The sequence below is a fragment of the Nocardia sp. NPDC058633 genome, from assembly GCF_042717045.1.
GTDB lineage: Bacteria > Actinomycetota > Actinomycetes > Mycobacteriales > Mycobacteriaceae > Nocardia.
In genome coordinates this window covers 1-191,841 of record NZ_JBHXRA010000007.1, presented here as the reverse complement: position 1 = coordinate 191,841, position 191,841 = coordinate 1, and the positions used below count along the sequence as shown (strand labels likewise).

Annotated in this window: 170 protein-coding genes and 1 tRNA gene; 52 read left to right on the top strand and 119 right to left on the bottom strand. The window is 68.4% G+C overall.

Annotation, left to right across the window (positions count from 1 at the left end; genetic code table 11):
* Positions 1–138: 138 nt before the first annotated feature.
* The 4 genes from pspA to pgsA form a co-directional block, all read right to left on the bottom strand.
* Positions 139–963, bottom strand: coding sequence for a phage shock protein PspA (gene pspA / locus ACFWUR_RS11325; RefSeq protein ID WP_062988009.1), 825 nt, complete (start codon positions 961–963; stop codon positions 139–141).
* Positions 964–1,158: 195 nt separating this feature from the next.
* Positions 1,159–1,611 (bottom strand): helix-turn-helix domain-containing protein, encoded by a 453-nt coding sequence (locus ACFWUR_RS11320; protein ID WP_378905505.1) that lies wholly within the window; start codon positions 1,609–1,611, stop codon positions 1,159–1,161.
* Positions 1,612–1,702: 91 nt separating this feature from the next.
* Positions 1,703–2,194 carry a CinA family protein gene (locus tag ACFWUR_RS11315; RefSeq protein WP_378905502.1) on the bottom strand — a complete coding sequence of 164 codons (492 nt, stop codon included), beginning with the start codon at positions 2,192–2,194 and terminating at the stop codon, positions 1,703–1,705.
* A complete protein-coding gene (gene pgsA / locus ACFWUR_RS11310) occupies positions 2,191–2,826 on the bottom strand; it encodes a CDP-diacylglycerol--glycerol-3-phosphate 3-phosphatidyltransferase (protein ID WP_378905499.1) in 636 nt (211 codons plus the stop codon). The genes ACFWUR_RS11315 and pgsA overlap by 4 nt, the downstream gene beginning before the upstream one ends.
* A 256-nt stretch (positions 2,827–3,082) precedes the next feature.
* Here pgsA and ACFWUR_RS11305 point away from each other — a divergent pair, with 256 nt between their 5' ends.
* Entirely contained in the window at positions 3,083–3,649 is a 567-nt protein-coding gene (locus ACFWUR_RS11305) for an amino-acid N-acetyltransferase (RefSeq protein WP_378905496.1), read from the top strand.
* A gap of 28 nt (positions 3,650–3,677) precedes the next feature.
* Positions 3,678–3,962 (top strand): YciI family protein, encoded by a 285-nt coding sequence (locus ACFWUR_RS11300; RefSeq protein ID WP_378905493.1) that lies wholly within the window; start codon positions 3,678–3,680, stop codon positions 3,960–3,962.
* A 62-nt stretch (positions 3,963–4,024) separates the two neighbouring features.
* Here ACFWUR_RS11300 and ACFWUR_RS11295 read toward each other — a convergent pair whose 3' ends face one another.
* From ACFWUR_RS11295 to ACFWUR_RS11285, 3 genes are all read right to left on the bottom strand, one after another.
* Positions 4,025–5,011: a TerC family protein gene (locus tag ACFWUR_RS11295; RefSeq protein ID WP_378905490.1), complete on the bottom strand. Its 987-nt coding sequence runs from the start codon at positions 5,009–5,011 to the stop codon at positions 4,025–4,027.
* A complete protein-coding gene (locus tag ACFWUR_RS11290; protein ID WP_378905487.1) occupies positions 5,002–5,181 on the bottom strand; it encodes a hypothetical protein in 180 nt (59 codons plus the stop codon). Before ACFWUR_RS11290 ends, ACFWUR_RS11295 begins: the two co-directional genes overlap by 10 nt.
* Before the next feature lie 264 nt (positions 5,182–5,445).
* On the bottom strand, positions 5,446–7,998 hold the full coding sequence (locus ACFWUR_RS11285; protein ID WP_378905484.1) for a DNA translocase FtsK: 2,553 nt from the start codon (positions 7,996–7,998) through the stop codon (positions 5,446–5,448).
* A 296-nt stretch (positions 7,999–8,294) separates the two neighbouring features.
* On the opposite strand from ACFWUR_RS11285, the gene ACFWUR_RS11280 reads away from it, so the two are divergent.
* On the top strand, positions 8,295–8,678 hold the full coding sequence (locus ACFWUR_RS11280) for a DUF4189 domain-containing protein (RefSeq protein WP_378905799.1): 384 nt from the start codon (positions 8,295–8,297) through the stop codon (positions 8,676–8,678).
* Positions 8,679–8,701: 23 nt separating this feature from the next.
* Complete coding sequence (locus tag ACFWUR_RS11275; RefSeq protein ID WP_378905481.1) at positions 8,702–9,268, top strand: hypothetical protein; 567 nt, start codon at positions 8,702–8,704, stop codon at positions 9,266–9,268.
* Between the two features lie 113 nt (positions 9,269–9,381).
* Here ACFWUR_RS11275 and ACFWUR_RS11270 read toward each other — a convergent pair whose 3' ends face one another.
* The gene (locus ACFWUR_RS11270) at positions 9,382–11,484 is read right to left on the bottom strand and encodes an RNase J family beta-CASP ribonuclease (RefSeq protein ID WP_378905477.1); all 2,103 of its coding nucleotides are present in this window, start codon (positions 11,482–11,484) and stop codon (positions 9,382–9,384) included.
* Positions 11,481–12,389, bottom strand: coding sequence for a 4-hydroxy-tetrahydrodipicolinate synthase (dapA, locus tag ACFWUR_RS11265; RefSeq protein ID WP_378905474.1), 909 nt, complete (start codon positions 12,387–12,389; stop codon positions 11,481–11,483). Before dapA ends, ACFWUR_RS11270 begins: the two co-directional genes overlap by 4 nt.
* A gap of 114 nt (positions 12,390–12,503) precedes the next feature.
* On the opposite strand from dapA, the gene ACFWUR_RS11260 reads away from it, so the two are divergent.
* Entirely contained in the window at positions 12,504–12,950 is a 447-nt protein-coding gene (locus ACFWUR_RS11260; RefSeq protein ID WP_378905471.1) for a hypothetical protein, read from the top strand.
* A gap of 12 nt (positions 12,951–12,962) precedes the next feature.
* On the opposite strand, the gene ACFWUR_RS11255 is transcribed toward ACFWUR_RS11260, so the two are convergent.
* The 8 genes from ACFWUR_RS11255 to ACFWUR_RS11220 form a co-directional block, all read right to left on the bottom strand.
* Positions 12,963–14,162 carry a winged helix-turn-helix domain-containing protein gene (locus ACFWUR_RS11255; RefSeq protein ID WP_378905468.1) on the bottom strand — a complete coding sequence of 400 codons (1,200 nt, stop codon included), beginning with the start codon at positions 14,160–14,162 and terminating at the stop codon, positions 12,963–12,965.
* 40 nt (positions 14,163–14,202) lie between these two features.
* Entirely contained in the window at positions 14,203–15,228 is a 1,026-nt protein-coding gene (locus ACFWUR_RS11250) for a hypothetical protein (protein WP_378905465.1), read from the bottom strand.
* Complete coding sequence (locus ACFWUR_RS11245; RefSeq protein ID WP_378905463.1) at positions 15,228–16,442, bottom strand: sensor histidine kinase; 1,215 nt, start codon at positions 16,440–16,442, stop codon at positions 15,228–15,230. The genes ACFWUR_RS11250 and ACFWUR_RS11245 overlap by 1 nt, the downstream gene beginning before the upstream one ends.
* Positions 16,439–17,128 carry a response regulator gene (locus tag ACFWUR_RS11240; protein ID WP_378905461.1) on the bottom strand — a complete coding sequence of 230 codons (690 nt, stop codon included), beginning with the start codon at positions 17,126–17,128 and terminating at the stop codon, positions 16,439–16,441. The genes ACFWUR_RS11245 and ACFWUR_RS11240 overlap by 4 nt, the downstream gene beginning before the upstream one ends.
* Positions 17,129–17,229: 101 nt before the next feature.
* Positions 17,230–17,682 carry a flavodoxin family protein gene (locus ACFWUR_RS11235; protein WP_378905458.1) on the bottom strand — a complete coding sequence of 151 codons (453 nt, stop codon included), beginning with the start codon at positions 17,680–17,682 and terminating at the stop codon, positions 17,230–17,232.
* 7 nt (positions 17,683–17,689) lie between these two features.
* Complete coding sequence (locus ACFWUR_RS11230; RefSeq protein ID WP_378905455.1) at positions 17,690–18,130, bottom strand: hypothetical protein; 441 nt, start codon at positions 18,128–18,130, stop codon at positions 17,690–17,692.
* 53 nt (positions 18,131–18,183) lie between these two features.
* Positions 18,184–18,930: a 4-hydroxy-tetrahydrodipicolinate reductase gene (gene dapB, locus ACFWUR_RS11225; RefSeq protein WP_378905452.1), complete on the bottom strand. Its 747-nt coding sequence runs from the start codon at positions 18,928–18,930 to the stop codon at positions 18,184–18,186.
* Positions 18,931–19,037: 107 nt separating this feature from the next.
* Positions 19,038–20,144, bottom strand: a complete 1,107-nt coding sequence (locus ACFWUR_RS11220; protein ID WP_378905449.1) for a zinc-binding dehydrogenase — start codon at positions 20,142–20,144, stop codon at positions 19,038–19,040.
* Between the two features lie 134 nt (positions 20,145–20,278).
* On the opposite strand from ACFWUR_RS11220, the gene ACFWUR_RS11215 reads away from it, so the two are divergent.
* On the top strand, positions 20,279–20,674 hold the full coding sequence (locus tag ACFWUR_RS11215) for a VOC family protein (RefSeq protein WP_378905797.1): 396 nt from the start codon (positions 20,279–20,281) through the stop codon (positions 20,672–20,674).
* Positions 20,675–20,716: 42 nt separating this feature from the next.
* Here the strand turns inward: ACFWUR_RS11215 and ACFWUR_RS11210 are convergent, their stop codons facing one another.
* Positions 20,717–21,910, bottom strand: a complete 1,194-nt coding sequence (locus ACFWUR_RS11210; protein WP_378905795.1) for an MFS transporter — start codon at positions 21,908–21,910, stop codon at positions 20,717–20,719.
* A 107-nt stretch (positions 21,911–22,017) separates the two neighbouring features.
* Here ACFWUR_RS11210 and ACFWUR_RS11205 point away from each other — a divergent pair, with 107 nt between their 5' ends.
* Positions 22,018–22,395, top strand: a complete 378-nt coding sequence (locus tag ACFWUR_RS11205) for an ArsR/SmtB family transcription factor (protein ID WP_378905446.1) — start codon at positions 22,018–22,020, stop codon at positions 22,393–22,395.
* A 26-nt stretch (positions 22,396–22,421) separates the two neighbouring features.
* Here ACFWUR_RS11205 and ACFWUR_RS11200 read toward each other — a convergent pair whose 3' ends face one another.
* From ACFWUR_RS11200 to ACFWUR_RS11180, 5 genes are all read right to left on the bottom strand, one after another.
* A complete protein-coding gene (locus tag ACFWUR_RS11200; protein WP_378905793.1) occupies positions 22,422–23,753 on the bottom strand; it encodes a M16 family metallopeptidase in 1,332 nt (443 codons plus the stop codon).
* A 197-nt stretch (positions 23,754–23,950) separates the two neighbouring features.
* Positions 23,951–46,891, bottom strand: coding sequence for a non-ribosomal peptide synthase/polyketide synthase (locus ACFWUR_RS11195; protein ID WP_378905443.1), 22,941 nt, complete (start codon positions 46,889–46,891; stop codon positions 23,951–23,953).
* A gap of 597 nt (positions 46,892–47,488) precedes the next feature.
* The gene (locus tag ACFWUR_RS11190; protein WP_378905440.1) at positions 47,489–49,759 is read right to left on the bottom strand and encodes a polyribonucleotide nucleotidyltransferase; all 2,271 of its coding nucleotides are present in this window, start codon (positions 49,757–49,759) and stop codon (positions 47,489–47,491) included.
* A gap of 589 nt (positions 49,760–50,348) precedes the next feature.
* Positions 50,349–50,618, bottom strand: a complete 270-nt coding sequence (rpsO, locus tag ACFWUR_RS11185; RefSeq protein WP_056811493.1) for a 30S ribosomal protein S15 — start codon at positions 50,616–50,618, stop codon at positions 50,349–50,351.
* A gap of 126 nt (positions 50,619–50,744) precedes the next feature.
* Positions 50,745–51,713 carry a bifunctional riboflavin kinase/FAD synthetase gene (locus tag ACFWUR_RS11180; RefSeq protein ID WP_378905437.1) on the bottom strand — a complete coding sequence of 323 codons (969 nt, stop codon included), beginning with the start codon at positions 51,711–51,713 and terminating at the stop codon, positions 50,745–50,747.
* Between the two features lie 101 nt (positions 51,714–51,814).
* Between ACFWUR_RS11180 and ACFWUR_RS11175 the strand changes: the two genes are divergently transcribed.
* Positions 51,815–52,576, top strand: a complete 762-nt coding sequence (locus tag ACFWUR_RS11175; RefSeq protein WP_378905434.1) for a metal-dependent transcriptional regulator — start codon at positions 51,815–51,817, stop codon at positions 52,574–52,576.
* A gap of 2 nt (positions 52,577–52,578) precedes the next feature.
* Here the strand turns inward: ACFWUR_RS11175 and ACFWUR_RS11170 are convergent, their stop codons facing one another.
* Positions 52,579–53,001 (bottom strand): EF-hand domain-containing protein, encoded by a 423-nt coding sequence (locus ACFWUR_RS11170; protein WP_378905431.1) that lies wholly within the window; start codon positions 52,999–53,001, stop codon positions 52,579–52,581.
* A 69-nt stretch (positions 53,002–53,070) separates the two neighbouring features.
* The gene (locus ACFWUR_RS11165) at positions 53,071–54,186 is read right to left on the bottom strand and encodes a LuxR C-terminal-related transcriptional regulator (protein WP_378905428.1); all 1,116 of its coding nucleotides are present in this window, start codon (positions 54,184–54,186) and stop codon (positions 53,071–53,073) included.
* A 158-nt stretch (positions 54,187–54,344) separates the two neighbouring features.
* Between ACFWUR_RS11165 and ACFWUR_RS11160 the strand changes: the two genes are divergently transcribed.
* A complete protein-coding gene (locus tag ACFWUR_RS11160) occupies positions 54,345–55,814 on the top strand; it encodes an FAD/NAD(P)-binding protein (RefSeq protein ID WP_378905426.1) in 1,470 nt (489 codons plus the stop codon).
* A 28-nt stretch (positions 55,815–55,842) separates the two neighbouring features.
* Here the strand turns inward: ACFWUR_RS11160 and truB are convergent, their stop codons facing one another.
* From truB to ACFWUR_RS11140, 4 genes are all read right to left on the bottom strand, one after another.
* Complete coding sequence (gene truB, locus ACFWUR_RS11155; RefSeq protein ID WP_378905423.1) at positions 55,843–56,775, bottom strand: tRNA pseudouridine(55) synthase TruB; 933 nt, start codon at positions 56,773–56,775, stop codon at positions 55,843–55,845.
* Positions 56,775–57,446: a 4'-phosphopantetheinyl transferase Npt gene (gene npt, locus ACFWUR_RS11150; protein WP_378905420.1), complete on the bottom strand. Its 672-nt coding sequence runs from the start codon at positions 57,444–57,446 to the stop codon at positions 56,775–56,777. The genes truB and npt overlap by 1 nt, the downstream gene beginning before the upstream one ends.
* A 156-nt stretch (positions 57,447–57,602) precedes the next feature.
* Entirely contained in the window at positions 57,603–58,559 is a 957-nt protein-coding gene (locus ACFWUR_RS11145; RefSeq protein ID WP_378905417.1) for a metallophosphoesterase family protein, read from the bottom strand.
* A gap of 142 nt (positions 58,560–58,701) precedes the next feature.
* Positions 58,702–60,072: an MATE family efflux transporter gene (locus ACFWUR_RS11140; RefSeq protein WP_378905414.1), complete on the bottom strand. Its 1,371-nt coding sequence runs from the start codon at positions 60,070–60,072 to the stop codon at positions 58,702–58,704.
* A gap of 297 nt (positions 60,073–60,369) precedes the next feature.
* Here ACFWUR_RS11140 and ACFWUR_RS11135 point away from each other — a divergent pair, with 297 nt between their 5' ends.
* A complete protein-coding gene (locus tag ACFWUR_RS11135) occupies positions 60,370–61,563 on the top strand; it encodes an MFS transporter (RefSeq protein ID WP_378905411.1) in 1,194 nt (397 codons plus the stop codon).
* Here ACFWUR_RS11135 and ACFWUR_RS11130 read toward each other — a convergent pair.
* From ACFWUR_RS11130 to rimP, 7 genes are all read right to left on the bottom strand, one after another.
* A complete protein-coding gene (locus tag ACFWUR_RS11130; RefSeq protein ID WP_378905408.1) occupies positions 61,547–62,545 on the bottom strand; it encodes a bifunctional oligoribonuclease/PAP phosphatase NrnA in 999 nt (332 codons plus the stop codon). The two genes, ACFWUR_RS11135 and ACFWUR_RS11130, sit on opposite strands and share 17 nt — an antisense overlap.
* A 119-nt stretch (positions 62,546–62,664) precedes the next feature.
* Positions 62,665–63,111, bottom strand: a complete 447-nt coding sequence (gene rbfA / locus ACFWUR_RS11125; protein WP_378905405.1) for a 30S ribosome-binding factor RbfA — start codon at positions 63,109–63,111, stop codon at positions 62,665–62,667.
* 13 nt (positions 63,112–63,124) lie between these two features.
* Positions 63,125–63,418, bottom strand: coding sequence for a DUF503 domain-containing protein (locus tag ACFWUR_RS11120; RefSeq protein ID WP_056811534.1), 294 nt, complete (start codon positions 63,416–63,418; stop codon positions 63,125–63,127).
* 91 nt (positions 63,419–63,509) lie between these two features.
* Positions 63,510–66,542, bottom strand: coding sequence for a translation initiation factor IF-2 (gene infB, locus ACFWUR_RS11115; protein WP_378905402.1), 3,033 nt, complete (start codon positions 66,540–66,542; stop codon positions 63,510–63,512).
* Between the two features lie 108 nt (positions 66,543–66,650).
* Entirely contained in the window at positions 66,651–66,962 is a 312-nt protein-coding gene (locus ACFWUR_RS11110) for a YlxR family protein (RefSeq protein WP_378905399.1), read from the bottom strand.
* A 70-nt stretch (positions 66,963–67,032) separates the two neighbouring features.
* Positions 67,033–68,061, bottom strand: a complete 1,029-nt coding sequence (nusA, locus tag ACFWUR_RS11105; protein ID WP_378905396.1) for a transcription termination factor NusA — start codon at positions 68,059–68,061, stop codon at positions 67,033–67,035.
* On the bottom strand, positions 68,058–68,687 hold the full coding sequence (gene rimP, locus ACFWUR_RS11100) for a ribosome maturation factor RimP (RefSeq protein WP_378905393.1): 630 nt from the start codon (positions 68,685–68,687) through the stop codon (positions 68,058–68,060). Before rimP ends, nusA begins: the two co-directional genes overlap by 4 nt.
* A 363-nt stretch (positions 68,688–69,050) precedes the next feature.
* Here rimP and ACFWUR_RS11095 point away from each other — a divergent pair, with 363 nt between their 5' ends.
* Positions 69,051–69,605, top strand: coding sequence for a hypothetical protein (locus tag ACFWUR_RS11095; RefSeq protein WP_378905390.1), 555 nt, complete (start codon positions 69,051–69,053; stop codon positions 69,603–69,605).
* Entirely contained in the window at positions 69,602–70,033 is a 432-nt protein-coding gene (locus ACFWUR_RS11090) for a ferritin-like domain-containing protein (RefSeq protein ID WP_378905387.1), read from the top strand. The genes ACFWUR_RS11095 and ACFWUR_RS11090 overlap by 4 nt, the downstream gene beginning before the upstream one ends.
* A 138-nt stretch (positions 70,034–70,171) precedes the next feature.
* Here the strand turns inward: ACFWUR_RS11090 and ACFWUR_RS11085 are convergent, their stop codons facing one another.
* Both ACFWUR_RS11085 and ACFWUR_RS11080 read right to left on the bottom strand, forming a co-directional pair.
* Complete coding sequence (locus ACFWUR_RS11085) at positions 70,172–71,923, bottom strand: acyl-CoA dehydrogenase family protein (protein ID WP_378905384.1); 1,752 nt, start codon at positions 71,921–71,923, stop codon at positions 70,172–70,174.
* A 255-nt stretch (positions 71,924–72,178) separates the two neighbouring features.
* Positions 72,179–73,927: a proline--tRNA ligase gene (locus ACFWUR_RS11080; RefSeq protein ID WP_378905381.1), complete on the bottom strand. Its 1,749-nt coding sequence runs from the start codon at positions 73,925–73,927 to the stop codon at positions 72,179–72,181.
* A gap of 258 nt (positions 73,928–74,185) precedes the next feature.
* Between ACFWUR_RS11080 and ehuB the strand changes: the two genes are divergently transcribed.
* The 5 genes from ehuB (at position 74,186) to yaaA (ending at position 78,071) form a co-directional block, all read left to right on the top strand.
* On the top strand, positions 74,186–75,073 hold the full coding sequence (gene ehuB, locus ACFWUR_RS11075; RefSeq protein ID WP_378905378.1) for an ectoine/hydroxyectoine ABC transporter substrate-binding protein EhuB: 888 nt from the start codon (positions 74,186–74,188) through the stop codon (positions 75,071–75,073).
* 40 nt (positions 75,074–75,113) lie between these two features.
* Positions 75,114–75,836 carry an ectoine/hydroxyectoine ABC transporter permease subunit EhuC gene (gene ehuC / locus ACFWUR_RS11070; RefSeq protein ID WP_378905375.1) on the top strand — a complete coding sequence of 241 codons (723 nt, stop codon included), beginning with the start codon at positions 75,114–75,116 and terminating at the stop codon, positions 75,834–75,836.
* Positions 75,833–76,480: an ectoine/hydroxyectoine ABC transporter permease subunit EhuD gene (gene ehuD / locus ACFWUR_RS11065; RefSeq protein WP_378905372.1), complete on the top strand. Its 648-nt coding sequence runs from the start codon at positions 75,833–75,835 to the stop codon at positions 76,478–76,480. Before ehuC ends, ehuD begins: the two co-directional genes overlap by 4 nt.
* 4 nt (positions 76,481–76,484) lie before the next feature.
* Entirely contained in the window at positions 76,485–77,240 is a 756-nt protein-coding gene (gene ehuA, locus ACFWUR_RS11060) for an ectoine/hydroxyectoine ABC transporter ATP-binding protein EhuA (RefSeq protein ID WP_378905369.1), read from the top strand.
* Between the two features lie 87 nt (positions 77,241–77,327).
* Complete coding sequence (gene yaaA, locus ACFWUR_RS11055) at positions 77,328–78,071, top strand: peroxide stress protein YaaA (RefSeq protein WP_378905366.1); 744 nt, start codon at positions 77,328–77,330, stop codon at positions 78,069–78,071.
* 51 nt (positions 78,072–78,122) lie between these two features.
* On the opposite strand, the gene ACFWUR_RS11050 is transcribed toward yaaA, so the two are convergent.
* From ACFWUR_RS11050 to ACFWUR_RS11040, 3 genes are all read right to left on the bottom strand, one after another.
* Positions 78,123–78,515: a VOC family protein gene (locus ACFWUR_RS11050; protein ID WP_378905791.1), complete on the bottom strand. Its 393-nt coding sequence runs from the start codon at positions 78,513–78,515 to the stop codon at positions 78,123–78,125.
* A complete protein-coding gene (locus tag ACFWUR_RS11045) occupies positions 78,515–78,796 on the bottom strand; it encodes an ArsR/SmtB family transcription factor (protein WP_378905363.1) in 282 nt (93 codons plus the stop codon). The genes ACFWUR_RS11050 and ACFWUR_RS11045 overlap by 1 nt, the downstream gene beginning before the upstream one ends.
* Before the next feature lie 99 nt (positions 78,797–78,895).
* Positions 78,896–79,900 carry a LysR family transcriptional regulator gene (locus tag ACFWUR_RS11040; RefSeq protein WP_378905360.1) on the bottom strand — a complete coding sequence of 335 codons (1,005 nt, stop codon included), beginning with the start codon at positions 79,898–79,900 and terminating at the stop codon, positions 78,896–78,898.
* Between the two features lie 50 nt (positions 79,901–79,950).
* Between ACFWUR_RS11040 and ACFWUR_RS11035 the strand changes: the two genes are divergently transcribed.
* A complete protein-coding gene (locus ACFWUR_RS11035; protein ID WP_378905357.1) occupies positions 79,951–80,640 on the top strand; it encodes a type 1 glutamine amidotransferase domain-containing protein in 690 nt (229 codons plus the stop codon).
* Positions 80,641–80,690: 50 nt separating this feature from the next.
* Here the strand turns inward: ACFWUR_RS11035 and ACFWUR_RS11030 are convergent, their stop codons facing one another.
* Together ACFWUR_RS11030 and ACFWUR_RS11025 are read right to left on the bottom strand one after the other, a co-directional pair.
* Positions 80,691–81,320, bottom strand: a complete 630-nt coding sequence (locus ACFWUR_RS11030) for a metal-dependent phosphohydrolase (RefSeq protein ID WP_378905354.1) — start codon at positions 81,318–81,320, stop codon at positions 80,691–80,693.
* 45 nt (positions 81,321–81,365) lie between these two features.
* Positions 81,366–82,205 (bottom strand): CPBP family intramembrane glutamic endopeptidase, encoded by an 840-nt coding sequence (locus tag ACFWUR_RS11025; protein WP_378905351.1) that lies wholly within the window; start codon positions 82,203–82,205, stop codon positions 81,366–81,368.
* Between the two features lie 152 nt (positions 82,206–82,357).
* Between ACFWUR_RS11025 and ACFWUR_RS11020 the strand changes: the two genes are divergently transcribed.
* Together ACFWUR_RS11020 and ACFWUR_RS11015 are read left to right on the top strand one after the other, a co-directional pair.
* Positions 82,358–83,002 carry a LysE family translocator gene (locus tag ACFWUR_RS11020; protein ID WP_378905348.1) on the top strand — a complete coding sequence of 215 codons (645 nt, stop codon included), beginning with the start codon at positions 82,358–82,360 and terminating at the stop codon, positions 83,000–83,002.
* Positions 83,003–83,026: 24 nt separating this feature from the next.
* Positions 83,027–83,875 (top strand): SGNH/GDSL hydrolase family protein, encoded by an 849-nt coding sequence (locus tag ACFWUR_RS11015; RefSeq protein ID WP_378905345.1) that lies wholly within the window; start codon positions 83,027–83,029, stop codon positions 83,873–83,875.
* 100 nt (positions 83,876–83,975) lie between these two features.
* Here ACFWUR_RS11015 and ACFWUR_RS11010 read toward each other — a convergent pair whose 3' ends face one another.
* Positions 83,976–85,676 carry a PucR family transcriptional regulator gene (locus ACFWUR_RS11010; protein WP_378905342.1) on the bottom strand — a complete coding sequence of 567 codons (1,701 nt, stop codon included), beginning with the start codon at positions 85,674–85,676 and terminating at the stop codon, positions 83,976–83,978.
* A 108-nt stretch (positions 85,677–85,784) separates the two neighbouring features.
* Here ACFWUR_RS11010 and ACFWUR_RS11005 point away from each other — a divergent pair, with 108 nt between their 5' ends.
* The 3 genes from ACFWUR_RS11005 (at position 85,785) to ACFWUR_RS10995 (ending at position 89,145) form a co-directional block, all read left to right on the top strand.
* Positions 85,785–87,275, top strand: a complete 1,491-nt coding sequence (locus ACFWUR_RS11005; protein WP_378905339.1) for a CoA-acylating methylmalonate-semialdehyde dehydrogenase — start codon at positions 85,785–85,787, stop codon at positions 87,273–87,275.
* 16 nt (positions 87,276–87,291) lie between these two features.
* Complete coding sequence (locus ACFWUR_RS11000; protein ID WP_378905336.1) at positions 87,292–88,635, top strand: aspartate aminotransferase family protein; 1,344 nt, start codon at positions 87,292–87,294, stop codon at positions 88,633–88,635.
* Between the two features lie 126 nt (positions 88,636–88,761).
* A complete protein-coding gene (locus tag ACFWUR_RS10995; protein WP_378905333.1) occupies positions 88,762–89,145 on the top strand; it encodes a PPOX class F420-dependent oxidoreductase in 384 nt (127 codons plus the stop codon).
* Positions 89,146–89,163: 18 nt separating this feature from the next.
* Here ACFWUR_RS10995 and ACFWUR_RS10990 read toward each other — a convergent pair whose 3' ends face one another.
* Together ACFWUR_RS10990 and cobA are read right to left on the bottom strand one after the other, a co-directional pair.
* Positions 89,164–90,624, bottom strand: coding sequence for an MFS transporter (locus tag ACFWUR_RS10990; protein ID WP_378905789.1), 1,461 nt, complete (start codon positions 90,622–90,624; stop codon positions 89,164–89,166).
* A gap of 78 nt (positions 90,625–90,702) precedes the next feature.
* Positions 90,703–91,944, bottom strand: coding sequence for a uroporphyrinogen-III C-methyltransferase (gene cobA / locus ACFWUR_RS10985; RefSeq protein ID WP_378905330.1), 1,242 nt, complete (start codon positions 91,942–91,944; stop codon positions 90,703–90,705).
* Between the two features lie 146 nt (positions 91,945–92,090).
* Here cobA and ACFWUR_RS10980 point away from each other — a divergent pair, with 146 nt between their 5' ends.
* Positions 92,091–92,543, top strand: coding sequence for a nucleoside deaminase (locus tag ACFWUR_RS10980; protein ID WP_378905327.1), 453 nt, complete (start codon positions 92,091–92,093; stop codon positions 92,541–92,543).
* 12 nt (positions 92,544–92,555) lie between these two features.
* Here ACFWUR_RS10980 and ACFWUR_RS10975 read toward each other — a convergent pair whose 3' ends face one another.
* Positions 92,556–93,911 carry a DoxX family protein gene (locus tag ACFWUR_RS10975; RefSeq protein WP_378905324.1) on the bottom strand — a complete coding sequence of 452 codons (1,356 nt, stop codon included), beginning with the start codon at positions 93,909–93,911 and terminating at the stop codon, positions 92,556–92,558.
* Between the two features lie 195 nt (positions 93,912–94,106).
* On the opposite strand from ACFWUR_RS10975, the gene ACFWUR_RS10970 reads away from it, so the two are divergent.
* Both ACFWUR_RS10970 and ACFWUR_RS10965 read left to right on the top strand, forming a co-directional pair.
* On the top strand, positions 94,107–95,237 hold the full coding sequence (locus tag ACFWUR_RS10970) for a phosphotransferase family protein (protein ID WP_378905321.1): 1,131 nt from the start codon (positions 94,107–94,109) through the stop codon (positions 95,235–95,237).
* Positions 95,238–95,245: 8 nt separating this feature from the next.
* The gene (locus tag ACFWUR_RS10965; protein ID WP_378905319.1) at positions 95,246–96,337 is read left to right on the top strand and encodes a hypothetical protein; all 1,092 of its coding nucleotides are present in this window, start codon (positions 95,246–95,248) and stop codon (positions 96,335–96,337) included.
* Between the two features lie 66 nt (positions 96,338–96,403).
* Here the strand turns inward: ACFWUR_RS10965 and ACFWUR_RS10960 are convergent, their stop codons facing one another.
* The 8 genes from ACFWUR_RS10960 to mqo all read right to left on the bottom strand — a co-directional run bounded on the left by ACFWUR_RS10960 (position 96,404) and on the right by mqo (position 105,378).
* Complete coding sequence (locus ACFWUR_RS10960) at positions 96,404–98,002, bottom strand: TROVE domain-containing protein (protein ID WP_378905316.1); 1,599 nt, start codon at positions 98,000–98,002, stop codon at positions 96,404–96,406.
* A gap of 274 nt (positions 98,003–98,276) precedes the next feature.
* Positions 98,277–98,342, bottom strand: a tRNA-Pro gene (locus ACFWUR_RS10955).
* Between the two features lie 64 nt (positions 98,343–98,406).
* Positions 98,407–98,826, bottom strand: coding sequence for a cobalamin biosynthesis protein (locus ACFWUR_RS10950; protein WP_378905313.1), 420 nt, complete (start codon positions 98,824–98,826; stop codon positions 98,407–98,409).
* Between the two features lie 25 nt (positions 98,827–98,851).
* Positions 98,852–100,276 carry a cobyrinate a,c-diamide synthase gene (locus tag ACFWUR_RS10945; protein WP_378905310.1) on the bottom strand — a complete coding sequence of 475 codons (1,425 nt, stop codon included), beginning with the start codon at positions 100,274–100,276 and terminating at the stop codon, positions 98,852–98,854.
* Positions 100,270–100,884, bottom strand: coding sequence for a cob(I)yrinic acid a,c-diamide adenosyltransferase (gene cobO, locus ACFWUR_RS10940; RefSeq protein WP_378905307.1), 615 nt, complete (start codon positions 100,882–100,884; stop codon positions 100,270–100,272). The genes ACFWUR_RS10945 and cobO overlap by 7 nt, the downstream gene beginning before the upstream one ends.
* Positions 100,885–101,054: 170 nt before the next feature.
* Positions 101,055–103,205, bottom strand: coding sequence for a magnesium chelatase subunit D family protein (locus tag ACFWUR_RS10935; protein ID WP_378905787.1), 2,151 nt, complete (start codon positions 103,203–103,205; stop codon positions 101,055–101,057).
* Between the two features lie 206 nt (positions 103,206–103,411).
* Positions 103,412–103,852 carry a GNAT family N-acetyltransferase gene (locus ACFWUR_RS10930; RefSeq protein ID WP_378905304.1) on the bottom strand — a complete coding sequence of 147 codons (441 nt, stop codon included), beginning with the start codon at positions 103,850–103,852 and terminating at the stop codon, positions 103,412–103,414.
* Entirely contained in the window at positions 103,849–105,378 is a 1,530-nt protein-coding gene (mqo, locus tag ACFWUR_RS10925; RefSeq protein ID WP_378905301.1) for a malate dehydrogenase (quinone), read from the bottom strand. Before mqo ends, ACFWUR_RS10930 begins: the two co-directional genes overlap by 4 nt.
* Positions 105,379–105,612: 234 nt before the next feature.
* Here mqo and ACFWUR_RS10920 point away from each other — a divergent pair, with 234 nt between their 5' ends.
* On the top strand, positions 105,613–106,635 hold the full coding sequence (locus ACFWUR_RS10920; RefSeq protein WP_378905298.1) for an alpha/beta hydrolase: 1,023 nt from the start codon (positions 105,613–105,615) through the stop codon (positions 106,633–106,635).
* Positions 106,636–106,704: 69 nt separating this feature from the next.
* Here ACFWUR_RS10920 and ACFWUR_RS10915 read toward each other — a convergent pair whose 3' ends face one another.
* The 8 genes from ACFWUR_RS10915 to ACFWUR_RS10880 all read right to left on the bottom strand — a co-directional run bounded on the left by ACFWUR_RS10915 (position 106,705) and on the right by ACFWUR_RS10880 (position 117,222).
* Positions 106,705–107,268 carry an alpha/beta hydrolase gene (locus ACFWUR_RS10915; protein WP_378905295.1) on the bottom strand — a complete coding sequence of 188 codons (564 nt, stop codon included), beginning with the start codon at positions 107,266–107,268 and terminating at the stop codon, positions 106,705–106,707.
* Positions 107,269–107,481: 213 nt separating this feature from the next.
* A complete protein-coding gene (locus ACFWUR_RS10910; RefSeq protein WP_378905292.1) occupies positions 107,482–109,089 on the bottom strand; it encodes an AMP-binding protein in 1,608 nt (535 codons plus the stop codon).
* Between the two features lie 245 nt (positions 109,090–109,334).
* A complete protein-coding gene (locus ACFWUR_RS10905; RefSeq protein ID WP_378905785.1) occupies positions 109,335–110,918 on the bottom strand; it encodes a cobyric acid synthase in 1,584 nt (527 codons plus the stop codon).
* 41 nt (positions 110,919–110,959) lie between these two features.
* Positions 110,960–111,823 (bottom strand): type I methionyl aminopeptidase, encoded by an 864-nt coding sequence (map, locus tag ACFWUR_RS10900; RefSeq protein WP_378905289.1) that lies wholly within the window; start codon positions 111,821–111,823, stop codon positions 110,960–110,962.
* Positions 111,824–111,911: 88 nt separating this feature from the next.
* Positions 111,912–114,188 (bottom strand): FdhF/YdeP family oxidoreductase, encoded by a 2,277-nt coding sequence (locus tag ACFWUR_RS10895; protein WP_378905286.1) that lies wholly within the window; start codon positions 114,186–114,188, stop codon positions 111,912–111,914.
* A gap of 142 nt (positions 114,189–114,330) precedes the next feature.
* Entirely contained in the window at positions 114,331–115,308 is a 978-nt protein-coding gene (locus tag ACFWUR_RS10890) for an AAA family ATPase (RefSeq protein ID WP_378905283.1), read from the bottom strand.
* Positions 115,309–115,312: 4 nt separating this feature from the next.
* Positions 115,313–115,738 (bottom strand): ribulose bisphosphate carboxylase small subunit, encoded by a 426-nt coding sequence (locus tag ACFWUR_RS10885; RefSeq protein WP_378905280.1) that lies wholly within the window; start codon positions 115,736–115,738, stop codon positions 115,313–115,315.
* 20 nt (positions 115,739–115,758) lie between these two features.
* Entirely contained in the window at positions 115,759–117,222 is a 1,464-nt protein-coding gene (locus ACFWUR_RS10880; RefSeq protein ID WP_378905277.1) for a form I ribulose bisphosphate carboxylase large subunit, read from the bottom strand.
* 107 nt (positions 117,223–117,329) lie between these two features.
* Between ACFWUR_RS10880 and ACFWUR_RS10875 the strand changes: the two genes are divergently transcribed.
* Both ACFWUR_RS10875 and ACFWUR_RS10870 read left to right on the top strand, forming a co-directional pair.
* The gene (locus tag ACFWUR_RS10875) at positions 117,330–118,241 is read left to right on the top strand and encodes a LysR family transcriptional regulator (RefSeq protein WP_378905274.1); all 912 of its coding nucleotides are present in this window, start codon (positions 117,330–117,332) and stop codon (positions 118,239–118,241) included.
* A 36-nt stretch (positions 118,242–118,277) separates the two neighbouring features.
* The gene (locus ACFWUR_RS10870; RefSeq protein WP_378905271.1) at positions 118,278–119,273 is read left to right on the top strand and encodes a class I fructose-bisphosphate aldolase; all 996 of its coding nucleotides are present in this window, start codon (positions 118,278–118,280) and stop codon (positions 119,271–119,273) included.
* Between the two features lie 98 nt (positions 119,274–119,371).
* Here ACFWUR_RS10870 and ACFWUR_RS10865 read toward each other — a convergent pair whose 3' ends face one another.
* Positions 119,372–120,544 (bottom strand): GAF domain-containing sensor histidine kinase, encoded by a 1,173-nt coding sequence (locus ACFWUR_RS10865; protein WP_378905268.1) that lies wholly within the window; start codon positions 120,542–120,544, stop codon positions 119,372–119,374.
* A complete protein-coding gene (locus ACFWUR_RS10860) occupies positions 120,541–121,209 on the bottom strand; it encodes a response regulator (protein WP_378905265.1) in 669 nt (222 codons plus the stop codon). The genes ACFWUR_RS10865 and ACFWUR_RS10860 overlap by 4 nt, the downstream gene beginning before the upstream one ends.
* A gap of 134 nt (positions 121,210–121,343) precedes the next feature.
* Between ACFWUR_RS10860 and rpe the strand changes: the two genes are divergently transcribed.
* From rpe to ACFWUR_RS10845, 3 genes are read left to right on the top strand one after another with little or no spacing between them, the layout of a single operon-like run.
* Positions 121,344–122,042, top strand: a complete 699-nt coding sequence (gene rpe, locus ACFWUR_RS10855; protein WP_378905263.1) for a ribulose-phosphate 3-epimerase — start codon at positions 121,344–121,346, stop codon at positions 122,040–122,042.
* Positions 122,039–124,054 carry a transketolase gene (tkt, locus tag ACFWUR_RS10850; RefSeq protein WP_378905260.1) on the top strand — a complete coding sequence of 672 codons (2,016 nt, stop codon included), beginning with the start codon at positions 122,039–122,041 and terminating at the stop codon, positions 124,052–124,054. Before rpe ends, tkt begins: the two co-directional genes overlap by 4 nt.
* The gene (locus ACFWUR_RS10845; protein ID WP_378905257.1) at positions 124,051–124,740 is read left to right on the top strand and encodes an HAD-IA family hydrolase; all 690 of its coding nucleotides are present in this window, start codon (positions 124,051–124,053) and stop codon (positions 124,738–124,740) included. The genes tkt and ACFWUR_RS10845 overlap by 4 nt, the downstream gene beginning before the upstream one ends.
* A gap of 19 nt (positions 124,741–124,759) precedes the next feature.
* Here ACFWUR_RS10845 and ACFWUR_RS10840 read toward each other — a convergent pair whose 3' ends face one another.
* The 4 genes from ACFWUR_RS10840 to ACFWUR_RS10825 form a co-directional block, all read right to left on the bottom strand.
* Positions 124,760–125,635, bottom strand: coding sequence for a phosphoribulokinase (locus ACFWUR_RS10840; protein ID WP_378905254.1), 876 nt, complete (start codon positions 125,633–125,635; stop codon positions 124,760–124,762).
* An 11-nt stretch (positions 125,636–125,646) separates the two neighbouring features.
* On the bottom strand, positions 125,647–126,723 hold the full coding sequence (locus ACFWUR_RS10835; RefSeq protein ID WP_378905251.1) for a class 1 fructose-bisphosphatase: 1,077 nt from the start codon (positions 126,721–126,723) through the stop codon (positions 125,647–125,649).
* An 81-nt stretch (positions 126,724–126,804) separates the two neighbouring features.
* Positions 126,805–128,232, bottom strand: a complete 1,428-nt coding sequence (locus ACFWUR_RS10830) for a DHA2 family efflux MFS transporter permease subunit (RefSeq protein WP_378905248.1) — start codon at positions 128,230–128,232, stop codon at positions 126,805–126,807.
* A 72-nt stretch (positions 128,233–128,304) separates the two neighbouring features.
* The gene (locus ACFWUR_RS10825) at positions 128,305–128,781 is read right to left on the bottom strand and encodes a MarR family winged helix-turn-helix transcriptional regulator (RefSeq protein WP_378905245.1); all 477 of its coding nucleotides are present in this window, start codon (positions 128,779–128,781) and stop codon (positions 128,305–128,307) included.
* A gap of 111 nt (positions 128,782–128,892) precedes the next feature.
* Between ACFWUR_RS10825 and ACFWUR_RS10820 the strand changes: the two genes are divergently transcribed.
* Entirely contained in the window at positions 128,893–129,903 is a 1,011-nt protein-coding gene (locus tag ACFWUR_RS10820) for an LLM class flavin-dependent oxidoreductase (RefSeq protein ID WP_378905242.1), read from the top strand.
* 54 nt (positions 129,904–129,957) lie between these two features.
* Here ACFWUR_RS10820 and ACFWUR_RS10815 read toward each other — a convergent pair whose 3' ends face one another.
* Positions 129,958–130,566 (bottom strand): DUF4126 domain-containing protein, encoded by a 609-nt coding sequence (locus ACFWUR_RS10815; RefSeq protein WP_378905239.1) that lies wholly within the window; start codon positions 130,564–130,566, stop codon positions 129,958–129,960.
* A 113-nt stretch (positions 130,567–130,679) separates the two neighbouring features.
* On the opposite strand from ACFWUR_RS10815, the gene ACFWUR_RS10810 reads away from it, so the two are divergent.
* Complete coding sequence (locus ACFWUR_RS10810) at positions 130,680–131,525, top strand: NAD(P)H-binding protein (protein WP_378905236.1); 846 nt, start codon at positions 130,680–130,682, stop codon at positions 131,523–131,525.
* Here the strand turns inward: ACFWUR_RS10810 and ACFWUR_RS10805 are convergent.
* Positions 131,518–132,525 carry a hypothetical protein gene (locus ACFWUR_RS10805; protein WP_378905233.1) on the bottom strand — a complete coding sequence of 336 codons (1,008 nt, stop codon included), beginning with the start codon at positions 132,523–132,525 and terminating at the stop codon, positions 131,518–131,520. The two genes, ACFWUR_RS10810 and ACFWUR_RS10805, sit on opposite strands and share 8 nt — an antisense overlap.
* Before the next feature lie 215 nt (positions 132,526–132,740).
* Here ACFWUR_RS10805 and ACFWUR_RS10800 point away from each other — a divergent pair, with 215 nt between their 5' ends.
* Complete coding sequence (locus ACFWUR_RS10800; RefSeq protein ID WP_378905230.1) at positions 132,741–133,058, top strand: hypothetical protein; 318 nt, start codon at positions 132,741–132,743, stop codon at positions 133,056–133,058.
* A 187-nt stretch (positions 133,059–133,245) separates the two neighbouring features.
* Here the strand turns inward: ACFWUR_RS10800 and ACFWUR_RS10795 are convergent, their stop codons facing one another.
* Entirely contained in the window at positions 133,246–133,809 is a 564-nt protein-coding gene (locus ACFWUR_RS10795; protein ID WP_378905227.1) for a TetR/AcrR family transcriptional regulator, read from the bottom strand.
* 149 nt (positions 133,810–133,958) lie between these two features.
* On the opposite strand from ACFWUR_RS10795, the gene ACFWUR_RS10790 reads away from it, so the two are divergent.
* The 5 genes from ACFWUR_RS10790 (at position 133,959) to ACFWUR_RS10770 (ending at position 138,190) form a co-directional block, all read left to right on the top strand.
* Positions 133,959–135,326 (top strand): FAD-dependent oxidoreductase, encoded by a 1,368-nt coding sequence (locus ACFWUR_RS10790; RefSeq protein ID WP_378905224.1) that lies wholly within the window; start codon positions 133,959–133,961, stop codon positions 135,324–135,326.
* A 245-nt stretch (positions 135,327–135,571) separates the two neighbouring features.
* A complete protein-coding gene (locus ACFWUR_RS10785; protein ID WP_378905221.1) occupies positions 135,572–136,225 on the top strand; it encodes a hypothetical protein in 654 nt (217 codons plus the stop codon).
* A 112-nt stretch (positions 136,226–136,337) separates the two neighbouring features.
* Positions 136,338–137,183: a helix-turn-helix transcriptional regulator gene (locus ACFWUR_RS10780; protein WP_378905218.1), complete on the top strand. Its 846-nt coding sequence runs from the start codon at positions 136,338–136,340 to the stop codon at positions 137,181–137,183.
* Positions 137,184–137,250: 67 nt separating this feature from the next.
* Positions 137,251–137,379, top strand: coding sequence for a hypothetical protein (locus ACFWUR_RS10775; RefSeq protein WP_378905215.1), 129 nt, complete (start codon positions 137,251–137,253; stop codon positions 137,377–137,379).
* A 46-nt stretch (positions 137,380–137,425) separates the two neighbouring features.
* On the top strand, positions 137,426–138,190 hold the full coding sequence (locus tag ACFWUR_RS10770; protein ID WP_378905212.1) for a glucose 1-dehydrogenase: 765 nt from the start codon (positions 137,426–137,428) through the stop codon (positions 138,188–138,190).
* 99 nt (positions 138,191–138,289) lie between these two features.
* Here the strand turns inward: ACFWUR_RS10770 and ACFWUR_RS10765 are convergent, their stop codons facing one another.
* The 7 genes from ACFWUR_RS10765 to ACFWUR_RS10735 all read right to left on the bottom strand — a co-directional run bounded on the left by ACFWUR_RS10765 (position 138,290) and on the right by ACFWUR_RS10735 (position 144,376).
* Positions 138,290–139,087 (bottom strand): ABC transporter permease, encoded by a 798-nt coding sequence (locus ACFWUR_RS10765; RefSeq protein WP_378905209.1) that lies wholly within the window; start codon positions 139,085–139,087, stop codon positions 138,290–138,292.
* Between the two features lie 2 nt (positions 139,088–139,089).
* Positions 139,090–139,986 carry a 2-aminoethylphosphonate ABC transporter permease subunit gene (locus ACFWUR_RS10760; protein WP_378905206.1) on the bottom strand — a complete coding sequence of 299 codons (897 nt, stop codon included), beginning with the start codon at positions 139,984–139,986 and terminating at the stop codon, positions 139,090–139,092.
* On the bottom strand, positions 139,983–140,180 hold the full coding sequence (locus tag ACFWUR_RS10755) for a hypothetical protein (protein WP_378905203.1): 198 nt from the start codon (positions 140,178–140,180) through the stop codon (positions 139,983–139,985). Before ACFWUR_RS10755 ends, ACFWUR_RS10760 begins: the two co-directional genes overlap by 4 nt.
* On the bottom strand, positions 140,177–141,385 hold the full coding sequence (locus tag ACFWUR_RS10750; RefSeq protein WP_378905200.1) for an ABC transporter ATP-binding protein: 1,209 nt from the start codon (positions 141,383–141,385) through the stop codon (positions 140,177–140,179). The genes ACFWUR_RS10755 and ACFWUR_RS10750 overlap by 4 nt, the downstream gene beginning before the upstream one ends.
* Positions 141,386–141,413: 28 nt before the next feature.
* Positions 141,414–142,460 carry a 2-aminoethylphosphonate ABC transporter substrate-binding protein gene (locus tag ACFWUR_RS10745; RefSeq protein ID WP_378905198.1) on the bottom strand — a complete coding sequence of 349 codons (1,047 nt, stop codon included), beginning with the start codon at positions 142,458–142,460 and terminating at the stop codon, positions 141,414–141,416.
* A 92-nt stretch (positions 142,461–142,552) separates the two neighbouring features.
* Entirely contained in the window at positions 142,553–143,239 is a 687-nt protein-coding gene (locus tag ACFWUR_RS10740) for a phosphonatase-like hydrolase (RefSeq protein ID WP_378905195.1), read from the bottom strand.
* A gap of 9 nt (positions 143,240–143,248) precedes the next feature.
* Positions 143,249–144,376, bottom strand: a complete 1,128-nt coding sequence (locus ACFWUR_RS10735; RefSeq protein WP_378905192.1) for a TIGR03364 family FAD-dependent oxidoreductase — start codon at positions 144,374–144,376, stop codon at positions 143,249–143,251.
* A gap of 96 nt (positions 144,377–144,472) precedes the next feature.
* Here ACFWUR_RS10735 and ACFWUR_RS10730 point away from each other — a divergent pair, with 96 nt between their 5' ends.
* Positions 144,473–145,195, top strand: a complete 723-nt coding sequence (locus ACFWUR_RS10730) for a GntR family transcriptional regulator (protein ID WP_378905189.1) — start codon at positions 144,473–144,475, stop codon at positions 145,193–145,195.
* A 3-nt stretch (positions 145,196–145,198) separates the two neighbouring features.
* Here ACFWUR_RS10730 and ACFWUR_RS10725 read toward each other — a convergent pair whose 3' ends face one another.
* On the bottom strand, positions 145,199–145,558 hold the full coding sequence (locus ACFWUR_RS10725; protein ID WP_101468584.1) for a DUF4254 domain-containing protein: 360 nt from the start codon (positions 145,556–145,558) through the stop codon (positions 145,199–145,201).
* A 398-nt stretch (positions 145,559–145,956) separates the two neighbouring features.
* On the opposite strand from ACFWUR_RS10725, the gene ACFWUR_RS10720 reads away from it, so the two are divergent.
* A complete protein-coding gene (locus ACFWUR_RS10720; protein WP_378905186.1) occupies positions 145,957–146,835 on the top strand; it encodes a helix-turn-helix domain-containing protein in 879 nt (292 codons plus the stop codon).
* Here ACFWUR_RS10720 and ACFWUR_RS10715 read toward each other — a convergent pair.
* The 5 genes from ACFWUR_RS10715 to ACFWUR_RS10695 all read right to left on the bottom strand — a co-directional run bounded on the left by ACFWUR_RS10715 (position 146,829) and on the right by ACFWUR_RS10695 (position 151,632).
* On the bottom strand, positions 146,829–147,638 hold the full coding sequence (locus ACFWUR_RS10715; protein WP_378905183.1) for an ABC transporter permease: 810 nt from the start codon (positions 147,636–147,638) through the stop codon (positions 146,829–146,831). The two genes, ACFWUR_RS10720 and ACFWUR_RS10715, sit on opposite strands and share 7 nt — an antisense overlap.
* The gene (locus ACFWUR_RS10710; RefSeq protein ID WP_378905180.1) at positions 147,635–148,456 is read right to left on the bottom strand and encodes an ABC transporter permease; all 822 of its coding nucleotides are present in this window, start codon (positions 148,454–148,456) and stop codon (positions 147,635–147,637) included. The genes ACFWUR_RS10715 and ACFWUR_RS10710 overlap by 4 nt, the downstream gene beginning before the upstream one ends.
* A 44-nt stretch (positions 148,457–148,500) precedes the next feature.
* Positions 148,501–149,376: a thioesterase domain-containing protein gene (locus tag ACFWUR_RS10705; RefSeq protein ID WP_378905176.1), complete on the bottom strand. Its 876-nt coding sequence runs from the start codon at positions 149,374–149,376 to the stop codon at positions 148,501–148,503.
* A 215-nt stretch (positions 149,377–149,591) separates the two neighbouring features.
* Complete coding sequence (locus ACFWUR_RS10700) at positions 149,592–150,035, bottom strand: hypothetical protein (RefSeq protein WP_378905173.1); 444 nt, start codon at positions 150,033–150,035, stop codon at positions 149,592–149,594.
* 250 nt (positions 150,036–150,285) lie between these two features.
* A complete protein-coding gene (locus tag ACFWUR_RS10695; RefSeq protein ID WP_378905170.1) occupies positions 150,286–151,632 on the bottom strand; it encodes a TIGR03118 family protein in 1,347 nt (448 codons plus the stop codon).
* Positions 151,633–151,746: 114 nt separating this feature from the next.
* Between ACFWUR_RS10695 and ACFWUR_RS10690 the strand changes: the two genes are divergently transcribed.
* Together ACFWUR_RS10690 and ACFWUR_RS10685 are read left to right on the top strand one after the other, a co-directional pair.
* On the top strand, positions 151,747–152,244 hold the full coding sequence (locus ACFWUR_RS10690; protein ID WP_378905167.1) for a peroxynitrite isomerase: 498 nt from the start codon (positions 151,747–151,749) through the stop codon (positions 152,242–152,244).
* A 266-nt stretch (positions 152,245–152,510) separates the two neighbouring features.
* Positions 152,511–152,711, top strand: a complete 201-nt coding sequence (locus ACFWUR_RS10685; protein WP_378905164.1) for a hypothetical protein — start codon at positions 152,511–152,513, stop codon at positions 152,709–152,711.
* 24 nt (positions 152,712–152,735) lie between these two features.
* On the opposite strand, the gene ACFWUR_RS10680 is transcribed toward ACFWUR_RS10685, so the two are convergent.
* From ACFWUR_RS10680 to dxr, 5 genes are all read right to left on the bottom strand, one after another.
* The gene (locus ACFWUR_RS10680) at positions 152,736–154,526 is read right to left on the bottom strand and encodes a penicillin-binding transpeptidase domain-containing protein (protein ID WP_378905161.1); all 1,791 of its coding nucleotides are present in this window, start codon (positions 154,524–154,526) and stop codon (positions 152,736–152,738) included.
* A 56-nt stretch (positions 154,527–154,582) separates the two neighbouring features.
* Positions 154,583–155,437, bottom strand: coding sequence for a GNAT family N-acetyltransferase (locus ACFWUR_RS10675; protein ID WP_378905783.1), 855 nt, complete (start codon positions 155,435–155,437; stop codon positions 154,583–154,585).
* A 152-nt stretch (positions 155,438–155,589) separates the two neighbouring features.
* Complete coding sequence (ispG, locus tag ACFWUR_RS10670; RefSeq protein WP_378905158.1) at positions 155,590–156,744, bottom strand: flavodoxin-dependent (E)-4-hydroxy-3-methylbut-2-enyl-diphosphate synthase; 1,155 nt, start codon at positions 156,742–156,744, stop codon at positions 155,590–155,592.
* Between the two features lie 266 nt (positions 156,745–157,010).
* Positions 157,011–158,207: a M50 family metallopeptidase gene (locus ACFWUR_RS10665; protein ID WP_378905155.1), complete on the bottom strand. Its 1,197-nt coding sequence runs from the start codon at positions 158,205–158,207 to the stop codon at positions 157,011–157,013.
* A 39-nt stretch (positions 158,208–158,246) separates the two neighbouring features.
* Positions 158,247–159,428, bottom strand: a complete 1,182-nt coding sequence (gene dxr, locus ACFWUR_RS10660) for a 1-deoxy-D-xylulose-5-phosphate reductoisomerase (protein ID WP_378905152.1) — start codon at positions 159,426–159,428, stop codon at positions 158,247–158,249.
* Between the two features lie 95 nt (positions 159,429–159,523).
* Between dxr and ACFWUR_RS10655 the strand changes: the two genes are divergently transcribed.
* On the top strand, positions 159,524–159,793 hold the full coding sequence (locus ACFWUR_RS10655; protein ID WP_378905149.1) for a DUF2631 domain-containing protein: 270 nt from the start codon (positions 159,524–159,526) through the stop codon (positions 159,791–159,793).
* 68 nt (positions 159,794–159,861) lie between these two features.
* Here the strand turns inward: ACFWUR_RS10655 and ACFWUR_RS10650 are convergent, their stop codons facing one another.
* Positions 159,862–160,824: a LysR family transcriptional regulator gene (locus ACFWUR_RS10650; RefSeq protein WP_378905146.1), complete on the bottom strand. Its 963-nt coding sequence runs from the start codon at positions 160,822–160,824 to the stop codon at positions 159,862–159,864.
* 43 nt (positions 160,825–160,867) lie between these two features.
* Positions 160,868–162,007 (bottom strand): protein kinase, encoded by a 1,140-nt coding sequence (locus tag ACFWUR_RS10645; protein ID WP_378905143.1) that lies wholly within the window; start codon positions 162,005–162,007, stop codon positions 160,868–160,870.
* A gap of 263 nt (positions 162,008–162,270) precedes the next feature.
* Between ACFWUR_RS10645 and ACFWUR_RS10640 the strand changes: the two genes are divergently transcribed.
* A complete protein-coding gene (locus ACFWUR_RS10640) occupies positions 162,271–163,074 on the top strand; it encodes a transglutaminase family protein (RefSeq protein WP_378905139.1) in 804 nt (267 codons plus the stop codon).
* A 35-nt stretch (positions 163,075–163,109) separates the two neighbouring features.
* Here the strand turns inward: ACFWUR_RS10640 and rlmN are convergent, their stop codons facing one another.
* Complete coding sequence (rlmN, locus tag ACFWUR_RS10635) at positions 163,110–164,219, bottom strand: 23S rRNA (adenine(2503)-C(2))-methyltransferase RlmN (protein WP_378905136.1); 1,110 nt, start codon at positions 164,217–164,219, stop codon at positions 163,110–163,112.
* 101 nt (positions 164,220–164,320) lie between these two features.
* Between rlmN and ACFWUR_RS10630 the strand changes: the two genes are divergently transcribed.
* Positions 164,321–164,701, top strand: a complete 381-nt coding sequence (locus ACFWUR_RS10630; protein ID WP_378905133.1) for a lipopolysaccharide assembly LapA domain-containing protein — start codon at positions 164,321–164,323, stop codon at positions 164,699–164,701.
* Between the two features lie 3 nt (positions 164,702–164,704).
* On the opposite strand, the gene ACFWUR_RS10625 is transcribed toward ACFWUR_RS10630, so the two are convergent.
* The 5 genes from ACFWUR_RS10625 to rpsB all read right to left on the bottom strand — a co-directional run bounded on the left by ACFWUR_RS10625 (position 164,705) and on the right by rpsB (position 169,103).
* Positions 164,705–165,589 (bottom strand): phosphatidate cytidylyltransferase, encoded by an 885-nt coding sequence (locus tag ACFWUR_RS10625; RefSeq protein WP_378905781.1) that lies wholly within the window; start codon positions 165,587–165,589, stop codon positions 164,705–164,707.
* Between the two features lie 111 nt (positions 165,590–165,700).
* The gene (gene frr, locus ACFWUR_RS10620) at positions 165,701–166,258 is read right to left on the bottom strand and encodes a ribosome recycling factor (protein ID WP_378905130.1); all 558 of its coding nucleotides are present in this window, start codon (positions 166,256–166,258) and stop codon (positions 165,701–165,703) included.
* A gap of 49 nt (positions 166,259–166,307) precedes the next feature.
* A complete protein-coding gene (gene pyrH, locus ACFWUR_RS10615; protein ID WP_378905127.1) occupies positions 166,308–167,036 on the bottom strand; it encodes a UMP kinase in 729 nt (242 codons plus the stop codon).
* Positions 167,037–167,205: 169 nt separating this feature from the next.
* The gene (gene tsf, locus ACFWUR_RS10610) at positions 167,206–168,030 is read right to left on the bottom strand and encodes a translation elongation factor Ts (protein WP_378905124.1); all 825 of its coding nucleotides are present in this window, start codon (positions 168,028–168,030) and stop codon (positions 167,206–167,208) included.
* 182 nt (positions 168,031–168,212) lie between these two features.
* The gene (gene rpsB, locus ACFWUR_RS10605) at positions 168,213–169,103 is read right to left on the bottom strand and encodes a 30S ribosomal protein S2 (protein ID WP_378905121.1); all 891 of its coding nucleotides are present in this window, start codon (positions 169,101–169,103) and stop codon (positions 168,213–168,215) included.
* Positions 169,104–170,012: 909 nt separating this feature from the next.
* Between rpsB and ACFWUR_RS10600 the strand changes: the two genes are divergently transcribed.
* From ACFWUR_RS10600 to ACFWUR_RS10590, 3 genes are all read left to right on the top strand, one after another.
* Entirely contained in the window at positions 170,013–170,219 is a 207-nt protein-coding gene (locus ACFWUR_RS10600) for a hypothetical protein (RefSeq protein ID WP_378905118.1), read from the top strand.
* 304 nt (positions 170,220–170,523) lie between these two features.
* Positions 170,524–171,024, top strand: a complete 501-nt coding sequence (locus ACFWUR_RS10595) for a M23 family metallopeptidase (RefSeq protein WP_378905779.1) — start codon at positions 170,524–170,526, stop codon at positions 171,022–171,024.
* A gap of 61 nt (positions 171,025–171,085) precedes the next feature.
* Positions 171,086–171,598 carry a DUF1990 family protein gene (locus ACFWUR_RS10590; protein ID WP_378905777.1) on the top strand — a complete coding sequence of 171 codons (513 nt, stop codon included), beginning with the start codon at positions 171,086–171,088 and terminating at the stop codon, positions 171,596–171,598.
* Between the two features lie 92 nt (positions 171,599–171,690).
* Here the strand turns inward: ACFWUR_RS10590 and ACFWUR_RS10585 are convergent, their stop codons facing one another.
* The 14 genes from ACFWUR_RS10585 to ACFWUR_RS10520 form a co-directional block, all read right to left on the bottom strand.
* Positions 171,691–172,032: a hypothetical protein gene (locus tag ACFWUR_RS10585; protein ID WP_378905115.1), complete on the bottom strand. Its 342-nt coding sequence runs from the start codon at positions 172,030–172,032 to the stop codon at positions 171,691–171,693.
* Positions 172,033–172,295: 263 nt separating this feature from the next.
* Positions 172,296–172,595, bottom strand: a complete 300-nt coding sequence (locus tag ACFWUR_RS10580) for a DUF202 domain-containing protein (RefSeq protein WP_378905112.1) — start codon at positions 172,593–172,595, stop codon at positions 172,296–172,298.
* Positions 172,592–172,957 carry a YidH family protein gene (locus tag ACFWUR_RS10575; RefSeq protein ID WP_378905109.1) on the bottom strand — a complete coding sequence of 122 codons (366 nt, stop codon included), beginning with the start codon at positions 172,955–172,957 and terminating at the stop codon, positions 172,592–172,594. The genes ACFWUR_RS10580 and ACFWUR_RS10575 overlap by 4 nt, the downstream gene beginning before the upstream one ends.
* Positions 172,958–173,197: 240 nt before the next feature.
* The gene (locus ACFWUR_RS10570; protein ID WP_378905106.1) at positions 173,198–174,121 is read right to left on the bottom strand and encodes a tyrosine recombinase XerC; all 924 of its coding nucleotides are present in this window, start codon (positions 174,119–174,121) and stop codon (positions 173,198–173,200) included.
* A 204-nt stretch (positions 174,122–174,325) separates the two neighbouring features.
* Entirely contained in the window at positions 174,326–175,507 is a 1,182-nt protein-coding gene (gene dprA / locus ACFWUR_RS10565; RefSeq protein WP_378905103.1) for a DNA-processing protein DprA, read from the bottom strand.
* Entirely contained in the window at positions 175,504–177,012 is a 1,509-nt protein-coding gene (locus ACFWUR_RS10560; RefSeq protein ID WP_378905100.1) for a YifB family Mg chelatase-like AAA ATPase, read from the bottom strand. The genes dprA and ACFWUR_RS10560 overlap by 4 nt, the downstream gene beginning before the upstream one ends.
* The gene (locus ACFWUR_RS10555) at positions 177,012–177,368 is read right to left on the bottom strand and encodes a YraN family protein (RefSeq protein WP_378905097.1); all 357 of its coding nucleotides are present in this window, start codon (positions 177,366–177,368) and stop codon (positions 177,012–177,014) included. The genes ACFWUR_RS10560 and ACFWUR_RS10555 overlap by 1 nt, the downstream gene beginning before the upstream one ends.
* A gap of 90 nt (positions 177,369–177,458) precedes the next feature.
* The gene (locus ACFWUR_RS10550; RefSeq protein WP_011210678.1) at positions 177,459–177,764 is read right to left on the bottom strand and encodes a DUF2469 domain-containing protein; all 306 of its coding nucleotides are present in this window, start codon (positions 177,762–177,764) and stop codon (positions 177,459–177,461) included.
* Positions 177,765–177,810: 46 nt separating this feature from the next.
* The gene (locus tag ACFWUR_RS10545) at positions 177,811–178,515 is read right to left on the bottom strand and encodes a ribonuclease HII (RefSeq protein ID WP_378905094.1); all 705 of its coding nucleotides are present in this window, start codon (positions 178,513–178,515) and stop codon (positions 177,811–177,813) included.
* A 78-nt stretch (positions 178,516–178,593) separates the two neighbouring features.
* Complete coding sequence (lepB, locus tag ACFWUR_RS10540) at positions 178,594–179,337, bottom strand: signal peptidase I (RefSeq protein ID WP_378905775.1); 744 nt, start codon at positions 179,335–179,337, stop codon at positions 178,594–178,596.
* A 107-nt stretch (positions 179,338–179,444) separates the two neighbouring features.
* On the bottom strand, positions 179,445–179,786 hold the full coding sequence (rplS, locus tag ACFWUR_RS10535; RefSeq protein WP_071929278.1) for a 50S ribosomal protein L19: 342 nt from the start codon (positions 179,784–179,786) through the stop codon (positions 179,445–179,447).
* Between the two features lie 156 nt (positions 179,787–179,942).
* Positions 179,943–180,848: a hypothetical protein gene (locus ACFWUR_RS10530; RefSeq protein ID WP_378905091.1), complete on the bottom strand. Its 906-nt coding sequence runs from the start codon at positions 180,846–180,848 to the stop codon at positions 179,943–179,945.
* 24 nt (positions 180,849–180,872) lie between these two features.
* The gene (locus ACFWUR_RS10525) at positions 180,873–183,245 is read right to left on the bottom strand and encodes a Tex family protein (protein WP_378905089.1); all 2,373 of its coding nucleotides are present in this window, start codon (positions 183,243–183,245) and stop codon (positions 180,873–180,875) included.
* Between the two features lie 73 nt (positions 183,246–183,318).
* Positions 183,319–184,932, bottom strand: a complete 1,614-nt coding sequence (locus ACFWUR_RS10520) for an AMP-binding protein (protein WP_378905086.1) — start codon at positions 184,930–184,932, stop codon at positions 183,319–183,321.
* Positions 184,933–185,415: 483 nt separating this feature from the next.
* Here ACFWUR_RS10520 and ACFWUR_RS10515 point away from each other — a divergent pair, with 483 nt between their 5' ends.
* Positions 185,416–185,784, top strand: coding sequence for a VOC family protein (locus tag ACFWUR_RS10515; protein ID WP_378905083.1), 369 nt, complete (start codon positions 185,416–185,418; stop codon positions 185,782–185,784).
* A 1-nt stretch (position 185,785) separates the two neighbouring features.
* Here the strand turns inward: ACFWUR_RS10515 and trmD are convergent, their stop codons facing one another.
* From trmD to ACFWUR_RS10480, 7 genes are all read right to left on the bottom strand, one after another.
* A complete protein-coding gene (gene trmD, locus ACFWUR_RS10510; RefSeq protein ID WP_378905080.1) occupies positions 185,786–186,463 on the bottom strand; it encodes a tRNA (guanosine(37)-N1)-methyltransferase TrmD in 678 nt (225 codons plus the stop codon).
* 3 nt (positions 186,464–186,466) lie between these two features.
* The gene (gene rimM, locus ACFWUR_RS10505; RefSeq protein WP_378905077.1) at positions 186,467–186,991 is read right to left on the bottom strand and encodes a ribosome maturation factor RimM; all 525 of its coding nucleotides are present in this window, start codon (positions 186,989–186,991) and stop codon (positions 186,467–186,469) included.
* Complete coding sequence (locus ACFWUR_RS10500; protein ID WP_056811833.1) at positions 186,992–187,234, bottom strand: RNA-binding protein; 243 nt, start codon at positions 187,232–187,234, stop codon at positions 186,992–186,994.
* Positions 187,234–187,671 (bottom strand): 30S ribosomal protein S16, encoded by a 438-nt coding sequence (rpsP, locus tag ACFWUR_RS10495; protein ID WP_378905074.1) that lies wholly within the window; start codon positions 187,669–187,671, stop codon positions 187,234–187,236. The genes ACFWUR_RS10500 and rpsP overlap by 1 nt, the downstream gene beginning before the upstream one ends.
* Positions 187,672–187,874: 203 nt before the next feature.
* The gene (locus ACFWUR_RS10490) at positions 187,875–188,453 is read right to left on the bottom strand and encodes a Uma2 family endonuclease (protein ID WP_378905071.1); all 579 of its coding nucleotides are present in this window, start codon (positions 188,451–188,453) and stop codon (positions 187,875–187,877) included.
* 302 nt (positions 188,454–188,755) lie between these two features.
* Positions 188,756–189,850 carry an amidohydrolase family protein gene (locus ACFWUR_RS10485; RefSeq protein WP_378905773.1) on the bottom strand — a complete coding sequence of 365 codons (1,095 nt, stop codon included), beginning with the start codon at positions 189,848–189,850 and terminating at the stop codon, positions 188,756–188,758.
* Between the two features lie 165 nt (positions 189,851–190,015).
* Positions 190,016–190,834 (bottom strand): nuclear transport factor 2 family protein, encoded by an 819-nt coding sequence (locus tag ACFWUR_RS10480; protein WP_378905068.1) that lies wholly within the window; start codon positions 190,832–190,834, stop codon positions 190,016–190,018.
* A 104-nt stretch (positions 190,835–190,938) separates the two neighbouring features.
* Between ACFWUR_RS10480 and ACFWUR_RS10475 the strand changes: the two genes are divergently transcribed.
* On the top strand, positions 190,939–191,730 hold the full coding sequence (locus ACFWUR_RS10475) for a 3-oxo-5-alpha-steroid 4-dehydrogenase (RefSeq protein WP_378905065.1): 792 nt from the start codon (positions 190,939–190,941) through the stop codon (positions 191,728–191,730).
* The last annotated feature ends 111 nt before the right edge of the window (positions 191,731–191,841 follow it).

The following is a 191,841-nucleotide window of genomic DNA, read 5'->3' as shown; positions in this document are numbered from 1 at the left end:
CCCTCGGGCTCCCCCGCCGCTGCTCGCGGGGGGGGTGCTCCCTGCGGCCTCCGTGCGTACGATTCCTATTTCGCGTCGTCGGGCGTCCCCCCCCCCACCCCTCGGGGCCGCGAACTCGAGCGCGCCAGCGCTGCGATACTACTGCTGGGCCGCTTGGCCCTTGTTGATGTTCGGCGCCGGTGCGGCCTGGGGCTGCGCCGGGTCGATCGCCGCGTTGGTGTTGCCGGTGGGCAACGCGTCACCGCGCATGGAGGCGCGGATCTGCTCGAGCTTGCTGTGCCCGGCCATCTGGACACTGGCCTGCTGCACCTCCATCATGCGACCCTGCACCGTGTTCTGCGCCAGCTCGGCCGAACCGAGCGCGTTGGCGTAGCGGCGCTCGATCTTGTCGCGCACGGCGTCCAGGCTGGGCGTGGAGCCCGGCGCGGACAGGGTGGAGTCCATCTGCTGCAGCGAGGCCGAGACCTGCTCCTGCATCTTGGCCTGCTCGAGCTGGCTGAGCAGCTTGGTGCGCTCGGCGACCTTCTGCTGCAACATCATCGCGTTCTGCTCGACCGCCTTCTTGGCCTGTGCGGCGGCCTGCAGGGACTGATCGTGCAACACCTTGAGGTCTTCCACCGACTGCTCGGCGGTGACCAACTGGGCGGCGAACGCCTCGGCGGCGTTGGTGTACTGAATCGCCTTCTCGGTGTCGCCCGCCGCCTGCGCCTGATCGGCCAGGGTGACGGCCTGACGGGCGTTGGCGTTGAGCTTCTCGACCTCGTCGAGCTGGCGGTTCAGCTTCATCTCCAGCTGACGCTGGTTGCCGATCACCGACGCCGCCTGCTGCGACAGCGCCTGATGCTGACGCTGCGCCTCCTCGATAGCCTGCTGAATCTGGACCTTCGGATCCGCATGCTCTTCGATCTTGGAGTCGAAGAGGGCCATCATGTACTTCCAGGCCTTCACGAACGGATTAGCCATCGATTGATCCCGCCTCCATCTGTGCGTCGCTCGTGCGACTGGTGGTACGCGACCGTCACGCACCAGATACGTGCTTATCCTTCACCATGCGGCACCCGAACCGGAACAACCGGATCGATCGACGCCTGAGGAGAATCTATCCGTTCTCATCAGCGGTGTGCAGCGTCTCGCGCGTGAAGCGCTGGGTTCGCCGCGTCACATTCCCTTCACCAATACCAGCATCTCGGCCCTCGGGGCCGGGATGACGATGCGGGTGTCTTCGGCGATGCCGATGCGCGCGCCCTGCTCGGCCGCCGCGCTCGCGGAGGCGGATGCCTCGCCCGTAGCGGGTTCGGGCAGGGTGGCGGGCTCGGCTTCGGTCGGCTCCCGCTCGGCGGCGGGGCCGGTCAGCGCGGGTTCGCGCGGGGCGGAGCCATCGGCGCCCGCCATCAGGGTGCTCACGTCCCACAGCACGCGCGAGAGCGGCAGATCGAGCGCCTCGCAGATGCTGGCGAGCAGTTCACTGGAGGCTTCCTTGCGGCCGCGCTCCACTTCCGACAGATAGCCGAGGCTCACGCGCGCCGAGGTCGACACCTCGCGCAGCGTTCGATGCTGGGCGAGACGCGCACGCCGCAGACTGTCCCCGATTGCCTCCCGCAGCAGCGTCATCTCGTTCTCCTCCACCTCGTGTCACCGCCGTAGCGGTGCTCACCTCTTTCTGGCACAACGTCGAGCATGGACCAGTGGTTCCCGAACCCGGCTATTTCACACTGACACAGCGAAGCAACTCCCGCACCGCACTGTGCACCGCACCGAGTCTGATCGTCCACCGGTCGCCGTGCAGTTTCAACCGGACCACTTCGCTGTGACGTGGACCGGCCAACCCGAGGTATACCGTGCCGACGGGATGCCCGTCCTGGGAATCGGGTCCGGCGACCCCGGTCAATCCGATACCCCAGTCCGCGCCGCACTGCCCTCGCGCCCCCACCGCGAGCTGTTCGGCGGTCGAGGCGGCGACCGGTCCGTCGGTCCGGAGCAGGTCGTCGTCGACGCAGGCCAGGCGGCCTTTGAGGTCGGTGGCGTAGACGATCAGCCCGCCCCGCAGTACCGCGCTCGCCCCGGGAACGCCCGCCACCGTGGCGGCCAGCAGGCCCGCGGTGAGCGATTCGGCCGTGGCGACGGTCTGACCTGCCGCGGTCAGCGCCCTGACCAGTTCGGCGACCGGCGCACCGGCGACGAGCGGATCGCTCACAAGCGCGACCGTCCACCCGCCAGCCACACCCTGGCCGACTGTCCCACATAGTCCAACCCGGTGACCACCGTCAGCGCCACGGCCAGGTACATCAGCCACATGCCCGCGGTGGCGAAGATCCCCGACAGCGGCAGCACCAGCAGTGCGACCGCCACGGACTGCACCAGCGTCTTGAGCTTGCCGCCACGTCCCGCCGGGATCACCCCGCGCCGCACGACCACCAGTCGCAGCAGCGTGACGCCGATTTCGCGGCCACAGATGACCAGGGTGATCCACCACGGCAGATCGCCCAGCACCGAGAGCCCGATCAGCGCCGATCCGATCAGCGCCTTGTCCGCGATGGGGTCGGCCAGCTTCCCGAAATCGGTGACCAAACCGTATTTGCGGGCCAGTTGCCCGTCGAAGCGGTCGGTGATCGCGGCCAGGCCGAAGACTGCCGCCGCGATGATCCGCCAGCGGGTGTCGTGGCCGCCCTCGGCGAACAGCGCCAGCACGAACAGCGGCACCAACACGATGCGCGCGATGGTCAATACATTGGCGATATTGAGCAGCGGAACCTGGGTCTCCGCCACCACGTGCATCGGTGTCGCCGCACTCGACCCACGATCGATCTCTTCGGGTCGCACGCTCATCCTGTGTCTGTCGGGCATGCTCGGGCGGCCCACGTGGCTACGCTTCACTACCGCCTCCGGACGCTGACCGCTCATGCCCTGCCCTCTCGGCACTCACCGGCACTGCGCCGAAAACCAACGGTTTCGCGAGTTGTTTGCTCGCACGATCGGTGCCCCGCGATCCGGTCGTCGAGCCCGGCGCGATGCGAGGAGCGGAACGACAGGATGTGCGGCACATGTTCAGACTATCGGTAACCCGGCCGACTACTGTGCACCCATGACCTCACGGGGACCCTCGAGTAGTCCGACCAGCGACGCGCAGACCGCCGCGCCCACTGTGGCGCCCCTCTCCGGTGTGGTCGTTCGACGAGCGCGAACCTCCGATGTCCCCGAGATCAAGCGCCTGGTGGACGAGTACGCCGGCCGCATCCTGTTGGAGAAGAACCTGGTCACGCTGTACGAATCGGTGCAGGAATTCTGGGTCGCCGAGCTCGACGGACAGGTCGTCGGCTGTGGTGCGTTGCACGTGCTGTGGGCCGATCTGGGCGAAGTACGCACTGTCGCGGTGGATCCGGTCGTCAAGGGCCGCGGAGTCGGCGGTGCGGTGGTCGAACATCTCGTGACCGTGGCCCGCGAATTGCAGTTGCAGCGCGTGTTCGTGCTCACCTTCGAGGTGGACTTCTTCGGCAGGCACGGCTTCGTCGAGATCGACGGCACACCGGTCACCGCCGAGGTGTACGCGGAGATGTGTCGCTCCTACGACACCGGTGTGGCCGAATTCCTCGACCTCAGCTTCGTCAAGCCGAACACCCTGGGCAACACCCGCATGCTGTTGACCCTGTAGTACACCCCTCGCGAGAAAGTGATCGACTGTGCCGATCTTCGCTGTTCACTACACCTACTCCGAGTCCACCGCGGCCGACCGCGCGACCCACCGACCCGAGCATCGCGGCTGGTTGAACGCCCTCGTCGACGCGGGCACCGTCCTCACCAGCGGCCCCTACCCCGACGGTTCGGGCGCGCTGCTGCTGTTCCGGGCCGAGGACGCGCCGTCGCTGAGCGAGCTGCTGCGTGCGGACCCGTTCGCGAAGCTGGGCCTGATCGACGCCGTCCGCGCGGTCGAGTGGCTGCCGGTGATGGGCGCCTTCTCCGACTAGTCGACCAGCACGGACGACGCTGCCCGGAACCGCGACGGTTCCGGGCAGCGTCGTACCGGGTGTCAGGCGTCAGTCGCGTTGGTGTGGCGGGTACGCAGCAGGCTCGCCACCGTCGCGATGACCAGGATGCCGATGATCACGCTCAGCGAGACCGCCGTGGAGATCTCCGGCACGCTCACGTGCTCGCCGCCGTTGATGAACGACACCGTGTTCTCGTGCAGCGCGTGCAGCACCAGCTTGACGCCGATGAACGCCAGGATCGCGGCCAGGCCGTAGGACAGGTACACCAGGCGGTCGAGCAGCCCACCGATGAGGAAGTACAGCTGGCGCAGACCCATCAGCGCGAAGGCGTTGGCGGTGAACACCAGGTACGGCTCTTCGGTGAGACCGTAGATCGCCGGAATCGAGTCCAGCGCGAACAGCAGGTCGGCGAAACCGATGGCCAGCAGCGCGAGCAACAGCGGGGTCACCACGCGTTTGCCGTCGATTCGGGTGATCAGCTTGTCACCGTCGTATTCGTCGGTGGTGGGCAGGAACCGCTTGGCCAGCGAGACGATGTAGCTGTCGCGCTTCTGCTCGTGTTCGGCCTCGTGCCCGCTCTCGCGCAGCAGCTTGATCGCGGTGTAGATGAGAAACGCGCCGAACAGGTAGAACACCCAGCTGTAGGCGCTGATCGCGGCCGCGCCGACCGCGATGAACACACCGCGCATCACCAGCGCCAGCACGATGCCGATGAGCAGCACCTTCTGCTGGTAGATCCGCGGCACGGCGAAGGTGCTCATGATGATGAGGAAGATGAACAGGTTGTCGACCGAGAGCGCTTTCTCGGTGACGAAGCCCGCGTAGTACTCCCCCGCGAAGGTGCCGCCCCACTTCCACGCGACGAACAGGCCGAACAGCAGCGCCAAGCTGATGTAGACCGCCGACCAGATGCCCGATTCCTTGAAGGTGGGCTCGTGCGGGGTGCGCACGTGGGCGTAGAAGTCGAAGACGAACAGGCCGAGGATCACCAGTCCGGTGATCACCCACTCGAGCGTGGTCACCTGCATGTGGTGGTCCGATCGATGAAGTTCATGCCGTCCATAATGCCCGAATTGTCCGTTTCAGTTGTCTTTGCGGAATGCTTGCCCGCCATGATTTCACACACATTCACGGGCTGCCCCGCCGCCGCGCACGAGAAAAGCGCTTTCGCCCCCGTCACGGCCGCTGCTACCGTCACGGCATCACCGGCGACGATACAGACCCGAGAGGAGCGAGCCGTGTACGAACCCACCGCGCAGAAACCGCGCCCCATCGCGACGCACCGGCTCCACTCCGGTGTCCTGATGTCGGATCCGTGCCTCGCACGCGCCCGCTTCACCGCCTGAACAGGCGATTGTCGCCCGACCCCGTGTCCGGGCACTCCCGTCCATGAGCCGTGCCAGGTCCCTCCTCGTTCGTCGCCGCCTGCTTCCGGCACGGTCAGAGCAAACCGGCAACGGTGTTACTCGTCCTCGGACGCGCCCGGATCGCCGCCACGGATCGACCACAACAACCCGTCCAGCTCGTCGGGCTTGATCAGCACGTCCCGCGCCTTGGAACCCTCGCTGGGTCCCACCACGCCGCGGGTCTCCATCAGGTCCATCAAGCGGCCCGCCTTGGCGAAGCCGACCCGCAGCTTGCGCTGCAGCATCGAGGTGGACCCGAACTGCGAGGTGACCACCAGCTCCACGGCCTGCAGCAACACGTCCATGTCGTCGCCGATATCGGGGTCGACGTCCTTGACTTCGCCGGCCTTGGCCGCGGTGACGCCCTCCTGGTATTCGGGTTCGGCCTGGGTCTTGCTGAACTCGACGACACCCTGGATCTCCTCGTCGGAGATGAACGCGCCCTGCAGGCGGGTCGGCTTGCCCTGGCCCATCGGCAGGAACAGTCCGTCGCCCATGCCGATCAGCTTCTCCGCGCCCGGCTGGTCCAGGATGACGCGCGAGTCGGTGAGCGAGGAGGTGGCGAACGCCAGCCGTGAGGGCACATTGGTCTTGATCAGACCGGTGACCACGTCCACCGAGGGGCGCTGGGTGGCCAGCACGAGGTGGATACCGGCCGCGCGCGCCTTCTGGGTGATCCGCACGATCGCGTCCTCGACGTCGCGCGGGGCGGTCATCATCAGGTCGGCGAGCTCGTCGACGATGGCCAGGATGTACGGGTAGGGCCGGTAGACGCGCTCGCTGCCCAGCGGCGCGCTGATCTGGCCCGACTTCACCTTCTTGTTGAAGTCGTCGATGTGGCGCACCTTGTTGGCCTGCATGTCCTGGTAGCGCTGTTCCATCTCCTCCACCAGCCAGGCCAGCGCGGCGGCGGCCTTCTTAGGCTGGGTGATGATGGGCGTGATCAGGTGCGGAATGCCTTCGTACGGCGTGAGCTCCACCATCTTCGGGTCGATCAGGATCATCCTGACCTCCTCCGGGGTGGCCCGGTGCAGCAGCGAGATCAGCATCGAGTTCACGAAACTCGACTTACCCGAACCGGTGGAACCGGCCACCAGCAGGTGCGGCATCTTGGCCAGGTTCGCCGAGACGAACTCACCCTCGATGTTCTTGCCGAGACCGATCACCAGCGGATGGTGGTCGTTGCGGGTGTGCGGCGACTTCAAAACGTCGGCCAGGCGCACCAATTCGCGGTCGGCGTTGGGCACCTCGATGCCCACGGCCGACTTGCCGGGGATGGGCGCGAGCAGACGCACGTTCTCGGTGGCCACGGCGTAGGCGAGGTTGCGGGCCAGCGCCGTGATCTTCTCCACCTTGACGCCGGGGCCGAGTTCCACCTCGTAGCGGGTGACGGTCGGCCCGCGCACGAAGCCGGTGACCGCGGCGTCGATCTTGAACTGCACCAGGACCTCGGTGATCGCCTCGATCATCGACTCGTTGGCCGCGGAACGCTTCTTCGGCGGGTCGCCGTCGAGCAACAGGGTCAGCGGAGGCAGCGTGTAGTCGCCGTCGACGACACGATCGGTGACGAATTCCGGTTCCGGTGGCGGCGGCGGGGTCTGGTCGACCGGCTTGACCTCCGGGCGCTTGCGCGCCGGTTTCGGCGCGGGCGCGGGCACGGGTGGCTCGTCGATCGGTTTGGCATCGCGCAGCGGCGGTTCGCCCAGCGATTCGGTGACCGGGTCGGAGCCACCGAACTCCTCGGAGGAGAAGTTGTCGTCGGGGTTGCGGCCACGGCGACGAGTTCGGTTGCGGTGCACCGGGAATCCGTCGGCGTCGTAGTTGGCCGGGTCGTACGGGTCGGTGTCGTCGGCGTATTCGCCGAGACCGAAGTATTCGCGCAGCCTGGCCGGCACCTCACGCACCGTGGTGCCGGTGAGCAACAACACGCCGAACATCATGGCCAGCAGCAGGATCGGCAGTGCGAGCCAAGGCGTGAGGCCCCGGCCGAGCGGTCCGCCGATCGCGTACCCCAGCGCGCCCGCCGCCGTGGCACGGCCCTCGGCGGCGGTCGGGGAACCGGCCGCCAGGTGCCACACCCCCAGCGCGGGGAGTACGACGAGCAGCCCACCGAGGACCAGCCGCGGCCGGATCTCCGGATGCGGTTCGGTGCGCATCAGTATCACCGCGAGCGCGACCAACAGGATCGGCGCCAGCGCGGCGGCCGAACCGGCGATCGCTCGGACGACGTCTTCGAGGAAACGGCCGACCGGTCCGCCCGCGGAGAGCCACATCGCGGCGGCGATGATCACGCTCAACGCGATGAGCGCCAAGCCGATGCCGTCGCGGCGGTGCCCGTGGTCGAGTTCGCCCGCCCGGCTCAACGTGCGCGTGGTGGCGCCGACACCCCGTGCCAGCATGGTCCAGCCGCTGCCGATACCGCGCCCGATCACCGCCAGCGGTGCGGTGTCGGAGGCGCGCTTGACCGGCCTGCGCGCGGGCGTGGTTCGCCCACGCGGAGCCGCCGTCGCACGCGGGGTCGCCGAACGAGACCGCGCCGCCGGCGTCTGCCCCCTGGTCGATCCCGCCCGCGCACGAGAGGTCGTGGTGCTGCGGGACTTACCTGCCATGACCATCAGGCTAGCCGCTCGGGCACCTCCGAGACCATCCGCAACACTGGCCCCACCCCGCTCGCCGGGGTGATCCAGCCTGGATCCGCTGGTCGCAGCGCCCCGGTCAGCGTGGGAAAACTCGCCGCGAACCGCGTTTCGCGACCCCGAACTTATGGAAACCTTGTCGATCGCCACTGTTTCGGGTTGTCGCGGGCTCGAATGGCTGGCGCGGGCGCCATAACCCTCGGTACGTTGACAGCGCTCTATCGGGTCGTCGACCCGTGCATATGAAGGGGACGCTACAAGTGAAGAGAATGCTCACCAGCGCGGCCGTGCTGGGTGCCACCGCGGCGGCGTTGTTCGCGGGGCACATCGCACCGGCCCAGGCGCAGTCGGGCAATTACGGCGCCATCGCGGTGTCGGTCAAACCGGGGGTCTACGGATACGCCACCGATTACGGCAGTTACGGCGCTGCCGAAGCCGGTGCCATGGCGGCCTGCCGACGTGGCGGTGGCGGTGGCGGCTGCGATGTGAAGGTGTCCTACCGCAACGGTTGTGGCGCCATCGCGATCTCGCGCGGATGGTGGAGCTACGGCTCCGCGTCGACGATCGGCGGCGCCAAACGCGAAGCGCTGAACAACAATCCGGGCAACGCCTACATCAAGCACTGGAACTGCACCAGCGGCTACCAGCTCTAGCCCGACCCGTTTCGATCATCATCATGGGAGTTGTAGTGAACAACCGTCCAGTGCAAACCGCTGCCGCCCTCGTCGCGATCGTCGCGGCGCTCGGTCTCGGCGCGTGCAGTTCCGACGCCACCATCATCGACAAGACCGCGGCACCGACGACCAGCGAGGGCGGAGCCTTCGAATCGGGCGAGGCGAAGGCGGGCAAGGAAGAGGGCGGCGAGCCGGCGGCCACCACGGTGCCCAACCTGCCCAAGCCCACCGCCGACGAGCTGAACGCCCGGTTGAACAAGGCCATGGCCGGTCAGCTCACCGGTGACGAGAAGAAGACCTACATCGAGGACGCCGATCAGGATCCGATGCTGGTCGACAAGTTCGTCGAGGCGGCGAAGCAGAACAACGTGAAGGTCACCATCACCACCGTCGGTGAGCCCGTCGACGGCAAGCTCCAGGCGAACGCTGACGTCACCATCGACGGCACGCCGGTGAAGGACGCCTTCGTCGATTTCGTCGCCGAGGACGATTCGTGGAAGGTCTCGCACGTGTTCGCGTGCAACATCGTGAAGTCGGCCCAGCTCGACTCCGCGGCCTGCCAGGCCTGAGAAGCGGCCGAATACCGGTGAACCCTCGGCCCGAAAGTCGGGGCGAATATCGAGAAAACCGCTGGGCGACATGGTCGCCCAGCGGTTTTCAGTTCGAGCTGTCGATCAGTGGATCAGACGGCGACGACCGTCGGCACGATCATCGGGCGACGACGGTAGACGTCGGCGACCCAGCGACCCACCACCCGGCGCACGCCCTGGGCGATGCGATGGGTGTCGGTGATGCCCTCACCGGCCAGGCGCAGCAGCTCCGCCTCGACCAGTTCGTTGGCGCCGTCGAGCGCGGTTCGATCATCGGAGAAGCCGCGCCCGTTGAGCTCGGGCGTGCTCACGGCCTTGCCGGTGGTCGAGTCGATGACGATGGTGATCGAGATGAAACCACCCTCGCCCAGGACCAGGCGGTCCGACAGGGTCGACTCGCCGACGTCGCCGACCGAGAGGCCGTCGACGTAGACGTAGCCGACCGGCACGCGACCGACGATGGAGGCGATGCCGTCGACCAGGTCGACCACCACGCCGTCCTCGGCCAGCATCACGCGCTCCTCGGGCACACCGGTCGCCACGGCCAGCGCGGCGTTGGCGCGCAGGTGACGCCATTCGCCGTGCACGGGCATGGCATTGGTCGGGCGCACGGCGTTGTACAGGTACAGCAGCTCACCGGCGGAGGCGTGCCCGGAGACGTGCACCTTCGCGTTCTGCTGGGTGATCACGGTCGCGCCGAGCCGGGCCAGGCCGTTGACCACGGCGAACACCGAGTTCTCATTACCGGGGATCAGCGAGGACGCCAGCACCACCAGGTCGTCGGCGCGGATATTGATCTGGCGGTGTTCGCCACGTGCCATCCGCGACAGCGCCGAGAGCGGCTCGCCCTGGGAACCGGTGGAGACCAGCACGATGCGGTTGCCGGGCAAGTTCGCGGCCTGGTCGAGGGTGACAACCGTGTTGTCGGGCACCGTCAAATAGCCCAGATCCTGCGCGATCTCCATGTTGCGGACCATCGAACGGCCGACGAAGCAAACTTTGCGGTTGTACTTCTGGGCCACGTCGACGACCTGTTGGATGCGGTGAACATGGCTGGCGAACGAGGCCACGATGACGCGGTTGGTGGCCTTACCGATGACATTGTCGAGCACGCCACCGATCTCACGCTCGGGGGTGACAAAGCCCGGCACCTCAGCATTGGTCGAGTCGATCAGCAGCAGATCGACGCCTTCGTCACCGAGACGGGAGAAGCCCGCGAGGTCGGTGAGACGGCCGTCGAGTGGCAGCTGGTCGAGCTTGATGTCTCCGGTGTGCAGTACCACGCCCGCGCCCGTGCGGATGGCGATGGCCAGTGCGTCCGGAATCGAGTGGTTGACGGCGAAGTACTCGAGCTCGAACGGCCCGTGCACGGTGGTCTCACCCTCGGTCACCTCACGCAGCTTGGGCTGCAATCGGTGCTCGCGGCACTTGGCGGCGACCAGCGCGAGGGTGAACTTCGAGCCGATCACCGGAATGTCGGAACGCAACCGGAGCAGGAACGGTAGCGCGCCGATGTGGTCCTCGTGGCCGTGTGTCAACACCACTGCCACGATGTCGTCCATCCGGTCCTCGATGGGTCCGAAGTCCGGCAGGATCAGGTCGACGCCGGGCTGCTGGTCCTCGGGGAACAGCACACCGCAGTCGACGATCAGCAGCTTGCCGCCGTATTCGAACACGGTCATGTTGCGGCCGATTTCGCCGATACCGCCCAGTGCGAACAAGCGCAGACCGTTCTTCGCCAGCTTCGGCGGCGGGCCCAACTTGTCATGGGCGGCCTTTTCGCGCGGCTCGGCGACCGGTGCCGAACCTCGACCGCGACCGCCACCCTGCCTGCCACGACCGCCGCCGCGGGACTGCTCGGCGACCGGCTTGCTCTTGGCCTCGGCCTGCTTGCCCTTGGTTTCGGTGGTCGACTTGCTCCTGGTGCGTCGCGGCGCGGTCTTCTTCGCGGCCACCTGCTCATCGGCGACGCCCAGCAGGTCGGTACCCACTTCGGCGCTACCGGCCAGGTTCGCCTCGGCGGTGACCTCGGCGATCGGTTCGGCGATCGCCGGTTCCTTCACCGCGGGGGCGGTCTCGGTCGGCACCACCTCGTTCACCGGTGCCTGCACACTCTCCACAGGTAGCGGCTCGGGCGCACCGGCGGCGCGCGATGCCGCACGGCGACGGGGCTTACGGGCTACGGGTTCGGTCATGCCGACACCCCCGCGGCCTGCAGGTCCAGCGCCAACTCCTCGAGCTGTGCCGGTGTCGGCATCAGCTGGGGCAATCGGGGCTCACCTACGTCGATGCCGAGCAATCGGAGTCCTCCCTTACACATCGCCACACCTCCCAGGCGGGTCATGGCCGCGTACAGCGGCAGTAGTGTCGCGTTGATCTCTCGCGCCCTCGCCACGTCACCGGTGGTGTAGGCGTGGTGGATCTCGCGCAGTCTTTCCGGCACGAGGTGTCCGATGACGCTGATGAACCCGATCGCACCGACCGAGAGCCAGGGCAGATTCAGTCCATCGTCACCGGAGTAGAAATCCAGATCGGTGGTCGCGATGAGATCGGCTCCGGAGACGAGATCGCCTTTGGCATCCTTCACCGCGACGATGTTGGGATGCTCGGCAAGGCGCCGGATCGTGTCGATGGCGATAGGCACCACCGACCTCGGTGGAATGTCGTAGAGGGTGATCGGCAGCGCGGTGGCGTCGGCGACCGCGGTGAAGTGGGCGATCAGACCTTCCTGCGTGGGCCGCGAGTAATACGGCGTCACGACGAGCAGACCGTGCGCGCCCGCGTTTTCCGCAGCACGCGCCAGTTCGATCGAGTGCGCGGTGTCGTAGGTGCCCGCGCCCGCGACCACGGTGGCCCGGTTGCCGACACCGTCGACGACCGCCCGCAGCAGGTCGGCCTTCTCGGTTTCGGTGGTGGTCGGCGATTCGCCGGTGGTTCCCGAGATGATCAGCAGGTCGACACCGCGGTCGACCAGATGTGCCGCCAGTGCGACACCGGCATCGACGTCGAGCTTGCCCGCAGCGCTGAAGGGGGTCACCATCGCGACACCGACCGTGCCGGACGCGCGCAGCTCCGTTGGCGTCGATTCACCGTTCGTCATGGTCAGAAAGGCTACCCGGTCCCAGGTTGCGCCTCGACACCCTAGCGCCCGAAGCGGCTGCCGGTGGAGGTCTTTCACCTTGCGTGATGTCATATTTGACGTCACACTGATGTCATGGATCTGAATGCTCATACCGCGCGGTTGCGCGAGGAACTGATCTCGGCCGCCGCACTCGGCGACGAGAAAACGCAGGCCACCGCCGCCGCGCTGGCCGCCGCGGTGGAGAGTTCGAGCCGTCTGGTGCTGCTCTCGGCGCTGTCGGAACTGGCCGCCGAGATCAGCACCGAACTCGGTGACCGCACGGTGCACGTCCGGCTGCAGGGCACTGACGCCGTGGCAGACGTGCGCAAGAACACCCCGCACGGCGAGGAGGAGCCGCAGACTTTCGAGGAGATGACCGGCGACATCAGCCGGGTGACCCTGCGTCTGGTCGAGCAGCTCAAGTCACGCGCGGAGGAGGCGGCCCAGCAGAACGGCCAGTCACTGAACTCCTGGCTGTCGGGCGCCGTCAGCGGCGCGTTGAAGGATCAGATGCGCGGATACGGCGGCAAGGGCTGGTAGCCGGCGGCGCGATCACAGCAGCGGGGCCAGGTCACCGCGGTCGCCGATCACGACTTCGTCGAGTTCGAGCCAGTCGGCCATTTCCCGGAGCGCCCCGCGTAACGCCTGGGCGGTCTCGGCCGTCGCGTAGCCGGGCTCGGCGAACGCGGCGGGGGCGAGCAGTCGGCCGGTGGCGCGTTCGGCGCGCAGATCCACCCGGCCGACCAGCCTGCCGTCGACGAGCAGCGGGAAGACGTAATAGCCGTGCACCCGTTTGGGTTCGGGGGTGTAGATCTCGATTCGGTAGTGGAAGTCGAAGACCCGCTGGGTGCGCGGACGGAAGAAGATCAGCGGATCGAACGGGCACAGCAGCGCGGTGCCGGTGATCCGCCGCGGGGTGGCGGCCTCCGGGTGCAGGTAGGCGGGCGCGTCCCAGCCGTCGACGTCGACCGCCAGCAGCTCGCCCGCGTCGACCAGGTCGGCGATCGCCGGGGCACTCTGCCTGCGGGCCAGGCGGTAGTAATCGCGCAGGTCGGCCTCGGTACCGATGCCGAGTGCACGGCTGGACCGGCGGATCAGCTCGCGCACCGCGTCGCCCTCGCCGATCTCACGATCGGCCACATCGGCCGGGACGACCCGCTCGGTCAGGTCGTAGTGCCGGGTGAACCCGACCCGACGCGCGGTGGACAGCTCGCCCGCGGCGAAGAGCTGCTCACAGATCATCTTGGTGTCGCTGAGGTTCCACCAGGTCCCTTTCGGGCGCGGCTTGTCCAGTTCCAGATGACGTTCGATCTCCCCCGCGCTCGCCGCGCCCACCTCGGTGACGACGTCGAGAATGTCTTTGCCCAGCGTCGGATTGCGCTCGACGACCTTGCGCATCCCCGACCAGCGCCCGTGCCGATATTCCGCCATCCGCCAGCGCATCAACGGCCAGTCGGCGACCGGGATCAACGCGGCCTCGTGCGCCCAGTACTCCACCAGTCCCCGCCGAGCCTTCGCGCTGTCGCTCCAAGCCGCGCCGTCGAGCAGGCTGCGATCGTAGGGGCCGATCCGGCTGAACACCGGCGCGTAATGCGCGCGCACCACCGCCGACACCGAATCGATCTGCAGCAGACGGGTTCTGGCGACCACGTCGAGCACCGCCCGACGCTTCGGGTTGGTCGGCCTGCGCTTGCCGAAACCTTGCGCGGCCAGTGCCGTTCGACGAGCTTGCGCCGCATTCATCCGCTGCATCCACTCAGCCTGACAGAGGGGTCCGACACGTTCTCGGCGCTCAGGTGGAGACCCGCACCGCGCCCGCGGTGTCGATCTCGGTCCGCCGGTCCCCGCCCGGTGCGGCGGCCAGCACGGTCGCCACCCAACGCCTGCCGACCGGCAGGACCCGCACAGTCACCGAGCCCGCGCCCGCCATCTCGAGTTCGCCGACCGCCGCCTCGATCACGGTGTTGCGCACCCATTCCGGCACACCGATGAAGCCGCCGTCGTCGAGCAGGGTCACCTCGACGCCACGCGATCGCGCCCCGCGCGCCGCGGAGCTGAGGCGGTCGGTGACCAGCTGCGGCGCCCGAAGACCGTCGCGCAGTTCGGCTTCGAGCAGCCTGCAGTGTTCGCGTTCGGTGTCGGTGAGCTCGATCCCGGCCGCGATTCTGGCCAGCAGCGGCCCCGCCACCCGGTCCAGGGCCCCCAGTTGACGATCACGCTCGGCGTTGGCCGCGGCCAGGGCGGCCTCGGTGGCCGCCCGCCGATTGGCTTCGCTGCGCAGTTCGCGCAGCGAACGCTGGGTGGGTCGCACGATCGACATGAACACCGTCACCGCGCCGACGGTGGCCACCGGTGTCAGCGCGCGCACCACGGTCTCGGGATGCCAGCTGGTGAACACACCCAGCGTCACCAGCACCGTCGCGGCCGCCGCCACCCCCAGCCAGGCCGACCCGATCCGCCCGCGCAGCACCAGCATCGCCAGCAGGTACGAGGTCGGGTAGGCCGTCCACAGCTGGTGGGCGAACCCCGAGGCGCTCTCGAGCCACGGCACGGTCAGCGCGATCGAGGCGGGCCCGGCGCACGCGACGAACACCGTGGCGGGCCACGGCAGCGGATCCACCGGGAACACCAACACCACCAGCGCCGCCACGGTCATCAGCACCAGCGCGGCGAACGCGGCCGCGGGCGGTGCGATATCGAAATTCACCCGCAGATACATCACGATGGTGGCTTCGAAGATCACCACGAACAGCCACGCCGTGCCGTCGCTGAGGCCGAACAGATCGCGCATCGCGAACGGCAGATCACGCTCGACCATCAGCTACCCCACACCAGAGTGACCACGGTCCCCGCCCCCGGCGCCGATTCCACGAAGGCCGCACCGCCGGCGAGCGCGCGCATCCGGCCCAGAATGCTGCCCGCGATCCCCATCCGATCGGCCGAGACCCGCGCCGGGTCGAACCCGGCGCCGTCGTCGGACAGCACCACCCGGATCCCCCCGGTCGCGATGGTGATCGACACACCGCGCCGCACCGCCCGACCGGCGACGTCGGCGTGCCGCAGGCTGTTGCGCACCGCCTCCGCGAGCGCGGCCCCGAGCACCTGCGCGGCCTCCATCGGTAGGCACAGATCGGCCGCGCGTCGCGAGGACACCTGCACCTCGATCTCGGATTCCACCTCGTGCACCGCCTCGCGCAGGAACTCGATCGTCGCCGCGGCGTCGAGGTGGTCGACCTCGGGCACGATGCGCGACTGCTCGAGCTGTTCGAGGGTGCGCGCGGCCTGGTTGCGCAGCACCGACGAGGACTGGCGCGCGCGGGAGGCCTCCAGCAGCGTCGAGAGCACCGCGTCGTGGATGAGCGCCGCGAACCGCGCGCCCTCGCGTTCCTTGGCCGAGGTCGCCGCGACCGCCGCCGCTCGGCTGCGCTGACGCACCGCTTCCCGGTCGACCCGCTCGGCGGCGGCGCGCGCGTACACCACGCACCACAGGAACAGTGCCGCCACGCCGAGCGCCCTGGTGATGTCGCCGAACAACGCCCACATCGAACTGTCCGGCACGACAAGGGCATTCGCCACACTGGTCGCCACCGCGAGCACGGCCCCGAAGCCTGCCGCGGCGCGGCGCGGCCACGCGAGCCCCGCGGCCATCACACCCACCGCCAACCCGCGGTAGGGCCAGGACGCGAACGAACCGATGTGCACCACCGAGTACACCAGCGGCGTCGCCAAGGTCGCCGCGAGATAGCACACGGCCGCCGCGGCGGCGGTGCGCCGGATCGCGTGGTCGCTACCGCGCGCCGACACGATCGCCAACGCCGCGAACATCAGATACGCGGCCATCAGATGCAGTTCCGGCCAGACCGACCGGCTGACCGGCTGAACCAGCACCGCGGGCAGTTCCAGCGCCATCACGATCGTGGCGCCGGTCCCGATCACCAGCCCGAGCCTGCGCAGGATCTGTTCGGTCGCCGCCCGCGAGAACTCGACATCGCCGACCGGTGCGGGCGCCGTCGCGACCGCGAGTCCACTCACGTGTGCTGCTGCCTTTCCGGCACGGGCAGCCACCCGTCCTCGACAGCGCGCTTGTACAGATCGGTCTTGGTCGGTGCGGGTCGACCCGCGTCGGCGTATTTCTGCCGGATGCGGCCCAGGTAGTCGTTGACGGTCTGTTCCGACAGCCCGGTCAGCCGGGCCACCCGCGACGCCTTCTCCCCCGAGGCGTACAGCATCAGCACCTCTTCCTGCCGCGGGCTGAGCCCGACGTCGGAGAGTTTCGGGTCACCGTCGATGGCGGCGGCCCAGTCGGTGGTCACCACCTGTTCCCCCGACGCGGCCCGGCGCACCGCCTCGACCACCGTCGCCACACTCTCGGACTTGCGCAGCACTCCGAGCACGCCCGCCTTGGCGGCCGAACGCACCAGGAAGGCATTGTCGGCGCCGGTGAACACCAGCACCTCGATCCCGCGTTCGCGCAGCGCGGTGACGTTGTCCTCGGGCGTCGAGCCGTCCGGCAGGCGCAGGTCGAGGACCACGAGATCGAGGTCGGTGGTCTCGGTGAGCAACCCGGCGACCGATTCCGCCGCCGCCACCAGTTCCAGATCGGGCTCCGGGCCGAGCATCGCGGCCAGCCCGATCGCCACGGACTCGTGGTCCTCCACCAGCCCCACTCGCCGCACCGTGCGCGTCTGCGCCAACTCGCTCACCCGACCACTCCCCATCTTCGAACACCCACCGCGGCCAGCCCGCAACACGTCGGTTTCGAGTTCTACCGCATCCGAGGTGCGCGTGTCAGCCCACCAAAATTCGGGGCGGGCCCGATTCAGCTCATCAGACCCGCAGCGATGGTCGCGCCGAGTTCCCAGCATTTGTCCAGATCAGCCTTGCTCGGCGGGCCCGAGACCACCACCGCGGCGGCGGCGCGCTGCCAGCCCAACCCGGTGGTGATCCGTTCGACGCTGCTTTCGGCGCCTTCGGTGCCTTCGTTGCCGTGCAGGTAGAGGCCGTAGGGGCGGCCACCGGTGGAGTCCAGGCACGGGTAGTAGATCGTGTCGAAGGCGTGTTTGAGCGCACCGCTCATGTAACCCAGATTGGCCGGGGTACCGAGCAGGTAGCCGTCGGCGTCGAGCACATCGACGGCGGTCACCGCCAGCGCGGCCCGGCGCACCACCTCGACTCCCTCGATCTCCGGGTCGCTCGCGCCGGCGAGGACCGCTTCGAACATCGCCTGCGTATGCGGCGACGGGGTGTGGTGGATGATCAGCAACCGGGCCATGGGCTCGCTACTCTCCTGGGTCGCGTTCCAGTTTTTCCAGTGCCACCGCGCGGCGCATGGTGTCGCGGGCGCGGCCTCGGTCCCCGGCGTAGTCGTAGGCACGCGCCAGCCGGTAGGAGCAGCGCCAGTTGTCCGGGTCGGCTTCCCATTCGGTTTTGATCCGCTGGAACAGGTCGTCGGCCGCGGCGCGTTCGATCCGGCCCGATGGCCGACGCGGCAGTTGCGAGGTGTCGACCTCGAGGTCTTCGTCGTGGATACGCCGGGCCAGCCGTTGGTGATCGAAGGCCGCGCTCAAGGTCGACCACAGGATCCAGATACCCACGACGGGCAGCAGCAGCATGCCGATGCCGATCGTGATGCCCGCGAACCCGCCGTCGGCGATGTAGGCGATGGCGAGCCCGCCGAGCCGCACGAAGTAGAACAGCAGCGCGACAACGAGAAATGCCACGACCGCAACGGTTTTCAGGACCTGCCGATCGGGTCGCCGGTCGGCGGCGGCGCTCACAGATCCAGGAACGGGTCGAGTCCGACGGTCAGCCCCGCGCGCCCCGCGATCTCGCGCACCCCGAGCAGCACGCCCGGCGCGAACGAGGAGCGGTCGATGGAGTCGTGGCGGATGGTCAGGGTCTCGCCCTGCGTGCCGAACAGCACTTCCTGGTGGGCGACGAGCCCGGCCAGGCGCACCGAGTGCACCCGCACACCGTCGACGTCGGCGCCGCGGGCACCCTCGAGTTCGGTGGTGGTGGCGTCGGGGCTGATGCCGACCCCGGCCTCGGCGCGGGCCGCGGCGATCACCGCGGCGGTGCGGTAGGCGGTGCCCGAGGGGGCGTCGGCCTTGTTCGGGTGGTGCAGCTCGATGACCTCGACCGAGTCGAAGAACCGGGCCGCCTGCTCGGCGAAGCGCATCGACAGCACGGCGCCGATGGCGAAGTTCGGCGCGATCAGCACGCCCACCTCGGGCCGCTGCGCCAACTGCCCGCGCACCTCGGCGAGGCGGACCTCGTCGAAGCCGGTGGTGCCGACGACGGCGTGGATGCCGTTCTCGATCAGGAACTTCAGGTTGCCCATCACCACGTCGGGGTGGGTGAAGTCGACGACCACCTGGGTGCCCGTCTCGGTGAACGTCGCGAGCGCGTCGCCCTTGTCGACCTGGGCCACCAGCTCCAGATCGGGCGCCGCCTCCACCGCCGCGCAGATCGCCTGCCCGACCTTGCCGCGTGCTCCGAGCACTCCGACCCGAATGGTCACCGCATCTCCTCGTCCTCGACTGGCGCTTGCTCGTGGAAGCCTATCGAGCAGCCGACGGGGCCGCGGCGCCGACCTCGCACCGTCCGGTCGCCCGGCGGGGCGAGGTGTCAGTCGAAGACGATGACCTGGCGTAGCGCGGCGCCCGCGGCGAGATCGTCCATCGCTTGATTCACCTGGTCGAGACCGATGCGGGCCGACACGAGCCGCTCCAACGGCAGCTTGCCCTCGCGCCACCGCCGCACGTACTCGGGGATGTCGCGGTCGGGGACCGCCGAGCCCAGGTAGCTGCCGATGATGGTGCGACCCTGCGCGACCAGGGCCAGCGGGGAGATCGTCGCGGTGGCGGTGGGGGCGGGCAGGCCGACCGTCACGGTGACACCACCGGGTGCGGTTGCGGCGACGGCTGTTTCGAACGCGCGGATGTTGCCCGCCGCTTCGATCACCACGTCGGCCTGCACGCCCTGTTCGGCCACTTCGCCGGGCGTGCAGGCAGCGGTCGCACCGAATTCGCGGGCGAGCGCGAGCTTTTCGGGCACCGTGTCGACGGCGATCACCTCGCCGAGCCCGAGCGAGACCGCGACGAGCACGGCCGCCATCCCCACTCCACCGAGCCCGACCACCATGATCCGGTCTCCCGCACCGGGTTTCGCCGCGTTGAGCAGCGCGCCCCCGCCGGTGAGCACCGCGCAGCCGAGCACCGCCGCCACCTCGGGCGGCACATCGTCGTAGACCGGCACCACCGAACGCCGGTCCACCACCGCGTGCGTGGCGAAACCGGAGACGCCGAGGTGGTGTTGCACCACCTCGCCGTCGCGGGTGAGCCGCCGCCCACCGGCGAGCAGCTCGCCGGCGTTGTTGGCCACGCTGCCCGGCCCGCACGGCGTGCGCCCGTTGCTGGCGCATCCCGCGCAGTCGCCGCAGCGCGGCAGGAATGTCATCACGACCCGCTGTCCGAGCGCCACGTCGGTGACACCGGCGCCCCTCGATTCGACGATGCCCGCGGCTTCGTGGCCGAGCAGCATCGGCACCGGCCGCACGCGATTGCCGTCCACCACGGACAGATCCGAATGGCACAGTCCGGCGGCCTCGATCCGCACCAGCAATTCGCCCGGTCCCGGCTCGGCCAATTCCAGCTCGCACACGGTGATCGGCCGCGAATCGGCGAACGGCGCCGGGTCGGCGATCCGTTCCAAGACGGCTCCACGAATCTTCATGTCCGCGACGCTACCGCGAGAGCTCTTTACAGGTTCCGGGATCTGTCGCTAACCTCGATCTCGGTGATGGTGCTCCTGTCGGCCGCCTCGTACCGTGCCCAGGGTCGGCGCCATCACGAACAAGGAGAAATCCCCTGTCAGTGCAGTTCAATCACACCATTGTCGGATGTCGCGATAATCGGGAAACCGCCGAGTTCTGGGCGGACATCCTCGGGTTGGACATAGGAAAAGAGTGGGGGCCGTTCATTCCGATCGCCCTCGATCACGGTGCGGCCTTCGATTTCGCCGCGGTTCCGCCCTTCGTTTCCGAAATCCAGCCGCAGCACTACGCATTCCTGGTCTCGGAGGCCGAGTTCGATGTGGCCTACGCCAAGATCCAGCGCTACAAACTGGATCATTGGGCCGATCCCCAGCAGCACGGGGTGAACGAGATCAATCACAACGACGGCGGTCGCGGCGTCTATTTCCTCGACCCCAACGGCCACTTCCTGGAACTGATCACCGTTCCCTACGGTGGTTGGCCGGAGTGAGCACTCAGGCCGGTTCCGATACCCATCGGGACCGGCCTGCGTTCACGCCGGTGTCGCGGCCGCCCGGATCCCGCGCAGCCCCAGCAGCGCGGCACCGACACACGCCACCGACACGATCACGATGAACCACGGGAAGACCGTCGCGATCCCCCACGTCGTCGCCGCCCAGCCCGCGGCCAAGGTCGGCAAGGCCATCGCCGAGTAGGCCAGCAGGTAGAAAGCCGACATCGTCTCGCCACGGCGATGCGGTGGAACGACTTCGGACAGGTGCCGCAGCGACCCACCGAACCCGAGCCCGAACGTCGCGCCGAGCACCAGGCCCGCGACGATCACGACGGCGGGCTGTTTCGTGGCCAGCGCCGGAATGGTGGCGAGCAGCGCGGCCGCCATGCCGAGGTCACCGATCACCGCCGCACGACGGGCCGGAACACGGGTGGCGAACAGTTGGACCAAGGCGGCGACCAGCGCGGTGCCCGCGACGACGACGCCACCGAACACCAGGTTGTGCATGCCGGTCTCGGCCGCGGCCAGCGACGGATACAGCGACAGCAGCACACCCAGCACCGACCAGGCGGCCATCACGCCGATCGCGGAGAACCAGAAATCGGCCTTGATCTCGGCTGGGACGGAGGGTTTCGCGATGGTGATGCGCGCCTTCACCCGGGTGGTGTGCGGTTCACGCAGGGCGAGAATGCCCGCTCCCGCGGCCAGGCAGACCACCGCGATGACCACGTACGGGGTGCGCAGCGGTGACGGCGCGTACTGCGCGAGCACCGCGGTGCCGAGCACCGCGACGGCGATGCCGACATTGAACGCGACTCCGCTGAGCTGCCCGGATCGCGCACCACGTTCGGGCCGCAGGTCCAGCAGCGCCGCGGCACCCGCCACGACGGTGGCTCCGACGGCCGCGCCGTGTAATGCCCTGGCCAGCAACAACATCGGCACCGAATCGGCGAGCAGGAAGGCGACCAGTCCGAGGATCATGGTGGCGAAGGCGCCGATCATCACCGGCTTGCGGCCGACCACATCGGAGATCCGGCCGGAGACCAGCACCGCGCCGAGGGCCGCGAAGGCGTACACGGCGAACACCATGGTCGTGGTCAGCGGCGACAGATGCCACTGGGTCTCGTAGATCCCGTAGAGCGGAGCAGGTGCCCCCGAAACCCCGAGCGCCACCGCACTCGCGGACAGGACGAGCCCGTACGCCCAGCGCTGCCCGGCCTCGACCGGCGCCATCGTTGTCGCTGCCACAGCAGCCCCCATCAGCAGAGTTTGATAACCATCGAACGAGGCTCACGCTACGCCGAGTATGATGACTATCAAACCCCCGAGTGAGGTAGCTCATGACACAGGCTAAAGATCTTCCGCCGGCGCCGACCCTACCCGTCGCCGCGCTGCCCACTGTCCTGGGCGCTCTCCACGACCCCGTTCGGCTGGAGATGGTCCGCCGCCTGAGCAATGCCGCGGCCCCGATTCGCTGTTCGGCCCTCTACGACGCGATCAACAAGTCCACCGCGACCCACCACTTCAAGATCTTGCGCGAAGCGGGCCTGATCGAGCGCCTGACCGTCGACGGCCAGACCTTCCAGAATCTGCGCACCGAGGCCGTCGAGCGCGCTCTACCCGGCCTCCTGCCCTCGATCGTCGACGCGGCCAACCGCGCAGGCACTTCGATCGAGCCGGTCCATACGTCTGTCGACAGGCCGGGCTCGAACCACTGAGCCGTCTTCTCCGTGGCCCGAATCGGTCAGCGTTCGACGAGCTTTCGCACCGAGGCGGGCAGTTCGCGGGTGCGCTGATACGGGCCCGACACCGCGGCACCGTAGGGGCGGGCGAGCAGGGTGGCGGCGATCTCGCTGACCTCGGCGGTGGTGACGGCGTCGATGCGAGCCAGTGTCGCCGAGACACTGCGGTGGTTGCCGTAGCTGAGTTCGCTGCGGCCGATGCGGTTCATCCGGGAGGCCGAGTCTTCCAGGCCCAGCACGAGTCCCCCGCGCAAAGACCCCTTGGCCCTGGCGCATTCGGCATCGGTGACCCCGTTGGCCGCGACCTCGTCGAGCACACCGCGCGCCAATGCTGTCACCTGGCCGAGGTTTTCGGGCTGGCAGCCGAGCGAGACCGAGAACGATCCGGTATCGGCGAAGGTGTCGACACTGGAGTACACCGAGTACGCCAGGCCGCGTTCTTCGCGAATGCGCTGGAACAGACGCGAACTCAGGCCACCGCCGACGATCGTGTTGAGGATCGACAGTGGCCACCGCTGCTGGCCTTCGTGTCTGCCGAAGGCCCGCACCCCGAAGGCCAGGTGGGTCTGTTCACTGTCCCGATTGATCCGGATCAGGCTCGGTGCGCCTTGCGCGCGGAACTTCCCTTCGCGGCGCGGGGCGGGTTCGGCGGTGGTGTCCAGGTGCGGCCCGAATGCCCGATGCACCAGTTCCACGACGCGTTCGTGGGCCACGTTGCCCGCCACCGCGACAACCATGCGCTCGGGCCGGTAGCGGCGCTGATGGAAGCCACGCAACTGCGCGGCCTGCATGTTCTCGATGGATTCGACGCTGCCGATCACCGGGCGCCCGATGGGGTGCTCGCCGAACATCGCGGTGAGGAAGGAGTCGGCGACCAGGTCTTCGGGGTCGTCGTCGCGCATCGAGATCTCTTCGAGCACCACTTGGCGCTCCACGTCGACGTCGACCGCGCGGCACAACCCGTTGAGGACCACGTCGGAGACGAGGTCGACGGCCAGTGGCAGGTCCTCGTCGATGACGTGGGCGTAATAGCAGGTCTGTTCCTTGGCGGTGAACGCGTTGAGTTCGCCGCCCACCGCGTCCATGGACTGCGCGATGTCGAGGGCGGTGCGGGTGGGTGTCGCCTTGAACAGCAGGTGTTCGAGGAAGTGCGCGGCGCCGGCCACGGTGGGGCCTTCGTCGCGCGAACCGACTCCGACCCACACTCCGATGGACGCCGAGCGCACGCCGGGCACGTGCTCGGTGACCACGCGCAGGCCACCGGGCAGCACGGTGCGACGCACCCCACCGTCGGTGGAGACGTCGTCCGCGGATTCGGTACTCGACTCTGTCAACTTCGGCTTGGTCACCCGATCCCCCCTAGCGGCGTCCCCATCGGATCGGTCTCCGATGCGGTCGGCTTCGACTTCGTCACCAGATCTCACCGAACGGCTGTGCTGGCATGGTTCCTCAACCTCTCGAACGGGAGTTGGCGACGTGCGATCGAAGCCTCCTTGTGCAGGCAGCAGGCGCGACGGCCGACTCCTCGATTCTATGCGCCCACCGCCCCCGCTCGTGCATCGGCCCTCGTCGTCGGGTCCTCGCTCACGACCCGGCGCGTGCCGGGTCCGCTCCCGTCGAGAACGTCGGCGATCGTGGCCAGTGCCGCCTCGCCCGCCATCGCCCAGTGCGTGGCGTCGATGCCGTGCCGGTGGACTGCGCCCTCGACAGCGCCTGCCCAACTGGCCGCGCCGCGCGATCCGGTGGGGTCGTCGACGGTGGCGGCAAAGTAGACGAGGTCGCCGTCGAAGCGGCGCGGGCGGTAGTCGTCGACCATCCGCATCGAGGCCGTGGCGGCGTCGATGATGCGGGCGATGCGGGCATGGTCGAGTGCGGCCAGTGGTCCGCCGATGTCGGCGGCCGCGGCGGCGAGGCCGTCGGTGTCGAAGGCGAGATCCTCGCCCGCGAGGCCGCCGAGCAGCTCGCCCACGGTGGGCATCGGGGTCTGCTCGGGGCCGTCGCCGAGCCAGCTGTCCATCATGGCCAGCTGGGCCACCTGTTCACCGTCGGCTTGCAGGCCGGTGGCGACGGCGTGGGCCAGCAGCCCACCCAGCGACCACCCGAGCAGGTGGTACGGCCCTTCCGGCTGCACATCGCGGATGGCGGCGATGTAGCGCCGTGCCCAGTCGTCGATGGTGGCGGGCAGTGGTTCGTCGGCGGTGAGGGCGGGCGACTGCAGTCCGTAGATCGGGCGCTGCGGGTCGAGGTGGCGAGTCAGCCCGGCGAACGACCAGGACACACCACCCACGGGGTGGATGCAGAACAGGGGTGCGCCGGTGCCACCCGCCCGCAGCGGGAGCAGTACCGCGAACGCGTCGTCATTCGAATCGCCCTCGGCGCGAAGCCGTTGCACCACCACAGCGGGCGTGGGGTCGGTGAAGAACCACGCCACCGGCACCGCGCTGCCCAGCGCCTCGCTCAGTCGTGCGGACAGCTGGACCGCGGTGAGCGAGTTGCCACCGAGGTCGAAGAAGTTGTCGTCCATGCCGATCCGGTCCAGCCCGAGCACCCGGGCGAACGCGCCCGCCACGAGTTGCTCGGTCTCGGTGATCGGCGCCCGGTAGGTCGCCTGGCGCAGATCAGGGCGCGGGAGGGCGCCGCGGTCGAGTTTGCCGGAGCTGTTGACCGGCAACGCGTCCAGCTCGAGCACCACCGCGGGCACCAGATATCCCGGGAGTTCCCCGGCAAGTGCCGCCCGCAGCGCTGTCACGTCGAGGGACGAACCCCCGTGTGCCACGGGGCCGTCGACGGCGGCGAGGCCGTGCTCGAACTCTTCGCTCCGGGTGGCGACGACGTAGGCGACCAGCCGGTCCGCGCCGACCCCGGACACCACGGCGGCCGCGGCTTGCGCGATCCCCCGCTGCCGTTGCAGCGCGGCTTCGACCTCGCCCAGTTCGATGCGCTGGCCGTTGAGCTTCACCTGCAGATCGACACGGCCGAGGTATTCCAGAGTGGGAGCGTGCCCTCCTCGCATCCGCACGAGGTCACCGGTGCGATACATCCGCGCACCGTCCGCACCGAAGGGATCGGGCACGAACCGCTCAGCGGTGCGATCGGCAGAGCCGACGTATCCGTGCGCGAGTTGCGCACCGCCGACATACAGTTCGCCGGTCACCCCCGGCGGCACCGGCCGCAGCCGGGCATCGAGCACGTAGAGCCGCGTGTTCCACACCGGCGCACCGATCGGCATCACGACGGTGTCGTCCTCGGTCACCACGTGCGAGCTCACCTGCACCGCGGTCTCGGTGGGCCCGTACAGGTTCACCACCTGCGCACCGGTCAGCGCACGCACCTGCTGCGCCAGCGCGGGGGGCAATGCCTCGCCACCCGCGAACACCCGGCGCAGCGTCCCGCTCACGACGTCGTTGTCGACGAGGCTCTCGGCTCGGGTGAGTGGATCGGCGTCGGTGCGCGCTTGTGCGTCCTGTAGGTGCGCGACGTAGGCGGCGAGCAGTGTCGGCGCGAATTGCACCGTGTCGATGCGGTGTTCGGTGATCAGTGCGGCGAGATAGGCCGGATCCCCGTGCCCACCGGGCCGGGCGACGACCGTTCGCGCACCCACCCGCTGCGGCAGCAGCAGCTCCCAGATCGACGCGTCGAACGTCGTCGGCGTCTTGTGCAGCACGGTGTCCCCGGCGGTGAACCCGAAACGCTGTGCCAGCCACTCGAGTTGGTTGACGATCGCGCGGTGCGCGACACCGACGCCCTTGGGCAATCCGGTCGATCCGGACGTGAAGATCACATACGCGGTGTGCTCAGGCAGGAGGGGCCGCACGCGCTCGCCGTCGCCGATCGGCCCGGCCGGGTAGCCGGCGAGATCCACCGTGTCGAGCGACACCACGTCGAGACCGTGTGGTGGGAGATCGACGGCATCGCGACCGGTGGTGAGCAGGCAGACCGGTTGCGCGATCCGCAGGACGCGGGCGACGCGCTCGGCCGGATGATCGGGGTCGATCGGCACGTAGGTGCCACCCGCCGCCAGCACCGCGTACACCGCGACGAGCAGCTCGCTCGACCGACGCACGGCCACCGCCACCGCGTTGTCCGGCCCGACACCGTGCTCGATCAGATGGCGGGCGAGCCGGTTCACCCGTCCCGAGAACTCGGCATAGGTGAGCGCGATGTCGCCGTCGATGATCGCGACGGCGTCCGGTATCGCGGCTGCCTGGCGGTCGAACGCCGTGGGCACCACGCCGGTGAGCGCGGTCTCGCGGGGTGCGGCGGCGATCTCCGCGTGGCGATGGGTGGCGAGGGCATCGGTGAGTGTGTCCGGTGCCGCGGGGTTCCGACGACCCTGCCGGTGGGACGCGCCGACCGGATAGGCGGTGTCGCACCAACTCTCGAGCATTCGCCTGTCGTCGTCGGTGAGCAGGTCGATATCGCCGACCGCGCCCGCCGGGTCGGCGGTGACCGCGTCGAGGACCCGCACGTAACCCTCGGCGATGCGGGCGGCGGTCTCGACGTCGAACAGATCGGTGGCGTAGGTGAGGCTCACCGCGCAACCACCGTCGTCGGTATCGGCGAGAACCAGGTCCAGGTCGAACTTGGCGACGGCGGCGTCGGCTTCCAGACCGGTCACGGTGAGGTCGGGCAGGACCACCCGCACCGGGCTCGCGGCCAGGTTCTGGAAGGCCAGCATCACCTGGAACAGGGGGCTGTGGGCGGTCGAGCGGTGCGGGTCGAGTACGTCGACCAGCCGCTCGAACGGCACCTCGGCGTTCTCGAAAGCATCGAGGTCCACCCGCTTCGCCTCCCGCAGCAGCGTGGTGAACGAGGTGGCGGGATCGACACCGGTCCGCAAGACCAGCGTGTTCACGAACATGCCGACGAGATCGTCGAGTGCCTGCTCACCGCGACCTGCCACCGGTGTGCCGATCGCGATGTCGCCGGTGCCGCTCAGTCGTGCGAGCAACGCGGCCAACGCGGCATGGGCCACCATGAACTCGCTGACGTCGGCACCACGAGCCAACCGGCCGACCCGCTGCCACACCGACCGCGGCACCACCGTTTCCACACTGGCGCCCCGGTGCGATGCGACGGCCGGACGGGGCCGGTCGGTGGGCAGCTCGAGCAGCCCGGGAAGCTCGGCCAGTTCGCTACGCCAGAATCGCAGCTGCCGGGCGGCGACCGACTCGGCCTCGGCCTCGCTGCCGAGCACCGCGCGCTGCCACAGCGTGTAGTCGGCGTACTGGACTTCCAGAGGCGCCCAATCGGGTTCGGCGCCCGCGCGACGGGCGAGGTAGGCGGTTGTGGTGTCGCGCAGCAGCGGCCCGGCGGAGAACCCGTCGGCACTGATGTGATGGATCACCACGACCAGCACGACTTCGTCGTCCGCGCAACGCAATACGCGCACCCGTACCGGGGGCGCGACGGTGACGTCGAATCCGCGCCCGATCTCGGCCGCGACGATCGCCGGTACCGCGATCGGGTCGACGGACTCCACCACCGGCATCGGCACGAACTCCCATACCGCCTGATGCCCGATCCCGTCGATCGCCGGGTAGGCCGTGCGGAGCACCTCGTGCCGGTCGAGCACATCGGTGACCGCCGCGGCCAGCGCCGCGGCGTCGACATCGCCGGTGAGACGCACCGCGATCGGGATGTTGTAGGCGCCGGACCCGGGATCGAGCCGGTTGAGCAGCCACATGCGCTGCTGGGCGGCCGACAGCGGAATCCGGTCCGGGCGTGCGCCCGCCGTCAGCGCGATCCCCGCACCGGTACCCGCGGTCGCCGCCAGCGCGGCCGCCAGATCGACCACGGTGGTCGCTTCGAACAGGGTGCGTACCGGCACCCGAGTCGACAGTGCCGCGCCGAGGCGGGCGGCGACCCTGGTCGCGATGAGCGAGTTGCCGCCGAGGTCGAAGAAGTCGTCGTCGAGTCCGATCGGCTCGCGCCCGAGCACCGCACCGAACACCTCGGCCACCGCCCGCTGCACCGCGCTCACCGGCGCCCGGAACGGCCGCGCCACGAATTCCGGTGCGGGCAACGCTGTGCGGTCGAGTTTGCCGGAGGTATTGAGCGGGAACGCGTCGAGCACGACGATCACCGACGGCACCATGTACGAGGGCAACACCGCTCCCACGGCAGTGCGCAGGGCGGCCGGATCCAGCTCCGCGCCCGGCGCAGGCACCACGTAGCCGACGAGCCGGTCACCGGTCGCGCTCGCCGCGACCACCGCCGCGGCCTGGCTGACTCCGTCTACCCCTTGCAACGCGGTCTCGATCTCCCCGAGCTCGATGCGCTGACCACGGAACTTCACCTGGAAGTCGCTGCGCGCCAGGTAGACGAGCACACCCTCGCGAGTCCACCGCACCAGATCGCCGGTGCGGTACATGCGGGCGCCCGCCGTGTCGGCGGATCGTGGCCGCGCGGCTTCGTCGGCGAACGGGTCGGCGACGAAGCGATCCGCCGACAGGTCTGGCCGACCGAGGTAGCCGCGCGCCAACTGCGCGCCGGCCAGGTACAGCTCACCGGCGACACCCGGAGCCACCGGCCGCAACCGCTCGTCGAGCACATAGACCCTGGTGTTCCACTCGGGCACGCCGATCGGCACGGTCTGCCCGGTCGCGCTGTCGGCGGGCCAGGCGGTGACCGACACGGCGGCTTCGGTGGGGCCGTACAGGTTGTGCACGCACGCGGTCGCTTTCGCCCGCAGGGTCGCCACCGTCTCCGGCACGAGCGCCTCACCGATCGCGAGGACGAGCCGCAGGCTCCGCAACTGTTCGGCTTCGGCGTGCGCGGCGAACATCGCCAGCATCGACGGCACGAAGTCGACGACGGTGATCTGCTGCGCGGCAACAAGTTCGGCGAGGTACAGCGGATCACGGTGCCCGTCGGGCGTGGCGAGCACCAGCGTCGCCCCCGCGGCCAGCGGCGCGAAGAACCCCCACACCGACAGATCGAACCCGGCCGAGGACTTCTGCAGGTACACGTCGTCGCCGTCGAGCTCGTACTGCTCGAGCAGCCACGCGATCTGGTTGCGAACGCCGGCGTGGCTCATCGCCACACCCTTGGGCTTGCCGGTGGAGCCGGAGGTGAACAGCACGTAGGCCAGGTTCGAATCGCGCAGCGGTCCACGCAGTTCGGACGCGGCGACCGGATCCGCCGAGTACCCGGCGGTGTCGATGTCATCGAGCACGACGACCCGGGTCGGCAGCGCGGCCACGCGTGCCGAAGCTGTCGCGGCCTCGACATTGCTGTCCACGGCCGACTCCGCAGTGGTGAGGACCAGGTGCGGTCGGGCGGTGTCGAGGACGTCGACGATGCGGTCGGCCGGGTGGTCGGGGTCGATCGGCACGTACGCACCGCCCGCGGTGAGCACCGCGTACATGGCGACGACGAGGTCGGTGCAGCGCCGGATGGCCAGTCCTACCAGCACATCGGGGCCGACGCCTCGGTCGATCAGGTGCCGGGCCAGGCGATTGACCTCGGCGTCGAGTGCGGCGTAGGTCAGCGCCGTGCCCTCGAACACGACCGCGGTCGCCTCGGGGTAGGCCCGCACCTGGGCGCGGAACGCTGTGAGCAGTGTCGCGGTGGCGTCGATCTCGCGGGTGGTGGCGTTCCACTCGGTGAGGATGCGGGTCCGTTCCGCGGGTTCGAGCACGTCCACGCTGTCGAGCGGTGTGCGCGGCGACGCGGCGACGGCGGCGAGCAACCGTTCCAGCCTGCCCGCGATCGCCGTCGCGGTCTCGGTGTCGAACACGTCGTGGGCATAGGTGAGTACGCCGGTGACGCCCGCGGCCGCGCCGTCGGCCGTGTACTCGTCGCTGACGATGAGGTGCAGATCGAACTGCGACAGCTCGTTGTCGGTGTCCAACCCCGACACGGTGATCCCGGGCAGCGACAGTTCGGCACGCTCGAAGTTCTGGAACGAGAAGCCGACCTGGAACAGCGGATGCCGCGCGGTGGAGCGAGTCGGATCGAGCACCTCGACGAGGCGTTCGAACGGCACGTCGGCGTGGGCGAAAACCGCCAGGTCGGTGGCGCGTTGACGAATCAGCAACTCCTGGAAGGACTCCCCGGCCCGCAAGCGGGTACGGAAGACCAAGGTGTTGACGAACATGCCGATCAGGTCTTCGAGCGCGGCCTCGCCACGCCCGGCGACCGGGGTCCCGACGGTGATGTCGGCACTGCCCGAAAGGCGTCCGAGCAGCGCGGCGAAGGCGGTGTGCACGACCATGAACAGCGTGGCACCGGATGCCCTGGCCAGTGCGCTGAGCCGGGCGTGGGTGTCGGCATCCACGGTCACCGGCACCGTCGCACCGGCGAGGTCGCGTACGGCCGGGCGCGGGCGATCCAGCGGCAACGCCAGCTCCTCGGGCAGATCGGCCAGCTCGCCGCGCCAGAAGTCGAGCTGGCGGGCGGCCACCGACTCGGCATCGGCTTCCTCGCCGAGGACCGCGCGCTGCCACAGCGCGTAGTCGGCGTACTGCACCGGCAGCGGCGTCCACCGCGGTGCCACCCCGTCACGACGCGCGAGGTAGGCCGTCATCAGGTCACGCACCAGCGGCGGCATCGACGAACCGTCGGCGCTGATGTGGTGCACCACCAGGCCCAGTACGGCCTCCTCGGCGGTGATCCGGTACAGCACCACCTGCCACGGCACACCCGCCGTGACATCGAAGGTGGTGGCGGCCAGCGCGGTCACCGCGCCCAGGATCCGCGTGGCGTCGAGATCGCGAACCTGCAGTGCGACACCGGCTTCGGCGACGGACAGGATCCGCTGCACCGGTCCGTCGGCGGTCTCGGGGTAGTAGGTCCGCAGCACTTCGTGTCGGGCGACGAGGTCCTCGACGGCGGCGGCGAGCGCATCCGGATCGAGTGCGCCGCGCAGGCGCACCGCGATCGGCACGTTGTAGCCGGCCGAGTCCGGATCGAACCGATTGAGGAACCACATGCGCTGCTGGGCGGGCGAGAGCGGAATCGAAGCAGGCCGCTCCCCCGCTACCAGCGCCACGCGCGCCACCCCGCCGTCGGCATCGAGCGCGGCGGCCAATGCGGCGACCACCGGCGTCTCGAAGATCCGTGCCACGGGGACCTGCCGGTTCAGCGCCGCCCCGAGCCGCGCGGCGACCCGGGTGGCGATCAGCGAGTTGCCCCCGAGATCGAAGAAGTCGTCGTCGGCACCGACCCGTTCGACACCGAGTACGTCGGCGACAACCCCGGCCACCAGCTGCTCCGACGGCGTCGCCGGTGCCCGGAACTGCCGCACGAGCACCTCGGGTGCGGGCAGCGCTCGCCGATCGAGCTTGCCGGAGGCGTTCACGGGAAGCTCGCCGAGCACCACGAATGAGCTCGGCACCATGTAGGCCGGGAGCGCTTGCCGCGCTGCGGCTTTCACGGTATCGAGGTCGACGGCCGAGTCGTTCTCTGCGGCCCCACCAGCGCGGGTGGCGGCCACGGCGGCGGATGAGGCGGGCGCTTCGCCCCTCGATGCCGGGCCGACAACCGCGGCGGCGTCGAGATCCGAAGCCGCACCGATGGCCATCTCCCCCGTCGCACCGGTGCGGCGGAGCTCTCGGTGCTGCTGCGCGGGCACGAGATACGCGGTGAGGTAGTCGCCGCTGCCGTCGTCGCGGACGGTGACCACTGCCCGTTCGATGGCGTCGAGTCCGGCGAGGACCGCCTCGATCTCGCCGAGTTCGATACGCAGGCCGCGCAGCTTCACCTGGAAGTCCGTGCGGCCCAGGTATTCCAATTCGCCCGAGCGGGTGCGCACGACGAGGTCGCCGGTGCGGTACATGCGCTCACCGGGGGCGCCGAGGGGGTTGGCGACGAAGCGGTCGGCGGACAGGTCAGGGCGAGCGAGGTAGCCGCGAGCCAGTTGGACACCGGCCAGGTACAGCTCACCCGGCGTGCCGACGGGCACGGGACGCAAGCGGGCGTCGAGCACGTGCAGGGCGGTGTTGGCGACCGGGGCGCCGATCGGCACGGTAACCGTGTCCGCGTCGGTGACCTGGTGGAAGCTCACGTCGACAGCGGCCTCGGTGGGGCCGTACAGGTTGTGCACGGCGACACCGGGAATCAGTGCGCGCAGGCGCTGCGCGTCGGCGGCGGGCAGGGCCTCACCGGAGGCGAACACCTGTCGCAGCAAAACACACTCGGCGGCCGACGGTTCGGCGAGGAAGGCCGCCAGCATCGACGGCACGAAGTGGGCGACGCCGACCCCGGTGCGGGCGACGAGCTCGGCGAGGTAGGCCGGATCGCGGTGCCCGTCGGGCCGCGCGATCACCAAGGTGGCGCCGATCTGTAAGGGCCAGAACAGTTCCCAGACCGAGACGTCGAAGGTGATCGGCGTCTTCTGCAGCACGATGTCCGCGTCGTCGAGCCGGTAGGCGTCCTGCATCCAGGTCAGCCGGTTGACGATCGCGGTGTGGGTCACCGCGACTCCCTTGGGTTTGCCGGTCGAGCCGGAGGTGAACAGCACATACGCCAGGTCCGCGCCACGCAGGGGCCGGATCCGGTCGGCATCGGTCACCGGATCGGCGGCGAACCCGGACAGATCGAGCGCGGCGAGCTCGACGACGCGCACCGTGGATGCGAGCTGCGTGTGGGGTCGGTCTGTGCCCGTACCGATATCGGGGAAATCGGCGGCGGCCAGCACACAGACCGGTGCGGCGGTCGCCAGGACATCGGCGATGCGGTCGGCCGGATGGTCGGGATCCAACGGGAGGTACGCGGCGCCCGCCGCCTGCACGGCGTAGATCGCGACCAGCAGATCGATGCCGCGCCGCAACCCGACACCGACCACGGCACCGGGACCGACCTGCTCGGCGATCAACCACCGCGCCGAGCGGGCGACCCGAGCGGCGAACTCGCCGTAGGTGATCCGCTCGCCCTCGAATTCGAGGGCGAGCGCCGCGGGCGTGCGCGCGACCTGCGCGCCGAACAGCGAGACGAGCGTCGCGTCGGTGTCGAGCGGGGCGGCGGTGTCGTTCCATGCCGCGAGCTGGGCGGTTTCGGCCGCGTCGAGGAGATCGATCTCCCCGACCGCGCGACGGTCGTCGACGACGACCGCGCTCAGCACCCGCACGAACCGCGCGCCGAACGCGGCGACCGTGTCGGCGTCGAACAGGTCCACGGCGTAGCGCAGCCACCCGCGCATTCCGGGTTCGCCGTCGGCGCCGACGATCTCATCGATCGCCAGCGACAGATCGAACTGGGTCGTGGCCGCGGGCATCGCGAACTCGTCGATCCGCAGTCCCGGCAGTGCGATGGCGGTGTCGTCGCGGTGCTCGAACGCGAGCATGACCTGCACGATCGGCGAATAGGCGGTGGAGCGCACCGGGTTGAGCTCGTCGACGAGCCGCTCGAACGGCAGATCGGCATTCGCGAAGGCCCGCAGGTCGGCGGCGCGCACCTCGGCGAGCAGCTCGCCGAACCCGGCACCGGCATCGACCGTCGTCCGCAACACGAGGGTGTTGACGAACATGCCGACGAGATCGTCGAGCGCGGCATCGGCCCGCCCGGCGACCGGCGTGCCGACGAGAACATCGGCTCCGCCACCGTGGCGCGACAACAGCACCGCGAACGCCGCGTGCACCACCATGAAGGTGGACACGCCGTGGCGCCGAGCCAAGGCCTCGACCCCGGCAACCACCTCGGCGGGCACCTCGAATCCGACCGCGCCGCCCGCACCGCCGCGCACAGCGGGCCGCGGCCGATCGGTCGCCAGTTCGAGAGCCGGTGCCGCTCCGGCCAATTCGTCGCGCCAGTGCGCCAACTGCCGCGCCAACCGGGACTGCGGCTCGGCCGCGTCGCCGAGCACGGCGTGCTGCCAGAGGGTGAAGTCCGGATACTGCACCGGCAACGGCTCCCACGCCGGAGCGGTCCCCGCGGCGCGCGCGGCGTAGGCAGTGATCAGGTCGCGGGCCAGCGGCGTGGTCGACACCCCGTCGGCGGCGATGTGATGCACCGCGAGCACCAGCACGTGCTCGATCTCGCCGGTTCGCCGGTCCCCCGGTTCGGTCGGCGACGCGCGACGCAGCAGCGCGGCGCGCAGCGGCGGCTCGGTGGTCAGGTCGTAGCCCTCGCCGATGATGGTGCGCACGGTGTCGACCAGGTCGGTTTCGGTGCTCTCGCGCACGACGGCGGCGGGCAACACCGCGTCGACGGGCAGAATCACCTGGGTCGGACCGTCGGCGTCTTCCGGAAACACGGTGCGCAGTGCCTCGTGCCGGTCGAGGACATCGGCGAGCGCCGCCCACAGGGCATCGGTATCGAGGTCACCGGTCAGGCGCAGCGCGATCGGCAGCGTGTAGACGGCCGACTCGGGGTCGATCCGGTTCAGCAGCCACAGGCGAGTCTGGGCCAGCGACAGCGGGATTCGATCCGGGCGGGGACGCACGGCGGTGAGCGCGGGCAATCGCTCGCCGCCGACGCCCGCTCGCTCGGCGAGTCCGGCGACGGTGGGGGCGTCGAACACATCGCGCACGTCGAGCGCGCTGCCCAGCGCCGCGTTGGCTCGGGCGACGAGTCGCATCGCGAGCAGCGAGTTGCCGCCGACGGCGAAGAAGTCGTCGTCGGCGCCGACGCGCGCCACCCCGAGCAGCGCGCCGATCACATCGGCGAGCGCGGTCTGCGCACCCGGTCGCGGCGCCACGTAGGCGGTGGTGGTGGACAGGTCGGCGGCGGGCAGCGCGGCGCGGTCGAGTTTGCCCGCGGAGTTGAGCGGCACGGTGTCGAGCACGACCAGGTGCGAGGGCACCATGTACGCGGGCACCCGGCCCGCCACGTGCGCTCGCACCGCCGCACTGTCGACCTCGCCCGCGACGTAACCCACCAGGCACTGGCGCCCGGCGTCGTCGATGGCGGGCAGCACGGCGGCGTGGGTCACGCCGGGAGCGTCGCCGAGGGCGGCCTCGATCTCGCCCAGCTCGATCCGCAGGCCACGGATCTTGACCTGGAAGTCGTTGCGGCCCAGATAGACCAGCGCCCCTGACCGATCGCGGCGAACGAGGTCGCCCGTGCGGTACATGCGGGCGCCGTCGGCGCCGAACGGGTCGGCGACGAAACGATCGGCGGTCAGGTCCGGCCTGCCGAGGTAGCCGCGAGCCAGCTGGACACCCGCGAGATACAGCTCTCCCGCCACGCCACCGGGAACCGGGTGCAACCGCTCGTCGAGCACGTAGGAGCGCACATTCCAGGTGGGCCTGCCGATGGGCAGTTCTGTCTGCTCGACCGGCGCGGTGATCGGCTGGAAAGTGCTGGTGATGGCCACTTCGGTCGGACCGTAGGTGTTGTGCAGCTCGCCGGGGATCGCGGCGAGCACGGTGGCCGCCAGCGGGGCGGGCAGCTCCTCGCCGCCCACGTGCAGCATCCGCAGCCCGCGCAGGGCGTCGCCGAGCCCTTCGGCCAGCATCGCGGCCAGCACCGACGGCACGATCTCCATGATGGTGACGCCCTGCTCACGCACGACGCGCGCCTGGTACTCCAGGTCGAGGTGACCGCCGGGGCGCAGCAGCACCAGCGGGGCGCCGAGGAGGGCGGGAGCCAGCAGTTCCCACAGCGAGACATCGAAGGTGAGCGGTGCGCGCTGCAGGAAACGATCCGCCGCGGTCATGCCGTACTCACCACGCAGCCAACAGATTTCGTTGACCACGGCGCGATGCGAGATCAACACGCCCTTCGGGGTGCCGGTGGAGCCGGAGGTGAACAGCACATACGCCGGGTGGTCGGGGTGCAGCGGCGCGAGCCGGTCCGCGTCCGTGATCGGGGTGCCCGCCACCACCTCCGGGGCCTGCGCCTCGAGCTGGGCGACGGTGAGCACCGGGAACCCGGAGCGTGATGCGGCGGCGAAATGCACCGAGGCCGTGGCGGACCGGATGCCGCTGTCCACATGGTCGAGGTCGTCTGCGCAGGCGACCACCACCAGTCGCGGTGTCGCGGTGGCCAGCACGTGCCCGATGCGTTCGGCGGGCTGGCCCGCGTCGATCGGCACGTACACGCCACCGGCGGCGAGCACGCCGTGCAGCACCACCAGCAGTTCGATGCTGCGCGCAACAGCCACGGCCACCGGCGTCTCCGGTCCCACTCCGCAGTCGATCAGTCTGCGCGCGAAGCGGTTCGCCCTGGCGGCGAGCGCGCCGTAGGTGATCTCGGCGCCGTCGAAGACCGCCGCCACCGCCTCGGGATCTCGCGCGGCCGCGGCATCGAGCAGGTGGGCGGCGAGTGGGGCGCGCACACCCAGTTCCGCGAGTGTGCTGTCGAGTGGAACCACGTCACCGTGGTGGTTCACCGACGAGGCGGCCTCCGCGAGCAGGGCGAGGTCGCCGACCGCGGTACCGGGGGCGGTGACCGCGTCTCGTAGCACCCGCTCGAGCATTCCCACCATCGCCGCGACGGTGCCGGCGTCGAAAAGGTCGGTGGCGTAGCGCAGTTCGAGGTCGAGGCCGTCGGGCGCCCCGTCGGGGGTGAAACGGTCGACGAAGGTGAAGTCGAGGTCCACTTCGATCGGCGCGTCCGGCAGGGTCAGTCCCGACAGGGTGAGCCCGGGCAGTTCGAACGCGGTTCTGCGTTGGTTCTGCAACGCCAGGGAGATCTGATACAGCGGCGAATACCCCTGCGAGCGCGCTGGATTGAGCGCGTCGACCAGGCTCTCGAACGGCACGTCGGCGTTGTCGAAGGCATCGAGATCGCCCGCGCGCACCTCGTCGAGCAGATCGCCGAAGCGGGTGTCGGAGCGGACTCGCGCGCGCAGCACGAGGGTGTTGACGAACATGCCGACGATATCGTCGAGTTCGCGATGACCGCGACCGGCCACCGGCGTGCCGACGACGATGTCGGCTCCGGACGAGAGCCGCGCGAGCAGGACCGCCAGGCCCGCGTGCAGCACCATGAACGGGGTGGCGCGATGCGCGCGAGCCAGCTCTTCGATCCCTCGATGCAGGTCGGCGCCGAGGGCGGCGGTGAAGGTGGCGCCCTGGTTGGAGGCGATCAGCGGCCTGCGCCGGTCGGCGGGCAGAGTGAGCACGTCGGGCAGGCCCGCGAGTCGGTGCGTCCAGTAGTCGAGCTGGCGGGCCAGGGGCGCGTCCGGGTCATCGGCACTGCCGAGCCCTTCGGTCTGCCACAGCGCGTAATCGGCGTAGTGCACGGCCAACGCGGGCAGCCGGGGCGGCGCACCGGCCGCGCGGGCGGCGTAGGCGGCCACCAGATCCCGGGTCAGCGGGCCCATCGACCAGCCGTCGGCCGCGATGTGATGCACCACGAGCACCAGCACGTGTTCGGTGCTCGCGACCCGCAGCAGTGCGGCGCGCACCGGCACCTCGGTGGTGATGTCGAAGCCGCCGGCCAGCACCGCGACCACCGCGGCGGGCACGTCGTCGGCCTCGACATCAGCGACGGCGAGCTCGGGCACGAACGGCGCACCCACCAGTTGTGTCGCCTGCCCGTCGAATTCGGGATAGGTGGTGCGCAGCGTCTCGTGGCGGGCGATCAGGTCACCCAGCGCGCCGCGCAGCGCGTCCGCGTCGAGTTCGCCGCTGAGCCGGATCGCGACCGGGATGTGATAGGCGGCGGAGTCCGGATCGAAGCGGTGCAGGAACCACATGCGCTGCTGGGCGGGTGAGAGCGGAATCCGGTGCGGTCGTGGCCCTGCCACGGGCCCGCGACGACTGCCGGTTCCGCGCAGCGCGTCCAACCGCACCGCGAGTCCCTCCACGGTGCTCGCCTCGAACAGTTCCCGCACCGGCACCCTGGCATCCAGCGCGGTGCCGAGCCGCGCGGCCACCTGGGTCGCCAGCAGGGAGTTGCCGCCGAGGGCGAAGAAGTCCGCACCCGCGCCGACCCGCTCCAGCTCGAGCACCCCGGCGAAGGTCGCGGCCACGATCCGCTCGGTCGCGGTGGCCGGCTCCCGGTAATCGATCTGCCGGGTTTCGGGGGCGGGCAGCGCCCGGCGATCGAGCTTGCCGGAAGCGTTGACGGGCAACTCGTCGAGGAATACGTAGGCCGCCGGGACCATGTAGGAGGGCAATGTCGCGATGATCGCGGCGTCGAGGTCGGCGGGCGTGGGAGCCGCCGAAGGGTCGGTGGCGGGCGCCGGAGCAGTCGCTGCTGTCGCGTCCGGGGCCGCGCGCACCACGTAGGCGACGAGTTGATCGGCCCTACCCGCGTCGGAGCGCACCAGGACCGCGACGCGGCGCACACCGTCGACAGCGGCGATCGCGGCCTCGATCTCGGCCGGTTCGATCCGCAGGCCACGCAGTTTCACCTGGAAGTCGGTGCGGCCGAGGTAGTGCAGTGCGGGCCCGTCGACGCCGGCACGCCAGGCGACCAGGTCGCCGGTGCGGTACAGGCGTTCGCCCGTGCCGAAGGGATCGGCCACGAAACGTTCGGCGGTGAGGTCGGCGCGACCGTGGTAGCCGTCGGCGAGCTGCGCACCGGCCACATAGAGCTCACCCGGCACACCGGCCGGGACGGGACGCAGACGCGAATCCAGCACGTACACACGGGTATCGGCCACCGGCGCACCGATCGGCACCGATGCACCCGACTCCTCACCCACCTCGTGCGTGGTGATCTGAACGGCGGTCTCGGTGGGGCCGTAGAGATTCACGACGGTCGCGCCGGTGCTCGCGCGCACCCGCCGCGCCAGGTCGCTCGTCAGCGCTTCACCGCCGGCGAAAACCAGGCGCAGCGAATCCGCCCGCGCGGACAGCGGTTCGGCCACCACGGCCGCCAGCACCGACGGCACATACTGGACAACGCTGACCCGATGACGCACGGTGGCCGCCGCCAGGTACGCCGGATCGCGGTGCCCGTCGGCGGTCGCGAGCACCAGCCGCGCACCGACCTGCAACGGCCACAACAGTTCCCACACCGACGCGTCGAAGGTGAACGGCGTCTTCTGGAGCACCACGTCGTCGACGTCGAGCGGGTATTCCCGCTGCAGCCACAGCAACTGGTTCACCACAGCCTTGTGCGGCACGGCCACACCCTTGGGCCGACCGGTCGACCCCGACGTGAACAGCACGTAGGCGAGGTGCTCGGGACGCAACGGGGCGACCCGCTCGTCGTCGGCGATCGGTGCGCCCGACAGCGCCGACAGGTCGAGCGTGTCGACCTCGAGCACCGAATACCCTACAGCCACACCGTCTCCGGCGAGCGCGAGCACACAGATCGGTGCCGTCTGCGCCAGCACGTACGCCGTCCGCTCGGCCGGATGATCCGGATCCACCGGCACATAGGCCGCCCCGGCCGCGAGCACCGCGTGCACCGCGACCAGCTGCTCCACCCCACGGCGCATCGCCACCGCGACCAGCGAGCCCGGGCCCGCCCCGAGCCCGATCAGATGACGGGCCAGCCGCGTAACTCGTTCACCGAACTGCGCGTACGACAGCTGCACCGCCGGGGAATCCGCGGCGGGACGCAGCGAGGCCTCGGGAGCAGCACCACCGGCGCGGTGGGCGCTGATCGCGTCCACGGCCGCGTGCTCGAGCCGGGAAATCGCGCTCGACGACACTGCGGCGCCCGTCCGCGCGTCACCCTCGGCAACCGCCACCATCGCATCGTCGACGGTGGCCGGGTCGGTGTCGACGACCACGGCGATCGCGTGGGGAGTAGCGGCCGCTCGGTCGGCGAAGAGCCCGGCGAGGGTGCTGGTGTGCGCGCGGTCGGTGGAAGTGTCGTTCCAGGTGGTCAGCAGTTGGGTCTGCTCAGCGGGGTCGAGGATCTCGATGTCGCCCACCGGGCGGTTCGGGTCGGCGAGGACAGCGGTGAGGACGCGGTGCAGGCGGGCGGCGAAACCGGCGACGGTGGTGGCGTCGAACAGGTCGGTGGCGTAGAGGAAAGCGCCGGAAATGCCTGCGGGAGCGCCGTTGTCGTCGCGGTGTTCGGTGAGGGTGAGTTCGAGGTCGAACTTGGCGACACCGGTCGGTAGATCGACACCGGCGACGGTGAGACCGGGGAGGGCCAGTTCGCTCGCAACGTCCTCGTTGAGCGACAGCATCACCTGGAACAGCGGGTTGCGGGCGGTGGAACGGACCGGATCGAGAATCTCGACGAGACGCTCGAACGGGACGTCGGCGTGTCCGAACGCGGCGAGATCGGTAGCGCGGACCTGGGCGAGCAGCTCGGTGAACGGGGCCGCCGACGCCACCTCGGCGCGCAGGACGAGGGTGTTGACGAACATGCCGACCAGATCGTCGAGCGCGCGTTCACCACGCCCCGACACCGGCGTGCCGATCGCGATGTCGGTGGTCGCCGACAACCGCGCCAGCAGCACCGCGAACACCGCGTGCGCGGCCATGAACACCGTGACACCTTGTGCGCGAGCGAATTCCGCCAGCGCCCGATGGGTGTCGGCGTCGATCTCGACGCGGTGCAGCGCCCCACGGCGGGACGCGACCGCGGGCCTGGTCCGGTCGGTGGGCAGCTCCAACTGCTCGGGCAGCCCCGCCAGCGCGGCGCGCCAGTACGTGAGCTGCTCGGCCGCAAGCGATTGCGGATCGGCCGGGTCGCCGAGCACCGTGTGCTGCCACACCGCGTAGTCGGCGTATTGCACGGACAGCGGCGCCCAGTTCGGGCCGTCGCCGAGGGTTCGCGCACCGTAGGCCGTGAGCACGTCCCGGATCAACGGGCCGAACGAGAAGCCGTCGGCCGCGATGTGATGCAACACGATGACCAGCACGTACTCAGCACCAGCAGCGTCTGTCGGCGCGGTGTTCGCGGCGACGCGGAGCAAGTTCACGCGGATCGGGGCGTCGACGGTGAGGTCGAAGCCGACGGTGGCGAAGGTGCGGACGGCGTCGGACAGGTCGGCCGCGCCGACGATCCGGGGGTGCACCTCCGGGACGAGCCCGGTCGCGGGAAGGATCTCGGCGATCGCGTGGCCGTCGCGATCCGGGTAGCGGGTGCGCAGGACCTCGTGCCGGTCCAGCACGTCGACGATCGCCGCCTGGAGTGCGGCGATGTCGAGCGCACCGGTGAGCCGGACCGCCATCGGAATGTTGTCGGTGGCCGAGCCGGGGTCGAAGCGGTTGAGGAACCACATCCGCTGCTGGGCGGGTGAGAGCGGAACGGGATCGGGTCGGGTCCCGGCCACCAGCGCGGGGCCGGGGGCGCTACCGCGCAGCCCGTCGGCGGCCGCGGCCAGCGCCAGCACCGTCGTGGTGTCGAAGAGCTGGCGGATGGGGATGCGCACGTCGAGGTCGGTGCTGATGCGGGCCATCAAGCGGGTGGCGAGCAGTGAGTTGCCGCCCAGGTCGAAGAAGTCGTCGTCGCGGCCCACCCGATCCAGCCCGAGCACCTCGGCGAAGGCGGCGGCGACCACCTGCTCGGCGGCGGTTTCGGGCGCGCGGTAGGCGGCGGTGTCGAATACCGGTGCGGGCAGCGCGGATCGGTCGAGCTTGCCGACGGGGGTCAGCGGCACGGCGTCGAGGGCGACGATCGCGGCGGGCACCATGTGCGCGGGTAGGTGCGCGGCGGCGTGCGCGGTGAGGGTCGCGGTGTCGATCGTCGACCCGATGGCGGGGACCACGTACGACACCAGCAGGGTCGCGCCCGCGTCGGTGCGATGACCGAGGGTGGCGGCGAAGTCGACCGTCCGATGGCGGCCCAGGACCGCGTCGATCTCGCCGAGTTCGATCCGGAAACCGCGCACCTTCACCTGGAAGTCGTTGCGGCCCAGATATTCCAGGTCGTAGGAACCGTCGCGCCGCACCCACCGCACGGTGTCCCCGGTGCGGTACATCCGGTCACCCGGCGCCCCGTAGGGATTGGTCACGAACCGGCCCGCCGTCAGGGCGGGCCTGCGGTGGTATCCGCGCGCCAGTTGCGCACCGGCGATGTACAGCTCACCGATGACTCCGGCGGGCACCGGCCGCAGTCGCTCGTCGAGCACCAGTTCGGTGGTGCCCTCCACCGGGGCACCGAGCGTGACAGGTGTTGTCGCGGTGAGGGGTTCGCTGATGTTGGTGACGATGGTCGTCTCGGTCGGACCGTACCCGTTGCGGAAGATCAGGCCCGGAATCGCGGCGGTCCAGCGCGCGAGGAGTTCCGCGGGGCACGCCTCGCCACCGACCACCACCACCCGCAGCTCGTCGAGGCCGTCGGGGTTCACCGTCGCCAATGCCGAGGGGGTGATGACCACATGGGTCACCCGCTCCGCCCGCAACAGCTCCGTCAGCTCGGCCCCGCCGAACACCCCGGCGGGCGCGACGACCAGCGTCGCCCCTTCGGTCACGGCCAGCAGCAGCTCGGCCACGGAAATGTCGAACGACGGCGACGCCACATGCAACACCCGCGCGTCCGCCGACGCCAGATACCGGCGCGCCTGCACGGGCAGATACGCCGCCACCGCACTGTGCGGGATCACGACGCCCTTGGGCAGACCGGTGGTGCCGGAGGTGTAGATGACATAGGCCGGATCGAGCGGATCCACCGCCCGCCGACCTGTGCCGCCGTTCGCGAAGACGTCACCGTCTGTGGCGATCACCCCGTCGATGTCACCGACCGCGTCGCGGCGTTCGCCGACTCCGGCCTGGCCGTCGGCCTCGCCCGCAGTTGCCGAACGCGCTTCTGCGACACCGTGTTGCGCCGCATCGACACCATCGATCACGGCAGCCGACGCCAGGGAATCGACCACGATCCAACTGACCGTGGCGGGCAAGTCCGCCAGCACCGCAGTGGTGGTGATGCCCGCCGCCGCGCCGGAATCGGCGAGCATGTGGGCGATGCGGTCGGCGGGATAGTTCGGGTCGACCGGGAGGAAGCCTGCCCCGGATTTCACGACGCCCCAGACCGCGGTGACCGAGTCGGCCGAGCGTGGGATGCTCACGGCGACCAGGTCGCCCGCGCCGATGCCGAGAGCGGCCAGGCGCGCGGCCAGGCGCGCGGCGGCGGTGTCGAGCTCGCCGTAGGTGCGAGTCCGCTCGCTGTCGCGGATCGCGATCGCGGTGGGGTCGGCGGCGGCACGGGCGAGCACCTGCCCCAGCAGCGGGGCCGGAGTCGACTCACCGCCGCAGCGGGTGGTCAGTTCACCGAACTCGGTGTCGATCAGCAGGGGCAGATCGCCGACGGGAGTCCGCGGGGCCGCCGCGATCGCGGCGAGCAAGCCGGTGAAGCGGCGCACCATGCGCGTGATGGTCGATTCGTCGAACAGATCTGTGGCGTAGGAGAATTCGCCGGACAGACCGGTGGCGGCGGAATCACGCACCGTCACCGACAGGTCGAACTTCTCGATGTCATAGGGCATATCGACAGCGGTAGCGCGCAAACCGGGCAGTTCGAAGGTCGTCGGCGGCAGATTCTGCAACGACAGCGCCACCTGGAACAGCGGATGACGACCGGCCGAACGAGACGGGGCGAGCACCTCGACGAGCCGCTCGAACGGCAGCGTGGTGTGGTCGAAGGCGGCCAGATCCCCGGCGCGAACGCGGCCGAGCAGGTCGGCGAACGGTTCCGCGCCCCGCACCTGGGTGCGCAGCACCGCGGTGTTGACGAACATGCCGATCACGTCGTCGAGTTCGGCCGCGCCGCGCCCGGCGACCGGACTGCCGATCGCCACATCGGCAGTGCCCGACAAGCGCGCGATCAGCACCGACAGCGCCGCGTGCAGCACCATGAACAGGGTCGCACCCTGTTCGGCCGCAACAGCGTTCAACGCGGCGACGATGTCGGAGTCGAGCTCGAATTCGACCCGGTGTCCGTGCATCGATGCGACAGCGGGGCGCGGCCGGTCGGTCGGCAGGCTCGATTCGTCCGGCAACCCGGCCAACGACGCCCGCCAGAAAGCGATCTCACGCCCGGCCTGCGAGGCGGCATCGTGCTCGTCCCCGAGCACGGCCCGCTGCCACAGGGTGTAGTCGGCGTACTGCACCGCAAGCGGAGCCCATGACGGCGCGGCCCCGCCGGTCCGCGCGTAGTAGGCGGCCATCACGTCGCGCACCAGCGGCCCGGCCGACCAACCGTCGGAGGCGATGTGATGCACCACCAGTACCAACACGTGATCGCCGTCGACCTCGAACAACCTCGCGCGCAGGGGTGGCGCCGCGGTGACGTCGAAACCGCGCAGAATCACGGTGGCCAACACGTCGGGAAGTTCCCGCGCGCTGATGCCGACGGGTTCGAACACGATCGAGGAGTCCGGCACCGCAGCAGAAGTCGACCCGGCGAGCACCGCGAGCGCCTCGGCGACCGGCAACACCCGCTGCGTCCCGACCCCGTCGACCTCGGGATACATCGTGCGCAGCACCTCGTGCCGAGCGATCAGATCCCCGACCGCCGCCTGCAGGGCCGCCAGGTCCAACGCACCCGACAACCGCACCGCGATCGGAATGTTGTAGGCACCGGCCTCCGGATCGAACCGGTTCAGCAACCACATCCGCTGCTGAGCGGGTGAAAGCGGCAACACGGCGGGACGCGGACCGGCGATGAGCGCGGGCCGGTCGTCGACCGCGCCGTCGTCGACCAGCTTCGCGAGCACCGCGACGGTCGGACTGTCGAAGAAGTCTCGAACATCCACGCGCACACCGAAATTCGCCTGCAGGCGACCGATCGCGCGGGTGGCGATCAGCGAGTTGCCGCCGAGCCGGAAGAAGTCGTCGTCCAGCCCGACGGTCTCCACCCCGAGAAGCTCGGCGAACAAGGCGGCGACGGTTCGTTCGGTCGCGGTACGCGGCTCCCGGAATTCGGCCGCGGCGACCCGGAAGTCCGGCTCCGGCAGAGCTTTGCGGTCCAACTTGCCGCTGGCGTTGGTCGGCATCGCGTCCAGCCGAATCAGCAGCGAGGGCACCATGTACTCCGGCATCGACGACCTGGCGTGCGCGACCAACTCGGCCTCGTCGAGCGCCGCACCGTCGACACTCACCACATAGCCGACCAGCGCCTCGCCCGCGGCGTGCCGATGCAGCACCACCGCCGCGTTACCGACCCGCGGATGCGCGGCCAGGACGGCCTCGATCTCGCCCAGCTCGATCCGCAGACCACGCAACTTCACCTGAAAGTCGGTGCGCCCCAGGTATTCCAGCTCACCGCGCGACTCACGCACCAGGTCACCGGTGCGGTACATGCGCTCACCGGCCGACCCGTAGGGGTTGGCGACGAAGCGATCGGCGGTGAGCCCGGGCCGCGCGACGTAACCGCGCGCCAACTGGACACCCGACAGGTACAGCTCGCCGACCACCCCGACGGGTACCTGGTCGAGATTCTCGTCGAGCACCAGCAGCCCGGTGTCATCGGCCGGACCGCCGATCGGCACCGACACCTCGTCGGCCGCGCTCACCGCGTGCGCGGTGACGTCGACAGCCGCCTCGGTGGGCCCGTACAGGTTGTGCAGCGCGGCCGAGGACAACGTGCGCAGCCGCGCGGCGGTCGCGGCGGGCAGTGCCTCGCCGGAGGCGAACACCATCCGCAACGACGACAGATCCACGTCGGGACCGAGTTCACCGACGAACGCGGCCAGCATGGACGGCACGAAGTGGGTCACCGTCACCCGGTGCTCGGCGATCAACGACGCCAGGTAGGCGGGATCGCCGTGGCGCCCCGGTTCGGCGACAACGAGTTCAGCGCCCACCTGCAGGGGCCAGAACAGTTCCCACACCGACACGTCGAAGGTGTAGGGCGTTTTCTGCAGCACCACATCGGCGTCGGTCATGGCGTAGCGGCGCCGGCGCCAGTCCAGGTTCGCCACGATCGCCGCGTGGGTGACCGCCACCCCCTTCGGCCGTCCGGTGGAACCGGAGGTGAAGATGACGTAGGCGGTGTTGTCGGCCCGCGCCGCGGCAGTCACGTCACCGGGCGCCGCGTCCCAGTCGATGTCCTCGGTGCGCAGGACGGGCGCGCCGTTCAGATCCGGCTCGTCGCCGGCCCGCGTCACCACCACCACCGGCCGCGCCACCTCGAGCACATAGCGCAGTCGGTCCACCGGATGATCGGGATCCAGCGGCACGTACGCGCCGCCCGCCCGCACGATCGCGTGCACCGCGACGATCAATTCGACGCTGCGTCGCAGCGCCACCCCGACCAGCGTCTCGGGCCCGACACCCCGCTCGACCAGTCGCGCCGCCAACACACGCACCCTGGCATCGAATTCCGCGTAGGTCAGTACCTCGTCACCGAACCGCACCGCGATTCGATCGGGGGTGCGAGCCACCTGATCGGTGAACCGATCGACCAGCGTCGCGGCCGCCGTCACTTCCATCCCCAGCGCTGCCATCGCATCACCCGCGAGAGAATCCAGCAGCACCCCGAAAGTCCCCTCCGCCGCGTCCACCACCCCGGGGAACAACTCGGCGAGCACCACCTGCACGAGCGTGTCCGCCTCCAGCGCCCCACCGGTGAGCTCGGCCATCAGCGTGAGCTGGGCGTCGAGATCGGCATAGGACACCGCGGTGCCGTCGAACTCGACCGCGATCCGGGCCGGATCCATCGCCGCGACCGTCGCCACCAGCGCTGCCAGCTGTTCTGTTTCCGCGCGCGCCGGAGTGGAGTTGGTCATCGCACACTGCCTTCCATTACCGGCCACGGGTAACGCCACGCGGCCGCACAAACTCTCGGAACTCCCCGGCTCCCACCGGGGTGACGGGATCGGCGCTCAGGTGGCCAACCTCGGGCACCCTGCCCGAAATCCACCCACTCACACCGGATTCAGCGCGATCGGCTATGACACGATCGCGGCAGTCCGGCTCGCCGCCACGCAACCAGCAATGACTCGGTTATCTCCCGACCTCCATCGTCAACCCCGACACCTGAACCACGCGTCCGAACACGAGGAGAAGCGTATTCGTTTCAATAATAAACCGGACCGGATTCAGCCAAAATCGCGGCTGGAGGACTTGCCTGTCGACGCTGGGAAACGGGTCCAGCGATCCGACCGCGTACGCCGAACCGACAGCGGTCGGCACACCACCGGCAAGGTGGCAGCGCGGCTGTCGACACAGGCTCTTGCTGTGTCCGGACACACTAAGCGATACAACGTTGCATCACCGTTGCATCTTCGTGATCCAGATCACGCATGACTCCGACGCCGGAAACGACAAAACCCCCGCCGTGGCACGGCGGGGGTTTCGGCGGTCAGAAGCTGCCGCGGGGACGCTTACTCAGCGTCGGCGGTCTCCTCGACAGCGGCCGGCTCGGCGGCTGCCTCGTCCTCGACCGGGACGAGCGAGATCTTGCCGCGGTTGTCGATATCGGCGATCTCCACGCGCAGCTTGTCGCCGACGTTGACCACGTCTTCGACCTTGGCCACGCGCTTGCCGTTGCCCAGCTTGGAGATGTGCACCAGACCGTCACGACCCGGCAGGAGCGAGACGAACGCGCCGAAGGCGGTGGTCTTGACGACCGTGCCGAGGAAGCGCTCACCGACCTTGGGCAGCTGCGGGTTGGCGATGGCGTTGATCATGTCGATCGCGGCCTGGGCCGAAGGCCCATCGGTCGCACCGACGAATACGGTGCCGTCATCTTCGATGGAGATGTTGGCGCCGGTTTCCTCGGTGATCTGGTTGATCATCTTGCCCTTGGGCCCGATGACCTCGCCGATCTTGTCGACCGGGATCTTGATGGCCGTCACGCGCGGGGCGTAGGGGCTCATCTCGTCGGGGTCGGTGATGGCCTCGGCCATCACGTCCAGGATGGTGGTGCGCGCGTCGTGCGCCTGGTTCAGCGCACCTGCGAGGACCTGCGAGGGGATGCCGTCGAGCTTGGTGTCCAGCTGCAGGGCGGTGACGAAGTCACGGGTGCCGGCAACCTTGAAGTCCATGTCGCCGAAGGCATCCTCGGCGCCGAGGATGTCGGTGAGGGCGACGTAGCGGACCTCGTCCTCACCCTTGTCGTTGGTGATGGTGTCGGAGACCAGGCCCATGGCGATACCCGCGACCGGCGCCTTCAGCGGCACACCGGCGTTGAGCAGCGACAGCGTCGAGGCACAGACCGAACCCATCGAGGTCGAGCCGTTCGAGGACAGCGCCTCCGACACCTGACGGATGGCGTAGGGGAACTCCTCCTGCGAGGGCAGCACCGGCATCAGCGCACGCTCGGCGAGCGCGCCGTGGCCGATCTCGCGACGCTTCGGCGAACCGACGCGACCGGTCTCACCGGTGGAGTACGGCGGGAAGTTGTAGTGGTGCATGTAGCGCTTGGAGGTCTCCGGGCCGAGCGAGTCGACCTGCTGGGCCATCTTCACCATGTCGAGAGTGGTGACACCCATGATCTGGGTCTCGCCACGCTCGAAGATCGCCGAACCGTGGGCGCGCGGGATCACGTCGACCTCGGCCGACAGCTCACGGATGTCCGCCAGGCCGCGGCCGTCGATGCGGAAACCGTCGGTGAGGATGCGCTGGCGCACCAGCTTCTTGGTGACCGAGCGGAACGCGGCCCCCAGTTCCTTCTCACGACCGGTGAAGTCCTCACCCAGGCGGGAGAGCACCTCGGCCTTGATCTCGTCGATGCGGGCCTCACGGGCCTGCTTGTCGGCGATGCCGAGGGCTTCGTTCAGCTCGACCTTCGAGGTGCCTTCGACGGCGGTGAACACGTCGGGGCCGTACGGCGGGAAGAGCGGGAATTCCTGGGTCGGCTTGGCAGCCAGCGCGGCCAGGTCGGCCTGGGCGCGGACCAGGCGCGCGATGAACGGCTTGGCGGCTTCCAGACCCTGGGCGACCACGGCCTCGGTCGGCGCCTGCGCACCGTCTTCGATCAGCGCGATGACCTTGTCGGTGGCCTCGGCCTCGACCATCATGATGGCGACGTCGCCGGTGTCGGTGACGCGGCCGGCGACGACCATGTCGAACACGGCGCCTTCGAGCTCCTCGACGGTCGGGAACGCGACCCACTGCTCACCGATGAGGGCGACGCGGACGCCGCCGATCGGGCCGGAGAACGGGATGCCCGAGAGCTGAGTCGACGCCGAGGCGGCGTTGATCGCCACCACGTCGTACAGGTCCTTGGGGTCCAGGCTCAGCACGGTGACCACGACCTGGATCTCGTTGCGCAGACCGTCGATGAAGGTCGGGCGCAGCGGCCGGTCGATCAGGCGGCAGGTCAGGATCGCGTCGGTGGAGGGGCGGCCCTCGCGACGGAAGAACGAGCCGGGGATACGGCCCGCGGCGTACATGCGCTCTTCGACGTCGACCGTGAGCGGGAAGAAGTCGAACTGGTCCTTGGGGTACTTGCCGGCGGTGGTCGCCGACAGCAGCATGGTCTCGTCGTCCAGGTAGGCGGCGACGGAGCCGGCGGCCTGCTTGGCCAGACGGCCGGTCTCGAAGCGGATGGTGCGGGTGCCGAAGCTACCGTTGTCGATCAGCGCGACCGACTCGAAAACACCGGGTTCGACCTCGACCGCAGTCGTAGGGCGTTCAGTTGTCTGCGTCATATGTTCTTCTCTCGACCTCTCGTCTCGCTGGTCGCGCTGCCGTTTCCAGGCGTACTTTTCGCCTGGTGGGCGCGAACCCAGCTGTCGTCAGCCGTACCGGACACGGACACGTGGAAACCCTCCTGGCTGCCACGCGCAGCACCCGGCCGTATCCCCTTGGAAGCGGCGACGCGGAGGCGGTCATCGATCGAAGCCCGACGGCGGCGAGAAAGACGCCTGCCGAAAGGCCACTACCGAAGACCGACGCCACGCGGACGGATGCACACGGCTGTCACATGTTGTAATGCAGCCGGGAACCCGATGGTCCCCGAATACACGAATAGCCAACGAGAAGAAGTGTACTTCTTCTCGTTGGCTACTCGCCGACCGCCTCCACAGGGAGGCGTGTCAAATGAACTCAGCGTAAGAACCGCCCACCCCCACGAGTGGAGCAAACGCACCCGAGCGAACCCGCTACGGACTCCTCACGCAACCACAACGTTTTCGGCCGCCCCGGATCCGAGGGGCGAGACGTAACGCCGAAGGCGCAGTATCGCCCCTCGGATTCGGGGTTACGAGGCCGAAAACCCGCGGCGCCAGCCGCAAAAAACTATCGGCGCAGGCCGAGACGCTCGATGAGCGAACGGTAGCGGTTGATGTCGTTGGCCTGCAGGTACTTCGACAGGCGACGACGACGACCGATCAGGGCCAGCAGGCCGTGACGGGTGTGGTGATCGTGCTTGTGCTGCTTCAGGTGCTCGGTCAGGTCCGAGATCCGCTTCGACAGCAGCGCGATCTGCGCCTCCGGCGAGCCGGTGTCGGTGGGGTGCAGGCCGTACTCGGCGAGAATTGCCGACTTCTGCTCAGTGGTCAGCGCCATGTGGCTCGACTCCTATTTTCAGTTCCGCGCTCGAAGGTCCGGTTACCCGGGATGGGCGCCACCGCGGACCGCAGCAAACCCGAGGATTCACCTTACCGGACCCCCGAACGCGCGATCGAATCGGGCTCAGGCGTCGGCGGCGGTGAGGATCTTGCGCGCGGCCTCGACATCGCGGCCCATGGCCTCGACCAGATCGTCGATGGTGTCGAATTTGCGCATCCCGCGCAGTTGTTCGACGAAGTCGACACCGACGTGCTGGCCGTAGAGATCGGCCTCACCGTCGAGGACGAACGCTTCGACGGTGCGTGAGCGACCCGAGAAGGTCGGGTTGGTCCCGACCGAGATCGCGGCCATCGCCCGCTCGCCGGGTGCGGCGCTCCCGATCGTCGGGCCTGACCCGAGCACGGTGAACCAGCCCGCGTAGACCCCGTCGGCCGGGATCGCGGCGTGCATCGGCGGAGCGACATTGGCGGTCGGGAAGCCGAGCCCGCGACCTCGTCCGTCGCCGTGCACGACGACCCCTTCGACGCGATGGGGGCGCCCGAGTGCCTCGGCGGCCGCGGCCATATCGCCCGCGTCGACACAGGCGCGGATGTAGGTGGAGGAGAACGTGACGGCGTGTTCGCCGAGCAGGGTCACCCCGTCGACCTCGAAGCCGAACCGCTCGCCCAGTTCGCGCATCGTGTCGACGGTGCCCGCGGCCTTCTTACCGAAAGTGAAGTTGTCGCCGACCACGACCTCGGTGACGTGCAGACGTTCGACCAGCAGATCGTGCACATATTCGCCCGGGGTGAGCTTCATGAAGTCCTGGGTGAACGGCATCACGCAGAAAACGTCGATCCCGAGTTCTTCCGCCAGTTCCGCGCGCCTGGTCAGCGTGGTCAGCTGCGCGGGATGCGAACCGGGTCGCACCACTTCCATCGGGTGCGGATCGAAGGTCATCAGCACCGAGCGCACACCACGCTTGCCCGCCGCGGCAACCGCGCGGCTGATCAGCTGCGCGTGCCCTCGATGTACCCCGTCGAACACGCCGATCGTGAGAACGCAACGCCCCCAGTCCGCGGGCACGTCGTCGAGACTTCGCCATCTCTGCACAGAGCGAAGCCTACGCAAAGCGATGCCCGAACAGAATTCCGGTGTGACCGGATCACCGGTGCGCGCCGTGCCGGTTCGCCGATGTGTCATTCGGCCCAGGGATGCCTAACATTGGTGATGTGCCAGCTAAACGAGATGTCGCGACCCGCAGCGTGCTGACGCAGCCCGCCGAGCAGGCCGAACTCGACGCCACGATCGCGCCCGAACTGTCGGCGGTGGCGCAGGACTATCTGAAGGTCATCTGGACCGCGCAGGAGTGGTCGCAGGAGAAGGTGTCGACCAAGCTGTTGGCCGAGCGGATCGGCGTGTCGGCCTCGACGGTGTCGGAGGCGGTGCGCAAGCTCACCGATCAGGGCCTGGTCGAGCACGCCCGCTACGGCGCGATCACCCTGACCGAGCACGGCCGTCGCGCCGCGGTCGCGATGGTGCGCCGCCACCGCCTGATCGAGACGTTCCTGGTGAACGAACTCGGCTACGGCTGGGACGAGGTCCACGACGAGGCCGAGATCCTCGAGCACGCCGTCTCCGACCTCCTCATGACGCGCATCGACGCGAAACTCGGCCACCCCGACCGCGACCCCCACGGCGACCCCATCCCCTCCGCGGACGGCGATGTGCCCACTCCCCCGGCCCGCCAACTCAGCGACTTCGCGGCAGGGGAATCCGGTCGGGTAGCCCGTATCTCCGATTCCGACCCCGCCATGCTGCGCTACTTCGACTCCGTCGGCATCGCCCTCGACACCACCATCGAAGTCGCCGAACGCCGGGATTTCGCCGGCACCATCGCCGTTCACATCGCCTCGGCCGACGGCCCGACCGAACTGGGAACCCTTGCCGCCGAAGCCATCTGGCTCACGGCTTAGGTTCAGCGCGACAAGAAGTCGAGCAGTACCCGGAATTCCGCGAGGCAGAGGTACCCGTCGCCGTCCTGGTCCGCGGCGGCGAGCAGGTCGGCGGCGGGCTCGTCGATCCGGCCCGCGCCGACGTGGCGGATCAACGATTCCAATTCGACGAGCGAGATGCGACCGTCGCCGTTGCTGTCGAAGACCCGGAAGGCCGCGTCGGCGTCGGTGACCTCGATGCGCCCCGCGACCACGGCGGCGTCGAATTCGGCGCGGGAGACGAGGAAGTCGCCGTTGGTGTCGGCGGCGGCGACCATGCGTTCGATGGCCTCCCGGTCGACTTCGATTCCGGCGCCACGGATTCCGGTGGCGATGTCGTCCACCGACACCAGTCCGTCACCGTCGCGGTCCCACAGTGTGAACGTGTCGACCGGATCTGCACTCATCTCACGAACCTCTTTCGCGGCCGAACACTGGCCGTGCCAACACTCTACGGATGCGACGAGGCGGATGGTTCAGCTCGCGTGTCCGTCGAGCACTCGCAGCGTGCACGTGTCGACCAGTGGCTGCCGGTATTCGGTGAACAGTGTCGCCACGAGTTCGCCGCGACTGGTCACCCCGGTCTTGTCGAAGACGGCCTTCACGTGGTCGCGCACCGTGTGGACGGAGACGAGCAGGCGCCGGGCGATGGCCGCGGTGGACAACCCCGCGGCGATGAGCTCGGTGACCTCCAGTTCTCGGTGCGTCAGTTCGTATGCCGCGATCACCAGGGTCGCGACGTCGGAGGGGGTCGCGTGCTGGATCACCAGCGCGGTCGTACTCGGTTCGCCGCCGGGGCCGCGTAGGCAGGAGGCGTGGCAGCTGAGCCACCGGCCGGTCGGCGTGCGGATGCGGATGCGCGCGCTGTCGCCGGTGAGCCGCGCCCGACCCGCCGTACTGAGAATCCAGACGGGCAGCGGCAGTTCGAGCCCGGCGTCGGTCGTCGTGGTGGGGCCGGGCGGCATCAGCGCGAGTAGTGCGCGCGCCTCGTCGTTCACCGAGAGCAGCGCGCCGTCGGCGCCGAACAGCAGCAGACCGGGCGCGTGGACGCTGCCCGAGCCCCCGGTGCCCGGTCGTCCGAAACCGCGTAGCCGTCGAGCCATCGGCGCCGACAAGGATCGCAGCACCGCGACATCGTCGGCGTCGAACGCGGACCTGCCGCGCTCGCGGAACAAGCTCACCTGACCCCACCCTTGCCCGTCGACGCGCAGGACGGCCCGCAGCTCGTCGTCGAAACCTCGCGGCCGCATGAAATTTCGATACAGCGGGCTCAGTGACGGCCGGTCTCCCGTCACCGCACGCAACCCGGCCACCGGCACCGGCGCCACCGCCAGATCGCGGAACAGGTTGACGTGCTCGGCGAAGATCTCCGACTCCCAGTAGGTTCCGCAGCCGCCCTCGTGCAGGTTCTCCACCCGCACCGGAGCCGTGGTCAGCCCGTTGACCGGATCGGTGGCCACCCACACCGCGGCATCGAAGCCCACGCTCCGGCGCAGTCGGGTCGAGGTTCGCGTGAACAACTCGTGCGCGTCCGGCGCGGCGGCGATCCCGGCCAGCAGCGCGGTCATCGAGGGCGAAGCCGGGGCAGTCATGCACCCATTGTCATCGGGTTCGACGACCGGGACCATCCCGCAAACGCGGGATGTCGCGGCGGCGCGCATCCGACCACGCTGAACACCGAGCGTGCCGGTCAGCGACACGCCATCGAAAGAACGTGTACGGCAATGCCGTCCGAAGGTCAGGAGTCGATATGCGAATCGCCGTCATCGGTGCGGGAGTGGCCGCGGTCGGGCTGCTCGACGCGCTCGCGGGTACCGACGCGACACCGGGCACGATCACCGTGTTCGAAGGATCGGCGGCGCTGTGGCGTGGCCGGGCCTATCAGCGCGACGTCCCCGCGGTGCGCGTGAACGCCCCACCGGCGTTGATGTCGGTGCGGGCCGACGATCGCGGGCATTTCCAGCAGTGGCTCGCGCGGCGACCGGAGGCGGTGCGATACCTCGACACCGGCCTGGGGCAGCCGATCGTGCCGCGCGCGCTGTACGGGCAGTACCTGGAGCAGACGGCGCGCGCGTCGATCGACCGCCTTCGACGCGACGGGTGGCAGATCACCGTGGTGAACGACTGGGTGACCGGCCTCGCGCAGGATCAGCCCGTGGTGCTGCGGACCGCGGCCGGCACCACGCATCCGGTGGACCGGGTGGTGCTCTGTGTCGGCAGCGGTCGCCCCCGCGACCAGTACGACCTCCTCGGCGCACCCGGCTATTTCACCGAGCCGTACCCGCTGGCGCACACGCTCACCGAGGTGCGACCCGACGCCCGGGTAGCGGTGATCGGCAGCGGCCTCACCGCCGTCGACATCGCCGTCGCCCTGACCACACACGGCCATCGCGGGCCGATCACGCTCCTGTCGCGCACCGGCGTCCTGCCGTTCGTCCAGCAGCGACCACGACCGCTGGCGCCCCGTCACCTGACCCCGGCCGCCGCGCTGGATCTGGCGCGCCGGGGTCCGGTCGCGTTCGCCGATGTCATCGCGCTGTTTCGGGACGAATTGACCGAGCTGGGTGAGGATTTCGACACTTTCGCCGACGAGATCGGCACCACCGACACCGAGGATCCCGCCCGACGACTGCGCCGACAACTGGGCGAGGTGGACTCCCCCCTGCTCGCCAGGCGCCTGCTCACCATGGCGATCCGCACACTGGGCCCGATCCTGTGGCCCGCGCTGGCCACCGAAGACCGAGAACTGTTGCGCACCCGATACTTCCGTACCATCAGCAGCCTCAGTTCGCCGATGGTCCCGCACAACGCGACACTTCTGCGCAACCTTCTGGATTCGGGTCAGGTCCGGCTGCGCACCGGAGCCACCGCGATCACGGCCGGCGACGCGGGGTTCACGATCACCGACAGATCCACCTGGACCGCCGACGTCGTCATCAACGCCGTCAACCCGCCCGCCTACGTCACCCCACCGGACACCGCGTCGCTGATCGCTCAGCTTCTCGACAGCGGCGCTGCGGAATTCGCCCCGACCGGTGGTTTGCGCTCCGAACCACGAACCCGCGCACTGCGCTCGGGCAACTGGCACGTCCTCGGCAACCTGGCAGCGGAGTCGATGTTCATCGCCACCAACCCACCCGGCCTCGCCGCCGAAGCGGCAGCGCTGTCGGAGCATCTGGTGAAAGAACCCGAATCGGTAGCCCCATCCCGACCTTCCTGACGTGAGGGCGGTGGGACAAGCCCGCGAGTCAGTCGCCGATACCTCGCGGGCGGACCACCATGACCGACCCCGCGCGCTTACCGCTTTCCTCCAGCAGGGCGATCGCACGGCCTGCCGGGTCGATGGCCGCGTAGACACCCTTCATCCCGACCGGTTCCAGCCAGCGGCCGGTGCGCAGGTCGGTGGCCTGGGACTCGTCGATCTCACGCTGCGGGAAGGCCGTGCGGACAGCGGTGTCGATGTCGAGACTGAGCAGCGGCTGCCCCGCTTCGGCGGCGGCCGCCAGTTCCTCGAGGGTCCGGGCGTGCTCGAGGGTGAAGGGGCCGACTCGGGTGCGACGCAGGGCGGTCAGATGACCACCCACGCCGAGGGCCGCGCCGAGATCGCGAGCCAAGGCACGAATATAGGTGCCCGAGGTGCACTCGACTTCGACGTCGAGGTCGACGAATTCGCCGTCGGCCACGTCACGGCGGGCAAGAACGTCGAAGCGCGACACCGTCACCGGGCGGGCGGCCAACTGCACCTCCTCCCCGGCGCGCACGCGGGCGTAGGCACGCTCGCCGTCGACCTTGATGGCGCTCACCGTGGCGGGCACCTGTTCGATATCGCCGGTCAGGGCGGCGACGCCGGCCTCGATCTCGTCGTCGGTGACGTGCAGCGCGGGGGTGGTCGCGGTGATCTCCCCCTCCGCGTCGTCGGTGTTCGTGGCCTGGCCGAGGCGGATCGTCGCGGTGTAGGCCTTGGTGGTGAGGAGCAATTGGCCGAGCAGTTTCGTGGCCCGCTCCACGCCGAGCACCAGCACCCCCGTGGCCATGGGGTCGAGGGTGCCCGCATGGCCGACCTTCTTGGTCTGCAACACCTTTCGGCTGCGCGCCACAACATCGTGGCTGGTGAGCCCGCTGTCCTTGTCGACGATCACCAGACCGCCGAGCTCGCCCACCCGCGACACGCGCGCCGCCATCAGCCGTGCGCGATCGCGGTCAGGATCAGCCCGTCGGCGATCAACCAGCTGCCGTCGAACTCCGTCAGCGCGGCGCCGCCGTCGTTCGTCCGACCGGGTACGAGCAATTTCGTGTGAAAGGTCCCCGAGCCGGAATCCGCTGTCCGGGAATCGATCTCGAAGTTGATGTGCGCGTCCTCGAAACCGAGCCAGCGCAGTGTCAGCGGAAACCAGGCCTTGTAGGTGGCCTCTTTCGCGCAGAACAGCAGTCGATCCAGGTGCAGACCCTCCCCGGGCGTGGCCGAGAGCCACTCACGTTCGGCGTGCAGGCTGACCGAATCGAGCACGCCGTCGGGCAGCGGGCCGTGCGGTTCGGCGTCGATACCGACCGAGCGGAAACGCAGGGCGTGGGCCATCGCGGCGGCACGGTAGCCCTCGCAATGGGTGAGACTGCCCACGACGCCGCGCGGGAACAGCGGCATCCCGCGTTCACCCTTACCGATCGCGGCGGGCGGCTCACCGAGCTGTTCGAGCGCGAGACGGGCACAGTGGCGGGCGCCGATGAAATCGCGGCGGCGCTTCTCCACCGATTTGGCGATGAGGTGTTCCTCGGCGGGATGGGCCGTCAAGTCCTCCGGGAACACCAGCAACTCCGCCGAAGCCACACTCCTCGGCAATATCCTCTCCAGCACTGCGCTGTTCCGCCTCTCCGCGTATTCAGGGCCGGACCCGGGCGCTGTGGGGGTCAGCGTCGGGTCCGGCGGTACCGGGAGTGGCGATGTGCTCGTGCCCGGTGAGTTACCGATGTTCTACGAAATCAGGCATCACGATTTCGTGCAAATTCGCTGCTAGATACCGCGTCTGCGCTCGGCCTTCTGACGCATTTCCGCGGCCGCGGCTTCCATCTCCGGGGTCACCTTGAAGTGGCCACCCCAGGCGTTGAGGTCACCTTCGGCGTACACCGGATCGGGCAGGATTTGGCGCAGCAGCGGTTCCGGCATGCCACGCCGTTTCCATTCCCGGGGGTAGCCGAGGGAGACCTCTTCGAAACGGACGCCGTCGTAATAGGTGGTGCGGGGGATGTGCAGGTGACCGTAGACCGAGCAGACCACGTGGTAGCTGGTGTGCCAGTCGGCGGTCAGGTCGGTGCCGCACCAGAGGGAGAATTCGGGGTAGAACAGGATTTCCGTCGGCTGGCGGACCAGCGGGAAGTGGTTGATCATCACCAGCGGGGTTTCCGGGGGCAGCGCGTCGAGGCGGCGCTGGGTGTATTGGACGCGGGCATGGCACCAGGCGTCGCGGGTGAGATACGGGTCGGGAGTCAGCAGGAACTCGTCGGTCGCCACGACATTGCGTTCGCGCGCCAGCGCCAAACCCTCCGCCTTCGTTTTCGTGCCCGCCGGTCGCCACGAGTAGTCGTAGAGCAGAAACATCGGCGCCAGGGTGACCCGTCCGCCGTACTTCTCGGCGCCCGGGCCCGTCCACACCGGGAACGGATCCTCCGGGGTGACCACATCGAGGTCACGACACATCGCGACGAGATAGTCGTAGCGGGCGGCCCCGTGCATCTGCACCGGATCCTTCGGCGTGGTCCACAGCTCGTGGTTGCCCGGCACCCAGATGACCTTGGCGAAGCGGGCGCGCAGCAACTCCAGCGCCCACCGCACCTCCTCGGCCTTCTCCCCCACGTCACCGGCGACAATCAGCCAGTCCTCGGGCGAGTCGGGCACGATCTGCTCCACCACAGGCTTGTTGCCCTGGTGCCCCACGTGCACATCGCTGACCGCCATCAACTTCGGAATCACCTGTCCACAGTGGCACACTCCGGGCACGCGACTGCGGCGGGTTCACCCCCGAGCCTCCGAGGCTTCGACGACAAGCAGGTCGAGCAGCCCGGGAAACCGCTCCCGCTTCCCGCCACCCGTCCACCACACAGGTACTGCTCAATCACGCCGCCCCACCCGGTATGTCGGCCCCCACTCGAGCCCAGCGGCCCGACTTCGCCCGGGCCAGGACCGCGACCAAGCGCAGCAGCATGAACGCCACCAGACCGGACCAGATTCCCGCCACCCCCCAGTCGAGGATCAGCGACAGCCAGATGAGCGGCAGGAAACCGGTCAGGGCGGCGACGAGGGTCGCGGTACGGAGGAAGGCAGCGTCGCCCGCGCCGAGCAGGACGCCGTCGAGGGCGAACACCGCACCGGCGACCGGGATCATCGCGACGAAGAACCACCAGATGACGTGGGTGCGCTCGAGAACCTGGGGGTCGTCGGTGAACAGCAGGGGGATCACGGTCACGCCCGCGGCGAACACCGCGGCCAGGAGCAGGGCGAAGATCTCCGACCAGACCGTGACCCTGCGGGCGATGCCCTTGGCGCCGTGCGCGTTTCCCGCACCAAGGGCCGCGCCGACCAGGGTCTGGGCGGCGATGGCGAGTGAATCCAGGGTCAGGGCAAGGAAGTTCCAGAGTTGCAGGACGATCTGATGGGCCGCGACGGAGGCGGCGCCGAACCGGGCGGCCACCGCGGCGGCGGAGACGAAACAGATCTGGAAGGACAGGCTGCGGACGATCAGGTCGCGGCCGAGCACCAGTTGAGCGCGCATCACCGCCGGTTGTGGGCGCAGCGGAACACGTTCGCGCAGCAGGGCATACGCGAACAGCACGCCCGAGACCGATTGCCCGACGAGGTTCGCCACCGCGGAACCGGCCAACTCCATCCGAGGCGCGCCGAACAATCCATAGACCAGGACCGGGCACAGCACCGCGGACAGCGCCAGTCCGACGACCACATAGGTCAGTGGCCGTCGCACGTCCTGCACACCGCGCATCCACCCGTTACCTGCCATCGACAGCAGGATCAACGGCACTCCGAACAGCGCGATCCGCACCCAGGCCAGCGCTTCGTCGGCGATCTCGCCACCGCCGGCGAGCACCGAGCACAGTGGCACCGCGAACAATTGGATCACCGCGACGATCACCACGCCCACCGCCAGACCCACCCAACTGGCCTGCACCCCTTCCTCGACCGCGCCGAGCCGGTCGCCCGCACCGTGCCTGCGGGCCGCGCGCGCTGTCGTTCCGTAGGACAGGAACGTGAGCTGGGTGCTCACCGTCCCGAGGATCACGGCGCCGACAGCCAGCCCGGCCAGTGCCAAAGCCCCCAACCGGCCGACCACCGCGATGTCGAAGAGCAGATACAGCGGCTCGGCCACCAACACGCCCAGCGTGGGCACGGCGATACCGAGAATGCGCCGTGGCCCGGCCCGGTCGACCTCGCCGTCGGTCACGGCTTCCTCCAGCGGTTCAGCGGACCCCACACCGACCTCCCACAGTCCTACGACCCTCGCCGCGCACGCTGCCGACCCGACGATGGTGGCACAGGGCACCGACAGCTCGGCTCGCCCACGAAGTGCCACAACACGACCTCGCCGGGCGCCCGCGACGAGCACCGATCGACAGCCGCACGAACTCCGCCCACCGAGGAACGCGAAAGCGCAACCACGAAGGGCCGACGGCAGGCAGGATGAGCGCCATTACTGGTCGTGCGCCCAACTCGGGTGGAACGACGACGCCCAGCGGACGCCCGGATTCGCCCGAACAACTCAGGATCGACCATGGACCTTGTGCAGCGATGGCGGGTGATCACGGCGTTCGCCCTGGTCGGTGCGGCGACCCAACTGGTGTGGCTCACCTACGCGCCGGTGACGACCGTGGCGGCGCAGCACTTCGGTGTTTCCGAGTCCGCGGTCGGGTGGCTGGCGAACATGTTCCCGCTGCTCTACGTGGTCCTCGCGGTGCCCGCCGGGATCGCGCTGGATCGCTGGTTCCGGCCGAGCCTGATCGCCGGCGCGGTACTCACCGCGGTCGGCGCCGCCCTGCGCCTGCTCGACGGCGGTTTCGCGATGGTGCTGATCGGTCAGACCGTCGTCGCGGTCGCACAACCGCTGGTGCTCAACGCGATCACCGGAATCGCCGGGCACTACCTCGACGAGAAGGACCGGGCCACCGGGATCGCGGTCGGCACCGCGAGCACCTTCGCCGGGATGGCGGCGGCGTTCGTCCTCGGCGCCGCGCTCCCCGCGCCGAGCCAGCTCACCACACTCACCGCGGTCGGAACGATCTTCGCCCTCGTGGCCGCGATCGTGCTGACCGTCGAACTGATGCGGGCGGGCACCGGGCCGACGCCGCGCACCGTCACCTCGCTCGCCACGCTCCGCACGGCCGTCGGCGACCGGTATGTGCGCCGACTCTGCGTCGCGGTGTTCTTGCCCTTCGGCACCTTCGTCGCGTTGGCGACCTACGGCCAGGCCCTGCTCGAGCCCGCCGGCGTCAGCGCCGACACGGCCAGCATCGTGCTGTTGGTCAACGTCCTCGCCGGTGTCGTCGGCTGCGCGGTGATACCGGTGGCGGTCCTGCGCCGGGGCGTGGAACTGCGTGCCGTGATGGTCGGCCTCACCGCCAGCGCCGCCGCCTGTCTCCTCGTCGCGCTCGCCCCAGGCCTGGCAACCGGCTTGCTGGCCTTCGTCCTCATCGGCATGACCCTGCTGCCCGCCCTGCCGATCGTCCTGGCCATGGCCGAACGCCACACCGGTGCCGCCGAAGGCACAGCGGCGGGCCTCATCTGGATGACCGGCAACCTCGGCGGTCTCGTCGTCGCGGGCCTCACCGGCCTGCTCGTCGACCGCCCGTCCCTGGCCTTCACCCTCTGCGCCGTCGCCACGATCCTCGGCGTCCCCCTGGCTCTGCGCCTACGCCACGACGGGGCCCTCGCCCCGATTCAACGCTCGGGGATCAGCCCAGCGCGGTGACCAGCGCGCGCACCACGGTGTCGGCGTTGCCGTAGGTGGTGTAGCCGGCGGCGAAGCGGTGGCCGCCGCCGCCGAAGCCGCTCGCCACCGCGGCGACGTCGATACCGTCGGTGCGACCGGGAGCGGAGTCGCGCGAGCGCAGCGAGACGGTCCAGCGGTCGTTCTGGCCGCGGGCTTCCTTGAACACGGCGGCGATGCCCGCTTCGGCGGTGGTCCGAATGACGTCGATGACACTCTCGACCTCTTCCGGGCCTACATCGTGGGTGTCGGCGGCGCGAACCAGTGCGTAGACCAGGCCGACTCCGGCGGCGGACGGCACCACCACGGCGGTGGACAGCACCTTCGACAGCATCGGCAGCCAGGCGTAGGGATGGGTGTCGAGCAGGACACGGGTGATCTCGGTGCCGTTGATGCCGGTGGCGAGCAGCCGCTCGGCCATGGCGTGACTGCCGGGGCGGGCCCAGCGGAACGAGCCGGTATCGGTGACCAGGCCCGCGAACAGGCAGTGCGCGATGGCGGCGTCGATCCGCACGCCCCAGGCGTCGAGGAGCCGGGTCACCAGTTCGGTGGTGGAGGCCGCGGATTCGTCGATCAGGTCGATGGTGCCGAAACCGTCGTTGGCCCGGTGGTGATCGATCACCATGGTCATCGCCGCGCCGGGTAATCGGTCGGCGAGAGTACCGAGACGGCTGCGCGCGCCACAGTCGACGACGATCAGCAGGTCGACCTCTCTCGGCACCCGCGCCGGCGGCACGATCAACGGCACACCGGGCAGCGTGCGCAGCGAGGCCGGCAGCTCAGCGGGCTCGGCGAACGACACGCACACCGGTACCTCGCGTCGGTGCAGCGCCAAGGCCAGCGCGAGCCCGCTACCGACGGTGTCGGCATCGGGCTGCACGTGGCACAGGATCGTCACCGAACGCGCCGCCGCCAACGCGGCGACCGCCGCGCCCAGTTCGGTCCCGCCTCGGACGCTGGTCATCGGCAGTCCACGTCGGCCGCCGGTCGTCGGCCGAATCCGGCCGCGCCCGGCGGGCACGACTCGGCGCCCCACGTGGTCACTCGAGCTACCGCCCCCGGGCGCTGACCGGACATGCCCGCCTACTCGGCTTCGGCTTCGCGATCGGCCTTGTACGGGTCGGCCTCGCCCGCGTGCTTGGCGTTGGCGGCGACCTTGGCCACCTCGTCATCGATGGCGCGAGCCCTGGCGAGCAACTCTTCCATCTCGCGGGCCACCTCGGGCACCTTGTCGAGAGTGAACGACAGGATCGGGGTGAACTTCACACCGGTACCCGCACCCACCTTCGACCGCAACACACCCCTGGCCGCGTCCAACCCTGCAGCGGCTTCGGTGTAGTCGGGTTCGGCGTCGATCGTCTCGCCCATCACCGTGTAGTACACGTTCGCCTCGCGCAGATCGCCGCTCACCTTGGCATCGGTGACGGTGACGAACCGCAGCCGCGGATCCTTGATCTCGTATTCGATCGCGGTGGCCACGATCGCGGAAATCCGCTTGGCGAGCCGGCGTGCCCTGGCTTGATCGACCATGGCGGTACCTCCCTTAGTCTTCGGGTCCGAAGATCCGGCGGCGTACTGCCAGCAACTCTATCTCCGGACGCGCGGCAACGTGCCGCTCACACTTGTCGAGCACCTCGTTCAGGTGTCCCGTTTCCGCACTGACCATGGCCACACCGAGCAGTGCCCGGCGATGTAGGTCCTGATCTCCGGCTTCGGCGGCATTCACGCCGAAGCGCTTCTGTAGCTCGGCGAGGATCGGTCGGATCACCGACCGCTTCTCCTTGAGCGAATGCACGTCACCGAGCAGTAGATCGAATTCGAGCGCACCGATGAACAGCGGTGCTCACCTCCTGGTAGACGGTTCCCGCAAGACCCCACGCCGCACCCGACGAATCGGATGCGGCGTGGGTCGAACGGTATTGCGTTGATCAGTCGCGCGGCTTTTCACGAAGCTCGTAAGCCTCGATGATGTCGCCGTCCTTGATGTCGCTGTAGGTGACGGTCAGACCGCACTCGAAACCTTCGCGCACCTCGGTGGCGTCGTCCTTCTCCCGCTTGAGCGAGGAGATGGTCATCGTCTCCGCGATCACTCGACCGTCACGGATCAGGCGCGCCTTGGCGTTGCGCTTGACCGAGCCCGAGGTGACCATGCAACCGGCGATGTTGCCGATCTTGGACGAACGGAAGATCGCGCGGATCTCGGCGCGGCCCAGCTCGACCTCTTCGTAGATCGGCTTGAGCATGCCCTTGAGGGCCTTCTCGATCTCGTCGATCGCCTGGTAGATCACCGAGTAGTACCGGATGTCGACGCCTTCGCGGTTGGCCAGCTCCGTGGCCTTGCCCTCCGCGCGGACGTTGAAGCCGATGATGATCGCGTTGGAAGCCGACGCCAGGTTGACGTTGGTCTCGGTGACGCCACCGACACCGCGGTCGATGACGCGCAGACGCACCTCGTCGTCGATCTCGATACCGAGCAGCGCCTCTTCGAGGGCCTCGACGGTACCGGAGTTGTCGCCCTTGAGGATCAGGTTGAGCTCCGAAGTCTCCTTCAGTGCGGCATCCAGATCTTCCAGGCTGATCCGCTTGCGGCTGCGAGCGGCCAGTGCGTTGCGCTTGCGCGCATTGCGGCGATCGGCGATCTGACGGGCGATGCGGTCTTCCTCGACCACGATCAGGTTGTCACCAGCGCCGGGGACGGAGGTGAAACCGATGACCTGCACCGGGCGCGACGGGGTCGCCGCGTGGACGTCCGCGCCGTGCTCGTCGACCATGCGACGCACGCGACCGTAGGCGTCGCCCGCCACGATCGAGTCGCCGACGCGCAGGGTGCCGCGCTGGATGAGCACGGTGGCAACGGGGCCACGGCCGCGGTCCAGGTGCGCCTCGATGGCTACACCCTGGGCGTCCATGTCCGGGTTGGCCCGCAGGTCGAGCGAGGCATCCGCGGTCAGCAGCACTGCTTCGAGCAGCTGATCGATGTTGGTGCCCTGCTTGGCCGAGATGTTGACGAACATGGTGTCGCCGCCATATTCCTCGGTGACCAGGCCGTACTCGGTGAGCTGCTGCTTGATCTTGTCCGGGTTTGCACCCTCTTTGTCGATCTTGTTGATCGCGACGACGATCGGCACGTCAGCGGCCTGTGCGTGGTTGATCGCTTCCACCGTCTGCGGCATGACGCCGTCGTCGGCCGCGACCACGAGGATCGCGATATCGGTGGCCTTCGCACCACGCGCACGCATGGCGGTGAACGCCTCGTGACCCGGGGTGTCGATGAAGGTGATCAAGCGCTCTTCGTCGTTGAGGTTGGTGAGCACCTGGTAGGCACCGATGTGCTGGGTGATGCCACCGGCCTCGCCCTCGGCGACGTTCGCCTTACGGATCGTGTCGAGCAGTCGGGTCTTACCGTGGTCGACGTGACCCATGACGGTCACGACCGGCGGACGGTGCTCGAGGTCGTCCTCGCCGCCGGCGTCTTCGCCGTAGGTGAGGTCGAACGACTGCAGCAGTTCGCGATCTTCGTCCTCGGGGCTGACCACGTGGACGACGTAGTTCATCTCGCCGCCGAGCAGCTCGAGGGTCTCGTCGTTCACCGACTGGGTCGCGGTGACCATCTCGCCGAGGTTGAACAGCGCCTGCACGAGAGCAGCGGGGTTCGCGTCGATCTTCTCGGCGAAGTCCGACAGCGACGCGCCGCGAGCGAGGCGGATGACCTCACCGTTGCCGCGAGGCAGCCGCACGCCACCGACGGCGGGAGCCTGCATGTTCTCGTACTCGGCGCGCTTGGCCCGCTTCGACTTACGGCCACGGCGAACCGCGCCACCGGGACGACCGAAGGCGCCTGCGGCACCACCACGGCCACCGGGACCACCGGGACGACCGCCGCCGCCACCGGGACGACCACGGAAACCACCGGCCGCGGGAGCACCGGCACCGGGAGCACCGGGGGCACCGCCACCGCCACCGCGGTAACCGCCACCGCCGCCGCCACCACCGGGACGGCCTGCGCCGCCACCGCCGGGAGCGCCACCGGGACGACCCGGACGGCCACCGGCCGCGGGGCCGGGACGTGCCGAGCGTGCGGGCATGGCACCGGGGTTCGGACGCGGAGGCATCGAACCCGGGTTGGGACGGGGACCACCGGGACGCGGGGCACCGCCCTGCGCGGCGGCCGGGCGCTGACCCTGGCCACCCTGACCGGGGCGGGGACCACCCTGACCGGGAGCCGGACGCGGGCCACCCTGACCGGGAGCCGGACGCGGGCCACCCTGACCCGGAGTCGGGCGAGGACCGCCCTGACCCTGACCGGCCGGACGCGGCGCGGGACGCTCACGATCGGGAGCCGAGCTGAACGGGTTGTTGCCGACGCGCGGAGCCTTCGGCCCCGGCTTCGGGCCGGGACCGGCCGGACGCGGGCCCGGTGCCGCTGCGCCGGGAGTGGCCTGACCCGGACGGGTCTGAGCCGCGGCGGGAGCCTGAGCCTGGGCCGGACGCGGCGCGGGGGCCGGACGCGGACCGGGCGCGGGAGCGCCTGCGGGCTTGGTGGCCGGAGCCGACTGCTCGGCGGCCGGAGCGGAGCTCGCGGGTGCCGGGGTAGCGGGCTTCGCCTCGACCGGAGCGGCCTGTTCGACCTTGGGCGCGACCGGCGCGGCAGGAGCTGCCGGGGCGGGCGCGGCCGGAGCCGGACGCGGACCGGGGCGGGGGCCGCCGGGGGTGGGCTTGGCACCAGCCGGGCGGGCTGAGGCTGCTGCCGACGACGGGCCGGGACGGGCCGCCGACTTGGCATCGGCCGCCGGAGCGGACTTCGACGCCAGAGATTCACGGAGACGACGTGCGACGGGTGCTTCCACCGTCGAGGACGCCGACTTCACGAACTCGCCTTGCTCCTTGAGCTTCGCGAGTAGTTCCTTGCTTGTGACACCGAGCTCTTTAGCCAACTCGTGCACGCGGGCCTTGCCTGCCACTGCTCTCCTCACTGAGAGGTCGAGCAGTGACGCCGCCTAGGTAAGGCGGGCCCGCACGACCTCGGGTTATCTCCGACGGACGTTCATCGTTGGTGCTTCACGGTGTGCTCATGAGTGCTCGTGCCTGTTCTCGAGGTACTGCTCCAGGGCTGAGATATCCAGATTTCCGGACACTCGTAGGGCTCTGCCGAATGCTCGGCGCCGCTCTGCGGAACGCAAACAAGCTGAAACGGGGTGCAACCAGGCACCCCGTCCGGGAAGTCTGCGCCGCGGATCGGGAACAATCGCGACATCGGAGTTCCGATGCTGCGCCACGACCCGCAACAGGTCGGCGGACGACTCGCGCTGACGGCATCCGATACAGGTGCGAACGGATTGCGCGGGCCGGTCCTGTACCCACTCTACCGGTGACCCGGTCATAACGACGAACCCCTCCCCTTCGGAAGTTACGAACATGTCATCCGCAGGCGGGAATTCGACGTGCCCGGAATCAACTACGGTGCGCTTCCGGCCGGACGGAGTCGTCCGGTTCCGGAGCCGCGTCGCTGCGGATATCGATGCGCCAACCCGTCAGACGGGCGGCCAGACGGGCATTCTGGCCCTCCTTGCCGATGGCGAGGGAGAGCTGGAAGTCGGGCACGATCACCCGTGCCGCCCTGGCGTCGGGATCGACGACAGTGACCGATACCACCTTCGACGGCGAGAGCGCATTGCCGACGAAGGTCGCCGGATCCTCGGCGTAGTCGATGATATCGATCTTCTCGCCCGCCAGTTCGCTCATCACGTTGCGCACGCGCTGGCCCATCGGGCCGATGCACGCGCCCTTGGCGTTCACGCCCTGCACGGTGGACTGCACGGCGATCTTGGAGCGGTGCCCCGACTCGCGCGCCACCGCGACGATCTCGACGGACCCGTCGGCGATCTCGGGCACCTCGAGCGAGAACAGCCGCCGCACCAGGTTCGGGTGGGTGCGCGAGAGCTGGATCTGCGGGCCACGCGGGCCACGCGAGACGCCGTAGACGTAGCACTTGATCCGGTCACCGTGCTCGTAGGTCTCCCCCGGCACCTGTTCGGCGGGCGGGATCAGTCCCTCGGCGCCGTTGGCCTCGCTGCCGATGCGCACCACCACGATGCCGCGGGCATTGGCCCTGGCGTCGCGCTGGACCACACCGCCGACGATCTCGCCCTCGTGGGTGGCGAAGTCGCCGAAGGACTTCTCGTTCTCGGCGTCGCGCAGCCGCTGCAGCACCACCTGGCGGGCGGTGGTCGCGGCGATGCGGCCGAAACCCTCCGGCGTGTCGTCCCATTCGGAGACGAGGTTGCCGTCGGCGTCGAGTTCGCGCGCCATCACCCGCACCACACCGGTCTTCTGGTTGATGTCGATGCGCGCGTTGGCCTCGTGGCCGTCGGTGTGTCGGTAGGCGGTGAGCAGCGCCGACTCGATCGCCGAGATCACGGTCTCGATCGAGATGCCTTTGTCGGCGACGATCGCCCGCAAGGCTTCGATTTCAATGTTCATTCCGCAACCCCTTCGGTGGGAGTGTCTAGGTGGTGTCCTGGCGCGGCGAGGTCGGCGGGCTCTTCGCCCGGTACCGGGCGGCCCGGCGCGATGCCGCCCGCGAGTTCGAGTTCGGCGGCGCCCGGTGCGTTGAATTCGACCTGGACGACAGCTTCGGCGATATCGGCGACCGGCACGTGAACGCGGTGCGGCTTCGCCTTGCCGCCGAGCACGAGTGCGATGGTCGCGTCGTCGGCGAGTTGGCCGACGCGCGCGTCGAACCGGGCCTTGCCCTCGATCCGCTCGGCGCCGTCGGCCAGCTTGACGCGGACCTTGCGACCCTGTGCCCGCCGCCAGTGCCGTTCGGTGGTGAGCGGGCGCTCCACACCGGGTGTCGTCACTTCGAGCAGGTAAGCGGAATCGCCGAAATCGCCTGCGGCATCGAGAAGTTCGGACATCTCGCGACTGATCGCGGCGATGGCGTCCAGGTTCGCGGGGCCGTCGCTGTCGACGGTGACCTTCACCCGAACCGGAGCCAGCTCGCCGTTGCCCGCAGCCACGATCGCGACGCCCTCGAGGTCGAATCCCCGGCGTGCAACGAGCTCAGCGACTAGCTGGCTCACCCTTTCCTCGGTGGGCATCGGCATATGGGCGGCTCCTGGTTCAGTTGTGACGCGATCGGAAATATCTACGCCGAAGGTCTAGCGTAACGCGCTCAGAGAGTGTAAAGGACCGGGCGTTGAGCGCCGCGCACCGGTCCGGCTCGGCGTGCCCGAGGTGTGTCGCCACGCGCGTGAACTACCCGCGCGAGATCTGGCACGATGGTGCGCGTGCCCCACCGCCATACCGTCCCGCCGAGAGCCGGGCGACCTTCCGGCATGCGCTCCGACCGGCACGAACCCCCTCACACGCGGGTCGAGCCTGCCATCGCCCATCTCGCCGGGTCGACGCCGGGTCTCACCGGCGCGAACCCCACCGACCCATCAGCCACAGTGCCGCATTCCACACCGGTGCAGCAGCTTTCACCGTCCGCGCCGACATGGCCTCGCCGCACACTGCTTCGGCTCGTCGGCGCGAGCGCTGTCGGGCTTCCCGCGGTGTCCGCGTTGGCCGCCTGCGCCGAGGACGATACCGTGCACGCGCCGGATCCTCTTGCCGCGCAGGAGGTTCTGGCCCGTGCCGACGCAGCCGCCGCGACAGCGGCGATCGCGCTGGCACCACAGTCGAACGCCGCGCTGAGCACTGTCGCCACCGAACGCACCGCCCACGCCGCCGCTCTTCGCACCGAAATCGACCGGGTGATAGGCGTTTACGGTGACGGCACCACCCCCGTGCATCGCACCGCCGCCCTGACCGTGCCCGGACCCGACGGTGCCTCGCTGCCCGCCGCGGAGGTCGAGGCCGCGGCAGCGCAACCGACCACCGTCGCGCAGTTGCGTGCTCAGCTGGTCCGTTCCCAACAGTCCGCCGCCGCCCTGGCTCGCACCGAATCCGGCTATCGCGCGGGACTTCTCGCGTCGATCAGTGCGGCCTGCGCCACCCAGGCAGGAGTTCTGCTGACATGACCGAACAGCGAAAGACGTTGCAGAACGCACTCGATGCCGAGTACGCCGCCGTCTACTCCTACGGCCTGATCGCCGCGTACGCCAATGCCGACCGGTCCCGCCTGGTCGCCGAGTTCAGCGCCGCGCACCGCGCACGCCGCGACGCCACGATCGAGCTGCTGGAAGCCGACGGCACGGAGCCGGACGCCCCCGCCGCCGCCTATACCCCGCCCGCCCCGGTCGACGACCCGATCCCGGCGGCTCATCTGGCGGTGAGCGTCGAGTCCGATTGCGCCGCGGCGTGGTACGCGGTGGTCGAGAACGCGACCGACGCATCGGTGCGCGCCACCGCGACCGAAGCTCTCACCGAAGCCGCCGTCCGCCGCGCTCGCTGGCAGACGATCCTGGGATCGGTCCCGGTCACCGTCGCCTTCCCGGGGCGGGCGTAGGCACCGATCAGAGCTCACGGCGAAGCCGAGCCCGCCGAACCGATGGCGCCCCGCGCCGACCGGGTCCACACATGACGCTGCGACGGTTCGGGCACGGTTGCGGGTAGATCAGCGACCTACCCGCAACCGCGGCGGCGACTACGGACGCATCGCGTACGCACCGTCGTAGGCCTCCACCTGCTGCCACACCCGATCGAAACGCTCGGCGTCGGCGACCGGGCTGCGCAGCGCCCCGATCGCCCAGGCACGCTGGGCCTCGGTGACCGACGGCTTGCCGAGCAGTGCCGCGGCCTGGGTGTTGAAGTCGCGGATCTGGAAGTCGAAGATCTGATCGAGCACATCGCGGTCGAGCCCGGTGAGGTCGGCCTGCTCGAGAATCAGCTGCCCGTAGACCACCGTGGAGAACAGGTGGCCGATGGTCAGCATGAAGTCCAGGTCCTTCTGCTGGTCCGCATCGGGAGCCGCGGTGAGCAGCAGGCTGCGCAGCGCTTGGGCCTGCTCGTAGAACCGGCCGACATTCGGGACCTCGGATGCCTGCTCGTAGGCGGGGGTCCAGTCGGCGAACTGCACCTTGCCCGCGCCGCGCGCCGGACCCTGCTGCCAGAAGAACGGCTGGTCGCCGGGTGCGAGGTCGGTGCCGATCGCCGGGTATTCCTTCGGGTTGAGCAGGTAGTTCGGCATGAACTTCAGGATCTGGCCCACGTTCACGTGCACGGTGCCCTCGAGGCGCGGCAGGTGGTTGATGTAGCGCGAGGCCTGTGCGAAGTAGGTGGCCTTCTCGAATCCCTTGGCCGCCAGCACATCCAGCAGCAGGGTCATCGCGACCTCTGCCTCGGAGGTGACCTTGGACTTGGTCATCGGGTTGAACAGCAGGTAGCGGCGATCCTCGAGCGAGGCGCTGCGGAAGTAGTCGACGGCGCGGTCGCTGAACAGCTTCATCGCGATCAACCGCGCGTAGGCGTCGACGAAATTGCCGCGCACATGAGCGAAGTCGGTGACCGGGTTGCCGTAGAGGATGCGGTTGTTGGCGTGGGTGATGGCCTCGAAGAACGAGTGCTCGACCATGCCGATGCCACCGTGGCAGAGGTTGAACTTGCCCACGTTGACGGTGTTGAGCGCGGCCGAGAAGGCCTCCGGCCCCACATGGAGCAGGTCGGCGGCGGTCACCGGGTAGTTCTCCAGCCGGAAGTGGCTGACATACATCTGACCGTGGATGACGCTCTCGATCAGGTGGTAGTCGTCGTGGCGGCTGTCGGCGGCGAACCAGACGTAGCCCTCGGGGCCCTCGACATCGCCGCGTCGGGAGAACACCGACACCATCGAGGCGACGTTGCCGTTGCCGATGTAGTACTTCTCACCGCTGGCCCGGAACAGGATGCCCGCTTCGGCGTCGGCGCTGCCCGGCTCGCTCGGGGTGAGGATCAGGTCGGTGTTGTAGATGTCGGCGCCGTGGTCGCGCTCCGACAGCGCGAACGCCATCACCTGACCGTCGTCGAGGTCGGCGGCGGCCTTGCGCTTGGCGACCTCGTTGTCGCTCTGCCAGATCGGGCCGAGGCCGAGGATGGTGACCTGCTCGGCGTACCAGTACGCGAGCCCGTAGAACCCGAAGATCTCCGCGAGCGCGGCGTTGCGGGCCGCGTCCCAGCGCTTGTTCGGATCACCGTCGGCGTAGGCGGCCGGCGTCAGGAAGGTGGCAAACAGCTTCTCCTTGCCGACGAACTCGAGGAACTCCGAGGTCCACACCGCGTCGCGGTCCTCGGCCAGCAACTGCGCCTTGCCCTTGGATTCGAACCACTCGATGGTGGCCAACAGCTGCCGCCGCGTCTCGGCGTCGAAGTGCTGCGGGTCGTAGGTGGCCGGGTTGAACAGCAGGCTGGGCGAACTCGTCATGCCCGTTAACTTATCAGCGCCGCCGACTCGCCATGCCGACCCCGCGACTCCCTCACCAGCACTTTCGCCTACGTAGCCGTAAGTTCCGACGGCTTGTTGTCGTTTCACACAATCGGACCGGGGCCAAGTTTCCGGACTCGCCCAGGCGACGAGCAGCTGCGCCGCGACGACGCGCCGGCCGATCCGACCCGGTGCTACAGACGGCAATCGCGCTGCCCCACATCCAGTGGGACAGCGCGATTCGGGAGACGAGACTCAGCCGCGAACCTTGGCGGTCACCGCGCTCACCGCGTCTTCGGCCGCGATCTCCTCGGCTTCGCCGGTGAAGCGGTTGCGCAGCTCCACCTTGCCCTCGGCCCAACCGCGGCCGATGACCAGGATCCAGGGCATGCCGAGCAGTTCGGCGTCCTTGAACTTCACCCCGGGTGAGGCGGTGCGGTCGTCGAACAGCACCTCGAGGCCTTCGGCGTCCAGGCCAGTGACCACGTGTTCGGCGCCGTCGCGGGCGGCGGCGTCCTTGTTGGCGATCACCACGTGCACGTCGTACGGGGCGACCTCGGCGGGCCAGCGCAGGCCCTTGTCGTCGTGTTGCTGTTCGGCGATCACCGCGACCATGCGGGAGACGCCGATGCCGTAGGAGCCCATCGTGAGGCGCACCGGCTTGCCGTTCTCGCCGAGTACGTCGACGTCGAAGGCGTCGGTGTACTTGCGGCCGAGTTGGAAGATGTGGCCGATCTCGATGCCGCGCGCGGACACCAGCGGGCCCGCGCCGTCGGGCGAGGGATCGCCGTCGCGAACCTCGGCGGCCTCGATGGTGCCGTCGGGGGTGAAGTCGCGGCCCGCGACCAGACCGACGACGTGCTTGCCCTTGACGTCGGCGCCGGTGATCCACGCGGTGCCGTCCACGACGCGCGGGTCGACCAGGTAGCGAACACCGTTGGCCTGCAGGCCCTTCGGGCCGATGTAGCCCTTCACCAGGAAGGGGTTGGCGGCGAAGTCGGCTTCGGTGAGCAGTTCCACCTCGGCGGGCTCGACGGCGGCGCCGAGTCGCTTGTCGTCGACCTCGCGATCACCGGGGACACCGATACCGAGGATCTCGGTCTTGCCGTCGGGATGGCGCAGCTTCACCATCACGTTCTTCAAGGTGTCGGCGGCGGTGACGGTGCGGTCGAGGACCTTCGCCTCGTTGGCCCAGTCGACCAGCGTCGCGATGGTGGGAGTGTCGGGGGTGTCGTATTCGACCGCGGCGGCCTGGCCCTCGATGGGCACTGCCGCGGGCGCGGGGGTGACCACCGCTTCCACATTGGCCGCGTACCCGGACTCGACGCACCGCACGTAGGTGTCCTCACCGACCGGGCTGGCCGCGAGGAACTCCTCGGAGGCGCTGCCGCCCATGGCACCCGACGTCGCGGCCACGATCACGTACTCGACGCCGAGCCGCTCGAAGATGGCCTGGTAGGCCTTGCGGTGGGTGGCGTAGCTGTTGGACAGGCCGTCGTCGTCGATGTCGAAGGAGTAGGAGTCCTTCATGACGAACTCGCGCCCACGCAGGATGCCCGCGCGGGGACGTTCCTCGTCGCGGTACTTGGTCTGGATCTGGTACAGCGTGACCGGCAGATCCTTGTAGGAGTTGTACTCGCCCTTCACGGTGAGCGCGAACAGTTCCTCGTGGGTGGGGCCGAGCAGGTAGTCACCGCCCTTGCGGTCCTTGAGCCGGAACAGGCCGGGGCCGTATTCGGTCCACCGGTTGGTGGTCTCGTAGGGCTCACGCGGCAGCAGCGCCGGCAGCGAGATCTCCTGCGCGCCGGTGGCGTCCATCTCCTGGCGCACCACGTCTTCGATCTTGCGCAGCGTGCGCAGGCCGAGCGGCAGCCACGAGTACACGCCCGGGGCGACCCGGCGGACATAGCCTGCGCGTACGAGCAGTTTGTGGCTTGGCACCTCGGCGTCGGCGGGATCGTCTCGCAGGGTGCGCAGGAACAGGCGGGAGAGGCGGGTGATCACGGATGCACAGGGTAGTCCCTGGTCCGCGGGCGGCGACAGCCGATTACCTCCTCGATGCCGCCCGACCAGCCGAAAACTGATGCGCACAGCACTGGGGATAAGAGGTTACCCATTATATAACCGCCCCAATCATCAGATAACAACTTGATAACTTAAGCACGCCTGACAATTATTGGATGACTAGGTTTTCTCCATAAGTCGATTACACGCCTACAACAGAAATCGGCGGCGGTGACGCCGCCCTTGCGAGAGGTCACAATGGCTGAGACGAAATTCCTGTCGAAGCGCTGTAGAGCAGTGTTCGCCGGTGCCGCGTTGGTGGCCGCGGCCCTCGCCGGATGTACCAAGACCGAGACCGCCGAGAGCGGTGAGCTGCTGCAGTCGCTGAAGGACAAGGGCACGATCACCGTGGGTTTCGCCGGTGAGGCGCCCTATTCCTTCGAGGAGGGCGGCCAGCTCACCGGCGCCACCGTGGCCCTACACAAGGAGATCTTCGCCAACCTCGGCATCGAGACCGTCGACGGCGTGCAGACCGAGTTCGGCGCCCTGATCCCCGGCTTGCAGGCCAATCGCTTCGATGCTGTCAGCGCGGGGATGTCGATCCTGCCGAAACGCTGTGAACAGGCTTCTTTCAGCGAACCGGAATTCATGTACACCACCGCGTTGATGGTGAAACCCGGTAATCCGATGAATTTGACGGATATGCAGTCGATCAAGTCCAGCGGCGCGAAGATGGCCGCGATGACCGGTGCCATCGAATCCGATTACGCCAGTTCCCTCGGCATCGAGGCCACACAGGTCGGTACCCCGCAGGACGGCATGGACGCGGTCACCTCCGGGCGCGCCGACGTGTTCGCGCTCACCGCGATCTCGCTGAACTGGCTCAAGAGCCACACCCCCGACGCCGCGGTCGACGTGACGCCGTCGTTCGTCGCCGTCATCGACGGCAAGCCACAGGTCGGCGCGGGTGGCACGGTGTTCCGCACCACCGATCCCGACCTGCTCGCCGCCTACAACGCCGAGCTGGCCAAGATCACCGGGGACAAGGACAAGTACCTGTCGATCGTCGGGAAGTTCGGGTTCACCGAGCGCGAGTTGCCCGACCCGGCCTACACCACGGCCAAGCTGTGCAAGGGTGAGATCTGATCTTCCGCATGAGCACCCCAGCATGCGGAACGGATACAGCATGAGCAATTTCGACGCGGTCCGCGATGCCCTTCCCTCCTTGTGGGAGGGCATCGCGGTCACGCTGGAGCTGACCATCGGCGGCGCGCTGCTCGCGTTCGTCCTCGCCCTCGTCCTGGGCACCACCGCCCGCGTACGCAATCTCGCGGCGCGCGGCACGGCCCGGGTCCTGATCGAATTCTTCCGGGGCACTTCGCTTCTGGTGCAGATCTTCTGGCTGTTCTACGTGCTGCCACTACTCGGCTACAAGCTCGACCCGCTGTTCTGCGGCATCCTGGCGCTGGGCCTCAACTACGGCGCCTACGGTGCCGAGGTGGTGCGTGGCGCGCTCAACGCGGTGCCGCGCGCCCAGTTCGAGGCGGCGGTCGCGCTGAATTTCAGTCCGTGGCAGCGGATGCGCAGAGTGCTGTTTCCCCAGGCATGGGCACTGATGCTGCCCTCGCTGACCAATTTGCTGGTCCACCTGCTCAAAGGCACCGCGGTGGCGTCCTACATCACCCTGCACGACCTCACCTACGAGATCGGTGACCTGCGCAAGACCACCAGCGACACCCTGTTCTCCTTCGGCGTCGGCCTGGTCATCTACTTCGTCCTCGGCTACCTGCTCACCCTGGGCATGAACCTGCTCGAGACCCGAGCCAAGACCAAGCTGGGCCGCGGGGCATCGCTGAAGGACGTTCTCAGCCTGGCGCCCGACGAAGCACACACGAAGGTGGCCTCATGACCGCCGAATGGAGTTGGGAGCGCGCCCGCGAGGCGCTGCCGGTGCTGTGGGAGGGCTTCCAGATCACGCTGCTGGCCACGGTGCTCGGCTTCGCGCTCGCCGCGGCGCTCGGGCTGGCGATCGCGATGATCCGGCGGACGATGCCGCGCTGGATCGCCGCGCCGGTGCACGCGGCGAGCGAGTTCGTCCGGCTCACCCCGCTGGTCGTGCAGTTGCTGTTCGCCTACACCCTGCTGACCCAGTTCTCGGCGCTGCAGATCGGCATCGTCGTGCTGGGCATTCACTATTCGAGCTATCTCGCCGAGGTGTACCGGGCGGGGATCGAGGCGGTGCCGAAGGGGCAGTGGGAGGCGGCGCGCGCGCTGTCGTTGCCGCCCACGCGCACCTGGGGCGCGGTGGTGCTGCCGCAGGCGATCCGGGCGAGCCTGCCCGCGCTGGGTACCAACGCTGTCTCGATGTTCAAGGACACACCGTTCTTGTTCGCCATCTCGGTCGTCGAATTGGTGACCGCCGCACAGCAATTCGGGGCACGCCACTTCGCGTACCTGGAGTCGATCACCCTGGCCGGGGTGTTCTTCCTCGTTGCCAGCTACCCGACGTCTGTGCTGATCAGAAGACTGGAGAAGCGACTTGCCTACTACTGACGAGATGATCCGATTCGATCAGGTGGTCAAACGCTTCGGCGACCTCGTCGTGCTCGACCACCTCGATTTCAGCGTCGACCGCGGGGAGAAGGTCACCCTGATCGGGCCGTCCGGGTCGGGCAAGACCACCATCCTGCGGCTGCTGATGACCCTCGAGACGATCAGCGACGGCGTGATCTGGGTCGACGGTGAACCACTCACCCACACCGAGCGCGGCGGAAAGCTGGTGCCCGCCAAGGAGAAACATCTGCGGGCGGTGCGCACCAAGATCGGCATGGTGTTCCAGCAGTTCAACCTGTTCCCGAACATGACGGTGCTGGAGAACATCACCGAGGCCCCGATTCACGTGCTCGGCAAGTCGAAAGACGAAGCGCGCGAACGGGCTCGGCACCTGCTCGACGTCGTCGGCCTGGCGGACAAGGCGAATGCCCATCCCTCGCAACTGTCCGGTGGTCAGCAGCAGCGGGTGGCCATCGCGCGCTGCTGTGCGATGGACCCGAAGGTCATGCTGCTCGACGAGGTGACCTCGGCACTCGACCCGGAACTGGTCGGCGATGTCCTCGACGTGCTACAAACCATCGCCGAGACCACCGACATCACCATGCTGATCGTCACCCACGAGATGCGCTTCGCCCGCGAGGTGTCGGACCGGGTGCTGATGTTCGACTCCGGTCGCATCATCGAACAGGGTCCACCGGAGCAGATCTTCGAGGCTCCCACCAATGAACGGACCCGCAAGTTCTTGGAAGCGGTGCGCTGAGCCCTGCGGGAGCCCCGACCGTGGGGCTCCCCCGTGCACCGGGGCGGGGCGAGGCGGCGATTGCGGCGGCGATTACCGTTGGCGATCGTGCTGGTGCTGCTGCCTCCCTCCGAAACCAAGTCCGACGGCGGATCGGGCGCGCCGCTCGACCTCGCCGACCTGGCGATGCCGCAGCTCAGCGCGGTCCGCGACAAGTTGATCACCGAGGTGGTGCGACTGGCGGCGAACCCCGTCGCCTCCGCCGCGGTGCTCGGACTGGGCAAAGGCGCCGACGCGGAGATCGCCCGCAACGCGAGCCTGCGCACCTCGGCGACCCGCCCTGCCCTGGAGCGCTACACCGGCGTTCTCTACGACGCGCTGGACGCGAAGTCGTTCACCAAGGTGCAGCGGAGCAAGGCCTACGCACGGCTGGGCATCGGCTCGGCGCTGTTGGGCGCCGTCCGCGCCGCCGACGCCATCCCCGCCTACCGGCTCTCCGGTGGCACCAAGCTCCCGGGGCTGCCGACGCTGTCGGCGGTGTGGCGTGATGTGCTGCCCGACGCCCTGTACGCCGAAGCCGCGGGCGAGCTCGTGATCGACCTACGATCGGGCACCTACCAGCAGCTGGGCAGGGTCCCCGATGCCATCACGGCCAACGTCCTCACCGAACACCCCGACGGCTCGCGCACCGTGGTCAGCCACTTCAACAAGCATCACAAGGGCCTGTTGGCACGGGCCCTGGTCCTCACCCGTGCCGAACCCGGCGATATCCGCGCGGTGGCGCGGGTGGCGAGCAAGGCCGGTCTGCGCGCCGAAATCGCCTCCCCCACCGAACTTCTCATCATCACCTGAGTGGTGTCGTCGAACCACCTCGCCCGTGGCGGCGGATGACGGTTCCCCGACTCACTCTGCGACCGGGGCGAGCAGCTGGATGAGGTTGCCGCAGGTGTCGTCGAAGACCGCGGTGGTGACCGGGCCCATCGCCGCGGGAGCCTGGGTGAAGTACACGCCGCGGTCGAGGAGGCGGCGGTATTCGGCCTCGATATCGTCCACGGTGAAGACGATCACCGGGATCCCTTCGGCACTCAGTGCCGTTTTGTAAGCCTTGGCCGCCGGGTGCTGGTCGGGCTCGAGCAAGAGCTGGATGCCGTCGACGTCGGCCGGTGAGACGACGGTGAGCCAGTCGTATTCGCCGACGGGGACCTTGTCTTTGACCTGGAAGCCGAGCACGTCGGTGTAGAAGGCCTCGGCTTTGGCTTGGTCGTCGACGAAGACGCTGGTTACTCCGATGCGGATCATGTGTCCTCCTGGGGGATGGGCCATCGCTGCGACATCGCACGCAGGGGAGCGAAGTCCGCATGATGGAACTTGTATCGACCTTGCCGACGGGTGTGGACGAGTCCGACGTGCTCGAGCACACCGAGGTGCTGGGTGATGGCCTGGCGCGAGGAGCTGATGCCGTGTTTGCTCACGAGGCGGGCACACAGTTCGAACAGGGTTTGCCCGTCGCGATCGGCCAGTTCGTCCAGGAGTGCGCGTCGTGTCGAATCCGCCAGCGCGGTGAAAATGTCGGTCACGGTGCGCACTCCCTTCCAGCGTCTCCCGTCGAACAATAGGCAAGTACCGACTTGCATGTCAAGGGCGAGAGCTCCGCGCCTGTCGCGCTTCGCCACAGGTCAGACGGTTGCGGCGGGCAACTCGCCGGGCGATCGACCCGGCTCCGAATCGCCACGAATCGACTCGCCGCACCCCGAACGCCACCCTCGGGCCGCCTCCAACAACCGGGCACGGACCAGGTCGACGTGCGGTCGCGACGGGGCACCGACTCGACGGGCCAAAAAGCCCGTGTTGATCGGCGGGTCGACCGGATCGAGCAGCGTGACCAGCGTTGCGTCGGCCAGTTCCCGGCCACACAGGTAGTGCGGGAGCACGCTGATTCCGGCTCCGGCACTGACCGCCGCGAGCACGGCGCGCAGATCGCCCACGATCAGCGCCGGCTCGGTTTCGAGGCGGGTGCCGAAGACGTGACGCCAGTAGCGGCGCAGGATCGGCAGATCGGCGGCATAGCTGACCAGCGGGACACCGTCGAGTGCGCTCGGGCCTTCGACGCGCAGCCGACCGATGTCGATGCGCTCGGCGACCGACGGTGCGGCCACGAGCAGGAACTCCTCGTCCACGAGCGGTTCGGCGAGCACGATACGTCCGCGTGGTCGCGAGGTGGCGAAGACCAGATCCAGTGCCCCCGAACGCAAATGCGTCAGCAGATCTTCGGTGAGCCCAGTGGCGACGGTGATCCGTACTCCCTCGGCGACCAACGGGGCGAGGGCGGGCAGAACCTTGGCGGCGAGCATTTCCGCCGGACCGCCGAGCAACACCGGCGGTTCGGGCGGCGCGGCACGATCGGCACTCGCCCCGCTGACCACCGACTCCAGTTCTTCCAGCGGACCGGCGACCCGCGCCGCGAGTTCGTGACCCGCGGCGGTCGGCGTCACCCCGCGCGGCAGTCGTTCGAACAGCGGCCTGCCCAGGTGCCGTTCCAGCGCCTGGATCTGGGTGGTTACGGTGGGCTGCGACAACCCCACCTGGGCCGCGCCCGCGGTGAGTGAGCCGGTGCGGAAGACGGCCAGAAAGGTGCGCAACTGCACCAGATCCATCGACCCATCGGCTGACCTATGTCTCATATAGGCCAGTCTATTGGCCAGGAGATGTCATCGACCCTAGCGTTGAGTCCATGGCAAACATCCTCTTCGTTCTCACCGGCAGCGACCACTGGACACTGGCCGACGGCACCGAACACCCCACCGGGTACTGGGCCGAGGAATTCGCCGCTCCCTACGCCGCCTTCACCGGCGCGGGCCACACCATCACAGTGGCCACCCCGGCCGGGGTGATCCCGACGGTCGACCAGGGCAGCCTGGCCCCCGAGGTCAACGGCGGCCCCGAAGGCGCGGCCGCGGTCGCCGAAATCCTCTCCGGTGCCACCGAATTGCAGAACCCGACACCTCTCGACAAGGTCGACGTGGCCGACTACGACGCCGTCTTCTACCCCGGCGGTCACGGGCCGATGCAGGACCTCGCCGTCGACCCCGTCTCGGGCACCCTCCTCACCGACACCCTCGCCGCGGGCAAGCCCCTCGGCATCGTCTGCCACGCCCCCGCGGCCCTGCTCGCCACCGCCGAATCCGGCACCTCCCCCTTCGCGGGCTACCGCCTCACCGGGTTCAGCAATGCCGAGGAAACCCAGGCGGGCTTCGCCGACAAGGCGAAGTGGCTGCTCCAGGATCGTTTGATCGCCCTCGGCGCCGACTACCGCGAAGGCGACGCGTGGGCTCCCCACATCGAGGTCGATCGCAATCTCTACACCGGCCAGAACCCCGCCTCGTCTGCCCCGTTGGCCACGGAAATGCTCACCGCCCTCTGACCTCGCGGATCGCCGTTGTCGGACCGGCGAGATCGGGCCGTCGGTCCCCGTCAGCCGATCACCGTGGTGAGTTCGGCGAGTTCGGCCGCGAGATTGGCGCGAGCGATCGCCTCGTAGCGGTCGTGGGCGAGCTCGGTGCGGAACAGGCGGGGTTGGTCGGCCAGGTTGCGCAGTACCGACGCGCGACCCGCCCGGAAAAGGTCGTCGGGGACGTGGGCGTATTCGGCGCGGATCGCGGCGGTGTAGGCGGCGTATTCCTCCGGTGTGCCACCGAGCACGACAAGGTCGGCGTCACAGAGGACCGCGCCGTTCGCGTCGCCCGGCTGCGGCTTGTGCCCACGGGTCAGCACGACCAGCCGCACCACTTCTTCGACCAATTCCGGTGCGGCACCGAGCGATTCGAGAATATCGCGACCCAGATCCGCGCTGCGCTCCTCGTTGTCGGCCCGGGCGACGGCGTAGATCGCGTCGTGGAAGAACGCCGCGTATCGCACGGCATCGATATCATCTGCGGCATCGGCCAATTCGTCGATCGCCGCGAGCATCACCGCCAGGTGGGTGCCGGTGTGATAGCGCCGGTGCGGTTCGTCGTAGCGCCCCACCACACCGGCACCGATTTGTTCGGCCTCGACCCCTGCCAACGCGATCCACCGGTCCATCAGGTTCTGTGACGCACTCATACAACAAGTTTCGTCGTCGGCACCGACACCCACAACCCCCGATACTTACTGTCGCGCACCCCGAACGGGCCGGGCGACCAGCTTCGTACCGCGCAGGAGCCACACCGCCGGGACCAGACAGCACAGCAGCGCGAACAGGCTCGCTTCCGGACCGAACGTCCCACCGGTGAGCACGTCCGGTCCGGACAGGACGGTGCGCAGCAGGCCGGGTTCGCCGTGCGCGCCGGAAACCGCGGTGCCGAACACGCCGGATTCGGTGAAGTTCCAGGCGAAATGCAGGCCTATCGGCAGCCACAACGATCGCGTGACGGCGTAGGCGATGGCCAGCAGCGCGCCGCCTTCGACCGCGATGGCCGCGGTGCCCCACAGCGTGGCGTTGGGGTTGAGCAAGTGCGTCAGACCGAAGAGCAGTGACGAGACCGCGATCGCGATGATGGCGCCGGTTCGCTCCTCCAGAATGCGGTACACCACGCCACGGAACAGCAACTCCTCGGTGACCGCCACCGAAGCCATGGAGCCGGCCACGCCCAGACAAGCCCAGAACGAGCCACTGGCGACGTCGACGTCGGTGAAGAGGGCCGCGAGCAGAATCGTCGCGAGGAATGCCCCAGCGCCGACGAGTGCACCACGCCCGAGCCCGCTCCACCGCCCGGCGGCGGCCAGTTCCGTGACCTCCGCCCGGTTCTCGACATGCCGGGAAAGCCACGTGTAGGCGAAGATCGCCCCGGCGGCCGCGCCGATCCCGATGGCGAAACGCAGCACAGGCACGCCCGAGACGAGCGCGTCCAGCCCCCGTGCGGCGATCAGCAACACGACAGTACCGACGAGCAGAATCGGCATCCGGAATCGACGGAGCGGTGCCTTCCGCTCGGTAAGGATGGTCATTGAAGTCCTCTCGCCGTTCGTGCGGTACGGGCGAGACTACGAACGAGCCGTGCCGAGCCACATCACTCTGTGGGTGAGTTGCGCACCAGTACTCGAGAGGGACCCTGTCCGGAACCATTGTCAGCGCTCGGGGCGCCCGCTAGCGTGGGGCGATGGTTTCCTCGGCTCCTCTGATTTCGTTCGCGGGGTTGGCTTTTCTGCTGGTCATCGTGCCCGGGCCCAGCGTCTTGTTCACCATCGGACGGGCACTCACCGTGGGGCGGCGCGCGGCACTGCTGACTGTGCTCGGCAATGCGGTCGGGGTGTACGGGCAGGTTGTCGCCGTGGCTTTCGGGTTGGGCGCGGTGGTGGCCGCGTCGGCGGCGGTGTTCACGGCGATCAAGCTCGTCGGCGCCGCCTATCTGGTCTATCTGGGCGTGCAAGCCTTTCGGCATCGTGGCGCGCTGCAGACGGCTTTTCATGCCGAACAGGACGTGAATTCGCACAGTCCGGCGGCGGCGTTGCGCGACGGTTTCGTAGTCGGGGCCGCGAACCCGAAAACGATCGTCTTCCTGGCCGCGCTGCTGCCACAGTTCGTGGACACCACGCGTGGTGCTGTGCCACAGCAGATGCTGATCCTCGGGCTCTGCATCCCGGTGTTCGGGCTGATCTTCGACTCGCTGTGGGCGCTCGCGGCAGGGTCGGCACGGTCCTGGTTCGCGCGGTCACCGCGCCGGCTCGCCGCCGTCGGCGGTACCAGTGGCCTGGTGATGATCGGGCTCGGCACGTCACTGGCGTTCACCGGCCGCAAAGACTGAACTACGACCATCAGGAGATGTCCGATGAAGAGGTTGCTGCTCACCGGCGCTGTGGCGCTGATGTCTTCGATGCTGGTACCCACCGCCGCCCAGGCCGAACCGAGCCCCGGTGCCACCTACGTCGCGCTCGGTGATTCCGGAGCGGCTACGACGGGCGTGGTCGATCTCGACGTCACCGCTCCGCTGCGGTGCGTCCGATCCACCTCCAACGCGCCCGAACTGGTCGCCGAGCGACTCGGGCTGACGCTGGACGACCGGACCTGCAGCTCGGCGAAGATCCCCGATCTGTACAACCCGCAGGGCGCGGGAATCGCCCCGCAGTTCGACGGGCTCGGTCCCGCCACCGAGATCGTCACGCTGCACATGGGCGCCAACGATGCCGACATGACCGAGTTCATCCTCGGCCACTGCCATGCGGGCGCGGTCAGCGGTGGCTGTGCCGCCGCCGCGGATCCGGAGTGGGACAACAGGATAGACGCGATCGCGCCCGCCTACGCCGCGGCGCTGGCCGACATCGCCCGGCGGGCTCCGAACGCCACCGTCTTCGTCGACGGCTGGCCCACCTACCTCACGAACACCAGCTGCCCGGCCATGCTCGGCCTGCTCCCCGCCGACGCCGCCTACATCCAGTCCAAGTTCGAACGCCTCAACACCGTGGTAGCTCGCGCGGCCGCCGACCACGGCGCCGTGTACATCGATACCGTCGCCGCCTCACGCGAATTCGGTATGTGCGCGGACCCGGCAGTTCGCTGGTTCGACCCGATCCTGGCCGATCAGACCCTGCTCCCCTATCACCCGACCCTCGCCGGGCAGCGCGGTGTCGCGGACCTGATCGTCGCCGCCGTCGTATCGAGCGGTGCCCTCACCCGCTGACCTGCTGAGCGGCGGTCACAGGTGATGCGGGAAAGACCGTAATTGCGATCGGCGGAGCGGGACGCGGCGTCGACCTGTCGCCGGCAAACCCCGGTGCGGCTCAGAGCTTGTCGCCCTCGGCGGTGAGTTCGCGGACGAGCAGGGCGGTGTGCAGCGAAGTGCGGGATTCGCCGTCGTCGAGGTCGACGGCGAGAATTCGTTCGATCCGGGCGAGCCGGTCGTAGAGAGTCGGTCGGCTGATAGCGAGCGCCTTGGCCAGCTCGGTCTTGTTGCCCGCCAGGTCGAGGAAGCGGCGCAGTGTGCCGGTGAGGTCGGCGCCATGTCGAATGTCGTAGCGCAACAGCGCGCTGAGCTCGGTTTCGGCGAAACTCTGCACGCGGGGTTCGTCGCGGATCAGCGACAGCAGCCCGCGCAGGCGAATATCGGCGCTGCGGAAGTAGATTCGCGTGGCCGCACCGCGCATCGAGAGTGCCACCGCGGCCACGGCCGCCGCGTGCGCGAGCTGGCGGGAGGTGTCGAGCAGCGACGCGGAGTCGGCACCGACGCCGACGACCGCCCGATCGACACCGCCCACCCGGCGCACCTCGGTGAGCACCGCCGCGCACACCGTTGTCAGCGTGTCCTCGACGACACCACCCTGTGGGACCGCGACGATCATCGCGACCCGCTCGACACCGTCCACCCCCGCCGCAGCACCACCCCGCGCGGCAGTCGCCGGGCGCTCGGTGCCGGGCGAATCCCCCGTGAACGACGCACTACGCCGCCCGATCGGCCGGTGCTCGATCGCGCTCAATGCCGACACCCCCGCCAACCCGAGCCCGTGGGACACCGCCTCGAGCAGGGCGGCACTGCGCCGCTGGCGAGCGACCGGGTCCGGCTCGGCCGTCACCGCGATCTCGACGGCCGTCGGCACGTATCTGGCCCGCCGGGACAGCCCGAGCGCCGACGCCCGGGCCTGGGCATCGCGTTCGTCGGTGACGCGGCCTTCGACCAGATCGTCGATGAGCCCGGTCTGGGCCTGCCGGTGCAGCCCGAAGCGGTCCTTGTCGATCATCCGGTGCAGGGTGAGGGTCTGCGCGGCGCGTTCGAGAACCATGCTGGCGCGAGGGGTCTGCACCCGGTCCGAGCGCAGGATCAGCCTGCCCCAGCGCTGGGTGTGCGGGCCGACCTCGACGATTCCGGGCCCGGCGAGCAGCATCCGGGAAACAGATTCCCAATTATCCAGCAGCGCAGCCGAACTGGTCTTCCGTGCGGCGGCGGCCAGCACCCGGTGTGCCAGGTCCTCCAGCACCACCGAGGCGTCGAGCATGCTCGCGGCGGTCTCCACGATCTCGGTCAACGCGGCGCGGCGCACACTGAGCTCGGTGAAGGTCTCGTGCACGGTGCGCGCGAACTCGAGCTCGGCGTACTGATCGGCGACGATGGCGCGGTGCACCGCCTCGGTGATCTCCACGAAGCGCGTCACCCGGTGCAGCACGATCACCGGCAGGCCCAGTTCGGTGGCCGTGGCGGCGACGGCTGGGCCCAGCTCGCTGACATAGCTGCCGAGTTCGACCACCAGCCCGGCGACCCCGGCGGCGGCCAGTGATCGCAGGTAGGTGATCCTGGCCTGCTCCGGCGCGGCGAGCGCCTGGCCGGTCGTCAGGATCAGCTCCGAACCCACGAGGAGGTCGGCGACGGCGGCCTGGTCGCTGACGTGCACCCATCGCACCGGTCGGTCGAGGTTCGCGGCACAGATGACCTCGGGTTGTCCGGCCCGCACCACCGGCGTCGCGAGCACATCGGCCACCGTCAACAGCACCTACGAATCGTAATATGAAACCCGGAAACGCGGACAGATCGTCGGCCTGTTCGAGGCTGCGGATAAGACAGGGTGGAAGCACCACACCCCCGGCGAAACGAGGCTTTCATGCAGTCCATCGGCCATTGGATCGACGGCAAATCGGTCAGCGGCACCAGCGAGACCACGACGCCGGTGACCAATCCCGCCACCGGCGTCGTCACCGGGGAGCTGGCGCTGGCGAATGTCGCCGATACCCGCGCCGCGATCGACGCCGCGACGGTGGCCTTCGCCGCCTGGCGCGACACCTCGCTCGCGCGGCGCACCCAGGTGTTGTTCCGCTTCCGCGAACTACTGTCCGAGCGGAAGACGGAGCTGGCCGCGGTGATCACCGCCGAACACGGCAAGGTGGCCGCCGACGCGCTCGGCGAGGTGACTCGGGGGCTCGAGGTCGTCGAATTCGCCTGTGGCATCCCGTCTCTGCTCAAGGGCGGGTTCACCGAGAACGCCTCGACCGAGGTCGACATCTACTCGATCCGGCAGCCGCTGGGCCCGGTCGCGATCATCGCACCGTTCAATTTCCCCGCCATGGTGCCGATGTGGTTCTTCCCCCTCGCCATCGGCGCGGGCAACACGGTGGTGCTCAAGCCGAGCGAGAAGGATCCGTCGGCGGCGCTGTGGCTGGCGCGGCTGTGGCAGGAGGCGGGGCTGCCCGACGGCGTGTTCAATGTCGTGCAGGGCGACAAGATCGCCGTCGACGAACTCCTGGACAACCCGGAGATCAAGGCGGTGTCGTTCGTCGGCTCGACCCCGATCGCCAAGTACGTGTACCAGCGCGGCACCGTGGCGGGCAAGCGCGTGCAGGCGCTCGGCGGCGCGAAGAACCACATGGTGGTGCTGCCCGACGCCGATCTGGACCTGGCCGCCGATGCCGCCGTGAATGCCGGTTTCGGATCGGCGGGCGAGCGGTGCATGGCGATCAGCGTGGTCGTCGCGGTGGGCGCGGTGGCCGACGAACTGGTCACCAAGATCAGCGAGCGGGCCGCGAGCATCGTCACCGGTGACGGCACCAGCGGCGCCGAGATGGGCCCGCTGATCACCCGCGCCCACCGCGACCGCGTAGCCGATTACATCGACGCCGGCGAAACCGCCGGTGCCCGTGTGGTTCTCGACGGCCGCGACCTCACCGTCGACGGCGCGCCGGACGGATTCTGGCTCGGCCCGACGATTCTCGACGGGGTCACCCCCACCATGAGCGTCTACACCGACGAGATCTTCGGCCCGGTGCTGTCTGTCGTGCGGGTCGACACCTACGAGCAGGCGGTGGCGCTGATCAATGCGAACCGTTACGGCAACGGCACCGCCATCTTCACCAACGACGGCGGCGCGGGACGCCGGTTCCAGCACGAGGTGGAGGTGGGTATGGTCGGCATCAACGTCCCGATCCCGGTGCCGATGGCCTACTTCAGTTTCGGCGGCTGGAAGAACTCCCTGTTCGGCGATTCACACGCGCACGGCACCGACGGCGTGCACTTCTTCACCCGCACCAAGGCGGTCACCAGCCGCTGGCTCGACCCCAGCCACGGCGGGCTGGAACTCGGCTTCCCGCAGAACAAGTAGATTCTGGAGACTTGCCATGACGCTTTCCGACGCGGCCGCTCGCGCCTATGAACTCGATCGCCGCCATGTCTTCCATTCCTGGTCTGCGCAAGCGACTCTCACGCCGACGGTACTCACCGCCGCCGAGGGGTGCTATGTGTGGGACGGCGAGGGCAATCGCCTGCTCGACTTCTCCTCGATGATGGTGAACACCAATATCGGCCACCAGCATCCGAAGGTCGTCGCCGCGATCCAGCAGCAGGCGGCCACGCTCTGCACTGTCGCACCCTCGTTCGTCAACGACGCGCGCTCGGAAGCGGCCCGCCTGATCAGCGAACGCACGCCGGGCGACCTCGACATGATCTTCTTCACCAACGGCGGCGCCGACGCGGTCGAGCACGCCGTCCGAATGGCGCGGCTACACACCGGCCGCTACAAGGTGCTCTCGCGCTACCGCTCCTACCACGGCGGTACCGAGACCGCGGTGAACCTCACCGGCGACCCGCGCCGCTGGCCCAACGACCACGGCAATACCGGCACCGTGCACTTCTTCGGCCCCTTCCTGTACCGCTCGGAGTTCCATGCCACCGACGAGCAGCAGGAGACCGAGCGCGCATTGGCGCATCTGGAACGCACCATCGAGATGGAGGGTCCGGCCACCATCGCCGCGATCATCCTGGAGCCGGTGCCGGGCACCGCGGGCATCATGGTGCCGACCCCGGAGTACCTGCGCGGGGTGCGGGCACTGTGCGACAAGCACGGCATCGTGTTCATCGCCGACGAGGTGATGGCCGGCTTCGGCCGGACCGGACGGTGGTTCGCCATCGACAACTTCGATGTCGTGCCCGACCTGATCACCTTCGCCAAGGGCGTGAACTCCGGCTATGTCCCGCTCGGCGGTGTGGCGATCAACGCGGCCATCGCGGCGACCTTCGCCACCCGGCCCTACCCCGGCGGGCTCACCTACTCGGGCCATCCCCTCGCCACCGCCGCCGCGGTCGCGACGATCAACGTGATGACCGAGGAGCGCATCGTCGAGAACGCCGCCGACATCGGCGCGAAGGTGATCGGCCCCGGCCTTCGTGAACTGGCACAACGGCATCCGAGCATCGGCGAAGTCCGCGGGCTCGGCGTCTTCTGGGCCGTGGAGTTGGTCCGCGACCGGGCCACGCGCGAACCCCTGGCACCCTACGGCGGCACCAGCCCCGCGATGAACGAACTCGTCGCCGCGTGCCGCACGGGCGGGCTGCTGCCGTTCGTCAACTTCAATCGGTTGCATGTGGTGCCGCCGTGCGTGATCACCGAGGCCGAGGCCAAGGAGGGGCTGACCATCCTCGATCACGCACTGAACGTCGCCGACGCACACACCGTCGACGCGTGATCTCGGTCCGAATTCGCGGAAAGTCCTGACACGAGTAGATCTTCCGATCGCGGCCCGCGCGGAATGCGCGTGGGCCGCGAGGCGTTGTCCAGGAGCGTGACCGATATCGCAGTACTGTCCGATGAGTTGAGAACGTACCTGGACGAGGAGAAGGTCTACGCGACCGTCGCCACGGTGGGGCCCGACGGGCATCCGCATCTGACCGTGGTCTGGATCAAACGCGACGGCGACGAACTGCTGTTCTCCACCACGGTCTCCCGGCAGCAGGCCAAGAACCTGGTGCGCGACCCGCGCATCACCGTGATGGTGAACCCGCCGGAACGGCCGTTCCTGTACGCCGAGATCCGCGGACAGGCTTCCACCACACCGGATCCCGAACGAGCACTGCCGGACGAGATGTCGCTCAAATACACCGGCAAGCCGTATCGCGAATTCAACCCGGCATCGGTGCACGACGCGGAACGCGTCGTCATCCGGATCACCCCGACCAAGGTCACCGGGGGCCTTTGATTCGCGGGCCCGGCGGAGTCAGCTCCGCTGGGCCTCTTCTTGCGCGTGCTGCGCCTGCACCAGCTGTTGCGGGGTGAACCGCAGCGTCAGCGCGACGAGGGCGGCGAGCACCGCCAAGATCGCACACACGAACAGGACCAGGGTGTAGCCGCTGTTCAGTGCGTCGATCTGGGTCGGCGACATGTCCGCGGCGCGGCCGTCGGTGCCGCCGAGCGAGAGGGTGCGCGACGCGGCGATCGGGCTCAGCAGGCCGATCGCGATCGGCGTCGCCAGGTTCATGAACATCTGGCCGACCGCGGCCAGCGGGCCGATATTGGACTGCGGCACGTCGACGAGGACGCACAGCGGCGCCAGCACCATCGCGACACCGACGCCGAAACCGATCACCACCAGCAAGGCCAGCAGGGTCGGCAGGTACTGCACGTGCCGGTCCAGCGTCGAGCCGAACAGCAGCCCCACGGCCAGCACGACCGAGGCCGAGGCGAGCAACCAGCGCGGCGCGAACACCAGCGCCAGCTTCGACGCCACCGCACCGCCGCAACCGATGCCGACGGTGAACGGGATCGAGGCGATACCGGCCTGTAGTGGGCTGTAACCGAGCACGTTCTGCAGCAGCTGGGCGACGAAGAACGTCATCGCGCCCAGCACCGCACCGGCCAGGAAGATCAGGGCGAAGGTGGCGACCCGGTCGCGGCTGTCGAACAGCGACCACGGCAGCAACGGATCTGCCTCGCGGCGTTCGGTGATCACGAAGATCACCAGCAGCGCGAACCCGCCGATCAGCGAGGCGAGGATGACCGGGCTGGTCCAACCCATCGCCGGGCCCTCGGTGGCGCCGAACACGATCGTCGCGCAGGCCACGGTGCCCAGGATCGCGCCTTTGATGTCGAGCGGTGTGCGGTGGTGCTCGGTGTCGGCGAGTTTGTAGACCGCGCCCGCCACGATGAGCGCGCCGATCGGCACATTGATCAGGAAGATCCAGCGCCACGAGAGCTCGGTGAGCGCGCCGCCGACCACGAGACCACCGACCGAACCGATCCCGGCCATCGAACCGACGATCGCGATGGCTTGATTGCGCGCGGGTCCCGGCGCGAAGGTGGTCGCGACCAGCGCGAAGGCCGTCGGCGCCGCGATCGCCGCCCCGGCGCCCTGGAAGGCGCGCGAGATCAGCAGCATCGCCTCACCGGTGGCCAGACCGCAGGCCAGCGACGCCGCCGTGAACACCCCGACGCCGATGATCAGCATCCGCTTGCGCCCGAACGCGTCGCCGAGCCTGCCGCCGAGCAGCATCAATCCGGCGAAGGTCAGGCCGTAGGCGGTCACCGTCCAGGCACTGCCCGAACTGGACAGCCCCATCTCCTCCTGCAGGCGAGGCAGCGCGAAGATCACGACGGTGCCGTCGAGCACGACCATGAACTGCAGGCCGCTCAGTACGAGGATGGCGAGACCGAAGGCCCGCCCCGTCACCGGATACTGCATCGTCGCAGCGGGTTTCTCGAGCACAACGAGGCAGTGTAATTGGCCGCACGGCAATGCGAGGGTCCGCGGCCCGCGAAGCTAGTCGAGCCCGAAGCCCGCCGTGGGCCCGATCACGATGATCGCGGGCGGGCGGATGCCCTCGTCCTTGACCCTGTCGGCGACCGTGGCGAGGTCGGCGCGCACCACCCGCTGCGTGCGCAGCGTGCCCTCCTGGATGACCGCGGCCGGCGTATCGCCCGGGCGACCGCCCGCGAGCAGAGCGGCGGCGAACTTGTCGATCCGTTCCACCGCCATCATCAGCACGAGGGTGCCGCGCAGCTTGGCCAGCGCCGACCAGTCGACGAGCGAATCGGGATGATCGGGGGCCACGTGGCCGCTCACCACGACGAACTCGTGGGTCACCCCGCGATGGGTCACCGGGATACCGGCGGCGCCGGGCACCGAGATCGGGCTGGTCACGCCGGGCACCACCGTCACCGGGATACCGGCCTCGGTACACGCCTCGAGTTCCTCGTATCCGCGACCGAACACATACGGGTCGCCGCCCTTGAGCCGAACCACGAACTTGCCCGCCTTGTAGCCCTCGACGAGCGCGAGGTTGATCGCCTCCTGCGCCATCGACCGGCCGTAGGGGATCTTCGCGGCGTCGATCACCTCGACGTGCGGGCCGAGTTCGGCGAGCAGTTCCGGCGGTGCGAGCCGGTCGGCGACGACCAGATCGGCGCGCGCGAGCAGCCTGCGACCACGCACGGTGATCAGGTCGGGATCGCCGGGGCCACCGCCCACGAGCGCCACGCCGGGGGTGACCGGCTCCGAATCATCGGTCACCACACCGGATTGCAGCGCTTCGAGCAGGCCGTTGCGCACCGCGGCCGAGCGGCGGTGCGCGCCACCGGCGAGCACGCCGAGGGAAAGTCCGTCGTAGCGGGCAGTCGCTGGGGTCACGGCGGTGCCGTCGCGGGCGATGTCGGCGCGGACACAGAAGATGCGCTTGGCGGTGGCTTCGGCGACCACGGCGGCGTTGGTCTCGGGTTCGTCGGTGCAGGCCATCGCGTACCAGGCGCCGTCGAGATCGCCGTCGGCGTAGTCGCGCAGTTCGACGCCGATCTGCCCCGCCGTGGCCATGCCTTCGACGGCCGGGGTGACCGCCCGGCTGATCACGTGCACCTGCGCACCGGAGCCCACGAGCAGCCCGAGCCTGCGCTGGGCAACGGTTCCGCCGCCGACCACCACGACTCTGCGGCCACGCAGATCGAGTCCGACCAGGTAGTTCGGGTCGCCTTCGGGCGGGGTCGATGCGGTGTCAGCGGTGTTCGGCACAGTGTCCGAGCCTAGTTCCTGGCCCGATCCGGCCCGAACGCACCCGCCGACATCCCGTTCACTGAACCGGATCGCTCCGGTCCGCCACCATCTCGATCCGAGTCGTACCGTTGCCGCCCCGGCGTGGAGGCGCGACAGTGGATGCCATGACCCAGCCGCACGCACTGCTCGAAGTGGCCTACGACGAAGCTCTGCGCGGGCTCTCCGAAGGAGGTGTGCCCATCGGCGCCGCCCTGTTCGACGCCGACGGCACCCTGCTCGGGCGGGGCCGCAACCGGCGCGTGCAGAACGACGATCCGAGCGTGCACGCCGAAACCGACGCCTTCCGCGCCGCGGGCCGCCGCCGCGACTACCGGCCGACGATCATGGTGACCACCCTGTCACCGTGCTGGTACTGCAGCGGATTGGTCCGCCAGTTCGGGATCGGCACCGTGATCATCGGTGAGGCGCGGACCTTCCACGGTGGCCACGACTGGCTGGCCGAGCACGGAGTGAGGGTGGTCGACCTCGACGATCCGCGCTGCGTGTCGCTGATGACCGATTTCATCGCCGAACGCCCCGACCTGTGGTTCGAGGACATCGGCGTCGCGCCGCGGTGACGACCCTCGATCTCAGCCGAAGCGCGGTGCGTTCTGCACCCAGCGGAAATCCGTGCTGCGCAACGGGAACCGCTCGAGGTCGAGGCGCTCGAGGGTGATCGTGGCGGGCCTGCCGTCGAGTTCGCCGCGCAAGGTCAGCTGGTCGGCGGAGCCACGGTCGACGGTGAAGGTCGCGTAGGGCACGGGAGTCTGCTCCGGGCCGGTGGGTGCGGCGACGAGCGAGATCGTGTTGGTCGCCGAGTCGGTTGTCGCCGCCACCGGCACGATCGTGTCGTCCATCCGCTGGTAGCCCGCCGTTCCCACGTCGATGACGAGGCGCTGCCAGCGCACCGGATCGGTGGTGAGTGGTGGCAGCGGGGTCGCGTCGAGGCTGAACTCACCGACCTCCCAGATGCCGTACAGCTCGGGTTTCGGTGCGCCGCCGCCGTATTCACGCCAGCTCTGCATGCCGGCGAAGATCATTCCCACCGTGATCCACAACCCGACCGCGACCTGCACCACCGTGGCCCACCGGTTCGCGCGCCGGGACGCGAACAGTGGCGGCTGAACCGCGGGTCCCGAGTCCCGTTCCAGGACGAGCACATTCGCCAGTCGGCTCGCCTGCGGGGCGAGCAGCACGAGCCCCATCAGCAGCAGGTGCCCGGACAGCATCTTGACCGGCACGTCGAAGGTCAGGTTGAGCAGGAACACCTGCGCCATGCTGATCACGCTCACCATCGCGCCGAGCGTCGCCGTGCGCGGCCAGAACAGCAGCAGACCCGCGATCACCTCGGCGGTTCCCAAGGCGATCTCGTAGGCGGGCGAGGATCCGACCTGCGTCCACAACATCGCCATCGGGGACAGATCGCCGACGCGGGTGAGCAAGGCGATCAGCGAGGGCTCCGGCATCTGCGTGGGGATCAGCTTCGCAAAACCGTAGAACAGCATCTGCCCGCCGACGAACAGTCGCAGCGCGGTGAGGAACCAGCTCAGCAGTCGCGGGTAGGCGGGCCTGCGCCGGTCGAGCACCGACCACACGATCGTGATCGCCACGGCGACCACAAGGATCAGGCCGCACTGGATCCAGATGGCGGCCTGGTCGCCGCTGCCGGTCATGGCCAACTCGGCCTGCACCCCGAACACGTGCTCACCGATCCAGGCGCTCACCGGCTCGAGCGCGATCATCTGCCACAGCATCGCCTCTTCGGGCAGCCGCAGCGCGAGTACGCCGAGGAAGACGAAGGTGACCTGAGCCATCCACAAACAGAAGAGCCCGAGGTAGGCGACACCGAACCGGAAGGCGAGCCGGGTGATCGGATGCCAGGTCGCAGCGAGCGCCGGTGCACTCGCGGTGTCGTCGTATGTTCGCTCCGTGGTCACTACGGACACTCGTGCCTCCCCGTCGAGATCGATTGCTACCGAAACTAATCGGCGTGCGCACCCGAGCGCGTCCGGGAAAACCCCGATCTTTACCCTGTCAACCCTGAATCTCACTCACCGACGCCGGGCTTACATTCCGGCCGGCCTTCGGGTACCCAGAGGTGACACGCGTTACAGTTTTGTCGACAGGGGGAACCAGCACAGATGTCCGACGATCAGGATCCCGCCGCTCACAGGTCGCTCACCGTCAGCGAGCGTGATCTGGACGAGCTCGCCGGACAGCTGGCATGCTGGCTGGCCGACAAGCTCGGCGGCGACGTGGCGGTCAGCAATGTGAGCAAGCCGTCCAGCGGCGGCATGTCGAGCACCACCATCCTGTTCGACGCCGAATGGTCCACGGGCGGCGGCACCGAACACGGGTCCTTCGTCATCCGGATGGCGCCGGAGGACAGCTCGTTCCCGGTGTTCGAGTCTTACGACCTGGCCATGCAGTACCAGGTGATGGCCGGTGTCGCCGCGGCCTCCGAGGTCGCCGTCCCACCGCTGCGCTGGCTCGAACTCGATGACTCCGTGTTCGGCTCGCCCTTCATCGTGATGGAACGGGTCGAGGGCAGGGCGCCGTCGGACAATCCGCCCTACGTGTTCTTCGGTTGGCTGTTCGACGCCACCGACGCCGAGCGCGAGGTGGTAGCGAACGCGACCGTCGAGGTGATCGCTCAGGTACACGCCATCGACGATGTAGCCCGGCGCTTTCCGCTGCTCGACGGTGAGGGCACCGCGCTGCGCAGGCATTTCGAGGCCCAGCGCGCCTGGTACAAGTGGGCACTGACCGACCATGACGTCGAAGTGCCGCTGATCGAGCGAACGTTCGACTGGCTCGAGGCCAACTGGCCGGCCGATCCCGGTCCCGAGGTGCTGAACTGGGGCGACGCCCGCCCCGGCAACATCCTGTTCGAAGGCTTCACCCCGACGGCGGTGCTCGACTGGGAGATGGCGACCTTCGCGCCTCGTGAACTCGATCTGGGCTGGACCATCTTCATCCACAGGTTCTTCCAGGACATCGCCACCCGCTTCGACCAACCCGGCCTACCCGACTTCCTGCGCCGCGACGCGGTCGTCGCGAAATACGAGGAGTCGACCGGGCATTCGGTCCAGAATCTGGATTTCTACATCATCTACGCGGCCCTGCGCCACGCGATCGTGATGGCCAGGATCAAGTGCCGGATGATCCATTTCGGCGAGGACACCGTGCCCGACGACCCCGACGACTACGTGATGCACCGCCTCAGCCTCGAGGCGTTGCTCGACGGCACCTACGAGTGGGACCGACCATGAGCGCGATCATGCCCGTACCCCTGGACGAATACCCCGTCCATCAGACACCACTGTCGCTGGCCAGGACGGCCACCAGCGACCGGAACTTCTACGACCGCTACTACTTCAACGCCTTCGACCCCGCGGGCGAGGCGATGCTGATCACCGGATTCGGCGTGTACCCGAACCTGGGTGTCGTCGACGCGTTCGCGACGGTGCGCCACGGTGACGCCCAACGCAGCGTGCGGTTCTCCGACGCACTCACCTCGCGCGATCTCCACACCGCTGTCGGTGGCTACCATATCGAGGTGATCGAGCCGCTGCGCACGCTGCGTGTGGTGTGCGAGCACGACGATCTCGGCTTCGACCTGACCTGGACCGGCGCGCAGCCTGCCGTGCAGGAGCAGCCACACCTGATCATGACCGGCACCCGGCCGATGATCGAGGCCTCCCGCTTCGCCCAATTGGGTTCGTGGGAGGGCGTTCTCGCTGTCGACGGCATCGACTACACGGTCGACCCGGCCGTGTGGACCGGCAGCCGCGACCGGTCCTGGGGCATCCGGCCGTCCGGGGAGCCGGAACCCGCCGGCCGACCGACCAGCACGGACGGCTTCTGGTGGCTGTACGCGCCGCTGCGGTTCCAGGACTTCTCCCTCGTGGTGATCGTGCAGGAAGAGCCCGACGGCACCCGCACTCTCAACAACGCGGTCCGGATCTGGAACGACGGCCGCAAAGAACAACTCGGCTGGCCCCGCCTGCACTGGACCTACGAGCCCGGTACCCGACACCCGAAGTCGGTACGCCTCGATATGACCACGTCCGACGGCACACCGCTCGAGGTCGAGATCGAATCGCGCCCCGGGATCGCCCTGCACGTCGGGTGCGGTTACGGCCCCGACCCCGACTGGACCCACGGCCGCTGGATGGGTGAGAACTGGTCGCTGTCGAGCGCCTACGACCTCACCGACCCCGCGATCAAGGCCCGCACCCCCTACGGCGTGATCGACCACATCGGCCACGCCCGCTGCGGGGACGCCGAAGGATGGGGCCTGTTCGAACACGCCTCCCTGGGTCGCCACGACCCCACCGGTTTCGCCGATTGGTCCTCCGTCGCCCCTTGACCGGGACCTCTCGCGCGAGAAGAAAAGGCGCCGCCGCGACAACGAGGTCGCGGCGGCTCCGATTTCTTATGCGGCCGTGGCGAAGTCGGCCAGCAACGACGGCACGGCGGCATCGAATCCGGCGACGTCGAGCATGCCCGCGTCCTCCGGATCGGCGATGCTGAAGTTCGTCGCGGTCATGCCGACCACCACGAGCTTGGCCCGCGGGTTCACCTCGCGGCGGTACCGGGCCAGTGCCTGGTGCGGGTGCACCGAACCCGCCCATGTCTCGCTGTCGGTGTAGATCGAGAACACATCGACCTCGATGCCCTTGTCCAACGCGTGCAGGATGGGCAGCGAGCAGTCGGTGCCGCCGAACGGCAATCCCGACACCGCCCCCACCGCGTCGTCGAGACGCTGCCGCGGCGAGATCGACAGCTGGGACAGGTCGCGCGCCCCCTGCCACCCCTTGCCGCCCGAGGTGAACCCCACGATCTGGTGCCGCGGCTCGGTGCGTGCGGTGACCAGGGCGAGCGCGGCCGAGGCCTCACGCGCCGAGATCGGCAGTCCACCGATCGGGCTCGTCATCGACGCGGACACGTCCAGCGCCAGCAGGTGCCGCAGGCCGGTCGGCGGCACGGACTCGAAGGCGGCGTAGAACGCGGTATCGAGGGCGTCGACGACCGGAGCCGACGGCGTCCAGGTGCCCGCGCCGCGCGCCGAACGTCCGCAAGCGTAGGTGCGCAACGCGATCAGTACCGACACCGGGTGCACCCGAGCCTTGCGCAGCCGCGCCGGGTCGGCGAGCTGTGCGCAGATCGCGGCGGTGCGCGGTCCGAGTGGATCGAGCAGACCGAGGCGCGTCAGGCGTGGCAGCTGACGTAGCAGTGCGGTCTGCGGGATGCCGTTGTCCAGCAACGCTTCCCACACCGGCCCGGTGTTCAGCGCGGCATCGGGCAGCATTTCCCAGCTGAGCCGGTACTCGCGCACCAACTCCGGCACCTGCGCCACCGGTGCGTTCTGTGCTCGCTGGAAACCGTCGAGCAGGGCCAAACCGTCGAGTTCCGGTGCGCGGCCGCAGATCCAGTCGAACAACCTGCGTCGCTCGTCGTCGGTGGTCGCCGGGTGCGACAGGCGCAGCAGGTCGCGGTGCGACCAGCCCTCACGCTGCCGGTACTTCACCACCTGGAAGGCCAGTGCGTCGACCGGCTTGTCCAGGTACCAGTTCGCGACGGCCCGCTGTAGGCCACGACCCCAACCGCGGAACTGCTCGGCGTAGCCGGCGAACAGGAACAGGTGCGTGCCGGTCCGCGCCACCAGCGGCAGTGCGGCGAGAGCGGCGCGGCGACCGTCGACATCCCCGAGTGACGCGGCGGCGGCCAACGCGAACAGGGCCGGGTTCGGGCGCGGCGCACGCCCGGAGGTGGAGATCTCGACGATCTCGCGAACGAGGTCGGCGGTGTGCTCGGCGGCGTACCCGGCGATGAATTCGACATTGTCGGCCGTCAAAGCCTTCGCGTTGACGTAGAAAGTTCCGGATTCCGTTCCGAGCGTGAGAAAGCGGCGCGCTCGCGCCTGCGGGGTGATCTCGAAGACGTAGCCGCCCGCATTGTCGACCACCTGCCGGGTATCGGCGGGCAGGGTCTGCGGCGTGCTGCGACGAGAAATGCGCGACAAGATGTTCATTGTTCCCCCTCCGATACGTATACCGGCGTCGATGATTCGGTCCCGGACCCGACGGGACATGTGGTGACGTTATGAGCGGACGGACGTGTGGTTACGGCCGAACAACGAAAATCGCTTTCCGCCACGGGGTTCGAACCCGCTGGACCCTGAGGTCGTGCCAGATAACCGACCGAATCCGGTCCGTCCTGCTCACTCCGTGGACAGTTGCTCGGCGGACGTGTGTGTCCCGACCGGTATAGGTGCTCTACCAGGCTGAACTACCGCCACCTTGCGATGGCGGGCAGGATTCGAACCTGCGACATCCCCAATCCGAATGGTAACCGATCAGATCCGGTCCGCCTCGCAACTGCTGAATCAGACGTTACTGCCCATGATCGAACTTTCCCACTGAATTGTTTCGGCATTCACGAACGCGGCGGCACCGACGCTGCGGCGATCACTATCCCGTCGACAATTGTTCTGCCGCACACCAGTTCGCCGCGGCCCGCGAGCAGAGCCGCGGCTTCCGCGACACTGGGGGTGCCGACGGCCGCCGACGCGCGATCCGAACGGTGCCGCACGTCGACCTCGGCCAGTTGCTCGGCGGTGAACGCCACCACGACCACGCGCAGCGTCGCCGCCGCGGCCAGGACACCGGGTTCGGTCGCACGCCGGTCGAGGGTCGCCAAGCAGCTGATGGCGGTGTCGCCGACCACCGCCCGCACCGCGCGAACGATCCGGCCCCCATCGGTATCCGGCCGTACGCCGATACCGACAGCCACCGCCGAACCCGCCGCTGCGACACCGGTCGTCGCCGGTCGTCGCTCGTCGTCGGAGGTCGTCATCGGCGCCGTGTGCCGTGTCGCGCCATCAGTGGTCGAACCGTCTCGCGGCGCTGACGAATCGGGCGACAGCGTCGGGATTTCCCGCCGGATGGGTGTGCAGATACGAAGCGTGCACCTGGCGGAGCACCGCGCCTTCGGTCACCGAACCCGTTGTCCGCCAACCCCAGGCGGCGCTCTCCGCGCCGGTGCGCGCCAGCCGGGTGCGATGGAATTCGTGGCCACGTACCCGGGCGCCTGCTCGCCACAGCGCGGAGTCGTGCAGGGCGACGGCGTCGCGGTAGCCGAGCGTCAGGCGAGGGCCGAATTCCGCGTCGGCGTCGATGACGCCCGCCATCTGATGACCGTCGAGGGAGCGGGTGAGGTAGAGCAGTCCGGCGCACTCGGCATGGATCGGCAGGCCCCTCGCCGCGCCCTCGGCCACTGCGGTCCGGAGGCGCTCGTTGGCTGAGAGCTGCCCCGCGTGCTCCTCGGGAAAGCCGCCGGGAAGGACCACTCCCGCTGTGTCGACAGGGAGTTCGTCGGAGAGTGGGTCGAAAACCACCACCCGGGCACCGGCCGCTATCAAGAGTTCCCGGTGCTCGGCATAGCCGAAGGTGAAAGCCGGACCGCCTGCCATCGCGATCAACGGATCCCGGTTCGAGACGGCGACCTCGGCCGCGGTGTGCTCTGATCTTTTTCCACCCGAAGCACTTTCAGCGCCGGCGGCCAGTTCGGCCCACGGGTCCCATACGGGACCCTCTACCGAGCCGCCCGCCAGCGCGACGATCGCGCGCAGATCCACGTGTGCCGCGACGAGTTCGGTCATCGCGTCGACCGCGGCGGTGGCCGCGGCGCCGTGTTCGACGGCCGGGATGAGGCCGAGATGACGTGAGGGGACTTCCAGTTCCGCCATCCGGGGAAGGGCACCGAGGACCGGGAGACCGACGCGGTCGCAGGCGGCCCGCAGCACCTGTTCGTGGCGCTCGCTGCCGACCCGGTTGAGGATCACGCCGCCGAGGCGCACCGAGGAGTCGAAGGTGGCGAAGCCGTGGAGCAGGGCGGCCAAACTCTGGGAATGGCCGCGCGCGTCGACCACCAGCACGACCGGCGCTCCGAGCAGCCCGGCCACTTGCGCGGTGGACCCTTCAGCAACCGCGTCCGTGCGGTTCTCGTCGATCCGGCCGTCGAACAAGCCCATCACGCCCTCGACGATCGCGATATCGCACCCGTGCGCGCCGTGCCGATACAGCGGCACCACCCGATCCTCGCCCACCAGAACGGGATCGAGATTGCGCCCGGGCCGTCCGGCCGCGAGCCCGTGGTAGCCGGGGTCGATGTAGTCGGGCCCCACCTTGAACGGCGCCACCTGATGCCCCGCGCGCCGCAGCGCACCGATCAGCCCGGTGGCCAGTGTGGTCTTCCCGCTCCCCGATGCCGGGGCGGCGATCACCAGCGCGGGAGCGCTCACCATTCGATACCGCGCTGGCCCTTGCGGCCCGCGTCCATGGGGTGTTTGACCTTCGTCATCTCGGTGACGAGATCGGCGGCCTCGATCAGGGCGGGGGGTGCGTCGCGGCCGGTGATGACGACGTGCTGGTTGCCAGGGCGGTTGGTGAGGGTGTCGACGACCTCGTCGATGTCGACCCAGCCCCATTTGAGCGGGTAGGTGAACTCGTCGAGGACGTAGAAGCGGTGTTGTTCGGCGGCGAGGCGACGGGAGATCTCCTGCCAGCCGGACAGGGCGGCGGCCGCGTGGTCTTCCTCGGTGCCGTGCTTGCGGGTCCAGGACCAGCCCTCACCCATCTTGTGCCACTCGACCGCGCCACCCACGCCGGTCTCCTCGTGCAGGGTGCCCAGCGTGCGGAAGGCGGCTTCCTCGCCGACCTTCCACTTCGCGCTCTTCACGAACTGGAAGACCGCCACGTCGAAACCCTGGTTCCAGGCCCGCAACGCCATCCCGAAAGCGGCAGTGGACTTCCCCTTGCCCGGTCCGGTGTGCACGGCGAGCACCGGCTGGTTGCGCCGCTGCCGAGTGGTCAGACCGTCCTCGGGGACGCTGTCCGGAACACCTTTGGGCACAGCAACTCCTCTTCTCGACGCACTCGGTGTGCGCGTACTCCACGACCTCGCGATCGAAGCTCGGCACCGACTTCCGTCGGCCGTGCACGGCCGGGTCGTCACCATTTCTATCAGGGTGCGCTCGGCACCCTCACACGGCGCGATCGCCGGCCTCGCCGCGGCCGCGCGCCCTACGCCGCGCGGGTCGGCATGCCGGTGGCGCGGACCACCTCGGCGACCGTCTCCCCGGTGAGCTCGTTCAAACGCAGGTAGCGGGCGCGCAGATCACGGGCGAGTTCGCCGGCCAGGCCGAGTCGGATCATCCCCCGCTCGCAGTCGATGACCATCGCGGTGTGGCCTTCGGCGGCCAGCAACCTGGCGGCGGTGCGGGCACGCGGGAGAGGGTCGGTGCCGCCGGTGGCGCGGCCGTCGGTGAGCAGAACCAGCATGGGGCGGCGTCGGGAATCGCGGATGTGTTCGCGGGCGATCACCTCGCGAGCCTTCAGCAGTCCCGCGGCGAGAGGGGTCTTGCCGCCGGTGCGCATCCCCGCCAAGCGGCGCACGGCGATGTCGACCGAGGAGGTGGGCGGCAGGACGAGTTCGGCTTCGCTGCCACGGACGCTGATCACGGCCACCTTGTCGCGACGCTGGTAGGCATCGCGAAGCAGGGTGACGATGGCGCCGGTCACCGCCGTGAGACGGTCTCGGGCAGCCATCGAACCGGAGGCATCGACCACGAAGACGACCAGATTGCCCTCGCGCCCTTCGCGATACGCGCCGCGCAGGTCCTCGGCGGCCAAGGCGAGCGGTCCACTGAGCCTGCCGCGCTCGAATTGCTTGGGCGCCGCGGCGAAGACGGTGCCGAGTAGGTGCAGTCCCGTGGAGGGGTCGGCGTCGGGCCGGACGGTGCGGCCGGTCCTGGTCCGGGCGCGGGAACGTCGACCGGGGGCACCTTCACCGATGCCGGGGACTTCCCAGCGTGGGAGGGGCTTGGCCGCTGAAGTCGGTGTGCCCGAGAGCCTTTCCGGACCTGGGCGCGAACCGTTGCCCGCGCTGTCTGCGCGCGAGTCGTCCGAGTCCTCACCTCCGGAACCCGCGCCGTTCGGTCCGTCACCGGCCGTTCCACCGCCACCCGGCCCACCCCCGTCAGGGCCACCACCGTCGGGGCCTCGGTCGTCCGGGCCACCGTCATCGGGACCATCGCCGTCCGGGTCGTCACCATTGCAACCAGCGTCAGAACTCGAGCCGCCTTCACGACCACTGCCCCGCGCCCCTTCGTCGCCCGGGTCACAGTCCTTGCCGTCGACGCGACGTACGTCCTGGTCCCCGCGACCATCGCCCCCCTCGGCCGATCCTCGCGGACCGTCGACTTCGTCATCCCCGCGAGCCTTGTCGACCTCGGCGGCGGCGGCATCCATCGCTTCGTCGAGCTGCTGCTCACTGATTCCGGGCTCGTCGAACGGATCACGCCGACGTCGATGCGGCAGCGCGAGTTCCGCGGCGATACGCACATCGTCCTCGGTGACCCGATCCCGGCCACGCCAGGCCGCGTGCGCGGTAGCGGTCCGGGCGACAACCAGGTCGGCGCGCATCCCGTCCACATCGAAGGACGCGCACAGCGCCGCGATCCGGCGCAGCTCCGCGTTGTCCAGCGCGACTTCGGGCAACCGGTCGCGCGCGGTCAGAATTCGTTCCGCCACCACCTGATCGGCGTCGACATACCGCGCGGCGAACGCGGCGGGGTCGGCTTCGTAGTCGAGGCGGCGACGCACCACCGCCATCCGCACCTCGACCTCACGCGAGGCGGCCACATCGACGGTGAGCCCGAACCTGTCCAGCAGCTGCGGACGCAACTCCCCCTCTTCGGGGTTCATCGTCCCGACCAGGACGAACCGCGCCGGATGCGAGTGCGAGACCCCGTCGCGCTCGATGTGCACCCGACCCATCGCCGCCGCGTCGAGCAGCACGTCCACCAGGTGGTCGTGCAGCAGGTTCACTTCGTCCACGTAGAGCACCCCGTGGTGGGCCGCGGCCAGCAACCCGGGACGGAACGCCTGCTCCCCGTCGCGCAGCACCCGCTCGAGGTCCAGCGAGCCGACCACCCGGTCCTCGGTGGCGCCGACCGGCAGCTCCACCAGCCGAGCGGGCCTGGCACCGGTCTCGTCGACCACGGGCGGCAGCAGCTGCGCCAGCGCGCGCACCACGGTCGACTTCGCCGTGCCCTTCTCACCCCGAACCAGCACCCCACCGATCCCGGGATGCACGGCCGACAAGATCAACGCCAGCTGTAACCGCTCCTGCCCCACCACAGCGGAGAACGGGAACCCCGCCTCACCCACCACACGCGCGGCGGTGTGCGGACCAGCGGCAACATCAGCAAAACCAGGCACGCCCCAACTCTAGGCGCGCCGCGATCGCGGCAGACCCCCGGGCATCGACGGGCCGGGCGCCCGACGCCCGGGCGCCACCGTCGACCTGCTCGAACCCGCGCCGCGCCCGGATCCGCAGCGCCACATGAGCCCGGATCACCACGGGCCCAGCGCCTGTTTCAGCCGCGCCGCATCGGCACGTGCATGATCCCGTCGTCGTCGTACTCGGGCCCGTCGACGGCGAAACCGAACTTCGCGTACATGCCGACCAGATGCGACTGGGCGTCCAATCGCACAGTGGCCGAACCGGTTTCGGCCAAGGCGGCCCGCATGAGCCGGGTGGTGTACCCGTGCTTGCGCGCGGACTGCGCCACGCACACCCGACCGATGCGACAGCTCCTCACCCCGTCGACGACCTCTTCGAGCAGTCGCAGCGTGGCGAGCACGGAGCCGTCGTCGAGCCACAGATGCCGGGTCGACGGCAGCAGGTCACGCCCGTCCAGCTCCGGATAGGGGCATTGCTGCTCGACGACGAACACCTCCACGCGAAGCCGCAACAGCCGGTAGAGCGTGGCGGCGTCGAGATCGGCCGCCCACGCCCTTCTCAGCTCGACGTTCACACCTGCGCGAAGCTCGAGACCTGCTCGCGCGCGGCCGCGTTGTCGGCATCCAGCTTCAGCGTCTTGCTGGTCCAGTCCCACACTTCCTGGTACAGGGCCTGGTTCTCCGACAGCTTCTGGCCGAGCGAGGGGATCATCTGCTGCAGCTGCGGCGTCCAGCCCGCGTACTGCTGCGGGAAGCAACGCTGCATCACGTCGAGCATGGCGGTGACACAGGTCGACGCACCCGGCGACGCACCGAGCAGGCCGGCGATGGAGCCGTCCTCGGCGGAGATGACCGCGGTGCCGAACTCGAGCACACCACCGGCACCCTTACGCCGGATGACCTGCACACGCTGGCCGGCGGTGATCAGCTCCCAGTCGCGTCCCTGCGCACGCGGCAGGAACTCCCCGAGCACGCTCACCTTGCCGTTCTGCGACTTGAGCAGCTCTTCGACCAGGTACTTGGTCAGGCCCAGTTCGGTGAGGCCGACGCCGACGAGCGAGGCGATGTTGTTGGGCTTGATCGACTTGAACAGGTCGGTGTTGGAGCCGTCCTTGAGGAACTTGGGGGTCCAACCGGCGTAGGGGCCGAACAGCAGGCCCTTGCGGCCGTTGATGACGCGGGTGTCGAGGTGCGGCACCGACATGGGCGGCGCGCCGACGGCGGCTTTGCCGTACACCTTGGCCTCGTGCGCGGCGATCAGCTCGGGGTTGGTGGAGCGCAGGAACTGACCGCTGATCGGGAAACCACCGAAGCCCTTGGCCTCTTTGATGCCCGCCTTCTGCAGTAGCGGCAGCGCGCCGCCACCGGCACCGACGAAGACGAACTTCGCGTTGACGGTGCGCGAGCGGTAGGTGCGCAGGTTGCGGACGGTGACGTTCCACGACCCGTCGGACTGCTTGTCGAGGTTGCGGACCTCGGTGCCGAAGGCGATCTCGCCGCCGGCGGAGCCGATGTAGGCGAGCAGCTGCTTGGTGAGCACGCCGAAGTCGATATCGGTGCCGCCGTCGGACCAGTTCAGCGCGATCGGGTCGCTGAAATCGCGGCCCTTGGCCATCAGCGGCAGGCGCGCGGCGAACTCGTCGGGGCTGTCGATGTACTCCATGCCGCGGAACAGCGGGTGCGGCGACAGCGCCTCGTAGCGCTTGCGCAGGTAGTCGACGTTGTCGGCACCGTGCACGAAGCTGACATGCGGGATGGGGTTGATGAAGCCCGAGGGGTCGTCCAGCACGCCGGTGTCGACGGCGGAGGCCCAGAACTGGCGCGAGACCTGGAAGCGCTCGTTGATGTCGACGGCCTTGCTCACGTCGACCGAGCCGTCGGGGTTCTGCGGGCTGTAGTTGAGCTCACACAGCGCCGAGTGGCCGGTACCCGCGTTGTTCCACGGGTCGCTGCTCTCCGCGGCGGCGGCGTCGAGCCGCTCGAACACCGAGATCGTCCAGTCCGGCTGAAGCTGGCGCAGCAGTGCGCCCAGCGTGGCACTCATGATGCCAGCGCCGATGAGAACTACATCGGTCTTTTCACTCTTCGCAGCGTTCGGCACGGGTAGATCGACTTCCTTGTCCTTCTCAGCTACTCACCGGCGGGTGAGTTCGCTTGGCGCGGGCGCTTTGGCGGTGTTCATGCGACTCGCGGTGAATCGCCGGGAGGTAGGTTACCCGTCGTTCACCTGATGCCAATTGTGCACCTCAACCGAGCGCACTTCTGCAACGGACCTCCCGAATGTGATGAAAACCAAGCCTGCACGTCGCCGTGACCCCGGGATAGATTGAACAGTGTGACGAACGAAACCCCCGCCGATCGAACCGCCGAGCAGTGGCAACCCGACGTTCTCGGGACCGCGTATCAGCAGCGGACCCTCCCCCTCGGTGTCGACCCCGACGGCGAGGGCGAGGTGGTGGCCACGCTCGTGCGCTATCTGCCCGACGCCGCGGCGCCGGCGGCCGAGCCGACCGTGCTCTATGTGCACGGGTTCACCGACTACTTCTTCCAGGAGCACCTGGCTGAGCACTTCGCCGCGCGCGGGCACCGGTTCTATGCGCTCGACCTGCGTAAATGCGGGCGCTCGCGGCGTGAAGGGCAGAGTGCGCACTACGTCAGCGACCTGGCGTTCTACGACGACGAGCTGAGCGAGGCATTGCGGATCGCGCGCGAGGAGACCGGCAACGACGTGCTGATCCTCGCGCATTCGACCGGTGGACTGATCGTGCCGCTGTGGTTGGACCGGCTCGAGGCGGCCGGTGGCAGCGCGGCGGCCGGGGTGGCCGGGGTAGTCCTCAACAGCCCCTGGTTCGACCTCCAGGGACCGTCGTTCTATCGCACCCTCGGCACCCCCGTCATCAACACGGTCGGCAGGTTCCGTGCCTTCGCTCAACTACCGGCCGGAGTCAGCACCGCCTACGGCGACAGCCTGCACAACAGTCGCTCGGGTGAGTGGGATTACAACCTGGACTGGAAGCCGCTCAACGGTGAACCGGTGCGCCTGGGCTGGCTGCGCGCCGTGCGCCGGGGACACGCGCGCCTGCACCAGGGCCTGGCGATCGGCGTGCCCGCGCTCATCCTGCGTTCGCGGATCACCAAGTTCGCCCGCGCGCACTCCCCCGCCGTCGACGTGGCCGATGCGGTCCTCGATGTGAAGCAGATCCAGCGCTGGGCAGGTTGCCTGGGCGAACGCACCTCGATCGTCCCGATCGACGGCGCCCGCCACGACGTGTTCCTGTCGTCGGAAGCCGTGCGCGCCATCGCCTTCCAGGAAACCGACAACTGGCTCGATTGGTTGGCTGCCTACCGCAAGTCCTGATCCGGACCGGCACCGGGCTCGCACGCGTGCTGCGTGCGAGCCCGGTGTTCTCGGTCTGTGCGGCGATGCCTACCAGAGGCTCGTGCGCAGGACGATCTCGGTGGCGAACTCGTGGCCCGCCTCGGTGGCGATGTTGTCGACTTCCAGTGGGACGACCCGGAATTCGCCGTAGACGTAGCGACCGGAGGCGTCCGCGGTGGCGCGGGGCAGGCTCTTGGTGACCAGCATCGTGACGGGCAGCTCCAGCGGCGGACAGGACGCGTCGGGGACCGTGCCGTCGGCATCGGGCACCGCCGGGTGCCCGTGGTCGGCGACGACCAGGCTCATGAACCGACCGAACCGGCCCGCGCACACCCGCCACGCCAACTCCGCGCCCGACCCGCGGCCCGCGACATTGACGTAGGGCATGTCGAGCTCGTCGAGAATCGTGCGCACACCCGCCGGATCGAGCCCCTCGACGGACTCCACGACGATGGTCTGCAGATCGGACTCGTGCAGCCGCGTGCACACCGTGTCGAACACATCGGCAGGGTCGTCCGCATCGGGTAGCAGCAGCACATTGTGCCGCGAGGAAGGTCCGTCGACCCGCACCGTCCAGGCCTGGTCACCGACCGTGATCTGCCGAGATTTCATGCCGGGTTACGGTACACGGCCAGCCTGAACAACGGGGCCTGTTCCGACGCGCCCTGCCGATCTCCACACCCCCGTGTACTGGGCTTTCACGGCCCACGACACCGAAATTGCCAAACCTGTCACAACGCCGACCCCACCGCTGTGAGGAGACGGGTCGCACAGCGGGTGATCCGTTGCAGCACGAGTCACCCGGACGCCCCGCTCCGACGTGTGCTAACCGCCCGCGACCTCGGTCGCCCACCGATAGTCGGCTTTGCCGGCGGGGGTTCGCTTGATCTCGACGACGGTACTCATCGAGCGCGGTACTTTGTATCCCGCCAACGACGTTCGGCAGTGCTGCTGCACTTCGTCGAGCGTCAGTGCCGGCGCGTCCGGGTAGGTGGCGATGACAGCGGCCACCTTCTGCCCCATGCGCTCGTCGGGTACCGGGACGACAAGCGCGTCAGCGATCGACGGGTGGGCGTGCAGCACGGCCTCGACCTCTTCGGCGAACACCTTCTCACCGCCGGTATTGATGCATTGCGAACCACGCCCGAGGAACACGATGGTGCCGTCGGCTTCGATGCGTCCCATGTCACCGAGGATCGACATCCGCGTGCCGTCGACGCGGGTGCGGAAGGTGCGGGCGGACTTGGCCTCGTCCTTGTAGTAGCCGAGCGGAACATTGCCGACGCGGGCGATGTAGCCGATCCGGTCACTGCCCGGCGGAATGTCGGCAAGCTCCTCGTCGACGAGCAGCATCGTCGATGACGACGGCATGCGCAGGTTGCCCTGCTCGTCGACGGTAAAGGCGCCGTCGTTGCCGGATTCGGAGGCTCCGAAGTTGTCCCGCAGCAGCAGATCCGGCTTGACTGCCAACATCCGTTCGCGCACCCCGACCGACCAGATCGCGCCACCGGAGGTGATCGAGAACAGCGAGCTCAGGTCGATCTGGCCCTGACGGCGTTCCATCTCGTCCACCAGCGGTAGCCCCATGCCATCGCCGACGATGAGGATCACTTGGACTCGCTCCCGCTCGATCGCCTCGACAACGCGTTGCGAGTCGAAGTCGCGCATGAGCACCACGCGGGCGCCGAGAGTGAAGAACGTGAACAACGAATACAGGGCCGCTCCGTGCATGAGCGGCGCGGCGACCAAGAACGACAGCTCCGGAAACTCCTTCGCGGCGGCGGCGACCTCGGCGAGGTCGGTGCGTGGATCGGTGCCGTAGGGATTTCCGCCGGAGAGCGGCTTGCGGAAGAAGTCGTCGTGGCGCCACATCACGCCCTTCGGATATCCGGTGGTACCACCGGTGTAGAGCACGTACAGCTCGTCTCCCGTACGAGGCGCGAATTCCACTGCGGCAGAATGCGTTTCGTACTCGGCGAAGGACACCACAGCGATGGATCGAGCGGCCGCGGCGGAGCGCAGCTCGTCGTCGAGCTCACCGATCACGATCACTGTGCGGACCAGCGGGCATGCCGCGAGGAGCTCCGCCAGCGTTCGCTGGTGCTCCGGCAGTTCGACAATGACGGCGACCGAGTCCGAATTCGTGAAGATGTACTCGAGTTCGGCGGGCGTGTAGCGGTAGTTGACGTTGATCGGCACCGCGCGGATCTTGATCAGGCCGAGGAGTGCATGGACGTGCTCGACGCTGTTCTTGAGGAACAACGAGACATGATCACCCTCCCCGATGCCCGCCTGCGACAGCATCGCTGCCACCTTGTTCGCCTCGCTGTCGAGCAGTGCGTAGGTGACGTTCTCGCCCTCATAGGTCAGCGCGACACGGTCGGGAACGACCGCAGCCACCGTTTCGAAGACGTCCGCCAGATTGAACTGCACAATCACTCCCCGTAGACCATCGGCATCGACTACACACCGCAATGAACACGTTCTACTTCTTGGCCGACGCTGACATAGCCAGACCGTGATGAGCTCGTCATAGACGTCAGCAGTCAGTGACGCCAATGGTAGAACAGGTTACAAATCAGTGGTGCCGTATCGGCGTACCCGGCATAGCGGCGCCGCGTGGACGGTGAGGCAAGACGGGCCGTACACCACCACGTCCGCAGCTGCCGGCGCCAGGATCACCGGGAGGTTCGGATGACCGGGATGCCGGCCGGGGCGCCGTCGCCGATCAGGTGATCCAGCGCCGCGAGGTCGACGTGTTGCTCGATGAGGTCGGCGAGTAGATCGAGTTGCGCGGACCTGACGGCCGCGACCGAGGTGTCGGGGGCGACGGTGAAGCCGGTGCGCCCGGCTCGGGCGGCGACTTCGGTGAGCCAGGTGCGGCGGAAATCGTCGGATTCGAGAAGACCGTGGACGTGAGTGCCCCAGACGGCTTCTCGCACACTGCCTTCAGGTGTGCCCTCGACGGTCAGCCAGGGGGGGTCGGCGGTGCGGGTGACTCTGCCGTGATGGATCTCGTAGCCGTGCACGGCAATCGAGCCCGCGGCACCGGTGACCTGACGGGCGATTTTGGGGTCCGCGAACTCGATGTCGAGCTCGAGCAGTCCGAGGCCGTCCGCCACAGCCGGGCGCGCGGTCGTCGGCGTCTCGATGTCGGCGTGATCCGGTGTCGACCTGGGCGCCGGTGCTTGCGCGGCCCTGTGCTCGATACCGTCGACGATGCGTCGGCCGAGCATCTGGTAGCCGCCGCAGATGCCGAGGACGGGGCGGCCCGCCGCGGCGCGGGAGCGGAGGGCTTCGCCTATTCCGTTGGCGCGCAACCACTCCAGATCCGAGATGGTCGCTTTCGAACCCGGCACGACGACGAGGTCGGCGGTGGCCAGTTGGTGGGGACTGTCTGCCCAGCGAACCGCGACGCCGGGTTCGCAGGCGAGGGCTTCGATGTCGGTGGAGTTGGAGATTCGAGGCAGGCGGATGGCGGCCACGGTGAGCCAATCGGTGCCGTGGGGTGGGCCGGGTCGGCCGACCGGGGCACCGGAGATGGTGCCGAGGGAGTCTTCGGCGTCGAGCCAGAGGTCCTCGGCGAACGGCAGGACGCCGAGGGTGGGGCGGCCGGTCAGGGTGGCGAGCTGGTCGAGGCCGGGTTGCAGCAAGGACACGTCGCCGCGGAACTTGTTGATGATGAAGCCCGAGATCAGTTGCTGGTCTTCGGGTGCCAGGACCGCGACGGTGCCGAACAGGTGAGCGAGAACGCCACCTCGATCGATATCGCCGACCACCAGGACCGGAATATCGGCGGCGCGTGCCAACCCCATGTTCGCGAGATCGGTGGCCCGTAGATTGATTTCGGCCGGTGATCCCGCCCCCTCACAGATCACCACGTCGAATTCGTCACGTAACGAGGCCAATTCGGCCGCGACGACTTCGCGCAACTCCTGCCGTCGGGTGAAATAGTCACGCGCGCCGACAGTGCCGACAGCCTTGCCGCGAACCACCAACTGCGAACGCCGATCACTGCCGGGCTTCAACAGCACCGGATTGAACCGCACGCTCGGCTCCAGACCACACGCCCGCGCCTGCAACGCCTGCGCACGCCCGATCTCCCCGCCGTCGAGCGTGACGACCGAGTTGTTCGACATGTTCTGCGCCTTGAACGGCGCCACCCGCACCCCACGCCGCGCCAGCATGCGGCAGATACCCGCCACCACAACGCTTTTCCCGGCGTCGGAAGTCGTACCCGCGACGAGCAGCGCCCCGCGCAGCGCCACCTCATCTGCCGTATCAGCGCGAGCGCCGGCCGGATTCACGGCAGGGTCAGGATTTCCGCGCCTGTCTCGGTGACGACCAGGGTGTGCTCGAACTGAGCCGTCCACTTGCGGTCCTGGGTGACCACGGTCCAGCCGTCGTCCCAGATGTCGTAGTCGATGCCGCCGAGGTTGATCATCGGCTCGATCGTGAAGGTCATGCCGGGCTCGATCACCGATTCGATGTTGGGCTGGTCGTAGTGCAGCACCACCAGGCCGCTGTGGAAGGTGGGGCCGACGCCGTGGCCGGTGAAGTCGCGCACGACGCCGTAGCCGAAGCGGTTGGCGTAGGCCTCGATGACGCGACCGACCACGTTCAGCGCGCGACCCGGTTTGACGGCCTTGATCGCCCGGTGGGTGGCCTCTTCGGTGCGCTCGACGAGCAGGCGCACCTCCTCGTCGACGTCGCCGGCGAGGAAGGTCTTGTTGGTGTCGCCGTGCACGCCGTGGATGAAGGCGGTGACGTCGATATTGACGATGTCACCGTCTTCGACCACCGTCGAGTCGGGGATGCCGTGGCAGATGACCTCGTTGAGCGAGGTGCAGCAGGACTTGGGAAAACCCTTGTAGCCCAGCGTGGAGGGGTAGGCGCCGTGGTCGCACATGTACTCGTGGGCGATCCGGTCGAGCTCGTCGGTGGTGACGCCGGGCACCACGGCCTTGCCCGCTTCTTCGAGCGCCTGCGCCGCGATCTTGCCCGCGATCCGCATCTTCTCGATGGTCTCGGCGGTCTGCACCCAGGGCTCGTTGCCCTCGTTCGCGGTCTTCTTCCACACGTATTCGGGCCGCTCGATGGAGCGGGGAACGTCCCGGATCGGCGACTGGGTACCGGGAACTAGTGGCTGACGGGTGCGCACGGACATAAGGGCAGTGTATCTATGCGCGCTTCCGACGGTACCTCCCCGCCCGTGCTCTCGGCGGGCATCGCGCACGCCGGGGATGGGCTGTGCGTCAGACCACGGGCTCCAAACGAACGATGATGCCTTTCGACGTCGGCGTATTGCTGATGTCGGCCACGCTGTCGAGCGGGACCAGCACGTTGGTCTCCGGGTAGTACGCGGCCGCCGACCCACGACTGGCCGGGTAGCCGACGGCGACGAACTTCTCCGCCCTCCGCTCGGTGCCGTCGTGCCAGATGCTGACGATGTCGACCACATCCCCGTCGGCGATCCCCCGCTCGGCGAGGTCGTCGGGATGCACCAGCACCACCCGTCGCGCGTGGTGGATCCCCCGGTAGCGATCGTTGGCCGCGTACGGAACGGTGTTCCACTGATCGTGGGACCGAAGCGACTGCAGCACGAGATATCCCGGCGGTGCCTCGATCATGTCGAAGTCGTTACGGGTGAACTCCGCCTTGCCGCTGGCCGTGCGATAGATGCCCTCGTTGACCGGATTGACCAGCAGCATCCCGCCCGGTTCGGCGATGCGCTCGTTGAAGTTCGCGAAGCCGGGCACGACCCGGGAGATGTGCTCGCGCACGACGGCGTAGTCGGCGACGAACTCCTCCCAGGCGATCGAGGATCGCGGCCCCAGCGTGCTGCGGGCGAGCCGGGAGATGATCGCCACCTCGCTCAGCAGATCGGGTGAGGCCGGGTCGAGACGCCCGCGCGAGGCGCGGACTTCGCTCATCGAATCCTCGACGGTGCAGAACTGCTCGCCGGTGGCCTGGATATCGCGGTCGCTGCGGCCCAGGGTCGGCAGGATCAGTGCCGTCTCGCCGCAGACCGTGTGGGAGCGGTTGAGTTTGGTGGAGATCTGCACCGTCAGCGAACACCGGCGTAGCGCCGCCTCGGTGACCTCGCTGTCGGGCGTGGCACGCACGAAATTGCCCGCGACACCGACGAATACCTTCGCCGTGCCGTCACGCATGGCCCGAATGGCGTCGACCGTGTTCAGCCCGTGCGCGGCGGGCGGGGTGAAATCGAATTCCTTGCCGAGGGCGTCCATGAACGACTGCGGCATCCGCTCCCAGATGCCCATCGTGCGGTCGCCCTGTACGTTGCTGTGCCCCCGGACCGGGCACACACCGGCACCCCGGCGACCGAGGTTGCCACGCAGCAGCAGGAAGTCGACGATCTCGCGGATGGTCGGCACACCGTGTTTGTGCTGAGTCAAGCCCATCGCCCAGCACACGATGACCTTCTCGCTGCCGAGCACCAGCTGGTGCACGGCCTCGATCTCCTCGCGCGTCAGCCCGGTCGCGGTGAGCGCGTGGTCCCAGCTCATCTTCCTGGCGTGCTCGGCGAAAGCGTCGAAGCCGGTGGTCTGCGCGGCGATGAAGTCGTGGTCGAGCACCGTGCCCGGGGCCGCGTCCTCGGCGTCGAGGAGCAGCTTGTTCAGCATCTGGAACAGGGCGAGGTCGCCGCCGGGGCGGATCTTGAGGAAGATGTCGGCGATCTCGGTGCCGCGTCCGATCACCCCGCGCGCCTTCTGCGGGTTCTTGAACCGGATCAGCCCGGCCTCGGGCAGCGGGTTCACCGCCACGATCCTGCCGCCGTTGCGATTGGTCCGCTCCAGCGCCGTCAGCATTCGCGGATGGTTCGTGCCGGGGTTCTGTCCGACGACGAAGATCAGGTCGGCTTCGTAGATGTCGTCGAGCGAGACGGTGCCCTTGCCGACACCGATCGTCTGGTTCAACGCCGAACCGCTGGACTCGTGGCACATGTTCGAGCAGTCGGGCAGGTTGTTGGTGCCATAGGAGCGGGCGAACAGTTGCAGCAGGAAGGCGGCCTCGTTGTTGAGCCGCCCCGAGGTATAGAACAGCGCCTCGTCGGGGCTTGCCAGACCGCGCAGCTCCCGTGCCATCAGGTCGAAGGCGTCGTCCCAGGCGATGGGCTCGTAGTGGGTGGCACCGGGGCGCTTGACCATCGGCTCGGTGAGCCTGCCCTGCTGGTTGAGCCAGTAGTCCGACATGGTGTCGAGCTCGGCGACGGGATGCTCGGCGAAGAACTGCCTGGTGACGCGGCGGGTGGTGGCCTCGTCGTTGATGTGCTTGGCGCCGTTTTCGCAGTACTCGTTGAGGTGCCGGTCCTTGGGCTCGGGCCACGCGCAGCCCGGACAGTCGAAGCCCTTGGTCTGATTGATGTTGAGCAAGGTGAGCGCGGTGCGAATCGGGGAGTTCTGCGACAGCGAGTACTCGATCGCGTGCACCACGGCGGGAACGCCGACCGCCCAGGTCTTGGGCGGGGTCACGCTCAGATCGTCGTCCGGGTCCTCGATCGAGGTCATGTCTTCCGCTTCTTCTCAGTTCCGCGACACCGCGCGCCGACATCTGTGACAAAGGCTTCTCACATTGTCCGCCCTTGTCAACGCGGGGAGCCCGATCACCGGGTGGATCTCGGCTCTCGGGCTCCCCTCGCCAGACGACGACTCAGTCCTGTGGCGGCTCGAACACGCTGCTGCCGTATACGTCCTGCGCGGTGAGCGTGATGAGGTCGCACTTGCCCAGCGGCCGGTCGAGTGCGACCAACCTGTGGGCCTGGCGCAGGCGACAGCGTTCGATGGCGTTGCGCACGCTGCGCGCGTTCGAGAACCTGGGCCGTTGCATGCGCAACGTCAGATAGTCGGCGAACGCCTTGTGCGCCTCGTCGTCGAAGGCGAATCCTTCCGACTCCACCATCAGGCCCGCGATCTGGGTGAGCTCGGCGTGGTCGTAGTCGTCGAAGGTGAGGTGGTGCGGTACCCGCGAACTCAGGCCGGGATTGGCGGAGAAGAAGGTCGCCATCCGATCGGAGTACCCGGCGAAGATCACCACCAGGTCGCCGCGCTCGTTCTCCATCTCGGTGAGCAGGATCTCGATCACCTCCTGCCCGTAGTCGCGCTCGTTCTCCGGCCGGAACAGGTAATAGGCCTCGTCGATGAACAGCACTCCCCCGGCCGCGCGGGCGATCGCCTCCTTGGTCTTGGGCGCGGTGTGGCCGATGAACTGGCCGACCAGGTCGTCGCGGGTGACGGTGTGCACGCGCGGCGCCCTGATGTAGCCGAGCGCGTGCAGGATCGCCGCCATCCGCAGCGCGACCGTGGTCTTGCCGGTACCGGGACCGCCGGTGAAACTCATGTGCAGGGTGGGTCGCGTGGTGGTGAGTCCGAACCGGCGCCGTGCCCGGTCGACCTGGAGCAGCGAGGCGATCTCGCGGACCCGGCGCTTGACCGAGGCGAGCCCGACCAGCTCGGCGTCGAGTGCGGCCAGGGTGTCGCCCACCCTGGCCGCGGCCTCGTCGGCCGAGAGATCGAGCACCTCGTCGTCGCCGAGGATCGCAGGTTCGCCCTGCGCGGCCTCGTCGACGGCCGTGAGCGCCGGACCGTTCGCCGACGGCCGGTGGAACCCGAATCCCTTTGGTGTGTCCATCAGTTCACTCGCCCGCGTACCGATCGCCGGCCGGGCGGGTGGTGGCGTAGGACTTCACCGAGTACCGCTGGGTGCGGTCGGGGCCCTCGACCCGTTCGAGTAGGAAACCGGGTTCTTCGGCCGGTCGCTGGACGAGAAACGACATCGCGGTGGACTGTCTGCCCAAGCTCGCGTCGTAGGCCATCAACCGGATGTAGTGCTGGGGGAAGGTGGACCGGCAGTCGTTGAGCTGGGCGAGCACCCCGTCGGGTTCGGCCAGGTCGAACATCGGCAGCCCCCACATCTCCCAGTAGACATTGCGCGGGTGCGGGTCGTCGGTGTACTCCAGCGATACCGGCCAGCCGTGGTCGAGGGCGTACTTCACCTGGGCCGCGATCTCGTCGTCGGTGAGATCGGGCAGGTAGGAGTAGGTGCCGTAGCGAAGTTTCATCAGGTGCTCCTAAACGGTGATCAGATCGAGGGCACCGGCGTCGCCACCACGTCGGGTGCGTCGGTGCTGGTGTAGTCGAAAGTGACGTCGCCCCAGGTGTTCAGGGCCGCTTCCAGTGGTGTGCAGTGCTTGGCGGCCCTGCGCAGCACATCGGGTCCTTCGATCAGCAGGTCGCGACCTTCGTTGCGCGCCTTCACCACTGCCTCGAGCGCCACCCGGTTCGCTTCGGCGCCTGCCGCGATGCCGTACGGGTGACCGATCGTGCCGCCACCGAACTGCAGGATCACGTCGTCGCCGAAAAGGTCGAGCAGCTGGTGCATCTGGCCGGCGTGGATGCCACCGGAGGCCACCGGCATGACGCCGGGCATCGAGATCCAGTCCTGGTCGAAGAAGATGCCGTTGCCCGGATTCGTGGCGACGGTGTTCTCGCGCAACGAGTCATAGAACCCACGCGTGGTGGCCGGATCGCCTTCGAGCTTGCCGACGACGGTCCCCGCGTGCACGTGGTCGACGCCCATCAGCCTGCACCACTTCGCGATCACCCGGAAGCTCACGCCGTGTGTCTTCTGCCGCGTGTAGGTCGAGTGCCCGGCGCGGTGCAGGTGCAACAGGACGCCGTTCTCCCGGGCCCAGTGCGCCATCGACTGGATCGCGGTGTAGCCGATGGTGAGGTCGATCATCACCACCACGCTGCCGATTTCCTTGGCGAAGTTCGCCCGCCGGTACATCTCCTCCATCGTGCCCGCGGTGACATTGAGGTAATGGCCCTTGATCTCGCCGGTTTCGGCCATCGCCCGGTTCACCCCCTCCATCGCGTAGAGGAAGCGGTCGCGCCAGCGCATGAAGGGCTGGGAGTTGATGTTCTCGTCGTCCTTGGTGAAGTCGAGCCCACCGCGACAGGCCTCGTACACGACGCGCCCGTAGTTGCGGGCCGACAGGCCGAGCTTGGGTTTGATGGTGGCCCCGAGCAGCGGGCGACCGTACTTGTTGAGCATCTCCCGTTCCATGACGATGCCGTGTGCCGGGCCCTGAAAGGTCTTGGTGTAGGCCACGGGGATGCGCATGTCTTCCAGGCGCAGGGCCTTGAGCGGCTTGAAGCCGAAGACGTTGCCGATGATCGAGGAGGTGAGGTTGGCGATGGAGCCTTCCTCGAAGAGGTCGATGTCATAGGCGATGTAGGCGAAGTACTCGCCGGGCCTGCCTGGAACCTCGTCGACCCGGTACGCCTTGGCCTGGTAGTGGCTGTTGGCGGTGAGGCGGTCGGTCCACACGACAGTCCAGGTGGCGGTGGACGATTCACCGGCGACGGCGGCCGCGGCCTCGATCGGATCGACGCCTTGCTGCGGGGTGACCCGGAAGACGGCGAGCACGTCGGTGTCCTTGGGCACGTAATCGGGGTTCCAGTAACCCATTCCGGCGTAACTCTGAACACCCGGATCCCAACGCTCTTTGGTCGCCGCGCCGTCGTTGTCGATCGTCGTCATCGCCGTTCCTTTCGGGTCACGCCTGGAGAAGCACTCTCAGTGTGTGGGCGCGGACTGTTCAGCGACAATGGAAACTTCGCAGCGCATTGTTAAGACATAATTGAACGATGTTCGCCAGCCCCGACCTGCCCGCCGCCGCCACGTGGGGCCGGTTGCGCACCTTTCTCGCCGTGTACGAGACCGGCAGTGTGCGTGCCGCGGCCCAAACATTGCACGTGACACCCCCGGCGGTCTCGGCAGCGGTCGCCGCGCTGGAAACAGCTTTGGGCACAACCCTTTTCGGCAAGTCCGGGCGTGGGATCGTGGCTACCGACTCCGGTGAGATCTTCGCCGGGTACGTGCGCAGACTGCTCGGGTTGCTCGCCGAGGCGGCGGGGGCGGTCCACGATGCCGACCGCGGGCGGGTGCGGATCGGCGCGGTCGCGACAGCCAGCGAATACGTGCTGCCGGTGTTGATGGCCACGTTCGCGCAGGCCCATCCGCACGTGGAATTGTCGCTGTCGGTGCTCACGCGCGGCGAACTGTTCGCCCGGGCCGCCGACCACGTCTTCGACATCGCGCTGGCCGGTCGACCACCGCGCGGGTCCGGCCTGGTCACCGCGGCCCGGCGGGCCAACCGACTGCTGCTCGTCGGGCGGCCCGGACTGGTCGACGATCCGCTCACCACACCGTGGCTGCTCACCGGGATCGGCTCCGGCACCCGCGACACCACGCTGTCGTTGCTGAGCCGGTTGCAGGCAGCGCCGCCGCTGCTCACACTCGGGACGTCGGGCGCCGCGGTGGCCGCCGCCCGGGAAGGGCTCGGGGTCACCCTGGTGCACGAGGAAGCGGCGCGCGAGCAACTCGCTTCGGGGGAACTGGTCTCCTACGGCGTGCCGGGTACACCGCTGGACAGGCCGTGGCACGTCTGCACCACGCCCGAACCGACCTCGGCGACCCGATTGTTCGTGGCCCACCTGTGCGATCCGGACCAGGTGGGCGCGGCCGCATTTCACACCCGAACTCGCCCGAAGGGGTGAGGACAGCGAGTACGCGGCGCTCGCATGCTGATCGTCATGACGACACTCCCCGCCACCGCCCTCGCCGATATCGCCACCCAGCTGACCAGCGGCGGCCGCGGCATTCTCGCCGCCGACGAGTCGATCAAAACCATGTCCGCGCGCCTGGAACAGGAAGGGGTCGCCGCGAGCGCGACCACCCGTCGCGACTATCGAGAACTGCTTCTCACCACCGACGGGCTACGAGAGCGGATCAGCGGAATCATTCTGTGCGACGAGACATTCGGCCAGGATCTCACCGACGGACGGCCCTTCCCGATCGCGGCGCACGAACTCGACATCCTGCCCGGAATCAAGGTCGACACCGGCACCACGGCGCTGCCCGGCCAGGGTGGCGCGCTGATCACCGAGGGCCTCGACGGGCTCGGCGCGCGACTGGCCTCCTACGCCGATCGCGGTGCCGCGTTCGCCAAGTGGCGTGCGGTGTTCGACGTGCACACGATCACCCCCTACTCCGCCGGCGCCAACGGGCACGCGCTGGCCCGCTACGCCGCGTTGTGCCAGCAACACGGCATAGTCCCGATCGTGGAGCCCGAGGTGCTGTGCACCGGCGACCACGACCTGGCGGCCTCGGCGCGGGCGACGCGACTGGCCCTGAGCGCGGTGTTCACCGAGCTCGTCGACGCGGGAGTGGATCTCACCGGCATCGTGCTCAAGCCGAACTTCGTCACCGCGGGCCTGGACGCCGCACCCAGCGCACCCGCCGAGGTCGCGGCCGCCACCTTCGCGGTGCTGCGTGAGCTGGTGCCCGCCGAGGTCGCGGGGATCGCGTTCCTGTCCGGTGGACATCCCACCTCGCGGGTGTGCGAATTCCTGAGCGAACTCACCACCATCGACGAGCGCCCGTGGCCTGTGACATTCTCCTTCGGACGCGCACTCGTGAGCGCGGCCCTGCACACTTGGGGTGGATCAGCTTCCGAAGTTCGCGCAGCACAACAGGTTCTGCTCCAGAACTGCCGCGACGCCGCCGGCGCCGCCGACCACTGCGCGTAGTCGCGCCGTGCTGGGCGACGAACGGCGCGCGCGGCGGTAACGCGCAGCGGCGGCGCCCCCTGGCCGCACCGCTGCTGCGTTCGTCGCGCCGACACCGACTACTTCAGCGGCAGTTCCACCAGCAAGGTGGTGCCGCGTCCCAGCATGGATTCCACCCGCAACGAAGCTTCGATCAGAGCGCAGCGTTCGGCGATCGAGCTCAGCCCGAAATGTTGTTCACCGTCGGCGTCGCCGGCCCGATTCGCCCGCCGCGACGCCGGGTCGAAACCCTCACCGTCGTCGGAACATCCGAGGATGACCGAGTCACCGACCCTGCGCAGTGACAGCACGATTCGTTGCGCCCCGGCATGTTTCACGGCATTGCCGAGAGATTCCTGGGCGATCCGGTACAGGGTGGCGGCGGCGTGGTCGGGGATGTCGTCGATGGCGGCGGCGTGGTCGACGAGGAATTCGATCGTCGGCGGCCCGTCGCCGCTCACCGTGCGCACCAAGGATTCGATCGCGGCGACCAGGCCGAGGTCGTCGAGGACGAGGCTGTGCAGGCCCGAGATCGCCGCCCTGGTCTCGTTGTAGGCGAAATCGGCCAGCTCGCGCGCGCTGACGAGTTCGGCGCGGGCCCTGGCGAGGTCGCGCTGGCTGGCCTCGTCGGTCGCGTCCACGTGGGCGGCGAGTTCGGAAACGGTGAGGTCGGCCGCCGAGAGATGAAACGACATCGAGGCCAACGCGGTGGTGACGCCGTCGTGCAGGTCGAAGGCGATTCGCCGGCGCTCGGCTTCCTGGGCGGTGATCGCCTGCTCGACCAGGCGGTCCCGCTCGCTGCGTTGCCGGTCGACCGTGCGGAACAGGCGCTGCGCGTGCAACCACAGGCCGAGCACGGCGGCGTATTGCTGTGCACCGTCGAGGTCGTGTTGCGCGAACGGGTCACGGGTGCCGCGGTGCACGGCCAGCACACCGACCACGTCGCCTTCCAAGCCTGGCAGCGGCAGGCACATTCGGGCTACAGTCTGCTGCGGTTCGAGGCGTAACAGCCTGCGGTGCAGCGCATTACGTGGTGAGTCGCACGCAAGCAGCACCGGCTTGCGGGTGCGCGCCACCAGACCGGTCACGCCGAAACCCACCTGCAGGCGCAACGAGCTCGCCGAGGGATGCGCGGGCCACATGTCGAAGATGCTCAGATCCTGGCCGTCGACGGCGTAGAGGAGCACACCGTCGGCACCGAGCAGTGGACCGAGCTCGGCCGCCGTGGGTATCGCGCCGCCCGCGTTGCTCATCGAAACAACCCCTCCCGCAACGCGACTGCGATCGCCGCACTCCGATCCGACACCCCCAGCTTGCGATACAGCCCGCGAATGTGGGTCTTCACGGTGTCCTCGCTGACCACGAGCTTGCTCGCGACGGCCCGGTTGGAATGCCCGGAGACCATCAGCCCCAACACTTCCGATTCGCGCTGGGTCAACCCGAGGTGCGCGCCGGACCAGAACTGCCCCGCGCTGAGCCGGGCGGCGGCCAGGGCCACCCGGCCCGCCAGCGCGGCGTCGACCACCGTCTCACCCTCGCGCACCCGGCACAGCTGGGCGACGAGTTCGCGCCCGTCGACCCGTTTGAGGATGTAGCCCGACGCCCCGACGCGCAGCGCCTGGTACAGGTAGTGCTCGTCGTCGTAGACCGTGAGCAGCACTACTTTGGTGTCGGGGTATTGCAGGGTGATCTGGCGGCACAGATCCAGGCCGCTGGCCTTGCCTATCCGCACGTCGCACAGGACGATGTCGGGCTGCTGTTCGGCCACCATCCGCAGCGCGGCGGTGTCGGTGGTGGACTGGCCGACTATCACGACTTCGTCGGGGAAGTGTCCGAGCATGGCGTCGAGCCCGTGCAGCACCATCTCGTGATCGTCGACGAGGACAAGCTTCAGCGGGGTCGGAGGTAACTCCGGCATCCTTCCACCCTACGGCGGGCGGCATCCCGGCTACGGGCATTGACGAGATCTCACCCCGGCCTCCACCCCCGAGGGGGAGTGCGGCGGGGGCGCCGATGGGGTCCGATGAACGCACCTGATCAGAAAGGCGCGCCATGCCGGAGTTCTCAGTTCGTCGGCCGCTCATAGTGCCGTCGGTGCTGCCCGCCGATTTCGCCTGTCTCGGCGAGGAAGTGCGCGATCTGTGCGCGGCGGGCGTCGACCGGATCCAGTGGGACGTGATGGACGGAGTGTTCGTCCCCAACCTCACCTTCGGTCCCGATGTCATCGCCTCGGCGCGTTCGCACAGCACCGTCGGGTTCGAAGCGCACCTGATGGTGGTGAACCCCGATGCGCTGCTCACCGACTACATCGACGCGGGATGCGAGCTGATCATCGTGCACGCCGAAGCCTGTACTCACCTGCATCGCACGCTCACACGCATCCGCGAACTCGGGGCGCGCAGCGGTGTCGCGCTGAACCCGCACACCCCCGCCGAGGTTGTCGCCCACGTGCTGGCCGAAACCGATCTGGTGCTGGCGATGACGGTGAATCCGGGCTTCGGTGGGCAGGCCTACATTCCGGCCGTGGAGCCGAAGATCGCGCGATTGCGCCGGATGATCCACGAGTCGGGGCGGCCCATCGAACTCGAGGTGGACGGCGGGATCACGGCCGACACGATCGGTGGGGCGGCCGCCGCGGGCGCCGATGTCTTCATCTCGGGATCGTGGATGTACGGCTGTCCCGAGGGCAAAGCGGCCGCGGTCGAGCAGTTGCGCGACGCCGCCACCTTCGAGCGAGAGGCTGCCCGATGACCGAGATCGCGCAACCGACGTTCGTGCCGTCGGTGGAGACCGACCGACTCGCGGTCGACACCCTGCGTTTCCTGGCGGCCGACATGGTGGAAGCCGCACAGTCGGGCCATCCCGGCATGCCGATGGGGGCGGCGCCGATGGCGTGGACGCTGTGGAGTCGGCATCTGCGCCATGATCCGGCCGATCCCGAGTGGGCTGATCGGGACCGGTTCGTGCTCTCGGCCGGACACGGCTGCGCGCTGCTGTACGGGCTGTTGCACCTGTTCGGATACGACCTGCCGGTGGAGGAGTTGCGGCGGTTCCGCCAGTGGGGGTCGCGGACGCCGGGGCATCCCGAGTTCGGTGCCACACCCGGTGTGGAGTGCACCACCGGACCGCTGGGCCAGGGGCTGGCGATGGCGGTGGGGATGGCGCTGGCCGAACGGATGACCGCCGCCCGGTATCCGGAGATCACCGGGCATCGCACGTACGCGATCGTCGGCGACGGGTGCTTGATGGAAGGTGTCAGCCACGAAGTCGCCTCGTTCGCGGGACATGCGGAGCTCGGCGGGTTGATCGTGCTCTGGGACGACAACGAGATCACCATCGACGGCGCGGTCGAGCGTTCGTGTAGTGACGATCAGGTGGCGCGGTTCGCGGCCTACGGGTGGCACACCGAGGTGGTGGCCGACGGGACCGATGTCGAGGCGATCGATGCCGCGCTGACCCGCGCGAAAGTGGATTCCCGGCCCAGCTTTCTCGCGGTCCGCACGGTGATCGGTCATGGCGCTCCCGGTATCGCAGGCACCTCCGATGCCCATGGTTCACCGCTGGGGGCCGAGCGTTTGGCACAGGCCAAAGAGCACGCGGGCTGGACACTCGCGCCGTTCGCTGTGCCGGACCAGGTCGCGGTGACGTGTGCGGTGCTGGCGGCGATCGGTGGCGATCAGCACGAGCGCTGGCTCGCGGAGTTCGCCGCGTTCGACACCGTCGCGCCCGAGCGTGCCGCCGAGTTCCGGCGCACACGGGCGCGACTGCTGCCCACCGATCTACTGTCGGCGCTGGAGTCCGTTGCGGCGCAAGCACCACGTGCCACCCGGCAGTCCTCGCAGGCGTGCCTGACCGCGGCGCGGTCGACGATGCCGGAGTTGGTGGGCGGGTCTGCCGACCTCGCCGGGTCGACCGGCACCGTCTGTGGCGAGGTGGTGACCCGCGACGACTTCACCGCGAGCGCTGTCGCTTTCGGCATTCGTGAGTTCGGGATGGCGGCCATCCTGAACGGGATGAGCCTGCACGGTGGGTTCCGGGTCTTCGGCAGTACGTTCCTGGTGTTCGCCGACTATCTGCGGCCCGCGCTGCGCTTGTCGGCGCTGATGGGGCAGCCGGTGATCTATTTGCTGACCCATGACTCGATCGCGGTCGGCGAGGACGGGCCGACCCACCAGCCGGTCGAGCACATCGAGTCGCTGCGGGTGATCCCGGGGGTGCAGGTGTTGCGCCCAGCGAACGATGTGGAGACCGCGCTCGCTTGGGAACTCGCGCTGACCCGCGTCGACGGTCCTACCGCACTGATTCTGTCCCGGCAATCGCTGCCCCAGCTGGACTGTGCGATGGGTGCCGAAGGCGCGCGAATCGTCGGGAGTGCCGGCGCTACGGCCGGGCTCTCCCCTGCGGCGCGGGCACTCGGCGCACCCGCCTCCGAACCGTCCGCCACTGCGCGCCCGATCGAGATCGTCTCCACCGGTTCAGAAGTCGCGCTGGCGGTGGCTACCGCCGACCAGCTTCGAGCCCGAGGCCATGAGGTGCGGGTGGTGTCGGCACTGGATCGTTCGCTGTTCACCGCGGACGCTTCGGCGCTCACCGTCAGCATCGAAGCGGGCAGTACCGCGGGCTGGGCGGGGCTGGTCGACCTGGCGATCGGCATCGACGACTTCGGGCACAGCGCTCCGGGCGATCGGGTCATGGCCGAGCACGGGTTCACCGTGGCCGCCGTGCTCGACCGGATCCGCGAACACCTCGACGAGCCACGATGACCGCGCTGCGCGCAGTGATCTTCGATGTCGACGGCACCCTCGTCGACAGCGAACGTGACGGTCATCGGGTGGCCTTCAATGCGGCCTTCGCCGAGGCGGGGCTCCCCGACCGCTGGGAGGTGCAGGAGTACGGCGAGCTGCTGAAGATCGCCGGCGGCGCGCAACGGCTGGCGTACTGGTTCGAACAACACGGCACGGCCACCGGGCAAGCCCGCGAGCTCGCACAACAGTTGCACCGCAGCAAAACCCGGATCATGCGCCAGATGGCCACGGACGGGCACATCCGGGCCCGGCCGGGCGCACGGGAGCTGATCGAGCTGCTCCAGTCGCGCGGTATTCGGTTGCACGTGGCGACCACCGGCACCCGCGCCTGGGTCGAGCCGCTGTTGCGGCACGCCTTCGGTGATCCGTTCGACACCGTGACCACCGGCACGGAGGTGCCCGTCTTGAAACCGAGCCCCGCGGTGTACCTGGACGTGCTGATCCAGACCGGCTTGTCCGCTGATCAGGCAGTGGCCGTGGAGGATTCGGCGAACGGCGTCCGAGCCGCGGTCGCCGCCGGACTGCGCTGCGTGGCCGCGCAGAACGCCTACACACGCGCCGACGACCTGTCGGCGGCGGTGCTCGTCGCCGACGGGCTCGACGACCCGGAGCTGGTGACCTGGTTCGGCGACCACCTCGTGTGAGGTGGTCGCCGAACCCGACTCAGCGTGTGCGGCCCCGACGTTCCATGAGCCGCAGCAACATCGGGGTGAAGATCAGCTGCATCGCCAGGTCCATCTTCCCGCCCGGGCACACGATCGTGTTCGAGCGGGACATGAACGAGTCGTGCAGCATCGACAGCAGATAGGGGAAGTCGATGCCGTGCGGGTCGGCGAACCGGATCACCAGCATCGATTCGTCCGGCGTCGGAATCGTGCGGGCGACGAACGGATTCGAGGTGTCCACCACCGGCACCCGCTGGAAGTTCACGTGCGTGCGGGAGAACTGCGGGCACATGAAGTTCACATAGTCGTGCATGCGGCGCAGGATCGTCTCCGTCACCGCCTCGGTGGAGTAGCCGCGCTTGTCCTTGTCGCGGTGTAATTTCTGGGCCCACTCGAGGTTGATCACCGGCACCACCCCGATGAGCAGATCCGCGTACTGCGCCACGTCGACCTGCTCGTCGGCCACCGCACCGTGCAAGCCCTCGTAGAACAGCAGGTCGGTTCCGGGACGAATGTCCTCCCACGGGGTGAACGTGCCGGGATCCTGGTCGTAGGGCGCGGCTTCCTCCTTGTCGTGCAGGTACTTGCGCACTCGCCCGGTGCCGTTCTCCCCGTACCCGCGAAACAGCTTCTCCAGCTCTTCGAACAGATTGGCCTCGGGCCCGAAATGACTGAAGGTGTGGTCGCCCTCGGACAGTGCCCGCGCCAGTTCCTCCTTCATTCCCACGCGGTCGAACTTGTGGAAGCTGTCGCCCTCGACGTACGCGGCGTCGATGCCCTCCCTGCGAAAGATCTGATCGAAGGTACGCATCACCGATGTTGTTCCGGCACCGGATGATCCGGTGATCGCGACGACTGGGTGCTTGGCGGACATGGCTCTCCTTCTCAGATGGTGGAACGGTAGAGACCGCGTAGACCGAACAGCGGACTCCACTGCCCGTCGGGCTCCTCGGCCGCTTCGGCGTGGTAATCCACGATGCGAGCCACCTCGTCGCGGGAACCGAAGATGAACGCGATCCGCTGGTGCAGCTCGGTGGGGGCGACCTCGAGAATCCGCTCGCGGCCGGTGGAGGCGAGCCCGCCGGCCTGCTCGATCAGGAAGGCGATGGGATTGGCCTCGTAGAGCAGCCGCAACCTGCCCGCTGTGGCTGGATCCTTCGAATCGCGCGGGTACAGGAACACCCCGCCGCGGGTCAGGATCCGATGGGTTTCGACCACCAGCGACGCCACCCAGCGCATATTGAAGTCCTTCTCGCGCGGGCCCGTCGCGCCCGCCAGACATTCGTCGATGTAGCGGCGCACGGCCGGTTCCCAGAAGCGACGATTGGAGCTGTTCACCGCGTATTCGGAGGTGGACTCGGACAATCGCAGGTTCTGCCCGGTCAGGAAGAACTCGCCGAGCTCGGGATCGAGCGTGAACGCGTGCACGCCGGTGCCGACGGTGAGCACCACTTGCGTGGCGGGACCGTAGATCGCGTAGCCCGCGGCGACCTGGTCGGTGCCGGGCTGCAGAAAATCGCCCCGGGCTGCGTGTGCGCCGGGCGTCGGTGCGCGCAGGATCGAGAAGATGCTGCCCACAGCGACATTCACGTCGATGTTGGACGAGCCGTCCAGCGGATCGAAGGCGAGCAGGTACTTCCCGCGCGGATAGTGGGGCGGGATCGGGTAGGGATCGTCGAGTTCCTCCGACACCATGCCCGCCAGCTGCCCGCCCCATTCGTTGGCGCGCAGAAACAGGTCGTTGGCGACCACGTCGAGCTTCTGCTGTTGCTCGCCCTGCACGTTCACCACCCCGGCGCCGCCGAGGACACCGGTGAGCGCGCCCGAGGCGATGCGCTTGGAGATCGCCTTGCAGGCCAGCGCGACATCGAGGATCAGGGAATTGAGTTCACCGCTGGAATCGGGATGGCGGCGGCGCTCTTCGATGAGGAATTGGGTCAACGTCGTGCGATCGGTCAGCATCGTTCGAGGACACCACCGAACCCCCGGGTGGGCATCCACCCGGAGGGTGAATCGCGGGGGTGGTTCCCGACGATTCGCAGCTCAGAAGGCGGGAACCACCTCGGTGACCGGGGCGTCCGCGGTGCGATCGCGCCGCAGCACAGTGACACTGACGACCAGGGCCGCCGCGAGCAGTCCGGCCGCGACGGCGAAGGCCAGCCGGTAGCCGCTGGTCAGGGCGACGGCCTCGGACGCGCCCGCAACCAGTTCGGTACCGGTCCGGGCGGCGGCGAGGGTGGACAGGACCGCGACGCCGATCGCCATGCCGACCTGCTGGGTGGTGTTGAACAACCCCGAGGCCAGGCCCGCGTCGTCGGCTTCGGCGCCCGACATGCCCAGTGCGGTGAGCGCGGGCAGCACCAACCCGCCACCGGAGACCGCCACCATCACCGGCAGCACGTCGATGACGTAGCCGGCGTCGACGGGCAGCCGTGTCAGCCACGACATCCCGGCCAGCAGCAGGACCAGACCGGCGATGAGCACGGCCCGCTCGCCGAAACGGGTGATCAGGCGGGCGGAGGCGAACAGTGACACCGCGCCGATGGCGACCGCGGCGGGCAGCATGGCCAAGCCGGTCTGCGAGGCGCTGTAGCCCAGCACCTTCTGCAGGTAGAGCGCGACGATGATCTGGAAGGCGAACATGGCGGCGAGAGTGAGCATCTGCACCACATTGGCGCCGGAAACCGTGCGAGAACGCAGGATTCGCAGCGGCAACAGCGGATTCGCCACGGTGGCCTGACGGATGACGAAGGCGGCGAGCAAGGCGGCGGCCGCCGCACCGAGACCGAGCGTGTGCGCCGAGGCCCAGCCGTAACGTTCGACCTCGACAACGGTGTAGATCCCCAGCATCAGACCCGCGGTGACCAGGGCAGCGCCCGGTACATCGGCACCGGCGGACCAGCCGAGACCACGGTCGCCCGGCAGCGCTTTCCGCGCGACGAGCACGGTCACCACGCCGATCGGCACGTTGATCAAGAAGATCCAGTGCCAGTTCAAGGCGTCGGTGAGCACGCCGCCCAATACCTGCCCGATCGAGGCGCCCGCGGCACCGGTGAAGCTGAAAACACCGATGGCCGTTGCCCGTTGGCGTGGCTCGGTGAAGATCGTCACCAGGATTCCGAGCACCACCGAGGCGGCGATCGCGCTGCCGACACCCTGCAGGAATCGCGCCGCGACCAGCACGGCGGGACCGGTGGCCACTCCTGCCAGCACCGACGCGGCGGTGAAGACGATATTGCCGACCACGAACATCGTCTTGCGACCGATCAGGTCACCGAGACGGCCAGCCAGCAGGAGCAGACCACCGAAGGCGATCAGGTAGGCGTTCACGGTCCAGCTCAGACCGGCGGGCGAGAAGCCGAGGTCTTGCTGGATCGCGGGCATGGCGACGGTCACGATGCTGCCGTCGAGGATTGTCATCAGCATCGCGGCCGACAGCACCGCGAGGGCGGTGCGCTGGGACTTCGTCATGGGTCATCTCCTGGTGAAAGCCAACAAGAGAGACCGTACTAGATAGTTCCGTAACAGACAATCTATAACGGACTATTGCCGGGCACGACGCGCCGTCGCTGTCTCGACCACCGTCGACAAATGCCCTTCCGCCAGGTGATTCAGTGCGCGCAGCAGAGATTCACGCTCGACACTCGGCAGCGAACCGAGCGCGCGCCGATGGACTCCATCGACGATTTTCGTGCTGCGCGCGGCGAGTTTCGCGCCCGCCGGAGTCACCGAGATGATGCGCGCGCGGCGGTCGGCGCTCGACGGCTTCCGCTCGGCCAGGCCCGCCTTCTCCAGCGCGTCGACGGTGACGACCATCGTCGTCTTGTCCATGTCGCCGAGCTCGGCGAGCTGGGCCTGCGTGCGTTCGGCTTCCAGTGCGTGCACCAGGACGCAATGCATGCGGGCCGTCAGGCCGATGTCGGCCAGCGCGGCCGCCATCTGCGTGCGCAGGACATGACTCGTGCGGTCGAGCAGGAAGGACAGATCGGGTTCGGTGCGCGTCGTCGCCAGAGCGGTCATACCGCTCACTATAGTTTCGTCATAGATAATCCGCATTCATCCATAACGCCGGGGAATGTTATCGGACCATGGTCCGTTTAGAGGAGAACTGCCTTCCGAAGAGAGGTTCACATGGAACTGGGGCTCACCACCTTCGCCGAGCTGTACCCCACCGGCGACCGGCCGGCGCCCACCGCTGCTCAGCGGCTGCGTCAGGTGGTCGACGAGGCCGTCGCGACCGAGGCCGCCGGACTCGATGTGTACGGCGTCGGCGAACATCATCGCCAGGATTTCGCCGCGTCCTCCCCCGCCGTCGTCCTGGCCGCCGCCGCCGCCCGGACCGAGCGCATCCAGTTGACCAGCGCGGTCACCGTGCTGAGTTCCGACGATCCGGTGCGCGTGTACCAGGACTTCGCGACGCTGGACGGGCTGTCGAACGGGCGCGCGGAGTTGATGGCCGGACGTGGATCGTTCACCGAGTCGTTCCCGCTGTTCGGCTACGACCTGGCCGACTACGACGCGCTGTTCGAGGAGAAGCTGGCACTGCTGCTGCGTGTGCGCGAGGAGGATCCGGTCACTTGGTCGGGCCGGTTCCGGGCGCCGCTGCAGGACGTGACGGTGTATCCGCGCACCGACGATCGCCCGCTGCCGGTATGGATCGCGGTCGGCGGTAGCCCCGAATCGGTGATCCGCGCCGGGCTGCTCGGCCTACCCCTTGCCATCGCGATCATCGGCGGTGAGCCCGCGCGGTTCAAACCGCTGGTGGAGCTGTATCACCGGGCACTCGCCGAAGGCGGACACGAGAGGCAACCGGTCGCGGTGCACGCGCACGGCTACGTCGCCGACACCGACGCCCGGGCTGTCGCCGAGTTCTACGCGCCGTACGCACTGGCGATGTCGGTCATCGGCCGGGAACGCGGATGGGGCCCGATGTCGCGCGAACAGTTCGACGCGATGCGCTCGCGCCGTGGCTCGCTGTTCGTCGGCGACCCCGACTCTGTGGCAGGCAAGATCGCCGAGGTCCGCGACACCCTCGACCTGGACCGTTTCATGCTGCACACCAGCGTCGGGACACTGCCGCCCGAACAGGTGCTGCACAGCATCGACCTGCTGGGCACGAAGGTGGCGCCGCACGTGCGGTGAGATTTCGTCGAACGGCGATCGGGCGGGGCTCCGATCGCCGACCGAGCCGGCGGCCTATTCGAGCGCGGGACCGCTGCCGACGGTCCGCGCCTCGCGGCGTTCTCGCCGCCGACGGAGATAGCGGCGAATCCGGCTGGCGCACTGGTAGACCACCCACAAACCGATGGCCAACAGAATCGCGGCGATCACCGCCGCCAGCACGGGAAAGAACACCGCCAGGGTGATGATCGCGCCGACGCCGAGGTCTTCGGCGGTGCTCATCGCGATATTGGTGACCGGTTCCGGGGAGGTGTTGATCGCCATCCGGGTGCCCGCTTTGACGATATGGCTGAGCAACGCGGTCGTCCCGCCGACTGCCGCGGCGAACATCGTGGGTAGCGAATCATCTTGCCCCGCAATCAGAGCCGAGACGATCGCACCCGACGCCGGTCGAACCACAGTGTGCACCGCGTCCCAGAACGAGTCCAGATAAGGGATCTTGTCCGCGACCGCCTCGATCAGGAACAACACGCCGGCGGCGACGAGCACATCGGTGCGTTGCAACCCCGGCGGCACGTCGCCGGCCCACCCGATCCGCCCGAACAGCCCCAGCAGGAACACCACCGCGTACGCGTTGATACCGCTGGCCCAGCCCGCGGTGAAGATCAAAGGGAGCACCGACACTCTCCCAGCGTAAACCGGCTCACCGACATCGAGGCGCACCCGAGGAGCAGTGGACAGGTCACCGAGTTGTCGGCTACATTCTTGTTAGTCAGCCAACTAACTTAGGAACGAACGTGATCGTAGTAACCGGAGCGACCGGAAATGTCGGACGCGCCCTCGTGCACACCCTTGCCGCAGCGGGCGAGCAGGTAGTCGCGGTGTCCCGCGGTACGACCGATCCCCCACTACCGGCCGGCGTGCGCCACCAGCGCGCCGATCTCACCGCGCCCGAAACCCACTCCCCCGCCTTCATGGGCGCGACCGCGCTGTTCCTGCACGACACCGGCACCAGTGCGCACCTGATCGATCCCCGCACCCTGCTCGAGCTCGCGAAATCCGCTGGTATCCAACGAGTTGTGCAGCTTTCGTCGCAGGGCGTCGCCACCCGCCCCGAATCGGCCTCACACGGACAGTTGGGACACTTTTTCGAGGAGGCAGTCCGTGGATCGGGGCTGGAGTGGACGATTCTGCGGCCCGGCGCCTTCGCCTCCAACGCCTACGCCTGGGCGGAGTCGGCCCGTGCCGAACGCACCGTCGCGGCGCCGTTCGCCGAGGTCGGCTTGCCGGTGGTCGATCCATCCGATATCGCCGAGGTCGCCGCCGCCGCGCTGCGCGAGGACGGCCACGCCGGACAGATCTACACGCTGACCGGTCCGGCGCTCAGCACACCTCGCCAGCGAGCCGAAGACCTCGGCGCGGCACTCGGCGAACCGCTGCGGTTCGTCGAACAGACCCGCGCGCAGGCCTATACACAGATGCTGGCCTTCATGCCCGAACCCGTCGTCGAGACCACGCTGGCCATCCTCGGCGCGCCCACACCCGAGGAGCAACGCATCTCACCCGATGTCGAAAGAGTGCTCGGCCGCGCGCCGCACACCTTCGCGGACTGGGCTCGACGAAATGCCTTCGCGTTCAAATAGTTCGGTGTGACCTGCTCCCAGGTGAGTCGATTCGCCGCTGCCGGTCGATCGGCTCGTCGGGGTGCAAGATCTGCTGGAGGTGGCGAACCGCCTCGTCGTCGAGATCGGCGTCGATGACGCCGGCCGCCCAGTCCCAGGCCGGGGTGGACCAGACGTAATGCGGCGCGCCCCAGCGTGGAGTCCATCCTTGCTCCCCACGTGGGCGGCGGGAGAGCATCGTGCGCTGGTTCATCGCGTCGAATGCGCCCGAATCGAGATCACGCAACGGCACGGCGTCCGGAGTGAAGTCGACCGGCACACGAACGACCATCGTTGCGGCAGTGACAGTTTCGGCGAACCAGTCGGCCTGCGCACGCTTGACCGACTCGTGTCGAGCTCTGAGAATCCGCTGGTGTTGCTCCGGTGTGTACACCGGCCCGTCCCACACGAACCGTGCGTCGTCGATGGGCTCGCCCACCACCAGATCGACGAACTGCGCCCCCACGCCGGCCTGCTCCGCCCGGTATCCGAGCATCTGCCCCGACCCCATGTCTATCCAGATCCGCAGCGGCTGAGGCTTTCCGGGAGGCGGGGCCAACTCGACCGTCCAGCACGCCCGGCCGCCGAATTCGGCTTCTTCCACCGGACCGGTGGGTCGGGTGAATTCGTCACCGGACCACTGCGCAGCGTCGCGTCGCCGCAGGAGGAACTGTGTCGGCCCGAGGTAGTGGACGCGGTCAGGCGGGCCGACGCGGGGGCGTTGCGGATCCTCGGTGAAATCCCACGCCCGGATCGCATCGGTGACGAAGATCGGCCGTCCGTCTTCGTGCTCGACCCGGAGCCGGTCTCCGCTCCGCCACACCCGGCACCCGTCACGGGCGACGACCAGCATTGGACGTGCCATCCCGACCGCGGCGAAACCTTCGGTCCGATCAGCAGGAGCTATCTCTTTGATCGTGCCCCGGAGAGGCAGGTCGGGACCGGCGGTGAGCGCTGTCAAGACCTCGATCCACGCTGTCATGACGTGAGAATAGGTGAACCGTGAACCGAATTCTGACAATAGTGGCAAACGCATTTCGACCATCCCGAATGCACCGCGAACCAACGCCCCGTTCGGCCGAAGGCACAGATCAACACCAGCCCAGGACGCTCTTTTTTTCACCGCCACCTGTGGTCCGAGTAACATTCTCGATTACTCAGCGATCTTTCAGACAACATCGATTCAGGAGGTTCGACATGCTTTCTGCGAAGAAACTCGCTGCTAGTGCCTTTGTTGCCACCGCGACTGGTGCCGCGGTGCTCGCCGGCGGCGGCGTAGCCCAGGCCGACGTACCGGTATGGCAGGCCAACTGTCACGTCTACAACATTTTCAATACCGGTGGAATGGCCAATTGCGAGTTGCCGACCTGGCATCAGGTGAAGCTCACTTGTGTCGCGTGGCCCGTTCCGTTCGTCTACTGGAAGTACGGCCCCGCGCAGTACGGGCAGAACCAGTCCTGGGCGAGCTGCGATTCCCTGAACGCGATGGTGAACATCGAGGTCATCCAGGCGTAGCGGTTCGACCGAAGTCCGATATCGAGCGACACCCGGCTCCCCACCTTGTTACCTCGGTTTTCATGGCAGGTCCGGCATCTGCTCGGCGGCGCGATCCCTGCGGGCGCGCCGGGGAGCGGGACCGGTCCGAACGAGGTGGGGTCCACCACTGATACGAATGAGATGATGCGTATCAGTCCGGGATCCACTAGCGGCTGACGGCGCGAGCTACCGCGTCGCCGACCTGTTCGTCGGTCAGGCTGCTGCGTTCGATCAGCACATGCGAAAGTACGGCACGGACGGCGATCTCGGCCGCCTGCGCCGGGGTAACCACGAGTGATTCCCTGTCGTCGCGGGCCGCCAGTAGCGGCGCGATGAAGGCGCCCACGGTGTCGATCAGGTTGAGTTGCGACCCCCCGTGTTCGATCGCGACATCGAGCAGCCATGCCGGCTCGTGGTCGCGCAGCCGGGCGATCACGGGGTGTCGGCGCAGGTAGGGAATGGCGAAGACCACAGCGCCTTTGGCCAACTGGCGTACCGGAGCGAACATATCGATCTCCAGGTAGGCGGCGCTCGCCATGCGTGCTACCTCGATTCTGCTGACCGCTGCGATGAGACCGTTCTTGTCTCCGAACTCACGGTAGACCGTCGCGCGCGAAACGCCCGCCCGGCGAGCGACCGCGGTCAGCGTCAGATCATCCAGACCGGTCTCGGCCATCATCGCCAAGGCGGTGTCCACGAGCAACGAGGACGACTGTGTCGCGTTGGTCATGCCCGCCATTCTGCATGCTCCTGGATCCACGAGGTGACGGCCGGTTGCGGTCGAGCCAACACTGAGACTATATTCTCATTCAGTCTCAGCGAGGGTTCTCGATTCGATCCGAACGCGGGGCTCGGAACACCGATGTTCGGAGGTATCGCATGCGGAAAATCGGCAATCACGCGGTCGTATTGGGCGCGGGCATCGGCGGGCTACTGGCCGCCCGGGTGCTCAGCGAGGCCTACTCGACAGTGACGGTGATCGAGCGCGATGCGCTGCTCCCGGATTCCGAGGCGCGAAAGGGCGTCCCGCAGGGGCGCCACGTCCACGGGCTGCTGCCTCGGGGCAAGGACATCATCGAGGAACTGTTCCCAGGGTTCGGGCAGGACATGCGATCAAGCGGTGTGGTCGAATGCGATGCGCTGTCCGAAGTCCGCTTCACGATGGCCGGGCGCACGCTCAAGCGAGTATCGACCGGGCACAGCGCGTTTCAGGCAAGTCGACCGCACCTGGAGCATCACCTCCGCAGGCGAGTCCAGTCGCTGTCCAACGTCGTCATCCGCGACAGATGTGATGCGGGGGCACCCGTTGTCAGCGCCGACGGCACGCGGGTAACCGGTGTCGCGATCCTGGACCGCTCGGACGGCACGCGCGAAACCATCGACGCGGATCTGGTCGTGGCATCGATGGGTCGCGCCGGCGTCGTCCCCTCATGGCTGGACAAGCTCGGTTACGACCGCCCGGCCGAAGAAGGCACCGCGATCGACATCGTGTACCGCAGCGCCTACATCCAGCTGCCACCCAACGCGCTGCCCCACGACAAGCTCGTCACGATCGGCGTCCGCGATCTGCCCCCGCGTGCCCTCGCCTTGTTCGCCGTCGAAGGTAACCGCCACATCCTGACGCTGATCGGCCACGACGGCGAACAACCACCGAGGGACCGGACAGGATTCCTCGACTTCGCCGCCGCGATCGCCCCGCCCGACGTACTCGATGCCGTGCAGAACGGCGAACTGCAGGGTGACATCTCGACCTTCCGATACAAGGCCAACCTGCGCCGCCGCTACGAGCGGCTCGACCGCTTCCCCGAGGGCCTGCTCGCGGTCGGCGACAGCCTGTGCAGCTTCAGCCCCGTCTACGGCCAGGGCATGACAGTCGCCGCGATCCAGATGGCAGTGCTGCGCGAATGTCTCACTCGGGGTGAAAAACACCTCGCCGCACGGTTTTACAAGGCGGTCACGCCCGAGATCGACAATGCCTGGCAACTCACGGTGATCGCCGACGGCGCCATGCCACACGTCGGCGCCAGTGCCTCGTTGCCGGTCCGAGCCGCCGTCGCGGCACTCGACCCGGTCCTGATCGCCGCCGAACGCGACACCGTGGTCGCGACGACCCTATACCGGGTGATGGGACTCGTCGACAAACCCAGCGCGCTGTGCACGCCCACTATCGCCGCCCGCATCGGAATCGCCAATGCCCGCGCGGCACTGGACAGCCTCGGCGGCCTGCTGACAGCGGCCCGCCGATAATCGAGAGTCCATGCGCGGCAGATGATCTACGACGACTTCGCCCATTCCGATTCACTCGCTCTCGCTCGCGGTCCAGACGTGGCGCTACGATCGCTGCATCATCATCGCGGCGGGACCCTGTTCCACCATTCGCAGATCGGGTCCCGTTGTCCTCGAACAGTTCTCGTCATCTCAGCGACCCGGTGCGCTGCCGTCACTGTGGCGCGGTCCCGGCTGCGCAGGCTGCGCTCCGTGGCCACCGCGGGATGCTTCTCACATCACACAACATCAAGGTCGACGGTCCGTTCTGTCGTGACTGTGGGCTGACGACGTATCGCGATCTCACCGCGGACAGCTTGTGGCGCGGATGGTGGGGCAAATACTCGTTGCTGATCAATCCCGTCATGATGCTGGCGAATCTGCACCATCGGATCAGGATCGGTGCGCTCAGCGCGCCCGAGAATCACCCGTGGCCGCCGATGCCACCGGGCAAGCCGCTCTATCGACGCTGGCAGGTCATCGGCTTCGCGGTCCCGATCGCCGCCACGGCACTGGTGGCGTCGGCGATCTACAGTGCGATCAATCCGAAGCTGCCCGCGCCGCCCAAAACCCCCATCCCCGCCTGGGCGCTCGGACCGACGACGACACCACCGCCACCACCGACCCGGTGGGCGGGCAGCGCCAAGGTCGGGGAATGTCTGTACAACACGAAATCCGAAACCTGGATCGACGACTCGCGCGCCGACCTCGAACTGACGCTGTGCACCGATCCACGAGCTCAGGTCGAGGTGGTGGGGATCGCCTCGATGTCCTGGTGCCAACAGGACTTCCCGAACTCCGACACCGCCATCACCATCGACCGAACAGGCCCGATGTCCTCCCATATGAGGACCACACTGTGCGCCCGCGTTCTTCGATGACAACAACTGCGCGTGAGCGCGACCCGGGCCGATCGCACCGTCAGGGTGGCGGGCTCGCGCCTGAAACCTTCTTCCACGGCGTCCCGACTCCGCACGTTGTTACCTTGGATTCATGGTCAGTGCGGCATCTGCTCGGCGGCGCGAGGAGCTGCGCGATTTCCTGCGGTCGCGGCGGGAGCGAATCGGTCCGGACGAGGTGGGCCTGCCGGTAGTGGGTCGCCGGCGTACGCCCGGCCTCAGGCGCGAAGAAGTCGCGATGCTGGCCGGGGTCGGGGTCTCCTGGTACACGTGGCTCGAGCAGGGGCGCGACATCACGGTGTCGGGTGAGGTGCTCGATGCGGTGGCGGGGGTGTTGCGGCTGAGCGAACCCGAGCGGGCTCATCTGTATTTGCTGGCCGGGCTCAATCCGCCGCCTGCCAGTGGGTCGTCGACGGAGGTGACCGCGCAGATCCGGGCGCTGATCGACGGGTGGGAGCGTGGGCCCGCCGTGGTGCGCGATCGGTACTGGAATATCTTGGCGTTCAACGCTCTTGCGGGTCGGGTGTTCGGGTGCGAGGACGGCGAGCCACACAATTGCCTGGTCACCTTCTTCACCAGCGCCCGCTATCGAGCACTGCCCGCACTGTGGGCCGAGGCCGCGCCCGGCGTGGTCGCCGCCTACCGGGCCGACGCGGCCCTGGCCCCGCACGATGACGAATTCCAGCGTGTGACAAGTGAACTCGCCGCCGCGGATTCCGAGTTCGCGGACATGTGGGGCCGCCACGAGGTGGACATCCCCGCTCAGGCGGTGAACGCCTTGCACCACCCCGAGATCGGTGATCTGTTCTTCGATGCGACAACCCTGACCGTCGCCGACCACCCGAATTGGTCGCTGGTGCTGTACAACCCGAAGCCTGATACCGACACCGCCGAGCGCCTCACCCAGCTGTCTCGACTGCGGCTGACCGAATCTGCCTGACCCGCACGGCGCCGCCGCTGTCACCCCGCAGACTTCGACGCCACGCGAAAGAGCAGGTCCAGGTGGGATGACCCGCGAATTCGAGCAATGGTTCACCGTGTTCGGGGCAGGCTGGGAACAGGCCACCAGCATCGTCGCGACCAGCTTCGAGCGCATGGACCAGCGGTCATCGAGCCTGGTGTTGATGCACCCCTGATAACTGCGCACTGTTTGCCCGGCAGACGATCACCCAGGCTCGAACCATGACGCCCAACAGTTCTCGATTCGATGGCAAGACCGCGCTCATCACCGGTGGCAGCAGCGGGATGGGGTTGGCTACCGCGCACCGGCTGATCGCCGAAGGTGCTCGGGTCGTGATCACCGGGCGCGACAGGAACCGCCTCGATGCGGCCGTCGCCGAGCTCGGCGATCAGGCGCACGGAATCGCCGGTGACGCTACCGATCTCGGCGATATCGACACCCTCGCGGCGGCGGTCGCCGATCGTTTCGGGCACCTGGATCTGCTGTTCGCGAATGCGGGGATCGGCTCGTTCCAGCCGATGGATCAGGTCACCGAAAGCCTCTTCGATCAGGTGATCGCCAGCAATCTCAAGGCCGCATTCTTCACCGTCCAGAAGACTCTGCCCCTGCTGTCCGACCACGCCGCGATCGTCATCAACGCCTCCTTCGGCCTGCACCGCGGCGTCTCCGGCGCGGCCCTCTACTCCGCGAGCAAGGCCGCCGTCCACAATCTGACCCGCACGCTCGCCGCCGAATTGGCCTCTCGACGCATCCGCGTGAACTCGGTGAGCCCCGGCTACATCGACACCCCCGCCTTCCGCGCCGAACTCTCCGACGCCGCCCGACTCGGGGTTGCGCGCTTGTCCCCTGCAGGCCGGGTCGGTAGTTCCGAGGACGTCGCCGCAGCCGTGGCATTCCTGGCCTCGGCCGAGGCGGGGTACATCAACGGTCACGACCTGCGTGTCGATGGTGGGCTCACCGCTGTCGATGCTGGGGCGTTCGTGTGAGCGACAGCGCGCCCGGGACCGCGCTGAGCGTTCACAACTTCGACTTTCGGTCGAGATTCGCACCATTCGGCCGAACAGTGTGCGCTCAGCGCGGGCGGATCAGCGCAGTGCGGCACGTCCGCGCACCCGCCCGAGGACGACGAGCACGACCAAGGTGACTACCACCAGCACCGTGGTGCCCGCCGCCGCGTCGAATACCTCGCCCCGGTCGGTCTGGGCGAAGATGCTCACCGGCAGCGTCTTCCAGGTGGCGGGGTAGACCATGATCGTGGCGCCCAGTTCACCCATCGACAGGGCAACTGCCAAGCCGGCGGCGGCTCCGAGGGCGGGTAGCAGCAGGGGCAGGGTGATCTGGCACAGGACTCGGACCGGGCCCGCGCCGAGGGATTCGGCGGCTTGCCGGTAGGCGGGGTCGAGTCGGTCCAGTGCGGCGGAGACCGCGCTGAAGGCGTAGGCCAGGACCAGGACGGTGTGGGCCACGATGACGATCCACTTGGTGCCGCCGAGCAGGAGGGGGCGCTCGTTGAAGGCGATGAGGACGCCGAGGCCGACCGCTACCGAGGGGACGGCGACCGGGAGGTGGAAGACCGCGTCGGTGAGACGGCGCAACCAGGTGGGCGCTTCGCGCGAGGCCAGGGCCGCCCAGGTACCGAGGAACAGGGAGATCGCGCCGGCGAGCAGGGCGGTTTGCAGGCTCACCGAGAGGCTGGCGGCCTGCTCGCCGCTCAACGCGTTGCCGATGTTGGCGAAGCCGAGATTCGAGGGCAGCGGGCCGGTCCAGCTGCCCGCCAGCGCGGCGGCGATCACGGTGGCGATCGGGGCGAGGAAGACCACCGCGACCACCAGCGCGAATACGCCGAGCACCAGCACTTTTCCGCGAGGAGTCCAGACGAGCACGATCAGTCCCCCTTCGGGCGGGCGAGGAAGCGGGCGAACACGAACCGGTAGACGAGATACAGGCTCAGTGAGAGCAGCACCTGCACCGAGGCCAGGACCGCCGCGCCGGGCAGGTCGAAGGTGACGATGCCGCGGGTGTAGATCAGCGCGGGCAGCGTGATGACACCCTTGGCGCCGGTGAACAACACGATGCCGAACTCGTTGAGCGTGAGCAGCAGCACCAGGCTGCCGCCCGCGGCGAGCGCGGGCCATGCCTCGGGCAGCACCACCTGACGCAGCACCCGCCACGGCGACGCGCCGAGACTCGCCGCCACATCGAGCTGTTCGCGCGGCATCTGCGCGAACGCGGCCAGCACCGGACGCACCACGAACGGGGTGAAGTAGGTGATCTCGGCCAAAATCACCCCGAGCGGCGTCGTCAGGAAATCGATGACCGGTGTTGTGGCGCCGGTCAATTCGGCGATGAGGGCGTTCACCGCGCCCGCCGTCCCGTAGAGGAAGGTGAAGGCGAGAGTGATCAGGAACGAGGGCAGCGTCAGGATCGTGTCGATCAGACGGCCGACCAGACCTGATCCGGGGAACGGTACGAACGCGAGCACCACCGCCAGGAACGTACCGAGAACCAAGCAGCCCGCGGTCGCGCACACCGCGATGGACACTGTGCGCCACAACGCTTCCCGGAACGCCTCGGACCCGAGTACCGAGGTCCACACCTCGGTACCGCGCCCGGTCGGCGTCTGCGTCGACTCGGTGAGCACCCGAAGGATCGGATAACCCGCGATCCCGAGTACCACGAGCACCGGGGGCAGCGTCCACAGGATCGGCAACCACGACCGGCGCGGCGCCGGGTCCTTCGACGGCGGGGAGATGTCCGGCCGGTCGAGAACGACGGCGCTCACCGCGGTACCCCACTGGTGCCGAGCGAGTTCGACGGGACCGTCACGAAGCTCGACCACCCCCCACGGCGTTCGACGAAGTCGGTGGCGCCGGTCCCGCGTGCCTCGTGGCCGGCGAGTTCGTCCGACAGCGCACCCGAAGGATCGCCGTGCCCGTTCCTCGGCAGCGTGCCCGAGAGCGCCGAAGTCCCACTCACAGCGTGTCCCCTCGCGACTCAGCACCGGAACCGCCTATCTCGGCGGTACTTCCAGTCACCGCGCGAGCGATCAGTACTCCCGCCGGGTCCGGCAGCCGCACGCCGACAACGGATCCGACCGCGGTGGTGAAGTGGCCTGACACGTCGGCGGCGAGGTCGCCGGGGAGACCGTCGACGGACAGTTCCACGCGGGTCGACGCACCGCGCCACACCGAGGTGAGGACGGTGGCGCGCAGGGCGTCGCGGTCGCCGGGCTTGCCGATGGTGATCGTGTGCGGGCGGATGCAGAGCTGGGCGTCGTCGCCGGGTGCCCAATCAGCCAGTCCCACACCAGGTCGCGGCGCTTGCGCGCGCAGGGTGCTGGTGCCCGCGGTCACCAGCGCGGCGGTGCCGGTGACGTGGTCGACCGTGCACGGCACCAGGTTCGCGCCACCCAGGAAACCGGCGGTGAAGTCGGAGGGCGGGCGCTGCCACAGGTTCTCGGCGGTGTCGATGTCGACGAGCCGGGAATCACGCATCACCGCGATCCGGTCCGCCAGTGCCAGTGCTTCGGCCTGATCGTGGGTGACGTACAGCATCGCGGTGTCGGGCAGCGCTTTGCGCAACGCTTGCAGTTCACCGAGCATCGAATGGCGCAGTTGCGCGTCGAGCGCGGCGAGTGGCTCGTCGAGCAGGAGCACGCTGGGCTTGATGGCCAGTGCGCGCGCGATCGCCACCCGCTGCTGCTGGCCCCCCGACAGCTCGCGCGGGAGTCGCTTCGCGTATCCACCCATGCCGACCATGTCGAGCGCCTCGGCGACTCGCGCGGCGGTCTCGGCGCGTGGCACCCGATGCGATTTCAAGCCGAAGGCCACATTGTTGTGGACGGTCATGTGCGGAAACAACGCGTAGGACTGCACCACGACACCGATTCCGCGTTCGGCGGGCGAGAGATCGGTGACGTCGCGACCGGCCAGGCGGACCGCGCCCGAGGTGGGCCGGACGAAACCGGCCAACGCCTTGAGCGCGGTCGACTTGCCCGACCCACTCGGGCCCAGGAGCGCGACTGTCTCGCCGACGGCGACGCGCAGGGTGAAATCGGCCAGCGCGACGGTGGCCTTTCGGCCCCTGCCGTAGCTGACCCCGACCCGGTCGAACACGATCGCGGGTTCGGTGGTTGCCGCCACCGAAATCGCGGACTTCATCTGGACGTCACCGTCGGACATCGTCAACTCCCTTGGATCACAGCCGAATTCAGCTGCCGGTCGCCTTCTGGTACGCCGCGACATCGGCGTCCAGCTCGGTCAGCACCTTGTTCCAGTCGACCGCAATCACCTCGACGCCCGTCATCGCGGCGGCGGGACCACCATCGGCCGGGGCGGGCACGTCGGTGCGGGGCGACACGGCGAACGCGTCGGGGCCCAGCTTCGCCTGCGCGGCCGGGGCCATCAGGAAGCTCATCAGCGCGGTGGCGTCGTCCTTGTGCGGGGCGCCCTTGGCCAGACCCATCATGTACGGGACGGCCACGGTGGAACGCTTGCCGTCGGCAGCCGGGAAGAAGACGTTGAACTCGGAGCCCTTCTCCTTCACCGTGGTCAGGTTCATCTGCACGTCGCCGTTGGCGATGAGCAGCTCGCCCTTGTCGACTTTGGCCTGTAGCTTGCCGGTCGAGGACGACGGGCCGACATTGTTGGCCTGCAGAGCCCTCAGGTAGTCGAGGGCACCCTGCTTGCCGCGCAACTGCTGCAACAACACCAGCACGGCGGTGCCGTCACCGGCCTGGCCGGGGGTGGAGTACTGCAGCTTGCCCTTGTACTCCGGCTTCAGCAGGTCTTCCCAGGTCAGCGCCGAGGCGTCGACGGCGGGGTTGGCGATGAAGCACAGGAAGTTGTTCGCCATGGTCACGTAGGTGCCCTCGGCGTCCTTGGCCGCGGCCGGGACAGCGGCGGTGTCGATACCGCTGGGCTGCAGCAGGCCCGACTGCTTGGCCTTCTGGATGAACGGCGGCAGGGTGACGACGATGTCGGCCTGCGGGTTGGACTGCTCCTTGTCGACGCGGTTGACGACCTCGCCGGAGCCCGCCTCGACCAGGTTGACCGCGATGCCGGTTTCCTCGGTGAACGCGTCGAACTGGGACTTGTACCAGCCGCCGACGCCGTCGGCGGAGTACACGGTGACGGTTTTGCCGTCCGCGGATTCGGTACCGGTGCCACCGCAGGCGCCGGTGAACGCGACGGCGGTGACGCCGGCCAGCAGCAGCGCGGCCTTGGACAGGCGGCGCGCGGTGAGGGAAGTACGCACGATGACAGCAACTTTCGTTTCAGACGTCGGGGGAATCGCAGGGACGGGTGGATCGGAGGGCGACGACGCGGCGAGCACCGCGACGGCAGGTTTCAGTGGGCGAGCACCAGCGCCGGGAACTCGGCGACGGAGTCGACGACATGGGTGGCGCCTGCGGCACGCAGTTGATCGGCGGTGTGCGCACCGGTGAGGGTGCCCGCGACAATGCCCGCACCGGCGGCGAGGCCGGTGGCGATGTCGCTGGTGGTGTCACCGAGGACGGCGATCCGGTCGACCGCGTCGACGCCGAGGCGCAGCGCGGCGGCCAGCACCATGTCGGGGTAGGGGCGTCCGCGTCCGGCATCGGACGGCGCGAGGGTGAGGTCGACCAGGTCGGTCCAGCCCAGCGCGGCGAGGAGCTTGTCCTGCGTGCCCCGGCTGAATCCGGTGGTCAGCGCGACTCGGACACCGGCTTCACGCAGCGCGGTGATCGCTTCCACCGCACCAGGGATCGGCGCGATCACGGCCTCGTCGACCAGGGCGTCGTAGGCGGTCTCGAAGGCGCGGTTGGCATTGCGGGCGCCAGCCTCGTCGCCGTCGAGCAGCGCGCGGAACACCTCGATCTTGGACTGGCCCATGGTGTCGACCACGTAGCGGCGAGCCTGTGCACGGCGCGGGCCCTCGGTCTCGATCCCGGCGGCGGTGGCGGCGCTCTCGAACGCGCGCAGCACCAGTCCGCCGTCGGCGACGGTGGTGCCTGCCATATCGAGGGCGGCGAGCTGAATCCTGTTGTCCGGCATAGGTGGTCCTCACAGTCCGATCTGGTCGGCGGTTTGCTCGCCGATGGCGGGGCCGAGTGTCATCCCGCGACCGCCGGGGCCGGTGACGACCCAGACGTGGGTATCGGCCCGCACCCGGGTGACGACGGCGCCGGGATCGACGCTCTGGCTGTACACACCCGCCCAGCGCCGCACCACCGGCGGCAACTTGCGGCCGAGTAGTTCCTCGGTCACCTCGGTGAGGTGGTCGTAGGGTGCTTCGTCGACGTCGAAGGCGAACGGCTCGGTGTACTCGTGGGTGTCGCCGATGGTCAGGCCACCGTGCAGACGCTGCACGCACAGCAACTGCATCTTGTGCTCGGCGGCGGTGGCGGTCTGGGACTGCTCGGCGGCCAGCGAATCCACCTGCGGGCCGGCGAAACCCGGGTAGTACCGGAAACTGTCGCCGTCGGCGATCGCGGTGGTGAGCGATTCGCCGAGCGCGGCGGTCTGCATCATCTGCAGTCGCACGCGGCGCACCGGTAGTTCGCCTGCGAGCTCGCGGGTGAGCCCCGAGTGGGCGGCGCCGGGGCAGTGGATGACGAGATCGGCAACGTGTCGGCGACCGTGATCGTCGACCACCACCGCACCTGCCCCGGTGTCGAGCACCGAGCGGGCCTCGGTGCCCTCGTGGAAGGTGTAGCGACCCCTCGCCGCCATATGGGCGCGCAGCGCGGGCAGCGCGTGGCGCGACTCCACCACCGCATCGGTCGAGCAGTGCAGGCCCGCGAGGTATTTGCCGCGCAAGGCCGGGTTGATCGCGCGCACCCGGTCGGGATCGAGCAGGGTGAATCCGCGAGCATCAGCGGTGTCACCGGCAGCCGCGGTTTCGGCGACGGCGAGTTCGGCGGGGGTGCGGACGAGGGTGATCGAGCCGGCGGGCCGGAAGCCGACGCCGGCGACCCGGCCGCCGATCTCCTCCCACAGCTCGCGCGAGCGCAGCGTCAGCTCGAGCTCGTTCGCCGCCCGGCCCGATACCCAGACCAGGCCGAAGTTGCGCACCGTCGCGCCACGCGCCTCGCGTTCACGTTCGAGGTGCACGACCTCGTGTCCGCGGCCTGTCGCCGCCCAGGCGTGTGCGGTGCCAAGGATCCCGCCGCCGATGATGACCAATCGCATGCCACCGATAGTGGCAAATGGTCTAGACCGATAGGTGTGGGCCGCGCGAACGGCAAGTTAATTTTTGGTATAGACCAATCGGGGTACGCTGGCGGCATGGATTCACCGCACACCACCCGGGTCCCGAAGGTGTTCCTGGTTCGCACCGAAATCGATCTGATCCTGGCCGATCTCACCGAGGGCGACCCGGTGCCCTCGGAGCGCGACCTCGCCACCCGCTTCGGCGTCGCCCGCGAGACCGTACGACAGGCGCTACGAGAACTGTTGGTGGAGGGCAGGATTCGCCGACGTGGCCGCGGCACGGTCGTGTCCCGTCCCAAGTTGACCCAGCCGCTGTCGCTGCGCTCCTACACCGAGGGCGCGATCAGCCTCGGCCGCACCCCGGGCCGCATCCTGGTGACATGGGAGGACGTGGCCGCCGACGCGGCGACGGCCACCGACCTCGAGGTGGAGTTGGGCACCGAGGTGATGCATCTGGAACGAGTACTGCTCGCCGACGGTGAACGCGTCGGGCTGGAGAGCACCTACCTGCCCCTGCACCGCTTCGCCACCCTGCGCGGCAGCTATGACCCCACCACATCGCTGTACGCCGCGATCCGCGCCACCGGCGTCGAACTCGCCGGTGCGCGCGAACGCATCGAAACCGTACTCGCCGCCCCTCGCGAGGCGGGCCTGCTCGAATGCACCACCGCGTTGCCGATGCTCCTGCTGCACCGGCGCAGTGTCGACGCCGACGGCGCACCCGTGGAACGAGTCCGCTCGCTCTACCGCGGTGACCGCATCGCCTTCGAGGCGAGGCTGTCACCGGAGCCGGCGTAGCCCTTACTGCTCGGGCAACCTGCGTCGACCGCCCGCCACATCGGTGACCAGATCTGTGTAACCATCCACCAGTTCGGCCAGGTGGTACCAGTGCTTGTGCGTGTTGTCGCTGCGCGCGCCGTCGATGTCGATGGCCTGGTTGGCATCCACCCAGCTACGCGCCATCCGGTCGACGACCGCGCCGAGACTTTCGGTGTGCAGCGAGGCGCCGTTGCGGTGCAACGGGATCTCCTGGACACACCAGTCGTTGATATCGTCGACGAGTTCACTTCGACGGCAATCGATCTCGGCGATCAATGCCGTGTCACGCACCTGCCCCCGTCGTTCGTGCAGTTCAGCGAGTGCGTGCGCCGACCGCAACAATTCGCGATCTTGAAAACGCCGCCCCTGAAATGCGCACAACAATTGCGGAGCGGTCGGCAGTACCCCCAACACCGGCGCGCTCATCGCACGGCCCCGAATTCACCCGACACCCAAGATTTGTCTACCAACATGATTGGCTCTCGATTCGGTTATCCCGGTCATCTGTTCGGATTGTTCGCAACCAGGCTAACTGGATCATGCTCGCTCAGAAGACGAAACGCAAGATTGCGTTATCACTCCTGCAGTAAAGCCACCCTGACAGAACCGGTGGTCACATCCACAGTGCGGCACGACCTTCCGGCGTGCCTCGCCGACTCGCCGTCCACCATGGCAGCCCCTATGTCGCTGTCTTCGCCGAACACGTGACATCGCGGCCACGCAGCGCAATAATGCGATTCATGGCAGGCAAGCGCACGACCCTGACCGTTCGGCTTCGCCGGCTCGCAGCCATGTTGCGCGAGTTACGTGAAAGCGCCCAGCTGAGCAAGGAAGACGTCAGCGCGCGAACCGGTATCAACGTCACCACGCTGTACCGGATCGAAATGGCTCAGGCGCGCCCACAACGCCGCACTCTCGGCGCGATGCTCGACCTGTATCAGGTGGACGACAAAATGCGCGAGGAAGCACTCAGCCTGCTCACCGACGCACTGAAACCCGGCATGTCCCGGCCTTACGAAGGCGCGGTGTCGGAGGTGTACGCGAATTACATCAATTTCGAGGCGGAAGCGTTGTCGGCCAGGCAGTACCAGACCTCGACGGTGCCCGGCCTGCTGCAGACCTTCGAGTACGCCGCCGCCGTCATCGACACCTCGATGCCACGCCTGGACGCGTCGGTGATGGAGAGCAGGGCACAGGCGCGGATGGATCGCGCCATCAACCTGACCAAGGACGACCCGCTGGAGTTGTGGGTGGTGATGGACGAGGCGGCGATCCGCAGGGTGGTCGGCGGCCCCGCGACCATGGCGGGTCAGCTCGACCGGCTGCTCGACGAGACCAAGCGCAAGAACGTGATCCTGCAGGTACTTCCGTTCGACGCGGGCGCTCACCCAGGAATGGCCGGGTCGTTCACGCTGCTCGACTTCCGCAATCCGGTCGACCCCGAACTGGTGTACGTGGAAAGTATGTCGGTGCACGACCTCGTCGAGGGGCACTCCGAGATCCGCCGATTCGGGGTGATCTTCGACCAGCTGCGGGCGATGGCGTTGAGCCCGCGAGACTCGGCGAAGCTGATCACCGAAGCACGGGACGCGATCACGCGGTCCGCGGCCGCTCAGTAGCGGCTGGCTCGGCGGAAACCGATCGCGGCGGGGAGGGCGAAGACCGCGATCGCACCGAGAGACCAGGCCAGGGTGGCCAGCAGTGGCTCGCGCACGGGACCGCCGAGCGAGAGCCCGCGCATGGTGTCGATGGCGTGGGTGAGTGGGTTGTGCTCCACGATCGGGCGGGCCCAGCCGGGATAGGCGGCGAGCGGGACGAAACCGGTGCTGAAGAACATCAGCATCGATGAACCCAGCGAAACGACCTCCACCAATGCGGCTTTCGCGGTGTACACGGCCAGCGCCGTGACCATGGTCGCGAACCCGAGTCCGTACAGCACCGGGATCGTGAACAGCGCGATCGCGGCCGACGGTCCCTGCGTGAAGCGGAAACCGAGCGCGATCCCGACAGCGAAGATCACCAGCGTGCACAGCAGGATTCGCACACCTTCGGCGAGGACTCGCGACAGCAGACCCGATGCTCGATGGACCGGCAGTACCCAGAATCGCGACAGCAGTCCGGCATCGCGCTCGCGGCCCAGGGTGACGGCTCCGGCGAGCGAGCCCGACATCACCCCGACCAGGGAGACCATCGGGACCGAGCCGTAGAGTGCGTCGGCTCCGGCGAACGACGACACCTGCTTGCCGAGGACGGCGTTCAACATCACCAGCAGCAGGGCCGGGAAGAACAGGGCCTGCATCACGGTCAACGGGTCGCGCCCCCAGCGCGTCAGCAGCCGCTTGGTCTGGATCACGGTCTGCGGAACCAGCATGCGCAACGACTCGGTGCGGCGGATGACCGTCGGCATGGCGATGGCGGTCATGCCGACCGCCGCGCGGCGTGTCGCCAGGCCAGACCGGCACAGACCAGCAGGATCCCGATCGCCCAGGCCAGCCCGGGGCCGAGCGTCGCGAGGTCCACCGCCCCCGCGTTGCCGGTGGAATCACCCGCCAGCGCGCGCAGACACTCGACGAACTGCGAGACCGGCTGATTGCGGGCGAAACCTTGGATCCAGTCGGGAAACTGATTCGCCGGTGCGAATCCGGTGGACACCATGCCGAAGATCAACTGGGGCAGTACCAGGAGCTGGGTCGTGGCTTCGGGGCTGGCGGACAGGCTGCCGAGCAGGTCGGCGCCACAGCACAGCGCCGTCGCGATCAGCACGGCGAACACGAGAAAGCCCGCTGTGTGCCACCAGCTCCCGTAGAAACGGAAACCGATGACAGCGCCGCAGCCGAGCGCGGCGGCAACCGCGATCACCGCGCGATGGGCGGCGGCGGTGATCCTGGCCGCGAAGGGAACCCAGCGCGGCATCGGCAGGGTGGCGAAACGGATGTCGAGCCCGGCGCGGGCATCGGTGGCGGAGCGGAACGCGGCCGTGACGGCACAGAACGCCGCCGCCTGCATGACGATCATCGGCATCAGGAATTGGGCGTAACTACTCAGGCCGTGCCCGTACACGGTCATCACCAGGTTGAGCGGGACGTAGAAGCCGATCGTGAACACCGCGGGGGCGAGCAGGGCGGTGAGGATCTCGCCGGTGCGCCAGGCCGGGCGGATCAGGCGTTGCGCGAGCACCCCCCACTGGGTGAGCGCCACCGGCGGCGAGCGGTCGGGAACAGGCTCGTCGGTGGTCAGCACCCTTCCATCGTGGCCGATGCGCCCTGTGGTGCCGGGGAACTCGGTCAGCATGTCGTGCGCGCCGAGGACGGGGTGGTCGCGAGAATTCGGGCGATTTCGGCAAGGAGATCGGGTGCGGTGAGTTCGTCGGGGGTCGCGTCCAGGACGTAGCCGGTGACCGCGCCCTCGACATTGGGGCGCCAATGACGCACCGTGGCACCGGGATCGAGGCGATCGGTGCCGTCGAGGTCGCGGCCCGCCACGCACACGGTCAGGTCACCGGGAAGCCACGAGGGTCGATGGCCGTTCAGCATGCCCGCGGCCGTGTTGCTCATCTCGGTGAGTCGGGTGAGATCGCTGTCGGTGAGGTCGATCGTTCCCGCCAGGGCGGTGTTGATCGCCGCGGCGGTCGAGGCTGCGGCTGTCGCGCTCGCGTCGGTCGGCGCGGCGCAGCTCGGGGCGCCGAGCAGTGGCGCGAATCGGTCGGCGGTCAGTGGCGCGGGGGCATCGGTGGCGAGCAGGACGACGCGGACGTGTTCGCCTGCCGCCCGGAGCCGGACGGCGAGTTCGTGGGCGATGACACCGCCCACCGACCAACCGAGTAGCTGGTAGGGCCCGTGCGGGGCGATGCGGCGGATCTCGGTGAGGTAGCGGGCGGCGTACTCGCCGATCGTGCGCGGTTCGGCGCCGGCCTGCAGGCCGTAGATCGGAACCCGGTGATCGAGGTGGGCGACCAGGCCGACGTAGTTCCAGGCCAGTGCCGCTTCACCGGCCAGGCAGAACAGCGGCGCGCCGTCGACACCGGTGCTGCGCGGGCGGATCGGCAGCACGATCGCCGTTGCCGCGGACTCGGCGCGCTCGCCTACGGGCGATTCCGCCGGACAACACTCGGTCCGCCCACCAGCGGACGGCAGGTCGACCGGATCATCGCGCGTGCTCACAACAAAGGATACGTCGTACGAAACATCCGGCGGCCCACTGCTTTCGGGGTCTCCCGCCACTGACCGAACTCGCATTCGAACCTCCTTCGCCCACCGACAACAGACGGTGCGAGATCCACTGTCGCGGACGAAGGCCCCGAACCCCACCACCCCCGGGGCCCGGTCTCACCCACCCAGGTGGCGGCGAAACCACCCTTGGTGGGTTCGCTCGGTCGTCAATAGGTGTTCAACGGCAGGCTGCACACACCGGACCACAGGTCGTCGATCAGGCGTTCGTAGCTGTCGGCGAGGTCGTCGAGGCGGACCCATTCGTCGTAGAAGACCGACTCCGGGGCGCCTGCCAGGGCGACGAAAGCCTGGGTGCAGTGTTCGGCGAGGCGGTCGACCAGGCCGCCGAGGGTTTCGCAGTGTTCGCCGGCCGCGGCGGGCGGCACGGGAGCCGCGAGGATGACCCAGCGGTCGATCGCGCGCATCAGCTGGCCGCGGCGGCGGTCGATGTGCTCGGCCTCGCTCACCGGAGTTCGCTCGCGCAACTGGTGCAGCAGCGCCAGTTCGCCCGCGGCATCGAGTAGCGGGTGGTCATCGTGTGGCAAACCTCGGAAGGCGGCCAGGAGCACATCACGACCGGGCAGCATCGCCTCGCGTGCCGAATGCCGCATTTCACCGCTCCCCCGTCGATCCGACGACGTCAACACGGGAAAACTTCATCTGACACACCTCCGGCTCGGGCACGACACCCCGGTGGAGGTGTCATCGCGTGCGGACGGAACGCACCGGGCAGACGCGGATCGCGCCCGCCCGGCAATCATCGCGCCACCTACTGTCCCCTACTACGCCCCCGGCGGAGCCGGTTTGCCCACCGGACATTCGGGTTGTCCGCAACGCCTCAGTTGTCCGCCGGGGTCGCTCCTACTGCACGCGCAGGCTTCCGAACAGGCCGTCCTTCTCGTCCTGCGGGCCCGCGGTGAAGTACAGCGCGTTCGCATCCCCCAGGCTCTCGCCGTTGCCGAACATCAGCGCCCACAGCCCGTCGATCTCGACCGGCTTCGCCGCACTGTCGCGCAGGTAGTCGACGAAGGTGCCGGTGGTGTCGTCGTAGGCGAGCACGCGACCGAGGCCGCCGAAGTTGCCGATCAGCAGCTTGCCCGAGAGCGCGCCGAAGTTCGACGGCGCGATCGCCACGCCCCAGGGCGCGTTGAGCCTGCCGCCGTCGTCGATGATGCGCACCAGCTTGCCCGCGGCGTCGAACTCGGCGACCTTGCCCTTGTCGGGCTTGCCGCCCGACGCCTTGTCCTGGTCGGCGTCGAGCGAGACTTCCTCGGCCTTGTCGAATGCCTTCGGATCGTCCTCGTCGGGCTGAGTTATGGCGTAGGACACGAACACTCGGCTACCGAGCGTGGTGATGTTGAACGGCGCCGGGTCGCCGGGCACAGCCTTCTTGCCCTTCTCGGGCGTGGAGGGGTCGATCACGTCACCGGTGGCGAACGGGTTGGCGAAACCGGTGGTCGCGACCGGCTGCCAGTTCTTGTCGAAGGTGCGCACCTGCGGGTCGGTGCCGAAATCGGCGGCCAACAGCTTGTCGCCCGAGGGGGCCAACGCGATCCCGAAGAAGGCCATGCCCTGCCCGGAACCGTCGAACACCTGGTTCGCGCCGCCGTCGCGGCGCACGATCGCGCCGTCGGGGGCCTGCTCGGTCCAGGCCGAGATCTTGCCCGAATCGGTGGCGAAGATGAAGCGCGAGGAACCGCCGAGCGGGATCGGCATGCCGTCGACATCGACCCACTGGTCGCGCACCACGAACAGGTCCGAGTTGATCGGCGCCGGATTGAACACGACGCCGGTGGCCTTGCCGATGCTCTTGTCGGAGGTGTCGGCATCGGCGCCGGGGATGCCGACGACCTCGAGCTGGTCCTGGGTCAGCTTCTGCAGCTTGGGGTCCGAGGACGACTGCACGTCCCCGAGGAACTGGAACGACTTGCCGCCCGCGCCGACCCAGAAGTGCCCACCGGCGCCCTTCGGACGATCGGCCAAGCCCCAGGCGTTGACCATGCCGGGCAGCGTGAACTGGGCGTGATAGGAGTCCTTGTCGGCGGCCAGGTTGGTCTGGCCGTAGCGGTTGCCGTCCAACGCGGCCACGTTGTCGGTCGAGGGCTCGGTGTTCGCGCACGCCGCGGCGAGCAACACTGCCGCACCGAGTACCGCACCGCGCACCAGCCCGGACCGCACCCCGCGGGCACCCCTCACATGTCCGTTCACGTTCTATCCTTTCGGCCTTCCGCCGGACGGCGTTCAGGCGAGCCTGACCTTAGCGTGACCGGTCCGACGGCGTGCCGTGACCGTCATCGGATCCGCAGGTCTAGGCTGTCGGCCGTGGTCGAACCCTCCCCCTCCATCGCCCCGCACCCCGCGATCGCCGCCCTGGCCCCACTCCTCGGCACCTGGCGCGGACGCGGACACGGCGAATACCCGACGATCGAGCCTTTCGACTACGTCGAGGAGATCACCTTCGGACACCTGGGCAGGCCGTTCCTCACCTACAAGCAACGGACCAAGGCGGGCTCCGACGGTCGGCCGCTGCACGCGGAGACCGGCTACCTGCGCAGCCCCGCGCCCGGCCGCGTCGAACTCGTCCTCGCGCATCCGACCGGCATCACCGAGATCTGCGAGGGCACGATCACCGAAACGGTGGACGGAATTCGACTGGAATTGAACTCGACGAATATCGGACTGAGCGAATCGGCAAAGCCGGTTACCGCGGTCGGGCGCTCTTTCCATGTCACCGGCGACACGATCGAGTACACGTTGCGGATGGCGGCGGTCGGCGAATCCTTACAGCATCACCTCGCCGCGACTCTGCAACGCGGCTGAGTCACATGTAATGCGGTAATTTACCCCAGAACCGCTTCTGATCAGCGCATTCACGCGATCGATTCCGGTAGTTCACTTTTCCATCACGGCCCGGTAGCAGTTGTGTTCGAACACGCCCGCACATAGGGCAACAATTGTGTGTCGCTTACTGACGCCGCCTGTCGCCGCGGTAACCGTCGTTCTACGGTTGAACACCAGTTAATCCTCAGACAATCCAACGGTTGCCCCGCGAACACGTCGAAACCCTGAATGAGGGAGACGAAACAATGAGGCGTTCCACTCTGATCTTGACCACTGCGGGGATGATCCTCGGCGGCGCGGCCGCCATCGACGTCCTCGACGCCGCGGCCACCGGGGCAGCACCCGAGCCCGTCGTCAGCTACAACGTGCTGCACGACACCGCGTCATCCCACACCGAGAGCACCTCGCTCGCGGTGGTGCGCGGCCTGCTTGCTCCCGAGGGTTGATCCACTGCCCGCTCGACCGGCTGGTCAGTAGCCGGCGGGCAGTGCGGCGAACATGTCCCGGGTGACGGCGACCGCGTTGTCGGAACTGCCGCCCTTCACCAGCAGCGTCGCGAACGCGATGTCGCCGCGATAGCCGATGAACCACGAGTGCGATCCACCCTCGACCTCGGCCTCGCCGGTCTTGCCGTAGACCTCGCCCTGATCTCTGATGCGTTCGGCCGTGCCGCCGGTGACCACCATGCGCATCATCGAACGCAGCCCCTCGACCACCTCCGGCGCGATCGCGGGCCGATCACCGGTGACCTCCGTCGGCCTGCCCGTGATCAGATACGGCACCGGCGCGGCACCGTTGGCGACTGTCGCGGCCATCACAGCCATCCCGAACGGGCTCACCACCACGCGGCCCTGACCGATGCCGTCCTCGGCGCGCTGCACCAGGCCCTCGGCTTCGGGCACCGACCCCGACATCGTCGGCAGGCCCTCGACCCGGTAGTCCTGGCCGATCCCGAGGCGGGCTGCTGCCTGGGTGAGCGCGTCGGGTTCGAGCCTGCTCGCCAGCTTGGCGAAGGTGGTGTTGCACGACCTCTCGTAGGCGGTCGCCATCGGCACGTCACCGACGGAGAACATGTTGTAGTTGGGGATGGTGCGTTCGCCGATGATGGTGCTGCTGGGACAGGGCAGCACGGTGTCGGGGGTGGCCAGCCCGGACGCCATCGCCGCCGAGGCGGTGACCGTCTTGAAGATCGAGCCCGGCGGATACTGACCACTGGTGGCCACCGGGCCGTCGCGGTCGGCGGCCTTGTTCTGGGCCACCGCGAGGATCGCACCCGACGACGGACGCAGCACCACCATCATGGTCTGCTCGGTGCGCAGGTCGACGGCGTGCTGGGCGGAATTCTGCACGAACCGATCGATGCTCAACGCGAACGACGGTGCGGGTTCGGCCGCTTCCTCGTGCAGCACAGCGAGATCGGCGCCGTCGGCATTGCGGGTGACCACGCTCCAGCCCGCCTTCCCGTCGACCTCGGCGATCACCGTTTTGCGGACCTGGGTGAGCAGGTCGGGCGCGAATTTGCGGTCGGTGGGCACCATGTCCCACTCCTGGGTCAGTGTCACCCCGGGCAGACCGATCAGTTCGCCGCCGATGGTCTCGGCCTCGTATTCGTTGAGCAGGATCACGGTGTGCGCGCCACCGGTCCTGCGCGCCGAGGCGAGGATGGTCTGCGGGGTGTAGGCGACGGGGTCGATGCGGCTCAGCGCCGCGGCGAGCGCACCGGCGACGCGGCTGGGGTCGGGGGCGTCGGCCACGGTGAACTTCACCCGCGAGACCTTGCCCGGCACCAGCACGTCGCTGCCCGCCGACTCGTTGACCCTGGCCCGCGGCGCGGGTCGGGTACGCAATTCCATGCTCTGGGTGTCGCCGAGTTTCGGGTGGATGTCGGAGGAGCTCCAGCGAACCAGCCAGCGTCCGTCGCTGCGGCCCATCTGCAGTTCGCCGGAGTAGGTCCACTGGCGCCCCTTGGGCAGGGTCCACTCGTAGGTGTAGTCGACCGTCGCGGTGTCACCGTTGACACGCGCGTCACCGGTACGGATCGACAGTTTCTCCGCCTGCAACGCCTGCCAGGTCGAAGTCAGTGCCGCTGTTGCCTTCTCGGGTGCGGTGGTCAACGCCGCGGCCGCGGTGAGATCGTGCTCGGCGAACGCCTCGGCGAAGGCGTCGGCAGCGGGCACCGGCCCCTGGGCGCCGGACGAACAGGCGGTCGCCGCGAAGGCGAGGGCGGCCACCGCGCACGTGGTGAGCATCCGTGTCCTCATCGGCATCGATGGTAGCGGCGAAGAGCCCGCTGACCTCGGCGCCACGCGCCGAAGTTTCAGTCCACCAAGACCGTTGCGAAGGTGGCGATCTGGCGGAAACCCACCCGGTTGTAGGCGCGGCGGGCGATGCCGTTGTAGTCGTTGACATACAGGCTCGCCGTGCGGCCCGTTGCCACAACAGCATTGGCGACCGCGGCGGTGCCCGCGGTACCGACGCCCGCGCCCCGGTGTTCGGGATGCACCCAGACACCCTGGATCTGGCCGGTGCGTCGCGACAGCGCGCCGATCTCGGCCTTGTAGACGACCTCGCCGTCTTCGAAACGTGCCCAGGCCCTGCCGGATTCGATGAGACTCTTGATCCGCCTGCGATAGCCGCGGCCGCCGTCGCCCGTGCGCGGGTCGATGCCGACCTCTTCGATGAACATGGCGATCGCGGCACCGAGGTAGCGGTCGATCTCGTCGGGTCGCACGCGGCGCACTCCCCCGTCGGCGCGCGCGGTGGCGAGCTCGGCCAGTGCCAGCAGGGGTTGGTCGGCACGCAATTCCCTGGCCGGACCCCAGGACGGGAGCAGCATCTCCCACAGCGGCAGCGCGAGTTCCTGCCGACCGACCACCGAGGAACACACCCGCGGCCAGCGACCCGCCCGATCGGCGAACGCGCGAAGAGCCTGCCGGTCACCGCGTAGCGGAACCAGGTTGGCGCCGGAGAAGCACAGGGAGTCGGCCGGTCCGCCGCGGCTCCACAGCTCGCCGACACCGCTGCGCGAGTCGAGCCCGAATTCCTGCACGCGGGCGGCGATCATGCACGAGGCCACCGGGTCGGCGTCGAGGACGCGCAGCACTTCACCCAGATCTCGCACGGCCACCGGGCGCGCGGGAGAGGATTTGGACCGTCGCGTCGGCTCCAGCAGACTCCGCACGGCACCAGCCTGCCACGAAAGCACGCCGAACGGTACGGGTCCGCCGAATCCGACGCTCGACCGTCAATCGATGCGGTCGGCGGTATCCGTGCCTCGGCATCGCGAAGCCCGCGCGGTGACGCCGCGCGGACCGTGCCCCTGTGTCAGCTGACGGTGACGACCGCTTCGCCGCCCGGCTGCTCGCCCATCTCCTCGGCGATGCGCATCGCCTCTTCGATCAGGGTCTCGACGATCAAATGCTCGGGCACGGTCTTGATGACCTCACCCTTGACGAAGATCTGGCCCTTGCCGTTGCCGGAAGCGACACCGAGGTCGGCCTCGCGTGCCTCGCCGGGGCCGTTCACGACACAGCCCATCACCGCGACGCGCAACGGCACTTCCAAGCCGTCCAGACCGGCCGCGACGGCGTCGGCCAGGGTGTACACGTCCACCTGGGCGCGTCCACACGAGGGGCAGGACACGATCTCGAGCTTGCGTGGGCGCAGGTTCAGCGACTGCAGGATCTGGCCGCCGACCTTGATCTCCTCGGCGGGCGGCGCGGAGAGCGAGACGCGGATCGTGTCGCCGATGCCCTCGCTGAGCAGCGCGCCGAAGGCCACCGCGGACTTGATCGTGCCCTGGAACGCCGGGCCCGCCTCGGTGACGCCGAGGTGCAGCGGGTAGTCACTCCGGGCGGCGAGCTGGCGGTAGGCCTCCACCATGATCACCGGGTCGTTGTGCTTGACCGAGATCTTGATGTCGCCGAAGCCGTGCTCCTCGAACAGGCTCGCCTCCCACAGCGCCGACTCGACCAGCGCCTCAGGCGTGGCCTTGCCGTACTTCTCCAGCATCCGCTTGTCCAGCGAACCGGCATTGACGCCGATGCGGATCGGGATGCCCGCGGCGCCCGCGGCCTTGGCGACCTCGCCGACACGGCCGTCGAATTCCTTGATGTTGCCCGGGTTGACACGCACCGCGGCACAGCCCGCGTCGATGGCGGCGAAGATGTAGCGCGGCTGGAAGTGGATGTCGGCGATCACCGGGATCTGCGACTTCCGCGCGATCGTGGCGAGCGCGTCGGCGTCTTCCTGGCGCGGACAGGCCACCCGCACGATGTCGCAGCCCGAGGCGGTGAGCTCGGCGATCTGCTGCAGGGTGGCGTTGATGTCGTGGGTCTTGGTGGTGGTCATCGACTGCACCGAGATCGGCGAATCACTACCGACGCCGACATTGCCCACCATCAGCTGGCGGGTCTTGCGCCGGGGTGCGAGAACAGCAGCGGGAGCGGCGGGCATCCCCAATCCGATGGTGCTGGTCACGGTCGGCTGCCTTCTTTCGTACGTTTGCCGGTTTCGTGCGCGGAACTCAGGAGGTTCCGTGCTGTGTACCAAAAGTTCCGTGCGTGCAACTCGCTGTCGAGCTTAGTCGCGCAGGGTGACCCGCCGCCCTGTGAGGGCCACGACAGTGAACACATCGCAGTTTTCGGCCGCCCGGATCCGAGGGGCGAGACGGAACGCCGAAGGCGCAGTATCGCCCCTCGGATCCGGGGTTACGAGGCCGAAAACCGCGGCGCCAGCCGCAAATATTACCGCAGCGTGATGGGGTTGACGATGTCGGCGGCCAGCGTGAGCAGCATGAACGCACCACCGATCACCACCGCCACATACGTCAGCGGCAACAGCTTGAGGTAGTCGACCGGGCCGGCCGGGGTCTTGCCGAGCCAGCCTCGGATCGTGTTGCGGACCTTCTCGTAGAGCACCACGGCGATGTGACCGCCGTCGAGCGGCAGCAACGGCAGTAGGTTGAACGCGCCGAGGAAGAAGTTCAGGCTGGCCAGGATCATGATGAACAGGCCCCACAGGCCACGCTCGGCGGTCTCACCACCGAGGCGGCTGGCGCCGTAGACGCTGACCGGGGTCTCCGGGTCGCGCTCGCCGCCGGTGACGGCTTCCCACAGCGCCGACACCTTCTGCGGCATCTTCGCCAGGGACTTCACCGTTTCGACGAAGAAGTCGCCGGTGAACACGATGGTGGCCGGGATCGCGGCGATCGGGCCGTACTGCTTGGGCTCGGCGTAGTCGGGGCCGACACCGACCGCGCTCACCTCACGGCTCGGGCCTTCCTTGGGCGAGCGCACGACGCGCTCGGGGGTGACCGGGACCGTCAGAGTCTGACCGTCGCGGTCGATCGTGTAGGTGAAAGTGCCGGTCTGCTTCTGGGTTTCGGCCTGGAACTGCGCCCAGGTACTCACCTCGACGCCGTTCACGGATTTCACCACGTCGCCGCGCTGCAGGCCGGCACGCTGGGCGGGTCCGTCGCCGGTGCAGTCGGCGAGCGTCTTCTCCGGGGTCTCCGGCGCGACACAGCCCATCGAGCCCAGCGCGGTGGCAGGCGGCTGCTCGAGCTGCGGCAGGCCCCAGCCGATCGCGAGCACGACCAACAGGATGAACCCGAGCAGGAAGTTCATGCCGATGCCGCCGAACATCACGACCAGGCGCTTCCAGGTCGACTGGCGATACATCGCCCGGTCGACTTCCTCCGGCTCGAGCTCGTCGAGCGCCGTCATGCCCGCGATATCGCAGAAACCACCGAGCGGCAGCGCCTTGAGTCCGTACTCGGTCTCACCGCGACGGAACGAGAACACCTTCGGCCCGAAGCCGATGAAGTAGCGGCGCACCTTCATGCCGGTGGCCTGCGCGGTCCACATGTGCCCGCACTCGTGCAGCGCGATCGAGATCGTGATACCGAGGGCGAACAGAGCGAACCCCAGCGCGAAAACCATGTTCTCCCTGCCGTGTTTGTTGGCGGCCGAACGAGCGAGTCAGGACGCGATGGTGTTCGCGGCGTACTCCCTGGCCCAGCGGTCGGCCGCGAGGACGTCGTCCAGGGTATCGGGTTCGGCGTGCCATCGGTCGGCGGCCTCTACCGCGCGGGTGACGGTGCGCACAATCGTGGGGAAGGTGATCTTGCCGTCGAGGAAGGCTTGGACAGCGACCTCGTTGGCGGCGTTGTAGACCGCGGTGACGCTGCCGCCCGCTTCGCCTGCCTGCCGGGCCAGGCGGACGGCGGGGAAGACCTCGTCGTCGACCGGCTCGAAGGTCCAGGTGGAGGCGGTGCCGAAATCGCAGGCGGCGGCCGCGCCGGGGATGCGGTCGGGCCAGCCGAGCGCCAGGGCGATGGGGAGTTTCATGTCGGGGGGGCTGGCCTGGGCCAGGGTCGAGCCGTCGGTGAACGTGACCATCGAGTGGACGATCGATTGCGGGTGCACTGTGACGTCGATGCGGTCGTAGGGCACACCGAAGAGCAGGTGGGTTTCGATCAGTTCCAGGCCCTTGTTGACCAGCGAGGCCGAGTTCAGGGTGTTCATCGGGCCCATCGACCAGGTCGGGTGGGTTTTCGCCTCGGCGGGGTTCACCGATTCGAGCATCTCGGTGGTCCACCCCCGAAACGGTCCGCCCGAGGCGGTGAGAACGAGGCGGTCGACCTCCTCGGCGCGACCGCCGCGCAGGCACTGGGCCAGCGCGGAGTGCTCGGAATCGACCGGCACGATCTGGCCGGGCGCGGCGGCGCGCGTCACCAGGGAGCCGCCCGCTACGAGCGATTCCTTGTTCGCCAGCGCCAACCGGGTGCCCGCGCGCAGCGTGGCCAGGGTGGGCCCGAGACCCAGCGAACCGACCAGGGCGTTGAGCACGACGTCGGCTTCGGTTCGGCGGACCAGCTCGGTCACCGCGTCGGGGCCGCCGAGTTCCAGCTCGAGCGCCTGCGCGGCGGCGGGATCGGCGACGGCGACGTTGCGGGTGCCGGTGGCCGCCATCTGCTCGGCCAGCAGCGCGGGGTTGCCGCCGCGCGCCGCCAGACCGACCACCTCGAAGCGGTCGGGATTGGCGGCGATCACCTCGAGCGCCTGGGTGCCGATCGAACCGGTACTGCCGAGAAGCAGCACCTTCACCCGATCGGTGGACTGGGAGCGGCCGTGCGCGGCACGCGTTGGGGGGTGGGACACGGCCCCATTGTGGCAGGGCTGCTGGCTACGACGGACGGTCGTATGCCACGATATGCTCACTCGCCCAACCAGAACTCGAGCCCTTAGGAGCGATCGTGGCAGCCACGGACCTCGATAAAGCCAGCACCGAGCGTGCCGTCGCGACCAGCGTCGACCCTGCCGAGGTGCCCTCGGCCGCCTGGGGCTGGAGCGGTGAGTCGCGCAAAACCTTCCAGATCGCCGGTTGGTTCGTCGTGGTGGCCCTGCTCGCCATGACCATCGGCAACCACCAGGGTCATGTCGAGGACATCTTCCTCGTCGGCTTGGCCGGCCTGATGGCGCTCGTGCTGGTCGTCGACTCGCTCACCCGGCGCATCCCGAAGTAACACCTCACGGTGGCAAGCCCACGCCTGCGGTAGCGATCACAGTGCACCGCAGGCGTTTTCGTGTCGGCTCAGCGGCCACGCCGGGCCGGTTTGCGACCACGCGCGGCAGCCTTCTCGGGAGCCGGTTTCTTGACCGCGGGCTTCTTCGCCGGAGCTTTCCGAGCCTGCGCCGCGCGAGCCTGTTCCGGTTCCGCCACCCCGCCGCGGGAGCTGTTCGCCGAGCGGCCGCGCACGATGCCGACGAACTCCTCCAGCAGGTCGCTGTCGGTTCCGGCGGGCCAGGCCAGCGCGATCTCGGTGAACTCGGTGTCGCCGATCGGGCGGTAGACCAGATCGCGGCGGTGGTGCAGACGGGCGATGGACTGCGGCATGATCGCCGCGCCACCGACCGCGGCGACGAGGGCGAGCGTGTCCACGGCCTGATCGAGATCGGCGCTGTCCTGGATCGTTTCCCGCGCCAGATCGGCCGGGCTGATCGACTCGAGCAGCGACAGCGCGTCGTCCTTCTGCACGACCGCGACCGGTGTCTCCTGCCACAGCGGGATCGCGTTCAGCGCGGTCCGGTCGATGGGCAAGCGGACGAAGCACAGGTCGACGCGCCCCTCGCGCAGCGCCGACTCCTGCGCGCCCTGCGCGACGCCCACGACCTCGAGTGGATGGTCGGGTAGCCGCTCACCCCAGATCCGCGCCCACTTCGACACCGTCACCCCCGGCACGAACCCCACCCGCAGGCTCGCGGGCGCGTCGGGCTTCTGCTCGCGTTCGGCCTGCTCCTGGACCCGAATCAGGTCCCTGGCTCGCAGGAGCAGGGCATTGCCGTCGTCGGTGAGCTGGGTGGGCGAGGCACCGGGCACGAACACGCGAGTGCCCAATTCCTGCTCCAACTCGATCACCGTGGCGCTCAGCGCCTGCCGCGGGATTCGCAGCGCCTTGGCCGCGCGGGCGAAGTGCAGCTCCTCGGCGACGGCGACGAAACGACGCAATCGGTCGAGGTCGATGGAGTCGGCGGCGGAGACGTCGAAGTCGCTCATTCTGACCAGAATATGGCACCCACCGACCGGCCCGGCGCACCGATCAGATGTTTACCAGCAGCGCGATCACGCCGGCGACCACGACGACCACGACCAGCAGCAGCGCATAGGTGCCCAGCGCTGATCCCCAGCCGCCGGATCGCGGTGGCGGACTCGGCATCCGGGCCGGTTGCTGCTGCCAGTACTGCGGGGTGGGCGCGTACTGCGGCTGTGGCTGTGGCACGCGCGGGGGAATCGGCGCCGGGCTGTAGAGGGGGGTGCCTGTCGAACTCACCGGGCGCATGGGCTGCATACCGACGAACGGCTGGGCGTGCGCACCCGAGGTCGGCCGGGCGAGCGGGCGGGCACCGGTGGTTCCGGTGCGCACCGCCCGCCGGGCAGCGTCGACGAACTCCTCGCACGAGGCGAACCGGTCGGCGGGCCGCTTGGCCAGCGCACGGGCCATCACGGCGTCGAGCACCTGCGGCAATCCCGCCCGACGCGGACTCACCGGGGGCGGTGGTGCTTGCAGATGGCCGGTGATCACGGCGGCCGGGCTGGTCGACTCGTAGGGCGCGCTGCCCGTCAGCAGCGTGTACAGAGTGCACGCGAGGGAGTACTGGTCGGCGCGGTGATCCAGGGCGGCGCCGGTGAGCTGCTCGGGCGCGGCGTAGGCCAACGTCGCGGTGAACGACCCGGTCTCGGTCAGGTGACCCGAATCATCACGCAGGCGTGCGATGCCGAAGTCGGTGAGGTACACCCGCTCCTGGCTGCTGGAACGCGCCAGCAGGATATTGGCGGGCTTCACGTCGCGGTGCAGCACACCCGCGCGGTGCGCGTAGTCGAGCGCGGCGGCGGTCTCACCGATGATCTGCAGCGCCCGGTCCGTCGGCAAGTTGTGCGGATTGAGCGAGGAGGCGTCGATCCCGTCGATGTACTGCATGCTGATCCAGAGCTGATCACCCTCGACGCCGCGATCGAACACGGTCACGATATTGGGATGATCGAGCTGGGCGACCAGATCGGCTTCGCGCTCGAACCTGGCCCGGATCTCCTTGTCGGAGAACAACTCCCGATTCAGCAGCTTCAACGCCGTCCATCGGGGCAGTCGGGGATGCCTGGCCAGATACACCGACCCCATCCCGCCCTGACCCAGCTGCCGATCGATCGTGTAGCCGGCGAACACCGTCCCGTCAGAAACCATTCTGACCCCCGAATCTCGCTCTTCGTCCGACCGGTGGACCCTACCAAACGGCGCGAACTACGGAGTCGGGTCGATGTCCGGGCAGACCCACCACGGCGCGGCTACCGCTCGCCGCTCCAGGGCGGGCCGAACACAGCTTCGCCCCGCGGTCGACGACCTCGGACGCGCGCGCCGATGCCGGTCCCGCGGCGACAACGCCTGGGCCGCAACCCACTCGAGCTGTTCGGCTGGCCTGATCCCGGTTCGCCTGTCAGTCTGTGGGCGTGAAACGTGACGTTTCCGCTCGCCTCGAGGTCGCGGTCCATGCCGATTCGATGTTGCAGTGTCAGATCGCTGTCGCCCGACATCGCGGACTCGACCTGATCGAGTCCATGACGTGCTCGCTCGACGGCGAGTTCGTGACCCCGCGCGAAGTGGTCGGCGCGCACGGGTCCCGAATCCACGTGCTCGACGTGGGGGCAGGCACTCTCCGGATCGACTATCAGGCGACCGTCCTCGGCACCGCCTTCGTCGAGCCGCCCAGCGACTACGACCTCGCGCTCTACCGGCGACCCAGTCGCTACGCGGAGTCGGACAAGCTACTCGGCTTCGCGGCGGCCGAATTCGGTTACGGCATCGCCGATCCCGAGGTGGCCAACCGGGTCTCGTCGTGGATCGGCAGGCGGATCACCTACGTCCCTGGCAGCAGCACACCCATCGACGGCGCGGTGGAGACGCTGTTGTCGGGCACCGGCGTCTGCCGCGACTTCTCGCACCTGATGGTCGCGCTCCTGCGCGCCGTCGGCGTCCCCGCGCGGGTCGCCGCGGTCTACGCGCCGGGCTGTGTGCCGATGGACTTCCACGCCGTGTGCGAGGCGTACATCGACGGCACGTGGCGGACCTACGACCCGACCGGCCTGGCGCCGCGGTCGAGCCTGGTACGCATCGCCACCGGCCGCGACGCCTCCGATATAGCCTTCCTGGACAACCACGGCGGCGACATCACCCTGAACTTCATGTCGGTCAACGCCTTCGTCGCGGGCCCGCTCCCCTACGACGACTTCGTCGCACCGGTCAGCATCGTCTGACGGACGCGGACGCGTTGCGCTCCCCCTCGAATGCCCTAGCCCTCGGCGGCGAGCTGGCCGCAAGCGGCGGCGATCTCCTGACCGCGGGTATCGCGCACCGTACACGACACGCCCTGGGCGATCACGCGGCGCACGAACTCCTTCTCGACCGGCTTGGGGCTGGCATCCCATTCGCTACCCGGTGTCGGATTGAGCGGGATCAGGTTCACGTGCACGAGCGGGCCGAGTGCCTTGTGCAGCTTCTTGCCGAGCAGGTCCGCCCGCCACGGCTGATCGTTGATATCGCGGATCAGCGCGTACTCGATCGACACGCGGCGCCCGGACTTGTCGGCGTAGTACCGCGCGGCGTCGAGCACCTCGGCGATGGACCAGCGATTGTTCACCGGCACCAGGGTGTCGCGCAGTTCGTCGTCGGGGGTGTGCAACGACACCGCCAAGCGCACCGACATGTCCTCGTCGGCCAGCTTGCGGATCGCGGGCGCGAGACCGACGGTCGACACCGTCACCGATCGCTGCGAGATGCCGAGCCCGTCGGGAGCGGGCGAGGTGATCCGGCGCACCGCGTTCACCACCCGCTTGTAGTTGGCCAGTGGCTCGCCCATCCCCATGAACACGATGTTGGACAGCCGACCCGGACCACCGTGCACCTCACCGTCGCGCAGGGAGGCCGCCGCGGCACGCACCTGGTCGACGATCTCGGCGGTCGACAGGTTGCGGGTGAGCCCCGCCTGCCCGGTCGCGCAGAACGGACACGCCATCCCGCAGCCGGCCTGACTGGAGATGCACAGCGTGTTGCGGTCGGGATAGCGCATGAGAACGCTCTCCAGGAGCGTGCCGTCGTGCGCGCGCCAGAGCGTCTTGCGGGTATCGCCCTCATCGCAGGCGATATTGCGCACCACCGACAGCAGCGGCGGGAACAGCGTTTCGCCGACCTTCTCCCGCACATCGGCGGGCAGATCGGTCATCAGCGCCGGATCGGACTGCAGGCGGCCGTAATACTGACGGGCCAACTGGTCGGCCCGGAACTTCGGCAATCCCAGCTCCTGCACCGCTACCTTGCGTTCGTCCGAGTCGAGATCGGCGAGGTGGCGCGGCGGCATGCCGCGGCGCGGGGCATCGAACACGAGGGGCAGGGAGATGGCCATAGTTTCACCATTGTCCCAAACGCGGCGTGGTGGTTGCCACGCCGGGCAACGTTATCGACAAGATGCGTGCACGAGCCATAGCGTTCGGCAATGATCGATCTATGAGTACACACGCAGAATCCGGTGCGTCACCGGCCGAGCACGACCCGTCGGCGACCGATCTCACCGGCAAGCACAGCAAACCCACCGAACCGGCGCAGCCCGCTGCCAAGCCGGTCCCGGTCCCGCGCGACGCCGTGCACGGATCGCGCACCGGCTATACCTGGATCGCACTGCTGGCCGCCGCCCTGCTCGGCATCGTGCTGCTGATCTTCATCATCCAGAATCTCGACAAGGTCCGTACCAACCTGCTGTTCTGGGACTTCGAGCTGCCGCTGGGTATCACCGTGTTGCTGTCGGTGATCGCGGGTGCGCTGGTGATGGGCCTGGTCGGCGGGGTGCGCATCCTGCAACTGCGGCATGCCGCCAAGAGAACGTCCTGATGCTCAGATCAGCGCGCTGAGCACCAGCCAGGAGACGAAGGCCGAGGGCAGCATCGAGTCGAGGCGGTCCATGATCCCGCCGTGGCCCGGCAGCAGCGTCCCCATGTCCTTGATGCCGAGTTCGCGCTTGATCTGCGACTCGATCAGGTCGCCGATGGTCGCCACCGCCACCAGGCCGACACCGAGCACCACACCGATCATCGAATTGGCCTCGAGCAGCAGGGTGACGGTCAGCAGACCGCCGATCACGCTGAACACCAGCGACCCGCAGAACCCCTCCCACGATTTCTTCGGGCTGATCGCGGGCACCATCGGATGCCTGCCGAACAGCACACCGGCGACATAGCCGCCGACATCGGAGCACACCACCAGAATCATGAACGTGAGAACCCGCAGATTGCCGTCGGGTTCGAGCAGCAGCAGCGTCGAGAAGGCGGCCAGCAACGGAATCCAGGAAAGGGTGAACACGGCGATCGCGGTGTCACGCAGGAAGTTCTTCGGCGCGGTACTGAGCCCGTGATCGAACAAGCGCCACACCATGCACACCAGCGCGGTGGCGGCGAACGCGCCGAGCACCCCGCTCGCCCCCCACGGCCACCCCAGCCAGAACACCGCCTGACCACCCACCAGCAGCGGAATCCGCGGAACCAGCACGTCCGCTTCGCGTAGTCGCTTAGTGACCTCCCAGGTCGCGACGCCGACACCGAGCCCCGCGACCGCGATGAACACCTTCGGGACGAACAGCAGGATCGCGATCAGCGACAGCCCGAGCGTCAGCCCGACAGCCAATGCCGCGGGCAGATTGCGCCCGGCCCGGGAGGCCGGGGCGGGTGGCTGCTCGTCCTGCGGCGTGGCCGCGGTCGCCGACTGCTCGACCTGGTCCGGCATGGGATCCGGTGCCGCCCCGGTGGCGGCGGCGTCTTCGGCCACGATTGTCCCGTCGCTCAACTCGTCGTTCCGTTCATCCCCCGCACGAGCGGGACTGGCGAGATCTGGCGCTCAGACCTCGAGCAGTTCGGCTTCCTTGTGCTTGACCAGCTCGTCGACAGCGGCCACATACTTGGCGGTGGTCTTGTCGAGCTCCTTCTCGGCGCGCCCGACCTCGTCCTCACCCGCTTCGCCATCCTTCTGGATGCGGCCCAGTTCGTCCATCGCCTTGCGGCGGACGTTGCGAATCGAGACCTTGGCGTCCTCGCCCTTGCTCTTGGCCATCTTGACCATCTCGCGGCGACGTTCCTCGGTGAGCTGCGGCACCGAGATACGCAGGATGTCGCCGTTGTTGGTCGGGTTCACGCCGAGGTCGGAGTTGCGGATCGCGTTCTCGATCAGGCCGAGCGTGCTCTGCTCGTACGGCTTGATCACGACCATGCGCGGCTCCGGCACGGTGATGCTCGAAACCTGGGTGATCGGGGTGAGCGAGCCGTAGTACTCGATCAGCACACGGGTGAACATGCCCGGGTTGGCGCGACCGGTCCGGATGCTGCCCAGGTCGTCCTTCGCTACCGTGACAGCCTTGTCCATCTTCTCTTCGGCATCGAAGAGCGCTTCATCAATCACGACCGAATCCTCCACAGCGTCGTCATCGTCATCGTCCGCGGATGCGGGGTCACGACCGAACCAGGGTGCCGATGGGTTCACCGGCGACCGCACGGGCAATATTGCCCTTGATCAACAAATTGAACACCAGCATCGGCATCTGGTTGTCCATGCAGAGACTGAAAGCGGTGGCATCGGCCACTTTCAGGCCCTTTTCGATCACTTCCTTGTGAGTGATCTCGGTGAACATGCTCGCGTCCGGGTCGATGCGCGGGTCGGCGTCGAACACGCCGTCGACCGCTTTCGCCATCAACACCACGTCGGCGCCGATCTCCAGCGCGCGCTGGGCGGCGGTGGTGTCGGTGGAGAAGTAGGGCATGCCCATTCCCGCGCCGAAGATCACGACGCGACCCTTCTCGAGGTGACGCTTGGCGCGTAGCGGCAGGTATGGCTCGGCGACCTGGCCCATCGTGATGGCGGTCTGCACGCGGGTGTCCACGCCCTGCTGCTGCAGGAAATCCTGGAGGGCCAGGCTGTTCATCACGGTGCCGAGCATGCCCATATAGTCCGAACGCGCCCGCTCCATGCCGCGCTCCTCGAGCTCGGCGCCGCGGAAGAAGTTGCCGCCGCCGATCACCACGGCCACCTGCACGCCGGTCTCGACGATCTCGGCGATCTGCTCGGCCACGGTCTGCACGACGTCGGGGTCGAGGCCGACCCCACCACCACCGAACATCTCCCCACCCAGCTTGAGCAGCACCCGGTGGTATCCAGGGCGGTCGTTACCCGGGTCGGTCATGGGTGTCGGTCTCCTTCGGCGAGGTCGAGAGCGGGGCGAGCAGGCGGCATCTATCCTGCCCTATCAGGTTGCGGTCACCCAGAAGTGGGGTCACCTCGATCCACGAGGAAAGCCCCTCCAGCGCGGTCTCGTACCGCGCCGAAGAGGCTTTCCGTGTATTTCAGGCGGATCAGGCCTGGCCGACCTCGAAACGAGCGAAACGCTTCACGTTCACGCCCGCCTCTTCCAGGAGCGCCTTGACGGTCTTCTTGGAGTCGGTGACGGCGGACTGCTCGAGCAGCACGACGTCCTTGAAGAAGCCGTTGACACGGCCTTCGGTGATCTTCGACAGCGCGGCTTCGGGCTTGCCCTCTTCGCGCGCGGTCTCCTCGGCGATGCGACGCTCGGCGTCGACGACGTCGGCGGGCACCTCGTCGCGGGTCAGGTACTTGGCCTTGAGCGCGGCGACCTGCATGCCCGCGGCACGCGCGGCGTCGGCAGCGGCGTCGCCGGTGCCCTCGTACTCCACCAGCACGCCCACGGCGGGCGGCAGGTCCGAAGCACGCTTGTGCAGGTAGGTGGCGACCGGGCCGTCGAAGGACACGACGCGCCGCAGTTCCAGCTTCTCGCCGATCTTGGCCGACAGCGCCTGCACGGCGTCGTCAACGGTGCCGTCGGTCAGCTTGAGCGCCTTGAGAGCGTCCAGGTCGGCAGGCTTGGCCGCGGCGGCCGCGGTCACGATGGCCTCGGCCAGCTGCTGGAACTCGGCGTTCTTGGCGACGAAGTCGGTCTCGCAGTTGATCTCGACCATGACGCCGTCCTTGGCGATGACCAGACCCTCGGCGGTCGCACGCTCGGCACGCTTGCCGACGTCCTTGGCGCCCTTGATGCGCAGCACCTCGACGGCCTTGTCGAAATCGCCGTCGGAGTCGGCCAGCGCGTTCTTGCAGTCCATCATGCCGGAGCCGGTGAGCTCCCGGAGCCGCTTCACATCAGCAGCGGTGTAGTTCGCCATCGGGGGCGAGCCTCCTGTAATTTTGGCGGCTGGCGCCGCGGATTCTCGGCCTGGGAACCTCGAGAATCAAGAAGAGACTTCTCGGCCGTAGGCCATGCAATTTGTTCGGTCTTTACGCCACCTTGCCGACCGCATCTGAATTCAGACGGGCCGGCAAGGTGAACAGTGTGCTACCGGTCAGCTCAGAAGTCTGCCGGGGTGTGCTGTGCCGGGTCGGCCTTGACCTCGGCCTCGGCCGGGGTCTCGGTCTCGACGGCCGGGGCCTCGGTCGCGGCAGCGACATCGGCTTCGGCAGCCGGGGTAGCCGAAGACAGGAGCTCCTGCTCCCACTCGGCCAGCGGCTCGCCTGCGCCGGCTTCGGGCTTCGCGTCGCCGGAAGCCTGGCCCGCGCGGGCCTGCACGCCCTCGGCCACCGCGGAGGCGACGACCTTGGTGAGCAGTGCGGCGGAGCGGATCGCGTCGTCGTTACCCGGGATCGGGTAGTCGACCAGGTCGGGGTCGCAGTTGGTATCCAGGATCGCGATGACCGGGATGTTCAGCTTGCGCGCCTCGCCGACGGCGATGTGCTCCTTGTTGGTATCGACGATCCAGATGGCCGAGGGAACCTTGGCCATGTCACGGATACCGCCGAGGGTGCGGTCCAGCTTGGTCATCTCACGCGTGAGCATGAGGATTTCCTTCTTGGTGCGACCCTCGAAGCCACCGGTCTGCTCCATCGCCTCGAGTTCTTTGAGGCGCTGCAGGCGCTTGTGCACGGTGGAGAAGTTGGTGAGCATGCCACCCAGCCAACGCTGGTTGACGTAGGGCATTCCGACGCGCAGCGCCTCGGAAGCGATCGACTCCTGGGCCTGCTTCTTGGTACCGACGAAGAGGACGGTGCCGCCGTGGGCGACAGTCTCCTTGACGAACTCGTAGGCCTTGTCGATGAAGGTCAGCGTCTGCTGCAGGTCGATGATGTAGATGCCGTTGCGGTCGGTGAAGATGAACCGCTTCATCTTCGGGTTCCACCGACGAGTCTGGTGGCCGAAGTGCGCGCCGCTGTCGAGCAGCTGCTTCATAGTTACGACAGGCATAGCCTTCGTATCTCTCTTTCGTTGCCGGTTGTCGCGGTCGATCGGCGATCGACTGCCCTGGCGCCACCGAAACCGCCGGACCCGATTCGAAGAATCCGGGACCAGCCGACGATTTCCCTGTTCATCCGCTGAAGAACTCGCGCTGACATGCCCTCGCGGGCGTCTGCGTTGCGAGCGACGACCGGATGGACGAGCACGGGTGGCGCGCGAAGTCGGTCCGTGCCGTGCACACGCAATGGCTGCTGAGCACAAACCGCTTGTTCAGTCTACGCGGAGCGGGGCCAGGTCCGAAATCGCCCCTGCGCAACGCCAGCCCATTCGTGGATGAAGCACGCGGTGTCCACATGCCCAGAAGTTGTCCACATTCCCGAAATCGTTGTCCCACTAGGCTTGCGCGGCGCCCAGAGTGGGGGCATGAACACGTTGACACGCGCCCTGATCACCACTTTCCCGCTGCTCTGCGTGGCGGGGGTGGCTGCCGCACCAGCGGCCGCGCATCCGATTCCGGCCGACTCGACGGCACCTGCGTCGGTGGCGCGATCGGCCGAGCCGTCGCCGAATTGCGTCGGCGGCGGGGTCGTGCTCGCCCACCCACCAGCGCGACGGACCACCGACCCCACTTTCCCACCGCAGCGTGCGGCCGCCCCGGGCGCCGCCCCGACAGCGCCGCCACCGACCGCACAGGACGGACCGGTCTCGACAGGCAAACGACCCTCCGGTCTCCCATTCTCCAACCCCCGAGTGACGATTTCTGTGCAGCTTTCACTCGGACCGACACCGGCGGATGCACGAATCGGCGGTCTGCCTACACCTTCGCCTCAACCCACGCCTGATCGCGGGACTGCTGGCTCGTGCTCCCGAATGCCGACCTTGGTGCCCGTCTTCGTGCCACGGCGAGAGCTTGTTCCCATGCCCGTTCCGGTGCAGGTGACGACCCATGACCTCGGTGCCGCCCCTGCCCGACCGCAGAGTGCGGGCGCTCGGTCGGAGATCGAGATCGTGGTGCGGGCCGGGGGCGGGAGCGGGTCGGCGGCGCAACTGCCCGCAGTCCTGCGGGAGATGGTGCGCACGCTGGCAGCGCAGCAGCAAGTGCAGACACCGCGACCGCACCGCTGAGACCTGACCGATGTTCGACATCTACGGCGCCGGACGGAAGCGGCCGACTCATGCTCACCCTCTCGATCGCTCGGAGACCGACGCGGCAGCAGTGCGATCCAGAGCGCCCGACCGTGAATCTCGGCTCCGCGACATCGGCAGGCCCGATGCCGCACAGGCGGGGCGTGCTCGAGTTCCCCGACTCGATCGGTCCCGGGCCGACCCTGCGGTAGTGCGCTGCGGGGCACTCGACCACGATGTGTCGTCTCCCAACCTCGGGAGTTCGCGCCGCGTGGTGCGGCGGGTGCGGGCGATACTCGGACGGGTGCTCGGTGTCGTCTGCCTGGTGGCGATTGTGCTCAGCGGTGCGGTGCCGGCCGACGCGGCCGAATCCGGGCCGTTCGGGTGGCCGTTGCGGCCGCGGCCCACGGTGGAACGCAAGTTCGACAAACCGGAGCGCAATTGGCTGCCGGGGCATCGTGGCGTCGATCTGGCGGGCGCTGCCGGGCAGACGGTGCTGGCGGCGGGTGACGGCATCGTGATGTTCGCAGGAGACGTGGCCGGCAAACCGGTGGTGTCCATCGAGCATCCGGGCGGCTTGCGGACCAGCTACGAGCCGGTGGAGGCGACGGTGACGGTGGGAAGCCGGGTCAGCAGGGGTACGCCGATCGGCACGCTGGTGGCCGGGCACGAGGGGTGTCCGGCCACGGCGTGCCTGCACTGGGGCGCGCGCCGCGAGTTCGGTGCCCACAACCGGCGCGAATACGTCGACCCGCTCGGACTCCTGCACGAGGTACCGGTCCGCCTGAAGCCCTTGGAGCCGTGACGTGACCAACCACTCCACCACCCGGCCCCCGCATCGCCCGGCAGCGGACGAGAATCGAGGCGTGCCCGAGGAAACAGTGCCTTTCACCTACCCCGATGTCGGTGCCACTCGTACCACGTCGCCCGACGGATACCACCGGTTCCGGCACCGGCGGCCGATCGGCTACGGCCGCGACCTGTTCGAGCGCGGGGCCGACCACATTCTCGACTACGGGATGCAGAAGGGTGTGGGCATCTTCCGCCGTGCCGACACCGAAACCGCCCAGCCCGGAACCGAATTGACGGTCTTCCTCGGCCTCGGCCCCCTCGGCATCAGCGCGCCCTGCCGCGTCGTCTACGTCCTCGACGAACCCGACCGCCGCGGCTTCGCCTACGGCACCCTGCCCGGACATCCCGAGGTCGGCGAGGAACTGTTCGCCGTCGAATACGACCCCACCGACGACACGGTCTACGGCCTGGTCACCGCGTTCTCCCAGCCGGGCGCCTGGTACGTCCGCCTCGGCGGTCCCGTCGTCCGCCTGATCCAGCGCTGGTTCGCCCACCGCTACCTGAACACCCTGCCCACCAACAGCTGACGTCGTGACCGGTAAGGCTGGATCTGGTGCACCGACAGCGGGTGGACGGCGTCGCCGCAGTTCGTGTCGAGGGCATCGCGGACCCGGGGGCGTCAGAGCAACGCGGCCAGCGTATCGGCCTCGGCGGTCAACCGATCGCGTCGGTCGAGCGCACCGAGGCGCTCGTATTCGGTTGCCGCGACACGCCTTTCGTCGATTTCACGGCGGACGATCGCTTCGATGTCGACGTCGGTGAGGTCGCGACGACTGGCCTCGGCCGCACCGAGACCGACCGGGCTGTCTTCCATCGCACCGGCTCTCCGTTCACCGAGGTCGACCGCCTCCGCGTTGTCGATCGCGGCCAACGCCGAACGCAGCGCCGAGACCGCACCGAGGTCGCGGGCCTTCATCGCGGGTTTCAACGCGGCGCGCAGCCGCTCACGCAGGGAAGTCACGACCGCCACACTATTTTCTCGAGCGTGGTTCGTCGACCGAGTTCCGCGCCGACGGGGGGTCACGAAGCCACGACAACTCACCCAGGTGAACACCCGCCGTCGGCAGGAGGGCAACCGAACGCCTGATCGCTCACACGGCGTCCGACCTTGTCCCGACGGCCCGGTCCAACCGGGCAGACGGCGGATAGGTCGCCCGTGGTCAGTGACATCGGCACGACGGGCTCCGGTTGGCGACCGTCCTGTCGAGAGCCGACTCGGCTGCTCTACCCGTTGAGCAGCACGGTTACCACGGCGATGAGGGATACGGTCGCGACGGAGAGGGTGGTGGCCCCGACGAATCGGTGGGCCGTGCCCGCACGCCCGCGCTCGAGTGCGCGTCCGCGCGACCAACCGATTCCGGCCAGAAGCAGGGCGACCGCGGCGGCGGCGATCGGGAGTATCCCTGTCGACCGCCCGGCGACGGTCGCCTCGTGGGCGAGGAGCAGGGCGCAGGCGGCCGCCCCGAGGGAGGTGCGCCGCCAGGCCAGGGCGGTGCGCTCCATCGCCAAGGTCGGTGCCGTCACGACAACACCACAGCCACCCAGGCGAGTGCGGCGACCACCGCGACTCCTACGGAGAGAACGGGAACCAGGATGGTTCCCGGCAGCGGCCCCCCGGCGCGCATCGCGAGGTTGACCCGCCGCCAGTGCCGGAAGGCGGCGAGTGCGACGACCAGCGCCATGAGCAGACAGATCACCGAGATGGCACCGGCGAATCCGGCCAAGCGAGTCGGCTGAACCAGGGTGTGCACCGCGACACCGCCGGCGAGCAGCCCGATCGCAGTCCTGATCCACGCCAGAAACGTGCGTTCGTTGGCGAGCGTGAACCGATAGTCGACCTCCTCCTCGCCGTCCCCTGATTCGGCCCCCACCTCGGGCAATGTCACGGCCACCACCTCCTGCCCCCATCATGCGCTACCTCGATCCAACAGCTAGTGACCGTTGCGACCGCGGCGTCCCCTGTTGTCGCCGCTGATCTCGGTGGTGCCGTCCGCGCAGACGCGATCCGGTGCGCTCGGCAAAGCGGTTCTCCGCCCGAGCGGTTCACAGAGCGGCGCTGTACCGGAAGTGAACTCTGCCGGGGCACGGACGCGGGGGGTGACGCCGGATGGAGACCGTTCGAGCTGTCAGGCGCGGGGGTGGGCCTGGTCGTGGACTCGTTTGAGGCGTTCGACGGAGACATGGGTGTAGAGCTGGGTGGTGGCCATGCTGGCGTGGCCGAGCAGTTCCTGGACGACGCGGAGGTCGGCGCCACCTTCGAGGAGGTGGGTGGCGGCGGTGTGGCGCAGGCCGTGGGGGCCCATGTCGGGTGCGCCGGGGATCGCGGCGACGACCTCGTGGACGACGGCGCGAGCCTGGCGCTGGTCGAGGCGTCGACCGCGTTGGCCGAGAAGCAAGGCGCGACCGGAATGGTCGTTGACCAGGGACGGGCGACCGGCCCGAAGCCACGCGTCGAGGGCGGTGTCGGCGGGACCACCGAAGGGCACCGAGCGTTCCTTGTTGCCCTTACCGAGCACGCGCACGAGACGACGCTCCCGATCGATGTCGTCGATGTCGAGACCACACAGCTCGCTCACGCGAATTCCGGTGGCGTACAACATCTCCACGACCAGCCGATCCCGCAGCGCCATCGGGTCCTGCTGCGCCGCGCCGGATTTCGCCGCATCCATAGCCTGTTCGGCCTGGTTGCGGCCGAGAACCGCGGGCAGCACGCGATGCGCTTTCGGGGCCTGCAGACGCAGCCCCGGGTCGATACCGAGGCGCCCTGTCTCGGTCAACCAGGCGGTGAAAGTCCTTGCCGCCGATGCCCGCCGAGCCAGGGTCGTGCGCGCCACCCCCGCCGCCGCGAGCTCTGCCAACCACGACCGCAACAACGGCAGATCCAGCTCCCGCACCGCCGAATCCGCCGACCGCGCGTACAGATGCTCGAGCAACGACCGCACGTCTCCCAGGTACGCCCGCACCGTGTGCGCCGACCGATTGCGCCCCAACCGCAGATGCCGACCGAACTCGGTGAGCAACGCGGTCAAGTCGTCAGGCAACACATCCATGACCCCACCGTCACCCTTCCCCGTCCGCCGTGCAACCCACCACGCCGCCCTGGTGGCGAGCCGCTCATGCAGCGCCACTCGCGCACCTCACCCGCCAGCCGTCGAAGGTCGAGAGCGACGTCGTCGCCGTGGTGTTCGAGCCACACCTCGAACAGCCCGACTCGCTGAACCATCTCGTCGTCGCTCAGGTGGTTCGCTCCGTCGTCAGTTCGCCCGTCGACTGGATGTCCGAAACCACCCGTCGGAGTCGCAGCCGACCAGTTCGGCCAGTTCCAGGCTGGGCAGGACTGCTCGGACGGTGGCCAGGTCCAGGCCGGACTGTTGGGACAGTTCTCGGGGAAGGCGCGAGCCGATGGTGGGTAGCGCCGCGTAGATGTCGGCTTCGGCGCCGCGCAGGTGAGCGGCGGGATCCGATGGGGTGCCCTCGGCGACCGGGAGACGCAGCGGCCCCGCTTCGTCGACGATGTCCTCGGCGCGGGTCACCAGGAGCGCTTCGCCGTCCCTGATCATTCGATGGCAGCCGACCGAGGACGCCGACCCGACGGGTCCGGGAACAGCCATGGCGGGTCGGCCCAGCCTCCGGGCCCATTTCACGGTGTTGCGGGCACCGCTGCGCACTCCCGCCTCCACCACCAGCACGCCGTCCCCCAGCGTCGCGATCAACCGGTTGCGCGCCAGGAACTGATGCTTCTGCGCCGAGATTCCCGGCGGGTATTCGCTGACGACGAGACCGCTTTCGGCGATGGCGGCCAGCAGGCGATCGTGCTGAGCCGGATACGGACGGTCGACACCGCAGGCGAGAACCGCCACGGTGGGTCCCCCGACGGCGAGTGCCGCCCTGTGTGCCGCCGCATCGATGCCGAAGGCCGCGCCGGAGACGATCGTCCACCCCCGACCGGCCAAGTCGCACGCGATCTCGCTCGCTACCTGCAATCCGTAGCCGCTGCTACAACGCGAACCGACCACCGCGACAGCACGTTCGGACGCGGTATGCAGCGAGAGGGGACCTCGTGCCCACAGCACCAGCGGGACGGCCGCCTCGCGGTCGCGCTCGGTGTCGAGTTGGTCGAGACCGAGCATCCGCCAGCCGGGCCACTCCTCGTCATCGGGAGTGATCACTCGCCCGCCCAAGCGCGCGATGGTGTCCAAATCTTGTGCTGCCGAGTCGATCTCGCGACGCATGGCGGTGGGGCCGCGCAACGCCGCGGGCAACTCGTGCTCGCGGACAGCACGGGCCGCCTCGCACACCCCTACCGAGGCGATCAGTGCCGACAGCGGTGCACACGGCCCCTGCACCACCCGCGACAGATACACCCAGGCGAGCCTGCGTTCGTCCGGATCACCGTCGAGATCCACCACATCACCGACCGCACGCAACTGGCTCATTGGGCGCTCCGCTGCCGGAAATTCAATGACGACATCACATCCTGGACGGTGGGCAGCTCGCCTTCGCGCAGATCGCAGACGGTCCAGGCGACCCGAATCGCCCGGTCGGCGCCACGCGCCGACATTCGCCCCAGCCGCAACGCCGTCTCGATCGGCGCGATCGATTCCCTCGGCAACGTGTGGCGCTTGCGCAGGACGTGGCCCGGCACTTCGGCATTGGTCGTCCACCCGTCCTCGCTCCATCGCTGCGCGGCGCGGGCTCTCGCTCGGGCGACCCGGGCCGCCACGGTGGCGCTGCTCTCGGCCTGTTCGTCGTCGAACGTCGCACCGGCCTGGCCGTGCATCTGGACCCAGATATCGATGCGATCGAGCAACGGCCCCGACAGTTTGCCCAGGTAGCGGCGTCGTGCCAGTGGCGCGCAGATGCAGTCCACATCGCGCGCCGGAGCACAGGGGCAGGGATTGGCCGCCAACACGAGTTGGAATCGAGCCGGATACCGGGCAACCCCGTCGCGTCGGGCGATGCGCACCTCCCCCTCCTCGAGCGGAGTCCGCAGTGCCTCCAGGACCTTGGTGCCGAGCTCGGCGCATTCGTCGAGGAACAGCACCCCGCGATGGGCCCGGCTCACCGCGCCGGGACGAGCCAGGCCGGAACCACCGCCGATCATGGCGGTCACCGATGTCGAATGATGCGGCGCCACAAAGGGAGCCGTGGTGAGCAACGGCTGCTCGGCCGACAGTGATCCCGCCATCGAGTGGATCGCGGTCACCTCCAGGGATTCCGCCTCCGACAGCGGTGGCAGCAGCCCCGGAAGACGTTGCGCCAACATTGTTTTGCCGATCCCCGGTGGGCCGGTGAGCAGCAGATGGTGCCCGCCGGCTGCCGCGACCTCCAACGCCCAGCGCGCCTCGTCCTGTCCGACCACGTCACTGAGGTCACCGCACGGCGTCTGCGTCCCCGGCACGACACCGTCGGGTTCCAACAGCGTGCCTTCCCCGCGCAGCCACGCCACGACGGCCCGCAGACTCGTGGCCCCGAGGACCTCGATCCCCTCGACCAGCCCCGCTTCGGCGATCGCCTCGGCCGGCACGACCACCGTGGGCAGCCCGGCCGCACGCGCCGCGATCACCGCGGGCAACACCCCGCGCACCCGCCGAACGCGACCGTCGAGCGCCAATTCCCCCAGCAGCGCCGTCTTCGCCAGCCGTTCGCCAGGTACCGCCTTGGAGGCATCGAGCACGGACACGGCGAGCGCGAGGTCGTAAACACTGCCTACTTTCGGCAGCGTCGCAGGCGAGAGGGCGAGGGTCACCCGCCCGTCCGGCCACTTCTCCCCGGTATTGGCCACCGCCGAGCGCACCCGATTGCGCGATTCCTGCAGCGCGGTATCGGGCAGACCGACGAGGTTCACCGAGGGCAGACCCTGACCGATATCGGCCTCGATCTCCACCAACTGCCCGTCGACCCCGGTCACCGCCACCGACAACGCCCGCCCGAGTGCCATCAGAACGCCGCGGTCAGATGATCGATGACCGGACCGCGCCCGCGGGGAACCATGACCGACACCACGTCGAAGCGAATCCGCCGCCACGGCCCGTCCTGCTCGGCCAGCCACAGTAGTGCCAGCCGCCGAATCCGCTGCTGCTTGGTGAAGGTGACAGCCTCGGCCGGAGTGCCGAACCCCAGCCCGGAGCGCGTCTTCACCTCGACGAACACGGTGATCGACGGGTCCTGGACGATCAGGTCCAGCTCACCGTAGCGACACCGCCAATTGCGAGCGACGATCTCCATCCCCGCCTCGCACAGATACTGCGCGGCCAGCTTCTCCCCGTATGCGCCGAGCGCCTGTTTGTGTGCCATGGGCCAAAGCATGGCCACAGACCTCCACCGGGCGATCCGCGCGACCTGGGCAAACAGAAAACCTGGGGATAACCGCGCCCCTGTGGACAACTACTCCGGCAGGCGCAGGTCCGGCTTCTCCAGCTCCTCGATGTTCACGTCCTTGAACGTGATCACCCGAACGTGCTTGACGAACCGCGCCGGGCGGTACATGTCCCATACCCACGCATCGCTCATCCGCACTTCGAAATACACCTCGCCGTCGGCGTTCTGTGGCCGCAGTTCGACAGAATTGGCCAGGTAGAAGCGCCGTTCGGTCTCCACCACGTACGAGAACTGGCCGACGATGTCCTTGTACTCGCGGTACAACGACAGTTCCATCTCGGTTTCGTACTTCTCGAGGTCCTCAGCACTCATCGGGTGGGACGTCCTCCTGCTAGCAGCGCCGCGTTCATTGGTCACATCATCGCGCATGTGCCCTGCGAGTAGCCACTCGGCTACCTCCGGGCACCTCGAGTTCACGCACATTCCGCCAGGAACGGCGGTGTTCGGTACTGGGTCCGAGCTGCCGCAGGGCGGCGGTGTGCTCGGGCGTGTTGTAGCCCTTGTGCGCGGCGAAACCGTATCCGGGCAGCTGCGCGTCGAGGTCGACCATCATCCGGTCCCTGGTCACCTTCGCCAGAATGCTCGCGGCGGCGATGCAGGCCGCGGTGCCGTCGCCACCGATCACCGGAAGCGACGGGGCGGGCAGGCCGGGGACCTTGAATCCGTCGGTCAGGATGTAACCGGGAGTGCGTTCGAGGCCGGCGACGGCACGGCGCATGCCCTCGATGTTGGCGACGTGGATGCCGATCGAGTCGATCTCCCACGCGGGCACCACGACGACGCTCCAGGCCAGCGCCAACCGCTGAACCACCGGGAACAGCTCCTCACGAGCCGCCTCCGTGAGTTTCTTTGAGTCGTCGAGCCCGGCCAGCTTGTCGTAGGCCTTGGGCGCCAGCAGGCACGCGGCGACCACCAGCGGGCCCGCGCAAGGTCCGCGCCCCGCCTCGTCGACACCGGCCACCGGCGCGAGGCCACCCCGGACTAGCGCTGCCTCGAGCGTGCGTAGTCCGCCCGCCCGGCGCATCACCATCCGCGGCGGCCAGCTGGTCCGATCCTGCCCCACAGTTCGATTGTCCCGTCGCGTCAGTTCTCCTGGGCGTTCCGGGTGCGCCCTCGACCCGGAACCCCCGTCCTCACCGTGTCAGTTCTCTTGGGCGTTCTGCGTCTTGACCGGGCCCATCCGGTTCGGCGGCCAGATCTTGAACACCGTCTTGCCGCGGACGTTGTCCGCGGGCACCGTGCCCTGCAGATCGTCGCTGACGTGGGCGCGCGAATCAGCCGACTCGTTGCGGTTGTCGCCCATCACCCAGAGATTGCCCTCCGGCACCTTCACCGGGCCGAACACCCGACCCGCCGGGTACACGGCGTTGGGACGGTCGGTGAACCAGGGGTAGTCCTTCTTGATGTACGGCTCGTCGAGCGGTTTTCCGTCGACCAGCACGCGCCCTTGCGGGTCGCAACACTGCACGGTCTGCCCGCCGACCGCGATGACGCGCTTGACCAGATCGTTCTCGTCCGGCGGGACCAGCCCGAAGTAGGACAGGAAGTTCTGGATCCCGCGCACGACGGAGTTGTCGGAGCGCACCGACTTGTAGTGCCCGTTCCACGACGGCGGTCCGACGAAGACCACCACGTCGCCCGGCCCGGGTTCGGAGCCGTAATAGCTGATCTTCTGCACATAGATGCGATCGCCGATCAGCAGCGTGTTCTCCATCGACTGCGAGGGGATCACATACGGTCGCCCGACGAAAGTGACCATCAGCGCGGCGATCACCGCCGCGATCACGATCAGGATCGGCAACTCCTGCCAGAACGGGCGCTGCTTCTTGTCGCCGCGCTTTTTTCCGCGCCGTCCACCTTCGTCATCCGAATCGGACACCGACACCGACCCACTTTCGTCTGCCACGCCGAACAGAGTAGCCCGGCACCCCGACGTGAGTCGGGTACCGGGCTACCTGAAGAAATTTGGTACTGCGAAGTGCTACTGCGAGATCAGCGCTTTTCCTTGATCTTGGCAGCCTTGCCGCGCAGGTCGCGCAGGTAGTACAGCTTGGCGCGACGCACGTCACCACGGGTCACGACATCGATGTGGTCGATGTTGGGGCTGTGCACGGGGAAGGTGCGCTCGACACCGACGCCGAAGGACACCTTGCGGACCGTGAAGGTCTCGCCGATGCCGCCGCCATGACGCCGGATCACGACGCCCTTGAAGACCTGGATGCGCTCCTTCGAGCCTTCGATGACCTTCACGTGCACGTTCAGGGTGTCGCCCGGACGGAAGTCGGGGACATCGCTACGCAGCGACTTCTCGTCGACGAAATCAAGGGTGTTCATTTTCCACCTTTTCGGATTCTTCGCGTGAACAGAGGAACCTGGCGGCACTCGCGCGCTCGACCGGTTCATGCTCAGAACAGGAGTGCTCTCGGACATGACTCGTCCAAGGCAACCGGTTCATTGTGCCAGACCGGATAACCGCGACTGAAATCGGCCTCACTCGTCGCCGTGCTGGTCGGACGCCGAGTTCTCTACCGCGGAGCCGGTCCGGCGGCGCGGCAGCAGATGTGGGTGCGGCAGCGGTGCGGGCGGCGCCGCGACGACGGTGCGCGCCAAGACGGCCTCGGCGGCGGTGCGCGCGTGTTCGACGTCGGGCTTGCCCGCGATCAGGTCCTGGACGAAGATCTTCGCGCGGATGACCGGTCGACGGTAGCGCCGCTCGCGTGCGATGGCCCGGCTCATGGTCTTGGGCCGGTTGCCGTAGCGCCAGCGCGCCCACGGCGCACCGGGCCTGCTCAGCCGTACCGCTCCCACCAGGAGCAACGGTGTGAAGAACATACCGAACAGCCCGGTCCAGATCTTGCCCTTGGCGATCACCACCCCGGCGAGCAGCAGGTTCACCACCACCGTGATCGCCACCCCCACCCGAACCCCGACGCCGGCCGACTCGCGGAATTCGTCGTAGTCCAGGAACGTCGCGGGTTGCACGCCGAGCAGCAGCAGCCCGGTCACCGCGAGCGCGACGAACACCGCGTCCACCGAGGTGCGTCCCTGTTCGGACCAGTACACGTCGCGCAGATAGAAGATCAGCGCGAATTCGTCCAGGACCAGCGCGGCGCCGATCCCGAACAGGGCCGACAGCACGCTGGAGGTGACCTGGGTGCCGTCTTCGGCGGTGGCGATCAACCCGATGCCCGAGAGCAGCACCGTGATCACGCCGAACACCATGTGGTGGATGTGGGTGTCGCCCGCCTTCACATTGCCCGGCCACCAGCGCACATTCGCCCGGATCATCCGCACGCTGAGCCGGATCACCAGGAATCCGAGGATGAATCCCAGCAGGAAGCAGAGCAGGGGCAGGCGGCCGTGCGCGATCACCTCGTGTTCAAGCCACCGTCGCATGCCGCCTGCCCTGTCGTCGAGTTCCTACTTGTTGCCGAAACCGGCCGCGCGCAGCGCGTCGGCCATCGACCCACTCGGTGCGGCAGCCGGCTTGCGCTGGTTACCGCCGCCGTTGCCCTGTCGTCCCTGTCCCTGCTTGCGAGCGGGCGCCTGGCCGCCTTGTCCACGACCCTGACCGCGCGGCGCGCCACCACCACGATTGTCCCCCTGCGCGGGCTTGCCCGACTCGTCATCGAGACGCAGAGTGAGTCCGATCCGCTGACGGGCGACGTCGACCTCGAGAACCTTCACCTTCACCACGTCACCGGACTTCACCACTTCGCGCGGATCCTTGACGAAGGTGTGCGACAGCGCCGACACGTGCACGAGCCCGTCCTGGTGCACGCCGACGTCGACGAACGCGCCGAACGCGGCCACATTGGTGACGACGCCTTCGAGCACCATCCCCGGTTTCAGGTCGGCGACCTTCTCGATGCCCGCGGCGAATTCGGCGGTCTTGAATTCCGGGCGGGGGTCGAGTCCCGGCTTCTCCAGCTCGGCGATGATGTCACTGACGGTGGGCACACCGAATTTCTCATCGGTGAAATCGCCGGGCTTCAGCGCACGCAAGGTGCTGGTGTTGCCGATGACCTCGGCCATCTCGCGGCCGGTGTGCTCGAGGATGCGGCGCACGACGGGGTAGGCCTCGGGGTGCACGGCCGAGGTATCCAGGGGGTCGACACCGCCGCGGATGCGCAGGAAGCCGGCGCACTGTTCGAAAGCCTTGGGGCCCAGGCGAGGCACTTCGAGCAGAGCGGTGCGGCTGCGGAAGGGACCGTTCTGATCACGATGGGCCACAATGCTTTCCGCCACCGACCCGGAGACCCCGGACACGCGCGAGAGCAGCGGCACCGACGCGGTGTTCACGTCGACACCGACCGCGTTCACCGCGTCTTCGACAACCGCGCCCAACGAGCGCGCCAGCAGCGTCTCGGACACGTCGTGCTGGTACTGGCCGACACCGATCGACTTGGGATCGATTTTCACCAGCTCGGCGAGGGGGTCCTGCAGACGCCGGGCGATGGACACCGCGCCGCGCAGCGACACGTCCATGTCGGGCAGTTCCGCCGAGGCGTAGGCGGAAGCGGAGTACACCGAGGCGCCCGCCTCCGATACCACGATCTTGGTCGGCTTGTTCTCCGGGATGCGCGAGATCAGTTCCACCGCAAGCGCATCGGTCTCGCGCGAGGCGGTGCCGTTGCCGATCGCGATGAGCTCCACGTTGAAGCGGGCGACGAGCGCGGCCAACACCGCGAGAGACTTCTCGGTCTGCCCCTGCGGCTTGTGCGGGTAGATGACCTCGGTCGCGACGGCCTTTCCGGTGGCGTCGACGACGGCGACCTTCACCCCGGTGCGGTAACCCGGGTCCAAGCCCATGGTGGTGCGGGTGCCCGCGGGCGCGGCGAGCAGCAGGTCGCGCAGGTTCGCGGCGAACACGTCGACCGCGTCCTTCTCCGCTGCCTGACGCAACCGCATCCTGGTGTCGATACCCAGGCTCACCGCCAGCTTGGTGCGCCAGGCCCAGCGGACGGTGTCGAGCAGCCAGGAATCGGCCGGGCGACCCTTGTCGGCGATGCCGAAGGCGACCGCGATGCGCCCTTCGTAGATCGTGCGCTCACCGGGGGCCGGTTCTTCGGTGTCGGCTTCGAGGTGCAGCGTGAGCATCTCCTCCTTCTCCCCGCGCAACAGCGCCAGGATCCGGTGCGATGGCAGTTTGTGGAAGGGCTCGCTGAACTCGAAGTAGTCGGAGAACTTGGCCCCCGCCTCCTCTTTACCGGCACGCACCGTCGAGGTGATCCGGCCGCGGTTCCACATCAGCTCACGCAGCTCACCGACCAGGTCGGCGTCTTCGGCGAAGCGTTCGACCAGGATCGAGCGGGCGCCGTCGAGTTGTTCGGCGGTGTAGGTCGCCGGGTCGGTGCTCGGGTCGCCGATCAGCGCGTCGGCCACCGGCTCGTGTCCGGCTTCGCGGGCGATCTGAGCCTTGGTGCGGCGCTTGGGCTTGTACGGCAGGTAGATGTCTTCCAGTCGCGCCTTGGTCTCGGCGAGCATGAGCTGCGAGTGCAGCGCGGGATCGAGTTTGCCCTGGCCGCGGATGGATTCGATGATCGCGCCGCGTCGCTCGTCGAGCTCACGCAGATACCCGAGGCGTTCCTCGAGCTGACGCAACTGGGCATCGTCGAGGCCGTCGGTGACCTCCTTGCGGTAGCGCGCGATGAACGGAACCGTCGAACCGCCGTCGAGCAGTTCGACGGCGGCGCGGACCTGGGTCTCGCGCACCCCCAGTTCATCGGCGATCCGCCTGCCTACGCTGGCGATGGTGGTCGTGCTGTCGGCGATCTCGGGCGCTGTCGTCACAGCCGCAGAGACTACAGCGCATCCCCGACACCCCGCTGGCACCCAGGTCAGCGGATTCCCTCGCCCCGGCTACTCAGCCGAGGATCTCCCTGGCGAGTTCGCGCATCTCGGCCTTGCGGACCTTGCCGGTGACCGTCATCGGGAACTCGTCGACCACGTGCACGTAGCGCGGAATCTTGTAGTGGGCGAGTCGACCGGTGCAGAAGGCTCGGACGGCGGTGGCGTCGAGGGGCGTCGCACCCTCGCGCAGACGGATCCAGACCATGAGCTCCTCCCCGTACTTGTCGTCGGGGACGCCGATGACCTGGGCATCGACGATATCGGGGTGGGTGTAGAGGAATTCCTCGATCTCGCGAGGGTAGATGTTCTCGCCGCCGCGGATGACCATGTCCTTGATCCTGCCGGTGACCGAGAGGTAGCCCTCGGCGTCCATGACGCCGATGTCACCGGTGTGCATCCAGCGCGCCGCGTCGATGGACTCGGCGGTCTTGTCGGGCTGGTTCCAGTAGCCGAGCATCACCGAGTAGCCGCGGGTACACAGTTCACCGGGCTCACCGATGGGCACCGTGCGACCGCTCACCGGGTCGACCACCTTCACCTCGAGGTGCGGACCGACTCGTCCGACGGTGGCGGTGCGACGGTCGATGCTGTCGTCGCGACGGGTCTGGGTGGAGACGGGGCTGGTCTCGGTCATGCCGTAACAGATCGCGACCTCGCTCATGCCCAGCCGATCGATCACCCGCTTCATCACCTCGACCGGACACGGTGAGCCTGCCATGATGCCGGTGCGCAGGCTCGACAGGTCGTAGTCGACACCGGAGTCGAGCTCGGCCAGCATCGCGATGAACATCGTCGGCACACCGTAGAGCGAAGTGCACCGTTGCGCGGCGACGGCGGCGAGGGTCGCGGCCGGATCGAAGGACGGAGCCGGAATCACCACGGCCGCACCATGTGTGGTGGCGGCGAGGTTGCCCATCACCATTCCGAAGCAGTGGTAGTACGGCACCGGCAGGCAGATGCGATCGGCCTCGGTGTAGGCGCAGAGTTCGCCGACGAAGTAGCCGTTGTTGAGGATGTTGTGGTGGCTCAGGGTCGCGCCCTTGGGGAAACCCGTTGTGCCCGAGGTGTACTGGATGTTGATCGGGTCGTCGGCCGACAGGCTCGCTGCGATCTCGGCCAGGCGTGCGGCGTCGGGACGTGTCCGCGCCACCGCATCCCACTCCACGCCGCCCAGGACGAGCACCTGCTCGAGCTCCGGACAGTCGGGGCGGACCCGCTCGATCATCGCGACGTAGTCGGAGCCCTTGAACGCCGGCGCCGCGATCAGCGTCCGCACCCCGGACTGCCCGAGGACGTAGGCGAGTTCGCTGGTGCGGTAGGCGGGGTTGATATTGACCAGGATCGCGCCGGTGGCGGCGGTCGCGTACTGCACCAGGTACCACTCGGCGCAGTTGGGCGCCCAGATACCGACCCGATCGCCCGCGACGATCCCGCGCTCGGCCAGGCCGGTGGCCAGCGCGTCGATCGCGGCAGCGGCTTCGCGGTAGGTCCAGCTGCGGCCGGTGATCTGGTCGACGAGAGCGTCACGATCGGGGTGGGCGGCGGCGGTGCGCGCGTAGTTCGCACCGATGGTGTCGCCCAGCAGGGCGGTATCGGCGGGTCCGCAGCTGTAACTGGGTTCTGACATCAGCAAATCTCCTCGCCGCGCGGCGGGAAACGCCGCACCTTCACCGTCGGTACACCTGACCCTCTCTAGAATGTGGCATACGTCACGGCCGCACCACCCCCGAAAGGGTGACTTCCGGGGCGCGATGAACGCGCGTCCTGATTGTGCAATTCGTCACTTTTGTCGCTCTGTCGGCAGTAGTGCGAGGGCGGCGATGGGAGGCGCTCGGCCACCGCGATCACGAGGTCGCGCACACGACACCTTCGTCGCACTCCCTCGCGAGAACATCGATTTCCCACGGAGACATCGGCTACGCAGGGCAATCGTTGCGGCACGCACTCCCGCCCGCGCACCGGTGTACAGTCACCAGGACCAGAACCCGTTCCGAATGGAACCAGCAATCCTCACTATGGACGTTCGCACAACGAATGCGGCCTGTGGATACCCAAATGTCTTTAGGACAAAACAATCTCGGCACGCATCCGGCCCGGTACCGTCGGTCCGATGACGGAGCCTTTTCAACTGGCCGGCCTCTCACTGGACTGTGAAGACCCCGAGTCCCTCGCCCGCTTCTACCTCGGACTGCTCGGTGGCCGTGTCCTGTGGAACGACGCGCACAGCGTCGGAATCCGTATCCCGTCGGGACTGACGGTCGCCGCGCAACGCGTCGAGGACTACTTTCCGCCGCAGTGGCCGGGCACGGCCGCGGTGCACCTGGACCTCGCCGCCGATGCCGACCTGGATCTGTGCGAACAGCACGCCCTCGCGATCGGCGCGAAACCCGCACCGGTACAGCCGGATCCGCGCTGGCGCGTGTTGCTCGACCCCGCCGGGCATCCGTTCTGCATCACCACTCGCGTGGTTTCGGGATAGGTCAGGGCAGCAGATCGGGGCGGCGCTCGGCTGTCCGCTCCAGCGACTGTTCGTGACGCCACGCAGCGACCTTGGCGTGGTCGCCCGAGAGCAGGACCGGGGGCACGTCGAGGCCGCGCCAGGACACCGGCCGGGTGTAGCTGGGCCCCTCGAGGAGCCCGTCGGAGAACGAATCCTGCTGGTGGGACTGCTGATTGCCGAGCACGCCGGGGATCAATCGCACCACGGCCTCTGTCATCACGAGCACCGCGGCCTCGCCGCCGATGAGCACGTAATCGCCGATGCTCACCTCCTCGACGCGGACCCGGCGGGCGGCGTCGTCGAACACACGCTGGTCGATACCTTCGTAGCGACCGCAGGCGAAGACGAGGTGTTTCTCGGTGGCCCAGCGCTGCGCGGTGGTCTGCGTGAACGGCACCCCGGCCGGAGTGGGGACGACCAGTAGCGCGTCGTCGGGGCACACCTCGTCCAAGGCGGCGCCCCAGACGGTGGGCTTCATGACCATGCCCGGACCACCGCCATAGGGCGAGTCGTCGACCGATTTGTGCACGTCGTGCGTCCAGTCGCGCAGGTCGTGCACACCGATCGAGATCAGGCCCTTGTCCACGGCCTTGCCCAGCAGCGCGGTGCGCAGCGGCTCCAGGTACTCCGGGAAGATCGTGACGACGTCGAGTTGCACGAATTACTCCGGATCGAGCAGGCCCTCGGGCGGGGTGATGACCACCAGTCCATCGGCGAGCGAGACCGTCGGCACGATGGCGGTGACAAAGGGAACGAGAATTTCGCGACCGTCGTCGGCGGCACGCACCGACAGCAGTTCGCCGGCGGCCGAATGCAGCACTTCCGTGACCGTACCGACGAGGGTGCCATCGGTGAACTCGACCCGCAGGCCTTCGAGTTCGTGGTCGTAGAAGGCGTCGTCGTCCTCCGACGGCGGCAGCGAATCGCTGTCGACGACGAACAAGGTGCCACGCAGAGCGTCGGCGGCGGTGCGATCGTCGATGCCGTCGACGAACACCAGAAGCCGGCCCGAGTGCTCTCGGGCCGACTTCACGGTGTAGTCACGGGTCGCCGACGACTTCGGCATCCTGCCGCGCAGGGTGACGCCCGGCGCGAACCGGACGTCGGGCTCGTCGGTGCGCACATCGACGACGAGTTCGCCGCGCACGCCGTGCGACTTGGCGACCCGACCTACGACGAGTTCCATCTAGGCGTCGGTATCGACCACGTCGACCCGGATCCCACGGCCACCGATGCCGGCGACCAGGGTGCGCAGCGCGGTCGCGGTACGACCACCGCGCCCGATCACCTTGCCCAGGTCTTCAGGATGGACGTGCACCTCGACGGTGCGTCCACGACGGCCGGTGAGCAGCTCGACACGGACGTCGTCAGGGTTGGCGACGATGCCGCGAACCAGATGTTCGACGGCATCGGCAACAACGGCAGTCATTACTCGGCAGCCTCGGTGGTGGCTTCCTCAGCGGCAGCCTCGTCCTTCTTGGCGGCCTTCTTCTTCTTGGTGACGGCCTCGGCAACGGGCTCGTTGTCGGCGGCGGCCAGCGCGGCGTTGAACAGGTCCAGCTTGGAGGTCTTCTCAGCCTTCACCTTCAGGGTGCCCTCGGTGCCCGGCAGGCCCTTGAACTTCTGCCAGTCGCCGGTGATCTCCAGCAGACGCTGCACCGACTCGGTCGGCTGCGCGCCGACGGACAGCCAGTACGCGACGCGCTCGGCGTCGATCTGGATCAGCGAAGGCTCTTCCTTCGGGTGGTACAGGCCGATGGACTCGATGGACCGGCCGTCACGACGAGTACGGGCGTCGGCGACGACGACGCGGTACTGCGGGTTGCGGATCTTGCCGAGACGGGTGAGCTTGATCTTGACAGCCATGCTGCTTCAGCTTCTTTCAGTAGTTTGGTCACCACGCGATTCAGCGACCCACATGGTCTGCGGGTCCGGTTTCGCGCATGTGTGCGTGACCGCCGCGCGGTACGTAACCGGAGACGGGCTGACACTGTCCAGGAAGGACGAGGGTTCATTCTGCCAGACGACCGGGCGAGGCCGGAAATCACCTCCGCCGTTGGCGCGCTATCTCACCGCAACTGGGCGGTGTCCACCACCACCGGCACCGGGCCCGGCGCCGTGATCGACTCACCTTCGGTCGCGAGGATTTCCTGACGGTAGCCGGACTCGCCCAGCTCGTAGCCCCAGAACCGTGCGGGCTTTCCGTCGGGCAGTTCGACGATCCAGAGGTGGGGCACCCGCGCCGAAGCATAGGCGGCGATCTTGGTGTCACGCTCCGCGCGTGTGCTGCCCGGTGACCAGATCTCGACCGCGAGCGCGAGATCCTCCGCCGCGAAGGTCGTGTGTTCGATTCCGCAGGTGACAACGGCGATATCCGGAATCACGCCGACACGAAACGGGGTACTGATCCGGACGCCGACCGCGGGCAGCACACGGAGGTCGGATCGCCCGGAAATCCGTAGCGCATCGCGCAACATCACAGCCAATTCGAACGAGGCATACTGATGCGGACCACCCGGCGGCGGCGTCCTCTGCAGGTACCCCCAGATGAGTTCGAGTCGCGATCCATCCACCGGCTGCTCTTCGGCGAGCCAGTCTTCCACAGACTTCGGGCCCAACGGGTGGATCATCGAAACCTCGGCGCTCATGGTCATTTCGTCCGCCCCCGTGTACCAGTGATAGCCACTCGAACTCCGACAGGTACCCACGATCGCCTCCGCGCCTCAACGCGGGCGACGTCAAGTCGTAGCGACTGGCGCACTCGACCTGGCACGCTACGTGCCCCAAATATGTAGCTCAGTTGGGCCAGATATGGCTCCAAACGGATCACATCTGGCTCCGTATGGGTCATATTCGTCCCCGAACGGGTCAAGATCTTGCTCACCAGCTGCGCTGGGTCGAGCCCAACGCCAACCGTTCGGGCGCCACGGAGCCGTACGGTGCGCAGCGATCAGCGGTGGCCGGTGACCGGGTTCGGTGTCTTGACGACCAGCCCACGCAGGACGACCCACTGTGGGTCGGTCAGTGACTGTGGATGCTCGCGGGGGTCCTCGGCGTAGACGACGAAGTCGGCCGGGGCGCCCTCGTCGATGCTGGGGCGGCCGAGCCAGGTGCGGGCGTTCCAGGAGGCGGCGCCGAGTGCGTCGTGAGGTGACAAGCCCGCGCCGGACAGGGCGGTGATCTCGTCGGCGATGCGGCCGTGGCGGATGGAGCCGCCCGCGTCAGTGCCCGCGTAGATCGGCACGCCCGCCTCGTGCGCTTTGCCGACAGTGTCGCGGACTCGGCGGTGCAGCTCGCGCATGTGGGCGGCGTAGACCGGGAACTTCGTGGCGCTGTCGGCGATGCCGGGGAAGGTGTCGATATTGATCAGGGTGGGGACCAGGGCGGTGCCGTTGGCCACCATCAACTCGATGGTGTCGTCGGTGATGCCGGTGCCGTGTTCGAGGCAGTCGATGCCCGCGTTGATCAGACCCGGCAGCGCGTCCTCACCGAACACGTGCGCGGTGACCCGAGCCCCGTTCGCATGGGCCGCGTCGATGGCCTGCTTCAGGATGTCGTCGCTCCACAGCGGCCGCAGGTCACCCACTGAACGGTCGATCCAGTCCCCCACGATCTTGACCCAGCCGTCGCCGAAGCGGGCCTGCTCGGCCACGATCTCGGGCAGGTCGCGTTCGTCGTCGAGTTCGATGCCGAGTTCGCGGATGTAGCGCTTGGGTCGGGCGATGTGGCGGCCCGCGCGAATGATCCGGGGCAGCTCGGCATGCTCGTCGATGAAGCGGGTGTCGATCGGCGACCCCGCGTCGCGCAGCAACAGCGCACCGACGTCGCGTTCGGTCTCGGCCTGTTCGATCGCGCCCTCGTGGGTCTCGTCGCCGCCGCCGTAGCGAATACCGACATGGCAGTGGGCGTCGACCAGTCCGGGCACGATCCAGCCGGTCCGGCACAGGGTGTCCGCACCCGCGACCGGGTCGAAGGTCACCGCGCCGTCGACCACCCACAGGTCGCGTTCCTCGTCACCGGGCAGAACCACCCCGCGCACGTGCATGAAGAGCTCCTCGATGTCCTCGATGTCGACCCCCTGCCAACCTACCGCCGACCTCGCCGCGCCGGTGGTGTCGTCGAGCTCCGGCCACACCACCGCTACCCGCCCGACCCGACCCGACGGGGACCGAGCCCACCTGCGCGCCGGGCTCCCCCCGCGAACCAGCGGCTAGCTTCCCGACGGGTCGGCGTCGAGAAAGACTGTCACCCTGGCGATGCGTGTCGAGTCGGGTGCGAAGTCGACGAAAGCGACGCCCTGCGACGCACCGACTCGCACGCTCACACTGACCGTGCGACCGGCGGCGATCATCTTGTCCCACTGCATCTTTCGTGTACGATCGGCGAATTCCGCGACCGAGATCGGGTGCCCGGCGGGGAGCTCGAGCACTGTCCGCTCGTCGAGCAGAGCCCGCACACCGGCCGAGTCGCCGGATGCGGCCGCGGTGAACAGTCGCCTGACGATGCGCTTGCCCGACCCGCCCACACCGCGCAGCGCCCGCATCATGCCCATCGCCCCGCCCACGCCGAGCTCGGCGACGAGCTGTGGCCCGAGCTTCGCGCCCGCGAGCAGTCCGGACGGCCCTGTGCGCAGCAGTCGCGCGATCATCGTCGCCAGCTCCCAGTGCGCGGCGAGACGCACGATCCGCCAGCCGCCGTCGGTGCCGACCAGGTCGTAGCGCAGATGCATCGGCACGGTGACGGTGGCACCGGTCGACATCGTCGTTTCGATGTGCAGGTCGCGCACCACCGTGTGTCCGGCGACGAGATCGCGGTCGACGCGGAAGACGATGGCGTTCGGCGCGATGAAGACGTTGTAGAAGCGCCCGATCGCGTCGGGTCCGAGGTGTTCACGCGACCCGTAAGGGTCGTGCACCGCGGCGTTCTCGGCGAACAGGCCGACCCAGGCGGCCTTGTCGTGGGCCGCCACGGCTCGCGGTGACGCCAGCACCGCCGCCAGCAGGTCCTCGGCGGTCCGATCCATCGCCATGTTGCTCCTCCATAGTCCCGCTACCCCGGCGCGATCCATGATAGAACGTGTTCTAGTTTTGCGTCGGCGTTCGTGCGCGGCGCCTGTTGGACAAGAGGATCTCGATGGACTGGTACACCGGGAACACCACCTACGACACGGTGCTGGCCATCGCCTTCGCCTTCGCCGCGTTCGTGATCGTCGGCGGACTGTTCGCGCAGAGCCCCTACGGCCGCTTCGCTTCGAACAAGGTCGGCTTCAATCTCAATCCCAAGCTGGGCTGGTGGCTGATGGAGCTGCCCGCGACCGTCGTGTTCGCGGTGTTCTATCTCAGCGGCCCCGATCGCTTCGAACCGGTGCCGCTGGTGTTGGCCGCCATCTGGCTGCTGCACTACAGCAACCGGGGCTGGTTCTTCCCGCTCTCCATTCGGCAGGTGCCGGGCAAGAAGAGCAGTTTCAATGTCTCGGTGGTCGCGGCGGGCGTGTTCGTGACGGCCCTGCACGGCTATCTCAACGGCGCGTTCTTCAGCAACGACTACAAGAATCAGTACGGCACCGCCTGGCTCACCGATCCGCGATTCCTGATCGGCGTAGTGGTGTACCTGTGCGGATTCGGGCTGCTGGTGCGGTCCGAGGCGATCGTGCGCAATCTGCGCGACAAGAACAACCCCGGCGCCGCCGAGTACCGCATCCCCCACGGCGCGGGCTTCCGCTTCGTCAGCAGCCCGGCCTATCTCGGCGAGCTGATCGCCTGGGCCGGGTTCGCCCTGCTCACCTGGTCGCTGGCCGGCGTCGTGATCTTCCTGATCACCGCGGGAAACCTGGTGCCACGCGCCTTCGCTACCCACCGGTGGTACCGCGAGAAGTTCGCCGACTACCCAGCGAACCGCAAAGCACTGATCCCCGGCGTCCTCTGACAAACCAACCCCGCCCGCGACCCCGACGAGCGGCGGCCACGCAGTGGCCGGTCCGCGGCCGGGTCGCCGGTCAGCCGCCGTTGCGTAGGCGACGAAGGAGCAAGCAACGGT

Bases quoted from the DNA above. Each gene is read 5' to 3' on its own strand.
- pspA (WP_062988009.1), bottom strand. From the start codon at position 963: ATGGCTAATCCGTTCGTGAAGGCCTGGAAGTACATGATGGCCCTCTTC.
- ACFWUR_RS11320 (WP_378905505.1), bottom strand. From the start codon at position 1,611: ATGACGCTGCTGCGGGAGGCAATCGGGGACAGTCTGCGGCGTGCGCGT.
- pgsA (WP_378905499.1), bottom strand. From the start codon at position 2,826: ATGAGCGTGCGACCCGAAGAGATCGATCGTGGGTCGAGTGCGGCGACA.
- ACFWUR_RS11305 (WP_378905496.1), top strand. From the start codon at position 3,083: ATGACCTCACGGGGACCCTCGAGTAGTCCGACCAGCGACGCGCAGACC.
- ACFWUR_RS11295 (WP_378905490.1), bottom strand. From the start codon at position 5,011: ATGCAGGTGACCACGCTCGAGTGGGTGATCACCGGACTGGTGATCCTC.
- ACFWUR_RS11285 (WP_378905484.1), bottom strand. From the start codon at position 7,998: ATGGCAGGTAAGTCCCGCAGCACCACGACCTCTCGTGCGCGGGCGGGA.
- ACFWUR_RS11280 (WP_378905799.1), top strand. From the start codon at position 8,295: ATGCTCACCAGCGCGGCCGTGCTGGGTGCCACCGCGGCGGCGTTGTTC.
- ACFWUR_RS11275 (WP_378905481.1), top strand. From the start codon at position 8,702: ATGGGAGTTGTAGTGAACAACCGTCCAGTGCAAACCGCTGCCGCCCTC.
- ACFWUR_RS11270 (WP_378905477.1), bottom strand. From the start codon at position 11,484: ATGACCGAACCCGTAGCCCGTAAGCCCCGTCGCCGTGCGGCATCGCGC.
- dapA (WP_378905474.1), bottom strand. From the start codon at position 12,389: ATGACGAACGGTGAATCGACGCCAACGGAGCTGCGCGCGTCCGGCACG.
- ACFWUR_RS11260 (WP_378905471.1), top strand. From the start codon at position 12,504: ATGGATCTGAATGCTCATACCGCGCGGTTGCGCGAGGAACTGATCTCG.
- ACFWUR_RS11255 (WP_378905468.1), bottom strand. From the start codon at position 14,162: ATGCAGCGGATGAATGCGGCGCAAGCTCGTCGAACGGCACTGGCCGCG.
- ACFWUR_RS11250 (WP_378905465.1), bottom strand. From the start codon at position 15,228: ATGGTCGAGCGTGATCTGCCGTTCGCGATGCGCGATCTGTTCGGCCTC.
- ACFWUR_RS11240 (WP_378905461.1), bottom strand. From the start codon at position 17,128: ATGGGGAGTGGTCGGGTGAGCGAGTTGGCGCAGACGCGCACGGTGCGG.
- ACFWUR_RS11235 (WP_378905458.1), bottom strand. From the start codon at position 17,682: ATGGCCCGGTTGCTGATCATCCACCACACCCCGTCGCCGCATACGCAG.
- ACFWUR_RS11220 (WP_378905449.1), bottom strand. From the start codon at position 20,144: ATGAAGATTCGTGGAGCCGTCTTGGAACGGATCGCCGACCCGGCGCCG.
- ACFWUR_RS11210 (WP_378905795.1), bottom strand. From the start codon at position 21,910: ATGGCGCCGGTCGAGGCCGGGCAGCGCTGGGCGTACGGGCTCGTCCTG.
- ACFWUR_RS11205 (WP_378905446.1), top strand. From the start codon at position 22,018: ATGACACAGGCTAAAGATCTTCCGCCGGCGCCGACCCTACCCGTCGCC.
- ACFWUR_RS11195 (WP_378905443.1), bottom strand. From the start codon at position 46,891: ATGACCAACTCCACTCCGGCGCGCGCGGAAACAGAACAGCTGGCAGCG.
- ACFWUR_RS11190 (WP_378905440.1), bottom strand. From the start codon at position 49,759: ATGACGCAGACAACTGAACGCCCTACGACTGCGGTCGAGGTCGAACCC.
- rpsO (WP_056811493.1), bottom strand. From the start codon at position 50,618: ATGGCGCTGACCACTGAGCAGAAGTCGGCAATTCTCGCCGAGTACGGC.
- ACFWUR_RS11175 (WP_378905434.1), top strand. From the start codon at position 51,815: ATGCCTAACATTGGTGATGTGCCAGCTAAACGAGATGTCGCGACCCGC.
- ACFWUR_RS11170 (WP_378905431.1), bottom strand. From the start codon at position 53,001: ATGAGTGCAGATCCGGTCGACACGTTCACACTGTGGGACCGCGACGGT.
- ACFWUR_RS11165 (WP_378905428.1), bottom strand. From the start codon at position 54,186: ATGACTGCCCCGGCTTCGCCCTCGATGACCGCGCTGCTGGCCGGGATC.
- ACFWUR_RS11160 (WP_378905426.1), top strand. From the start codon at position 54,345: ATGCGAATCGCCGTCATCGGTGCGGGAGTGGCCGCGGTCGGGCTGCTC.
- truB (WP_378905423.1), bottom strand. From the start codon at position 56,775: ATGGCGGCGCGCGTGTCGCGGGTGGGCGAGCTCGGCGGTCTGGTGATC.
- ACFWUR_RS11135 (WP_378905411.1), top strand. From the start codon at position 60,370: ATGGACCTTGTGCAGCGATGGCGGGTGATCACGGCGTTCGCCCTGGTC.
- ACFWUR_RS11130 (WP_378905408.1), bottom strand. From the start codon at position 62,545: ATGACCAGCGTCCGAGGCGGGACCGAACTGGGCGCGGCGGTCGCCGCG.
- rbfA (WP_378905405.1), bottom strand. From the start codon at position 63,111: ATGGTCGATCAAGCCAGGGCACGCCGGCTCGCCAAGCGGATTTCCGCG.
- ACFWUR_RS11110 (WP_378905399.1), bottom strand. From the start codon at position 66,962: ATGACCGGGTCACCGGTAGAGTGGGTACAGGACCGGCCCGCGCAATCC.
- nusA (WP_378905396.1), bottom strand. From the start codon at position 68,061: ATGAACATTGAAATCGAAGCCTTGCGGGCGATCGTCGCCGACAAAGGC.
- rimP (WP_378905393.1), bottom strand. From the start codon at position 68,687: ATGCCGATGCCCACCGAGGAAAGGGTGAGCCAGCTAGTCGCTGAGCTC.
- ACFWUR_RS11090 (WP_378905387.1), top strand. From the start codon at position 69,602: ATGACCGAACAGCGAAAGACGTTGCAGAACGCACTCGATGCCGAGTAC.
- ACFWUR_RS11085 (WP_378905384.1), bottom strand. From the start codon at position 71,923: ATGACGAGTTCGCCCAGCCTGCTGTTCAACCCGGCCACCTACGACCCG.
- ehuB (WP_378905378.1), top strand. From the start codon at position 74,186: ATGGCTGAGACGAAATTCCTGTCGAAGCGCTGTAGAGCAGTGTTCGCC.
- ehuC (WP_378905375.1), top strand. From the start codon at position 75,114: ATGAGCAATTTCGACGCGGTCCGCGATGCCCTTCCCTCCTTGTGGGAG.
- ehuD (WP_378905372.1), top strand. From the start codon at position 75,833: ATGACCGCCGAATGGAGTTGGGAGCGCGCCCGCGAGGCGCTGCCGGTG.
- ehuA (WP_378905369.1), top strand. From the start codon at position 76,485: ATGATCCGATTCGATCAGGTGGTCAAACGCTTCGGCGACCTCGTCGTG.
- ACFWUR_RS11040 (WP_378905360.1), bottom strand. From the start codon at position 79,900: ATGAGACATAGGTCAGCCGATGGGTCGATGGATCTGGTGCAGTTGCGC.
- ACFWUR_RS11035 (WP_378905357.1), top strand. From the start codon at position 79,951: ATGGCAAACATCCTCTTCGTTCTCACCGGCAGCGACCACTGGACACTG.
- ACFWUR_RS11030 (WP_378905354.1), bottom strand. From the start codon at position 81,320: ATGAGTGCGTCACAGAACCTGATGGACCGGTGGATCGCGTTGGCAGGG.
- ACFWUR_RS11025 (WP_378905351.1), bottom strand. From the start codon at position 82,205: ATGACCATCCTTACCGAGCGGAAGGCACCGCTCCGTCGATTCCGGATG.
- ACFWUR_RS11020 (WP_378905348.1), top strand. From the start codon at position 82,358: ATGGTTTCCTCGGCTCCTCTGATTTCGTTCGCGGGGTTGGCTTTTCTG.
- ACFWUR_RS11015 (WP_378905345.1), top strand. From the start codon at position 83,027: ATGAAGAGGTTGCTGCTCACCGGCGCTGTGGCGCTGATGTCTTCGATG.
- ACFWUR_RS11005 (WP_378905339.1), top strand. From the start codon at position 85,785: ATGCAGTCCATCGGCCATTGGATCGACGGCAAATCGGTCAGCGGCACC.
- ACFWUR_RS11000 (WP_378905336.1), top strand. From the start codon at position 87,292: ATGACGCTTTCCGACGCGGCCGCTCGCGCCTATGAACTCGATCGCCGC.
- ACFWUR_RS10990 (WP_378905789.1), bottom strand. From the start codon at position 90,624: ATGCAGTATCCGGTGACGGGGCGGGCCTTCGGTCTCGCCATCCTCGTA.
- ACFWUR_RS10980 (WP_378905327.1), top strand. From the start codon at position 92,091: ATGACCCAGCCGCACGCACTGCTCGAAGTGGCCTACGACGAAGCTCTG.
- ACFWUR_RS10970 (WP_378905321.1), top strand. From the start codon at position 94,107: ATGTCCGACGATCAGGATCCCGCCGCTCACAGGTCGCTCACCGTCAGC.
- ACFWUR_RS10965 (WP_378905319.1), top strand. From the start codon at position 95,246: ATGCCCGTACCCCTGGACGAATACCCCGTCCATCAGACACCACTGTCG.
- ACFWUR_RS10960 (WP_378905316.1), bottom strand. From the start codon at position 98,002: ATGAACATCTTGTCGCGCATTTCTCGTCGCAGCACGCCGCAGACCCTG.
- ACFWUR_RS10950 (WP_378905313.1), bottom strand. From the start codon at position 98,826: ATGACGACCTCCGACGACGAGCGACGACCGGCGACGACCGGTGTCGCA.
- ACFWUR_RS10945 (WP_378905310.1), bottom strand. From the start codon at position 100,276: ATGGTGAGCGCTCCCGCGCTGGTGATCGCCGCCCCGGCATCGGGGAGC.
- ACFWUR_RS10915 (WP_378905295.1), bottom strand. From the start codon at position 107,268: ATGAAATCTCGGCAGATCACGGTCGGTGACCAGGCCTGGACGGTGCGG.
- map (WP_378905289.1), bottom strand. From the start codon at position 111,823: ATGTCCGTGCGCACCCGTCAGCCACTAGTTCCCGGTACCCAGTCGCCG.
- ACFWUR_RS10895 (WP_378905286.1), bottom strand. From the start codon at position 114,188: ATGACCTCGATCGAGGACCCGGACGACGATCTGAGCGTGACCCCGCCC.
- ACFWUR_RS10890 (WP_378905283.1), bottom strand. From the start codon at position 115,308: ATGGACACACCAAAGGGATTCGGGTTCCACCGGCCGTCGGCGAACGGT.
- ACFWUR_RS10885 (WP_378905280.1), bottom strand. From the start codon at position 115,738: ATGAAACTTCGCTACGGCACCTACTCCTACCTGCCCGATCTCACCGAC.
- ACFWUR_RS10880 (WP_378905277.1), bottom strand. From the start codon at position 117,222: ATGACGACGATCGACAACGACGGCGCGGCGACCAAAGAGCGTTGGGAT.
- ACFWUR_RS10875 (WP_378905274.1), top strand. From the start codon at position 117,330: ATGTTCGCCAGCCCCGACCTGCCCGCCGCCGCCACGTGGGGCCGGTTG.
- ACFWUR_RS10870 (WP_378905271.1), top strand. From the start codon at position 118,278: ATGACGACACTCCCCGCCACCGCCCTCGCCGATATCGCCACCCAGCTG.
- ACFWUR_RS10865 (WP_378905268.1), bottom strand. From the start codon at position 120,544: ATGAGCAACGCGGGCGGCGCGATACCCACGGCGGCCGAGCTCGGTCCA.
- ACFWUR_RS10860 (WP_378905265.1), bottom strand. From the start codon at position 121,209: ATGCCGGAGTTACCTCCGACCCCGCTGAAGCTTGTCCTCGTCGACGAT.
- rpe (WP_378905263.1), top strand. From the start codon at position 121,344: ATGCCGGAGTTCTCAGTTCGTCGGCCGCTCATAGTGCCGTCGGTGCTG.
- tkt (WP_378905260.1), top strand. From the start codon at position 122,039: ATGACCGAGATCGCGCAACCGACGTTCGTGCCGTCGGTGGAGACCGAC.
- ACFWUR_RS10845 (WP_378905257.1), top strand. From the start codon at position 124,051: ATGACCGCGCTGCGCGCAGTGATCTTCGATGTCGACGGCACCCTCGTC.
- ACFWUR_RS10840 (WP_378905254.1), bottom strand. From the start codon at position 125,635: ATGTCCGCCAAGCACCCAGTCGTCGCGATCACCGGATCATCCGGTGCC.
- ACFWUR_RS10835 (WP_378905251.1), bottom strand. From the start codon at position 126,723: ATGCTGACCGATCGCACGACGTTGACCCAATTCCTCATCGAAGAGCGC.
- ACFWUR_RS10830 (WP_378905248.1), bottom strand. From the start codon at position 128,232: ATGACGAAGTCCCAGCGCACCGCCCTCGCGGTGCTGTCGGCCGCGATG.
- ACFWUR_RS10825 (WP_378905245.1), bottom strand. From the start codon at position 128,781: ATGACCGCTCTGGCGACGACGCGCACCGAACCCGATCTGTCCTTCCTG.
- ACFWUR_RS10820 (WP_378905242.1), top strand. From the start codon at position 128,893: ATGGAACTGGGGCTCACCACCTTCGCCGAGCTGTACCCCACCGGCGAC.
- ACFWUR_RS10805 (WP_378905233.1), bottom strand. From the start codon at position 132,525: ATGACAGCGTGGATCGAGGTCTTGACAGCGCTCACCGCCGGTCCCGAC.
- ACFWUR_RS10800 (WP_378905230.1), top strand. From the start codon at position 132,741: ATGCTTTCTGCGAAGAAACTCGCTGCTAGTGCCTTTGTTGCCACCGCG.
- ACFWUR_RS10795 (WP_378905227.1), bottom strand. From the start codon at position 133,809: ATGACCAACGCGACACAGTCGTCCTCGTTGCTCGTGGACACCGCCTTG.
- ACFWUR_RS10790 (WP_378905224.1), top strand. From the start codon at position 133,959: ATGCGGAAAATCGGCAATCACGCGGTCGTATTGGGCGCGGGCATCGGC.
- ACFWUR_RS10785 (WP_378905221.1), top strand. From the start codon at position 135,572: ATGCTTCTCACATCACACAACATCAAGGTCGACGGTCCGTTCTGTCGT.
- ACFWUR_RS10780 (WP_378905218.1), top strand. From the start codon at position 136,338: ATGGTCAGTGCGGCATCTGCTCGGCGGCGCGAGGAGCTGCGCGATTTC.
- ACFWUR_RS10775 (WP_378905215.1), top strand. From the start codon at position 137,251: ATGACCCGCGAATTCGAGCAATGGTTCACCGTGTTCGGGGCAGGCTGG.
- ACFWUR_RS10770 (WP_378905212.1), top strand. From the start codon at position 137,426: ATGACGCCCAACAGTTCTCGATTCGATGGCAAGACCGCGCTCATCACC.
- ACFWUR_RS10750 (WP_378905200.1), bottom strand. From the start codon at position 141,385: ATGTCCGACGGTGACGTCCAGATGAAGTCCGCGATTTCGGTGGCGGCA.
- ACFWUR_RS10740 (WP_378905195.1), bottom strand. From the start codon at position 143,239: ATGCCGGACAACAGGATTCAGCTCGCCGCCCTCGATATGGCAGGCACC.
- ACFWUR_RS10735 (WP_378905192.1), bottom strand. From the start codon at position 144,376: ATGCGATTGGTCATCATCGGCGGCGGGATCCTTGGCACCGCACACGCC.
- ACFWUR_RS10730 (WP_378905189.1), top strand. From the start codon at position 144,473: ATGGATTCACCGCACACCACCCGGGTCCCGAAGGTGTTCCTGGTTCGC.
- ACFWUR_RS10720 (WP_378905186.1), top strand. From the start codon at position 145,957: ATGGCAGGCAAGCGCACGACCCTGACCGTTCGGCTTCGCCGGCTCGCA.
- ACFWUR_RS10715 (WP_378905183.1), bottom strand. From the start codon at position 147,638: ATGACCGCCATCGCCATGCCGACGGTCATCCGCCGCACCGAGTCGTTG.
- ACFWUR_RS10700 (WP_378905173.1), bottom strand. From the start codon at position 150,035: ATGCGGCATTCGGCACGCGAGGCGATGCTGCCCGGTCGTGATGTGCTC.
- ACFWUR_RS10685 (WP_378905164.1), top strand. From the start codon at position 152,511: ATGAGGCGTTCCACTCTGATCTTGACCACTGCGGGGATGATCCTCGGC.
- ACFWUR_RS10680 (WP_378905161.1), bottom strand. From the start codon at position 154,526: ATGAGGACACGGATGCTCACCACGTGCGCGGTGGCCGCCCTCGCCTTC.
- ACFWUR_RS10665 (WP_378905155.1), bottom strand. From the start codon at position 158,207: ATGGTTTTCGCGCTGGGGTTCGCTCTGTTCGCCCTCGGTATCACGATC.
- ACFWUR_RS10650 (WP_378905146.1), bottom strand. From the start codon at position 160,824: ATGAGCGACTTCGACGTCTCCGCCGCCGACTCCATCGACCTCGACCGA.
- ACFWUR_RS10645 (WP_378905143.1), bottom strand. From the start codon at position 162,007: ATGGTTTCTGACGGGACGGTGTTCGCCGGCTACACGATCGATCGGCAG.
- rlmN (WP_378905136.1), bottom strand. From the start codon at position 164,219: ATGGCCATCTCCCTGCCCCTCGTGTTCGATGCCCCGCGCCGCGGCATG.
- ACFWUR_RS10630 (WP_378905133.1), top strand. From the start codon at position 164,321: ATGAGTACACACGCAGAATCCGGTGCGTCACCGGCCGAGCACGACCCG.
- ACFWUR_RS10625 (WP_378905781.1), bottom strand. From the start codon at position 165,589: ATGCCGGACCAGGTCGAGCAGTCGGCGACCGCGGCCACGCCGCAGGAC.
- pyrH (WP_378905127.1), bottom strand. From the start codon at position 167,036: ATGACCGACCCGGGTAACGACCGCCCTGGATACCACCGGGTGCTGCTC.
- tsf (WP_378905124.1), bottom strand. From the start codon at position 168,030: ATGGCGAACTACACCGCTGCTGATGTGAAGCGGCTCCGGGAGCTCACC.
- rpsB (WP_378905121.1), bottom strand. From the start codon at position 169,103: ATGCCTGTCGTAACTATGAAGCAGCTGCTCGACAGCGGCGCGCACTTC.
- ACFWUR_RS10600 (WP_378905118.1), top strand. From the start codon at position 170,013: ATGCCCGTTCCGGTGCAGGTGACGACCCATGACCTCGGTGCCGCCCCT.
- ACFWUR_RS10570 (WP_378905106.1), bottom strand. From the start codon at position 174,121: ATGGATGTGTTGCCTGACGACTTGACCGCGTTGCTCACCGAGTTCGGT.
- dprA (WP_378905103.1), bottom strand. From the start codon at position 175,507: ATGAGCCAGTTGCGTGCGGTCGGTGATGTGGTGGATCTCGACGGTGAT.
- ACFWUR_RS10560 (WP_378905100.1), bottom strand. From the start codon at position 177,012: ATGGCACTCGGGCGGGCGTTGTCGGTGGCGGTGACCGGGGTCGACGGG.
- ACFWUR_RS10555 (WP_378905097.1), bottom strand. From the start codon at position 177,368: ATGGCACACAAACAGGCGCTCGGCGCATACGGGGAGAAGCTGGCCGCG.
- ACFWUR_RS10550 (WP_011210678.1), bottom strand. From the start codon at position 177,764: ATGAGTGCTGAGGACCTCGAGAAGTACGAAACCGAGATGGAACTGTCG.
- rplS (WP_071929278.1), bottom strand. From the start codon at position 179,786: ATGAACACCCTTGATTTCGTCGACGAGAAGTCGCTGCGTAGCGATGTC.
- ACFWUR_RS10530 (WP_378905091.1), bottom strand. From the start codon at position 180,848: ATGCGACGGTGGCTTGAACACGAGGTGATCGCGCACGGCCGCCTGCCC.
- ACFWUR_RS10520 (WP_378905086.1), bottom strand. From the start codon at position 184,932: ATGTCAGAACCCAGTTACAGCTGCGGACCCGCCGATACCGCCCTGCTG.
- ACFWUR_RS10515 (WP_378905083.1), top strand. From the start codon at position 185,416: ATGACGGAGCCTTTTCAACTGGCCGGCCTCTCACTGGACTGTGAAGAC.
- rimM (WP_378905077.1), bottom strand. From the start codon at position 186,991: ATGGAACTCGTCGTAGGTCGGGTCGCCAAGTCGCACGGCGTGCGCGGC.
- ACFWUR_RS10500 (WP_056811833.1), bottom strand. From the start codon at position 187,234: ATGACTGCCGTTGTTGCCGATGCCGTCGAACATCTGGTTCGCGGCATC.
- rpsP (WP_378905074.1), bottom strand. From the start codon at position 187,671: ATGGCTGTCAAGATCAAGCTCACCCGTCTCGGCAAGATCCGCAACCCG.
- ACFWUR_RS10490 (WP_378905071.1), bottom strand. From the start codon at position 188,453: ATGAGCGCCGAGGTTTCGATGATCCACCCGTTGGGCCCGAAGTCTGTG.
- ACFWUR_RS10485 (WP_378905773.1), bottom strand. From the start codon at position 189,850: ATGCACGTGCGCGGGGTGGTTCTGCCCGGTGACGAGGAACGCGACCTG.
- ACFWUR_RS10480 (WP_378905068.1), bottom strand. From the start codon at position 190,834: ATGGCGATGGATCGGACCGCCGAGGACCTGCTGGCGGCGGTGCTGGCG.
- ACFWUR_RS10475 (WP_378905065.1), top strand. From the start codon at position 190,939: ATGGACTGGTACACCGGGAACACCACCTACGACACGGTGCTGGCCATC.